We start from the raw sequence: 230,686 nt of genomic DNA on the forward strand, positions 1-230,686 counted from the left end.
TATCACGCGAAACGCTTTGTACAACAGCTACGGGATAGCCTTCAAGAAAACGTCCACCAAGCCCAGAGGTTACGAGAAGATCGCCTTTTTCTATATCAACGGAACGAGGCACGTTATCGAGGCTTAGTTCATCGGTATGCCCAGTCCCACTCGCAATAACACGAACATCATTGCGTAGAACTTGCACTGGAATTGAGTGTGTTACGTCTGTGAGTAGCAGTACTCGGCTAGTATTTTCGCCCACGGAAATAATTTGTCCAATGACGCCTTTTTCATCAATGACAGGCTGACCTATATAAGCACCGTCTTTTTTGCCTTGATTAATAACAATTTGTTGGCGATAAATATCTGTTTCTGCAGTAAGAACTTCGGCAATTTTTTTGTATTCATCGGTTCTTAACGGAGAATTTAATAAAAGACGTAATCGCTGATTTTCAACTTTGAGTTGATCAAGTAAAAGTAAATCTGCATTTTTTTCCAAAAGCTGTTGGCGTAGTACTTTGTTTTCAATTTGTAATTTATTGGTATCAACAAGATTTTCTGAAATGCCATCTAAGATGCTTCTAGGGCTATTTGCAAGATAATATAAACCGCCTATTGCTGTTTCCATTGCACTACGTGCTTTCGTTATTGAGCTATTACGTCCATCAGCTAAAATTAAGGCAATAGATGCAAAGATAGCGATAAGCAGACGAATACCTAGGGGAGGGGCTTTGCCGAAAATGGGTTTCATTAAACTTTCTCTTGTTGAATGAAAAAAATGAAAGGAAAAGTGCGGTTATTTTTAACCGCACTTTTTGTTCATATTCTAATTAAATTTCATCACTAAAAATATCGCCGCCGTGCATATCGATCATTTCTAATGCTTCGCCACCACCACGAGCAACACAGGTTAATGGATCTTCTGCGATGATAACAGGGACACCAGATTCTTTAGAAAGTAAAATATCAATATTACGTAATAAAGCACCGCCACCAGTTAATACCATACCACGTTCGAAAATGTCTGCTGCGTGTTCTGGTTGGCATTCTTCAAGTGCGGTTCGAACCGCTGCTACAATACCGTTTAATGGTTGTTGAATGGCTTCTAGGACATCACGTGATGTTAAAGTAAATGAACGTGGCGCACCTTCGGCTAAATTATGTCCGTGTACTTCCATTTCTTTAATTTCGTCACCTTCTTGAATATAAGCAGAACCAATTTCTTGTTTGATGCGTTCGGCGGTAGGTTCTCCGATAACCGAGCCAAAAGTGCGGCGAACATAAGAAATAATCGCCTCGTCGAAACGGTCACCACCGATACGCACGGAAGAAGAATATACGATACCATTTAAGGAAATTACAGCCACTTCTGTCGTACCACCACCGATATCAATTACCATAGAACCAACTGCAGTAGAAACGGGTAATTTAGCCCCAATTGCAGCTGCCATTGGTTCTTCAATTAAATATACTTCACGCGCACCAGCACCGATTGCTGATTCTTTAATTGCGCGGCGTTCTACTTGTGTTGCACCAGCTGGCACACATACTAATACACGCGGGCTTGGACGCATAAAATTACCGCTATGAACTTGTTTGATAAAGTATTGCAACATTTTTTCTGTCACAAAAAAGTCTGCAATAACGCCATCTTTCATCGGACGAATTGCTACAATACTTTTGGGAGTACGACCTAACATTAATTTAGCTTCTTTACCCACAGCTGCAATGCTTTTTAATGTGCCTACGCGATCTTGACGAATCGCAACAACAGAGGGTTCATCAAGTACAATACCTTGTCTTTTGACATAAATTAAAGTATTAGCTGTGCCTAAATCAATAGAAAGATCGTTTGAAAACAACCCACGAATTTTTTTAAATAACATAATTATACCGTTTAAAATGAAAGTTAGTTTTGTTTGACAAAAAATAGAAAATGACTTTGTCAAACATACAAAAAATTGCACTAAATGTATCAAAAAAAGCGTTGCGATTACAGTGTTTTTTAGCGTTTTTTATAGCACTTGCCATTGCCCTTTGTCTTGCAGAATTAACTGTTGTTGATGTAAGGTTTTAAGGGTTGAACGGTGTCCCACACTGATGATTGTCGTTTGTGGTAGTTCTTGTTGTAACAATTGATACATCGAAAATTCTAAACCTTCATCCATACTAGCTGTGGCTTCATCTAAAAATGCCACCGCTGGTTTGTGTAGAATTAATCGTGCAAACGCCAAACGCTGTTGTTCGCCAAGAGAAAGAATACGCGTCCAGTCTTGTTCTTTTTCTAATTGTTCAGCCAAATGTCCTAATTGTACTTTATTTAATATTTCTACAGCTTGTGTATGTGAAATATTGTCAGCGTTATTTGGATAAGCTAATGCTGACATTAAATTTCCTTGTGGCACATACGGCTTTTGTGACAAGAAAAGCTGATTGTGCGTAGGGCAATTTATTTCCCCCTCGGCATAGCTCCAAAGCCCCGCAATGGTGCGTAAAAGCGTGGTTTTTCCTGCTCCAGATTTTCCTTGAATAAGCAAACTTGTTCCTTGCGGTAAGGTAATGTTTAGATGTTTAATTAGTGTATGACCTAATGGATTTTGAATACTTAAATTTTTGAAAATCACATCTGTTGGATGATTGTGGATCTGTGTTTGTGATTTATTATTTGCTTTTTCAATGGCATAACAGAACCCAGTTAAACGATCTAGCGTTGCTTTATAGCTTGCAAAATTATCATAAGTATTGCGGAAGAAGGAAAGATTTGCGTGTAACTGACCAAATACTTGTAAGGTTTGCATTAGATCGCCAAGTTTTATTTGTTTTTCAAAGTAACGTCCAACTTGAATTAACAATGGAAAAACCACGGAAATTTGGCTTACGACTAAGTTAAATCCTGAAAATTTTAGTGTTCTAAATACAATAATCCACATATTATGAATGACGGCATTGAACTGCTGATAAAGCTGATTTTTTTCGACTTTTTCGCCCGCATAAAAAGCAATGCTTTCGGCATATTCTTTTATTCGAATTAAAGAATAACGATAGTTTGCGTTTAGGAGTTCATTAATAAAATTCAAGGATATTAATGGACGACCGAGCCAAAATGCGATGAGGGTTGTGAAGATGACATAACCAAACACTAAAAATACCATCATATGCGGAATTTCCACGCCAAGTACCATCATTGGACCTGCTAATCCCCATAATAAAATCGTATAAGAGATCATAGAGGTTACCGCATCAATGACACCAGTGCTTAAAGAAAGCGTGGTTTTTACATAAGATTGCACATCTTGTTGAATACGTTGATCGGGGTTATCAAGATTTTCTGATAAATATTGTGTTTTGTAATAGGCACGATGTGCCATCCATTTATCAACAAGCTGTTCGTTAAGCCATTCAATCCAGTTGATGACGAAACGTTGCTCTAAATAATAGCTTACTAATGCTGCTGAAACAGAACTTGCGGCAATGACACAGAACAAGCCCATTTGTTGCCAAAATACATGTTCATTAAATTCTTGCAATGATGTGTACATATTTTTGTACCACTCAGAATGTACAAGGCTGATACGTACGCTAAGTAGCGTCATTGCAACAATAAGTAGAAAGAATAAGATAGGTTTAATGCTACGTTTAGGCGAAAGATAACCACCTGCAAACATCCAAAATTGTCTTCCCCATTGAGTAAAACGCACCAAAAGAAAAATGCCAAAACTAAAGACGACTGAGGTGATGGCTAGCGTTTGTAAAATCCAAATAAGAGAAGTAATGGCTTCTTGGCTGTAATCCATAAATATTCCATCCGAGATAAAAGTGCGGTGAAAAATAACCGCACTTTTTGTAAAAGGGTCAAAAATTTTCGGTATTGTAGAGTCTATGCTCAATTTCGCAAGAAAAAATGTGACGAACGTATCATTTTTTGAGTTTGGTTAAGGTTTTCAAAAAGTAACTTGGATATAATCCAAAGGAGTTAAATTTCATTTTTAAGGGGTCAATATGAGTGATATTGCGATCACGATTAGCCTTCTTGCCCTCGTCGCCGTAATCGGCTTATGGATCGGGCATTGGAAGATCCGCGGGGTTGGGCTTGGCATTGGTGGCGTGCTGTTTGGCGGCATTATTGTTGCCCATTTCACTAATCAATATGGCTTGAAACTGGATGCGCATACGCTGCATTTTGTGCAAGAATTTGGTTTAATTTTATTTGTTTATACTATTGGTATTCAGGTGGGGCCGGGCTTTTTTTCTTCTTTACGAAAATCTGGTTTAAAGCTAAATGCCTTTGCCATTTTGATTATTGTGCTGGGGTCAATTGCCGTGGTTCTTGTACATAAAATTGCGGATGTTCCACTGGATATTGCCTTAGGTATTTATTCTGGTGCTGTTACTAATACGCCAGCGTTGGGGGCAGGGCAGCAAATTTTAGCAGAATTAGGGGTGCCTCAAACCACTGTGACTATGGGGGTGTCTTATGCAATGGCTTATCCATTCGGGATTTGCGGTATTTTGCTTGCAATGTGGTTAATCCGCTTATTTTTTAAAGTCAAAGTGGACGATGAAGCGGCACGTTTTAATGCGGAGAGCAGTCAAGATAAAGAAAGTTTACATAATATTTCTTTAAAAGTGACGAACCAAAATTTAGATGGTCTGACGTTAATTCAAATTCCTGGATTTAGTGATGAAGAAGTCGTATGTTCACGTTTAAAACGCGATGATATGGAAATTGTTCCAAAGGCAAGTACTGAAATTCGTATCAACGATATTTTGCAATTAGTGGGCGATGATAATTCGCTTGCCAAAATGCGTTTAATTATCGGATACGAAGTTGATGCACCAACTGTTGCCTATAGTGGCGAAATTCGTTCTGAGCGTGTGGTGGTAACGAATGAAAAAGTATTAGGCAAAAAGATCCGTGCCTTAGGCATTCATCAAAAATATGGGGTTGTGATTTCACGTTTAAATCGTGCAGGGATTGAGTTAGTTCCAACGGGAAATACCACACTGCAATTTGGCGATGTGCTACATATGGTCGGACGCAGTGATGTACTAAATCAGGCTATTTCAGTCATTGGTAATGCACAACAAAAATTGCTTCAAGTGCAAATGTTACCTGTGTTTATCGGCATTGGTTTAGGAGTACTCGTTGGTTCGATTCCATTCTATATTCCAGGTTTCCCTGTTGCGTTAAAATTAGGGCTTGCTGGCGGGCCATTGGTGGTTGCGTTAATCTTAGCGAGAATTGGCACGATTGGTAAACTTTACTGGTTTATGCCGCCTAGTGCTAACTTGGCGTTACGCGAAATTGGGATTGTTCTTTTCTTGGCTGTGGTCGGTTTAAAATCAGGCGGAAGTTTCTTTGATACTTTAGTGAATGGTTCGGGACTTGAATGGATGGGATACGGTATTTTTATCACCTTTATTCCATTAATGATTACCGGTATTTTGGCTCGTCTATATGGCAAACTGAATTACCTTACAATCTGTGGTTTACTTGCAGGTTCAATGACGGATCCTCCCGCTTTAGCATTTGCTAATGAAATTAAAGAAGATAACGGTGCTGCAGCACTTTCTTATGCCACTGTGTATCCGTTAGTGATGTTCTTGCGAATAATGTCGCCACAGTTATTGGCAGTGTTATTATGGGCAGCATAGTAAAAATAATTTCAATTTAGACATAAAAAGCGCGGTTAATTTCGCGCTTATTTTTTGCGTGGATTTTGCGCAAGAGGGTATTCAATGATAGAATTCCGCACTTTTATTGCTAAGTGAGAACAAAATGGCGTTAGTTGAATTTTTGATGGAAACCTTAGATGGGTTAAAGGGAACAGATATTGTACATTTTGATGTACGTGGAAAATCATCGATTACGGATAATATGATTATTTGCACGGGTACATCGAGCCGCCAAGTTTCTGCAATGGCAGATAATTTAATTACAGAATGTAAAAAAGCAGGTTTTGAAACTTTTGGTGAAGAGGGTAAAAATACTGCAGATTGGATTGTAGTGGATCTTGGTCAAGCTATCGTACATATCATGCAACGTGACGCCCGTGAAATGTATCAATTAGAGAAACTTTGGGCGTAAATATTAGTAAAGTGCGGTGAAAAATAACCGCACTTTTTAGATAAGGATGACTTGTGAAAATCACGTTAATTGCTGTTGGAACAAAAATGCCTTCTTGGGTTACAACGGGTTTTGAGGAATATCAACGCCGTTTCCCAAAAGATATGCCTTTTGAACTGATTGAAATCCCAGCAGGTAAGCGTGGAAAAAATGCTGATATTAAACGTATTTTAGAGCAAGAAGGTAAGGCGATGTTAGCTGCCTGTGGAAAAGGCAAAGTTGTGACGTTAGATATTCCTGGTAAACCTTGGACGACACCGCAGCTAGCCGAGCAATTAGAAGCGTGGAAAAATGATGGTTGCGATGTTTGTTTGTTGATTGGTGGGCCTGAGGGGCTTTCGCCAGAATGTAAAGCCGCTGCAGAGCAAAGTTGGTCGCTTTCGCCATTGACATTACCTCACCCACTTGTTCGTGTTGTAGTGGCTGAAAGTTTGTATCGCGCGTGGTCGCTCACTACTAATCATCCTTATCATCGAGAATAATACATCCTTATTTTTAGCCAGATGAATTTAAAAAAATTTTTCAATACGCCAACTCATGAGCCGTTCCGCGATAAAAAAGCGGAGCGTAACCTTTTTGCACGCCGAACGTTAGTGGCTTTTTTGGGGATTTTGCTACTAACAGGTGTTTTATTCACCAATATTTATCAGCTACAGATTGTTAATTTCGATACTTACCGAACGCGTTCTAATGGTAACCGAATTAAATTATTACCTTTACCGCCAACGCGTGGCTTAATCTATGATCGTTACGGTAAATTATTAGCCGAAAATCTTACTTTTTTTGGTTTATACATTGTGCCGGAAAAAACTGAAAATTTAGACCGCACTTTAGATGAATTACGCTACATTGTGGGATTGACGGATAACGATATTGAACATTTTAAAAAAGAACGTCTCCGCGGAACGCGTTATACACCGATTTTATTAAAGCCGAATTTAACAGAAGAACAAATTTCACGCTTTGCGGTAAATGGCTACCAATACCCGAGTTTAGAGGTACGTCCTTATTTCAAACGCCATTATTTATATGGCGAAACAATGGCGCATATTTTGGGCTATGTAGGTAAAATGAATGATAAAGATGTAGAACGTTTGAAACGAGAGGATAAATTTGCGAATTATGCGGGGACGAACGATATTGGAAAATTGGGTATTGAACGTTATTACGAGGATATACTGCAAGGTACCACGGGTTTTGAAGAAGTAGAAATTAATAATCGCGGCAAAGTAATCCGTACTTTGCGTAGCCGACCTGCTGTGGCGGGAAAAAGTATTCATTTAACTATTGATTTAGCATTACAGCGTTATATTACTGAACTTTTATCGGGACTAAAAGGTGCTGTAGTTGTGCTTGATCCGAAAGATAGTAGTGTATTAGCGATGGTATCTACACCAAGTTATGACAATAATTTATTTGTTGATGGTATTTCCTCCGAAGATTATAAACGTTTATTAAATGATCCTGCTCGTCCGCTTTATAGTCGTGCGACACAAGGTGCGTATCCGCCCGCTTCAACAGTCAAACCTTTTATTGCAGTAGCCGCACAAACTGAAAATGTGATTACACCAAACACAACGATTTTTGATCCGGGATATTGGGTATTACCTAACTCCACAAAACGTTTTCGTGATTGGAAAAAAACAGGCCACGGAGATACGGATTTGAATAAAGCGATTACTGAATCCTCTGATACTTATTTTTATCAAGTGGCTTATAATATGGGTATTGATCGTCTTTCTAATTGGATGAAGGATTTTGGTTTTGGTATGCCAACGGGGATTGAAATTCAAGAAGAAACGGCTGCCAATATGCCAACTCGAGAATGGAAACAAAAACGCTATAAACGCCCTTGGGTACAAGGCGATACGATTTCGGTTGGGATTGGTCAAGGTTATTGGACGGCAACACCACTACAAGTAGCAAAAGCAACGACGATATTGGTCAATAATGGCAAAGTAAATACGCCGCATTTGATGAAAGCAATTGAGGGGGCAGTTCTAGAGCCTTATGAAGATCCGTTAATTTATCCTGATATTAGTACACCTAAAGTGACGGCTTGGGAGGCAGCGAAACGCGGTATGTACAATGTTGTTAATGCTGCAAATGGAACTGGGCGAAAAGCCTTTGCAGATGCCAATTATCGTGTTGCAGGAAAATCTGGTACTGCTCAAGTGTTTAGTTTAAAAGAAAATGAAAAATACAATGCGGTGGGATTGAAAAAAGAATTGCATGATCACGCATGGTTTACCGCATATGCGCCTTATGAAAACCCTAGATTGGTTGTGACAGTGATTTTAGAAAATGCAGGTGGTGGTTCAAGTAATGCCGCACCGTTAGCGCGTAAAGTGATGGATTACTATTTAAATCAGCGTTTACCACAAGTTGAAAAATATAATGTACCTATTCAGCAAAAAAAAGATTTGTCACAAGAGAGCGAACAAATAAATGGAAGATAAAATCCCTTTTTGGTTGCGTGTTTGGCAACGTTTGCATATTGATTTTTGGCTGTTTATCGGACTTCTTGCAATAACGGCTTATGGTATGCTGGTGTTATATAGTGCATCAGGTGCCAGTGAAATGATGTTTAATAACCGAATTATTCAGGTTTTACTTGGATTTATTGTTATGTTGTTAATGGCTCAATTTCCACCAAGATTTTACCAACGCATCGCACCTTATCTTTATTTAATTGGTTTTGTGTTGTTGATCTTAGTAGATGCTATTGGCACGACAAGTAAAGGTGCGCAGCGTTGGCTTGATCTGGGATTTATTCGTTTTCAACCCTCTGAAATTGTAAAACTTGCTGTGCCATTAATGGTGGCGGTGTATTTAGGTAATCGTCCGCTTCCACCTAAATTAAGTGAAACATTTATAGCGATTGCAATGATTCTACTGCCAACATTGCTTGTGGCGATTCAGCCTGATTTAGGCACAGCAATTTTGGTCAGTGCGTCAGGTTTATTTGTCGTGTTTTTAGCAGGAATGAGCTGGTGGCTTATTTTAGCTGCAGTGATTGGCTTAGCTGGATTTATTCCGATCATGTGGTTATATCTAATGCACGATTATCAACGCACTCGCGTTCTCACATTATTGGACCCAGAAAAAGATCCTCTCGGTGCTGGCTATCATATTTTACAATCAAAGATTGCGATTGGTTCTGGTGGATTAAGCGGAAAAGGCTGGATGCAGGGGACTCAATCACAATTAGAATTTTTGCCCGAACCTCATACAGATTTTATTTTTGCGGTAATGGGTGAAGAGCACGGAATGATTGGTTTTTTGATTTTAATGGCGATTTACTTGTTTATTATTGTGCGAGGTTTAATGATTGCCGTAAATGCTCAAACTTCTTTTGGGCGTATTCTTGCTGGTGCAACAACATTAATTTTCTTTGTTTATGTATTTGTGAATATTGGAATGGTAAGCGGAATTTTGCCTGTTGTGGGTGTGCCATTACCTTTATTTAGTTATGGTGGTACCTCTTATGTTGCGATTATGGCAAGTTTTGGTTTACTGATGTCTATTCATACGCATAAAAGTCAATTTATGAAAAGGAGCTAATTTCATTTTTTTCTTTCTTAAAGAAAGAATAAATGAAAAGCGTTAGTATTTTATGAAATTAAAAACTGGGTTAAATTTGACCGCACTTTTGCTATTTATGATAAGCGTAGCTTTTCCTGCGCAGGCTGATACGCAAAAAATGTATGGTATTCGAGGGGATAATCTTTCTATCGCAACTCAAATGCCTGCACCAAGGACTTATTCAGTAAAAGGGCAAACTTATACCACTAAAAGTGGGAATGAAGCCAAATCTTATATTAAAGAAGGTTTAGCAAGTTATTATCATCTTAAATTTGATGGGCGAAAAACAGCAAGTGGCGATGTTTATAACTCAAAACAATTTACTGCAGCACATAAAACATTGCCAATAAATTCTTATGCTTTAGTGACAAATTTACATAACAATCGTAAAGTTATCGTACGTATTAATGATCGTGGGCCTTTTAGTGATAAACGTTTAATTGATCTTTCACACGCTGCGGCAAAAGAAATTGGCTTAATTTCCCGCGGCATAGGGCAGGTAAGAATTGAGGCGTTGCACGTTGCTAAAAATGGGAATTTATCAGGTGCAGCCACAAAAACACTGGCTAAACAAGCAAAAACTCAGGAAGCTGCCGATCGTTTAGTATTAAAATCTAACACGCTTTTTGATAACGCATCTAAGTCAATAAATGCTCTAAAAGGAACCGAATTTTACTGTTTGAAAATGCTTGAATTAACCTCTCATAGCCAAGCAAATAAATTAATTACGCAGCTTGCGTTAGCGAATATTCAGACTGAAGTAAATCGCTCAGGAAATAAATATGAAATTTATATTGGGCCTTTTGATGACAAAACAAAAATGGCACAAGTGAGAACTAAATTACAAAAAATGGCAAATAATAAGCCATTAATTGTTTATACGTATAAAAATTAATTGTAGGAACACACTATGTTGAAAAGAACAACAAAAATCGCATTTTTATCAAGTTTTGTGGCACTTAGTGCTTTTTCGGTATCTGCAGAGGATATGCAGTTTGGCGTAACTCCACCACAAATTACGGCTCAAACGTATGTATTGATGGATTATAATTCAGGTGCAATTTTGACCGCACTTAATCCAGATCAACGTCAATATCCAGCATCACTGACTAAAATGATGACAAGTTATGTAGTTGGTGTCGCATTAAAACAAGGCAAAATCCATAATACCGATATGGTTACCATTGGTGAAAGTGCGTGGGGGCGTAATTTCCCTGATTCATCAAAAATGTTTTTAGATTTAAATACACAAGTATCTGTAGCAGATTTAAATCGAGGTGTGATTGTTGTTTCTGGTAATGATGCGACTGTTGCATTAGCTGAACATATTTCTGGCAATGTACCGAACTTTGTAGAAACAATGAATAAATATGTTCAACAATTTGGTTTGAAAAATACAAATTTCACCACGCCCCATGGTTTAGACGATCCAAATCAATATTCTTCCGCGCGTGATATGGCAATTATTGGTGCGCATATTATTCGTGATTTACCTGAAGAATATAAAATTTACTCCGAAAAAGACTTTACATTTAATAAAATCAAACAAGCTAACCGTAATGGACTATTATGGGATAAAACTATCAATGTTGATGGAATGAAGACAGGGCATACTAGCCAAGCAGGATATAACTTAGTCGCTTCAGCGACTACATCAAACAATATGCGTTTAATTTCTGTAGTAATGGGTGTGCCAACTTACAAAGGTCGTGAAGTAGAAAGTAAGAAACTTTTACAATGGGGTTTTGCTAATTTCGAAACATTTAAAACTTTAGAGGCTGGTAAAGAAATTTCAGAACAAAGGGTTTATTATGGCGATAAAAATTCAGTAAAACTTGGTGCTTTAATGGATCACTTTATTACGATACCTAAAGGTAAACAAAGTGAGGTTAAAGCTCGTTATGAATTAGCAGATAAAAATTTACAAGCACCATTAGCAAAAGGTCAAGTGATTGGTAAAGTGGTTTATCAACTGGATGGTAAGGATATTGCAAGTGCCAATTTACAAGTGATGAATGATGTGGGAGAAGCGGGTATTTTTGGTAAACTATGGGATTGGTTAGTATTGACTGTGAAAGGGTTATTCTCATAAAAACAAGTTGAAAATTGACCGCACTTTTTGATTTATTTTATTTTTAGGAAAGAAAATGACAATAGAAAACGATTATGCAAAACTCAAGGAATTAATGGAATTTCCAGCAAAAATGACTTTTAAAGTTGCGGGAATTAATCGAGAAGGGTTAGCACAAGATCTTATACAAGTGGTGCAAAAATATATTAAAGGCGATTATATTCCAAAAGAAAAGCGCAGTAGTAAAGGCACTTATAATTCAGTTTCAATTGATATTATTGCTGAAAACTTTGATCAGGTAGAAACACTCTATAAAGAACTGGCTAAAGTTGAAGGCGTGAAAATGGTTATTTAGTATGAACAATTCCCTTATCGTTCGTCAGTTAGGATTGCAAGATTATCAAGAAATTTGGCACAAAATGCAGGATTTTACTGATACTCGAAATGCTGAAACGCAAGACGAAATTTGGTTAGTACAACATTATCCTGTTTTTACCCAAGGGCAAGCAGGTAAACCAGAGCATCTTTTACAACGTAGTGAAATCCCTGTGGTGCAATCGGATCGTGGTGGGCAAATTACCTATCACGCACCCGGTCAGCAAGTGATGTATGTGCTTATTGACATTAAACGCCATAAAAACTTAAATGTGCGTCAATTAGTTACCGCACTTGAACAAACGGTGGTTAAAACTTTGGCTGAATATGGCATTGAAAGCTATCCAAAGCCTGATGCGCCAGGTGTTTATGTGGATGGAAAAAAGATTTGTTCTCTTGGATTACGTATTCGTCGTGGTTGCTCTTTTCACGGGTTGGCATTGAATATTAATATGGATCTTAATCCTTTCCATTATATTAATCCTTGTGGGTATGCAGGGCTTGAAATGTGTCAGTTAGCGGATTTTGTTAATCAAGATGAAGCTGATTGCGATAATGTTTCAGCAAAATTAATTAAACACTTCGCCGATCTTTTAGGCTATAATATAACAACTTTATAACATTTTATAAAAACTAAATGCCCAATTTGGGCATTTTTATTTAGGAAAATACTATGTCTACGCCTTTCAAAATGGAACGCGGTGTAAAATATCGCGATGCGGCAAAAACCTCAATTATTCCCGTAAAAAATATCGATCCTAATCAAGAGTTATTAAAAAAACCAGAATGGATGAAAATTAAACTTCCAGCAAGTTCAGCTAAAATTGAAAGCATTAAAAATGGAATGCGCCGTCACGGATTACATTCTGTTTGTGAGGAAGCGTCTTGTCCAAATTTACACGAATGTTTTAATCATGGCACAGCCACTTTTATGATTTTAGGTGCAATTTGTACGCGCCGTTGCCCATTCTGTGATGTGGCTCACGGTAAACCATTACCGCCTGATCCTGAAGAGCCACAAAAATTGGCAGAAACGATTCAAGATATGAAACTTAAATATGTGGTAATCACATCGGTGGATCGTGATGACTTGCCTGATCGTGGTGCTGGTCATTTTTCTGAATGTGTAAAAGCTGTGCGCGAGCTTAATCCTAACATTAAGATTGAAATTTTAGTGCCTGATTTTCGTGGTCGCATTACACAGGCTTTAGAGAAATTAAAAGATAATCCGCCAGATGTCTTTAACCATAATTTAGAAAACGTACCGCGCTTATATAAAGAAATTCGTCCAGGTGCGGATTACGAATGGTCACTTAAATTATTGCGTGAATTCAAAGAAATATTCCCAAATATCCCAACCAAATCTGGTTTAATGGTTGGGTTAGGCGAAACCAACGAGGAAATTTTGCAAGTGATGCAAGATTTACGTGATAACGGTGTGACTATGCTCACGTTGGGTCAATATCTTCAACCTAGCCGCCATCATTTGCCTGTTGCCCGTTATGTGCCGCCAACTGAATTTGATGAATTCCGTGATAAAGCCAATGAAATGGGCTTTGAACATGCGGCTTGTGGGCCATTTGTTCGTTCTTCTTATCACGCTGATTTACAAGCCAGTGGCGGATTAGTGAAATAATTTAAAATTCTGCTAAATTAAACCGCACTTTTTGCTTGCAACAAAAGTGCGGTTTATTTTTACAACTCAGAATAACCGCCAATATTGCCTATAAATTATTCAATGTATAATGCAGTGTTAAGATAATATTAGATTATAAAGTTGGGAAAAATATGAGCTTATCTTGTATCGTAATTTGCTCATCGCTTATAATAGCTCTATACTACTAACTTGGTAGTGATGTTATGTTTTCTTCTTTTTTGGAGAGTCGATGCAATTTGAGCGAATTTCTACTGAACAAAAAAAACTTTCCCTCATTCAGACATTTTTACATCAAAATGCGCTTAAATTAGATGAACAAATCGAGTATTTTGTTGTTGGCTATAATGATAACGAACAAATCGTTGTCTGTGGCGGTTTAGCAGGCAATATCATAAAATGTGTTGCGATTGATGAGTCTTTGCGTGGTAGCGGTGTTGCCTTGCAATTAATTACTGAATTGGTTGATTTAGCTTACACGCTAAAACGCCCACACCTTTTTATTTATACAAAACCCGAATATGCAACGTTGTTCAAATCTTGTGGTTTTTATATCATCTCTGATGCCAATCCTTATGTAGTATTGTTAGAAAATAGTGCTACGCGTTTACAAAAACAATGCTCATTATGGGAGAAAATGCGTGTGGATGGTAATCGAATTGGCTCGATTGTAATGAACGCGAATCCATTTACCTTAGGTCATCGTTATTTAATTGAGCAAGCATTACAACAATGTGATCATCTGCATTTATTTATTGTCGGTGAAGACGCATCGCAATTTTCTTACACTGAACGATTTGAAATGATTCAACAAGGTATTTTCGATTTATCCAATATCACTCTTCATTCTGGCTCTGACTATATTATTTCTCGTGCAACATTTCCAAATTATTTCCTAAAAGATCAATTAATTACAGATGAAAGTTATTTTGAGATTGATCTGAAGTTATTCCGTTTACATATTGCTCAAGCTTTGGGAATAACACATCGCTTTGTTGGTACTGAGCTAAATTGTCCCATCACTGCCGAATATAATCGCCAAATGCATTATTGGTTAATGGATGCCGAAATGAATGCACCAAAAATAAATGTTATCGAGATACCTAGAAAAACAGCAAGCAACCACATTATTTCTGCTTCTACAGTACGAAAGCATTTGGCTGAAAAAAATTGGGCTCAACTCGCAGAGTTTGTGCCTATGACTACGTTAAATTATTTACAAAAGTGCGGTCGTTTTTAAATACATTTTTATTCATCAATATACGGAAGGAAAATCTATGAAAATAACAAAAGTAGCCGTTGCAGGGACACTGGAATCCAGTGATGTTCAAGTACGGGTTCAACCTTTTGATTCACTCGATATTGAAATCAATAGCTCAGTAGCAAAACAATTTGGTGAACAAATTGAAGCGACAGTTCGTGAAGTATTAGCAAAACTAGGCATTACAGCAGCACAAGTCATTGTAGAAGACAAAGGGGCGTTAGATTGCGTGTTACAAGCTCGAGTAAAAGCTGCTGCAATGCGTGCAACTGATGAAACGATTAACTGGGAGGCTGTGCTATGAAATTAAGAAGAAGTATGTTATTTGTGCCGGGCTCAAATGCCGCCATGTTGAGTAATAGCTTTATTTATAAACCAGATTCCATTATGTTTGACTTAGAAGATGCGGTTGCGCTCAAAGAAAAAGATTCTGCTCGTTTATTAGTCGCTCATGCACTTCAACATCCGCTTTATAAAGAAATTGAGACCGTAGTTCGTGTTAATCCGCTAGATTCTGAATTTGGTTTATTGGATTTGAATTCGGTAGTGCGTGCGGGTGTGGATGTGGTACGTATGCCAAAAACTGAAAGCGCGCAAGATGTGTTGGATATGGATCACGCCATTACTGAGATTGAGAAAGCCTGCGGTCGAGAAGCAGGTTCGACTAAAATGCTAGCAGCCATCGAATCGCCATTAGGTATCACTCAAGCCAACCAAATCGCTTTCGCTTCTAAACGTTTAATTGGTATCGCATTGGGTGCAGAGGATTACGTACGTAACTTAAAAACCGAGCGTTCACCAGAGGGGATTGAACTGCTTTTTGCTCGTTGTTCTATTTTACAAGCGGCACGTGCGGCTGGCATTCAGGCTTTTGATACCGTATATTCTAACGCGAACAATGAAGAAGGCTTCTTAAAAGAGGCTGCGTTAATTAAACAGCTTGGTTTTGACGGTAAATCCTTAATCAACCCACGCCAAATTGAATTGTTACACAACTTATTTGCACCGACACAAAAAGACGTGGAGCAGGCAAAACGCATTATTGAAGCGGCAGCAGAAGCTGAACGACAAGGGGCTGGTGTTGTTTCGTTAAACGGTAAAATGATTGACGCACCGATTATTGATCGCGCAAAACTTGTATTAGAACGTGCGAAATCAGGTATTCGTGAAGAGTAAAGGGAGATAAAAAGATGACAACAAGAGAACAACGTATTGAAAAATATCACGCTGATCGCTCAGTCTATCAGGCGGTGCCTAAATCTGAATCCCTTTCTCGTACAGCGAAAGATCGCAAACTTTGTACCTCTCTAGAAGAAGCGATTAAACGCTCTGGCTTAAAAGATGGTATGACTGTTTCATTTCATCATGCTTTTCGGGGCGGAGATTTTGTGGTGAATATGGTGATGAATAAAATTGCCGAAATGGGTTTCAAAAATCTGACCCTTGCATCTTCATCTTTAATTGATAGCCACTTCCCGATTGTCGAATATATCAAAAATGGCGTGGTCACCAAAATCTATTCTTCTGGTTTACGCGGTGAACTTGCAGAGCAAATCTCTCGTGGTTTATTGAATGAACCTGTAAATATTCATTCTCATGGTGGACGTGTTCACTTAGTAAAATCTGGCGAATTAAAAATTGACGTTGCTTTTTTAGGCGTGCCTTGCTGTGACACATTCGGTAATGCCAATGGATTTACTGGAAAAAGTAAATGCGGCTCTCTAGGCTATGCGCGTGTCGATGCTGAATATGCTGACAAAGTTGTGTTGCTCACAGAGGAATTTGTTGAATACCCGCACTACCCAATCAGCATAGCTCAAGATCAAGTAGATTTAATCGTGCAAGTTGAAGCAGTCGGTGACCCGAAAAAAATTGGTGGTGGTGCAACCCGAATGACTACCAATCCACGCGAATTACTCATTGCGCGTAAATGTGCAGAAGTAATTTTTGCCAGTGGTTATTTTAAAGATGGCTTCTCATTACAAACTGGTTCTGGGGGGGCAGCATTAGCTGTTACACGCTTTCTAGAAGAAAAAATGCGTCGTGAAAATATCACTGCAGATTTCGCACTTGGCGGAATTACTGCAAGTATGGTGGCATTACATGAGACTGGTCTTATTAAAAAATTATTAGATGTACAAAGCTTTGATTCTGTTGCAGCTGAATCACTTGCCCGTAACCCAAATCATATTGAAGTCTCCGCTAACCAATATGCGAATTACAGTTCCAAAGGCGCATCTGTTGAACGTTTAGATATGGTGATTCTTTCTGCTTTAGAAATCGACACTAAATTTAACGTGAATGTATTGACTGGCTCTGACGGTGTGATTCGCGGTGCATCTGGTGGTCATTGTGATACCGCAGCTTCTGCACAAGTAGCAATCATTGTGGCACCATTAGTTCGTGGTCGTATTCCAACCGTGGTGGAAAACGTGATTACCTGTGTAACACCTGGTGAAAACGTCGATATTCTCGTTACCGATCATGGTGTAGCAGTAAATCCTAAACGTCCAGATTTGATTGAAGCTTTAAGCAAAACAGACATTCCATTGTTTACTATTGAACAACTTTGTGAACGTGCTTACAGCATTACTGGTAAACCAAAAGAAATTGAGTTTACTAATAAACCTGTGGCTGTTGTTCGTTATCGTGATGGTTCGGTGATTGATACGGTGTATCAAGTTAAAGACTAGAATCAGCATTACAAGCGATCTACTTTCAATAGCCAAAATTAACTCTTGTCTTCCCATGATTATCAGGAAAGGAGCCCAAAGAGTTGAAAGGGACTCAATTAGCTCTTTCAGCTTTCGCCAGCACCATATAAATGGAAAGAGTTAAGAAAATTTATTTTTATACAAAAGAGCGGTCAAATTTTGCAGCATTTTTTTACGACATTCTCTACAGAGGGTTCAAAAATTTCACTTGAAGCATTGCTTAATGCTCGAGAGGAACGTGCAATTTTACAACAACAGCTTATAACACAATATGGACAAACCTTACTTTGCATCACTTTAACTGCTGTGGGTGGAGTAAAAAAAAATGCTTTGTTGGATTATGTTTTTACAAAAGCTCTAGAAAATCTGACCGCACTTTTTACTCAGTTAAACATCACAGCAGTAAAAGAAATAGTCCGTCCGTTAGAAACGGGGCATGAAGCCTATTTTGTATTACCGATAGATGCTCGTACGCTAAAAGTGCTGATGATTGAATTGGAAGAAAGTATTCCTCTTGCTCGTTTGTGGGATTTAGATGTGTTTAATGCTAAAGGCAATCTACTGAGTCGTACAGATTTTGATCTTTCTCCAAGAACTTGTTTAGTGTGCGGAGAAAATGCAAAAATCTGTGCGAGAACCCGCAAGCACGAGATTGATGAGATTGTAGATAAAATTCAATCTCTCGCACAGAATCATGATTTCGCAGAACATATTGGTGAACAAGTTTATCTGGCATTAATACAAGAGGCTCGCTTATCGCCAAAACCTGGTTTAGTGGATGCCATCAATAACGGTTCGCACAAAGATATGAACCTACATACTTTTGAGCAAAGTGCGATTAGTTTAAAACCTTTTTTTACGCAGTTTGTTCTCAAAGGCATGATGACCGCGCATTTGTCTGAAAATCAAATTCTCGCTGAAATTCGTCCTTTAGGTTTATTAGCAGAAAAAGCAATGTTTAAAGTTACTGATGGCGTAAACACCCACAAAGGTGCTATTTTTTCTTTTGGTTTAGTGTGTACGGCAATTGGACGATTATTGGCACAAAAAAGTTTGGTTCAAAGTGCGGTAGATTTTGATGTTAAATTAATCTGCTCACTTGTTGCACAATTTACTCAAGGTTTAACGGATGAACTGAAAAATTATCCTGAACACTTGCCTAGTACGGCTGGAGTGCGTTTATTCCAAAAATATGGCTTAACAGGTGTCCGTGGCGAAGCAGAAAATGGTTTTAATCTCATTCAAACGTTGTTGCCACAATTTGATGAGTACCATCAGTTAGAATGGGAACATCGTTTACTGATTTTGTTATTGAATTTAATGGCAATTAACTCCGACACTAACGTGGTTCATCGAGGTGGTTTAGCGGGATTGCATTTCATACAGCAAACAGCACAGGATCTGCTTACAGATCAACACCTTGTGACAGATAAAACAGCACTGACACAAGCATTAATGAAATTTGATACCGCCTGCATTGAACGTAATTTAAGTTCGGGCGGTAGTGCTGATTTATTAGCACTAACAATTTTCTTTTTATCATTTAGAGGTAATTAATATGGCATTATCCAAAAATACAAAACTGGTGATTTTAATGGCTATCCCATTGATCACTTTCTTACTACCTGCTCCTGATGGGCTTTCTTTGATTGCTTGGCGATTACTTGGTGTTTATATCGCCACTATCGTTGGGCTTGTGCTTAAACCTTATGGCGAGCCCGTTATCTTATTGGCTGCAATTGCAGTTTCTGGCGTTATCATCGGTAATACTGAAGGGGCGAAAGAATTGGTTAAAGTCGGCAATATGTTGGATGGTTATAAATCTGGCACAACATGGCTTATTTTTACCGCATTCACTTTGAGTTCAGCATTTGTAATCACAGGTCTAGGTAAACGTATCGCCTATCATATGATCGGTGCAATGGGTAGCACAACCCTACGCTTAGGCTATGTTACCATGTTCTTAGATCTTTTACTCTCGCCAGCAACGCCCTCTAACACCGCGCGTTCAGGTGGGATTATCTTTCCAATCATTAATAGCGTAGTGGTTGCTCTTGGTTCAGATCCAGAAAAAAGCCCGAAAAAAGCAGGGCGTTATTTGATGATGAACGTATATATGGTGGTTAAAACTACCTCTTATATTTTCTTAACCGCAATGGCTCCTAATGCCTTAGCTCTTTCATTAATGGCACCAATTCTTGGTTTTGAAACCACTTGGATCAAATGGTTCTTAGCTGCATCCGTACCCGGCTTACTCTGCTTATTCTTAATTCCGTTAATTTGTTATTGGGTATCTCCACCAGAATTGAAAAAAGTGGATAATAAAGCCATTGCGAAAAAAGGCTTAGAAGAATTAGGTCCAATGTCTTTTCGTGAAAAAGCACTCAGCGTGTTATTCGTAATTGCATTATTCGGCTGGATTTTCTCTAATTCACTTCATATCAATGCTACCATTGTTGCAATCATTGTAATGGTGCTTTGTATTGTATTAAGTATCGTCACCTGGGACGATATCTTAAAAAGCAAAGGCGCATGGAATACCCTAGTATGGTATGGTGGTATCATCGGTATGTCTGGCTTGCTTGAAAAATCTGGCTTTTTCAAATGGTTAGCAAACACCTTAAGTACCATACTTCAGTTTGAGGGGCATGGTATGATGGCGTTAATAGTGATTCTTACCTTAAGTGTCTCTGTACGTTATTTATTCGCATCAGGCGGTGCATATGTAGCTGCAATGGTACCCGTATTTGCAACAGTCGGACATGTAACAGGCGCTCCTACTGAATTGCTTGCTCTAGGCTTAGTCTTTGCTAATTCTTATGGTGGTTCAGTAACTCACTACGGAGGCGGACCAGGTCCAATTGCATTCGGTGCTGGTTATAATGATATAAAATCTTGGTGGATTACTGGCGCGATCATTGCTTTTGGTAGTTTAATTATCCATCTAACTATCGGTATGGCATGGTGGAAATTATTAATGAGTTTAGGCTGGTTATAAGCTAATCTTTTTTAAATTTAACTGCTATTTTGACGGTGTAGTAGACAAAGTAGTTGATTATAAATATATGCTTGCGTTTTCACTAAAAAGTGAGCTCTATTTAATTTAAGGATTAAGTCCTGTAATCTACAGGGCTTAATCCTTTTGGTTTACCTTGAATATACACATCGTTGTAATCGCGATAAGCTAGTATTTCCTTTAATTTTATGAACTAATATTTACCTCATACTGCATTATATCTTGAGTATATTTATGAATATCTTATTTTTTTAATGATTTACAAGCCTTTCTAGCTTATCAAAATATTCTGTTTAGTGTCTTTCACCGAATATTCACTAGCCAGAATTAGCGCAAGCCTGTAGAATAGCCCATTGCTTTATTTAACTAATTATTTATAACACCTAACGATATTGTAGAAAATGACTCAAAAATTACATATTAAAACTTGGGGCTGCCAGATGAACGAATACGATTCATCTAAAATGGCCGATCTTTTATTAAGCACCCACGGATTAGAACTCACGGAAGCACCTGAAGAAGCAGACGTATTATTATTAAATACCTGTTCTATTCGTGAAAAAGCACAAGAAAAAGTGTTCCACCAACTTGGGCGTTGGAAAGAATTAAAGAAAAATAATCCAAATTTAGTGATTGGTGTGGGCGGCTGTGTGGCTTCTCAAGAAGGGGAACATATTCGCCATCGTGCGCCTTATGTGGATATTATTTTTGGCCCGCAAACTTTGCATCGCTTGCCTGAAATGATTAATCAAATTCGTGGCGGTAAAAGCTCTGTGGTTGATGTGAGCTTTCCTGAAATTGAGAAATTTGACCGCTTACCTGAACCTCGCGCAGAAGGCCCAACGGCATTTGTTTCCATTATGGAAGGCTGTAATAAATACTGTACTTTCTGTGTTGTGCCTTATACTCGTGGAGAAGAAGTTAGCCGTCCCGTAGATGATGTGCTATTTGAAATTGCGCAACTTGCGGAACAAGGTGTGCGTGAGGTAAATCTACTTGGTCAAAATGTAAATGCTTATCGTGGGCCAACGCATGATGGTCAAATTTGTAGTTTTGCTGAGTTGCTTCGTCTCGTGGCTTCTATCGATGGTATTGACCGTTTACGTTTCACAACCAGCCATCCAATAGAATTTACCGATGATATTATTGATGTGTATCGTGATACGCCTGAATTAGTGAGTTTCTTACATCTTCCAGTGCAAGCAGGTTCTGACCGTGTATTAACTATGATGAAACGTGCTCATACCGCATTAGAATATAAATCCATTATTCGTAAACTTCGTGCTGTGCGCCCAGATATTCAAATCAGCTCTGACTTTATTGTTGGTTTCCCAGGGGAAACGTCGGAAGATTTTGAGCAAACTATGAATTTGATTGCACAAGTAAACTTTGATATGAGCTTCAGTTTTGTTTATTCCGCTCGACCAGGTACGCCAGCAGCAGATATGCCAGATGATGTGACGGAAGATGAAAAGAAACAGCGTCTTTATGTGCTACAAGAGCGTATTAATCAACAAGCGGCACAATTTAGCCGTCGTATGCTTGGCACAGAGCAGCGCGTGTTAGTTGAAGGCCCATCGAAGAAAGATATTATGGAATTGACGGGACGTACTGAAACGAATCGTATTGTTAATTTCCAAGGTTCTCCAGAAATGATCGGTAAATTTGTGGATGTAAAAATTACTGATGTTTATACTAATTCGTTACGTGGCGAAGTGGTGCGTACTGAAGATGAAATGGGATTACGTATTGCACAATCGCCACAAGAAGTGATGAATCGCACACGTAAAGAAGATGAATTAGGCGTAGGGCGTTATCACGGCTAATTAAAATGCTGAAATATTCAACCGCACTTTGAGAGATTAAAGTGCGGTTATTTTTTAGAGATATATGGTTTAGATTTGCCAATCAATTGGTTTCATTCCATTACTTTCCAAATATGAATTTGTTTTGGAAAAATGATGACAGCCAAAAAAACCTCGATGGGCTGAAAGTGGGGAAGGGTGCGGAGCCGTTAAAACAAGGTGACGAGTGCGGTCAATAATTTGTCCTTTTTTTTGTGCGTGACTGCCCCAAAGTAAAAACACCAGTTTTTCACGATGTTCATTAAGCACTGCAATAACTTTATCTGTAAACCTTTCCCAACCTAAATTGGCGTGTGAATGTGCCATACCACGTTCTACGGTAAGCACTGTGTTAAGTAGTAATACGCCCTGTTCTGCCCATTTGACTAAATAACCATGTGATGGCATTTGGAATCCCGAAATATCTTGTGTGAGTTCTTTATACATATTTAATAGGGAAGGGGGAATTGCTACTTCAGGTTTTACAGAAAAAGCCAAGCCGTGCGCTTGGTTTGCACCGTGATAAGGATCTTGACCTAAAATTACCACTTTTACATCTTCAAAAGCGGTATATTTGAATGCATTAAATACCTCTTCTTGTGGTGGATAAATTGTTTTCCCGTTTGCTCTTGCAAGATGAACTTGTTGTAGAGCGTGTTGAAAGTAAGGTTGTTCTTTTTCTTTTCCGATAACGTCTGTCCAGTTTTTCATTATTCTATCCTATTAATAAGTTTTTATTCATTATAAACAAAAACACTCATTCAATAAAAAGTTAAATTAATGTTAAATTATTGATATAAATTTTATTTAAAAATTAATAAATTTTAATTTAGATCAAATTTATAAAAATTAATTAAAAAAATAACCTGCTCTTTATCAAATAAATCTAAAATAATTTGAAATATTAAAATGATTTGATAAAATTTGTACAGTTTTATTATTATTTTCGTGCCAATTAGGAGGCTATTATGATTAAAGGTATTCAAATTACTCAAGCAGCAAATGACAATTTGCTTAATTCATTCTGGTTATTAGACAGCGAAAAAAATGAAGCGCGTTGCTTGTGTGCAAAAGGCGAATTTGCTGAAGACCAAGTTGTTGCAGTGAGCGAATTAGGTCAAATCGAATACCGTGAATTACCAGTAAACGTCGCACCAACTGTTAAAGTTGAAGGTGGCCAACATTTAAACGTGAACGTATTACGTCGTGAAACGTTAGAAGATGCGGTAAATAACCCAGATAAATATCCACAATTAACTATCCGTGTTTCTGGTTACGCAGTACGTTTCAACTCTTTAACGCCAGAACAACAACGCGACGTTATCACTCGTACTTTTACTGAAAGCTTATAATTTCATTTTGAATGAAAAAAGAAACCCCGAAGTCATTCGGGGTTTTGTTTTATCTAAAAAGTTTGAAAATTTGACCGCACTTTTCCTTTTCATCTATAGCGATTTACATGCTTTTCAGGTAGAATCCGCCAGTTAAATTTAATGATTTTTGAGAAAAACTATCTTTTATGAAGAATATTCGCAACTTTTCTATTATTGCCCATATTGACCACGGTAAATCGACCCTTTCTGACCGTTTGATTCAAACTTGTGGTGGCCTTTCGGATCGTGAAATGGAAGCGCAAGTGCTAGATTCAATGGATCTTGAGCGTGAGCGTGGAATTACCATCAAAGCACAAAGTGTTACCTTAAATTATAAAGCCAAAGATGGCGAAACTTATCAATTAAACTTTATCGATACCCCAGGACACGTGGACTTTTCCTATGAAGTGTCTCGCTCTCTTGCTGCTTGTGAAGGGGCATTGTTGGTGGTTGATGCTGGCCAAGGAGTCGAAGCCCAAACTCTGGCAAACTGTTATACCGCAATCGAAATGGATTTAGAAGTGGTACCGATTTTAAATAAAATCGACTTGCCTGCCGCAGATCCTGAACGTGTAGCGGAAGAAATTGAAGATATTGTTGGAATTGATGCGATGGAAGCGGTTCGATGCTCAGCTAAAACGGGTGTCGGTATCGAAGATGTATTAGAAGAAATCGTGGCAAAAATTCCCGCACCAGAAGGCGATCCTAATGCGCCATTACAAGCATTGATTATTGATTCTTGGTTCGATAACTATTTGGGCGTGGTATCTTTAGTGCGTATTAAAAACGGGGTATTACGTAAAGGCGATAAAATTAAAGTGATGTCCACAGGGCAAACTTACAATGTTGATCGTTTAGGGATTTTCACGCCAAAACAAGAAGATTCCACCGTTTTAGAATGTGGCGAAGTGGGTTGGGTCGTTTGTGCGATTAAAGATATTTTAGGTGCGCCAGTTGGGGATACCTTAACCCATCAACATAATTCTGCAGCTGAAGTGTTGCCAGGTTTTAAAAAAGTAAAACCACAGGTTTATGCTGGGCTTTTTCCTGTAAGTTCTGATGATTATGAAGCGTTTCGCGATGCACTTGGTAAATTAAGTTTAAACGATGCGTCACTTTTCTATGAACCAGAAACTTCGACTGCACTTGGCTTTGGTTTCCGTTGTGGTTTCCTTGGACTTCTACATATGGAAATCATTCAAGAGCGTCTAGAGCGTGAGTATGATTTAGATCTTATCACTACTGCACCAACGGTAATTTACGAAGTGCAATTAACGAATGGGGAGGTTGTTTATGTGGATAGTCCTGCAAAATTGCCTCCACTTAATAATATTGCTGAAATTCGCGAGCCAATCGCAGAATGTAATATGTTAGTACCACAAGAATATTTAGGTAACGTTATTACCCTTTGCGTTGAAAAACGTGGCGTGCAAACCAATATGGTATATCACGGTAATCAGATCGCACTGACTTATGAAATTCCAATGGGCGAAGTTGTTCTAGACTTCTTTGACCGTTTAAAATCAACATCGCGTGGTTATGCTTCGTTAGATTACGGTTTTAAACGTTTCCAAGCGGCAGATATGGTTCGCGTGGATATTATGATTAACAGCGAACGAGTAGATGCTTTAGCTTTAATTGTTCATAAAGATAATTCACAATATCGTGGTCGTGAATTGGTTGAAAAAATGCGAGAGTTAATTCCTCGTCAGCAATTTGATATTGCTATTCAAGCCGCGATTGGTAACCACATTATTGCCCGTTCTACGGTGAAACAATTACGTAAAAACGTATTAGCAAAATGTTATGGTGGTGACGTGAGCCGTAAGAAAAAGCTCTTACAGAAGCAGAAAGAAGGGAAAAAACGTATGAAATCTTTAGGTAACGTAGAAGTGCCGCAAGAGGCGTTTTTAGCAATTTTACACGTAGGAAAAGATAAATAAGGAAAATTATGTCAAATTTATTTTTTGTGATTTTATTGGCTGTCGGCTTTGGTGTGTGGAAAGTTTTAGATTATTTTCAGTTGCCAAATACTTTTAGTATTTTGTTACTAATTTTGACCGCACTTTCTGGCGTATTATGGTGTTATCATCGTTTTGTGGTGCTGCCAAAACGTCATCGTCAAGTGGCACGTGCAGAACAACGTTCTGGTAAAACCTTAAGTGAGGAAGAAAAAGCCAAAATTGAACCGATTTCTGAGGCTTCAGAATTTTTGTCTTCACTTTTTCCTGTGCTTGCAGTGGTATTTTTGGTTCGTTCTTTTTTGTTTGAACCGTTTCAAATTCCCTCTGGCTCAATGGAATCCACTTTACGTGTTGGCGATTTTTTAGTTGTGAATAAATATGCTTATGGTGTGAAAGATCCGATTTTCCAAAACACCATTATTGAGGGCGAAAAACCACAACGTGGCGATGTGATTGTGTTTAAAGCACCACAACAAGCGTTAATTCGTACTGGTCTTGGTGCAACACGAGCAGCCTTTGCAGAAAATTTAGCGTTAAGTTCAAAAGATAATATGTCTGGTGTGGATTATATTAAACGTATTATTGGAAAGGGCGGAGATCGCATCATTTTTGATGCGGAACAAAAAACGCTAAAAGTGGTATATGGTAAAGAAGGTAAACCTTGTGAAATTGATTGCGAAACTAAGGCGTTTGAATATACACAAAATCCAACAAATCCTGCTTTTCCAAATGAATTAGAATTGACTGAAAAAGGCGATGTAACACATAACGTGTTAATTAGTGAGTATCGTCGTTATTCAGACCTTGAATTTTTCCCACAAGAGGGAATGCAAACTGCAGAATGGCTTGTGCCAGAGGGGCAGTATTTTGTGATGGGGGATCATCGCGATCACAGCGATGACAGTCGTTTCTGGGGCTTTGTACCTGAAAAAAATATTGTGGGTAAAGCCACTTATATTTGGATGAGCTTAGAAAAAGAAGCGAATGAATGGCCAACAGGTTTCCGTTTTGAGCGTTTCTTTACAGCAATAAAATAAGATGAATCATTTAGATCGACTTGAGCGTAAAATCGGCTATCGTTTTAATGATATTGCGCTCTTAAAGCAGGCACTTACGCATCGAAGTGCGGCAACTCAACATAATGAACGCCTAGAATTCCTAGGCGATTCCATTCTTAATTTCACTATCGCTGAAGCACTTTATCATCAGTTTCCACGTTGTAATGAAGGAGAACTGAGCCGTATGCGTGCTACTTTGGTACGCGAACCCACTTTAGCGATTTTAGCGCGCCAATTTGAATTAGGCGATTATATGTCGCTTGGTTCTGGCGAGCTAAAGAACGGTGGTTTTCGCCGTGAATCTATTCTTGCCGATTGTGTAGAAGCGATTATTGGCGCAATGTCTTTGGATCAAGGATTGGCTGTGACGACCCAAGTGATACGAAATTGGTATCAACAGTTATTGGCAGAAATTAAACCAGGCGATAATCAAAAAGATGCGAAAACGCGTTTACAAGAATATTTACAAGGCAAACATTTGCCATTGCCAACTTATGAAGTGGTAAATATTCAAGGGGAAGCCCATTGCCAAATTTTCACTGTTGAATGCAAAGTGAAAAGTGCGGAGAAAATTGACCGCACTTTTGTGGCAAAAGGATCTAGCCGTCGTAAAGCTGAACAAGCGGCAGCAGAACAAATTTTAAAAGAACTGGACATCAAATGACCGAACAATTCGACAAAACCTATTGCGGCTTTATTGCTATCGTAGGTCGCCCAAATGTGGGTAAATCAACGCTCTTAAATAAAATTTTAGGACAAAAAATTTCAATTACATCACGTAAAGCACAAACCACCCGTCACCGCATTGTTGGGATTAAAACTGAAGGTGCGTATCAAGAAATCTATGTGGATACTCCAGGACTTCATATTGAAGAGAAGCGTGCGATTAACCGTTTAATGAACCGTGCAGCAAGTAGTGCTATCGGCGATGTTGATTTAATTATTTTTGTCGTAGATGGTACACATTGGAATGCAGATGATGAGATGGTGCTAAACAAACTACGTAATGCAAAAGCACCCGTTGTGCTTGCTATCAACAAAGTAGATAACATCAAAAATAAAGATGATTTGTTACCGTTTATTACAGATCTTAGCGGTAAATTTAACTTTGCTCACATTGTGCCAATTTCTGCACAGCGTGGTAATAATATTCATGAATTAGAGAAAATTGTACGCCAATCTTTACGCGAAGGTGTGCATCATTTTCCAGAAGATTATGTCACAGACCGTTCGCAACGTTTTATGGCATCGGAAATAATCCGTGAAAAATTAATGCGTTTTACCGGTGAAGAATTGCCTTACTCTGTTACTGTTGAAATTGAACAATTTAAAGTGAATGAACGTGGCACTTATGAAATCAATGGCTTAATTCTCGTTGAACGTGAAGGTCAGAAAAAAATGGTAATTGGTGCGGGCGGTCAAAAAATTAAAACTATTGGTATGGAAGCGCGTGCTGATATGGAACGTTTATTTGATAACAAAGTTCACCTCGAACTTTGGGTGAAAGTGAAGTCAGGTTGGGCAGATGATGAACGTGCATTGCGTAGTTTAGGATATATGGATGAATAAAGTGCGGTGAAATCCATAAGTAATAAATAGAAAAATCCCCATTATTGCGATGGGGATTTTTTTGTTTCTAATTTTTCACTGAATACACTTTAAATTTTCCTGTTTGAGCAAGAATTTCGTAATCACCGAAATGTTGTCTAAGTAATTCGGGATAAGGCAAAAATGCATTGGCGACAATGCGTAATTCTCCACCTTGATTGAGGTGCCATTTTGCTTGAGTGATGAGTTCTGTCACTGCTCGGTAGGCAGTATCAATACCATCATGGAATGGTGGATTTGAAATGATCAAATCAAATTTTCCTTCTATATCAGAAAAGACATCACTGGCGTAAACCTCGCCTTGTAATTGATTTTCAGAAAGTGTTTTATGCGCTGATTCTAACGCCATCGCATGAATATCAGTCATGGTAATTTGTGCGTTAGTAGAGCTTTTTTTTATCACAGAGCCAATTACTCCCGCCCCACAGCCAAGATCGAGTACTTTTCCTTTTATTTTATTATCAATGGTTGAAAGTAACAGTTCTGTGCCCGTATCTAATTCCGCTGCACTAAATACACCAGGTAAACTATATATAGTTAAGTCTTGTATCGTAGGATGTTGGTAGGTTTTCCAGAAATTTTTAAGTTCAAAGTGCGGTTTATTTTGGAGTGAAAAATGATATAAACCGCAACGACGAGCAGAGTCAATTTTTGCTATTTCTCCATAGGGTGCTAATGTTTTTTCTACTGAACGCACGCCACAACGGTTTTCACCAATAATTAATATTTCTTGACCAATAGATGCTTGAGCTAATAGTTGAATCAGTTGGAAATTGACTTCTTGTTTGTTTTTAGTCCAATAATAAACGATTAAATCGGCTTGACCTTGAAATTCAACGGAAAAATTGACCGCACTTTGTGTTCTTGCATAGTCAAAATAGCAACTCCAAATTTGGATTGATGAGCATTTAGAGGCTAATGTTTGAGGAAAATTATCAGAAATACCGCCAGCAAATAATACCGATTTACCATCAAAAAATGAAAGATGGCGTTCTAAAACTTGGCTTTCTAGAGAAATCACGCTTTGAATCCTGTGGGTTATTGGTTAAAATTACGCACCATTTTAGCAAAGATTAATAAAAGAAATTAACACTATTTTTCAAGCAACGTTTTTAAAAATTCACTTATGAACAGACGCGATCTTCTTTTACAAGAAATGGGCATTTCCCAGTGGGAATTATATCGCCCCGAGGTACTGCAAGGTTCAGTAGGAATTAGTGTGGCAGAGAATATTCGCTTTATCACTGTTTCCAATGAAAATATCAGTAGCTCGCCTTTGTTGGCTGATGTGCTGTTAAGCCTTAATCTTAAAAAAGAAAATTGTTTATGTTTGAATTACGATCAAATCCAGCATATGGAATGTAAGCAGCCTATTCGTTACTGGTTACTATCAGAAAATAACGACCAAATTGACCGCACTTTGCCATTTTGCAAGCAGGCTGAGCAGGTTTATCGCTCGCCAAGTTGGCAGCAATTTCAATCTAATCATCAAGCCAAACGAGCGTTGTGGCAACAAATTCAGCAGCCTTAATTATGTCTATTATTTCTCAAATTGAAGCCTGTGATTTCGAGCGATTGTATGAAATCGAACAGCAAGCACATCTGGTGCCTTGGTCATTTGGTACGTTAAAAAATAATCAAGGTGAGCGTTATCTCAATTTAAAATTAATAGAGAATAATCAGATTATCGGTTTTGCTATTTGCCAAACCGTATTAGATGAAGCGACTTTGTTTAATATTGCTATTGTACCCTCTCATCAAGGTAATGGATTGGGGAAATTATTGTTGAATGAGTTAATCGCTCGATTGAAAGAAAAAGGTGTACAGACCTTATGGCTAGAAGTTAGAGAGTCTAACCCTGCTCGTTTCTTGTATGAAAAAATTGGTTTTAATGAAGTCGATATTCGAAAAAATTATTATCCAAAGCCCAGCGGTGGACGAGAAAATGCCGTAGTAATGGCCTGTTATTTATAGATACAAATGATATAGCCTAGGATGTTTATCCTAGGCTATATTTTTATGCGTCTTCTGCTGGAAAAATAAATGGATTTAATCCGCTGCGTGCGAAACCTTTTTCTTCCATTTCAATGTCTAAGAAAATAGAAGCCAAATCATCGGCTACAGGTTCTACGTAAGGATCTTTTTCTTGGAACATCATTTTCAAGTAACTTTCACAGCTACCACAGGTTTCGGCACGAACAAGCGCAAGTTCTTCATTTAATGACCACATTTCAAGTTTGTCATGACTATTACAATTGGTGCATTGTGCGCGTACCAAATTCCATTCACTTTCACATAAATTACAATGTAAGTAGCGTAAACCTTGTGATGTACCAATCTGTACAATACTTGCAACAGGTAAAGAACCACAAACAGGGCAGTGATGTAAATTTTCAGCGTTTTCAACTTGGCTATTATGGGGAATTTGTTGAGCTGCTTGTAACCAATAAAGAGAAAGTGCAGCCCAAATAAAGACGGCTTTATCACTGCTGACTAAATTAAATTCTTGTGCTAAGAGCTTATTTGCCATTTCCTCTAATTCAGCAGAAGAGGCTTTTTCAAGAAATTCAATTGTTGCAGCAATTTGCTCGTTAGCTTTGGGCTTTATTTCATCAAGAATTTCAGTTAAGTATTCACGCCAGATACTGTCTCTCTTAAAGGTTTTGGCATTTAGTGGCTCGATAGCATTTAACTGTTCAAGCTGTTGTGGCGGTAAAGGATTTTTTTCTAACGTGGAAAGTTGGCTTTCAACTATGTCTGCAGCAAATAATAAATAATCAGATAGAGGATGATTTTGTGCTAAGTCTCTTAAACGTTTCGCTCTGCGTTGGTAAAGATTTTTAGGATTGGCAAATAAAACCGCTGGGGCTTGATATGAATTTGCTACTTGTTTAATTTCTGATTCAGATAAGATTTTGATACTCATATTCTCTCACTTTTATAATAAAAAGTGCGGTCAATTTTAACCGCACTTTTTCTTTTTCAGGATTTCAGCTTATTTGCCAAATCCTTTAAATAAGACTTTGGTTTTACCTACTTTGCCAGATTGCTCGTTGAGTAAATCTTCCTCAAGTTTTGATAAAACTTCTTCACGATACCATCTTGGGTGGTGTTTTTTCGCCCAACGAACGGTTACCCAACCTTCAACAATACCACGAATTGATCCTTTAACCCAAAATGCCATATATATATGCACTAAGATACCAGTGAATAACATAAAAGCACTTGCAGAGTGGAGTAAAATAGCAATTCGCAATACTGGGATTGAGAAGTAATGTGAAAAATATTGACGCCACATAATGATGCCAGTGACTAATAACGTTACCATTGCCAAGTTTAATGTCCAAAAGAGCATTTTTTGACCAAGGTTATATTTGCCATTATCAGCAACCGCGTGTTCATTCCCTTTAAGAACTTCAATAACACCTTTTGCCCAGCGAATATCGTTTTTTTCTGGAATATTGTGATCCCAGTACAATAACGCTAAGTAGATGAAAGCGAAGAACATTAAAATCCCTGTAAATGGATGAATGGCGCGTGCAATTTGTGGTGTACCCAAAATTTCTGTGAGCCAAGCAAAGTCAGGGAAGAAAAATGCAACACCAGTGAACATCGTCATAAAAAAGCAAATAACCAACATCCAGTGACTGATACGTGCTGGGGTTCTATGGCGGATAACGCGAGTATCGTTGCTAATTTCAATTTTACTCATTATTTTCCCCCTTGGATGGTTTATTTTCTTCAAATTCGTGATGATGATCTTCCACATCTTCTTCTACATTTGGGCCAACGGTTAAGTAGTGCGCAACTTCTGCTAGAGCTAGACCACCCATTGCAACTGCAGCGACTGGTTTCAATACATCTTTCCATAAGGTCACACTCAAATCAATTTGAGGATCTTTTGGAAGACCATTGTAAAGCTCAGGTTTATCTGCGTGATGCAACACATACATTACGTGTGTACCGCCTACACCTGGAGGATCGTAAAGTCCTGCGTTTTCATAACCACGGGATTTTAAATCTGCCACGCGTTGTTCTGCGTAAATTTTCATTTCTTCTTTAGAGCCGAAACGAATAGCACCTGTTGGACAGGTTTTCACGCAAGCTGGCTCTTGTCCCACAGAAACACGATCCACACAAAGAGTACATTTGTATACACGATTGTCTTCAGGATTCATTCGTGGAATATTGAATGGACAGCCTGCAATACAATAACCACAACCAATACATTTATCGGATTGGAAATCTACAATACCGTTAGCATATTGAATGATTGCACCGGGTGCAGGACAAGCCTTTAAACAACCAGGTTCTGTGCAGTGCATACAGCCATCTTTACGAATCAGCCATTCTAAACGATCGTTTTCTTCAACTTCGTTAAAACGCATCACCGTCCATGCTTTTGCATCAAGATCAACTGGATTGTCATAAACCCCAACACATTGTGCATTGATATCAGAGCGAATATCATTCCACTCTGAACAACCCACTTGACAGGCTTTACATCCTATACAAGTTGAAACATCAATTAATTTTGCGACTTCAACTTTATGATCTCTCGCTTGTGGTGCTGGTGTTAAACCAGATGTTGCGGAGATTTTAATAACGTCTTGCGTTTGAACGCCTTGAGCAGTTCCAGCCATATTATGCCTCCCCAACTTTTTCAATATTTACCAAGAATGTTTTGTATTCTGGTGTTTGCGTGATTGCCTCACCCCAAGATGGTGTTAAGGTATTCGTAGAGAATCCACGGTTACCTTTGCCATTTAATGCCTTCATATTCCAGTGAATTGGAAGACCTATATGGTGTACGACACGTCCATCAATTTCGAGATCTTTAAGACGTTTTGTAACCACGGCGACCGCTTTAATATAGCCACGACGAGAAGTAATTTTTACCATATCGCCTTTTTGGATGCCTTTTTCTGCCGCTAATTTTTCGCCAATTTCCACAAATTGTTGTGGTTGTGCGATGATATTTAATGCAGATTGTGCAGTCCAGCTGTGGAAATGCTCGGTTAAACGATAAGTTGTTGCTACAAATGGATACTCTTTATTTGAACCAATAAATTCACGATCTTCTTTATAGATACGTAAAGTTGGATCGGTCACTACATTTGGATGAAGTGGGTTTGTATCAATTGGGCTTTCAACTGGTTCATAGTGTTCTGGCATTGGGCCATTTGCAATTTTATCAACGGCAAATAAACGTCCTACGCCTTCTGCGGACATAATGAACGGCCCAGTATCAGAACCTGGTGGTTGCGTGCCGTAGTCAGCAATATCAAACCAGTTCCAGTTTTTACCGTTCCATTTGATTAATTGGCGGTTTTTATCCCAAGGATTACCATTGATATCTAATGATGCACGGCTATAAAGTACGCGGCGGTTTGCAGGCCATGCAAAGCCCCAGCCAATAGTACAACCTAAACCCGATGGATCTGAATTATCGCGATTAGCAGTTTGGTTGCCTTTTTCAGTCCATTGACCAACATATAACCAGTTACCTGATGTTGTTGTACCATCATCACGTAAATGTGCAAATCCATTGAGTAATTGACCTTTCTTGTACATCAAGTTACCGTTTGGATCATAAAGATCTTCAAGTGCGTAACCGTTTAATTCTTTGGCTAATTCAAGCGCACTTGGTGAGTGTGGTTGAGCATAATTCCAAGTCATTGCTTCAAAAGATTCAATGCCTTGACCACCCTCTTTTTTATAAAGTTCGTGCATTTCTTCGCGTAGCATAGAAAGAATATCAACATCAGGTAAGGCTTCTCCCGGTTGATCGCAACCTTTCCAGTGCCATTGAGCCCAGCGACCAGAATTAACGATTGATCCTTCTTCTTCTGCGAAACAAGTAGTTGGTAAACGGAAAACTTCTGTTTGAATTTCCGCAGGATTTACATCATTTGACTCACCAAAATTTCTCCAAAATTCTGATGATTCAGTTTGTAATGGATCCATAACGACTAAGTATTTCAGTTTACTCATACCAGATAACGTTTTATTTTTATTTGGTAGTGCATTTAATACGTTAAAACCTTGTAAAATCCAACCGTGTAATTTGCCTTCATTCATCAATTTAACGTGAGTAATCGGATCATATAAGCGATCTGCTTTTGGTAAGAAATCGAATCCCCAGCCATTTTCCTTAGTGGCATTATCTCCGTAGAAAGTTTTCATCATACTAACAAAGAATTTTGAAGTATGACGATAATAGTTCACTTGGTTTGGAACGATATCTTTTGGTGTAATTGCGTTAATGTATTGATCGTAAGAGGTATCTCTATCGTTTGGCAAACGCATATAACCTGGTAAAGACATTGGCAATAAGCCCATATCTGTCGTACCTTGCACATTGGAGTGTCCACGTAATGCGTTAATACCGCCACCTGGCATCCCCATATTACCTAAAAGTAACTGGATTATCGCCATTGAGCGAATATTTTGTGTACCGATTGAATGCTCTGTAAAACCTAATGCATATAGATGCGTCATCGTTTTATTTGGCACAGAGGTTTTACCAATTTCTTCACAGATTTGTAAGAAGAGTTTTTGTTTTACGCCTGTAATACGTTCAACCATTTCTGGGGTATAACGAGAAACGTGCTCTTTTAAGATGTTAATGACACAACGAGGATGTTGTAATGTCATATCACGTTTAGCGTGACCATTTTCATCAAATTGGTAGTTCCATTTAGATTTATCGTAGTTACGTTTTTCTTCGTTATACCCTACAAATAAACCATCTTCAAATTTGAAACCTTCATCAATTAAGAATGATGCGTTGGTATAGTGTTTAACATATTCGTGTTGAATTTGGTTTGTTTCCAATAGGTAACGGATCACGCCCATTAAGAACGTAATATCAGAACCAGAACGAATTGGCGCATGAAGATCAGCAACGGATGCTGTACGGTTAAAACGCGGATCAATAACGATGATTTTCGCACCGTTTTTCTTCGCTTCAATTGCCCAACGGAAGCCAACAGGATGGGCTTCTGCAGGGTTACCGCCTTGAACGATGATTAAGTTGGCATTTTTAATATCAACCCAGTTATTTGTCATGGCACCGCGACCAAATGATGGAGCAAGACTTGCTACCGTTGGTCCGTGTCAAGTATTCGCTTGGTTACATACTGGCACCATACCGAGCATTCTAATCCACTTTTGTGTTAATAACGCAGCTTCATTGCTCATTGCTGATGCAGTCATAATTCCTGTCGTTGCCCAACGATTAACCGTTTTTCCATTTGAATCTTTTTCAACAAAGTTGGCATCTCGGTCATCTTTCATTAAACGAGCAATACGTTTAATGGCATCTTTCCAAGAAATTCGTTCCCATTTATCAGAACCTGGCGCACGATATTGAGGATATAAAGAACGGCTTTCACTATTGACATAATCGAGTGAGCCAGCACCTTTCGGGCAAAGCGCACCACGACTGACTGGATGATCTGGATCACCCTCAATATGAAAGAGTTTTGAACGAGTATTTGTGCCAGTATGGCTGCTTAATGAATTGTAAGGTTTGCCTGTGCTATATAACAACATACCGCAACTTACAGCGCAATATGTACAGGTGTTACGGGATTCAAACGCGCGTAATAATTTATATTCGCGTGGCGCAGCTAATACGTTTGCTGGAGCAAAGCCCAACATTGCAGCTGACGTTCCCGCCATACCTCCTGCACAGATCTTGAAGAATTTTCTTCTTGAGACCTGCATAATCACTCCTTTCAACAACAAGTTGTTGAGATATTATAGATAGTAATAAAATTCGTTTAGTAGCTAGATTATGTTGATTTCGTTAAAATAACACTCTCTAGTATATAAATCATCGTAAAAACGTTGATTTATTGGATGGCTAGAGTAACGATTTTTTAACGATAAATCCATAATCAAATGACATTAGCTTCAACAAATATTGTGATCTAGATCATAAATATAAAAATAATTTAACAGACTTTTTACATTTAACTAATGGACTGGTAATAAATGCAGTGCTGGATTCGACAAACTATCAACTTTTTTAGAAAGACAAAAAATACAGAAAAATTGACCGCACTTTTGCAACAAAAAGAGGACATACTGGCTGTTGAGATGCCAGTTTCTTTAGTATATAACGGGATTTCTCACGCAGTTATGATGTGTTCCCCAAACAATTTAGAGGATTTTGCTTTAGGCTTTTCTATAACAGAGGGAATTATTGATAAACCAGAAGATATTTATGGCATTGATGTTGTAGAAGTTTGCAATGGTATTGAAGTGCAAATTGAACTTTCCAGCCGTAAATTTATGGCATTAAAAGAGCATCGTCGTAATCTTACGGGGCGTACAGGCTGTGGTATTTGTGGTACAGAACAATTGAATCAAGTATATAAAACTTTTCCAAAATTAGACTGTACTTTTCAATTTGATTTAAATTTGCTAGATAGTTGTCTTATTGATCTTCAAAAAAATCAATTACTTGGATGTAAAACTGGTGCTACCCATGCTTGTGCATTTTTCGATTTATATGGAAATATGTTAGCTATTTACGAAGATGTAGGTCGCCACGTTGCGTTAGATAAATTGCTTGGTTGGCACGCAAAATCGGGTAAGCCTAGAGGTTTTATTTTAGCCTCCAGTCGAGCGAGTTATGAAATGGTGCAAAAAACAGTGGCTTGCGGGGTGGAAATGTTAGTCACGATTTCCGCCGCAACGGATTTAGCAGTAACAATGGCAGAGAAACATAATTTGACTTTAATTGGTTTTGCTAGGGAAGGAAAAGGAAATATTTATAGTGGGCATCAACGACTTCACAATTAACCCCAACTAAGAGCGAGAGATTTGAGGTTTTGTGTTGATTAAGGAAATAGCGTGATTTGTCTCTTTGTATGTTAAAAATAGAGTAAATTAGCGGTAAACATAAATTATGTAATCTAAATTTAGGGGATTGGTGGGTTTATTATTGTATAATTCCCCTCATTTTTATACATACAAAAGTGGTCATAAGCCCACCCGTTTGTTATATGTATTCAATAAGTGCAAAAGTGCGGTTAGAAATTGAAAAGAATTTAGGAGAATAGAATGGGAAGTGTATTGGTTGATTTGCAAATTGCCACAGAAAATATAGAGGGTTTGCCAACAGAAGAGCAGATTGTGCAGTGGGCAACAGGTGCTGTTCAACCAGAAGGGAATGAAGTCGAAATGACGGTGCGTATTGTGGATGAAGCCGAAAGCCATGAATTAAATTTAACTTATCGTGGAAAGGATCGCCCGACTAACGTGCTTTCATTTCCATTTGAATGCCCCGATGAGGTGGAGTTGCCATTGTTAGGGGATCTCGTTATTTGTCGTCAAGTCGTGGAGCGAGAAGCTGCAGAACAAGAGAAACCATTAATGGCGCATTGGGCGCATATGGTCGTGCATGGTTGTTTACATTTACTCGGTTATGATCATATTGAAGACGATGAAGCGGAAGAAATGGAAAGTTTAGAAACCCAAATTATGCAAGGATTAGGCTTTGATGATCCTTATTTAGCAGAGAAATAATCTTTATTCGGAGTAATGATGTATAAAGCAGTATTTAGTGATTTTGATGGCACCTTATTAACCTCTCAACATACCATTTCCCCTCGAACTGTTGCGGTAATTAAGCGTTTAACGGCGAATGGCATTCCTTTTGTGCCAATTTCGGCGCGTTCTCCTCTAGGTATTTTGCCTTATTGGAAACAGCTTGAAACGAATAATGTGCTTGTTGCATTTAGTGGCGCGCTTATTTTGAACCAAAATCTCGAACCAATTTATAGCGTACAAATCGATCCAAAAGATATTTTAGAGATTAATACCGTTTTGGCGGAACATCCTTTGCTTGGCGTGAATTATTATACAAATAATGATTGCCATGCTCGTGACGTAGAAAATAAATGGGTGATTTATGAATGCAGCGTGACCAAAATTGAGATTCATCCTTTTGATGAAGTAGCGACAAGTTCGCCACATAAAATTCAAATTATTGGGGAAGCAGAAGAAATCATTGAGATTGAAGTTCTTTTAAAGAAAAAATTTCCACATTTAAGTATTTGCCGTTCCCACGCTAATTTTTTAGAGGTAATGCACAAGAATGCAACCAAAGGAAGTGCGGTGCGTTTTTTGGAAGATTATTTTGGCGTACAAACCAATGAAGTGATTGCATTTGGCGATAATTTTAATGATTTGGATATGCTACAACACGCAGGACTTGGGGTGGCAATGGGAAATGCGCCAGATGAAATTAAACAAGCGGCAAATGTGATTACGGCAACCAATAATGAAGATGGACTTGCATTGATTTTAGAAGAAAAGTTTCCTGAATAATTAGAAAAGAAAGGCTCTCAATTGAGAGCCTTTTGGTTATGCTTCTTGTGAATGATACATTGCTTCAATTTGCTTGCGATAACGTTCCAAAATCACTTTTCTACGCAATTTTAATGTTGGTGTAATTTCGCCTAATTTAATGCTGAATGCTTGAGAGAGTAGCGTGAATTTCTTTACTTGCTCAAAGTGAGCCAATTCTTTTTGCACCGCATTAATACGTTGCTCAAACATTTTCAGAATGTCAGAATTTTTTAATAATTCTAAACGGTCATGATATTTAATATTGATCTGTTTAGCGTACTCTTCCAAACTATCAAAGCAAGGCACAATCAGTGCGGACACATATTTTTTCGCATCTGCGATGATTGCAATTTGTTCGATAAATTTATCTTTACCGATTTTGCTTTCGATATATTGTGGCGCGATATATTTACCGTTTGAGGTTTTCATTAATTCTTTGATACGATCGGTAATAAATAAATTTCCTTGTTCGTCAAACTCTCCCGCATCGCCAGTTTTTAAGAAACCATCTTTTGTGAAGGCTTGAGCCGTTTCTTCTGGCTTCTTGTAATAGCCTTTCATTACCATTTTGCCACGCACGAGGATTTCATTATTTTCCCCAATTTTAACTTCCGCTTTTGGCATGAGTGTGCCGATTGAATTTGGGTTAAATTGGAAATCATGCCAGCAAGAAACGGTTGCGGTTGTTTCTGTCATGCCATAGCCTAATTTGATGTTGATACCAATGGCGTGGAAAAATAACCCAATAGCCGGTTCTAATTTTGCTCCTCCGCAAGGCATCATTTTTATACGCCCACCCAATAATTGGCGAAGTTTTGAGAGTACTAATTTATCCGCTAAAGCAAATTGTTTCTTCAATAAGAACGGAATAGCTTTGTTATTCGCACGTAAATCAAAATGTTTTTGTCCTACAGAAATTGTCCAATGGAACATTATTTGGCGAAGTTTTGGTGCTTTTTGAACTTTATCCAGCACGGCTGCATAAATTTTTTCGTAAAAACGTGGGACGGCACACATTAAAGTTGGGCGAATTTCCGTTAAAGCTGACCGTACTTGATTGGTGTCTTCTAAATAGCAAAGTATTGCGCCTCTATGAAGAATATAAGCCGCCCATGCCCGTTCAAAAATATGAGAGAATGGTAAAAAAGAAAGTGAAATATCCTGATCTGTCACATTAAGTGAAAGATCGTGCGTTTCTAATTGATGCGCGAGATTAGCGTAATCTAACATGACACCTTTAGGCTCTCCCGTTGTGCCTGAGGTATAAATAATCGTAAATAAATCCGATAATTGTTTTTGGTTTAAGCGTTGAGTCAGTTCATCTTGTTGGGCGTTTGAACCTGTTTCAATAAAACTTTCCCAAGTGCAAGAAAGAGGATCTTGTTGTAATTGAATTGTAGATTTCATTGCCACAATTTTTTGTAATTTTGGACAATGATGAGCAATTTCCAATGCTTGATCGTATTGCTCTTGATCGCCGACGAAGAGAATTTTTACATCGGCGTGATTTAGGATAAATTCTGCTTGCTGGGCTGTATTGGTTGAGTAAATAGGCACTGTGATTGCTCGAATTTGTAAGGTTGCAATGTCAGCGATTGTCCAACGTTCCATATTATGGGCAAAAATGGCGATTTTATCTTGTACGTCAATATTGTGAGTAAGCAATGCTCGAGAAAGTTGATTGAGTTGCTCTTGAAAATTTTTCCAAGAAATGTCTCGCCACAAGCCGTGTTCTTTATAGCGAAGTGCGGTCATATTTGCACGAGTCTTGGCTTGTTGTTGAATACGATGAACAAAATGGAGATCGAGATTCATATTAACCCTATTTTTTGATTTCATTGAGCGAACAGTTGTGCGCTAATATAATCTTAAATAGGAATAAAAGCTAGAAGAATATTGATTGTTTTAAATTATTTTTAGTGATCCCTTGTTCATTTTTAGAGCGTAAACTAAATTCTAGATAATAAAAAACCGCTCTGAAGAGCGGTTAATTTTTTCAAAGTTTTAACTAGCCTTTGTAGTTGTAGATATGAGCTACTAAGTCTAATACTTTGTTTGAGTAACCCGTTTCGTTATCGTACCAAGATACCAATTTAACGAAAGAATCTGTTAATGCGATACCTGCTTCTGCATCAAATACAGAAGTTAAAGCACAACCGTTGAAGTCAGTAGAAACAACAGCATCTTCAGTGTAACCTAATACGCCTTTTAATTCGCCATTGAACGTTTTACCTTCCGCTGCATCTTTGATTGCTTGTTTGATTGCATCATAAGAAGCTGGTTTTTCAAGATTAACTGTTAAATCAACAACAGATACGTTTGGCGTTGGAACACGGAAAGCCATACCAGTTAATTTACCGTTTAATGCAGGTAATACTTTACCTACTGCTTTCGCTGCACCTGTTGAAGATGGAATGATGTTTTGTGATGCACCGCGGCCGCCGCGCCAGTCTTTAGCTGATGGACCATCCACAGTTTTTTGAGTTGCAGTCGTTGCGTGAACAGTGGTCATTAAACCATCTTTGATACCGAAAGTTTCATGAACAACACGTGCTAAAGGAGCTAAACAGTTTGTTGTACAAGATGCGTTAGAAACGATATCTTGACCTGCGTATGCGTTGAAGTTTACACCACGAACGAACATAGGGGTTGCATCTTTAGATGGGCCAGTTAATACAACTTTTTTTGCGCCTGCAGTGATATGTTTACGAGCAGTTTCATCAGTTAAGAATAAACCAGTCGCTTCAACAGCGATATCAACACCGATTGCACCCCAGTTTAAGTTTGCTGGATCACGTTCTGCAGTGACACGGATAGTTTTACCATTAACCACTAAGTTACCATCTTTCACTTCAACAGTGCCGTCGAAACGACCGTGAGTTGAATCATATTTCAACATATAAGCCATGTATTCAACGTCGATTAAGTCGTTAATACCTACAACTTCAATGTCATCACGATGTTGTGCTGCACGGAATACGATACGGCCGATACGACCAAAACCATTGATACCAATTTTAATTGCCATAAGATTTTCACCTTTTATTTAAGTTAAACAAATCTGTTTGCTTTGAGTAATACTGCTCACTCAGTAAGACAACGCACAGAGTATAGCACGAGCATTTTTATAAAACTATAAACCCTACTACTTTTTTGTGATCTATATCAAATCATCATTAGAATGAAAAAGTACCGTAAAAAATCACCGCACTTTTGATGATTTTTTATAGAGAAATCTGCATAATAGACTGAAGTTGTTAGAGAAGGTTAAATATTCTATGTCTCAAGGTAATCTTTATATTTTATCTGCACCAAGTGGCGCAGGAAAATCTTCATTAATTTCTGCGTTATTGGCATCAGATAGTTCAACTCAAAAAATGGTTTCTGTGTCACATACGACCCGTGCCCCACGCCCAGGTGAAGTTGAAGGCGTACACTATTATTTTGTATCAAAAGAAGAGTTTGAATCACTCATTGAACAAGATTTATTTCTAGAATATGCCAAAGTTTTTGGTGGCAATTATTATGGAACCTCTTTACCTGCGATTGAAGAAAATTTAGCAAAAGGCATTGATGTATTTTTAGATATTGATTGGCAGGGTGCCCAACAAATCCGTAAAAAAGTGCCTTCAGTAAAAAGCATTTTTATTTTACCGCCTTCATTGCCTGAATTAGAGCGTCGTTTAATTGGTCGTGGGCAAGATAGTGAAGAGGTTATTGCCGAACGAATGTCAAAAGCGATAAGTGAAATTTCGCATTATGACGAATATGATTATGTCATTGTGAATGATGATTTTGAGAAAACATTAAAAGATTTACAAAGTATTTTGCAATCGGAACGCTTAACTAAAGATTATCAACAAAAACAAAATGCAATGTTAATTCAACAGCTACTAGCAAAATAGGGCGAAATTGAGTATTATAACGCCCTTTCAATAGAGTAATTTTTGACAAATCGGAGTAAATTATGGCTCGTGTTACTGTGCAAGATGCAGTAGAAAAAATTGGTAACCGTTTTGATTTAATTTTAACGGCTGCACGTCGTGCAAGACAATTACAACTTAATCAAAGTGCACCATTAGTGCCAGAAGATAATGACAAACCAACAGTAATCGCATTACGTGAAATCGAAAAAGGTTTGATTAATCAAGATATTATGGATGCACAAGAATTCCAAAAAATGGCGAAAGTGCAAGAAACGGAAGAAGCAGCTGTTGCATTAATTACAGAATAATCTTTTAAAAGTGCGGTAAAAAATCACGATATTTTAACTGCACTTTCTCTTTCAACGATAAGTAGGTCTCCTTTGGAACTGTTTGCGGATTTAGATCGAATTATTCAAGGGTATTTGCCCGCAGATAAAATTGAACTCATCAAGCGTGCGTTTGTGATTGCAAGAGATGCGCACGAAGGACAATTTCGCTCCAGCGGCGAACCTTACATTACCCATCCTGTGGCGGTAGCCTCCATTATTGCTCAACTTCACTTAGATCACGAAGCGGTAATGGCTGCGCTTTTGCACGATGTTATTGAAGATACACCTTATACGGAAAACCAACTGAAAGAAGAGTTCGGTGCCAGTGTAGCTGAAATTGTGGACGGTGTATCAAAACTCGATAAGTTGAAATTTCGTACTCGCCAAGAAGCACAAGTCGAGAATTTTCGCAAAATGATTTTGGCGATGACGCGCGATATTCGTGTTGTGTTAATCAAGCTTGCTGACCGCACGCATAATATGCGCACGCTTGGTTCGTTACGACCAGATAAACGTCGCCGTATTGCGAAAGAAACGCTTGAAATCTATTGTCCGCTTGCTCATCGTTTAGGTATTGAGCATATCAAAAATGAATTAGAAGACTTATCTTTTCAAGCAATGCATCCACATCGTTATGAGGTGTTAAAAAAACTCGTTGATGTGGCACGGAGTAATCGACAAGATTTAATCGAACGTATTTCACAAGAGATTAAAGTGCGGTTAGAAAACGCAGGCATTTTTGCCCGAGTGTGGGGACGTGAAAAACATCTTTATAAGATCTATCAAAAAATGCGTATAAAGGATCAAGAATTCCACTCTATTATGGATATTTATGCGTTCCGTGTGATTGTGAAAAATGTTGATGATTGTTATCGCATTTTGGGGCAAATGCATAATCTTTATAAGCCACGTCCAGGCCGAGTTAAGGATTATATCGCCGTACCTAAAGCAAATGGCTATCAATCTTTGCAAACTTCAATGATTGGGCCGAAAGGAGTTCCCGTAGAAGTTCATATCCATACTGAGGATATGGAACAAGTCGCTGAAATGGGCATTACTGCACATTGGGTTTATAAAGAAAATGGTAAAAACGATAGTACAACCGCACAAATCCGCGTACAACGCTGGTTGCAAAGTTTGGTCGAAATTCAACAAAGTGTAGGTAATTCGTTTGAGTTTATTGAGAATGTAAAATCAGAGTTTTTCCCGAAAGAAATTTATGTTTTTACGCCAAAAGGTCGAATTGTTGAATTACCAATGGGCGCAACAGCAGTAGATTTCGCTTATGCTGTGCATTCAGATGTGGGGAATACTTGTGTTGGCGTGACTGTTGAGCATAAACCTTATCCACTTTCAAAAGCCCTTGAATCAGGGCAAACAGTCAATATTATTACTGATCCAAATGCGCATCCTGAAGTCGCATGGTTAAATTTTGTGGTAACGGCTCGTGCGAAAACACGGATTCGCCATTATCTCAAACAGCGTTGTGAAGAGGATGCGGTGAAATTAGGCGAAGTTGAGCTTAATGTAGCATTGCAGCCGCATAATTTAGGTGATTTTTCTATTCAACAAATTAGCACTGTATTAGATGCTTTAGCCCTTTCTTCTTTAGATGAATTATTACGAGAAATTGGTTTAGGTAATCAGTCAGCCTCCATGATTGCGCATCAATTTGTGGGCGTGCCGTTAGAATCTGCTAATACTAAGAATCTCGAATTTGAATCAAAAATACTCACTATTGCACCAATGCAAGTGGGTAAAACACAATTTGCGCAATGTTGCCATCCAATCCTAGGTGATCCTATTGTGGGATGTTGTACAGAAAAAAATACAGTTGTGGTACACCATCAACATTGTGCAAGTTTGAAAAATGCTTGTCGTCAATCGTTGGCTAAATGGGATAACGTTCAAAGTGCGGTGAATTTTGAGGCTGAATTACAAATAGAAATATTGAATGAGCAGAATGCCTTGCTTAGTTTAATGACCGCAATTTCAGCGAGCGAAAGCAGTCTCCAAAATATTTGGACGGAAGAATTAGAGAACAATTTATTGCTTGTGATTTTGCAGGTTTGTGTAAAAGATATCAAACACCTTGCCAATATCGTTCATCGTATTAAAGGCATCACTGGCGTCGTTAATGTCAAACGCAATATTAATGAGCTATGAGCCTTGAACTTCTCGATGCCGTGCCTTTGACCAGCCTTTCTGGTGTGGGGGCTGCCATTTCTAATAAACTGGCTAAAATCGGCATTCAGAATCTGCAAGATTTACTCTTTCATTTACCTATTCGCTATGAAGATCGTACGCGAATTACGCCAATCGCTAATCTTCGCCCTGAACAATATTTTACTATAGAGGGAATTGTACAAACCTGTGAAGTCGCTTTTGGCCGTCGCCCGATTTTATCGGTAAGTTTGTCAGACGGCACATCGAAAATTATGTTACGTTTTTTCAATTTTAATGCGGGAATGCGTAATAGTTTTCAAGCAGGTGTGCGAGTAAAGGCCTTTGGCGAAGTGAAACGTGGTCGCCATATGCCAGAAATTCATCATCCAGAATATCAAATTGTGCGAGATAATGCGCCCATAGTATTGGAAGAAACCCTAACGCCGATTTATTCCACAACGGAGGGGTTAAAACAAAATTCATTACGAAAATTAACGGATCAGGCTTTGACATTACTCGACAAGGTTCAGATTGCAGAAATTTTGCCTAATGAATTTAATCCACATCAATATAGCTTAAAAGAGGCATTGCGATTATTGCATCGTCCGCCGCCAGATATTTCATTAGAAATGTTAGAGCAAGGTAAGCATCCTGCACAACAACGATTAATTTTTGAAGAGCTTCTGGCACATAATTTAGCTATGCAAAAAGTGCGGTTAGGAACGCAACAATTTTCTGCCTTACCGCTACATTATCAAACAGATTTGAAACAGCGATTTTTAGCCACCTTGCCATTTCAACCAACTAATGCGCAAAAGCGAGTAGTGTCCGATATTGAACAAGATCTTATCAAAGATTATCCGATGATGCGCTTAGTGCAAGGGGATGTAGGCTCGGGAAAAACATTGGTTGCCGCATTGGCTGCTTTAACTGCAATTGATAATGGCAAACAAGTCGCCTTAATGGCGCCAACAGAAATTCTTGCAGAACAGCATGCGAATAATTTTAGACGGTGGTTTGAGCCTTTCGGTATTGAAGTTGGCTGGTTGGCAGGTAAAGTAAAAGGAAAATCAAGACAAGCAGAGCTTGAAAAAATCAAAACTGGTGCCGTGCAAATGGTGGTGGGGACGCATGCTTTATTCCAAGAAGAAGTCGAGTTTTCCGACTTAGCATTAGTGATTATTGATGAACAACATCGTTTTGGGGTGCATCAACGATTAATGTTGCGTGAAAAAGGCGAAAAAGCGGGATTTCATCCCCATCAGTTAATTATGACGGCCACACCGATTCCGAGAACGTTGGCAATGACCGTATATGCAGATTTGGATACATCAATTATTGATGAATTGCCTCCAGGTCGTACGCCGATAACAACCGTAGTGGTTTCTGAAGAACGTCGCGCTGAAATTGTGATGCGTGTAAAAAACGCTTGTGTTAATGAAAAACGTCAAGCCTATTGGGTGTGTACGTTAATTGATGAATCAGAGGTGTTAGAAGCTCAAGCAGCTGAAGCGATTTGGGAAGATTTAACGAAAGCGTTACCGATGTTAAATATTGGTTTAGTGCACGGGCGCATGAAACCCCAAGAAAAACAAGATGTCATGATGCGTTTTAAAAATGCAGAATTGGATTTATTGGTGGCGACGACAGTCATCGAAGTGGGGGTTGATGTTCCGAATGCAAGTTTGATGATTATCGAAAATGCAGAACGTTTAGGTTTATCGCAGCTTCATCAGTTACGAGGGCGCGTCGGTCGAGGCAGCACGGCTTCTTTTTGTGTACTAATGTATAAACCTCCGCTAGGTAAAGTTTCGCAAAAGCGTTTGCAAGTGCTAAGAGATAGCCAAGATGGGTTTGTTATTTCGGAAAAAGATTTAGAAATTCGTGGGCCAGGTGAAGTACTTGGAACGAAACAAACGGGAATTGCTGAATTGCGAATAGCAAATTTAATGCGAGATAGAAAAATGATACCAACGGTGCAACATTATGCGAAATCACTTATCCAAAAATACCCTGATGTGGCAGAAAGCCTAATCTGTCGCTGGCTCAATAATAAAGAAATTTACTCGAACGCTTAAAAGTGCGGTCAATTTTCAAAGAGTTTTAAATGGATAAAAAAGAAAAACGCCCAACTGTACTTTTTTTTGACTCTGGAGTGGGTGGGTTTAGCGTATACCGTGAAGCTAAAAAATTATTACCCAATTGGCATTATCTCTATTGCTTTGATAATGCGGGATTCCCTTATTCAGAACGCGAAGAAGAAAGTATTATTCACCGCACTTTAGCGGCGTGTCAGCTTATTAATCAACGTTATCCATTAGATGCAATCGTGATAGCTTGCAATACAGCGAGTACTGTTGTGCTTCCGCCTTTGCGAGCTGCTTTTGATATTCCTATCATTGGGACTGTTCCCGCTATTAAACCTGCATCAGAAATAACAAAGACAAAACATATTGGTTTATTAGCTACAAAGGGTACAGTAAAGCGTCATTATATCGATGAGTTGATTGATAAATTTGCGCAAGATTGTATTGTTGAGAGACTGGGAACGACAAAATTAGTCGAAATTGCGGAGCAAAAAATTCGTGGTCATTCCGTTGATCTCATTAGTTTAAAAGATGAGTTATCTTCGTGGGCAGGCATGGCAGATTTGGATACATTAGTTTTAGGTTGTACTCACTTTCCTCTCATCAAAGATGAAATTCAGTTATGCTTGCCACAAGTTAAATATTTTATGGATCCGAGCGCAGCAATTGCTAAACGGATCAAATATTTACTTGATGATAAAAATCTACAAGTGCAAAATGAAAAATATAATCAAATGTTTTGCACCGCACATTTTCCCGAAGAATCTCAATTTAAAAAAGCTTTACATCTATGGGGATTTGAATCTTTGGAAGTAATCAAAATAGATTAAAAGTTAATAGATTAATTGTGTGATATTGATAAATTCACAATTTTTCCTAATTTTATAGGTGATTTTTCTACTTATATCATTTCTATATGTCACTTTTTTAAAATAAATTGTGATCTAGTTCTCAAAATAATTATGATTTTTATTGAATTTGTTAAAATAGTGTTATAATGCCTCTCAGGTTTCTCACTATTTTATTGAATAAGAGGTAAAAATGATTATTTCATCAGCTAGCGATTATCGTGAAGCGGCGCGCCGCCGTGTTCCTCCCTTTATGTTCCATTATGCCGATGGCGGTTCTTATGCCGAGCAAACACTTGCGCGTAATGTGAGTGATTTGGAAAATATTGCTTTAAGACAACGTGTCTTAAAAGATATGTCTGAATTGGATACTAGTATAGAATTATTTGGTGAAAAACTTTCAATGCCAACTATTCTTGCACCAGTTGGGGCGTGCGGAATGTATGCACGTCGTGGAGAAGTACAAGCAGCACAAGCGGCAGATAATAAAGGTGTGCCGTTTACCCTTTCAACAGTATCAATTTGTCCAATTGAAGAAGTCGCCCCTGCGATTAAGCGTCCAATGTGGTTTCAGCTTTATGTGTTAAAAGATCGTGGTTTTATGAAAAACGCACTTGAGCGTGCGAAAGCAGCAGGCTGTTCTACTTTAGTGTTTACGGTCGATATGCCTACTCCAGGTGCGCGTTATCGTGATATGCACTCAGGTATGAGTGGGCCTTACAAAGAAATTCGCCGTGTATTACAAGGCTTTACACACCCATTCTGGGCGTATGATGTGGGTATCAAAGGCAAACCGCACACCTTGGGTAATGTTTCAACTTATATGGGTAGACAAATAGGTTTAGATGACTATATTGGCTGGCTAACAGAAAACTTTGATCCATCAATTTCGTGGAAAGATTTAGAGTGGATCCGTGAGTTTTGGGAAGGTCCAATGGTCATTAAAGGCATTCTCGACCCTGAAGATGCGAAAGATGCGGTGCGTTTCGGTGCTGATGGAATTGTCGTTTCAAATCACGGTGGCCGTCAGTTAGATGGCGTGCTTTCAAGTGCAAGAGCGTTGCCACCGATTGCCGATGCAGTGAAAGGGGATATTAAAATTATTGCCGATTCAGGTATTCGCAATGGTTTAGATATAGTCCGTATGTTGGCATTAGGGGCAGATGCAACAATGTTAGGTCGAGCATTTGTTTATGCTTTAGGGGCAGCAGGTCGTCAAGGTGTTGAAAATATGCTCGACATTTTCAAAAAAGAGATGCGCGTAGCGATGACATTAACCAGCAATCGTACTATTGTCGATATTAAACCAGAGGCTTTGGTTGATCTAAGTAAACTTTAATTTATAAATTGAGATCAAAAATCAACCGTTTGTTGGCGGAATTATGTATTTTACGTATGTATTTTCAACAAACGGTCGAGCTTTTCAAAAATTTTTGCAAAAAGTACTTGCAAGGGATTTGAAAATCCCTATAATGCACCGCACACAACGACGCACTGTTGTGAAGTTTTTTAAGTTTCCAAGTGCGTCGTTATTTTTTGCTCTTTAACAATATATCAGACAATCTGTGTGGGCACTTGTTGATTGACTTGTTTTAAAAATATTTTAATTTTGAAGTCTTAATAGGTGCTTAACTGAAAATTCATCATTACTTTTTTAAGTAGTGTTTTATTTATAGCTAAGCAGTTTATTGAGCGATTGAACTTGAATTGAAGAGTTTGATCATGGCTCAGATTGAACGCTGGCGGCAGGCTTAACACATGCAAGTCGAACGGTAGCAGGAGAAAGCTTGCTTTCTTGCTGACGAGTGGCGGACGGGTGAGTAATGCTTGGGAATCTGGCTTATGGAGGGGGATAACGACGGGAAACTGTCGCTAATACCGCGTATTATCGGAAGATGAAAGTGCGGGACTGAGAGGCCGCATGCCATAGGATGAGCCCAAGTGGGATTAGGTAGTTGGTGGGGTAAATGCCTACCAAGCCTGCGATCTCTAGCTGGTCTGAGAGGATGACCAGCCACACTGGAACTGAGACACGGTCCAGACTCCTACGGGAGGCAGCAGTGGGGAATATTGCGCAATGGGGGGAACCCTGACGCAGCCATGCCGCGTGAATGAAGAAGGCCTTCGGGTTGTAAAGTTCTTTCGGTATTGAGGAAGGTTGATGTGTTAATAGCACATCAAATTGACGTTAAATACAGAAGAAGCACCGGCTAACTCCGTGCCAGCAGCCGCGGTAATACGGAGGGTGCGAGCGTTAATCGGAATAACTGGGCGTAAAGGGCACGCAGGCGGTTATTTAAGTGAGGTGTGAAAGCCCCGGGCTTAACCTGGGAATTGCATTTCAGACTGGGTAACTAGAGTACTTTAGGGAGGGGTAGAATTCCACGTGTAGCGGTGAAATGCGTAGAGATGTGGAGGAATACCGAAGGCGAAGGCAGCCCCTTGGGAATGTACTGACGCTCATGTGCGAAAGCGTGGGGAGCAAACAGGATTAGATACCCTGGTAGTCCACGCTGTAAACGCTGTCGATTTGGGGGTTGGGGTTTAACTCTGGCACCCGTAGCTAACGTGATAAATCGACCGCCTGGGGAGTACGGCCGCAAGGTTAAAACTCAAATGAATTGACGGGGGCCCGCACAAGCGGTGGAGCATGTGGTTTAATTCGATGCAACGCGAAGAACCTTACCTACTCTTGACATCCTAAGAAGAGCTCAGAGATGAGCTTGTGCCTTCGGGAACTTAGAGACAGGTGCTGCATGGCTGTCGTCAGCTCGTGTTGTGAAATGTTGGGTTAAGTCCCGCAACGAGCGCAACCCTTATCCTTTGTTGCCAGCGACTTGGTCGGGAACTCAAAGGAGACTGCCAGTGATAAACTGGAGGAAGGTGGGGATGACGTCAAGTCATCATGGCCCTTACGAGTAGGGCTACACACGTGCTACAATGGCGTATACAGAGGGAAGCGAAGCTGCGAGGTGGAGCGAATCTCATAAAGTACGTCTAAGTCCGGATTGGAGTCTGCAACTCGACTCCATGAAGTCGGAATCGCTAGTAATCGCGAATCAGAATGTCGCGGTGAATACGTTCCCGGGCCTTGTACACACCGCCCGTCACACCATGGGAGTGGGTTGTACCAGAAGTAGATAGCTTAACCTTTTGGAGGGCGTTTACCACGGTATGATTCATGACTGGGGTGAAGTCGTAACAAGGTAACCGTAGGGGAACCTGCGGTTGGATCACCTCCTTACCAAAGACGAGAGACAGCGAGTGCTCACACAGATTGGCTGATAGTTGTAGACAAATGAGCAGAAGAAAACATTACCCTTGGGTCTGTAGCTCAGGTGGTTAGAGCGCACCCCTGATAAGGGTGAGGTCGGTGGTTCAAGTCCACTCAGACCCACCACTCTGAGAGTGAGTGAAGCGAAAGGTGTAGTGTAAATAAATAATAACTAAAAGGTAAATAATTAGTTATTAAATTATGATGAAATGGGGATATAGCTCAGCTGGGAGAGCGCCTGCCTTGCACGCAGGAGGTCAGCGGTTCGATCCCGCTTATCTCCACCACTTATCATCGTTAAATAAATTAGAAAAAGACAAATTAATAAAGTATTAAGGTAGTGATGAAGCTATTTTAAATATTAGGTTATTTTAAGTTTAATTTTAAATTTAATTTTGTTTTAGTTTTAGTTTATTTAACGATGATAACTGAAAAGTTTTATCAACTGTTCTTTAAAAAATTGGAAACAAGCTGAAAACAAGAGATTTTCGAGAGAAAGTCTGAGTAGGCAAGATAGGAAAGTGAGAGGAGGGAACTGAAAAGGGAACTCTAAAAACAAAACCTGTTTTGCATAAAATCTTGATTGAACAAAAGCAATCAAGTGTTTAGTTGAATGAAAATACGCATCAAATTGACCGCACTTTGAAGTGAAAACTTAAAGTGATTGAAAACATTTGAGGTTGTATAGTTAAGTGACTAAGCGTACAAGGTGGATGCCTTGGCAATCAGAGGCGAAGAAGGACGTGCTAATCTGCGAAAAGCTTGGATGAGTCGATAAGAGGCGTTTAATCCAAGATATCCGAATGGGGAAACCCAGTAGATGAAGAATCTACTATCAACAAGTGAATTCATAGCTTGTTGAGGCAAACCGGGAGAACTGAAACATCTAAGTACCCCGAGGAAAAGAAATCAACCGAGATTTCGTCAGTAGCGGCGAGCGAAAGCGAAAGAGCCAGTAAGTGATAACAGTATGGTTAGGAGAATGTGTTGGGAAGCACAATCAAAGAGGGTGATAATCCCGTATCTAAAAACCATATTGTGGTACTAAGCTAACGAGAAGTAGGGCGGGACACGTGATATCCTGTTTGAAGAAGGGGGGACCATCCTCCAAGGCTAAATACTCCTGATTGACCGATAGTGAACCAGTACTGTGAAGGAAAGGCGAAAAGAACCCCGGTGAGGGGAGTGAAATAGAACCTGAAACCTTGTACGTACAAGCAGTGGGAGCCCCATCACTTAATCCGATTGGAAGGTGATGAAAAGCAACCGCACTTAAACAATGGTAAGAGGAGCGAAGCGAGTCAAACCACCCAAAAGAAGCAGTGGGATTAAGTGATGGGGTGACTGCGTACCTTTTGTATAATGGGTCAGCGACTTATATTTTGTAGCGAGGTTAACCGAATAGGGGAGCCGAAGGGAAACCGAGTCTTAACTGGGCGAATAGTTGCAAGGTATAGACCCGAAACCCGGTGATCTAGCCATGGGCAGGTTGAAGGTTGGGTAACACTAACTGGAGGACCGAACCGACTAATGTTGAAAAATTAGCGGATGACTTGTGGCTGGGGGTGAAAGGCCAATCAAACCGGGAGATAGCTGGTTCTCCCCGAAATCTATTTAGGTAGAGCCTTGAGGTGACACCTTTGGGGGTAGAGCACTGTTTCGGCTAGGGGTCCATCCCGGATTACCAACCCGATGCAAACTACGAATACCAAAGAGTGATACTCAGGAGACACACGGCGGGTGCTAACGTCCGTCGTGGAGAGGGAAACAACCCAGACCGCCAGCTAAGGTCCCCAAGTCTATATTAAGTGGGAAACGAAGTGGGAAGGCTTAGACAGCTAGGATGTTGGCTTAGAAGCAGCCATCATTTAAAGAAAGCGTAATAGCTCACTAGTCGAGTCGGCCTGCGCGGAAGATGTAACGGGGCTGAAATATAGCACCGAAGCTGCGGCATCAGGCGTATCACTAATACGCCTTACGATTAACAAGCTAGAATGGCGCGAAGCGGCATGAAAGGTTGTTCAAGCAACCCGAACGTTGAGTCGGGGTATTTTTGAAGTAAGGATTATTAGTGATACGCCTGTTGGGTAGGGGAGCGTTGTGTAAGCGGATGAAGGTTAATCGAGAGGTTAGCTGGACGTATCACAAGTGCGAATGCTGACATAAGTAACGATAAAACGGGTGAAAAACCCGTTCGCCGGAAGACCAAGGGTTCCTGTCCAACGTTAATCGGGGCAGGGTGAGTCGGCTCCTAAGGCGAGGCTGAAAAGCGTAGTCGATGGGAAACAGGTTAATATTCCTGTACTTGGTAAAGCTGCGATGTGGGGACGGAGTAGGTTAGGTTATCGCACTGTTGGATATGTGCGTTTAAGTTGGTAGGTGGGAAGTTTAGGCAAATCCGGACTTCCTTAACACAGAGAGATGATGACGAGGCTCTACGGAGCTGAAGTAACTGATACCACACTTCCAGGAAAAGCCACTAAGCGAAAGGCTTTACTAAACCGTACTGAAAACCGACACAGGTGGTCAGGTAGAGAATACTCAGGCGCTTGAGAGAACTCGGGTGAAGGAACTAGGCAAAATAGCACCGTAACTTCGGGAGAAGGTGCGCCGGCGTAGATTGTAGTCCCTAGCGGGCGAAGGTTGAACCGGTCGAAGATACCAGCTGGCTGCAACTGTTTATTAAAAACACAGCACTCTGCAAACACGAAAGTGGACGTATAGGGTGTGATGCCTGCCCGGTGCTGGAAGGTTAATTGATGGTGTCATCGCAAGAGAAGCACCTGATCGAAGCCCCAGTAAACGGCGGCCGTAACTATAACGGTCCTAAGGTAGCGAAATTCCTTGTCGGGTAAGTTCCGACCTGCACGAATGGCATAATGATGGCCAGGCTGTCTCCACCCGAGACTCAGTGAAATTGAAATCGCCGTGAAGATGCGGTGTACCCGCGGCTAGACGGAAAGACCCCGTGAACCTTTACTATAGCTTGACACTGAACATTGAATTTTGATGTGTAGGATAGGTGGGAGCCTTTGAAGCAGTGACGCCAGTCATTGTGGAGGCGACCTTGAAATACCACCCTTTAACGTTTGATGTTCTAACGAAGATGACGAAACGTGGTCTCGGACAGTGTCTGGTGGGTAGTTTGACTGGGGCGGTCTCCTCCCAAAGCGTAACGGAGGAGCACGAAGGTTTGCTAATCACGGTCGGACATCGTGAGGTTAGTGCAATGGTATAAGCAAGCTTAACTGCGAGACAGACAAGTCGAGCAGGTACGAAAGTAGGTCATAGTGATCCGGTGGTTCTGAATGGAAGGGCCATCGCTCAACGGATAAAAGGTACTCCGGGGATAACAGGCTGATACCGCCCAAGAGTTCATATCGACGGCGGTGTTTGGCACCTCGATGTCGGCTCATCACATCCTGGGGCTGAAGTAGGTCCCAAGGGTATGGCTGTTCGCCATTTAAAGTGGTACGCGAGCTGGGTTTAGAACGTCGTGAGACAGTTCGGTCCCTATCTGCCGTGGGCGTTGGATGATTGATTGGGGCTGCTCCTAGTACGAGAGGACCGGAGTGGACGCATCACTGGTGTTCCAGTTGTCTCGCCAGAGGCATTGCTGGGTAGCTAAATGCGGAAGAGATAAGTGCTGAAAGCATCTAAGCACGAAACTTGCCAAGAGATGAGTCATCCCTGACTTTAAGTCAGTAAGGGTTGTTGTAGACTACGACGTAGATAGGTCAGGTGTGTAAGTGTAGTGATACATTGAGCTAACAGATACTAATTGCCCGAGAGGCTTAACTATACAACGCTCAAGTGTTTTTGGGAGCTAAGTGAAGTAAGAGATGAAAAGCGAAGCAAATAAAAGTAGAGCGGAAACCGAAGTAAAAGACTAAACAAAGAAAAGTAAGTATAGAAGACTTAATAGAAAGAAAATTGAGTTCAGCTTGTGACCAATAAGAACGAGTGAAAGGTAGAGGAAAGACTGAGTAACGAGAGATAAAAGAGACGAGAGATAAAAGAGAAGACGAGTTATCAAAGAATTATCCTGGCGGCGATAGTGCGGTGGACCCACCTGAGACCATACCGAACTCAGAAGTGAAACGCTGTAATGCCGATGGTAGTGTGGGGTTTCCCCATGTGAGAGTAGGGCACCGCCAGGTTACCAAATAAAAAATCTAAATATAAATTTATCTAAGATAGATAAAATTAAATTAAGTAAAAACAGAATTAAACAAATTAGATAAAGAATAAATATAGAACCCCAGTTTAAGGACTGGGGTTTTGTATTTTAACTAAAATAATTATCTAAATAATTAATTTTATTAATTAGCATATTTCTAATTTTAATGTATTATACTGGTTCCCTAATTCTTAATTTTATATGAATATTATTAATGAAACCAACCTTTCTAGAATTTAGACATCTTAAAACTTTATTGGCTTTAAAAGAGACAGGCAGCGTTTCTCTAGCTGCAAAGCACGTATATCTAACCCAATCAGCCCTTTCTCACCAAATTAAATTAATAGAAGAACAATTTGGCTTGCCTTTATTTGAGCGTAAAAGTAATCCACTTCGTTTTACTTCAGCGGGAGAGCGTTTAATTCGTCTTGCGAATGAAGTAATGCCGAAAGTGATTGATGCTGAACGTGATCTTGCAAGGGTAAAACACGGCGATGCAGGACAGTTACGTATAGCGGTGGAATGCCATACTTGTTTTGATTGGTTAATGCCAGCGATGGATGAATTCCGTCAGCATTGGGGGCTAGTAGAACTGGATATTGTATCTGGCTTTCATACTGATCCCGTTGGTTTATTACTTTCCCATCGAGCAGATTGGGCGATAGTATCAGAAATAGAGCATAATGATGATGTCATTTTTAAACCGCTCTTTTCTTATGAAATGGTTGGGATTTGCTCAAAAAATCATTCTTTAGCAGAAAAAGATATTTGGGAAGCGGAAGATTTTATTGATGAAACTTGGGTAACTTACCCCGTACCTGACGATATGTTAGATCTATGGCGTAAAGTGCTTAAATCAAAAGGCATTAATCCTACTCGCCGTACAACAGAACTTACTATTGCAATGATTCAACTTGTTGCGAGTCGTCGTGGTATTGCGACTATCCCTTATTGGGCTGCGCTGCCTTATTTGGAAAAGGGTTATGTCGTGGCAAGAAAAGTCACAAAAGAAGGTTTATATAGCAATCTATATGCGGCGATTCGCAAAGAAGATGAATCCCTTTCTTATTTAGAAGATTTTTATCAAACAGTCAAATCTCAAAGTTTCTCAACTTTACCCGGACTTTCTGTTTTAAATTTATAGACATAATTAATGAATTTATCTCAACAAAATCAACACTCTAACCCAATTACTGAAGCGGCTAAGGCTGCTTTTCCCTACAGCGTACCAATGATTGCAGGATTTTTATTTCTTGGCATAGCATACGGTATTTATATGAAAGCACTTGGTTTCGGATTTTTATATCCTACTTTGATGGCTTTACTTATTTATGCGGGTTCTGTTGAATTTATTGCAGCAGGCGCACTTATTGCACCTTTCTCTCCAATCAGCGTATTATTAATTACCTTAATGATTAGTGCCCGCCAAATTTTTTATGGCATATCAATGCTAGAAAAATATGGCATACATATAGGAAAAAAACGTTGGTATTTAATCACAACACTTGTAGATGAATCTTTTTCCCTAAATTATATGGCAAAAATCCCACAGCACTTAGATAAAGGTTGGTATATGTTTTTTGTGAGCTTATATTTGCATATTTATTGGGTACTTGGCGCAGCAATGGGGAATTTATTTGGTACTGTTTTACCTTTTAATTTAAAAGGTGTGGAATTTTCAATGACAGCACTATTCTTAGTTATTTTTGCAGAAAATTGGCTAAAAGAAAAATCCCACGAAAGCTCTCTCTTAGGTTTAGGGATTGCATTTGCTTTTTTACTTATTATAGGAAAAGAATATTTTTTAATTCCAACATTAATTGGCATTTGGTTAATTCTAACTATGCGCATAACTAAATTAGAAACAAAATTGGAATCTTTAAAATGACATTAACAGAACAAATCATTACCATTGGAATTTGTATAGTGGCGGTACAATTTACACGTTTATTACCATTTTTTGTATTTCCTGTTAATCGCCCCATTCCACAATATATCCGTTATCTTGGAAAAGTTTTACCCCCTGCAATGTTTGGTATGCTTGTCGTTTATTGCTATAAAAATATTGAGATTTTAACTGGCTATCACGGTATTCCTGATTTGCTTGCAGGGATAGTCGTGCTTGGCTTACATTTCTGGAAGAAAAATATGTTTCTATCTATTGCTGTTGGTACGCTTTTCTATATGGCTCTCGTTCAACTTATTTTTATATAAATTTCCCTTGCAAACGGTTGCTTCTTTTTCTTATCTTTTCCTTACGTTAAAAATCTTTTATCATACCCACCGTTTTTATTTTTAATCAAAGAGAACAAAATAATGGATTTTAATTTTATTGAGTTTTTAGGTTATATGGCGACTTTTTTTGTTGCTGTATCTTTTTTATTTAAATCTATTGTGTATTTACGCATTGTAAATAGTATCGGCGCGATTTTATTTGTTATTTACAGCGTAATTATCACAGCATACCCCGTTGCATTATTAAATGCCTTTTTAGTTGTGGTAAATATTTATCAACTTTGGCGATTAAAACAAGAAAATCTCTCTAAATAAAAGAAAAGCGTTGAATTAAATTTCAACGCTTTTTTTCTGGAAAAGTGCGGTAGAATTTTACCGCACTTTGTCATTTTAATGTTCGCGAGTTTTGTAAAAAACGACATCAGGATAACGTTCTTGAGCTAAATTTAGATTTACCATTGTTGGTGCAATATAGGTTAAATTATCGCCGCCATCTAAGGCTAAATTTTGCTCGTTTTTACGTTTAAATTCTTCAAATTTTTTTCCATCGGCACATTCCACCCAACGAGCCGTGGCAACGTTCACATTTTCATAAATCGCTTCCACGTTATATTCAGTTTTTAAACGCGAAACCACCACATCAAACTGCAACACACCCACAGCCCCCACAATTAAATCGTTGTTTAATAATGGACGAAACACTTGCACTGCACCCTCTTCAGAAAGTTGCACCAAGCCTTTTAACAGTTGTTTTTGTTTAAGCGGATCTTTCAAACGAATACGACGGAACAACTCTGGCGCAAAATTTGGAATGCCTGTAAATTTCAGCGTTTCGCCTTGCGTGAACGTATCGCCAATTTGAATCGTACCGTGATTATGTAAACCAATAATATCACCAGCGTAAGCTTCTTCGGCGTGAGCACGGTCGCCCGCCATAAAAGTCAGCGCATCAGAAATAACCACATCTTTTCCAATACGGACGTGTTTAAGTTTCATCCCTTTTTCATATTTGCCCGAAACCACACGCATAAACGCCACTCTGTCACGGTGTTTCGGATCCATATTGGCTTGAATTTTAAACACAAAACCACTGAATTTTTCTTCCGCACTTTCCACCGTTCTTGTATCCGCTTGACGAGATTGCGGTTTCGGCGCCCATTGTGTTAAGCCATCAAGAAAATGATCCACCCCAAAATTACCTAATGCTGTCCCGAAAAATACAGGGGTAAGCTCGCCCTTAATAAAGGCATCTTGCTCAAATTCATTACTTGCGCCTTGCACCAATTCCAATTCATCACGAAGCTGTTGTGCTAAATCATCGCCAACAGCAACATCTAATTCAGGATTATTCAAGCCTTTAACAACACGCACTGCCTGAATGGTTGAACCCTGCCCTGATTGATATAAATAGGTTTCATCTTTTGCAAGATGATAAACGCCCTTAAACAACTTCCCACAGCCAATTGGCCAAGTAATTGGCGCACAACGAATTTTCAACACATTTTCCACCTCGTCCAACAATTCCATCGGATCACGAATATCACGGTCGAGTTTATTCATAAACGTAATAATGGGCGTATCACGTAAACGTGTGACTTCCATCAACTTAATCGTACGTTCCTCCACCCCTTTGGCAGAGTCAATAACCATCAAACAGCTATCCACAGCGGTTAAAGTGCGGTAAGTATCTTCAGAGAAATCTTCGTGTCCGGGGGTATCAAGCAAATTCACTAAACAATTATTATAAGGAAATTGCATCACAGAAGTGGTAATCGAAATCCCACGTTGTTTTTCCATTTCCATCCAGTCAGATTTCGCGTGAGCCGCCGAGCCTTTGCCTTTTACAGAACCTGCAGTTTGAATTGCATTGCCGTATAAAAGTACTTTTTCAGTAATCGTTGTTTTACCCGCATCAGGGTGGGAAATAATCGCAAAAGTGCGACGTTTATTAACTTCTTCTAATGGATAACTCATTGTTTCTTCTTTGTTCAATTAAAAATGTGGGCTATTTTCCCTGATTTTAGGTTTTTGCTCAAACGAATTTGTAAATAAAGTGCGGTTGGTTTTCTTAGAAATATTGGTCTGCTTTGTACAAAGACAAATTTTCGCTTATACTACGCAAGTTTTTTACGCTAACAACATAGGAAAAATTATGGGTTTCTTAACAGGTAAACGCATTTTAGTCACAGGTCTTGCAAGCAATCGTTCCATCGCTTACGGGATCGCAAAATCAATGAAAGAACAAGGTGCAGAACTTGCTTTCACTTATTTAAACGATAAATTACAACCGCGCGTAGAAGAATTTGCCAAAGAATTTGGTTCTGATATCGTGCTTCCTTTAGATGTGGCAACCGATGAAAGCATCCAAAACTGCTTTGCAGAATTAAGTAAGCGTTGGGATAAATTTGATGGTTTTATTCACGCAATCGCATTTGCACCAGGTGATCAATTAGACGGCGATTACGTAAATGCGGCAACTCGTGAAGGCTATCGTATCGCTCATGATATTAGCGCATACAGCTTTGTTGCAATGGCACAAGCGGCACGTCCTTACTTAAATCCAAATGCCGCATTATTAACGCTTTCTTATTTAGGTGCAGAACGTGCAATTCCTAACTACAACGTAATGTGCCTAGCAAAAGCCTCTCTTGAAGCTGCAACGCGCGTGATGGCTGCTGATTTAGGGAAAGAAGGTATTCGTGTGAATGCAATCTCTGCAGGCCCAATCCGCACCTTAGCCGCATCAGGCATTAAAAACTTCAAAAAAATGCTTTCCACCTTTGAGAAAACGGCTGCATTACGTCGCACTGTCACTATCGAAGATGTGGGTAACTCAGCGGCATTTTTATGCTCTGATTTAGCATCGGGCATTACAGGCGAAATCGTTCACGTTGATGCAGGTTTCAGCATCACTGCAATGGGCGAATTAGGCGAAGAATAATTTTTCTTACATTCTTTTTTAGGCAGGCTTTTCAGTCTGCCTTTTCGCTTTTTTAAAATATAACGATGTTTCAAAATAACTATGTTTCAAGATAATTATGTTTCAAGATAATCCTCTACTCGCACAACTTAAACAACAAATCCACGACAGCAAAGAACAGGTTGAGGGCGTGGTAAAAAGCACAGATAAAGCCTACGGTTTTTTAGAGTGCGATAAAAAAACCTATTTCATCGCACCGCCATCAATGAAAAAAGTGATGCACGGCGACAAAATCAAAGCCACTATTGAAAAACAAGGCGACAAAGAACAAGCCGAGCCAGAAGCCTTAATTGAGCCAATGCTCACACGTTTTATCGCAAAAGTGCGGTTCAATAAAGACAAGAAATTACAAGTGCTGGTGGATCACCCAAGCATTAATCAACCCATTGGTGCACAACAGGCGAAATCGGTAAAAGAAGAATTGCAAGAGGGCGACTGGGTCGTCGCAAATTTAAAAACCCATCCATTACGTGACGATCGCTTTTTCTACGCCACAATTAATCAGTTTATTTGCCGAGCTGACGATGAATTAGCCCCTTGGTGGGTCACATTGGCACGCCACGAACAATCGCGCTATCCCGTGCAAGGCGCAGAACATTATGAAATGTTAGATCAAAAAACACGCGAAAATCTGACCGCACTTCATTTTGTAACCATTGATTCCGAAAGCACAATGGATATGGACGATGCCTTATATATCGAACCCATAGCACAAAACAGCACACAAACAGGCTGGAAATTAGTGGTCGCCATTGCTGACCCAACCGCTTACATCGCCTTAGATTCTCAAATTGAACAAGAAGCCAAACAGCGTTGCTTCACAAATTATTTACCGGGCTTTAACATTCCAATGTTACCCCGTGAATTATCCGATGAATTATGTTCCTTAATCGCCAATGAAACCCGCCCCGCACTTGTCTGTTATATCGAAACCGATCTTGCAGGCAACATCACAGCCAAACCGCATTTTGTTTCCGCTTATGTACAATCTAAAGCCAAACTGGCTTATAACAAAGTGTCGGATTATTTAGAACAGGCAGACAATGCATGGCAGCCAGAAACGCCAGAAACAGCACAACAAATTCACTGGCTACATCAATTTACCAAAGCCCGCATTCAATGGCACAAAACCCATTCCTTACTCTTTAAAGAAAAACCCGATTATGCCTTTGTGCTGGCAGAAAACGGCAAAGTGCAAGAAATCAAAGCAGAATATCGCCGCATTGCCAATCAAATTGTGGAAGAAGCAATGATTATTGCCAACATCTGCGCCGCACAATTTTTACACGAACAGGCAAAAACAGGCATTTTCAACACCCACAGCGGTTTTGATAAAAAATTCTTAGAGAACGCACACCATTTCTTAATGGCAAATTTAGCCAATGAACAAAATCAAACTGAACTGGCAGAACGTTATTCAGTAGAAAACTTAGCAACCTTAAACGGCTATTGCCAAATGCGCCACGATATTGAACCCATCGAAAGCGATTATTTAGAACTGCGTTTACGCCGTTATTTAACTTTCGCCGAATTTAAATCAGAATTAGCACCGCACTTTGGTCTTGGTTTAGAAGGCTATGCCACTTGGACATCGCCCATCCGCAAATATTCAGATATGGTTAATCATCGCTTAATCAAAGCCGTGCTGGCAAAACAGCCTTATGAAAAAACACAAAATGACGTGTTGGCACGTTTGCAAGAGGCTCGCCGCCAAAATCGCCTCGTAGAACGTGATATTGCAGATTGGCTATATTGCCGTTATCTTGCACCGAAAGTGGCTGAAAATGTGGAATTTAATGCAGAAGTGCAAGATGTAATGCGTGGTGGATTACGTGTGCAATTATTAGAAAATGGCGCCTCAATGTTTATACCTGCGTCCACTTTACATAATAATAAAGAAGAAATGCAGGTGAATTCAGATGAGATTGCCCTTTATATTAAAGGCGAACGCACTTACAAAATAGGCGACATTGTGAAAGTGAAACTCACAGAAGTGAAAGAAGCAACTCGCAGTATTGTGGGCGAAATACTTCAATAAATTGCCGTTCCCTTTTGCCTAAAACCTGCTTTCAATGCCAGAAAGCAGGTTTTTCTTTTAATTTTTACCGCACTTTTCAACAAAAAACACCTAAAATGGGTCAAGATTAATCTTTTTTCTTGCTAAAAAGAAATAAAAGATAAACAAACCTAAACCTTATTTTAAATAAAAAATAAAGACTTGACAAAACCTATAAATATCCTTTAAAAGAGCTGTAACAAAAAAATAACAAATCACATAACATCATATAAAGGGTATCTTATGAATATCGTTCCGATCAGTGAATCGGCGGTGGTTTGCTCTTTGCCACCCCCAGCTTCCATTCAACAACAACGCCAATTATGGGCGTTTGCTCGTCAATTGCAATCAGAACAAGATATTGTAGAAGTTGTCTTGGGAATGAATAATCTTACGGTTTTTACCGATTTTTTCGTGGATTTTAAGCCGCTTGTGCAACGTTTAGAACAACTTTGGGCTGAGTTGAAAGTATCGGATTTTCAAGGGCGTCATATTGAAATTCCTGTTATTTATGGGGGAGAGCGAGGTCAGGATTTATCTGATGTAGCGAAATTTCATCAGACAACACCAAAGCGGATTATTCAGATGCACAGTGAGCCTATTTATACTGTGTATATGATTGGCTTCCAAGCGGGCTTTCCTTATTTGGGTGGTTTACCTGAAAATTTACACACGCCGCGTCGCGCCACGCCAAGAACGGTTGTTCCTGCTGGTTCTGTTGGTATTGGGGGTGCGCAAACGGGGATTTATCCTTTTTCTTCGCCAGGTGGGTGGCAGTTGATCGGTTATACTAAACAAGCACTTTTTGATAAAAATCAAGCACAACCAACCTTATTACAAGCTGGCGATACTGTGAAATTTATTGTGGATGGGATTGAACTATGATTGATATTCTTGATGTGAAATCCCGCGCCACCATTCAAGATTTAGGGCGTTTTGGTTTACGCCGATTTGGCATTAGCCATTGTGGGGCAATGGATAAATTAGCATTACGCGCAGGCAATATTTTATTGGGCAATGCAGAGAATGTTCCTGCCATTGAAGTGCCTTTAGGCGGTATTACATTGCAATTTCAGCAAGATATGAATTTTTGTGTGACTGGTGCTTTTTATGAAATGATGTTAGATGATAAGCCCGTTTTTGCTTATTGGCGTTATCAAGTGCGAGCAGGTCAAATATTAAAAATGACACGTGCAAAAATTGGAATGTATGGTTATTTATGTGTTCAAGGTGGTTTTGTTTTGCCTCAAGCATTGAATTCTTGCAGCACGGATTTGAGAGCGGAAATAGGGGGCATTGAGGGGCGTTGTTTGCAGGCGGGCGATCAACTACAAACGGCAAATGATCATATTTTGCGTAGCGAAATTGGTATTGCACCGATTCCGCTTCGAGATGTTATTCGTGCTTTGCCATCTTCTGAATATCAGGCGTTTAAACGAAAATCCCAATATTATTGGTGGCGAAATGAATGGACGTTGCAAAGTAACAGTGATCGTATGGGTTATCGTTTTCAAGGTCAGACATTAGAATTAAAGCAGCCGTTGGAAATGCTATCTCACGCCATTCAGTTTGGTAGTGTGCAAGTTCCACCAAGTGGTCAGCCTATTATTTTGATGGCTGATGCGCAAACCACAGGCGGTTATCCTAAAATCGCTAATGTGATTGATGCTGATCTTGGGGCTTTGGCACAGGTACGTTTAGGTTCAACGATTAAATTTGAAGCGGTTAGCTTACAAGAGGCTGCTAAATTACGCCGTAAAAATGAAATATACCTTGATCAAATTAGGAGAATTGTTGATGAAAAAAATTGATTTAAATGCAGATATTGCAGAGGGTTTTCCTTTTGATGAAAGTTTATTGCAGTTGCTTTCTTCTGCAAATATTGCTTGTGGCTTACACGCTGGGGGCGCAAAGGAAATGCAAAGTGCGGTCAAATTTGCGAAAGAAAATAAGGTGCGTATTGGTGCACATCCTAGTTTTCCTGATCGCGAAAATTTTGGTCGTACGGCAATGGCGTTGTCTTCACAGGAATTAATCGCACATTTGCGTTATCAATTGGGGGCATTAAAAGCGATTTGTGATGGCGAGGGGGCGGTAATTAGTTATGTTAAACCTCACGGTGCGTTATATAACCAAGCAGCAAAAGATGAAAAAATAGCGCGTGTAATTGCACAAACCGTTTATCAATTTGATCCGAATTTGAAATTAATGGGGTTAGCAGGCAGTTTAATGTTGCGCATCGCAGAGGAAGAAAAATTGCAAACGATTTCTGAAGTTTTTGCCGATCGACATTATATGCCTGATGGGAGTTTGGTGCCTCGTTCTCAACCAAATGCAATGGTGGAATCTGATAAGGAAGCCATTCAACAAGTGTTACAAATGGTAACAAAGGGGCAAGTCAATGCCATTGATGGAAGCCTTGTGCCTGTAAAAGCAGAAAGTATTTGCTTACACGGCGATAATCAACATTCTTTACAATTTGCTAAACGCATTGTGGAAGAATTAGAAAAAAATCATATCAAAATAACGGCATAAGCCGAATAAACACATAACATCAACTTAACAATGGAGGTGCTTTATGGCATCAATTACTCACAGACGAAATGCGGTTTTAGGGGCAGCTTTCTTAATGGCGACATCCGCCATAGGCCCTGGATTTTTAACTCAAACCGCAACCTTTACAAATACTTTATTAGCGAGTTTTGGCTTTGTTATTTTATTATCAATTTTGTTAGATATTGGGGCTCAACTTAATATTTGGCGAATTGTTATTGTGTCTGGCAAACGCGCGCAAGATATTTCTAATGCGGTTTTTCCGAAAGCAGGGTATTTTCTTGCTGCGCTGATTGTGATGGGCGGGCTGGCTTTTAACATTGGCAATGTTGGCGGCGCGGGGCTTGGTTTAAATTCTATTTTTGGTATAGCACCAGAAATGGGCGCAGTGATTAGTGGTATTATTGCTATTTTGATTTTTTTGCGTAAAGAAGCAGGCTTATTAATGGATCGTTTTGCGCAATTAATGGGCTTTATTATGGTTGCGCTCACATTTTATGTAATGTTTAAAACTGAACCACCTGTGGCTGAAGCAGCGTATCATTCCTTTATTCCAGAAAAAATTGATCCTATTGCTATTGTTACATTAGTGGGGGGAACCGTAGGCGGTTATATTACTTTTGCAGGCGCGCATCGTTTATTAGATGCGGGCATTCAAGGCGAAAAAGCAATGGCTGAAGTGAGCCGTAGTTCTGTATCAGCCATTTTAATTGCTTCAACAATGCGTGTTGTATTATTTCTTGCGGTGCTTGGCGTGGTGTCAAAAGGTGTGTCTCTTAATCCTAAAAATCCAGCTGAAACGCCTTTTGAATATGTAGCAGGCAATTTTGGTCAAGTGTTATTTGGAGTGGTTATTTGGGCAGCGTCTGTCACATCTGTTATTGGTGCGGCTTATACTTCAGTTTCTTTCTTAACGACCCTTTGTCCAACCATTGAACGCAATCGTAATCGTTGGATTATTGCTTTTATTGTGATTTCTACTGTTGTTTTAGTCACTGTGGGAAAGCCTGCTGCGGTATTAGTCTTTGTGGGAACATTAAATGGCTTAATATTGCCGATTGCATTGGCATTAATTTTGTTAGCTGCTTACAGAAGTGATATTGTTGGCACTTATAAACACCCTGTTTTTTTAGCTTTTTCAGGCTGGTTTGTTGTGATTATTATGGCAATATTAAGTGGAAAAACGATTATTTCTTATATTTCTAGTTTTTTTAGCTAACTAATATTTTGTGAAAGGATCTGCATTTCATGATGTTAAATATCAGTCATTGAAATGCAGATTTTATTATTTATTTTTTGCCTAATTGTGGCAATACGGAATCTTTAATTGCGCTTAATAAACCTGTTTGTGCATAGATGCCAAGTTTACCTCGGGTGTCTGATACATCTAAATTACGCATTGTTAATTGACCGATACGATCAACTGGATCAAATGGCGCATCTTCCACTTTTTCCATACTTAAACGCTCTGCTTCGTAGGTTAAGTTTGGCGATTCGGTATTTAAAATTGTGAAGTCGTTACCACGACGAAGTTCAAGGGTTACTGTGCCTGTAATTGCTTTTGCCACCCAACGTTGTGCTGTTTCACGCAACATTAATGCTTGCGGATCAAACCAACGACCTTGATATAACAAACGACCTAAGCGAATGCCATTAATACGATATTGTTCGATGGTATCTTCATTGTGAATACCTGTGACTAAACGTTCGTAAGCGATATGCAATAATGCCATTCCTGGTGCTTCATAAATACCACGAGATTTGGCTTCAATAATACGATTTTCGATTTGGTCTGACATTCCTAAACCGTGACGCCCACCAATACGATTGGCTTCTAGAATAAGATCAACAGCATTATCAAAATGTTTGCCATTTAATGCCACAGGCACGCCATCTTCAAAAGTGACTGTGACTGTTTCAGGTTTAATTTCAACCTTTTCATCCCAAAATGCGACACCCATAATCGGCTTAACAATTTTCATTCCTGTGCTTAATTGTTCTAAGTCTTTTGCTTCATGGGTTGCGCCGAGCATATTGGAATCAGTGGAATAGGCTTTTTCAACGGACATTTTATAGTCAAAACCATTTTCAATAAGAAATTGAGACATTTCTAAACGACCGCCAAGTTCTTCAATAAATTGTACATCTAACCAAGGTTTATAGATTTTTAAATTCGGGTTCGTTAATAAACCATAACGATAGAAACGTTCAATATCATTCCCTTTGAAAGTGGAGCCGTCGCCCCAAATGTTTACATCATCTTCTTTCATTGCTGCTACAAGCATTGTGCCTGTTACGGCGCGACCAAGAGGCGTTGTATTGAAGTAAGGAATGCCGCCTGTAGAAATATGGAATGCACCACATTGAATTGCGGCAATGCCTTCATGAGCAAGTTGAGAGCGGCAATCAATTAATCGAGCATTTTCAGCACCATACGCCATGGCTTTTTTAGGGATTGCATTGTAATCATCTTCATCGGGTTGCCCTAAATTAGCGGTGTAGGCATAAGGCACTGCGCCTTTTTGACGCATCCAAAGTAATGCTGCACTAGTGTCTAAACCACCAGAGAAAGCGATCCCTACTTTTTGTCCTTTAGGTAAATTCTGTAGAATAGTATTTGACATATATTTTCCTTACTAATAATTAGAATTGAATAAATAATCGATTTTTGTGAATAAAAATTCGATAGAGTATAACCGCACTTTTCCTCTTTGTCTAGTGTTTTGTGCATTAAAAGCAAAAATCTTTATTTAGCTTTGTGCATAAAAAATCCTAATTTTCATTTTGTTAATAAATCCAGTGCTTCTTGATATTTATCAACGGTTTTCTGAATAATATTTTCTGGCACTTTTGGTGCGGGAGCTTGTTTATTCCAGCCGCTATTTTCTAACCAATCGCGCACAAATTGTTTATCGAATGATGGGGGATTTGTTCCTGCTTGGTAAGTATCCACAGACCAAAAACGGCTAGAATCTGGCGTTAATACTTCGTCCATTAAAGTGAGCGTGCCATTTTCATCTAAACCAAATTCAAATTTTGTGTCACAAATAATAATCCCTTTAGTGAGTGCATATTCTGCAGCCACGGTATAAAGTGCGATAGCTTTTTCTTTTACTTGTGCGGCTAAATCAGCTCCGATAAGTTTTTCGCATTCTGCATAGCTAATATTTATATCGTGGTTGCCAACTTCTTCTTTGCTTGATGGCGTGAAAATAGCTTCGGGTAATTTACTCGCTTCCACCAAGCCTTCAGGCAATTTTAATCCGCAAATCGTGCCAGTTTGTTTGTAATCTTTTAAACCACTGCCAGTTAAATAACCACGTACGATAGATTCAATTTTAATGGGATTCAAACGTTTACACACGACGGTGCGATCTCTGATTAAATCCGCTTCTTCTTTTGGTAACACATCATAAACGCTGTCGCCAGTGAAATGATTGGGCATAATGTGAGCAAGTTTATTAAACCAAAAATTGGAAATTTGAGTTAGGATTTCGCCTTTTCGTGGAATGGGATCATCTAAAATAACATCAAAGGCAGATAAGCGGTCAGAAGCAACCATTAGCATGCGTTTATCATCGATTTCATAGAGATCGCGTACTTTGCCTGAATATATTTTTTTTAGACTTAAAATGGGGAGTTGTTGTGTCATTGTTTTGCACCTGTATGAAAGTAAAAACTGGTGCGTATTGTACCGCACTTTTAAATCAAATAAAGCAAACGTTTGCTATTTTTTAAAAAGAAATAAAAATCCTCTGAAATGTTAGGGGAAGTATAGGGGGAAAATGTTTATTATTGGAAATTTAGTAAATCCTACGGCTTAATTATTGAGCGGGTGGATTGGGATTATCCAATACGTCCCACAGGCTTTCTTGTGGTGGTGTTTCTGTTTCAGTTGTTGGCGTGAGAGAGGGAGATGATGTTTCGCCACAGAAATTCTGACCATTATTTAGCCAAACAGGAATTGTTCGATAACTCTCACAATCCCAGTCACCGTATTGATTTATCCCCACCCATTTCACTGTTGTAGGGGGAGTAATTGCTAATTTTTCAATATTTGTACGGTTTAAATAATCTTTATAAATTTGCAATGCGCCAGAAGCACCAGTCAGTTTTGTTTCGCCATTATCATCGCGACCAAGCCAGACGGTGCTGATATTTTTTCCGTCAATTCCCACAAACCACGTATCGCGTGATTCATTGGTTGTGCCTGTTTTGCCTGCTAAATGTAAATCAGCGTAATCCTTTTGCAAACTGCGAGCTGTACCACGTTCAACAGTTTGTTGCATTGCAAATAAGGTTTGGAATGCCGCTTCTTGTGGCACCACTTGTTTTGCACTTTTATCGTGTTGAAAAATTAGGTTACCTTGACGATCTGCAATACTATCGACGGTTGTAAGCGCAATTCTCCCACCTTGATTGGCAAGGGTTTGATAAAGTTTTGTGACATCATAAGGCGAAATGCTATAAGAACCGAGCAACATCGCAGGCACTTTAGGAATTTCCACGTTGTCCCAGCCCATCGCTTTTTGCGTGTCAATGACTTTGCTCAAGCCAACTTTCATACCAATATTTACAGTGGGAATATTTAAAGAACGGGCTAAGGCATCCATTAACATTACTGAATCACTATATTTTTTGTCATAGTTGCGTGGCTGCCACGGCGGGCTACCTTTGACATTAATTGTTATTGGTTGGTTATTAATTGGGGTATTCAAACGGAACTGTTCTGGGTTAGAAAGTGCGGTCAAATAAATAGAAGGTTTTACTAAAGAACCAATCTGACGTTTTGCCATTAATGCACGATTAAAGCCTGCATATTGCGTTTGTAAACCGCCAACTACTGCACGAATTTCGCCTGTGCGATAATCCGTTATAATCATCGCTCCCTCTAAATGGGGATTTTTCATTTTCAGTTGTAATTGCGAAACGGTATTGACCACTGCATTTTCTGCTTGAGCTTGTTGTTTTAAATCCATTGTGGAAAAAATACGTGCGCCAAGTAAACTGGATATTTTGTGTTCGCCCAGTTCACGGCGTAAATCTGCTTGTAAAGTTTGAATAAATGCAGGGTATTTACGCGAGATTTGCCCTTTCTTTTGCACACCTAAAGGTCGCTGACTTAATAATTGATAAAGTTCATCGCCGATCATTTTATGTTCAAGCATTAGCCTTAAAACAATGTTGCGACGTTCGAGTGCGTTTTGTGGATTACGCCAAGGATTATAAAGTGAAGGGCCTTTGACCATCCCCACTAAAAGGGCAATTTGATCTAAGCTAATTTCACGAATCGAACGACCAAAATAAAATTGGCTGGCTAATTCAAAACCGTGAATTTGCGTATCGCCATTTTGCCCGAGATAAATTTCATTAAGATAGGTTTCGAGAATGCGATTTTTATCGTAACGCCAATCTAAAACCAATGACATCAAGGCTTCGTTGGCTTTACGTGTAATGGTGCGTTCGCGCGATAAAAATAAATTTTTGACTAATTGTTGAGTGAGCGTACTTCCGCCCTGTACCGTTTGACCTGCACGAATATTCGCAATTAATGCGCGTAAAATCCCCACTGGATTAATGCCATTATGTTCATAAAAGCGGCGATCTTCCGTTAAAATTAATGTATCAATTAATAAACGGGGATAATTTTGTAAAGGAATAGCTAAACGATCTTCGTTGTCTGATTGCAACATCGCAATCAACTTTGGTGCAAGACGAAATTCATCAACAGTTTTGACTGTGACTAAATCTTCAATGCGAGATAACTTATTATGGCTAAAACGCAAGCGCAAAACTCGCTGAGGCTCTGCTTTATCGGGGAAAGGAAAAGCACGGCGAAGTATTACAATGCTATCATCTTCTAATTTGAAATCGCCAGGTGCGGCAACCATTGTAGTTTGGCGATATTCGTTATCTAATAAAATTTGAATGACTTCATCAAAAGCGAGATTATCGGCAATTTTCACACTTTCTAAGCGACTATAAACTTCCGCAGGCAAATGCCAAATTTGACCGTCCATTTTAGAACGAATTTGCCAATCGAGATAACCGCCGTAAAAAATCGTTAAGACAAGTGCAGTGAAGCTAAATTTAAGTAAAAAACCTTTAAAAGTGCGGTTATTTTTTGGCGTGTTTTTCGATGATTTTTTAGCGGAGTGTTGAGAAGTCATAGTGAGTTAAGCAATAAAATCAACATAAGATTGGAGAAAATGAATAAAATCTTGCGTACCGCAAAAAGCAAGGCTTTCTTCATCATAATAATGGAAATCTTGTTCTAAAATTTCATCTGATTCAATGGCGAGATTGTTGGCGCGCACCATTACTTCATCAGCATTTAAAAATAACGTATATTCCGCACCGACTAAGACTTTTTCTTGATTTTCAATAAGTGATTTTGCAGTAGAAAGTGCGGTTAAAATCTTGTCTGAATTTGACCGCACTTCTGTGTTGAACCAGTTAGCAAGGGCAATGTGTTCCATCGAACATTTGACGGATACATTGCCTTGATAATGTGTAAATTGAAAATCCATCTTAGATACTAAAGGATGAACCACAGCCACAAGTGCTGGTAGCATTTGGATTATTTACAGTAAAACGTGAACCCTCTAAACCCTCAGTATAATCGACTGTACCGCCGATTAAATATTGTAAGCTCATCGGGTCAATCACAAGTTGAACCCCTGATTTTTCAATGGTTAAATCGCCGTCATTGACTTTTTCATCAAAGGTAAAACCATATTGGAAACCGCTGCAACCACCCCCTGTGATATACACGCGTAATTTCAAATTAGTATTTTCTTCTTCGCTGATTAAACTTTTTACTTTATTTGCCGCTGCATCAGTAAATGTCAGTGGCACCGCCATATCATCTATCATAACTATTTCCTACTTTCCTAAAATTTCAATCCCGCCATTATCTAATAACCCTTTACTCCATTCAAGTGCAATCCAGTTTTTTCCTAGAAATCGTGCTATAATCTCGCAAAGTTTTTTCAAAAAAGTGAGATAAAAATGGCTATTCCAATTAGAACTGAAAAAGAAATTGTAAAGTTACGTGAGGCATGCAAATTGGCTTCCGATGTGCTGGTAATGATTGAACCTTACGTAAAAGCAGGCGTAACCACAGGCGAACTTGATCGCATTTGCCATGAATATATGGTAAATGAACAAAAGGTTATCCCTGCGTGTTTGAATTATCACGGTTTCCCAAAGGCGACCTGTATTTCCATTAACGAAGTCGTTTGTCACGGTATTCCAAGTGACGATAAAGTGTTAAAAAATGGCGATATTGTGAATATTGATGTTACCGTGATTAAAGACGGTTATTTTGGCGATAACTCAAAAATGTATATCGTGGGTGGCGAAACGAATATTCGTAGTAAAAAATTAGTGGAAGCGGCACAAGAAGCATTATATGTTGGGATACGCACTGTAAAACCCGATATTCGTTTAAATGAAATAGGTAAAGCCGTGCAAAAATATACGGAAAGCCAGACTTTCAGCGTTGTGCGTGAATATTGCGGACACGGCGTTGGTACGGAATTTCACTGCGAACCTCAAGTATTGCATTATTACGCCGATGATGGCGGCGTGATTTTAAAACCCGGAATGGTGTTTACTATTGAGCCAATGATTAACGCAGGCAAAAAAGAAGTGCGCGTAATGGGAGATGGTTGGACAGTAAAAACCAAAGATCGCAGCCATTCAGCACAATACGAACATCAACTTGTTGTCACGGAAACTGGTTGTGAAGTAATGACTATCCGCGATGAAGAAATTGCAGAAGGTCGAATTTCGCGGATTATGGTGAATGTGTAATTGACATAAAATTATAAGATAAGGGCGTAGATATACGCCCTTTTTGTTTTTCTTTATAATAAAACGACTTCGATCTAACAAAAGGCAATTCATATGCTGTTTTCTCCGACACTATCTTCTCCTTTAACGCCAAGTGCGGTCAAAATTGAACGAGAAAATCTCAAGCAATTTGAGCTCGAGAATTTTTCTCGTTATTCCATTTTTGAGCTTATTGAAAATCGCTGTGATTTTTATGATGCCTTATTGATTCAACTTTGGCAGGAAATAGAATTAAGTGAACAACTGGGGATTGCTTTAATTGCGGTGGGCGGTTATGGACGGCGTGAGATGTTTCCTTTGTCGGATTTAGATTTTTTGATTTTAGTCGAGCAAACCCCAAGCCCTGAGATTGAAGAAAAGATTACTCAATTTATCCAGTTTTTATGGGATTGCGGTTTTGAGGTGGGAAATAGTGTTCGAACCTTAGAACAATGCGAATCGGAAGGGAAACAAGATATTACGATTGCCACCAATTTATTAGAAGCAAGATTTCTTGCTGGAAATCGACCGCACTTTGATGCATTAAATGAATTGGTAAAACGTGCAGATTTTTGGTCGAAAGAAGATTTTTTTAATGCCAAAGTGCAAGAGCAAATAGAACGTTATCAGCGTTATCACAATACGGCTTATAACCTTGAGCCAGATATTAAGTACAGCCCTGGAGGCTTGCGTGATTTGCATTTGTTGTATTGGGTGGCGTTGCGCCATTCTGGGGCTTTGACCCTTGAGGCTATTTTACAAAGTGGTTTTATTTATCCTCAAGAATATCAGCAACTACAAGAAAGTCGTGCATTTTTATTTAAAGTGCGGTTCGCTTTGCATTTGATTTTGAAACGTTACGATAATCGTCTGTTGTTTGATCGTCAAATTAAAGTCAGTGAATTATTGGGTTTCCGAGGGGAAGGCAATCCAGCTGTGGAAAAAATGATGAAATGTTTTTTCCAAGCATTGCACCGAATTTCGCTGATTAGTAATTTACTGATTCAGCATTATCGAGAAAATGTGCTTCCATCAAATCAGGATACTGTAATTGACCAATTAGACGATGATTTTCAACTGATTAACCAATGCTTATGTTTGCGTAATAGCTTTGTTTTTCAAGAAAAACCAGCGCGAATTTTAGATCTATTCTTTTATTTAACGCAGTACGAACATGCCAATATTCATTCTGATACTTTGCGTCAATTACAAATTTCCTTAGATCAATTATCACAAAAATTATGCGAAATTCCTGCCGCTCGGGAAAAATTTCTACGTTTATTTAATCAACCTAATGCAATTAAACGTGCGTTTATGCCGATGCACCAATATGGTGTATTAACTGCGTATCTTCCGCAATGGCAAGCCATTGAGGGCTTAATGCAATTTGATTTGTTCCACATTTATACGGTGGATGAGCATACATTGCGCGTGATGTTGAAATTGGAAAGTTTTCTGTCACAGGAAAGTGCGCAAGAACATCCCATTGCTCATCGAATTTTTAGCCAACTTTCTGACCGCACTTTGCTTTATATTGCGGCGTTGTTCCACGATATTGCAAAAGGGCGAGGTGGTGATCACGCAGAACTTGGTGCTGTGGATATTGCAGACTTTGCACAATTACATGGTTTAGATCGTCGAGAAATTGATACCCTTGCTTGGCTCGTAAAATCCCATTTGCTGATGTCAATTACGGCGCAACGCCGTGATATTCATGATCCTGAAGTCGTCATGAATTTTGCGGAAGCCGTGCAAAATCAAGTTCGATTAGATTATCTGACCTGTTTAACGGTGGCGGATATTTGTGCAACCAATGGTAATTTATGGAATAGCTGGAAACGTTCGCTTTTTGCCTCTTTATATGAATTTACAGGACGGCAATTTTCACAAGGCATGAAAGAATTGCTTGATTATTCAGAAAAATCGGCAGAAAACCGAAAACTTGCACAACAAATTTTAATGCGGGATTATTCTGATATTACGCCAATTTCGATTGAGCAATTATGGGCTCGTTGTCCAGAAGATTATTTTGTGCGTAATACGCCAAAACAAATTGCGTGGCATACAAGTTTGCTGGTGGATTTCGTTGAGGCATTATTAGTGAAAATTAGTAATCGCTTTTCACTTGGCGGCACAGAAGTGTTTATTTATTGCCAAGACCAACCGCACTTATTTAATAAAGTGGTGAGTACCATTGGCGCAAAAAAATTCAGTATCCACGATGCACAGATTATTACGACACAAGATGGTTATGTTTTTGATAGCTTTATCATCACAGAACTTAACGGAGAATTGGTTGAATTTGATCGTCGCCGAGAATTAGAGCAAGCCCTAACATTAGCCCTTCAAAGTGAAAAATTGCCCGCACTTTCTATTGTGCCTAATCGCCAGCTTCAACATTTTACTGTACAAACCGACGTGCGTTTTTTACAGGAAAACAAAAAAGAACATACTCAAATGGAACTGGTTGCCTTGGATAAAGCAGGGTTATTAGCCCAAGTGAGCCAGATTTTTACTGAGTTAAATCTAAATTTATTAAATGCGAAAATTACCACCGTAGGCGAAAAAGCCGAGGATTTTTTTATTTTGACGAACCAATTTGGGCAAGCTCTGGATTCTCAACAAAGAGAAATATTACGTAACGTGCTGTATCGAAATATTGGATAGTCCTTTTTATAAAAATATATTTCTAGGTAAATTTGCCTTATGTTATCCTTTACAAAAAATTTTAGGGTCACACTATGCTGAGTATTTTTGTTACTTTTCTTGGCGCGTTTTTAACATTGATTGTGATGCGACCACTTGCCAATTGGATTGGATTAGTCGATAAACCAAACTATCGTAAACGTCATCAAGGCACAATTCCACTAATCGGTGGCGTATCGCTTTTTGTTGGTAATCTTTGCTATTATCTGATGGAATGGGATCAACTTCGATTACCGTATCTTTATTTGTTCAGTATTTTTGTTTTATTGGCGATTGGGATTTTAGATGATCGCTTTGATATTAGCCCTTTTTTAAGAGCAGGCATTCAAGCAATATTGGCGATTTTAATGATCGATCTTGGGAATATTTATCTTGATCATCTTGGTCAAATTTTAGGGCCTTTCCAATTAACGCTTGGTTCAATTGGTTTGATTATTACCGTCTTTGCCACTATTGCGATTATTAATGCCTTTAATATGATTGATGGTATTGATGGATTGCTTGGGGGACTCTCTTGTGTTTCTTTTGCGGCGATTGGTATTTTAATGTATCGAGATGGGCAAATGGATATGGCGCATTGGAGTTTTGCTTTAATCGTATCGATTTTACCTTATTTGATGCTCAATCTAGGGATTCCATTTGGACCAAAATATAAGGTGTTTATGGGGGATGCCGGGAGTACATTAATTGGCTTTACCATTATTTGGATTTTGTTATTAAGTACGCAAGGAAAAGGGCATCCTATGAATCCAGTAACCGCACTTTGGATTATTGCGATTCCTTTGATTGATATGGTTGCGATTATTTATCGCCGTGTACGTAAAGGTAAAAGCCCATTCCGTCCAGATCGTTTACATGTTCATCATTTAATGGTAAGAGCGGGTTTAACATCAAGACAAGCCTTTTTATTGATTACGTTTGTTTCTGCAGTTTGTGCAACTATCGGTATTTTAGGGGAAGTTTATTATGTGAATGAATGGGCGATGTTTGTTGGCTTTTTCATTTTATTTTTCCTTTATGTCTATTCAATTACGCATGCATGGCGAATTACCCGTTGGGTAAGAAGAATGAAACGTCGTGCCAAACGGTTGAAGAAAGCATAAAAATAAAGGCTTGTGTTATTAAATCACAAGCCTTTATTTTTTGAGAAAATTCACCGCACTTTTTAACATTTTGATGATCTATTTTTGTAGATAGAAAAAATCCCCAGCCTTTTGGCTAAGGATTGAAATTTGGAGCGGGAAACGAGGCTCGAACTCGCGACCCCGACCTTGGCAAGGTCGTGCTCTACCAACTGAGCTATTCCCGCAATAATGCTTTTATAATGTGAAATTGGAGCGGGAAACGAGGCTCGAACTCGCGACCCCAACCTTGGCAAGGTTGTGCTCTACCAACTGAGCTATTCCCGCAGTTCACATCAGTGAATGAGCCCGAATTATACAAATATTTTTAGGGCTTGCAAGGGCAATTTCATAAAAAGAAATTTTTTGTTGAAGTTTTCGTCAATCTAATTTCATGAAGTGTTCGCGATAATAAGCCAGCTCTTTAATGGATTCTCGAATGTCATCTAGCGCTAAATGCGTATTCTCTTTTTTAAAGCCTTCTAAAATTTCAGGTTTCCAACGTGCAGCAAGTTCTTTTAATGTGCTCACGTCTAAATGGCGATAATGAAAATAATCGGCTAAATCTGGCATATATTTCACTAAGAAGCGTTTATCTTGGGCAATGCTGTTACCGCAAATTGGCGATGCACCTTTGGGAACCCACTTTTTTAAAAAGTCTAAGGTTTGTAATTCTGCTGCTCGTTCGGTAAGTTTGCTGGCTTTTACGCGTTCAATTAAGCCGTTTTCACTATGCGTTTTTTGGCACCAATCATTCATTTTATTGAGTAATTCATCAGACTGATGAACCGCTAATACTGGGCCCTCTGCCAAAATATTTAAATTTTTATCTGTCACAATAGTCGCAATTTCAATAATACGTTCTTTTTCCGGATCTAAACCGGTCATTTCTAAATCAATCCAAATAAGATTTTGTTTATCGAATGGCATAATATCAGGTATCCTATGCAAAAATTTTTTTCATTTTACCAAAAACAAGGGAAAAAACGACCGCACTTTTATGGCTAAACGTAAATTAACTCAAAACCAAACTAGAAGAATTCAATCGAATAATGCGAAAACATTACATCGCCATAAGAAAAAAGACATTGAATGGTCAGATGAAATGCTTGGCGAATCACAAGAAGGCGTTGTGGTCACACGTTATTCTATTCACGCAGATGTCGAAAATGAACAAGGCGAAATTTATCGTTGTAATTTGCGTCGTACCTTGTCGAGTTTGGTGGTGGGAGATAAAGTTGTTTGGCGTAAAGGCAATGAACAATTACAAGGTGTGAGTGGCGTGATTGAGGCGATCCATCCCCGAGAAAATGAAATTTCCCGCCCTGATTATTATGATGGTTTGAAACCTATTGCGGCGAATATTGATCGTATTATTATTGTATCAGCGGTGTTGCCAACGCTTTCCTTAAATATTATCGATCGTTATCTTGTTGTGTGTGAAATTGCGGGAATCACGCCTCTCATTGTTTTGAATAAAGTGGATTTATTGGCACAAGAACAGCGTCAAGAAATTGAAGACCAACTTAAAATTTACCAAGATATTGGCTATGAAATTTTAATGATTTCAGCAAAGAGCGGTGAAAATATGGAAAAATTGACCGCACTTTTGGCACAAGGCACGGCGATTTTTGTTGGGCAATCTGGTGTTGGTAAATCGAGTTTAATTAATCATATTTTGCCTAGCGTAAACGCTCAAGTAGGGGATGTGAGCGAAACATCAGGCTTAGGGCAGCATACCACGACATCGTCACGTCTTTACCATTTGCCACAAGGCGGTAATTTAATTGATTCGCCCGGAATTAGAGAATTTGGCCTTTGGCATTTAGATGCAGAGCAAATCACAAAAGGCTATCGAGAATTTCAATATGTTTTGGGCACCTGTAAATTCCGTGATTGTAAACATTTGAGCGACCCCGGATGTGCGTTGCGTGAAGCCGTTGAGCAAGGCAAAATTTCGCCTGTTCGTTATGATAGCTATCATCGATTAATTGAAAGTTTAAGTGAAACAAAATCACAACGTCATTTTTCATTAGTTTAACGATTGAGATTGTGAATAATAAATAAACTATTTAGCTTATTTTTATGATTTAATTCAGGCTTTTTAGTGTTTATTCTTGATTATTTTGTTTTGAAAAAGGATACTAGGGCAATTTTCTGGTTTTATATTTTTAATTATTGATTAGTCGAGGTAGCATTATGTATTCAAAAGATGTGGAAATTATTGCACCAAACGGTTTACACACGCGCCCTGCTGCACAATTTGTGAAAGAAGCGAAAGCATTTTCTTCTGAAATTACAGTAACCTCAGGGGGGAAAAGTGCAAGTGCAAAGAGCTTATTTAAGTTGCAAACATTAGTTTTAACGCAGGGAACAATACTTACCATTTCTGCTGATGGAGAAGACGAGCAACAGGCAGTTGAACATTTAGTTGCGTTAATTCCTACTTTAGAATAATTCTTACTTAGCCATAAAATTGTGAAATTTTATGGCTATTGTTTATTTATTACTTTGTTAATTGTTTCGGAAGGTATCTATGATTTCTGGCATTCTCGCATCCCCAGGTATTGCCTTTGGTAAGGCACTTGTTCTTAAAGAAGAAAAGATTGTTCTTGATACGCAAAAAATTACAGATGATCAAATTGATGAAGAAGTTGCTCGATTTTATGAAGGGCGTGCTGCGGCGGTAGAACAACTTAATTCAATTAGAGAACGTGCATTAATTTCTTTAGGCGAGGAAAAAGCCGCAATCTTTGAAGGTCACTTGATGATTCTTGAGGATGAAGAATTAGAAGAAGAAATTCTTGATTATCTTCGTTCAAATAAAGTGAATGCAGGGGTTGCAGCGAGTAAAATTTTAGATCAACAAGTGACAATGTTATCTGAAATTGATGATGAATATTTGAAAGAACGTGCAGGCGATATTCGGGATATTGCTAACCGTTTAGTTAAAAATATTTTGGGCATGCACATTGTTGATCTTGGCGATATTCAGGAAGAATCTATTCTTGTTGCTTATGATCTGACTCCCTCAGAAACCGCCCAACTTAATCTCGAAAAAGTATTAGGGGTTGTCACTGATATTGGTGGCAGAACTTCCCATACTTCGATTATGGCACGTTCTTTAGAATTGCCAGCGATTGTCGGCACAAATAAAGTGACTAAATTAGTCAATACGGGCGATTACTTAATTTTAGATGCGATAAATAATCAAGTTTATATTAATCCAACGGCATCTCAAATTGATGAATTAAAAGCACTTGAAGCGAAAATTTCTGAGGAAAAAGCAGAGTTAGCTAAATTAAAAGATCTTCCAGCTATTACATTGGATGGACATAAGGTTGATATCGTCGCGAATATCGGGACGATTCGTGATTGTGACGGCGCAGAACGTAATGGAGCGGAAGGGATTGGGCTATACCGAACTGAATTTTTATTTATGGATCGTGAACAGCTTCCCACAGAAGAAGAACAATTTATTGCCTATAAACAAGTGGTAGAAGCAATGAACGGACGCTTAACTGTGCTTCGTACGATGGATATTGGCGGCGATAAAGAGCTTTCATATTTAGATTTACCAAAAGAAATGAATCCATTCTTGGGATGGCGTGCAATTCGCATTGCGTTAGATCGTCGTGAAATTTTAAATGCACAATTACGTGCGGTATTGCGTGCTTCAGCTTTTGGTAAATTGGCAGTGATGTTCCCGATGATTATTTCGGTAGAAGAAATTCGAGAATTAAAAGCGGTTATTGAAACATTAAAGGCGGAATTACGTGAAGAAGGGAGAGTTTTTGATAATAACATACAAGTGGGTGTCATGGTTGAAACTCCCTCTGCGGCGGTAAATGCAAAATTTTTAGCAAAAGAAGTAGATTTCTTTAGTATCGGAACTAATGATTTAACTCAATATACTTTGGCTGTAGATCGCGGTAATGAGTTTATTTCCCATCTTTATAATCCAATGCACCCTTCTGTGCTTGGTTTAATTAAACAAGTGATTGATGCCTCTCACACAGAAGGAAAATGGACGGGAATGTGTGGGGAATTAGCAGGGGATGAACGCGCGACTTTATTGTTACTTGGTATGGGATTAGATGAATTTAGCATGAGTGCGATTTCTGTACCTCGCATTAAAAAATTAATCCGTAATGTAAATTTCCAAGATGCAAAAGCGCTTGCTGATGCCGCATTACAAAAACCGACCGCTGCAGAAATTGATCAATTAATTGAAGAATTTTTGCTGGAAAATTCATTAAATTAAACAAAAGTATTTGATTTTACGTTAAAATAGCATCCATCTTGAATGGATAGGAGATTAAAATGGGCTTATTTGACAAGTTATTTGGTTCAAAAGAAAACAAATCTGTGGAAGTTGAAATTTATGCACCGATCTCTGGCGAGATCGTTAATATTGAAGATGTTCCTGATGTGGTTTTCTCTGAAAAAATCGTTGGCGATGGTATTGCTGTTCGTCCTATTGGTAACAAAATCGTTGCGCCAGTGGATGGTGTGATTGGTAAAATTTTTGAAACCAATCACGCTTTTTCAATGGAATCAAAAGAAGGCGTAGAATTATTTGTACACTTTGGTATTGATACTGTTGAGTTGAAAGGCGAAGGCTTTACTCGTATTGCACAAGAAGGTCAATCTATTAAGCGTGGTGATACCGTGATTGAATTTGATCTTCCTTTATTAGAATCAAAAGCAAAATCTGTCTTAACACCAATCGTAATTTCAAATATGGATGAAATTTCTTGTATCGTAAAAAAATCAGGCGAAGTAGTGGCTGGAGAATCAGTAGTATTAGCCTTAAAGAAATAATTTGTTTACGATAAAAAAAAGTCCGCCTTTGTGCGGATTTTTTATTTATTATAGTTACCTGCGGTTAAATAAATAATCTAGGGGAAGACAAATTGCCTAGGGTAGGTATACCCTAGGTTAATCTCAATACTACCCCGTTGGGGTAGTGTGAGATTCCTCAAAGAGGAGCTACTATAACTAACCGTGGGTATACTTACCTGCGGTTAAATAAATAATCTAGGGGAAGACAAATTGCCTAGGGTAGGTATATCCTAGGCTAATTTTAAGGCTACCCCGTTGGGGTAGTGTGAGATTCCTCAAAGAGGAACGACTATAACTAGCCGTGGGTATACTTACCCACGGTTACGCTAGTTAAAATAGAAATAAATAATGATTTATAAACTTACAGGCTCACTCCAAAATTACGTATGGGGAGGGCATCAATATATTCCAGAATTACTGAATATTCCTGCTGATGAATTACCGTATTTATTAAAAATTCTTGATGTCGCCCAACCTCTTTCCATTCAACTTCATCCAACAAAAACGCAAGCTGAAATAGGTTTTGCGGAAGAAAATGCGAAAGGCATTGATTTAAAAGCATCAACACGTACTTATAAAGATAACAATCATAAACCTGAAATGATGATTGCTTTATCTGATTTCTGGTTGTTGCATGGTTTTAAAAATAAATCGGATATTATAGAAGCTTGCAAAAAAATTGCAGGAACAAGATTTACCTGATTTTTATGCTGATATTATGTAGGCAGATCAAACGCTATTGTACCAATGGTTTTCCCCAATTCTGTTAGAGAATCAAGCAGCTTATGAGGCTAACAATCTTGATTTAATTAATCCAGATTATTGGGTGCTTTACACTATTGATGCGATGAATATTTCTTTAGATAAATTAGATGCAGGTTTAATTTGTTTCTATTTGTTTAATATTGTACATCTCAAAAAAGGCGAGGGAATTTCCCAAGATGCTGGCATTCCACACGCTTATTTGCGTGGGCAAAATATTGAACTGATGGCTTGTTCAGATAATGTAATTCGAGGTGGTTTAACGCCTAAATATGTCGATATTCCAGAATTGCTTAAAATTGTCGATTGCCGTGAAGTGGAGCCTAAAATTATTCCAACAGCCCCTCAAGACGCACGCATATTTACTTACGCCACGCCAGCAAAAGATTTCGATTTGCAAAATATTCAATATGAATGTGGCGAAACACATCATTTAAAAGCACAAAGTGCGAGTATTTTATTAGTAATGAAAGGGCAGTTAAATTTACGCTCAGAAACGACCGCACTTTCTTTGAAACAAGGTGAGGTTGCTTTTATTACTGCAAATGCTTCTTATGAAGTGGACGGCTTAATTGAAGGCTATGCAGTGGTCGCAAAATTGCCTTGATAAAGTCTTACCAAAAAAGTATAGTCCTCTTAATCTTTTATTAAGATTTATTTGTTTTAATACACACATCCAAGCAATGGTGCTTGAAATTAACTAACTTAAAAAGGAAACGTTATGAAAAAATTTGCATTAGCAACAATCTTCGCATTAGCAACCACTTCAGCATTTGCTGGTTTTAATGGCAATAATAGTCAAGGTGGTTTTCAACAAACAGCCCCTGCTGCAATTAGCGTAAAACAAGCTTTATCTGCGGCTGATAATTCAATGATTACTTTGGTGGGTAATATTACACAACAAATTGATGACGATGAATTTTGGTTTACTGATGGGACAGGGCAAATCAAGATTGAAATCAAAAAACGCGTTTGGAATGGTTTAAACGTAGATTCAAAGGATAAAGTGAAAATTTATGGAAAATTGGATAACGAAGCCTTTGAGAAAGCAGAACTTGATGTATTGCGCGTTGAAAAAGCAGAATAATTATCTTTGAAGATAGCGGGCGTTAGCTCGCTATTTTTGTCTATAAAGTGCGGTCAATTTTTTATGAGAATTTTATTGATAGAAGACGATAATCTAATCGGCAATGGGTTGCAGATTGGTTTAACTAAACTTGGTTTTGCGGTGGATTGGTTTACCGATGGAAAAACAGGAATGGCTGCTTTAACCTCTGCATCTTATGATGCGGTGGTATTGGATTTAACCTTGCCTAAACTTGATGGATTAGATGTATTGCAACAATGGCGATCTAATCATCAAGATGTTCCCGTATTAATTTTGACTGCTCGTGATACTTTAGATGAACGAGTTAAAGGTTTACAAAGTGGTGCAGATGATTATCTTTGCAAGCCTTTTGCTTTGGCTGAAGTCGCCGCACGTTTACAAGCCCTTATTCGTCGTCGTTATGGATATCATCATTCTGTGATAGAACAGGCTGGTGTTAAGCTAGATCAGAATCAACGTTCTGTTTGGCTGAATAATCAACCCATTTCTTTAACAAGCCGTGAATATAAATTGCTTGAATTATTTATGCTGAATAAAGATCGCGTATTGTCTCGCTCATCCATTGAAGAAAAATTATCCAGTTGGGATGAGGAAATTAGCAGTGGCGCATTGGATGTGCATATTTATAATTTACGCCAAAAATTGGGGAAACAATTTATTCGCACGGTACACGGTGTTGGATATGCTTTGGGACAAGTTGAAAAATGAAAAATAGAAGCCTTACGTTGCGTCTTATTTCTGTGCTTTGTTTAACCGCACTTTTTGTTTGGCTGGGTTCTACGCTTGTGGCTTGGTGGCAAGTTCGCCACGATGTGAATAAAGTTTTTGATGCACAACAAGTTCTCTTTGCTGAACGGCTCGCAAATTCAGATTTAAGTACTATTTTGTTGGAATCTAGCACAACGCTAAATAAAAATTCACAGTCGGTATTAAAAAAAAGTTATGACGATGATGCCTTAGCCTTTGCTATTTTTTCTAAAACTGGGAAACTTTTATTCAGTGATGGACGAAATGGAAAAGATTTTATTTTTAATTATAAAACGGGGTTTTATAATGCGAATATTTATGATGATGACGATAAATGGCGAATTTTTTGGCGTATGGCAGCTAATGGAGAATTAGTTATCGCAGTAGGGCAAGAATTAGATTACCGTGAAGATTTAATTGAAGAAATGATTTTGGGGCAAATGTGGATTTGGTTTGCCAGTTTGCCTATTTTGATCATTGTTTTAGGATGGTTGATTCATAAAGAACTTCGACCGATTAAACGTTTAAGCCAAGAAGTACAAACGAGAAAATCTGGCGATGTGTCATTGCTGAATACGGAGGGGCTACCCGTTGAGATTTTACCCTTAGTAAAAAATTTAAATCAATTTTTTGACCGCACTTCAGCTATGTTGCAACGCGAACGCCGTTTTACTTCTGATGCAGCTCACGAATTGCGTAGTCCATTGGCGGCATTGCGTATTCAAACTGAAGTTGCGCAACTAGCTGGCGATGATGTAGCGTTACGAGAACAAGCACTTTTACATTTAACGCAAGGCATTGATCGGGCTTCGCAATTGATTGAACAATTATTAACGCTTTCCCGCTTGGATAATTTGCAAGCCTTAGAAACACTACAGCTGCTTGATTGGGAAGCTATTGTTCAATCATTAATTTCTGAGCGTTATTTTGTGGCAGAAAAACGTAAAATTACCTTGGTTTTTGAGAAAGAATCTGAACCAAAGCAAAAACAAGGGCAATCAATTTTAGTTTCATTGATGCTTAGAAATTTACTCGACAATGCTATTAAATATTGTCCTGAAGATACAATCGTTTCAGTAAAAATTTCATCCTCACAGATTATTATTGAGGACAATGGTGGTGGCGTTGAACCTGAAGATTTGAAAAAACTTGGACAGCGTTTTTATCGTCCAGCTGGGCAAAATGAAAAGGGAAGTGGCTTGGGACTTTCTATTGTTATGCGAATTGCGGAATTACACGGATTTAAAGTGCGGTTAGAAAATGTTGTAAAAGAGGGGAGAAGAATTGGCTTAAAAGCAATAATATCCTTGTAGAAATGGCTTTAAAATAAATGATATTTGTGCGGTAAATTATTTTGTAAATTTTACCGCATTTTTTAGTTTAGCTTTCACTAATTTGAAATAATGACTGTATTTTGTTAGTATACACAAGTTTTTGGAAACAATCCTTCAATTCCTACTGAACGTTTCCTTCAAAATCGCACTTCTATGTGCTGTCCTTTGTAGTGGTTCCATTACACATTTTTGCCTCTAGGCAATGTTTATTAAATCTATTTTTAATCTATTCATTTAATCGTTAAGGGGAAAAGTTTGTCTTTATCTCAATTTATGACAAAGCGAACGTCATTTAATCCTTTGGTAATTGGCGTTACGTTATTTTTTATATTGTTACTGATGGCAATGATTTTTATTGCGCCAGAGCAAACTCAAGCATTATTGAATCAAGCTAAAAGTGGTATTTTTGCTAATTTTAGTTGGTTTTATGTACTCACTTTTTCAGTGTTTTTAGGATTTTTATTAATTTTATCAGTAAGTAGTCTTGGCAATATAAAACTAGGGCAAGATGAAGAAGAACCTGAATTTAGTTTCTTATCTTGGCTTGCGATGTTATTTGCCGCTGGAATGGGGGTTGGGCTGATGTTTTTTGGCGTAGCAGAACCATTAACCCATTATCTTTCTGACATTACAGTAGGTTCTGCAGAACATAAACAACAAGAGGCTTTACTTCATACTTTGTTCCACTGGGGAATTCACGCGTGGGCAGTATATGGCACCATTGCTTTAGCATTAGCTTATTTTGGGTTTCGTTATAAATTACCTTTAGCGTTGCGCTCTTGTTTTTATCCTTTATTAAAAGATCGTATTAATGGCAAAATTGGCGATGCGATTGATGTTATGGCATTACTTGCCACATTATTTGGGATTATTACTACATTAGGTTTTGGTTCATCACAGCTTGGTGCAGGGCTTGAACAAATAGGTTGGATAAGTCAGAACAGCTTTGCCTTACAAGTTGGCGTTATTGTTGTGGTGATGTGTTTAGCGGTGTTTTCTGCTATTTCTGGTATTGGAAAAGGCGTGAAAATATTAAGTGAAATTAACTTAACTTTAGCATTTTGTTTACTTCTTTTTGTTTTAATTTCAGGCCCTACGTTATACCTTTTATCTGCATTTAGCGACAATATTGGTAATTATTTCAGCAATTTAGTGCAACTCAGTTTTAAAACCTATGCTTATGAACAAGAACATACTAGCTGGTTTAGCGGATGGACTGTGCTTTATTGGGCTTGGTGGTGTTCTTGGGCTCCGTTTGTGGGTTTATTTATTGCGCGTATTTCTAAAGGGCGAACTATCCGTGAATTTATTTTTGGCGTATTAGTTATTCCAAGTTTATTTGGTATTTTATGGTTTACTGTTTTTGGTAATACAGCAGTATGGCTAAATGATGGCATTGCTGCGGGCGGGCTTGGCGAATTTATTTCTTCCCCAGAAATTTTATTATTTAAATTTTTAAATTATCTGCCTTTACCAACAATAACAGGCTTTGTGAGCTTATTAGTGATTTCATTGTTTTTTATCACTTCAGCGGATTCAGGTATTTATGTGTTAAATAACATTGCATCTCGAGATAAAAGTTTAGCTTCTCCTGCGTGGCAAGCCATAATGTGGGGCACTTTGATGTCAGTTGTTGCAATTGTGCTAATGCAATCTGGTGGACTTGCTAATTTGCAAACAATGACATTAATTGTTGCCTTGCCTTTTGCTTTATTGATGTTGGTAATGTGTTTTAGTTTATGGAAAGGCTTAATTGCGGATAAAAAATATTTTTCTACTAAAGTCAATCCAACTAGTATTTTCTGGAGCGGCGATAAATGGAAATCACATTTAGAGCAAATGATGAACCAAACGCAAGAGAAAGATATTTTACGTTTCCTTAAAAATACGGCGTTACCCGCTATGCGAGAATTACGTCAAGAATTAACAGGAAAATATAATTTAAGTGTAGAAATCAACACATTATTTGAACAAGAAGAGCCAGCTTTGGAATTGGTAATTCATAAAGAATCAATGCGAGATTTTATGTATGGTATTAAATCTGTTGGGCGAGAAGTGTCAGAGCAATTAATTAACGATGAAAATTTACCGCACATTCAGCATAGTGTTACTTACGAGCCTTACACTTATTTTTTTGATGGACGAGTCGGTTACGATGTTCAATATATGGATCAAGATGAATTGATTGCCGATATGTTGAAACAATATGAACGTTATCTAAGTTTGCTTGATGATGTGGGTCAGGAACTGATGGCACACGAGCAAACCGAACTAGCAGAGTAATCGATTTAAAGGTGCAACGTGTGCCAGTTTTGTGGTTATTTAACTTGATTAATCAAAAATTGGGTTAATAGCGAAACAGGGCGACCTGTTGCACCTTTATTTGCGCCTTGTAACCAAGCAGTGCCTGCGATGTCTAAATGTGCCCAGCGATATTTTTTCGTGAAGTTAGACAAAAATGCACCCGCTGTAATTGCGCCACCCCAGCGACCACCAATGTTGGCAAGGTCGGCGAAAGGCGATTTAAGTTGCTCTTGATATTCTTCGCTTAATGGTAAACGCCACGCTTTGTCAGTGGTTTCTGTTGCGGCTTGGAGTAGTGCATTGGCAAGATTGTTATCTGTAGAAACTAAGCCGCTATTGTGTTGCCCTAGTGCAACCACACAAGCACCAGTCAAGGTTGCAACATCAATAACAAGCTCAGGTTCAAAACGCTCAACATAAGTAAGTGCATCACAAAGCACTAATCGACCTTCTGCATCAGTATTAAGAACTTCTACAGTTAAACCATTCATAGTGGTAAGAATATCGCCTGGGCGATAAGCATTGCCATCTGGCAGATTTTCACAACCTGCTAAAACACCAATAACGTTTAATGGTAAGTTCAACTGTGCAATGGCTTTCATTGTGCCGAAGACAGAGGCTGCACCGCACATATCATATTTCATTTCATCCATATCTGCGGCGGGTTTAAGTGAAATACCGCCAGCATCAAAGGTTAATCCTTTGCCTACAAGTACAATGGGTTTGGCGTTTTTATCTGGCGCATTATTGAATGTTAAAACAGACATATAAGCACGGTTTTCAGAGCCTTTTGAGACGGCAAGATAAGCGTTCATTCCAAGTTTAGCCATTTCTTCTTCATCCACAACTTTCAATGAAAGTGCGGTAGAATTTTCTGCTAAATTTTTTGCTTGCTCAGCAAGATAAGCTGGATTACAAATATTTGGTGGCATATTTGCGATGTCACGTGCTGCTTTTATGCCTGAGCTAATGGCATTGGCGTGAGAAATAGCTTGTTGTGCTTGATTACAATCCGTATTAAAGATGAAAGATTCTAAAACAGAGGTTTCTGCTTTTTGAGATTTGAAATGATCAAATTGATAATTGGTGTGTTCAATCGTTTCAATGGCAAAGCGGATATTCCAATAAAGATCGCGATCTTTTAATTCAATTTCAGTTAAATAAGAAATGACTTCACGCGTGTTGGTTTCTTTTAGTGTCTTTAATACAGCTTGGATGATTTGTTTATATTGACGCTCTGTGAGTTCTCCTTTTTTGCCACAGCCAACGATTAATAGGCGTTTAGCAGATAAACCTTGAAGATCACGAAGTAAAATGGTTTGGGCTAATTTGCCAGTGAGCTCACCTGATTTCACTAAATCGTTTAAATAACCTTGGGTTAATTGATCGATTTCATTAAAACTTTTTGAAAATTTATTATTTTCATAGATGCCTAAAACAATGCAATCAGTGGCTTGAGAAAGTGCGGTATTTTTTGCTTGATATTTCATTTGTTGTCCTTAAATTTCTGTTTAATTCAGCGAAAATAAGTTATCATATGCGACCGATTTTATCCAGTTTTCCTCCGTTTTAGATTTAGAAAAACAAACGAAATAAGATGATTTTAATTCGATATTTAATAAAAGAAGTTTTCAAAAGCCAAATCGCAATTTTACTAATTTTGCTATTGATTTTTTTTAGTCAGCAGTTTGTGCGTGTATTAGGTGCGGCGGCAAATGGGAATGTGCCAGCTGATTTGGTTTTCTCTTTATTAGGCTTAGGAATGCCGACAATGGCGCAGTTGATGTTGCCACTATGTTTATTTATTGCGATTTTACTGACTTTTGGTCGCCTTTACGCTGAAAGTGAAATCACAGTGATGCGCGCGTGCGGTGTGGGGCAACGGATTTTGGTTAAAGTGGCACTGATTATGTCTTTATTAACGGCAGGTATTGCCGCTTATAACGCATTATGGCTTTCGCCTTGGGCAATTCAAAAACAAGTGAATATGGTGGAAGATGCAAAGGCTAATCCAACCGTTGGCGTGCTGTCTTCAGGTCAGTTTATTTCTACCAACAATAATAACGTTGTGTTATTTATTGATAAGATTAAAGATAATCAAATCCGCAATGTTTATTTATTTCAAATGACACCTCAAAAACAAACAAAACCTTCAGTGATAACAGCTGAAAAAGGGGAATTAATTGCGTTGCCAAATGGTGATCAAGTCTTAAATTTGAAAAATACAAAACGGGTTGAAGGAACCTCCGCTTTGCCAGATTTTCGCATTACGCATTTTGATGAATATCACGCCTATTTAGGTTATCAATCCGCAGAAAATACCAATGATGAAGTAGCAGAATTAACATTGTCTCAACTTATCGATTTAGATTCTTCTTCTGCGAAAGCTGAATTGCATTGGCGTATTACCTTAATTTTGGCAGTGCCATTAATGGCATTGATTGCTGTACCATTAAGTCGCGTAAATCCTCGACAAGGTAGATTTGCCAAAATTTTACCCGCACTTTTACTCTATTTAATTTATTTCTTGTTACAAAGCTCTTTTAAATCTGCAGGTTCAGCGGGAAAATTAGAGGCTGAACTTTTAATGCCGCTTGTTAATATCGGATTTTTCTTACTTGCTGTGGTGTTGAATAGCTGGGACAGTGAAATAATGTATAAATTTCGCTATTTATTCAGTAAGAAAGGATCGGCAAAATGATAAATACCCTTGATCGTTATATTGGAAAAAGTATTCTTGGCACGATTTTTGCTACTTTAATGACTTTAGTGGGATTGTCGGCGATTATTAAATTTGTCGAACAATTTCGTAGTGTAGGTAAAGGCACTTATGATATTTGGCAAGCGGTAATTTTTACTGGTTTAACTATACCGAAAGATATTGAAACTTTCTTTCCTATGGCAGCATTGCTTGGGGCATTAATTGCACTAGGTAATCTTGCTAGCAGAAGCGAACTTGTTATTATGCAATCAGCTGGATTTTCTCGCTTTAAAATAGGTATAGCGGTAATGAAAACTGCATTACCATTAGTAGTATTTACAATGATTATTGGGGAGTGGGGAATTCCACAAACAGAACAATTTGCACGAGATATGCGCGCTAAGGCTCTTTCTGGTGGTTCAATACTTTCAATTAAAAATGGTGTGTGGGCGAAAGATGGTCATCATTTTGTATTTGTTAGGCGTGTGACGGATGATACAAAATTAGACGATATTTATATTTATACCTTTGATCAACAGCATAATTTAATAAAATTAAAACATGCAAACCAGGCGAGTTATTCTGAAGATGAAGCTAAATGGACATTGCGTCAAGTTAATCATTCAACGATTATGAAAGATGAAATCATCACAACGAATCATTTATCAGAAACTTGGGAAACTAGTTTGACGCCAGATAAATTAGGTGCGGTTTCTTTGCGTCCGACATCATTATCTATCTCAGGTTTATATCATTACATTTCATTTCTGCGTGAAACAGGGCAAGATGTGAGTCGTTTTGAACTCACGTTTTGGCGTAAAATTTTCCAGCCTGTATCCGTTGGCGTAATGATGTTATTAGCCTTATCTTTTATTTTTGGCTCGCTACGCAGTGTGACTGCAGGTGCAAGGATAGTTACTGGGATTTGTGTAGGATTCTTATTTTATGTTGTTAATGAAATTTTAGGACAAACGAGTGTAGTTTACGGTATTCCTGCTATTTTTGGTGCATTGATCCCGAGCTTGCTTTTCATTGTAATGATTTGGTGGTTATTAAGTCGTAAGCGAGATTAATTTTAAGGAAATAAGTTAGCTGAATTGATTCATCGTTATTTGATAGATAAAAGAATGCTTGATTATGAATTTATTTAATGTAAATCCTGAAAATAATAAGTTTGCATAATAAATGAAGATCAAGCATTCTATATTGGTATAGACGTTTAGCCGTCTAAATGATTAAAAAAATTACTTTAAATTGGGAGTTATTATGACAACATCACATATTTTAGGCTTTCCTCGTGTAGGGGCAAAACGTGAATTAAAATTTGCACAAGAACGTTATTGGCGTAAAGAATTAGCAGAGCAAGATTTATTAGATTTAGCGAAAGCATTGCGTGAAAAAAACTGGAAACATCAAGCGGCTGCCAATGCGGATTTCGTTGCAGTGGGCGATTTCACGTTCTACGATCATATTTTAGATTTACAAGTGGCAACAGGGGCAATTCCTGCTCGTTTTGGTTTTGATAGCCAAAATTTAACCCTTGATCAATATTTCCAACTTGCACGTGGTAACAAAGATCAATTCGCAATTGAAATGACCAAATGGTTTGATACGAACTATCACTATCTTGTGCCTGAGTTCCAAAAATCGACCGCTTTCAAAGCTAATCCAGCACATTATGTAAACCAAATCCGTGAAGCAAAAGCCTTAGGCTTAAACTTCAAACCTGTGATTGTTGGCCCATTAACATTCTTATGGTTAGGTAAAGAAAAAGGCGAAGCATTTAACCGTTTCGATTTATTAAATCAATTAGTGCCTGTTTATGTTGAAATTTTAAATGCATTAGTGGCTGAAGGGGCAGAATGGATTCAAATTGATGAACCTGCATTAGCATTAGATTTACCAGCAGAATGGGTTGAAGCCTATAAATCTGTTTACGCTGAATTAAGCAAAGTGAACGCAAAATTATTATTAGCCACTTATTTTGGTTCAGTTGCAGAACACGCTGAATTATTAAAAGCCTTACCTGTTGCAGGCTTGCATTTAGATTTAGTTCGTGCACCAGAACAACTTGCGGCATTTGAAGATTACAGCAAAGTGTTATCAGCTGGTGTGATTGAAGGTCGTAATATCTGGCGTGCAAACTTAAACAAAGTGTTAGATGTATTAGAGCCATTAAAAGCAAAATTAGGTGAGCGTTTATGGATTGCACCAAGCTGTTCATTATTGCATACCCCATTTGATTTAGAAGTGGAAGTACAATTAAAAGAAAAAAATACCGCACTTTACAGCTGGTTATCTTTCACGCTACAAAAAGTAGAAGAATTAAACGTATTAAAACAAGCGTTAAATAATGGCAGAGCGTCTGTACAAGCAGCATTAGATGCAAGCCAAGCGGCAGCAGATGCACGTGCAACCTCAAAAGAAATTCATCGCCCTGAAGTGGCAGAACGTTTAGCAAACTTGCCAAAAGGTGCGGATCAACGTAAATCGCCATTTGCAGAACGTATCGTTAAGCAAAATGCGTGGTTAAATTTACCGCTTCTGCCAACTACAAACATTGGTTCATTCCCACAAACTACTGAAATTCGTCACGCACGTGCAAGTTTCAAAAAAGGCGAGTTATCTCTTGCAGATTACGAAGCGGCAATGAAAAAAGAGATCGAATATGTAGTACGTCGCCAAGAAGAATTAGATTTAGATGTGTTAGTTCACGGTGAAGCAGAACGTAACGACATGGTGGAATACTTTGGGGAATTATTAGATGGTTTCGCATTCACTAAATTTGGTTGGGTACAAAGCTATGGTTCACGTTGTGTAAAACCACCAGTGATTTACGGTGATGTAACTCGCCCAGAGCCAATGACAGTACGCTGGTCTCAATATGCACAAAGCCTCACAAACCGTGTAATGAAAGGAATGCTCACAGGCCCTGTGACTATTTTACAATGGTCATTCGTGCGTAACGATATTCCACGTTCAACCGTATGTAAACAAATCGGCGTAGCATTATCTGATGAAGTGTTAGATTTAGAAGCAGCAGGCATTAAAGTCATTCAAATTGACGAACCAGCCATTCGTGAAGGTTTACCGCTTAAACGTGCAGATTGGGACGCATACTTACAATGGGCAGGCGAAGCATTCCGTTTAAGCTCAATGGGCGTGCAAGATGATACGCAAATTCACACTCACATGTGTTATTCCGAGTTTAACGACATCTTACCTGCCATTGCGGCATTAGATGCAGACGTGATTACCATCGAAACTTCACGTTCAGATATGGAATTATTAACGGCATTTGCAGATTTCAAATATCCAAATGATATTGGCCCAGGTGTTTACGATATTCACAGCCCTCGTGTACCAACGGCGGCGGAAGTGGAACATTTATTACGTAAAGCATTAAATGTAATTCCAAAAGAACGCTTATGGGTAAACCCAGACTGCGGTTTAAAAACGCGTGGCTGGACAGAAACCATCGACCAATTAAAAGTGATGGTGGATGTAACCAAAAAATTACGTGCGGAATTAGCGTAAGTCATAATACATAAAGAATAATTTTCAAACACAACATAATTAAAGCCGAATCTCTATGGGATTCGGTTTTTCTTATAGATAAAATGTTGAAATATAATAAAAAAGCCTTGAATTGATCTGCACCCCAAAAGTTGGACTAAACAACTAACTAAGGTGCAGATTTTTTTATGAGCAAATATAATTTTCTTTTCAAACAACAAGTCATCGAGTTTTATAAGCAAATTATTCTACATAATGGGCTTTCCAATAACCAATCCACTCTTTTAATAAAACCATATTGCTATTTAACGCACCTAAGTCAGGAATAAAAGATTTTGCAGATAGATTTCCTTTGCTGCCATAGCTTGCCGCTGCAGCAGGAAGAACATCAAATCCTTGTTTTTCAAAAAGATATTTGGCTCGTTTCATATGCCATTGATTTGTTACTAAAATAATTTTTTGAATATGATCTTTCACTAAAATATTTTTAGTGAAACTGGCATTTTCTTCCGTATTACGGGCTTTATTTTCGATCCATTGTGTTGGCACATTAAAGAATTGGTTAAGTTCTTTTGCCATTAAATCGCCTTCAGAAATGCCTATCAAAGAATAGCCCGTGGTTAAAATAGGCAAGCCCGTTTCCTTTTGTAAAAATGCCGCATAACGTAAACGTTCTAGTTGTGGTGCACCAGAAGCCGTTTCTGCATACAGCTCTTTGGTTTGGTAAGATCCACCGCCTAATATGACGATGGCTTGAGCTTGTTTATACTCATCTAGCGTAAGGGCTGGAGAATCATCATTATTTGTTAGCAATAAACCAGTAAAAGGCACACTCATGATATAAAGCCAAGTGAAACTTATAATCGCAAGAAATTTGGCTAATTTTTTGAAATGAACACAATAAATAATCGCTGCAATAATCAGTAATACAAAGGTATTAAGAGGTGGTGCGATAAGTGTGGTAAGAAGTTTTCCGAGTTCTAACATAGATAAGATCCTTGATGTAGAGCAGTTTCATTATAATGATTAGTCATAGCTTGTCTATGTTGATTTTGTTAAAATAAGCCCCCTTATTTTTTGATAAACGAACGCTCGAATTCATCAAAAGTGCGGTGATATTTATGAAAGTTTTTAAAGATAGTGCTATTTACCTTGTTGGGGAATTATCGTCAAAGTTAGTTCCTTTTTTACTTTTGCCTTATTTATCCCGTAAATTGGGCGTAGAAGGGTATGGCTCACTTTCTTATTATCAAACTTTTTTAAGTTTATTTTTAATTGTGGTTTCTTTAACTCAAGAAGGCGCAATTTCCCGTTATTTTTATTTTTACGGAAAACGTTCATTAAATTTAGTGGTGAATACCGGCTATGCTTATACCACGATAATCGGCAGTATTATTTTAATGGGTTGTTGGATTGCTCAGTCTGAAATATTATTTTACGCTGCACTTTCCTCAATTTTCCAATCTTTCTTAAATGTTCAGCTAAGTGTAAGACAATGCCAGAAAAAGGCTTGGTCTTATGCTTTTATTCAATTTTCACTTACTGTTACGGGAGCTGTATTTACCGTCGCATTGCTTGAGTATTATCAAAATGATCTTGTTGAAAAAAGAATTTTGGCAATTTTATTGAGCAATTTAGTCGTCTGGTTTTTTTCTTATTTTCTTTACAGAAAGAGTACGACATCTAAAAAATATCAATTTAAACATTATCAATCTGCATTATTTTATATTTTAGGATTTGGATTACCGCTTATTTTACATTATGCAAGTTTTTTCTTAAAAGGGCAGTTAGACCGTATTTTTATTTATCACAAATTCAGTGAAACAGATTTAGGGCTTTATGCTATGGGGGCTCAACTTGCTTTAATTGTTTCTATTGCTATTCAAGCACTTAATAAAGCGATTATCCCCTATTTTTATGAAGCCTTAAAACAAAAAAAATTAGTTATTCAACAGTTACATAAATGGGCGTTATTTTCCTTTTTGCTAATACCTATTCCTGCCTTAATAATGTGGATTATTCCTGAGGATGTGTTAGTTTGGATTTTAGGTAGTCAATTTGTGGGAACGAAATATTATTTTATTTTATTTTTAATTTCGACCACATTAAGTATTCCTTATTTGATTTTAGTTAATTATCTTTTCTATTATGGGAAAAATAAACTTATTTCCCAATGTTCCGTTTTATCTACAATCATTTATGTAGCGAGCCTTGTAGTTTTAACTTTTACAGAAATTAAATATATCCCTTATGCTGGAATTATTGGTTCGCTTTCCATTATTCCTATTCTTTATTTTATGACATCTAAAGTGAGTAAAACCCTATGAATCTCATTCTTTGTTGTACACCATTGCAAGTATTAATTGCGAGAAAAATAATTGAATTACATCCTAACGAGCAATTCTTTGGCGTAATGTTTGGTGGTGTATGGGATAAAAAAAGAACCTTGTATGCGAGTAAATTAGCGGAGGTTTGTAGTGATTCGATGAATATTGATACGGGAAAAGATCTAAAAGGTTTCGATTTTCTCAAGTTAATGCGCCAGCTTAAGAATAAAATTACGCACAAAGGTTTTGATAAGGTTTTTCTCGCCAATCTTAATTCATTATGGCTACAAACTTATCTTAGTCATGTTTCATTTAAAGAGCTTTATACCTTTGATGATGGTTCAGATAATATTTTCCCACATCCTAATTTATTGAGAGAGCCTGACACATTTAAATATAAACTGATTAAAGCCTTTATTGGCGATAAATATAGTGTAAATAAATTATTTAAAAAAATAAAAAAACATTATACGGTTTATCCTAATTACAAAAATATTGTTTCTAATATTGAACCAGTTTCTTTATGGGATAATAAAATAGATGGTGATATAGATGGCGAGGTCTCATTTTTTATTGGGCAACCATTGTTAAATACAAAAGAGGAAAACCTCTCATTAATAAAAAAATTAAAAGATCAGCTTCCTTTTGGCTATTATTTCCCTCATCCAGCAGAAGATTATCGAGTTGATGGGGTAAATTATGTTGAATCAGAACTCATTTTTGAAGATTACGTATTTAAACATTTATCAAATAAAAAAGTAATTATTTATACGTTCTTCAGTTCTGTTGCATTTAATTTGTTAAGTCATCCTAATGTAGAAATTCGTTTTATTAGAACGAGTATTCCAAGATGGCAATTCTGTTACGATTCATTTTCAGACCTTGGATTAACGATATATAAGGAAATTTAAAATGAAAAAAATTGGTTTCTTTATAATGAATATCGAAAGTGCGGGGGGAACGGAGCGCGTTTCTATTAATGTTGCTAATGCTCTTGCTAAACAGGGATATGATGTTTCTTTTATTAGCATTGGCGGTAACAAGCCTTTTTTCCAAGTTGATGAAAAAATTAATATTTACGCAATGAATAAATTGCCCTATTCATTGAAAAAAGATTATTTTTCTATCACTAAAAAATTAAGAGAATTAGTTAAAGAATTACAGCTGGATACCTTAATTGTGGTTGATGGTGCAATTATGCTTTTTTCTGCTTTGGCGTTGGTTAATTTAAATATAAAACATATTTTATGGGAGCATTATTCTTTTAATTTTACGGGCAATCGTCTCGTTCGCACGCTCGGTAAATATTTAGCTGTAACAACTTGCGATAAAATAGTTACATTGACAGAAGCAGAAAAAACGCTGTGGCAAGAAAAATTTAAAACGAACAATATAATCACTATTGCTAATCCAAATACGCTTTTGCCAAAGAACAAATTAGCAAAATGGGAAAATAAAACTATTTTATCTGTAGGGCATTTATTTTCTTATAAAGGTTTTGATTATTTATTAAAAGTTTGGCAAGTTTTGGCAAAAAAATATCCAGATTGGAATTTAAAAATAGTGGGTTCTGGCGAGGAAGAAGAGAATTTAAAAAATCTTGCTAAAGCATTGGATATTGAAGATTCAGTTAATTTTACTCCTCGTACTAATGATGTCTCTTTTTATTATGAAAGCAGTTCAATTTATTGTTTACCTTCACAAACAGAAGGCTTGCCTTTAGTCGTTATTGAAGCGATGGCATTTGGCTTACCTATTGTTGCCTTTAATTGTTCTCCTGGCGTAAAGCAATTAGTGGAACATAAAGAAAATGGTTTTCTTTGTGAAAAAAATAATATTGAAGAAATGGTTAAAGGTTTAGATTTATTAATCAATAATCCTGAACTTTATCAACAAATGTCAGACAAATCTCGTTTAATGAGTGAAGATTATGGCATTGAGAAAATTATTGAAGAATGGAAAGGGATTTTATAAGGAATAATTTTATGTTAAAAAAATATTTGATCTCTTTAGATAAAGATATTCAACGTCGGAAATTATTCTTTTCTCAAAAAAATACCGAGGATTTCCAAATTTTTTCTGCCATTAATACCATGCAAAAAGATTGGGATGAATTAGCCTCTATTTTTAATATTGAACAATTTAAAGCACATTATTTTCGTAATGTCACTAAGGGCGAGATCGGTTGTACTTTAAGCCACCTTTCTGTGTACCAAAAAATTATTGAAGACAACGATATTGCTGAAGATAGCTATGCACTAGTCTGTGAAGACGATGCTTTATTCCACTCAGATTTTCAGCAAAATTTAACCGCACTTTTATCAGAAAAACTTGAGGCTGAAATTATATTGCTTGGACAGTCAAAAATTAATAGTTTCAATGATACTGATTTAGAAATTAATTATCCCACAACTTTTTCTTTTCTATGCAAAAAAACAGGCAATGTAAATTACGCTTTCCCTTATAAAAGTTATTTTGCCGGCACAGTGGGCTATCTTATAAAAAAATCAGCGGCAAGAAGATTTATCCAGCAAATTTCTCAAAATAAACCATTTTGGTTAGCGGATGATTTTTTACTCTTTGAACAGGATTTTAATATAAGAAATAAAGTGGTTCGCCCTCTCATGGTCATTGAAAATCCTGTATTGATCAGTAATTTAGAAAGTGTTCGTGGATCTTTATCCAATAATTTACTTAAAAAATTAATGAAATATCCATTGAAAAAAATCTTTGCGATTAAGAAAAATTTGGCTAATTAAAGGAAGGAATTATGTTAAGCATTATTGTGCCTTCTTATAATCGAAAAGCAGAAGTGCCAGCTTTATTAGAAAGTTTAACTCAACAAACATCGAGTAATTTTGAAGTAATTATTGTGGATGATTACTCCAAAGAGAGGGTAGTCGTTGAGCAACGCTATTCTTTTCCAGTTACAGTGATTCGTAACGAAACCAATCAAGGTGCAGCAGAAAGTCGCAATATTGGTGCGCGTGCATCAAAGGGAGATTGGTTGCTTTTTCTCGATGATGATGATCGTTTTATGCCAGAAAAATCTGAAAAAATACTACAAGTGATTGAGCAAAACCCAGACATTAATTTTATTTATCATCCAGCTAAATGTGAAATGGTCAATGAAGGGTTTAGTTATGTGACTCAACCGATTGAACCCCAAGAAATTTCGACAGAACGTATTTTGTTAGCCAATAAGATTGGTGGCATGCCAATGGTTGCAATTAAAAAAGAGATGTTTTTAAAAATAGGTGGATTATCCACCGCACTTCGTTCTTTGGAAGACTATGATTTCTTGTTAAAACTGTTACAAGAGCCAAGTTTTACCCCTTATAAAATTAATGAACCACTAACTTATTGTACTTTCCATACTAAACGCTCAAGTGTGTCTACGGATACCACTAATACGCAAAAAGCCATTGATTATATTCGCGAGCATTATGTGAAAACGGTAGAGCAAGCTCGTAATTTTGATATTAACGCAAGCTATATTTTGGCTTATCCCCATATCATGAATTTATCGCGTAAAGCGGCAAAATATTATTTTGATATTTTTAAGAAAACAAAAAGCATTAAGCAATTTATTATTACTTTGGTTATTTTAATTTCGCCAAAATTAGCCATTAATTTAAAACGGTTGGGAAAATAAAATGAAATTTTCAGTCCTAATGTCCTTATATATTAAGGAAAATCCTCAATTCTTGCGGGAGTGTTTTGAAAGTCTTGTTGCACAAACTCGTCAAGCAGATGAAATTGTCTTGGTATTTGATGGAGCTGTAACGCCAGAATTAGAATCTGTTGTGACAGAATTTGAAACAAAATTGCCATTAAAATTAGTTAAATTGCCGCAAAATCGAGGATTAGGCAAAGCCTTAAACGAGGGTTTATTGCATTGTACTTATGACTGGGTTTTCCGTATGGATACCGATGATATTTGCGTGCCTGATCGTTTTGAAAAGCAAGTAGCGTTTATTGAACAGCACCCTGAAAGCATCATTTTTGGCGGACAAATTGCTGAATTTGGTAAAAATGTAAATGATATTGTGGCATATCGTAATGTGCCAACTTCTGCTCAAGAAATTATTAAATTCACGCAAAAACGTTGTCCGTTTAATCATATGACGGTGGCATATCAAAAAAGTGCGGTCATTAATTGTGGTGGATATGAAGATCTTCAAGAAGATTATTATTTGTGGATCAAACTTGTCGCACAAGGTTTATATATGGCGAATTTGCCAGATATTTTAGTTTATGCTCGAGTAGGAAATGGCATGGTAAGCCGCCGTCGTGGCGTCAATCAAGCTAAAGCAGAATGGCGTTTGTTCAAATTGAAATACCGTTTGGGAATTCAGGGTTTGTTATCTGGATTATTTACTTTTGCATTGCGTTTTGGTTCTCGTTTATTGCCAACCTCGTTATTGAAAAAACTTTATCAAACTTTTTTACGTAAATAGGAAATACGATGAAATTAAATATTTTATTTAAAATTTTGTTTGATTTGAGGTTATTTTCGTTCAGAAAACAATAAATATAAGTATTGAATTTACGTATTATATCTCTGAATTATCCCAGCGTCGCTAATATAATTTGCTCTTGATCAATGTGAATCCAAACCTGTTGCCCGATTTGCCATTGATTTGGCTGGTGGACTGTGGCACAAAATTCAATGTTGCTTTCAGCAAATTGAAGGATGGCTTCCTCTTCATTGAGTGATTTGATATTTACAGAGAACTGATTCGGTTGATTTACTAATGGTTGTTCACTGATTTTTACCCAAGGTGCCTTGAACATCAGCATCACTTCTTTTTCCGTAATCAGTTTCAAACGAGCCGAGCTTTTTGTGGTAATAGAAACTTGCAACGGCGTTGGTAATCCTTGCACATTCACATCCACAACACAACGAGAGTCAATGATTCGTTGTTGTGCCACTCGCCCAAAAAATTGATTGCGTGCGCTACTTTGTAAAGAAAAACGTGCGGTTGCCGTGAGTAAACTATCTAACGGCACGGATTCATCTTGTAGGATATGAAAAGCGTGTTCTTGCGTACGTTCTAATAAATCATAAAGCTGGAGCAAACGCTCGGCATAAGTGGTAAGCACCGTGCCTCCGCCATTTTTTCCACCTGTATTTCGTTCCAGCAATGGGCGAGGGCTGATTTTATTCATGGCTTCTAAATGATCCCACGCACTTTTATAGCTCACTTTTGCATTTTTCGCTGCTTGATTAATCGAACCGCATTGTTGAATTTCTTTGAGTAAACGAACTCGTTTTGGATCGATAAAAAGTGCTTGTTGAAGTTTAATCGTGAGTAAAATTTCGGTGTTTTTCATTTTGCTGTCCCTAAGTAATCCTAAGTGGTAAGCCTAAGCGTTATATATTTTACTAAATAATTTTTCTTTTGCTATATGATTGTTATTTATTTCAATATATAATCAAGTAAATAACGTTTAATCATAGGAGATTATTCATGAAAAAATTAACTAAAATTTCAACCGCACTTTTAATCGCGGGATTAGGCTTTTCTTTTGCGGCATCCGCTAAAGTGACTGTATTTGCAGCCGCTTCAATGACAGATGCTTTACAACAAGTTGCAAAAGATTACGCAAAACAAAATCCGAAAAATGAAGTAGTGTTTTCTTTCGCTTCTTCTTCAACTTTAGCAAAACAAGTTGAAGAAGGCGCGCCAGCGGATATTTTTGTATCTGCAAGCAATAAATGGATGAAATATCTTTCTGAAAAAGATTTAACCGTAAAAGAAACAGAAAAAGTTTTAGTGGGCAATGATTTAGTCTTAATCGCACCAGCAAAAAGTGCGGTAAATTCTGTGGATATTGCAAAAGGTGAATGGATCAATGCATTAAAAGATAGCTATTTATCTGTTGGCGATCCTGCACACGTACCTGCTGGTCAATACGCAGCAGAAGCATTAACCAAATTAAATTTATGGGATAAAGTGCAAGATCGTTTAGCGCGTGCTAAAGATGTGCGTGGCGCATTAGCTTTAGTTGAACGTGCAGAAGCACCTTACGGTATTGTGTACAGCACTGATGCAAAAGTTAGCCAACAAGTTAAAACGGTTGCAGTGTTCCCTGCAGATAGCCATAAACCAGTTGTTTATCCCGTTTCTATTGTAAAAGGTCATGATAATGCGGATTCTCGCGATTTCTTGAAATATTTAGAATCAGATGCTGCGAAGAAAGTGCTTGTAGGGTATGGTTTCTCTGCAAAATAAGATAGAATCTTAATAGTCATGAAGGGCGGATATTTCTGCCCTTTTGTTATTATAGAGCATCTTACCTCTCATCAATGTGGGATATTCCCATAAACAAGGGATTTAAAGAGAGGCTATTTAGATAAGGATTCATTTTGCTTACCCAATTTTTTTCATTTTTCAATCTGACGCCAATGGAAATCTCAGCAATTAATTTAAGCCTGAGTGTTGCAGTCAGTTCTATGCTTTGGAGTTTGCCGTTAGCCATTTTTGTGGCGTGGCTCTTAGCGCGCAAAAACTTCTATGGCAAATCTCTGATTACTGGCGTAATTCATTTGCCTTTAGTGTTGCCACCAGTGGTTATCGGTTATCTATTACTTGTAGCAATGGGGCGCAATGGTTTCATTGGCAAGTATTTATATCAGTGGTTTGGCTTATCTTTTGGTTTTAGTTGGAAAGGTGCGGTGCTTTCCTCTGCCGTGGTGGCCTTTCCATTGGTTGTTCGCGCGATTCGACTTTCTTTAGAAAATATTGATATTAAATTGGAGCAAGCGGCGCAAACACTCGGTGCTTCCGCTTGGCGTGTATTTTTTACAATAACCTTGCCGCTTTCTTTACCTGGGGTTTTAGCTGGACTCGTGCTTGGTTTTGCACGATCATTAGGGGAATTTGGCGCGACCATTACCTTTGTATCGAACATTGCAGGCGAAACTCAAACGATTCCCCTTGCGATGTATTCTTTTATTCAAACACCCGCAGCAGAAGAACAAACTGCTCGCTTATGTTTATTTGCTATCATTCTTTCATTGATTTCTTTGTTACTGTCTGAATGGTTGAGCAAGCGAATGCAGAAAAAATTAGGACAAGGAAATGTTGCAAATTAATGTGAAAAAACAGCTCGGGAAACTTGCCTTGCAAGCGAATATACAAGTGCCAGATCAAGGCGTAACCGCCATTTTCGGTTTGTCTGGCTCAGGCAAAACATCGCTGATTAATCTAGTCAGTGGATTGATACAACCAGATGAAGGATTCATCCGTTTAAATGACCGCACTTTAGTGGATATGGAAAGCCAAGAATCATTGCCGACCCACTTGCGTAAAATTGGCTATGTATTCCAAGATGCGCGTTTATTTCCTCACTACACTGTGAAAGGTAATTTGCGCTATGGCATGAAACATGTCTCGCAAGATGATTTTAACTATATTGTCGATCTTCTCGGTATTACTCATTTATTAAAGCGTTATCCGCTTACGCTTTCTGGCGGAGAGAAACAACGTGTGGCAATAGGGCGTGCGCTGCTGACTGATCCTGATATTTTACTGATGGACGAACCACTTTCTGCCCTTGATGTTCCCCGCAAACGCGAGCTAATGCAATATTTGGAACGTCTTTCTAAAGAAATTAATATCCCGATTTTATATGTTACACATAGCTTGGACGAACTGTTGCGTTTAGCTGATCGGGTCGTATTGATGGAAAACGGCATTGTGCAAGCCTATGACAGCGTAGAAAAAATTTGGAATAGCCCTATTTTTGCCCCTTGGAAAGGGGAAAACGAACAGAGCAGTGTACTTGCCTTGCCTGTTCATTTGCATAATCCACCTTATAAAATGACCGCACTTTCGCTAGGCGAACAAGCACTTTGGATTCATCAAGTACCCGCGAATGTAGGCGAGCGAGTGCTAGTTTGTATTTATAGTTCAGATGTTTCTATCATACTGCAAAAGCCAGAACAAACAAGCATTCGTAATATTTTACGTGGCAAGATTACACAAATTGAGATACAAGATTCTCGAGTGGATCTTGCCGTATTAGTGGAAGGGAATAAGATTTGGGCAAGTATCAGTAAATGGGCGCAAAATGAACTACGTTTTGCTGTTGGGCAAGATGTCTATGTTCAAATTAAAGCGGTGTCGGTGATGTAGTCGCCTTACCGCATTTTTAATTTTTAGAACAGGTTGCTGATAAAGATAACTAAGATGATCAAGGGTACAACAAATTTCACGTAGTTAAACCAAATTTTGATGAAAGTTGAATATTTTGTTGAAGAAAGTTCTTTTTTGGCTTCATCTTTTAACACGAAACCAACGAAAATAGCACAGCCAAGAGCGGTCAGCATAAAGAGAATATTTCCACTGGCGTAATCGTAGAAATCAAAAATGCTTTTGCCGAAAATGGTTACGTTTTTCCATAGATTATCGCCTAAAATTGCAGGGATATTGCCTAATAGAAAAATGCCACTAAGGGTTAAGACAATGGCTTTGCCACGGCGCATTCTGAGCTTTTCTTGTAATGCTGTAATGATTACTTCATAAATTGTGATGGAAGTAGTCAGCGCAGCAATTAATAATAAGCCGAAGAAGATAATCGCAAAGAATTTACCTGCCCATAAGTGAGAAAATACGATAGGTAAACTTTGGAATACTAAAGTTGGCCCTGCGTTTGGTTCAATCCCAAAAGTGAAAAGTGAGGGGAAAATCATAAAGCCAGCAAGTACAGCAATAATTGTATTGGTGAAACCTGTAATAACTGCAGTATGGATTAAGTTTTCTTCTTTATTTAAGTAACTGGAAAGGGTAATTAATACACCAAAACCAAGGCTTAATGCGAAGAAGACTTGCCCTAAAACGAAGATAAATAATTGTGGGGTAATTTTGCTGAAATCAGGTTTTAAATAGAATGTAATGCCTTCCATTGTGCCCGGTAATGTTACGTTGCGAATTACCATTCCAATTAAGAAGATAAATAGTAATGGCATTAAATATTTTACTGAACGTTCAATTCCACCAATGATACCTTTTGCCAAGATAATGTAATTCACGATAACAAATAAGAGGGTGTAGAATATAATTTCATAAGGGCTATTGCCGATATGAAGATCGTAGAAATTTTTGGCAATGTCTTTTGTGATGGGGGTTGAAATGTCTAATGTACCGCTGATTAGGCTAATGATATAAGAAATAACCCAACCACCAAGCACCATATAATACGCCATAATGCCAAATGCGCCGAGTAAGCCCATATAACCTAATATTTTCCAATATTTAGAAATGCCTTTTCCTTTGTCGAGAATTTTATCGCCGAACGCATCAATGGAATTTACACGTAAACGGCGACCTATCACGTTTTCAACTAAAATCATTGGGATACCGATTACAATCATTGCGATACAGAAAAGTAGAACGTAAGCACCGCCACCATTTTCACCCACAAGATAAGGGAAACGCCAAGTTGCACCGAAACCGACCGTTGCGCCTGCGACCGTCATTACATAAGTGAGGCGGCTCGACCAAGTTTGTCGCTGTTTATTGTTTGTTGTCATTTTTTATCCTATTTTTAATAAAAAGTGCGGTAAATAATTAGGCTGTTTTACCGCAAAATTAAAATTCAACTTTTTCTTTATATTCACAAAGATCTTCGATAATGCAAGATCCGCAACGTGGTTTACGCGCGATACAAGTGTATCGACCGTGTAAAATTAACCAATGATGAACATCCACTTTAAATTCATCAGGCACGACTTTAAGCAGCTTTTCTTCCACTTTTACCACATCTTTACCCGCTGCAAAATTAGTGCGATTGCATACACGGAAAATATGGGTATCTACCGCAATAGTTGGATGACCAAATGCCGTATTTAGCACAACATTGGCTGTTTTTCTACCCACACCAGCTAATGCTTCTAAGGCTTCGCGATTTTCGGGCACTTCACCGTTGTGCTTTTCAATTAAATCACGGCAAGTTTTGATAATATTTTCTGCTTTGCTATTAAAAAGACCGATAGTTTTAATATAGCTTTTTAAACCATCTAATCCTAAATCTAAAATCGCTTGAGGCGTGTTTGCCACGGGGAATAGTTTTTCTGTTGCTTTATTCACGCCTTTATCGGTTGCTTGTGCCGATAGAATGACCGCAATTAATAATTCAAAGGGCGAATTATACTGTAATTCTGTGGTCGGGTGGGGGGTTTGCTCTCGTAATCTTGTGAGTATTTCGATTCTTTTTGTTTTGTTCATATTTTTGTAGAAATTAGCCTATTTAATTTATTGGAATTATCTGTTTAGAAGACTGTAAGCCCCCTTCCGTCGCTTCGTGACACCTTCCCCCGCAAGCAGGGGAAGGAAAGATTTGGTTGCTTTATTTTTTTACATTATCAATTCGATTTTTTATGGCGAGGAGCAAGCCTAAGCCTATAAATGCGCCTGGTGGCAGAATGAAAAGTAAAAAGCTACTGTCTGTATGGTAAATATGGTGCGTTAAAAATTTTGCTTGTTCGCCGAATAGATTTTCTATGCCCTCAAAAATAGTGCCTTGTCCAATAATTTCACGTAATGCGCCGAGTATGGTTAGACTAAGTGCCATTCCTAATCCCATTGAAAACCCATCCCAGATGGAATGGAGTAAGCTGTTTTTTGAGGCGAATGCTTCTGCGCGACCGATAATAATACAGTTGGTCACAATTAATGGAATAAAAATCCCCAGTGATTGATAAAGCGTATAAGTGTAAGCATTCATTAAAAGTTGAACCGCTGTTACTGTGGTTGCAATGATCATCACGTAGATTGGAATACGGATTTCCTTAGGAATATATTGACGGAAAAGGGAAATGACCGTATTTGTGCAAGTGAGTACAAGCATTGTTGCTAAACTCAAACCAAGCGCGTTGGTGGCGGTGCTAGACACCGCTAAAAGTGGACAAAGCCCGAGAAGTTGAACAACCGCAGGGTTATTTTTCCAAATTCCTTGAGCAAAAATTTCTTTCCAGATGGATTTTTGTTGATTTTCAACCGCACTTTCTATTTTTTCTTCTTCAAGTGCGGTATTTTTTTCAGTTAAATCTGTCATATTATTTCACTTGTGTTGAAAGCTGTTGTAACAAGGCTTGATTATTTAGCATGATTAATGCTGAGCGTTTAGTTTGATTAACCACTGCGCGAGGTGTAATGGTTGCACCAGAAAATTGATCAAATTTTCCGCCATCTTTTTTTACCGACCATTCGCTTAAATTATGTTCATTAATTGATTGATTTGTGAAACCTAAAATCCAGTTAGAAATTCGGCGTTCAATTTTATCGCCTAAGCCTGGTGTTTCGTGATGTTCGATTACTCGTACGCCTAACACTTCGCCTTTCGGATCTAATCCCACAAGCAAGCGAATATCACCAGAGTAACCATCTGGTGCGGTGGTTTCATAGGCATAGGCAGAAATATTTCCATCTTTTTTCGCAAAATAAATTTTTTGGATACCCACAAAATTTTTATCTTGAGGAATAACCGCACTTTCTAGCAAATTATTGTTGAAATAATCTTGTGGGATAACTTGTAGAAGTAATTCTCGCTGTTGTGCTGCGATTACCGCATCAATTTTATCTTTGGTTAGGAAATAAATTCCTGCAGAAATTATTGTGCAAAGTAGGGCAATAAAGCCTAACAATATGCCATAACGCGATGTGATTTTTACTGTACCCATTATTTTCTTCCTTTTGTTGGATAACCAGATACGCGCGGACGTGTGTAATGATCGATAAGTGGGACGCAAATATTACTTAATAAAATGGCGAATGCCACGCCGTCTGGATAATTTCCGTGATAACGAATGAGATAAACAAATAACCCCACTAATGCGCCAAAAATAATTTTTCCGCGTGGTGTAATGGAGGCTGTGACAGGATCTGTTGCAATAAAAAATGCACCAAACATCATTGCGCCACTAACGAGTTGGCTAATCGCACTTAAATGCGTGAAACCAGTAAAAGCGGTCGCAGTGGCTAAACAGAAAAAGGTGACAAGCATCGCCACTGGAATTTGCCAGTGAATAATGCGTTTTAAAATAAGGAAAATTCCGCCCGCTAAGAAAGCCACGTTGATTTGCCACCAGCCTTGAGCAAAATCGGTTCCATTACCCATAAAAATCGGCAGTTTAATTAATTCATAAAAATCACTTAATTGATTGTGACTTTTATAGAAAATTTTTGCGCTATCCAAAGGCGTTGCTTGGGTGATTCCATCAATGTTATGTGTAAGTTGTGAAAGGGTAAATCCATCCGTGGTTAAGCCTGAAAATATTAATGAAAATGCATCTGAAAAAGTCGGTGGTTCCTGTAATAAATTAATTGGTGGCATCCAAGTTGTCATTTGTAACGGAAATGAAATTAGAAGAATTACATAGCCAATCATCGCGGGATTGAATGGGTTTTGCCCTAAACCCCCATAAACCTGTTTACCTAATAAAACTGCACAGAGTGTTCCAATGATGATGACCCAATAAGGTGCATAAGGTGGAATAGCCATTGCCAAAATTAACGCAGTCAGGGCTACGCTGAAATCTGAAAGATAATTGAGCGGTTTTTTACCTCGTAATTTTATTGCAATAAATTCCGCAATGATTGCCGTACCAATGGCTAATGCGGATTGAAGCAGCACGCCAAATCCAAAATAATAAATTTGCGTGAAAAAAGCGGGCATCATTGCCAAAATGACCCAAAGCATAATACGCGCAGTGAGTTTTCCTGAATGAGTATGTGGGGAGCTAACCATTTTAAACATTATTTTATTCCTGATTATTTTCTAATGTTGTTTGTGTTTTTGCCAGTTTCTTCGCTTTTGCCCGAGCAATGGCGGCGGCTACGGCTGCTTTTTTAGGGTCAAGTGCGGTTGAATTTTCTTGTGTTTTTTCTACCGCACTTTTTGTTTTTTCTACTTCATTTTCTGCGGTTTGAGAGTTTGAAATAGCTTCGCTGGTGCTATTTGCTTGTGCAAGTTTTTTGCTTTTGCACGGGCAATCGCTGCGGCTACGGCTGCTTTTTTAGGGTCAAGTGCGGTTGAATTTTCTTGTGTTTTTTCTACCGCACTTTTTGTTTTTTCTACTTCATTTTCTGCGGTTTGAGAGTTTGAAATAGCTTCGCTGGTGCTATTTGCTTGCGCAAGTTTTTTTGCTTTTGCACGGGCAATCGCTGCAGCTACGGCTGCTTTTTTAGGGTCAAGTGCGGTTGAATTTTCTTGTGTTTTTTCTACCGCACTTTTTGTTTTTTCTACTTCATTTTCTGCGGTTTGAGAGTTTGAAATAGCTTCGCTGGTGCTATTTGCTTGTGCAAGTTTTTTTGCTTTTGCACGAGCAATCGCTGCAGCAACAACCGCTTTTTTCGCATCGGTTGGTTGAGTTTGTTGTTCTTGGTTTTCGACTTGAGATGCTGCTTGTTGACGAGCTAAACGGCGTGCCTTACGTTGTGCCATTAAATCTGTGTTATCAGGTAAAACTTCTCCTTTTTCTGAGGTTAGTGTTTTAATCTGCGTTGATTCTGTTTCATTGGCTTTTTTCGCTTTCAAGCGTTCGAGTGCCGCCTTGACTGGATCTTCCCCTTTAGTTTGTGCTAATTCTTCACGGCGAGCCTGTGCTGCACGTTGTGAACGTGCTTTACGCTCTTGTTCTTCACGTTCCATCCGTGCTTGTTTTGCTTCAAAGCGAATTTTGGCTTCATCTGATTTTTTCTGTTTTTCTTTTATTTGCCAGATTTTAGCTTTTTCTTGGCGGAAATATTGAATTAGAGGAATATGGCTTGGGCATACGTAGGCGCAAATTCCACATTCAATACAATCTTTGAGAGCGTATTCTTCCGATTTTTTGTGATCTTCACTGCGCGCAAACCAATAAAGTTGTTGTGGCATTAAATTTACTGGGCAGGCATCAGAACAGCTAGAACAACGAATACAAGCCTGTTCTGCTTCAGGTTCGGCATATTCAAGATAATCTGGCGCAAGTAAACAATTGACAAGTTTTGTCACAGGCGCATTTAGGTTTGGAAGCTCTAGCCCCATCATTGGCCCACCTGCAAATATAGGAAAATGCTTGTCAAATTGATAGCCCGCATCGCTCAATATTTGGGAAATGGGTGTGCCAAGACGCACCCAATAATTGCCTTTTTCAGCGATTTTATTTCCAGTAAGGGTGACAACACGCTCAATTAAAGGCTCGTCATTTATAACTGCTCTTTTTATTGCGAACATTGTTCCCACATTTTGCATTAATACGCCAATGCTGGATGAACGCTCACCGCTTGGCACTTCTATCCCTGTGAGCAAATAAATCAGTTGTTTGGTAGCACCTGAAGGATATTTTGTTGGAATAACCCGAACGCTAATATCATTTGCTCCCTGTAGTGCATTGCGGATTGCCGATATGGCTTCTGGTTTGTTATCTTCAATGGCAATGACAACTTTTTCAGGGTGCAATATATAACGTAAAATACGAATGCCTTTTATGATTTCATCAGCGCGTTCACGCATAAGACGATCATCACAAGTGATATAAGGCTCACATTCTGCACCATTGATAATTAAGAGTTTGACTTTTTGCTCTGCTGACTGAATTTTGGCAGCAGTTGGGAATACTGCACCGCCTAAACCTGCTATACCTGCTTGATAGATTTTGTGAATAAGTTGTTCTGACGATAGCGTTGAAAAATCATCAATAGGATTACGTTCGATCCATTGATCTAAACCATCCGCCTGTAAATGAATTGTGGGTTCATCAAGACCTGAAGGATGCGTGGCAACATAAGGTTTAATCGATTTAATTGTGCCAGAAGTGGGCGCGTGAACTGGCAACATACGCAAGCCATCGCCTTTTGTTAAGGCTTGTCCTTTTAAGACGTAATCGCCCTCTTTTATTAAAAGATTGCCTGTTGTTCCTAGGTGCTGTTTGAGTGGAATGTAAAAATCCGTGCCGAGAGGCAGATAGCGTAATGGCTGTGAATTAGATTGAGATTTCATTTCTGGTGGATGAATGCCACCTTTGAAATCCCATAATTTACCGGAATTGAAACGAGATAATACGTCCGCCATTTATTCCCCCACAACCAATTTTTTTTCAGAGCCATCGACATTCATTACTGGAATAACGAGTTTTGCATCAAATTTCCAATCCCAATTATCAATATTTTTTTTCACGGGAATCATTAAAATACAATCTGTCGGGCAGGGCGCAACACAAAGCTCGCAACCTGTACAAAGATCGGGAATGATCGTGTGCATTGCTTTATTTGTACCAATAATGGCATCAACGGGACAGGCTTGGATACATTTTGTGCAGCCAATACACATATTTTCATCAATAAAAGCAACTTTCTCGATAGGTTCTTCTATACCCTCCATTGTTGGTACATCAACCCCTAAAATTTCGGCAATTTTTACGATAGTTGTTTGACCACCTGGAATACATTTTGTGATTTCATCGCCATTGCAAATGGCTTCAGCATAAGGCTTACAACCAGGATAACCACATTGCCCACATTGGCTTTGCGGTAAAATAGCATCAATTTTCTCTACGACAGGATCAGCTTCCACTTTGAGCTTGATTGATGCAAAGCCCAAAATCGCACCGAAAATTAAAGCGAGTAGCGTAATTACGATGAATAAAAAGGTCATTATTTCTTTCTTTTTCCTGAAAAATACTGAGAGAACCCAATAAATAAAATTAACAGAGTTATTATCATTAAAAGGTAAATCATTTTATTATTTTACAAGTCCTGTAAATCCCATAAAAGCGAGGGACATTAAGCCTGCGGTAATTAAAGCAATGGATGAACCGCGAAAAGTGGCAGGTATATCAGCGGCGACTAAACGTTCACGAAGCGCGGCAAAAAGTACCAATACTAAGGAAAAGCCGAGAGATGCACCAAAACCATAAACGACAGACTCTGTTAAATTATGAGCGAGATTTACATTTAATAATGCGACACCAAGTACTGCGCAGTTTGTAGTTATCAAAGGCAAGAAAATGCCGAGTAAACGATATAATGTTGGACTTGTTTTGTTTATTGCCATTTCGGTAAATTGCACCACTACAGCAATAACTAAAATAAACACTAATGTACGTAAAAAAGTGGCATTTAAGGGAATTAGAATATAGTGATCGACCAAATATGCACAAAGGGAAGCAACAGTTAAAACAAACATTGTTGCTAATCCCATTCCCACAGCCGTTTCAATTTTTTTGGATACACCCATAAAAGGGCAAAGACCTAAGAATTTTACCAATACAAAATTGTTAATTAATGCGGTGCCGATAATCAATAAAATATAGTGCGTCATTATTTTTTGCCTTTTGAATAGGGGCGTTATTATCCCTATTTATGGAAGCAAGAACAATAGAAAATTTTGCTAAGGGGAAATGGTAAGTTGCGATTTTGTTATTGAAATAAAAAACGCAGCTAATCATTTAAACGATTAGCTGCGTAATATTTGGATTAACAATACTCAACTTGATTTATGAATTAAATATAATAAAACCCCTAAAGATCGGCGAGTATCTTAATGACAAAGATTTGTCTTGTAAACATAGAAATAAAAACTTCTTTTTTGTGGATAAATGTTTAGTACATAAAGTCTCTAGACTGTTTTGTACTATAACGATGAATGATATTAATTGCACTTTCTTCAGCTTGTCGTCCGAATTTTTTTATTAGGGATTTTTTTAAACGGTATTTAACATTAAGCACCTGTTTTTCTTTCATTTTTTCCAAAATTAAATCATCACTCGTTGAGATTTCATCTACAAGTTGTAATGCAATGGCTTGTTGTCCAAACCAATGTTCGCCTGTTGCGATTTTATCAATATCTAGGCAAGGGCGATTTTGTGAGACAAATTGTTTGAATAATTTATGTGTTTCTTCCAATTCTTGTTGAAATTTTTGTTTGCCTTTTTCAGTGTTCTCACCCAATACGGTCACTGTACGTTTAAATTCGCCCGCAGTCATTACATCTACATCGACATCGTGTTTTTTCAATAGTCGATGAACATTTGGAATTTGAGCGACAACGCCAATAGAACCAATAACAGCAAAAGGTGCGGATACAATTTTATCGGCAACGCAAGCCATCATATAACCGCCACTTGCAGCCACTTTATCAACGGCAACAGTTAATTTTATGCCTTTTTGTTTTAAGCGAGACAATTGAGAGGCTGCAAATCCATAATTATGCACAATGCCACCAGGGCTTTCTAAACGTAGTAATACTTCATCTTCAGATTTGGCAACATTTAAGATAGCTGAAATTTCTTCACGAAGTGCGGTTGTTTCTGAGGCTGAAATATCGCCGCAAAAATCTAATACATATACGCAAGCTTTCTTTTCATCTTCTAAAGTCTCGCTTTTTTTCAATTTTTCTTTGCGTTTTTTAGCATTTTGTTTTTCCGCTTTTTTTTCAGCTTTAGTGCGTTGTTTTTGTTCTTCTTCAGAAAGATTAAAATCACGTAATAAACGAACTTGTTCATTAAATTCTTCTGATAAATCTTTAATTTCTAATTCTCCCACTTTAGACTTGTTATGTTGGCGATAAGAAATAATCAAACCAACAATAGCAAGAATGAGTAATAAAATTGTTAAAATTTCCAGAATAAAAATTCCATAGCCTGTTAAAATATCGTTCAACATTGTTACTCCCGTTGATATTTAATGGATTAAATTTTCACGACACTGGTTTAGTGTGTAGATCGCCAACATAATAAAACATTGTGATTGTTTGCGCTATTTATAACAAAAAATTTTAAATTAATTCTTACTTTTTATATTTTCATTTTGGCTAATTTGGCATAGCATAAGCGAGTATTTCATTTATACCAAAGGAGCAATTATGAAATTACGCGCTGTTGTATTAGGTCTTGCCACATTATGCACAAGTACGGCAACCTTTGCTGGAATGGTTTCTACGTCATCTAACCTTGAGTTTTTAGCGATTGATGGTCAAAAAGCCTCTAAATCTCTCGGAAAAGCTAAGACATTTACTGTAGATGATACCCAAAACCATCAGGTTGTTGTGCGTCTAAATGAAATTGTTGGTTCAGGATCGAATCAATCTCTTTTTGAATCTAATCCTGTGATTGTGACATTTCAAGGTAATGCTGAAGATTTGGTTATTTCCGCACCAGTTATTCGTAATCTTGATAGTGGCGATAAATTCAATCAAATGCCAAATATTACTGTGAAAACAAAATCAGGTAATGCTATTTCAGCGAAAGTGGATGTGTTAAAACAAGAAGGTTTATTCCCAAGTGGTAATGTGCTAAATGATCTTGCTGAATATAATGCGTCTGGTGCAGCGGCATCAGTTTCTAAATTTGCTGCAACAACAGTTGCGAGTTCAGTGGCTGTTGCGCCAGCAGGTAATGCAAAAGCGAATAAAGGAAAAGTGGTTGTTCAGGGCGAAAATGTTGCAGAGCAACAGCTCCAATATTGGTTCCAACAAGCGGATAAAGAAACTCAAACACGTTTCTTAAACTGGGCAAAATCCCATAAATAATGACCGCACTTTATACAATAAAAAGTGAGCCTTGTTGCTCACTTTTCTATTTTGATAAGGATTTGAAATGAATATTCGGTTAAATACTAAAGTAATTTCTACAATTCCTGTTTTTATTGCCGTAAATATTGCGGCAGTGGGAATATGGTTTTTTGATATTTCTTCGCAATCAATGCCTTTGATTCTAGGGATCATTGCAGGTGGTTTGGTGGATTTGGATAACCGTTTAACTGGACGATTGAAAAACGTATTTTTCACGCTTATTGCCTTTTCTATTTCTTCCTTTATTGTGCAGTTACATATTGGCAAGCCTATCCAATATATTGTGTTAATGACGGTGCTGACATTTATTTTCACTATGATTGGTGCCGTGGGGCAGCGTTATAGCACCATTGCTTTCGGTTCATTAGTGGTTGCGCTTTACACCACATTAACTTATATCCCAGAGGTAAATGTATGGTTTATTAACCCTGTAATGATTTTATGCGGTACCTTGTTGTATAGCGTGGTGACTCTGATTGTTTACCTGTTTTTCCCAAATCGCCCCGTGCAAGAAAGTGTCGCTAAAGCGTTTTGTGCGTTGGGGGAATATTTAGATACCAAATCCTGTTTTTTTGATCCTGACGAAGTGGCTGAGATTGAAAAAAAACATCTTAATTTCGCGATGAAAAATGCGAATGTTGTCACGGCATTTAATATTGTGCGTACCGCACTTTTTTATCGTATTAGAGGGCAACATCGCCATCCTCGTACCCAGAGAATGTTACGTTACTATTTTGCCGCACAAGACATTCATGAGCGCACCAATTCTACGCATTTTGATTATCAACAAATAACGGAAAAACTAAAAAATACAGATTTGATTTTCCGTATTCAACGTTTGTTAGAACTACAAGCACAATCCTGTAAAGAAATCACGGCGAGTTTACGTGAAAATAAACCTTATCATTTTAATGAACGTGTGGAACGTGCGCTTTTAGGCACCTTGCATTCCTTTGAACTATATCGAGCACAACATCTTAATGATCAAGATGAACTGATTGATATCCAAACCTTGTTAGATAATTTACAAAGCATCAACTGGCAACTTCGCCAATTAGCACAAGACACGACGGATACAGAACAATTAGCTCAAATTCATACGGAACAAATCACTGGGTTAAAAAATATCAGTGCGGTGATTTTTAGCCATTTTACTTTTGAGTCACCGTTGTTCCGTCATGCGGTACGCTTATCTATTGTGGTATTTTTATGTTGTGCAATTGTTGAGTTTTTCCAATTTAATCTTGGTTATTGGATTTTATTGACCACTGTATTTGTGTGTCAGCCAAATTATTCTGCAACTAAAGTACGTTTACGTCAGCGCATTATCGGCACGATATTAGGCGTAGTGGTGGGGTCTCTATTACCTTATTTAAATCCAACCTTAGAATTAAAACTGGGTCTTGTGGTGCTCACAAGTACTTTGTTCTTTTTCTTCCGTAGTAATAATTATAGTTTCTCGACCTTTTTCATCACACTACAAGTATTGCTCAGTTTTGATGTCATGGGATTTGATACGGCAGCTGCGTTGATGCCTCGTTTACTTGATACTTTACTTGGTGCCGCGATTTCATGGTTTGCCGTATCTTACTTATGGCCAGATTGGAAATATTTGCAACTTGATAAAGTGAGCCATCAAGCATTGCGTAGTGATGCGGTGTATTTATTGCATATTATTAGTCAATTGCAATTTGGTAAAAGCGACGATCTTAAATATCGCATAGCACGTCGCAATGCACATCAATATGCAGCCGCACTGAGTACAACACTTTCCAATATGAATAATGAACCAGTGAAATACAAGACATATTTACAAAAAGGTTTTGATTTACTCAAACTGAATTATTCTCTATTAAGCTATATTTCAGCACTGGGAGCTTATCGAGACAGAATGAAAAATTTGCAACAGACCGCACAGTTTTTATCTGGTTTTTATCCCGTGGCAAAGAAAATTATCTATACCTTAGAACACATTGAAGAAATACCCGAAGCTATTTTTAACCAACAGCAAGAACGTATTGAAACACATTTAAAAGAATTAGAAAAACAAGAGATGACTGCTGAAGAACGCACCGTCTTTAGTTTGCCGTATCAACAATTGAATTTGATTACCCAACTATTGCCACAATTTTATGGGTATTTTAAGAAAGAGATAAACTGTCAGCGTGCGGGGGCGTTATAAAGATAAAAGTGCGGTTGATTTTTGAGAGATTTTAAAACTCGTTGAAAATTAACCGCACTTTTACTTTAAGAAACCGTTATTTTTTACTCAAGTGCTTCCGCTTCCATTCATTTGTTTTCTTAAGCAGTATTTTGCCCAATGGACGAGGGTCGCCTGTAAAAAGCTTTTGTAAGCCGTTGTTTTCTATGATGTAACGACGGAGTTCAAGGCGTTCTTGATGGTTTTCTGCTAGACGCAAAGCACATTCAATATATGTTTCTCGTGTGTCGGCTATCAGCCATTCAGGTAGTCCTAAGCGTTTAAATAAACCCTCATCAATATGCTCATGAACCTCATCCCCCGTTTTACATACACCAATCAAACCCAGTGTAACCATATCAATTATGCCGTTTGTATTACCGAAAGGAAACGGATTGAGTAGCATATCGCAATCACGCAATATTGCCAGATAATCGTGATAAGGTGCGTGGGGATGTGCGGTGGCATCGTCGCCTAAATAGCTTTCGATGAACCATTTGACATAAGGGTGTGTCAAGCCTGTTGATTGTCCAAGTGCGAAATGAAAATGTATTTTGACTTTAGCTTTATCCCTGATTTCTTGCAATGTTACCAAAAATTCAGGGTTTAATTTCATGGTGGTAGCAGCAATACCGATATTGACTACTTCGGGATTTTCTCTTAGTACATAATCCACTTTTTGTGGGGCGAGCGCAGATGGTACATAAGGTAGGGCATCTTTGGGCAAGCGTAAAAGGGTTTCGCTGAAACAATCTTCACTGCCCACATAATCATCTTCTACGATGACATAATCAATAAATTCAGAGTGCGTAGTGGCAGGATGACCCAAGGCTACAGCTTGAATAGGGGCAAGCCGAGTGTTGCTCACAAAAATCGTGGTAATATCCATGCCAATGCTTGGCATATAGAACACTGCGGGTTGGAAAGTTTCGCACTGTTTACGGATAAAAAACAGTCTCTCCATTATATTATTGCTACTGATTTCAAAGAACTCGTCAAACACTTCTCGACCTATGTTATCAACGCCCTCATGGCCTAAGCCGACTAAATAGAATTTTTCTCGAGCAGCAATCATTGAAGTTGAATGCGTGCGATAAATCGAATGTCCCGAATTAAAATGTTCAAGCAGTACCATCATCACAGGTTTGCCGTCCTTTTTACCTAAGGTGTAAAGGTAGCGGTCTTGCCATCCTTGCGTGAGGATATGCTTGCGGACAAGTTCGTTTAATGGACGCTTAACATCGTGCTTGTTTTTTGCTAAATCATAACTGCAGTGCATATATACATCATGAAGGATATTTGCAGGCAATTCATCTAAATTAGCAATTTCGGCGAGTTTTTTAGGAAACCACTGTAAAACCACCGCTCTTTTATGAAACGCAGATGCAGTACCAATAAAACGTGAAGATTGCAACGCAAAACACAATGAAGCACAAAGTTGTTGATTCCCTGCCCATAACGCATCTAAACTCATATTGACATTGGATTCGGGTAAGTAAAAAATACAGAATTTAGCAATAGAAGAGTTGTCTGTTGCTAAATGAAAGCCACCTTCGGAATCTGGGTTGATATTATATTTATTGAGAATATGGTCTGCGTTAACGTAGGGGGAAGAGGCAAAAATCAGCGTCAACCAGCGTTGCAGACTAATCATCTTTAACGCCCCTTCTTCAGAAATTGCCAATTCGGGGTCGGAAAAGAGTGTTGTAATTGCATTGGCGAGACGAGTGGCAAAATAAATGAGTAATTTTTCGGGTAGATATGCCAGCTGTGCGGGTGCGTCAAATTCAATATCGTGAACGCCTCCAAAATTAGCATCCATTTTTTCCAGAATCACCATTAATTCACGACAAGCAAACTCATAATCTTTTTTTGCGATATGTTGTTCCAAGCGCAATAGGCTAGGTTTGGGTGATTGTTGAAGCATTTGCGGGGAAGTTTGGTTGTTGTTTGATTCCACAAGTGAAACGGTCGTATTTTGTGGAGCGTTTTGCAAATTTTCTTTTGTCATATTATTAAATCCCTTGTATCGAAATCCCCTGTATCGCCATGGCACATGGCATGGAGTATACTTTAGTTTATCATATAAATTGTTTTTTAGCATTGCTTGGTTTGCTTGATATACAGGGGTAAAAACAGGGTTGCGTATAGACTGTAAATTGGCTGGTAAAGCATATAGTTATAAACTGGTAGGCGGAACGCTTACCAGTTGATTAAATTTCAGGGTTAGAAACTGAATGTTAATCTACCCCAGAAGGTTGTAGGTGAGCTTGTGCGTTTTTTGTTGCCATTCAAATTGTCACTATTGGCATTTGCAAAGCGACGAGCAACAAAAGCATCTAGGCTTAAGTTTTGTGTAGGAGAGGTTTTAATGCCTAAACCCGCAGAGGATACTGTGTGCATATCTTCACCGTAAATTTTAGCATTTTCGCTATTATAACGGAACTGACCTGCATCATAAAACGCATAAGGGCTGATTTGAAAGCGGGTGTATTTTGGCATACTTAATTCATTACGCCATACAAGACCGCGCTCACCACTTGCACCGCCGTATTTAAAGCCTCTGACGCCATAAGTACCTGTTACAGAGAATAAATCTATGCTACTTATATCTTGTAGAGTAAACTGACCCGATAATTGACTGCTAAAATGCCAACCTTGAGCAAACTCTTGACTCAACCCTAAACTGGCTGTGCTAATGTGATAGCTGCGATTAAATGTTTCGCCAATGCGCTCCATTCCAAAAGAGCCTGGTAATTTACTCGCGTAATAATGATGAGTTAAATCAATATTAAAGATTGTTTTAGGGGTGAATTGGATATGCCCATCAATGCCTGCACTTACGCCTGATACTGCAAATTTTTTCTTCGTTGCACCCAGGGTGTTTAACTCGGATGTTTGATTAATATGGCGGTAGTTGTAGCCTAAATTAATTTTAAACTGGTCTTCCATACCAAGGTTAAATGTTGGGAGGTAATAACTCCATTTCAGATTTGCAGAGATAGATTGACCTTTTGATAATTTACGATTAATCGCACTTGGTAAGCCGTCGATATCATTAGAATCAGCATAACTCATGCTGGTATAAAGGCTTAAGGATTGATGTTTGTCATAAAACGGATAAGTATATCCCACGCCTACCGCATAAGATTTTGATGGTGCTTTCACATTGGTTAATGCGTTTAGGTTTAATACATCATCATGTCCAGTTAAATTGGCATTAACAAAACCTAAACTCACACGTTGATAGTTAAACTCCCTTGCACCGAAATTATCATAAGAAATAAAGCTACGCGTTTTACCAAAAGGCGAGAAGCCCGCAATTATCAAATTAGAGGTTTTGTTTTTAGGGTTTAGTTCGTAATGTACACGGGTAACCTTAAGCGGATTTTCTTTTGCCATATTAAATTCACGCAAATCGAACCACTGACGACCATCTTCATACACTTTTCCTTGTTTCAAAGATGGCAGGCTGCGAGCGATATTTTCTTCACTATAACCCTTGCTCGCCTTATAAAAAACTTGGCTTTCTGCGACTGATTTCGAGACCAGTTCAAATATAATATTGCCATCCGTAATGGTTTGTTGCGGCAATATCACATCAAATTTATTTGGCTCAATCTTATCTAGCACGGCTTGTAATTCAAGCTGTGCTGTTTTTAGGTTTGTTAAAGTTTGTGTACCCTGGTATTTGGATAAGGATTTTGCTACAGACAGTTGGGCGTCTTCACTTAAAGTTTCAAGTGCGCCAGATAACTGAAAGCCTTTTACTAAAAACGCTTCTTCTGCATACGTCGATGAAGAAGCCAAGCCAAGCAATATTGATATTGCACTGAGTTTTAATCTGCTTTTTATGTTTTTCATAATAATAACCTGTTAAAAATACTTTATTGTATTTTTCGTAATTTTTTACAAGGTGGGTAAAAGCCCGTACTGAACTTTAACCCACACAGTAAATAATACGAAAATAAAATGACTTCATTGCAGGATGAAATCTACCTTGTCAATTACTGACCACTACCGCTCAATATCAGCAATATTGGTGCATATTGTTGCACCATTGCCGATTAAGAAACATACCTTACCTTCAGAAATTGTCACTTGACTTGATGGTCTGGTTGTAAACTCATTTTGTGTATTAATCGTAATGGCATTATTTGGCTCAGCAAAACGTACAGCGCTTACGCCAAGTTTAGCTAACGCTTCTCTTTCTTCATCAGATAAATCTTTTACCTTCTCAAGGATGCGTTTCGCTTCAATTACTTCATCTACGCTTGCTATACCCGGTTGAATGTATTTCACATCAATTTTAACGCCTTTTAACAGTACGGTGTTTATACCGTTTTTTGAAATGATATTTAATCCATTTATTGTGATTAAATCCCCAGTGATGTTCACTCTGCTTGAGGTTGTCGCGATTACGCTGCCGGAGCCATTTGCGTTGGTTGCATTCACTACTGTATGGTTACCTGATGCCTCACCATTTAGCTCAGCGTCTTTTGCGTTAATAACCAAGGTGCCGCTGTTTGCGTTAATGCTTGAACCCTTCACGGTAGTTAGAGCGCCTGTAGTATTCAGTGTTACATTAGCAGCATTGATATTTCCCCCAATGCTACCATCCTTAGCTGAAAGGTTTACCTGGTTATTAGCTGAAGTAATGCTTGAACTAGCCTTAGTGGTTAATTTGCCCGATGTTGCAGTTAGGGTCGCGGCTCCTCCTGTCGCATCAATTTTTGCGGCATCTTCAACAGTTAAATCGCCAGTATTTGCTGTAACATTTACCGTATTACCGGAAATCGTACCGTCAATTGTACCTGTTGCACTTGTTACATTCACCTCGCCCGCCGTTGCTTTAATCTCTGAACCGGATTTAGTAATTAAATCTTTGGTTGCGCTAACTTCTACTTTGCCACCAGAAATCATGCCGCCGATATTACCTGATTGGCTTGAAGTGGTCACGCTCTCGGTTCCAGTAATCGTAGAGCCTGCTTGGGTGGTTAAACCTTCGGTCGCGGTAACTTCTACTGTGCCACCAGAAATTGTACCGCCAATTATGCTTGTTTTGCTTGTTACATTAGCCTCGCCTTCAGTCGCTTCAATTTTTGAGTCTGCTTGGGTGGTTAAACTATTAGTTGCTTTAACGTTTACTGTCTTGCCGGAAATTTTACCGCCGATATTACCTGATTGGCTTGAAGTGGTCACGCTCTCGGTTCCAGTAATCGTAGAGCCTGTTTGGGTGGTCAATTCGCCCGATGATGCGGTTAAGCTTGCGGTTTTACTGGTTATATTTGCAACACTTAAGTTACCAGTATTTGCTGTAACAGTTACCGCCCCACTTTCTGCGTTAATGTCACCGTTGATTTCGCCTGATTGACTTGAAGTGGTTATACTCTCGGTTCCTTTAATTGTAGAGCCTGCCAAAGTGGTTAATGCACCGCTATTTGCAGTAACAGTAACGGCGTTGCCTGAAATATTACCTACAGCAAGAGTATCGCCGCCTGCCACAATTGTCACAGAGCCAGGCTTGGACTCAATTCCGCCTTGGATACTGCCTGTATGAGCGGTTATCTCCACGTTACCGGCGGTTGCATTAATGGTTGTACCTGTTTTAGTGGTAATCCCTCCATTTGCCGCAGAGACGTTCACTGTTTTGTGAGAAGTAATATTGTTGTTTACTTCTACATCTTTTGCAGTAATAGTTAAACCGGTATTGTTGTCACTGCCACCTTCAGTGTTGTTATCATTATCACTAAGTGTTTTCACTTTGCTATTTAGTGTCACCTTGTGACCGTCAGCAGAGATTTTTGAATCTTTAACATTGTTAAAAGTTACTGTTTTAGCGCTAGTATTGCCGCTATCATCACTATTACCAATAGTTAAATTACTACTATCTTTAGCTACAATCTTTGCTTTGTTGAAGCCTGAAATATTTAGGTCTTGTGTTAATTTCAATTCTTTGGTTTTAATGGTTAGATTGGCTTGACTTTTCGTACTTGAATCAGAGTTCTCTCCGTTAACACCCTTCTTGATTGTTATCTGTTTGGTAATATTGATTTTATCGGAGGAAATCGTGAGATTACCTTCTTTTTGCGAGATGTTGCCGCCAATTTGGATTTCAGCGTTACCTTTATTATCAATGATATTCAAATCACCTGCTTTGTTGGTTATATTACCTTCTATAATGGTACGGTAAGTGGTGTCGGAGTTGGTGGTAATATTTAAGCTACTGGTGTTATTGATATCTTTAAATTTAGCCCCTCCTCTAGCAATGGAGATATTTGAATTGCCTTTGTTGTTAAACAAGCCGCCTACATTAAAAGTGAAATTTGTGATAGCTTTAAGATTGGCGCCATTTTCAACGGTAAGATTTCCGCCTATATTGATAACATTGCCGCCAGCGGTAAGGTTGCCTCTATTGACGACATCTCCTTTTATATTTAAAGGTTTTTTATGATCGTTAAAATCCGAACCGATAAGAGTGGCGTTGGTGTTTTCATTGATAGTAACATTGCCTTTGATTTCTGTTATGGCTTTCTTGGAGCCAAAGGTGATATTGCCTCCAGTAAAGGTTATGTTTTTTTTAGCTACAACGCCTTCACCAATCATCCCGTCAATGCCTTCAACCTGCAAGAGCGATATATTGCCTCCAGTGGCGTTTAAAGTTAAATCATTATTTATTAAAAAACCGACTTTTGTTGAACCTGTAGTTTCAAATCTTAAGCTCGACCCTTTTGAAGCATTAAGGTGTTTAGAATTTATAATTACGCCAGGGGTTTGCTGGTTAGAGGATGAAGCGTTAAGCCTGAAGGTGACATTCCCCCCTCCTGAAACTGAAATGTTCCCATTGAATAATGCGTAATTCAGGTTATTGTATTGATTTATAGTCCCTATTGGTGCTTTGATGTTAAAGTTGACTTTTGCATTTTTATTAACATTAAAGGTGGTATCTGTGGTGAATGATATGCCGTTTAAGGTATAACTGGATAAAAGAGGGGCTGAGCCATCCTCTGCCGAGGAGTCAATAGTAAGGTTAAAGTTGCTATCTTCGGAGGCATTTAAGTGGGTTATATTCCAATAGGTTCGCCCTTTGTATCTGCTGTACCAATTGCTTGTAGCATTAGGTGGAATCATTGAGATATTTACGCTTCCTGAAATATTTAAAGTCCCATTAAAATAGTTTGTGACGAGACTATTGTTTTTTTGTGGTCTACTGAGATTAAAAAGCAAGCCAGTCCCAGTGCCATTTAGAGAGACATTTTCAAATCTAAAGCCTTTATTATTGCCTGCTGTAATAGTTCCTTGACCTGTAATGGTTAGGTTATTCCCTTTTTCAAAGGCGACATCTCCTTCTTTAGTTGTAATGTTTAAGCGTCCTGATTCAAGCGTAATATTTTTATGAATATCAACCCATCCGCTAGAGTAAATGGTTAAGTTTCCGTTAGCAGTAGAAGTGATATTGCCATTAATCAGAACGCCACTGTTTTTATTTTTGCTGCTCCAGAGGGTTAGGTGGGAGTTGCCTCCGATATTGATATCACTATTAACTCTGATTTCATTGTTGGCAGTGATATTAACAAAAGAGCCTCTTGCTAATATCTTCTCAAGCGTTGAGTTTGTTAGTGTTGTCTTTGTGTTATTGTTTCGTTTTGGAGTATCAGCACTCTCTCCTGTTCCTGTGTATTCTTCGTTTTCTAAATTAGTGTCACTACGCCCTGCGTCTCCTGCATTAATATATACATTCTCCGGGTCTAACAACCACTCTTTAGCGTCAACAATTGCATTATCTTTGATGAATAAATCATGCCCTGATGTCTCCACGAAACCACCGGTTTTAGCGATATCACCACTACCTTGAGCGTTAATATTGCCGTCAATTAACGCAATATCGCCCCATACAATAGCACGCCCGCCTTTTTCTTTGCCTGATACATTAATTGTTGAGCCTTTTTCTAAAGAGGTTTTCTTTGCTAATTGAATGCCGTTTTTACCTTCGCCGCGCTCGTCACCGCCAAGATAAGTTTCTCCTCCTTCTTTACCTGAAAGGTCGATAACTGCACCTGTTTTTAATGTGACTTTGTCGCCTGTAATCATCAACTTACCACCTTTGGCTTGTTGATTTTGAGCGGAAATCACACCGCCAATCTCCGCTTCACCTTCTTTGGCGGAAAGAACAATGTTACCGCTTTTATCTTTACTTACAGAATCAGCAGAAAGTTTACCTTTATTGCGAATATTGGCAGCACGGACATTGATATTACCGCCTTTAGCAAAGATATCACCTAAATTGATTGCTTCATTTTCAGGTGCAGCAATGCTGTAAGTAATGGTTGGGTTTATTATATCGCTGATGGTAATTTTTTGCCCTGCAAGTAAAGAAATGCTACCGCCATTTACGCTAATTACACCCTCATTTTTTACTTTGCCACCAATAAGGTTTACGCTACCGTCTTTACCAACGGTAATTAAACCGTGATTCACAATTTCAGCGAGCGCTTTATCCTTGGTTTGCTCAAGGGTGAAATTACGCGCCTTGATGTTTTCGTTGGAAATGTCTAGCGTAGAAGCAGTAAAGCCATTGGTGTTAATAATTGCGTCTTTACCTATTGTGATACCATTTGGGTTGATTAAAAAGACCTGTCCGTTAGAATCTAAAATCCCTTTTAATTGGGAGATTTGGTCAGATGTAACACGGTTGAATACGGCAGAGTTGTTGCTTTCTTGTAAAAACTGCACCATTTCATTTTGGTCAATGTTAAATTGTTTCCAGTTAATAATTGCATTGACGCTATTACGGATGGTGGTTTTATTGCCGTCTACTTGCATAGTGGCTGTGCCGTGTACTACATCCATTCCTTGCAAGCCGCTTGCTAAAACAGATTGTGGAATAGATGTTACACCTAAAGATAGTAACATAGCGGAAAGTGGCTTTAACGCTAAGTGGCGTACTTTCGTACGAACAGGTTTTTCACTGCCTTTTTCTGTGGAATGGTCACAACCCCGTGTCAATTCAGACACAGCAACCAAAGCATTCAGGCGTTTGCTGAATTTGAGACGATATATCTTGTTCATATTTTCTCCTAAGGTTAGTTGAACAATTAAATTACTTTATCATTTGCGTTCATTCAGCCCCCTCTTCATTCTTGCCCCTCCCTCCCTTCCCTCGGTTCATCATTTCATGTGAAAGATGAAAGATGAAAGATGAAAGATGAAAGATGAAAGATGAAAGATGAAAGATGAAAGATGAAAGATGAAAGATGAAAGATGAAAGATGAAAGATGAAAGATGAAAGATGAAAGATTATACCATTTTATATGGCGGATTTATACTATTTTTTTAAAATATTTGCATATAGATTGCAAAGAAGCTGTTGTAATTGTTGTTTGTCATCACAAAAATCTTGATTTATTTGTATTGTATATTCAACCAGTTTATTTGAGTGGGGGAAATATTATGCTACAAGAAATTGAATTAAAATTGGCGATCTCGCCACAAATAGGTATTGAATTGCCACAATATCTTGAAAAATAAGATGGTGACCAAAGCTGATTGCCCCAAAGTTTTTTTCGGATACTTGGATAATTTTTCTTTCTAATCATTCGACTTGATACACCTTTTAGGCTGTTTACTAGCGTAGAAACAGCCACTTTCGGCGGATATTCAATGAGTAAATGAACGTGAGCGTCTTCGCCGTCAAACTTGATTGATTTTGCTTCAAAATCATTGCAGACGCTTTCGAAAATCAAATTGAGATCATCTAAAATCGCTTTTGTAAAAACATCACGGCGGTATATCGGTTGGGTTCGCTATCGCAACAGTCGTGATGTCGTCAGCGAAATTAAAAACGTCACGGTTAGCCAAAAGTGCGGTCGTTTTTTTGTCAGTATTCAAACGGAATCTGAATATGAAATCCCAATGCATTAAGGCGGAGAAATTGGGATAGATATGAGTATTGCCCGTTTTGCAACGCTTTCAAGCGGTAAATATTTTGAGCCGTTGAATGTCTTTAAAACCCACAAAGGCAAACTGGCAAAACTACAACGCCAACTTAAAAACAAGATTAAATTTAGCCAAAACTGGCAGAAATTAAAGGCGAAAATCGCCAAACGCAGGCTGATTTTGAATGCGTAGAATGTTGCTATACAGAAAATGCGGATGTGGTTGGGGCGTTAAACATTTTGGAGTGTGGGTGAGAGCTAGCTTTGCCGTCCAAGCGTAAATATCAGGCTGGGACACAGCCGTAGAGCTTGTGAAGTGAACTTCATTGAGAGGTCAGCAATAAGAACCCACCGAGAGTAGCCCACGCAAAGCGTGGGAGCTGCTAGGAATCCCCGTCCTTTAGGGCGGGGAGGATGTCAAAGAAGATAGAGATGAGTTGTTAATGGGGCAATAAGTGGGCGATAAATAGGCAATATTTGCGGTTACTTCGTTTTACTAAGCAATAACACTGACGAATTAGTTATCATTGCCCCATATTTTTCACTGATTTTAGGAAACCTTGGGCGGTATCAAACACAGAAGATTTTCCCTGTGCCTGTAAAATCATATCGGACATTTCACGGAATGCGCCTTTTCCTCCATTAGTAGAAAGTACATGATCAACAGTATTCTTTACATAAATAGGGGCATCAGCCACAGTAAAAGAAGTTCCACACGCTGCAAAGGCGGGGAGATCTATACTATCATCGCCAATATAAGCGGTTTGCTCGGCAGTGACGCCTGCTTGTTTCATGAGTTCAAAACAAGCGGTTTCTTTTTCAAGTTTGCCAAGAAAGAATAATTTAATACCAAGATCGGCAATGCGACGACGTAAAATAGGAGAGTCTCGACCAGAAAGCACTGCCACTTGAATACCCGCATCCATCAGCATTTTTATGCCTAAACCATCGCGAACGTGAAAACTTTTGATGGCTTCGCCATTGGCGTCATAATGAAGTTGTCCATCAGTGAGTACGCCATCTACATCAGTAATAACAAATTTAATATTTTCTAATTTTTGTTGCATTGAAATTCCTTAGCTTGAAAATTCCACTAAACCCACCACGTGATTTTCATCATTAACAACGACTAGCGAGTGAATTTTTTTCGCTTTCATAAAGTCTTCTGCTTTTGATAAAAATTCGTCTTGATGAATAGTTTTGGGGGAACTTGTCATAAAATCTTTGGCTGTTTTATTCAGCGTTTCTGCACCATTGGCGGTGAGTGCGCGGCGAATATCGCCATCCGTGATAATGCCTTTAAGTTGCTCGTTTTCCATCACCAAGGCAACGCCCATTCGCCCTTCATTCATCACGGTCAGACAATCTGTAAAATTGGTATTGGGTAAAATGGTTGGCAGGCGAGTTTGCATTTGATCTTTCACTTTACATAATAAACGACGACCAAGACTGCCACCTGGATGGAATTTAGCAAAGTCAGCTGGTTGGAAATTGCGTGCCGTAATAAGCGATACGGCGAGTGCATCGCCAAGGGCAAGCGTGACAAGTGCGGAGGTTGTTGGCGCGAGATTATTTGGACAGACTTCACGCTCAACAGTAATATCTAAAACATAATCTGCATGGCGTGCGAGCGTGGAATTTTTGTTACTCGTCACGGCAATAATTTTATTACCAAAATTTTTTAAACTTGGAATTAGTTTATTGACGTCATCGGTTTCGCCGCTATAGGAAATTAACATCACAATATCAATTGGTTTTAACATACCTAAATCGCCGTGAAAGGCTTCTGTCGGATGTAAAAAGAAACTTGGTGTGCCAGTAGAGGCAAAGGTAGCTACCATTTTTTTTCCGATTAAACCCGATTTCCCTATTCCGCCGATGACTAATCGACCTTTGCAGGCAAGGATTAAATCCACGACTTGATTAAAATCCTCGCCTAAACGGTGGCTGAGTTTCAAAAGCGCGTTGCTTTCCACAAAAAGGGAATCCTGTGCAATTTTTAGATAGTTCATTTTTCTTCCTAAAAGAGCGGTTGAAATTGGCGCTATTTTAGCGGAATCATAAAAAAATACGAATGAAAAATTAGGCATTATTGCTGATAAGATTGACGAGTAATATTCAAAAATTGGGGATTTTATTGACCGCACTAGTGATTGCCCCTATACTATGCGCCGAGTTGGTTAGACAATCGCTGGTTTATTGAAGCCCTTAACCGTATTTATACGACCTAGTGGGACAAGTAAACGAGAGGAAAGTCCGAGCTACACAGGGCAGAGTGCCGGATAACGTCCGGGCGGCGTGAGCCGACGACCAGTGCAACAGAGAGCAGACCGCCGTGTAAACGGTAAGGGTGAAAGGGTGTGGTAAGAGCGCACCGTGCCTCCGGTAACGGTTGGCAGCAGGGTAAACTCCACTCGTAGCAAGACCAAATAGGAATCCAATGAGTGGCCCGCTCAGGATTCGGGTAGGTTGCTTGAGCGGCAGAGTAATTTGTCGCCTAGAGGAATGATTGTCCACGACAGAACTCGGCTTATCGACCAACTCAAAATTTTTATAGAAATGACCGCACTTTAATTTGTTTTTTGGAATAGATTAAAGTGCGGTTATTTTTTGATGAAAATTGAATTATTTTTCGTTTAATACACGTGGAAATAAAATATTATTTTCCAAATGAATATGGTGCATTAAATCATCAATAAATTCATTAATACCGCTATATAAGGCTTTCCAACTGAAACAAGCATCTGCAGGTGGTGTGCAGTTATTAGTAAGCGATTTGATCACTTCCACATCTTGTCCTGCTTCATCGTGTTCCATTTTCATTACACGAATTGGCATTGAGGCCATAGCATAATTCCCCATTTTGATCATTGGGAACAAAATTTGTTCTTCTTTCATTAAATGCTGGCTAAGTTCAGCATAAATTTTTTCTAATTGTGCTGCTACGCCGATAGGGCAGTCATCACGATCACCATGTACATTTTCTACTTTCTCCGCCAATGTAATTAATTCAGGGAGTTGTTCACGGTGGCGATTATGAAAACGAGTAATAATGTGATCGATCATTTCTGCATAAGATGCCGAAGTCCAATCTTTATCATTATTTTCTGCTTTACTTTGTTGTAAATCAGTTAAACGTTTTTCAATTTCAGCAAGGTTAAGATTCTTTTGTTGTGCTGCGACTTCTAATAATACAGAACCTCCGCAGCAAAAATCTAAATCATATTCACGAAAAATTTTAGTTGCACCTGGAATTGAAACAGCGAGTTCGCTAAGTTTTTGTTGGGCAAAAGACATAAATCACTCCTATATTGATTAGTAAAAATAAATCCGATAAAAATGGTAGGATATTTTTCTGATTATGAAAAGTAGAGAAATTTATTTATTGATTAAATTATGATTTAAATCAATAAAAATACCTCATAATAATCAGCTAAAAATTTATGGTTATTAATATAAATAGGATTAATTATCACTAATGAGCCAGCTTTAAATTCATTATGTATTTTTTTATATAATTGATTTTTAAGAATTTAGGAAAATACTGATTTTCATCAATATTATTGATTGTGTTTATGAAGTGAAATCTTTTAGAATGACGACAAATCAAATTTAACGCATAACTCCGAGCTTGTTTAGCCTAAGTTTCAGAAGAAATACGGTGGCAAGCCAATAACGCCGTGTGTTATTCAGGGATACGCTGGAAACGGTTTATCCTCTCCATATTTAGAAAGGTGTAAAATGCAATCCATTCCTATCAAGAACGTAGGAGAGTCTCGCTTAGTCGATCCTTTCCAACGTCAATATTACTATCTACGACTGTCGATTACTGATCAGTGTAATTTTCGTTGTACCTATTGTTTACCTGATGGTTATCAACCCGAAGCTAACAAACCAAGTTTCTTAACCTTAAAAGAAATTATCCATCTTGCTCAAGCGTTTGCTGAAATGGGCACAGAGAAAATCCGTTTAACGGGTGGCGAACCGACTTTACGCAAAGATTTTATTTCTATTGCCGAAAGCATTGCTAACATTGATGGCATTCGTCAATTAGCCGTCACGACAAACGGCTATCGCATGGCAAAAGATGTGGCTGATTGGAAGCAAGCAGGGATTACGTCTATTAACGTTAGTGTTGATAGCCTTGATCCGAAAATGTTCCATCAAATTACAGGTATCAATAAATTTGATGACGTGATGCGTGGTATCGATCGTGCATTTGAAGTGGGTTACAACAAAGTCAAAGTTAATTCAGTTTTGATGAAAAATCTGAATGATAAAGAATTTGAACAATTTCTCGCTTGGGTGAAAGATCGCCCAATTCAAATGCGCTTTATTGAGTTGATGCAAACGGGCGAAATGGATAGTTTCTTTGATAAATTCCATCTTTCAGGACAAGTCTTAGCGGATAAATTGCTGAAAAATGGTTGGACATTACAGCATAAATCTCACACTGATGGTCCTGCTAAAGTATTCACGCATCCTGATTATGCAGGCGAAATTGGCTTAATTATGCCTTATGAGAAGAATTTCTGCGCAAGTTGCAATCGTTTAAGAGTGTCAGCAAAAGGTAAACTTCATCTTTGTTTATTTGGCGAAGAAGGCATTGAATTACGTGATTTATTGCAGTCGCACGAACAGCAAGGTATTTTACAGGCTCGTATTTTTGCCGCACTTCAAGGCAAACGTGAACATCATTATTTGCATATCGGCGATACTGGTGTAAGAAATCATTTAGCTTCTATTGGTGGCTAAAAAGCAAAGTGAGATGAATGGTAATATTCATCTGCGTTCTTTTGTCGCTTATTTAAAACATTTAATATTTTAACCGCACTTTTATCATATTATGACTACATTTACACATATCAATTCTCAAGGCGAAGCCAATATGGTGGATGTTTCTGCAAAGGCAGAGACAGTTCGTGAAGCCCATGCTGAAGCCATCGTTACCATGTCTAAAGAAACCCTTGCTATGATCGTGGAAGGTAAACATCACAAAGGCGATGTTTTTGCTACGGCTCGTATTGCGGGTATTCAAGCTGCAAAACGTACTTGGGAGCTTATCCCGCTTTGCCATCCGTTGTTACTTTCCAAAGTGGAAGTAAATTTAGAACCGTTACTTGAAACCAATCAAGTTCGTATTCAATCTCTTTGCAAATTAACTGGAAAAACTGGCGTAGAAATGGAAGCACTAACTGCCGCAAGCGTAGCAGCCTTAACCATTTACGATATGTGTAAAGCTGTGCAGAAAGACATTGTGATTGAGAAAGTTCGCCTGTTAGAAAAGTGCGGTGGAAAATCAGGCCATTTTATTGCGGAGGAAAAATAAGATGTTAAATATTTTATTTTTTGCTCAAACTCGTGAATTAATTGGCGTTGATGCCATTCAATTAGAAGATGATTTTGCCACTGCGGAAGCGGTGCGTGAACACCTTGCTCAAAAAGGCGATAAGTGGGCATTGGCACTGGAAAAAGGTAAACTTTTAGTGGCAATTAATCAAACCTTAATGCCTTTAGAAAGTGCGGTAAAAAATGGCGATGAAATTGCCTTTTTCCCACCAGTAACAGGGGGCTAAATGACGGATATTCAAATTTCGGTACAAGAACAGCCTTTTGATCAAAATGCCGTTTATCAATGGCTTTCTGAACAACATTCGGTTGGTGCAACGGTTATATTTGTTGGTAAAGTACGCGATCTTAATTTAGGCGATGCAGTATCTAGTTTGTATTTAGAACATTATCCCGCAATGACTGAAAAAGCGTTGAATGAAATTGTTGCACAAGCGACAGCGCGTTGGGATATTCAACGTGTATCGGTAATTCATCGTGTTGGGCTTTTACAAACTGGCGATGAAATTGTTTTAGTGGGGGTAAGTTCCGCACATCGTGGAGATGCTTATCACGCCAATGAATTCATTATGGATTTTTTAAAATCCAAAGCTCCGTTCTGGAAAAAAGAACAAACCAATCAAGGCGAGCGTTGGATTGAAGCAAGAGAGAGCGATAAAGAAGCATTAGAAAAATGGTAATCGCTTACCTGCACCCTAATTCATTAAGGTGCAGATTAAATATTTTCATTTATGTTATTTTGATAACGCACCACTTCCCCAAGTTTGCACTTCTTCAGGGCGGTTTATTTGAAGCAAGAAACGTTTGTTGGGCTGTGCTTGCGGTTGGATTTCTTTTTCTGCTGGTGTGGAGAAAGAAATCCCACCTTTTAGCAACTGCTGAACACTACCCGTATTAAATACTGCACCTTTCCAGCCTAAGCTAAAGTCGTAGCCTGATGCGATCCAAAATTCTGTGTTTTGTCGAACAAGATGGCTATATTTCGGCATAATTGTAATATGCACTAATACACGATCACCAAGACTATTAAGTTCAAATTTTTTCACTGTGCCAACTTCTACACCTCGATAAAGAATTGGCGAACCTTCACTTAAATTCATCGCATCACGCGTTTCTAAAATAAACGGTGTGCCATTGCTAAATTTATTACGCTGTGGTGCCGTTTGCGCTAAATTAAATTGTGTTTTTGTGTTGCCATTACCAATTTCAATATCAATATAAGATTGTAATAAACTATCAAGGTTATCTATTCCACCTGCTGAAATTTGTGGCGAGATTATCGTAAAGTGAGAACCTTCTTTTGCAATTATATTCATATAATTTGGATTTATTAGGGCTTTTGCAGTGATGCGTTTCGCTTTTGCATCAAGCTGAATGCTGTCAATTTGCCCCACATCTAAGCCTAAATAACGCAGATTCATTCCTTTGCTAAGATTAGTTGCATCATCTGTGATTAACGTGATGACAAACCCGATAGATTTTGCATAGCTTTCATTTGCATAAAGTGTTCGATTATTGCCTGAACCACCATTATCAAAGCTAATCGCCCCTTTTAAGGAACGTGCAAGTGGTGTTGCTTGAATACTAATGCCTTTCGGTGTGACATCAATCTTCGCCGCACTTTCTACCCAAAAACGGCTTTTATTTGTCAATAAATGTTGATAGGCAGGATAAATATAAATTTCTACATCAAAGCTATTCGTTTTAGGTTTAATACTTAAAATTTTTCCTACTTCAAATTGACGATATAGGACGAGAGAGCCTTTATCAATACTTGGTAATGTTTGGGTATGTAAGGTTATTGTTGGCGTAAGAATATCGCCTGTGATACCGTGTTCTGCATTGCTAATATTTTGATAAAGTGGATAACTGGTTTTAGCTTTTCCCTGAGCTTGTTTTGTTAGTACTCGAACACCACCTTGTAACCATTTTTCTGGTGTCGCGGATTCAAAACGCAATCCATCTAATCCAATGCTTATATCGAAATTGGTTGCAGCCACAAATTGAGTATCTTCGTGAATTAAATTACGGTATTCAGAGGCAATTGCTGCTTTAAATTGCACGCCATTTACATCAATTGTTTGTGAAACAATTTGCCCAATTATCATATTGTTATAAAACACATTTTGCCCTTCGCTGACGCCGTAATTCTCTGGCGCAGTGAGGGTTAAAACTAACGTGTTAGGTGCATTGAGTAATAATTCATTTTCTTTAATCACGTTAAATTGATGTTTAGTTTCGCCGTCTCCCGCAATCACATCAAAATATTCGTCACGAAAGAATTTTTTTGGTTCTGCTAAATTGCCTAGATCCATTTTTTTATTGCGTAGGACAATTTTACTATTTGCTTTAAACAAAGAGGCTTGGTTTGGATCGATCAATAAACTGCCTTCTAAAATTTCATCGTTATTTTCCACCGCACTTAGCTTGGCGAGAATCCCTATAGCATTATCTTGAGAATAAACTTCCGTTTGCCCTGCAATAAGAGCGGTAGAGGCAGGAATAGTTATCTTAATTTCAATCCCACGTTTAGCCGCTTTTAAATTGGTATAGAGCGTGAAATGACTATTTTCATCTGCTTTTGGGCTGTCAGCTGGAGAGTCAAAAGAAACCGCCCCCTGTACAACGGCATTTAAACTTTCTACATTTAGATTTAAGCCTGACGGGCTAATATTAGCGTTAATGCCACTAATATTCCAAAAGCGTGAATCTTTTTTCACAAACTTGGCATAGGCTTTATCAATGACCACATCTATTTCTACTTTATTGTTTTTATTAATACGGTAATCATAGATTTTTCCTACAGGTAATTTTTTAAAATACACGGACGCACCAATAGAAATCGAACCTAAATCATCAGAAATTAAGTGGATCAACAAGTCTCCTGCTGAAACTTGCGCAATAGGCCCTTGTTCTTCTGCTATAAATTCATCTTCACGATCGCCATCACCCGGTTGAAGAGTGATGTAATTACCTGACACGAGAGAATCTAATCCTGAAATGCCTGCAAGGGAAACATTTGGTTGTACAAGCCAAAATTTTGTGTCTTCACGTAAAATATTTGAAGCCTCAGGATTGATATTTGCAATAACTTCTACTTTTTGTAGGTTATCAGTGAAATGAACTTCTTTTACTATGCCAATTTGTAATCCTTGATAACGAATTTGAGTTTTATCTGCCACAATGCCAGAACCATTAGCAAAAGTAATTGTAATGCTAGTACCGCGTTCTTTCACAATTTGGAAGAATAAAATTGCCCCGATACATAATGCGATAAAAGGCAATAGCCAAAAAGGCGAAATGCGTTTTGTTTTACGTAAGTTGGCTGTTATTTCTTGATATTTTTCTTCTATTGAGGAGGAATTATTTTTCTCTGTCATAAATTTTCCAAATTAATTTGCTATCAAATTGTGAGGTGGAAAGCATAGTGCAAAATACGGCTGCGCCAAAATAAAATGCGCCTGGCCCTACGGTAAAATTAATGATTTCTCCGCGTGTGACAAGCGACATCATTAAGGCTAATACAAATAAATCGAGCATAGACCAGCGTCCAACAAAATGTACTAGATGTAATAAACGCATTTGCCATTTAATAGAATGTTGCCATTTAAAATGCACGCAAGCAAGTAAATAAAGCATAATAAAAATTTTGCTGATAGGCACGAAAATACTGGCAAAAAACACAACAAAAGCAACAAAATAACTACCTGATTTAACAAATGAAATAACCCCAGAAATTAACGTATCTTCAGATAATGCACCTGTTAAATAAATGCCAGATATAGGTAATAAATTTGCAGGAAAAAGCATAATAATCCCTGCAATTAAGGTTGCCCAAGTCGCTTGTAATTTTAGCTTATCCGATGTATTAAGAGGCGATTGGCAGCGGGGACAACAAATTTTTTGTTGATGATAGTAATAGATAGATTTTTGCGTAAATGTGTAATGGCAAGCAGGACATAATTCAACAGCTTGTTTTGTATAAACTGGAGTACATTCAGGATAAAATTCCTGCCATAAGGCGGAAAGATTAAGTTTGATAAAAAGCAGTGTGGTTAAAAGTGCGGTAAAAATAAAAGGAATTAAATAAATATTAATTTCTAATGTTGCATATTCGCGTACTTTAAATATGGTTACCCCAAGTGCCACTAAATAAACATCAAACATTACCCAAGCTTTAATGTAACCAAGAAATAGTAAAACACTACGTGGTTTTATCTGAAAAATCTTAGCCAGCCAAAGCATAATAACTAAAAGTGCAAAAGTAATCGGCATTACTACTGCACAAATAAAGATCATAAACGCGGTGTATTCATAACCACCCACTGCCATTTTCCAAATGCCATCCCAAATAGAGGCGTCAATTTTAATGCCTAATAAATGTAAACTTAATAAGGGGTAGTTCAAGGAAAAGGGCATTAATATCAAAATAGATAATGCAATCATTGCACAACGATGTAATGACCACCTCGTACCACTTTCTAATAGATGATGACAACGTGGGCATTCGGCTTGTTCATTTGATTGAAGAATAGAAGGCACGTTAATGCAAGCATCACATTCTGTGCATTTTAAAATTTTAAATGGAGGCGAAGTTAGCTTTGTTTTAGGCACGCTTGTGGTCTTTCTTTATAAATCAAAAACGTGCCATTCTATCGTTGTTTTAACGTATTTGTGAAGTCTTGGCGTTATTTTTGTGTGAAATTTATTCAGCATAACGGGATCCGTTGTTAATTTTGTAAAAAGTGCGATAAACTAGGCAAATCTTTATTTTATTAATAGCCTCAAGGATATAACTATGACTGACACACAATTATCATCTCAAGTTACAGATGTGCAAACGGAAGTGCAAAAATTAACCAACGCAAAAGCTATCATTACTTATTTAGCAGAAAAATTTCCTCTTTGCTTTGTTTTAGAGGGCGAAGCAAAACCATTAAAAATAGGTTTATTTCAAGATTTAGCTGAAGCATTACAAGATGATGAACGCGTAAGTAAAACCCAATTGCGTCAGGCTCTTCGCCAATACACATCAAATTGGCGTTATTTATATGGCTGTCGTGAAGGTGCAGTGCGTGTTGATTTACAGGGTAATCCTGCGGGTGTATTAGATGCAGAACACGTTGCTCACGCTGCACAGCAACTTGCTGAAGCGAAAGCGCGTTTTGCGGAAAAACGTAAAGCAGAAGCTGCAGCTAAAAAAGCACAACAAAAAAAGCATCCGCGTAAACCTGCGAATAAAAACCTTAAAAAAGAGAGTAAATTATCACTAAGTGCGGTTGATTTTTCACAAATTTCTGTTGGTTCTGTTGTGAAAGTTAAAGCTGGAGATAATGCTAAAAAAGCAACAGTGGTAGAAGTATTAAAAGATTCAGCACGTGTTGAACTTGAAAATGGTTTGATTATGAACGTTGCTGCAGATCGTTTATTTGCTTAATAAATAAAAATTGACTCGGAAATGGTTATGAAATTTAAAATGTCAAAAAATGTGATTTGTTATGCGTGGTTATCGGTGTGTTTGAGCAGTGCAATTCCTGCATTTGCTGTACAACCTACATTAAAACCAAGTGACATTAGTATTCCAGCGATAAGTGAAGAAAGCCAGTTGGCAACTAAGCGTGCAACGACAAGATTAACTCAATCCCATTATCGTAAGATTAAATTAGATGATGATTTTTCCGAGAAAATTTTTGATCGTTATATTAAAAATTTAGATTTTAGCCACAATACTTTTTTGCAGTCTGATATAGACGAACTTCGTCAAAAATATGGTACTAAGTTAGATGAACAGTTGAGTCAAGGCGATCTTTCTGCGGCGTTTGACATTTATGATGTAATGATGAAACGTCGCTATGAACGTTATACTTATGCGTTATCTTTATTAGATAAAGAGCCTGATTTAAATGGTCAAGATCAAATTGAAATTGATCGTGAAAAAGCGGCTGCGCCACAAACTGAAGCTGATGCGAATAAACTTTGGGATGCTCGTGTAAAAAATGACATTATTAATCTTAAATTAAAAGATAAAAAATGGTCAGAAATCAAAGCAAAGCTTACAAAACGCTATAATTTAGCCATTCGTCGTTTAACGCAAACAAAAGCAGACGATATTGTTCAAATTTATTTGAATGCTTTTGCGCGTGAAATTGATCCTCACACCAGTTATCTTTCCCCAAGAACAGCAAAAAGTTTTAATGAAAGTATAAATCTTTCTTTGGAAGGCATTGGGACTACTTTACAATCAGAAGATGATGAAATTAGCATCAAATCTCTTGTACCTGGTGCGCCAGCGGAACGTAGTAAAAAGCTGCATCCTGGGGATAAAATCATTGGTGTTGGGCAAGCAACAGGCGATATTGAAGACGTTGTTGGTTGGCGTTTAGAAGATTTGGTAGAAAAAATTAAAGGGAAAAAAGGCACTAAAGTTCGCTTAGAAATTGAGCCTGCTAAAGGGGGAAAATCACGTATTATTACTTTGGTTCGTGATAAAGTCCGTATTGAAGATCAAGCTGCTAAACTAACCTTTGAAAAAGTGTCAGGAAAAAACATTGCGGTAATAAAAATTCCAAGTTTTTATATTGGATTAACCGAAGATGTCAAAAAACTACTGGTTAAATTAGAAAATCAAAAAGCTGAGGCTCTTATTGTTGATTTACGTGAAAATGGCGGTGGTGCATTAACGGAAGCGGTGGCGTTAAGTGGTTTATTTATTGCCGATGGCCCTGTTGTGCAGGTTCGCGATGCTTATCAGCGTATTCGTGTTCATGAAGATGATGATGCTACGCAACAATATAAGGGGTTATTATTTGTGATGATTAATCGTTACAGTGCTTCCGCATCAGAAATTTTTGCTGCAGCAATGCAAGATTATCGTCGAGGTATTATCATCGGGCAAAATACTTTTGGTAAAGGTACGGTGCAACAGAGTCGTTCGTTAAATTTTATCTATGATTTAGATCAGAGCCCGTTGGGTGTTTTGCAATATACTATTCAAAAATTTTATCGTATTAATGGTGGTTCAACCCAATTAAAAGGTGTTGCAGCCGATATTAATTTCCCCGAAATTATAGATTCGAAAGAATATGGGGAAGATAAAGAAGATAATGCGCTTGCTTGGGATAAAATCCCATCAGCGAGTTATATGGAAGTAGGAAATATCGATTATATTGATAATGCAGTAAATATTCTAAATGAAAAACATCTTGCTCGTATTGCTAAAGATCCTGAATTTGTTGCATTGAATGAAGAATTGAAAGTGCGAAATGAACGCCGAGATCGAAAATTTCTATCATTGAATTATAAAATGCGTAAAGCAGAGAATGATAAAGATGATGCAAGACGTTTAAAAGATTTGAACGAACGTTTTAAACGTGAGGGTAAGAAAGCATTGAAAGATATTGATGATTTGCCGAAAGATTACGAAGCACCAGATTTCTTCTTAAAAGAAGCTGAAAAAATAGCAGCTGATTTCGTTATTTTTAATTCAGATCAGAAAATTAATCAAGCAAACGGCCTATCCGAAGCAAAAACGGAAAGTAAAAAATAAATACTAAATGGTTTTGACCGCACTTTGTTTGAGAAAAGCAACAAGTGCGGTGATTTTAATAAAGGTTTAGGAAATGGTAGTGTTTAAAAGCACCTTAAAGTTATCATTATTCGCCTTATCATTATCTATGATGATGTCGGGTTGTGTTTTAGTAGGTTTGAGCAAAAATGACCAATCTAAATCATTGTACGGCATTAATCTTTCCCATTTGTCATTCGCAGAAAGAAAAGAGCTTGAAGAAGCCATTTATGCGGATCAGCAACGTTTAACGGAAGAAAAACAAACATTGCTTAATATGACGCTAACACACGAAATAGGCGATCATAAGTTACAATTTAAGCCTTTACTCGCGCGTTTATATGCTTCTCGTAAATATGCCCCGTTATGGACTGACAATGCGGCAGCTCGTCAATTGTTACGTGATTATGCGGCAATGGTGGCAAGCGGTATTTCAAAATCGTCGGCAACTTCACTAGAAACATTGGCATTGGTAGAACAACAAGGCGGATTGGTTTATGATGTGTTATTAAGTGATATTTTGTTAGATTACTTATATTACACACAAAATGTTCGTTCTCAAGCATCTAATTGGTTGTATTCATCTGCTCAGTATCAAGCACAACAGCCTGAAAATGATCATATTCAACGCTGGTTAAGTGCGGTGGAAAATAATCAACTTCTTGATTTCATACAAAGTTTAGCGGGAGAAAATCATTTATATCGCCAAACAGTTCAATCATTGCCGATGTTTATTCCGACTTCTAAAGAATCAAATATTGCTCAAAAATTGGCAATGAATGCACAGCGTTTACGTGTGATTCCTGATTTTCATAATGGAATTTTTGTGAATATTCCAAGCTATAAATTACAGTATTATCGTGATGGCGATTTAATTTTAGAATCTCGGGTAATTGTTGGCACAGATTCGCGCAGGACACCTGTAATGTATAGCAAATTAAGTAATGTGGTTGTAAATCCACCTTGGAATGCGCCAATTCGCTTAATTAATGAAGATTTATTGCCAAAAATGAAAGCCGATCCAAATTATATTACGGAGCATAATTATTCAATTTTAGATAATCAAGGCAATGTTGTTGATCCTGCTTCTATTGATTGGGAATCTATTGGTAATAAATTTCCTTATCGAGTTCGACAAGCGGCTGGCGATAGTGCGTTAGGTAATTATAAATTTAATATGCCAAGTTCTGATGCAATTTATTTACACGATACGCCAAATCGCGGATTGTTTAATCGTAAAAATCGAGCGTTAAGTTCTGGTTGTGTGCGTGTTGAAAAATCTGATCAATTGGCAAGTATTTTATTAAAAGAAGCAGGTTGGACAGAAACTCGAAAAAATACAGTATTAGCAAGTAAAAAAACCACTTCTGCGCCGATACGCTCGGATAATCCTGTTTTTTTATATTATGTTACAGCGTGGATTGAAAACGGAAATATTGTAAATTTACCTGATATTTATGGTTATGATCGTCAGATTAATCTTGCTGAGATTAATTGGGATCTCGTAAAAAAATATCTTCAATAAAATAAGGGAGCTATAATGAATTATGTGGATCAGAATAAACGAAAATGGTTATCGCTGGGCGGTATTGCGTTAGGAATATCTATTTTACCAAATTCTGTATTAGCAATGGTTTCAACACCTAAACCTCGTATTTTAACTTTCCGCAACATTAATACGGGCGAAAGATTAAGTGGCGAGTTTTCTTTAGCAAAAGGTTTTTCGCCTGCGATGTTAAAAAAATTGGATTATTTAATGCGTGATAAAAGGACAAATCAAGTGCATAAAATGGATCCAAATTTATTCCAGAAATTTTATAATATCCAAACTAATTTAGGCTTACGCAATGCTGAAATTGAAGTAATTTGTGGTTATCGTTCAGCCTCTACTAATGCAATGCGTCGTCGCCAAAGTCGTGGCGTAGCGAAAAATAGTTATCACATTAAAGGAAAAGCCATTGATTTTCGTATTGCAGGTGTGCCTTTGATTAAAGTGAAATCTTCTGCGGAAAGTCTGCGAAATGGTGGCGTGGGTTATTATCCAACCAGTAATTTCATTCACGTAGATACAGGCCCTGTGAGAACTTGGAAAGGCGTGTAAAACAAATGTAAAATTAACCGCACTTTTGTGCGGTTTTTCATTGGAAAAGAAATGTTATTTGACAGCCATCTTCATTTAGACCAACTCTCTGACGAGAATATTCAGCAAATACTTGCTCATTCAAAGATTATAGGTATGCTTGCGGTGAGTACTAATCTCAACAGTGCTAAAAAACTGCTGAATTTAAAACAGACTTACCCAAAGAAACTTTATTTTGCAGCTGGTTTTCATCCTGAACAGCAATTACCTAGTTTAGAAGAACAAAAAAAATTATTTCAATGGATTGACGAACATCATTCATCGATTTCTGGGATTGGCGAGGTGGGCTTGCCACATTATTCTAAACGAGAAAATCCGAATTTAGATTACGCGCCTTACATTGAATTACTGGAGCGATTTATTCTGATAGCGAAAAAATGGGATTTACCGTTAAATTTGCATATTGTACATAACGATGTAGAAATTGCCCTTGAATTATTGCAGAAACACAAAATTCAACGGGCTCATTTTCACTGGTTTAAGACAGATGAAAAATCTTTTCAGAAATTTTTCTCTACGCCCTATTTTGCAAGCCTAACCCCTGATATTTTATGGAACCCTAAAACCCAATATGTCGCTCAACATTTACCCTTAAATCGCTTGATGATTGAAACGGATAGCCCTTGGCAACACGAGGGATTTGAAAGTGCGGTAATTTCTGAGCAATTATTTGCAGTAGCGAAGAAAGTAGCTGAATTAAAGTCTTTGCCATTACATTCTGTTCAAAAGCAAATCCTTTTGAATACTGAACAGTTTTATCGATTATAAGGAGCAAAAATGAATATCGAAATTATCCCCGTTACCGCATTCCAACAAAATTGTTCTTTGATTTGGGATGATGAAAAAAATGCCGCAATTATTGACCCAGGTGGCGAAGCCGAACGCCTAATTCAACGTATTGAAGAACTGGATTTAAATCTCAAAGTGATTTTGATTACCCATGGCCATTTAGATCACGTTGGTGCTGCAATGCAATTAAAACAACATTTTGGCGTTGAAATTTGGGGTTCTAATGAAAAAGATAAATTTTTATTTGAGAGTTTACCCGAACAAGCCCAACGTTTTGGCTTGCCAAATATTGACGCTTTTTTGCCTGATCGTTGGTTTAATCAAGAGGGCGAAATTTTAAAATTAGATGGCTTTAATTTCGAGATTTTACATTTACCAGGGCATACACCAGGACATATCGGTTTTATTGAACACGAGAAAAAAGTGGCGTTTACGGGCGATGTATTATTTCAAGGCGGAATTGGTCGTACCGATTTCCCTCGCGGGGATTATGAAACATTGATTTCTTCAATTCGAACAAAATTACTCCCATTAAATGACGATATTATTATTATCGCTGGACACGGATCTTACACAACCATTGGGCAAGAAAAGCGGAGCAATCCATTTTTAAATCCTAAATCTTAAATCCTAAATTCTTGGAGGTTATTGATCAATCAAGTGCAAAATAAATGATCAATTAGCCTAAAAGTGCGGTAAATTTTTTCCACGTTTTTTATTTAATTTCCAAAATGTGAAGTAGCTCACATTTTTGAAATTATTTTCTGTTACAACCAACGCCCTTAATTATTTTCTTGACAAAGGAGCAAAACAATGAAAATCATTAAGCAAGCAAAATAGTCTAATCCGCCTTTCTTTAATCAGTCTACTTATTTCCACTTCTTTTTATTCTGTTCAATCTTTTGCTGCAACTCCTACGTGGAAGCCTGTCTATGGTAAAGTGAATGGTGATGCAGAGTGAAAAAGTTAGAAAAAGGCAAAACGCAGCTCTTTCATCAAGTGGCTATTCTGGCGGTGGAGCAAGCGTAGGATGTATGTGGTAATACGTTGAAGTTTTAAAAACACAAGTAAAAATAACCGCACTTTGTTTAAGAGATGAAGTGCGGTTTTTTATTGTTTGAAATCTAAAGAGTTTGAACTAGATCACAAATTTGTAACAATTTCTGATAAGAGGCTTATTTCCGTTGCAATCCTATGTATAATGCGTAAAAAATGGAGCGAAAATATTGCTTCAAATATCATAATAAAGAGGTAATTATGCAGCAAAACAAGGCGTTTGATGATTGGTTAGCCAGCACAGCATTAGGCGGTGCAAATCAATCTTATATAGAAGAACTTTATGAAAGCTATTTGAGTGATCCACAGTCGGTGGAGGAAAGCTGGCGAAAAACCTTTGATTCTTTGCCAAAAACCACCGCACTTGAACATCCCCATACTCCAGTGCGAGATTATTTTCGTCGTTTAGCGCGAGAAAATCATAATGAAGCGGTGACAGTGATAGATCCTGCTGCTGGTGCAAAATTAGTGAAAGTTCTACAATTTATCAATGCCTATCGTTTTCGTGGCCATTTAGAGGCTAATCTTGATCCTCTCAATTATTATCGTTGGAAAGTATCTTCTGTCCCTGAATTAGATTATCGCCATCACGGTTTTACTGAACAAGATCTCAACGAAACTTTCAATATAAATCATTACGTTTATAAACGCGATACCATTAAACTTGGCGAATTAGCTCAAATGTTGAAAGAAACATATTGTGGCTCAATTGGCTTGGAGTTTATGCACGTGCAGGATATGGAGCAGAAAATGTGGCTCCAGAGCAAGATGGAAAGCCTGTTAGATAAACCGCTTTTTACATCTGAAGAACGTGTCAATTTTCTTCGTGAACTGACAGCTGCAGACGGTTTAGAACGTTATCTTGGTGCGAAATTCCCTGGGGCGAAACGCTTTTCTTTAGAAGGAAGTGATGCGTTTATTCCATTGATGAAAGAAATTATTCGCCATTCTAGTCGTCAAGGGGTAAATGATGTGGTAATGGGAATGGCACACCGTGGGCGTTTGAATATGCTCGTGAATGTATTAGGTAAAAAGCCTGAAAATTTATTCGATGAATTTGCAGGTAAACATTCCAGCGAACGTACGGGGGATGTGAAATATCATCAAGGTTTTTCTTCTGATTTTGCCGTAGATGATAAGAGAGTCCACTTAACGTTGGCATTTAATCCATCTCATTTGGAAATCGTAAGCCCTGTTGTGATTGGTTCTGTTCGATCTCGACAAACTCGTATGAATGATACAGAACATAGCAAAGTGCTTGCTATTACTGTTCACGGAGATTCAGCTGTGGCAGGACAGGGGGTTGTTCAAGAAACATTGAATATGTCAAATGCCCGTGGTTATAGTGTGGGCGGTACTATTCGCATCGTGATTAATAACCAAATTGGTTTTACGACATCTAATCCGAATGACACGCGTTCCACAGAGTATTGCACCGATATTGCAAAAATGATTCAAGCGCCGATTATTCATGTTAATGGTGATGATCCTGAAGCGGTGGCATTTGCTGCGCGTATGGCGGTGGAATATCGTAATTTATTCAAACGAGATATTTTTATTGATTTGATTTCTTATCGTCGCCATGGTCATAACGAGGCAGATGAACCATTAGCCACTCAACCAATGATGTATAGCATCATCAAAAAACATCCTACACCTCGTAAAGTTTATGCGGATCGCTTAGTTTCAGAAGGCGTGATGACTGAAGAGCAAGTTACCGAGATGGCGAATGATTATCGCGATGCGCTAGATAATGGCGATCGCGTGGTATCTGAATGGCGAGAAATGGATACGGCAAAAATGGATTGGTTGCAATATCTCAACTATGATTGGACTGCGCCGTATGAAAGCAAATTTTCACAGGAACGTTTTTTAACCCTTGCTAAACGTGTATGTGAATATCCTGAAAGTTTACGTGCGCATCCTCGAGTGGAAAAAATCTATAATGATCGTAAAGCAATGTATCAAGGCGAAAAATTGCTCGACTGGGGCATGGCTGAAACCATGGCTTATGCAACCTTACTTGATGAAGGTGTTAATGTTCGTTTATCAGGCGAAGATGCGGGACGAGGTACTTTTTTCCATCGTCATGCTGTTGTGCATAATCAAAATGATGGTACGGGGTATGTACCATTAACACATTTACACGCCAATCAAGGTCGTTTTGAAGTATGGGATTCGGTACTTTCTGAAGAATCTGTTCTTGCTTTTGAATATGGCTACGCAACAACAGATCCAAAAACTTTAACCATTTGGGAAGCGCAATTTGGCGATTTTGCTAATGGTGCGCAAATTGTTATCGACCAATTTATTAGCTCTGGCGAACAAAAATGGGGCAGAATGTGTGGTTTAGTTATGTTATTGCCTCATGGCTATGAGGGACAAGGCCCTGAACATTCTTCCGCACGTCTTGAACGTTATTTGCAACTTTGCGCAGAACAAAATATGCAAGTTTGCGTGCCATCAACACCTGCACAGGTGTATCACATGTTGCGTCGTCAGTCTTTACGTAAAATGCGCCGTCCATTGATTGCCATTTCCCCAAAATCTTTACTACGTCATCCATTGGCAGTGTCCAGTTTAGACGAGTTGATTAATGGAACTTTCCAAACGGTAATCGGAGAAATTGATGAGCTTGATCCTAAAGATGTAAAACGTGTGGTAATGTGTTCAGGTAAAGTTTATTACGATTTACTTGAACAACGTCGTGCAAATAATCAGAAAGATGTAGCGATTATTCGTATTGAGCAGCTTTATCCATTCCCGCATGAGGATGTGAAGAAAGTGCTTGAGCCTTATGCGCATGTCACGGATTATGTATGGTGCCAAGAAGAACCACTTAACCAAGGGGCTTGGTATTGCAGCAAACATAATTTTGAAGCGGCTATTCCAGAAGCCGTTAGACTCAAATATGCAGGGCGTTCAGCTTCTGCTTCGCCTGCTGTGGGCTATATGTCGCTTCACACTAAGCAGCAAAAGCAGTTAGTGGAAGATGCGTTGAGTTTTTAAAGTGCGGTTAATTTAATAAAGGTTTTTATATCTTTGCTTTCCTCTGTAAATAGGGGAGCTAAGATAATTAAGATATAGTAAAAAAGAAGAAAAGGAAAAATAAAATGACCATCGAAATTCTTGTTCCAGACCTACCTGAATCAGTTGCAGATGCAACTGTTGCCACTTGGCATAAAAAACTGGGCGATACTGTGAAACGTGATGAAGTTATTGTGGAAATTGAAACGGATAAAGTCGTGCTAGAAGTCCCAGCACTTTCTGATGGCATACTGGTAGAAGTTGTTCAAGCTGAGGGCGAAACTGTCGTAAGCAAACAGCTGCTAGGCAAAATTTCTACGGCTCAAGAAGGAGATGTCAGTTCAGCGACGTTAAAAGCAACGAATGAACCCACACCATCTGATCGTCAAAATTCAGCGATTGAAAATAGTCATAATCATAATGCGGATCAAAGCCCTGCAATTCGTCGTTTATTAGCAGAACATGATTTACAAGCAGATCAAATTCAAGGTTCGGGCGTGGGCGGTCGTTTAACACGTGAAGATATTGAACGTGAAATTGCAAAACGACAAGCACAGCAAGTGAAACAAGAAGCTGCCACTGAGCAAAATACAATTAGTACGGTGGCTTATAGCGCACGTTCTGAAAAACGTGTGCCAATGACCCGTTTGCGTAAACGTATTGCTGAACGTTTACTTGAAGCCAAAAATAGTACAGCAATGCTTACCACTTTTAATGAAGTGGATATGCAGCCGATAATGACTTTGCGTAAAACCTACGGCGAAAAATTTGAAAAACAACATTCAGTACGTTTAGGATTTATGTCTTTTTATATCAAAGCGGTTGTGGAAGCATTGAAACGTTATCCTGAAGTTAATGCTTCTATTGATGGGGATGATGTTGTTTACCATAACTATTTTGATATTAGTATTGCAGTTTCAACTCCGCGTGGATTAGTCACACCAGTGCTTCGTGATTGCGATAAGCTCAGTATGGCAGAGATCGAAAAACAAATTAAAGCATTAGCTGAAAAAGGTCGTGATGGCAAATTGACTGTAGAAGATCTCACTGGCGGCAATTTTACCATCACAAATGGCGGTGTGTTTGGTTCTCTTATGTCCACTCCAATTATCAATCCACCACAAAGTGCGATTTTAGGAATGCACGCTATTAAAGAACGCCCGATTGCGCTTAATGGTCAAGTGGTGATTCGTCCGATGATGTACCTTGCTTTATCTTACGATCATCGTTTAATTGACGGCCGTGAATCTGTTGGTTTCTTGGTAGCGATTAAAGAATTATTGGAAGATCCAACAAGATTGTTATTAGAAATCTAAGAAATAAAAGGCTTTCTGTGTTAGAAAGCCTTTTAAAATGAACAAAAAATTAACCGCACTTTAAATATTTAAAAAGAATATTCCAAAGTGCGGTTGGTTTTTTTATGTGTTTTTAATTAGAGAGAAAAATCGTCAAAATCATTCGTATCAACTTTTGAGTCAATTTGACCGACAAGATAAGAGCTTACTTCTACTTCTTGTGGTGCAACCTGTACGTTATCTGACACTAACCAAGCGTTAATCCAAGGAATTGGATTTGAACGTGTTTGGAATGGTAGTGGCAATCCAACAGCTTGCATACGGATATTAGTAATATATTCTACGTATTGAACTAAAATATCTCTGTTGAGGCCGATCATAGAACCGTCTTTAAATAGATAATCAGCCCAAGCTTTTTCTTGTTCTGCCGCTGCAACAAATAAATCATAGGCTTCTTGTTTACATTCTTCCGCAATTTCTGCCATTTCAAGATCGTCTTGACCTGCAGCCATAATATTTAAAATATGCTGTGTACCTGTTAAGTGCAATGCTTCATCACGTGCGATAAATTTAATAATTTTTGCATTCCCTTCCATTAAACGACGTTCAGCAAAAGCAAATGAACAAGCGAAAGAAACGTAGAAACGAATTGCTTCAAGTGCATTCACGCTCATTAGGCAAAGGTAAAGTTGTTTTTTTAAACTACGTAAAGTCACGACGCATTCTTTGCCATCTACGGTATAAGTGCCTTCGCTGTATAAGCCATAAAGTTGGCTATCACGGATTAAATCATCGTAGTAAGATGAAATATCTTGTGCGCGTTTGATGATTTCTTCGTTAGTTACGATGTCATCAAATACGATAGAAGGATCGTTCACAATATTACGAATAATATGTGTGTAAGAGCGAGAGTGGATGGTTTCAGAGAATGTCCAAGTTTCAATCCAAGTTTCTAATTCAGGAATCGACACTAAAGGCAATAATGCCACGTTCGGGCTACGACCTTGAATAGAATCCAATAAGGTTTGATATTTTAAGTTGCTGATGAAGATGTGTTTTTCGTGTTCAGGCAATGCTGCGTAGTCGATACGGTCTTGCGATACATCTACTTCTTCTGGACGCCAGAAAAAAGAAAGTTGTTTTTCAATGAGCTTTTCAAAAGTTTCGTATTTTTGTTGATCGTAACGCGCAACATTAACGTTTTGACCAAAGAACATTGGTTCTTTTAATTGATCGTTTTTGTTTTGTGAGAAAGTGGTGTATGCCATTTTATTTATCCTTTTAAATAGAACTTATCATTTATTTAGCTTTCCCTGTTTATCAGGGGAAACTATCAAAGACTGAGGAAAGTATCCTAATTCGTTATGTCGTGCTATCTTCCCCATAAGTTGGGGAAGACAATAGGGGCGTTTAAATTTTGCAAGCACCACCAGCACAGCCGTCATCAAGATCTTCTTGAACATCTTCGGCACCGTCGCGGGTATTTTGATAGTAAAGGGTTTTTAAACCGTATTTGTAAGCGGTTAAAAGATCTTTTAACAACACTTTCATTGGTACTTTGCCGTCTTCAAAACGTTTTGGATCATAGTTTGTGTTTGCAGAGATCGCTTGATCCACGAATTTTTGCATAATACCGACTAAGTGTAAGTAGCCGTCATTACTTGGAATATCCCAAAGTAATTCATAGTTATCCATTAAATTTTCATATTCAGGTACAACTTGTTTTAAGATACCATCTTTTGATGCTTTAATACTTACGTGTCCACGCGGTGGCTCAATACCATTAGTCGCATTGGAAATCTGCGATGATGTTTCTGATGGCATTAAGGCAGTTAATGTTGAGTTACGTAAACCAAATTCTTGAATATCTTTACGTAAACTTTCCCAATCATAATGTAGAGGCTCTTGTGTTAAGGCATCTAAATCTTTCTTATAGGTATCAATCGGTAAAATGCCTTTTGCATAAGTGGTTTCATTGAAGTATTCACACGCACCTTGCTCTTTTGCTAAGTTCATAGAGGCTTTCAATAAATAATATTGAATGGCTTCAAAAGTGCGGTGTGTTAAATCGTTGGCTGAACCATCAGAATAGCGAACACCATTTTTCGCAAGGTAATACGCATAGTTAATGACCCCAATACCGAGTGAACGGCGTGCAAGTGAGCTACGTTTTGCTGCCACAACAGGGTAATCTTGATAGTCTAATAAGGCATCAAGAGAACGAACAGCAAGATCCGCAAGTTCTTCTAATTCATCTAAGTTTTCAATTTTACCTAAGTTAAAAGCGGAAAGTGTACAAAGTGCAATTTCCCCATTTTCATCGTTAATGTGCTGAAGCGGTTTAGTTGGTAATGCAATTTCTAAGCATAAGTTAGATTGACGAACTGGTGCAACTTGTGGATCAAACGGAGAGTGGGTATTACAGTGATCCACGTTTTGAATGTAAATTCGACCCGTTGATGCCCGTTCTTGCATTAATAAAGAAAAGATTTCAACTGCTTTAACAGTACGCTTACGGATAGTTGGATCTTGTTCGTATTTTACGTAAAGTTCTTCAAATTTATCTTGATCCGCAAAGAATGCTTCATAAAGTCCAGGTACATCTGATGGACTAAATAAAGTAATCTCGCCACCTTTAATTAAACGTTGATACATTAATTTGTTTAACTGGACGCCATAATCCATATGACGAACACGGTTGTCTTCTACACCACGGTTATTTTTTAATACGAGCAAGTTTTCTGCTTCTAAGTGCCAAATTGGGTAATAAAGTGTTGCAGCACCGCCACGAACGCCACCTTGTGAGCAAGATTTAACTGCAGTTTGGAAATATTTATAGAATGGAATACAACCTGTATGGAATGCTTCTCCACCACGAATTTCGCTACCTAATGCACGAATAGCCCCTGCATTAATACCAATCCCTGCACGTTGTGAAACATATTTTACAATAGCTGATGCTGTTGCATTGATTGAATCTAAACTGTCATCACATTCAATTAATACGCAAGAGCTGAACTGACGAGTTGGTGTACGCACACCCGCCATAATTGGTGTAGGTAAGGAAATTTTGAAAGTCGATGTGGCATCGTAGAAACGTTTTACATAATCCAAACGTGTTTCTTTTGGATATTTAGAGAATAGACTTGCGGAAACCAGCAAATATAAGAATTGTGCAGACTCGTAGATTTCTCCAGTCACACGGTTTTGTACTAAATATTTACCCTCCAATTGCTTCACTGCAGCATAAGAAAACGTCATATCACGCCAATGATCGATGAAGCCGTCCATTGCGTCCCATTCTTCACGAGTATAATCATCTAATAACGCTTGATCATATTTTTCCATACGTACTAGTTTTTTGACGTGATCGTATAAACGAGGGGGATCGAAATGACCATAGGCTTTTTTACGTAAATGGAAAATCGCTAAACGAGCAGCTAAATATTGATAATCTGGCGAATCTTTGCTGATTAAATCTGCGGCTGCTTTAATAATGGTTTCGTGGATGTCTGAAGTGCGAATGCCTTCATAAAATTGAATATGTGAACGAAGTTCTACTTGAGAAACAGAAACATTGTCTAGTCCTTCAGCAGCCCACGTAATCACACGATGGATTTTATCAAGATTGATTTGTTCTTGCGTACCGTCACGCTTTGTAACCATTAAACTTTTATTCATTGTATTAGCCTTCTTGTTGTTATTTAAAACAGGATTTAAAACACAAGATATAGTGTTTTTATGAAAACGATGCACAAGATAATGTGTTTGAGAAAAGATCGCAAGTAATAAATTTTTTGATTTGATTCTTGACAATAGATAACTTATTTAAAAATAAACGGTTTTTGTGAGAATAAAAATTAAAATTTTTTATTTAGAAAAATAAGAAAAAGTGCGGTAAAAATTTGTTGAATTTTTCACCGCACTTTGAAGGATTAGTCTAGGTATTTGAATACTTTAATTACTTTTTTCACGCCGCTGATTTTGCTGGCAATGTCGGCTGCCGCATTGGCTTGAGATTGTGTGACGTTACCCAGTAAAAATACTTCTCCATTTTCACTAATCACTTTGACATCTGTGGCTTTAACTCGACCATCAACGAACATCTTAGATTTGACTTGCGTTGTGAGCCAACTATCTTTACTGATTTGTGCAAAAGAGATTTTTGGGCTAACAGTTAGTTCATTATAAACTTCATTGACACCTTCAACACCCTTTGCAAGAGCTGTGGCAGTGTCTTTTACATCACTATTAGGAACTTGACCTATTAAAAGTACTCGGCCATTGTAAGACACTGCATTTACACGACCTTCAGCCTTAATTTGGGCATCTTTTTCTACAGCATTTTCTACTTTAAATTCGAGGGTTTCATCATCAATTTGTGTCCCTGTCGTTCGGGGATCGGTAGCTACTTTAGCTGCTACAGCACCACCTCCAATCACAGCTGCAACACAGCCTTGTAGAAAAATAGTCGCTCCAAGCAGGATAGCGAGTTTTTTTAACGGGGATAATGTCATAATTAACTCCTTTTTAGATTAAATTACTATTAGTTTGAAAGTGATTTATTTTCCTGTCAAGCACTTGGGAATAAAGTCTGATCAACCAATTCACAAAGTGCATTAATCACAAAAAGATGGTTCTCTAAGATACGACTTTCTTTGGTGGCTGGGATTGATATTTCTAGATCCTTATCTGCTAAAATTCCTTGAATGGCATCGTTGTTAGAGCCAGTTAGCACAATAACATTAACTTCTTTGCTGACAGCATGAGAAATAATATTTAGCACGATTTTTTCTGTCCCCAAAGGTGCAAAAGCAATAAGTAAGTCGCCCGATTTTGCAATGGCATTAAATTGATGACAATACAATTCTTCAGGCGGTTGTTCAAAAACAAGTGAAGAACCCACTGCACTTTCTAAGCTCAATAACACAGACGGGAAGCTTGGTCTAACTAAATCATATCGATTAAGTAAGTTTGAGACGAGAAACTGTGCATTGGCATAAGAACGCGACACGCCACAGGCGATAACCTTATTACCGCCTAATAAACATTGCATTACCATTTGTGTGGCATTGGTAATATTTTCAGAAAGCATGCTAGATGCTGCAATTTGAATTTGAATACTTTCGCTATAAATATCTTTTACTTTTTGTAACATTATAAAAAGCCATTAATCGAGAAAATTAGGAATCCATTGAATATCTTGAGGTGTTTTGCCAAAAGCGATTAAATCAAAGCGGCAATTAGCATCTTCTAAGCTCATATTTTGTTTTGCAAGCCATAAATTTGCGGCATCTAACCATTTTTGTTGTTTTCGCCAATCTACGCTTTCTATAGCAGAACCATAGGCGGAATGACTTCGTTGGCGAACTTCAACAAAGACGATAGTTTCTTTGTCATTCATTATTAGATCAAGTTCACCACATTTGAAATTTTGATTAGCCGCAATAAATGTTAAGCCTTTTGATTCTAAAAAAAGGCGAGCTTGATGCTCAAAGCTCGCCCCTTGCTGACGTTTTAAAGAAAACATTAGTTTGCAACTGGTACAATTGCACCATCTTGATATTGATACCAAGTCATATCGCGTTCAACATTACAGTTGGTATCAGCACTTAAAATCCCTGTTAAGCCACTCAAGCGATAGCCTGGCACTTGGCGTAATTCATTAAATTGATTAATGAGCAACCACGCATCTGCACCCATTGCATATAAACGCATCAATTGATATTCACCCCCCGTGGATTTTGCTAACTTCTGATATTGTGGAGAATTGGTATCTTTAAAAAATGGAATATCACTAAACTGTACACCGTTCATCTGTGCGATGAAGTCGGTATTAGTGTTTGTCGCACTTGCGCTTGCTCGAGAACTGGCATAAATCGCTAAATTAGGTACGATATTTGTTAAATAACCTTTCATTTCTGCCAGTTCAGTTGGACTTGCTACGGCATAAAGTGCGGTTGTATTTGAGTTATTTTCTTGAACGAAATAGGTCACATCCGCAGGCAAATTGTAGTAACGGATATTCGCATCAGTACCTGCTAATTGCTGCCAACGTACATTAAAGGCATTGCCTACGCGTTGTCCTAAATCATTTTGCGGCATTGCGACAAGTGGATTACGCACGCCATCGTTCCACATTTTATTGGCGGCAGATTCAGCTTCATCTTCTGGAGAAAGTCCGTAATAACAAAGTTGAGGAATCGCACGAGAATGTGGTGTGGCATTTAATGCAAGCACATCCATACCTTGAATTTGAGCAGGATCCGCTAAAATCACATCAAGATTTTGTTTTAGTAATGGGCCGACTAAGGTTTTAATCCCCGCTTGTTTTGCTTGCGCAATGATATCTTGGACAGAATTCATTGAGGTATCAAACACTTGCACTGGAATGGTTGAGTTACCTTTCGCGTCGTTAAAACCCGATTGAATGGTTGTACCAAGAATTTGTCCATCTCCACTTAATGGCAAGAGTAAACCAATTTGTGACACATTCGTTTGTTGGAAATTAAGCAATGTAAGCAATTCTTTTGGGAACAACGTTGCGGCTGCATGATTTGGATAAGCATTTTTCCAACTTTGTAAGGCTTGGCTTAATTGTACAGGCTGACGAATATAATCGTTGTAGGCTTTGATTAATGTTAGCCAACCGCCTAAAGCTGCATTACCTTCATCAGAGGCATTATTAATAACGCCAGTATTCGCTGAACGCAATAAAGCCCAAGTTTTATCAATATTATCTTGACGACGTTGTACATCTGTTAAATTCTTATCCATTTCTATCCGCGCTTTTACCGCTTCAATCATGTCTTTACGGTTTTCGGCAACAATAGCTAAGGTTTCGTAATAACGAGATTTTTGTGACGGGCTTAGTTTATTTAAATCCAATGCACGTAATTGATTTTGTGCGACTTCATTGGCATTTTTTGCGGCAGAAATTCTCGCTTCAATTAATGCACGATCTAATTTTTGCGCATCATTTAATTCGCCTAATTCCCTCAATAACGCTGCCGATTGTTCAACCTTATTTTCACGGATTAACACTCGAGCCGCGAGCAATTTATAGGTTTGTTGATCTTCAAGTTCTTGCGTTTGCCCTAATTTGTTTATATAAAATTCAGAACTTGCATTTGCATCTTTTTGTAAGGTTTGCGTGAAATTGCTACCAAGTAGATTTGAACAGCCAGCTAAAGCCATTGACAATAAAATTGGCATTAAACGTTTTTTAAAACGTTCGCCTTGTAATAGAATAGACATCTTTGCTCCATCATAAACAGACAATAGTTGTAGCAAATCTTACTTATCTCATAACTTAAAAGCAAACAAAAATGACTGATTTAACCGGAATTTTATACATTGTTGCCACGCCCATTGGCAATTTACAAGATATTACCCAACGTGCTTTAGAGACTTTTGCTCAAGTGGATTTAATTGCAGCAGAAGATACTCGCCATAGTGGACTTTTATTGATCCATTACGGCATTAAGAAGCCATTTTTTGCTTTGCACGATCATAACGAACAAGAAAAAGCGCATATTTTGGTGGAAAAGCTCAAGCAGGGGAGTAATATTGCCTTGATTTCTGATGCGGGGACGCCATTAATCAGTGACCCTGGTTTTCATTTAGTACGCCAATGCCGTGAAGCTGGCATTCGAGTTGTGCCTTTGCCAGGAGCTTGTGCGGCAATTACCGCTCTTTGTGCATCGGGGATTGCTTCTGATAGATTTTGTTTTGAAGGCTTTTTACCTGCGAAAAGTAAAGCACGCAAAGATAAATTAGAAAATATCGCAGAAGAAGACCGCACTTTGATTTTTTATGAATCCACTCACCGTATTTTAGATACACTAGAAGATATGCAAGCGGTGCTAGGGGAAGGACGCTATATTGTGTTAGCCCGTGAAATGACTAAAACTTGGGAAACGATTACAGGGAATACGATTAAAAATTTACGCGAATGGCTTTTAGAAGATCCCAATCGTACAAAAGGCGAGATGGTTTTGATTGTGGAAGGCAAACCAAAGTCTGACAATAACGATGAAATTTCGCCGCAAGCGGTAAAGGCACTTGAGTTAATTGCAGAAGAATTGCCACTTAAAAAAGCAGCAGCTATAGTTGCTGAGTTGTATGGTTATAAGAAGAATGCTTTGTATCAATTTGGATTAGCGCATTTGGAAAAATAACCTCAAAATCAACCGCACTTTATTAATCCGATTTTAATCTGTGCTGTTGTATTAAACGGATACAAGCACTCACAAGATATTTACTTTAGACTGGAAAAAATATGTTAAACCAAGTTTCAAATACATTACTGACACCAAGTAATCTTTCAACTCAAACATTACTCAATATTTTTGACATTATGTCGCATCGCAATATTGATTATGCCGATCTGTATTTTCAACTTAGCCAAGATGAAAGTTGGGTATTAGAAGACGGCATTATAAAAGAAGGCGGTTTTCATATTGATCGTGGCGTTGGTGTGCGGGCTGTTTCTGGTGAGAAAACGGGGTTTGCTTATGCGGATCAAATTAATCTTGCTTCTTTGCAGCAATGTGCGGAGGCGGTAAAGGGAATTGCACAAGTCAAACAGGGGAATTTGATTTCGCTATCCGCTTTTAATGTTGTAAATCCTATTGCTCGTTATGCGGCGATTAATCCTTTGGAAAGTTTGACTAAAGAGAAAAAAATTGAGCTATTACATTTGGTTGATCGTACAGCACGCGCAGAAGATCATCGTGTAACCAAGGTTTCAGCAAGCCTCAGTTCTGTTTATGAAGAAGTATTAATTATGGCGACAGATGGCACATTAGCCGCAGATATTCGTCCTTTAGTTCGCTTATCTATTTCTGTGTTAGTAGAGGAAAATGGAAAACGTGAACGAGGAAGTTGTGGTTCTGGTGGGCGTTTCGGTTTAGATTGGTTCTTTGAAGTTGTTGATGGCGATATTAGAGCAGTACTTTTTGCTAAAGAAGCGGTTCGTCAAGCCTTAGTAAACCTTAGTGCAGTTGCAGCACCCGCAGGATTGATGCCTGTTGTGTTAGGTGCGGGTTGGCCGGGCGTATTGCTACACGAAGCGGTAGGTCACGGTTTAGAAGGCGATTTTAACCGTAAAGAAAGTTCACTTTTTACAGGCAAGATTGGTGAGCAAGTGACTTCACCGTTATGTACGATTGTGGATGATGGCACGATTGAAAATCGTCGAGGTTCACTAACTATTGATGATGAAGGTGTGCCAAGCCAGTGCAATGTACTCATCAAAGACGGGATTTTGCAAGGTTACATGCAAGATAAAATGAATGCCCGTTTGATGGGCGTTGCTCCAACGGGAAATGGACGACGTGAGTCTTATGCCCATTTACCAATGCCTAGAATGACTAACACCTATATGCTTGCTGGACAAAGTCAGTTTGATGATTTGATTGCTTCTGTAAAACAGGGGATTTATGCACCGCACTTTGGTGGAGGGCAAGTGGATATTACCTCTGGTAAATTTGTATTTTCTACTTCAGAAGCCTATTTAATTGAAAAAGGAAAAATCACGAAACCAGTTAAGGGCGCAACTTTAATTGGCAGTGGCATTGAAGTGATGCAAAAGATTTCTATGGTTGCAGATAAATCAGAACTTGATTTAGGTATCGGGGTTTGTGGTAAAGAGGGGCAAAGTGTACCTGTTGGCGTAGGACAGCCAGCACTAAAAATTGATGAAATTACTGTTGGTGGAACAAATTAAGTCATTGTGTAAAAGATCACAAAAATTCCATTAGAATTGGATTTTTACTGGCAATTTTATTCAAATTTTGATAGCCGCTGCGAAATTTTATTTCTTTTAATTATTTGAAATTATGTTGAAAAGAATTTTAGTTATTATTGGTTTAGCTGTATTAGCAACCGCTTGTTCTAATGCACCACGAACGGTAAGTCATCAGGTTATTTCAGAAAATGATGATATTCAATTAACTGGTTTAATTAATAATTTAGAAAAAGATAATCGAACAGGCATTTTTCACAAAGTGAGAACAAACCGTTCCTCTGCTTTGATGGGCGATAAGGCTCTAGCCAGTGTTTATAATGAATGGGTTGGCACTCGCTATCGTATGGGCGGTACGACTAAACGTGGTATTGATTGTTCAGCATTTATGCAAACTACTTTTTCTGAAGTTTTTGGTATTGAATTGCCTCGTTCTACGGCTGAACAGCGTCATTTAGGTAGAAAAATTAATAAATCAGAACTTAAAAAAGGCGATTTAGTTTTCTTCCGTAAAAATAATCACGTTGGTGTTTATATTGGTAATAACCAATTTATGCACGCAAGTACAGGGCAAGGCGTGACAATAAGTTCCCTTGATGAAAAATATTGGGCTAGAACCTACACTCAATCGCGTCGTATTATGTAATGAAGAAGAAAACCGAACATTAAGTTCGGTTTTTTTGATCAGTTTATTGATAAATGATCTGACCCCAAAAAGTTAGACTTATTTAGCTCAAGGACTGAGTTCTGTCATTTACAGGACTCAGTCTTTAGCCTCTTCTGAATACGCTCATGGAGCTTTTTTTCCAGTTATTAAAACATCTAAAGAAGCTTTCCATTCTACTGTTATCTAAACAATTTCCCTTCACATACTTTGAATGCCATTCTCCCTGAGTATGTGTTGATAATCTATCATCTGATATTGCCAACCTTGGTCGGAATGTAAATTTTAAAAAATTTATCTTTATTCAAACAAACCATGCCTAATTATCTTACTCAATTATCAAAAGATAATATGAAAGAAACAGAAAATACTGTTCATAAAATTAAAAGAGTAGCAGCATAGGTAGGGTTAAATCATTTATGTAAATTAGCGGATACTTTAGAAAGTGCGGCTAAAAATTCTGATGTTTTTTTATTGTGCTTAAAATTCACTTCAAAAACTACCTCATCCCAATTCCTAATTGATGGTCGACTTTGCTTTTTCCTCGCCAGCTTTTTGATAACCAAGCCAATCCCGAATGTTGTTGTAAGTCGAGTGATAATTTTGAATATTACGTTCGTTTGGCATATCAATAGGTTGTATTTCAGTAAAAGTTTCGTTTGTTAAATAATATTTTTCTTTATCTTTAAAGGTTTCAACGGATTTTGCATTGCTGATATTGAGTGATTGAAATACCCATACAGCACTGAACCTATCATAAAGAGAGAATTTTCTTTATATGCAGAGCAATTCCAAAAAAACACCGATTAAAGCCTAAAATGTCCTTATCCAAATGGGAATTATTCTGTTATAGTACTACTAATTCTTATAACAAGAGGATAATAAAATGTCTGTTCAACAACTCATTTCACGACTGACCGATATTGTTGGATCTCGTTATATTATTACTGATCCAACTAAAACAGAAGCTTATCGAAGTGGTTATCGATTTGGAACAGGAAACGCCCTAGCTGTTGTTCGCCCTGCCACTCTACTTGAGTTTTGGAACATTGTAAAAGTTTGCGTTGAACATGATGTTATTGTTATAAACCAAGCGGCGAATACAGGTTTAACTGGTGGCTCTACACCAGATGGCAATGATTATGATCGCGATATTGTCGTCATCAATACAATGCGAATTGACGGAATCCAACTCATCAATAACGCTTCCCAAGTTATTTGCTTACCAGGCTCTACACTCAATGAATTAGAAAATCAACTTAAACCGTTTGGTCGTGAACCCCACTCTGTTATTGGCTCATCTTGCATTGGCGCATCAGTTATTGGTGGGATTTGTAACAACTCAGGTGGAGCATTAGTTCAACGTGGACCAGCCTATACAGAAATGGCACTTTACGCTCAACTTAATGAAAAAGGTGAATTAGAACTAAAAAATCATTTAGGCATTGATTTAGGAGAAACTCCTGAAGAAATTTTAACTAATCTACAAGAAAAACGTTATCAGGTTAAAGATATTCGACAAGATTGCGGACATGGTCACGACCATTACTACTGCAACTATGTTCGTCAAGTTGATGAAGGCTCCCCTGCTCGTTTTAATGCCGACCCAGCTCGCCACTATGAAGCCTCAGGCTGTGCAGGAAAACTTGCTGTCTTTGCGGTTCGTTTAGACACCTTTCCGCTTGAAAAAGAGACGGCTGTTTTCTATATCGGCACCAATCAAACTTCTGTGTTGAGCGATATTCGTCGCCACATGTTAGTAAACTTCGAAGTGCTACCCATTTCAGGTGAATATATCCATCGTGATGCATTTGACATCGCAGCAAAATATGGCAAAGATACCTTTTGGGTCATTAAAAAGTTTGGTACACATTGGCTACCAAAACTCTTTTCCTTAAAATCAAACGTGGATCGCATCGGCAAAAAATTCTTCTTTTTACCACAACATTTAAGCGATAAACTTATGCAAACTGTGTCTAAATTCATCCCAGAACATCTTCCACAAAGCTTATGGGATTATCGCAACAAATACGAGCATCACTTAATTATCAAAATGGGTGGAAAAGGCATTCAAGAAGCCCGTGAATATTTGGAATCCTACATTGCAGATGGCTCAAAAGGTGGCTATTTTGAATGTAATGCAATCGAAACCCAAGCAGCAATGCTTCATCGTTTCGCTGTTGCAAGTGCTGCAATTCGTTATCGTGCAATTCACGAAAAAGAAGTAGAAGAAATAGTTGCTTTAGATGTTGCATTACGTCGCAATGATCAAGATTGGTTTGAAGTGTTACCGCCAGAAATTGATAACAGAATTATCTCTAAACTTTACTACGGACATTTTATGTGCCATGTCTTTCACCAAGATTACATTGTAAAAAAAGGTTATGATTATGAAGAACTAGAATACGAAATGTTGAAATTACTTGACAAGCGTGGTGTGCAATACCCAGCCGAACACAATGTAGGGCATTTATACGAGGCTAAACCAACCTTGAGAAAATTCTATAAAGAGTTGGATCCAACCAATAGCTTTAATCCAGGTATTGGTAAAACGACGAGGAAAAAATACTGGGCGGAATAAACCTCTAAAATGCAAACAAGATGTCAAATGTGACCGCTTGTTTATTATTTCCTCTTCTTAGATAGAGCCAACTCATCAAAATAAGGTCAGCAAATTATCTGATGTTTACCGCAAAATTATTTGACTTATTCCAGTCTACACTTGTACAGTAATTGTTGGTTACTAAATGTGACATTGTAAAGTGATTGATTTGTCGTGGATTGGCAATGAGCACGAAAAAGGCTGCTTGATATAATATTTTGGCAATCGTAAGATCCAAGCCGTCGGTGCTTTCATAGATGATTCAGTCCGCATTGAAACCTTGTAAATACTCAATGGTGTGTAATGTCTTTAGGATTGTTGATTTTGGTTCGTTTTGGGGAAAGCCCAATTACGAAGTGGCGTTTGCTCTCGTCAATACAACAAGAAATTTTGTTTTTGTTCAACCTTATCCTACCTTGCATTCGGTTTTAAGTCTAGTAACTGTTCGGTTTTTTGATGAAAATTATCTGCTCTCATTGCTACAATATGGTTTGTTTCCTAGGGAGGGCAGATATGCAGATAATGGTTTATGCTACTTTACATATATCGATAAAGTACTTATGCAAACTCAAGTTATTTGTTAATTCAGGATGAAATGATGTTACCAGCATATTCTTTTCTTGGGCTGCAACGATTTTATTATTTACCGTTGCAAGAATATTGACTTTTTTACCAACACTACTGATGATAGGTCCTCTGATAAAAGTCATAGGAATTTTACCAACCCCTTTGCAATCTGCTTCTGTATAGAAACTTCCCAATTGGCGTCCATAGGCATTCCTCTCAACCACAATGTCCATTGTTCCAAAATGACTCTCTTTCTGAGAAGTAATCTCTTTAGCCAACAGAATCAAACCAGCACAAGTTCCAAAGACAGGAAAGCCAGAAGAGATAGCTTGTTTTATCGGTTCCAGCATATACAGCTCTCTTAAAAGTTTTCCTATGGCGGTGGACTCACCGCCAGGTAGAATCAAACCTGATAAATCACTGTAATGTTGTTGAAAATTTTTTAAATTTCTCAGTTCGACACTTTCAATTCCTAATTTTTCTAGCATTCGTGCATGTTCCGCAAAGGCACCTTGTAGAGCTAATATTCCGATTTTCATTTATTTTCCTCGCTCAGCCATGAGAATTTGGATTTCATTTTCATTGATACCAACCATGGCTTCACCTAAATCTTCGGAGATTTGTGCTAGGATTTGTGGATTTCGATAGTTAGTTACAGCTTTGACAATAGCGCTAGCACGTTTTATAGGATCTCCTGACTTAAAAATACCTGAACCAACAAAGACACCCTCTGCGCCAAGTTGCATCATCAAGGCCGCATCTGCTGGAGTTGCAATTCCTCCAGCTGCGAAGTTGACAACTGGCAATTTCCCATGCTTATGGACGTATTGAACCAATTCTACAGGAACTTGTAAATCTTTGGCCGCAACATAGAGCTCGTCCTCACGTAAATTTTGAATGCGACGAATTTCTTGACTCATCATGCGCATATGGCGAACAGCTTGGACGATATCTCCTGTTCCTGGTTCTCCTTTTGTACGAATCATTGAAGCCCCTTCAGCGATACGACGCAAGGCCTCGCCCAAATCCTTGGCACCACATACAAAAGGTACTTGGAATTCTTTCTTGTCCACATGGAAACGGTTGTCAGCTGGAGAAAGCACTTCACTCTCATCGATATAGTCAATTTCAATAGCTTCCAAAATCTGAGCCTCAACGAAATGTCCAATTCTAACTTTTGCCATAACTGGAATGCTAACTGCTCCTTGGATTTCCTTGATCATCTTAGGATCGCTCATTCGAGAGACACCTCCAACAGCACGAATATCTGCAGGAATTCGTTCCAAAGCCATCACTGCAGCTGCACCAGCAGCTTCTGCAATGCGAGCTTGTTCAGGGTTTTGAACATCCATGATAACACCACCTTTGAGCATCTGTGCTAAGTTTTTATTTAGTTCATAACGATTTTCAGCCATTTCTTTGTCCTCATTATTTGGTTATTTATATTGATAGCTACGTTTTTTATTGTAATGTAGAAAAGTCTTTAGAACAAGTTTGAAAAAATGCGTATATATTAAAAGGCATAATGTCTAGTGTGCTTAATTTCAGTTTTTTGTATAAACGAAGTGTAGAACGTCAGAAGGATTGTCCAATTTAATAATAGAAAAAAGAGCTACTTTAGCTGAAAGAATTTCGTCCTTAAGTGCCACAATAGTTATTAAAAAAACCTTGAAATGTTTTTAAAAACCTTTTTCTATGTGGTTAGATTTTCTGAAATTTAAGAAAAAGCTTGAAAGGGAGTTTACGCTTTCCTAGAGCTTGTGAAATTAACTTTATTAGATAAGCCATACAAAACATGGAAGCTAGTAATAATCTCTAGGATGGTAATGAGGGGAAATTGTCTCTATAATGCGCAAAATTTTGATAATGAAAGGATAATTTGTATGGGAATGATTATTACTGTTGATGGGCCTAGTGGTGCTGGGAAAGGGACGCTTTGTTACGCGTTGGCTGAAAAGTTGGGCTATGCACTGTTGGATAGTGGGGCGATTTATCGCGTTACTGCATTGGCAGCGTTGCAACGTAAAACTGATCTAACAAATGAAACAGATTTAGCAGAATTAGCACGTCATTTAGATATTCAATTTATTCCTCAAAATGGCGAGGTAAACATTTTGCTTGCAGGAATGGATGTGAGCCGTTTAATTCGCACGCAAGAAGTGGCAGATGCTGCGTCAAAAGTAGCAGTTTTTCAAAAAGTGCGGTCAGCTTTATTACAACTTCAGCAAGATTTTGCGAAAAATGATGGATTAATTGCGGATGGTAGAGATATGGGAACAGTTGTATTCCCAAATGCACAAGTAAAATTATTTTTAGATGCAAGTGCTGAAGAACGTGCAAAAAGACGCTATAAACAGTTGCAAAATAAAGGAATAAATGGTAACTTTGCACAGATTTTAGCCGAGATAAAAGAGCGTGATCTTCGTGATAGAAATCGTGAAGTTGCGCCGCTAAAACCAGCGGATGATGCTTTATTATTGGATAGCACAGCCTTGAGTATCAATGAAGTGATCGATCAGGCGTTGTCTTATATTCAAGAAAAGGTATCAGTTTAGATTTAACTGTTTGTTCAAGGAAGAATAAGCATTTATCCTCAACCCCGCATTTTATGGATTTTAATGTGGATGTTATTAACTTAAATTAAGAAGATTATTTATATGTCAGAATCTTTTGCTCAACTTTTTGAAGAATCATTAAAAGGCCTTGAAACTCGTCAAGGTTCAATCGTTAGCGGTACTGTAGTAGCTATCCAAAAAGGCTTTGTGCTTGTTGATGCAGGTTTAAAATCTGAGTCTGCAATTCCAGTTGCTGAATTTTTAAATGCACAAGGCGAACTTGAAATCCAAGTTGGCGATACTGTAAATGTTGCTTTAGATGCAGTTGAAGATGGTTTCGGCGAAACTAAACTTTCTCGTGAGAAAGCTGTTCGTCACGAATCTTGGATTGAATTAGAAAAAGCTTACGAAGAAAAAGCGACCGTTATCGGTTTAATCAACGGCAAAGTGAAAGGTGGCTTCACAGTTGAGTTAAACGGTGTTCGTGCATTCTTACCAGGTTCTTTAGTTGATACTCGTCCAGCGCGTGAAGCAGATCACTTACTTGGTAAAGAATTAGAATTCAAAGTAATCAAATTAGATCAAAAACGTAACAACGTTGTTGTTTCTCGTCGTGCAGTAATTGAATCTGAAAACAGCCAAGAACGTGAACAAGTATTAGAAAATCTTGTTGAAGGTTCAGAAGTTAAAGGTATCGTTAAAAACTTAACTGAGTACGGTGCATTCGTTGATCTTGGTGGTGTTGATGGTTTATTACACATCACAGATATGGCTTGGAAACGTGTTAAACACCCAAGTGAAATCGTAAATGTTGGCGATGAAGTAACTGTTAAAGTATTAAAATTCGATAAAGATCGTACTCGCGTATCTTTAGGCTTAAAACAATTAGGTCAAGATCCTTGGGCTGCAATTGCTGAAAATCATCCAGTAAACAGCAAATTAACAGGTAAAGTAACTAACTTAACTGACTATGGCTGTTTCGTTGAAATCTTAGATGGCGTTGAAGGTTTAGTTCACGTTTCTGAAATGGATTGGACTAATAAAAATATCCACCCATCTAAAGTGGTTAGCTTAGGCGATACTGTAGAAGTAATGGTATTAGAAATTGATGAAGAACGTCGTCGTATTTCTTTAGGCTTAAAACAATGTAAAGCTAACCCTTGGACTCAATTTGCTGATACTCACAACAAAGGCGATAAAGTAACGGGTAAAATCAAGTCTATCACTGATTTCGGTATCTTCATCGGTCTTGAAGGTGGTATCGATGGTTTAGTTCACTTATCTGATATTTCTTGGAGTATTTCAGGCGAAGAAGCTGTTCGTCAATACAAAAAAGGTGACGAAGTGTCAGCTGTTGTATTAGCTGTTGATGCAGTAAAAGAACGTATCTCTTTAGGTATTAAACAACTTGAAGAAGATCCATTCAATAACTTTGTTGCAATCAACAAAAAAGGTGCGGTAGTATCTGCAACTGTTGTTGAAGCAGATGCTAAAGGTGCTAAAGTTGAATTAGCAGGTGGTGTTGAAGGTTATATCCGTTCTGCTGATTTAACAAGTGAAGTAGCTATTGGCGATGTGGTTGAAGCGAAATACACTGGAGTAGATCGTAAATCTCGCATTGTTCACTTATCAGTGAAAGCAAAAGATCAAGCTGAAGAAGCTGCGGCAGTTGCAAGTGTAAATAACAAACAAGAAGATATTGTTATTCCAAATGCAATGGCTGAAGCATTTAAAGCAGCTAAAGGTGAATAATTAATTCACGTAATAAGGCTGGGCTGATGTCCAGCCTTATTTGTTAGGAGTTATTGCTAATATATTTGTGTAATTTATTATCAATAGATCTTAATTTAAATAATATTAAGGAAGTATAGAGGATGACTAAGTCAGAACTTATGGAAAAATTGTCAGCAAAACAGCCAACTTTATCTGCAAAAGAAATTGAAAATATGGTAAAAGATATTTTAGAGTTTATTTCTCAATCTCTTGAAAATGGTGATCGTGTTGAAGTTCGAGGTTTTGGTAGCTTTTCTTTACATCATCGGCAACCACGTTTGGGAAGAAATCCGAAAACAGGCGATTCAGTAAACTTATCAGCTAAGTCTGTTCCATATTTTAAAGCGGGTAAAGAATTAAAAGCTAGAGTGGATGTTCAGGCTTAATTGATTAAAATTTAATTAAAATATTTTTGATTAAAAAGTTTATTTTGGGTTACAAATATTTTAAAGGAAATGAAATGATTAAATATATTTTAGGCATTGTGATCTTTATTGCGATTGTGTTAGTTGCAATTACCATTGGTGCGAATAACGATCAGATTATTACATTTAATTATATTGTGGCAGAAAGTCAGTTTCAGCTTTCAAGCCTCGTTGCAATTTTATTTGGGTTAGGTTTAATTCTTGGTTGGTTAATTACTGCTTTTTTCTATATTAAGTTAAAATTAAAAAATATGGCACTAGCTCGTCAAGTGAAACGTCAGACTTTACAAATCAATGAATTGACGACTACGCGCGATAAGGTCGCTTAATGATAGAATTACTCTTTCTATTATTGCCTATTGCTGCTGCCTATGGCTGGTATATGGGGCGGCGTAGTGCGAAGAAAGATCAAGATGACATAAGTAATAAACTCTCCCGAGATTATGTTACGGGAGTGAATTTTTTACTTTCTAATCAAACTGATAAAGCTGTAGATTTGTTTTTAGATATGTTGCAAAAGCAAGAAATCGAAAATGAAATCGAAAGCCACTCCCAATTTGAAGCCGAGCTTACACTTGGTAATCTGTTTCGTTCTCGAGGCGAAGTTGATCGTGCATTGCGTATTCATCAAGCTTTAGATCTTAGTCCTAATTATACTTTTGAACAAAAATTACTTGCAAAACAACAGCTTGCTCGAGATTTTATGGTGGTTGGTTTTTTTGACCGAGCTGAGAATCTTTATATTTTACTAGTAGATGAACCTGAATTTGCAGAAAATGCTTTACAGCAACTTTTAGTGATTTATCAAAAAACAAAAGAATGGAAAAAAGCAGTCAATATTGCTGAAAAACTCGCTAAAATAAAGCCACAAGAGAATAATATTGAACTTGCGCAATGTTATTGTGAATATTCACAAAGTTTAGAACCTGAAAGTGCGGTTGAAAAACGCAGTGTTTTACAAAAGGCTTTGTCGGTTTCTCCGACTTGTGTTCGCGCTTCTTTATTGCTTGCAAATTTAGCAATGCTTGATGGTCAATATCAACAAGCAGTAGAAATTTTAGAAAATGTTTTGGAGCAAAATCCAGATTATACGGGTGAAATTTTGTCACCTTTAAAACATTGTTATGAAGAATTAAATCAGTTAGATAATTTTGAGTTATTTTTAATTCGTGCAGGTCAAATTATTAATAATGATGAAGTAGAACTAGCTCTAGTCAAATTAATTGAAGAAAAAGATGGTAAGTCTGCTGCGCAAGCTAAGCTTTATCAACAACTTACAAAAAATCCAAGTACTTTAATTTTCCATCGTTTTATGCAGTATCAAATTGATGATGCAGAAGACGGGCGGGGAAAAGAAAGCTTAATTTTATTACATAAAATGGTTGGCGAAAGGATTAAGCAAACATCGCCTTATCGTTGTACAAATTGTGGTTATCAAATTCATAAGCTATTGTGGAATTGCCCATCTTGCCGTCAATGGGAAAGTATTAAACCGGTTTCAAATCAAGAACATAATTAATTGATACTCAGTGAGGTAACATTATGACAAGCAAAATTATTGTGGCATTGGATTATGAGAAAGAAGCAGAGGCTCTTGCTTTAGTTGATCAAATTGATCCAAGTTTGTGTCGATTAAAAGTGGGTAAAGAAATGTTTACTACACTTGGTATTAATTTTGTAAAACAATTACATCAACGTAACTTTGATGTTTTTTTGGATCTTAAATATCACGATATTCCAAATACGGTAGCAAGAGCAGTTCGTTCTGCTGCTGATTTAGGCGTATGGATGGTGGATTTACACGCAAGTGGTGGTTTGCGTATGATGGAAGAGGCGAAGAAAATTCTTGAACCTTATGGGAAAGATGCACCATTGCTTATTGCCGTGACGGTATTAACCAGTATGGAAGATTTGGATTTATTACAAATTGGGATTAATGCATCGCCAATGGAACAAGTTTTACGCTTAGCTCATTTAACCCAACGGGCGGGTTTAGATGGTGTAGTCTGTTCCCCTCAAGAAGTTGAAATTTTACGTAATACTTGTGGTAAAGAGTTTAAATTAGTTACACCGGGGATTCGTCCAATAGGAACTGATTTTGGTGATCAACGACGTGTGATGACGCCTACTGCAGCAATTCGTGCAGGTTCAGATTATTTAGTTATTGGACGCCCTATAACTCAAGCGGATAATCCTGCGGAGGTTCTCCGTTCTATTAATGTATCTATTGGGTAATCATAAATGTCAGATTTTGTTTTAGTGTATTCTACAGATGTGGGGCGAATTAAAGAGGAAAAGGCTTCTGTAGTTCGCCCAAAAGGAGACGGTGTTGTACGTATCCAAAAACAAACAAGTGGTAGGAAAGGTGCTGGCGTATCGGTTATAACTGGTTTAGATTTATCTGACGAGGATTTGAAAAAATTAGCTGCAGAATTAAAGAAACGTTGTGGATGTGGCGGATCAGTTAAAAATGGTATTATTGAAATTCAAGGGGAAAAACGAGATTTGCTCAAGCAATTATTAGAGCAAAAAGGGTTTAAAGTTAAATTATCAGGTGGATGATTAAAAAGGCACATTAGTGCCTTTTTTGTTATAGATTTAAAATTTCTTTGACGAAAGGAATTGTGAGATTTCGTTGTGCTTGCAATGATGCTTTATCTAGTAGATCAAGTGCTTCAAATAAAGTATGCATATCTCGTGCTAGTCGTGTAATTAAAAAATTTGCAGTTTCGTCAGATAATTGGAATCCTCGTTGGTAAGCTGTATGCTGTAGTACTTCGACTTTTTGTTCATCTGTTAATGAATTTAATTGATAAATTTCGCCCCAAGTCAAGCGAGAGTTTAAATCAGGTAATTTTACAGAAAGTGCGGAAGGCGATTTATCTGCACTAATTAGTAACAGCGTTTTTCCGCTTGCTTTAATTCGATTGAATAGATCAAAAATAGCTAATTCCCATTCATCATTTCCTATGACGCTTTGTAAATCATCTAAGCATACCAATTCTTGCTGTTCTAAATTTTCAAGAACTGCGGTAGAAAAATATTGAGATTTGCTAAGGGGTACATAAATAGCAGTACGTTGATTGATTAAATATTCGTTACTGAATGCTCTAAGTAAATGGGTTTTACCAGAGCCTTTATCTCCCCAAATGTAGAAAAACGGTTGTTTTAAATCAGATGAATTTTTGCGTAAAGAATCAAGCAATAAAAGATTATTATCGCCGTAAAAGTTTTCTAATGTGGCATCATTAATTTGATGAATGGGTAAGGGAAGCTGTTTATTCAAATGTTTATGTAGTACAGATTAAGTAAGAAAGGGCTAAATGATAATTTAACCCTTTGAAATGAGGATTATTCTACTTCATTTTTTGCTTTCGGTAAAACAAGGTTTAAGATGATAGCAACAATCGCACATAAGCTGATACCTTTTAGTGATACGTTACCCACATCTACAAACATATTGCCGATACCAAATGTCATTACAACAGAAATAATACATAGATTACGCGCTTCGGTAACATCAACTTTGCCACGAATTAAGGTGCTAATGCCCACGACTGCGATTGAACCGAAAACAAGCATCATAATTCCACCCATTACAATCGTTGGAATGGTTGATAGGAATGCGCCTACTTTTCCACAGAATGAAATCGCAATAGCCCAAACAGCAGCCCAAGTCATAATATTTGGGTTAAAGTTGCGTGTTAGCATCACAGCACCAGTAACTTCCGCATAAGTCGTATTAGGCGGACCGCCCACTAAAGAAGCTGCAGCAGTAGCGACGCCATCGCCTAATAAAGTGCGGTGTAATCCTGGTTTTTTTAGAAAATCTTTACCTGTCACAGAGCTAATCGCCATAATACCACCAACGTGTTCTACGGCAGGGGCAATAGCAATTGGTAACATATAAAGAATAGCTTCTAGGTTAAATTCAGGTGTCGTTAATTTGGGCAAACTGAACCAAGGTGCATCAATAACTGGTTGGAAATTAATTAAACCCAGAAACAAACACAAAATATAGCCTACGGTAATACCGAACATTATTGGAATAAGTTTCATCAATCCTTTGGCAAATACAGCCACAGATAAAGTGGTAAGAAGCGTTACCATTGAAACTAATACTGCGTCGTTATAAGCATAGTTACTGTTTTTACCTAATGACATATCCACCGCAATAGGTGCAAGCCCCATGCCAATGATAATAATTACTGGCCCAACAACCACTGGTGGGAAAAAACGTTGTAGTGCTTCTGCTCCCCGTAATTTTACTAACGTACTCAAGGCGAAATAAACAAGCCCAGTAAACGCTAAACCGCCCATCGTAGTCGCAATACCCCAAGTTTGAACACCATATTGAATGGGCGCGATAAAGGCAAAAGATGATGCCAAGAAAATAGGCACTTGTTTGCCTGTACAAAATTGGAAAAGTAGAGTGCCAACGCCTGCTGTTAATAATGCCGTATTGGAATCAAGTCCTGTAATTAATGGTACAAGAACAAGCGCACCAAATGCGACGAAGAGCATTTGTAGGCCAACGAAAGATTGTTTTAATTTGCTTTGATTTTCCGAAGGAAAAGAAGAAGTTTGGTTTGTCATTTAGTTTCAACTCTCTGTTTGAATTAACTTAAAAGTGCGGTCAGTTTTTCTTGTGTTTCACGCACGGAAAAAAGACGGCTTAAATGCCGTCTTGTTTTGGGGATTATTTTGTCCCAAAAATTTTATCGCCCGCGTCACCAAGACCCGGAATAATGTAACCTTGTTCATTTAAATGGCTATCAATAGAAGCGCAGTAGAGTTCAATGTCAGGGTGCGCAGCCTCAAGAGCCTTAATTCCTTCTGGTGCAGCCACTAACACTAATACTTTGATATGTTTACAACCTTTTGCTTTTAAAAGATCGAGGGTGGCAATCATAGAACCGCCTGTTGCAAGCATTGGATCGACAACAATTGCAAGACGTTCTTCTAAATCGCTAGCTAATTTTTGAAAATAAGGGACTGGCTTAAGGGTTTCTTCATTACGGTAGATTCCCACTACACTGATACGCGCGCTTGGTACATGTTCAAGTACACCATCCATCATACCTAAACCAGCACGTAAAATTGGCACAACCGTTACTTTTTTACCTTTAATTCGATCAATTTCTACAGGGCCATTCCAACTGTTGATCGTTACTTTTTCAGTTTCTAAATCAGAGGTTGCTTCATAGGTTAATAGGCTACCAATTTCTGTTGCCAGTTCACGGAATTTTTTTGTATCAATCTCAGCTTCACGCATCACACCTAGTTTGTGTTTTACAAGTGGGTGTTTTACTTCAACTAGTTTCATTTTCACTCTCCTTTTGGCTCTTAAAAAACAAATTGACGAATTTTAGATTAAAAACATACAAAATGGTAGAGCTTAATAAAAATATTCTGATGGTTTTATAAATTTGGCAGGGAAATCTTGAGGGGAAAACACAATATTTTTAAACTGGTCGAATACTCTCTACATCTAATTTTGCATCGAATTCATTAAGCAACATTTGTAGTTTGCTATCTTTTTGCAATTCATTTTGAGCTTTTTCCCGCAATGCTTGATAAATATTACGGCGATATTCAATTGGCGTCGCGACATTGCTATCATCAAGATTGATTGTTAATCGAATATCTTTACCTTGCAATTTACTTAAAGCTTCAACCAAATTTTTTATACTTCTGTCTTGGCGTAAATGAGATTTTTCTGAATGTAGTCCAAGATTGATTTCATCATCGGTTTTGCTTTGTAAGAAACAATTTAACGCTAATTCTTTGCTAAATCCTGTTACGCCAGAACGTTCAACTATATCTGCCCACTCATCTTGTTGTTGAGTTTGGGTGATGATTTTTAAACGTAATTCAGGCGTAATATCTTTTAAAATCGCCTGTTTTATATCAGAAGGACGAACGCCTGTATCGGCTTTAGCAAGTTCTGGATTGCTCCATTCCCAACGATAGGTGTCAGCACTCAAGATTTCTTGTTCATCTTGAGCAACTTCTGCATTATCATCACTTGAATTTTCTTCTGTGCTATTTTCTTGTGGAGCTTGTGCGGCATTTGGTGGTGATGTTGGTTTTTCTATGTGCTTGGGCTTTGGTTCAGTCATTTCTCGCACGGGAAGTGCGGTCATTTTTTTATGAGATTTTTCTTCATCCAGTTCTTGGATGTGATGTAAAGTTTCACTTACTACAGCTAATGATTCAGCTTTGTGTTCTTGACGTTCTTGGTTTTCGAGTTGTGTTAAATGTTCCAGCGCATCTAAAGCGGAAAGGCTTGCCAAATTTGGAATGCTCGTTTTATTTGGTTTTGCTTGAGAATAAGCTGATTTTATACTTTGCGACAGTACTGGCACATCTACATAATTACCAGTATTTTCAACCGCACTTGGCGTTGATGGCGGTGGAGTAATTGTAGTGTTAGTCTTTGGTACTGCCGTAAGGAACTTTGGGTGGAATGCCAATGCCCTCAATAATGTCATTTCTGCTCCAATACGACGATTTGGCGCATTTGATAAATCTTTTCTACCAGAAACAATCACTTGATAAAAAAACTGAACATCTTCTGGAGAGATATGTTTGGCTAAAAATGAAAAATGTTCATTGTCATCTGAAGATTTTTGTGGAAGAAGTTGCATGAGTGCAATTTGATGTAATTTTTCTGCACATTCGCCAAGTAATTTGTCCCAATCGCCTGCCGCATCTGCAACTCTTTGCAGTGTTCGCATTAAGAGTTCGCCATTGCCTTGGTGTAAGGCGTATAAAATATCAACAGAATAGTTATCATCAAGCAACCCTAACATATTGCTTACAACATTATTCGTAACTTGTCGGTCGCCCATTGCAATGGCTTGATCCGTTAAACTTAAACTATCACGAATACTTCCTTGCGCCGCTTTTGCAAGTTTAACTAATGCAGGCTCTTCAAAAGGAATATTTTCTTGCGTCAAAATATGGGCAAGATGCTGGGAGATTTGAGTTTCATCTAATGCTTTAAGATGAAATTGTAAACAGCGAGAAAGAATAGTTACAGGTAGTTTTTGTGGATCTGTTGTCGCGAGTAAAAATTTTACATATTCGGGCGGTTCTTCTAAAGTTTTGAGCAACGCATTAAATGAATGACGAGATAGCATATGGACTTCATCGATTAAGTAAACCTTAAATCTGCCCACAACTGGTTTATATTGCACGTTATCCAATAATTCACGCGTGTCTTCAACTTTTGTGCGAGACGCCGCATCAATTTCAATTAAATCAATAAAATTGCCTTGCTCAATAGTTTTACAATTTTCACATTCGCCACAAGGCGTTGCCGTTACACCGTGAACACAATTTAATCCTTTCGCGAATAATCTAGCAATAGAGGTTTTTCCTACACCACGCGTGCCTGAAAAGAGGTAAGCGTGATGTAGTCGATTATCTTTTAATCCATTTGCTAATGCCGTGATAATATGTTCTTGCCCAACGACATCAGCAAATGTTTTTGGTCGCCACTTTCTGGCTAAGACTTGATAGCTCATCGAATCCTTAATTAATGACCTTCAAAATTGACGAGTGTATAGCAATCAACGCCCAAATTATTTAAGCGTTTTTCGCCACCTAATTCAGGTAAATTAATCACAAATGCAGCGTGTTTTACCGCTCCACCTAAACGTTGCACTAATTTTACTGTCGCTTCAACTGTGCCACCAGTTGCTAATAAATCATCAATAATTAAAACATTGTCACCTTCTGAAATTGCATCAACGTGCATTTCCAAAGTATCTTGACCATATTCTAATTGATAAGATTGAGAAATAGTCTCACGTGGTAATTTTTTAGGTTTACGTACTAATTCGAAAGGTAAACCTAGTGCTAAGGCAACGGGGGCACCAAAAATAAAACCACGAGATTCAGTTCCAAGCACTTTGGTAATTCCTTTATCGCGATATTGTTCCACAATAAGATCTATTGTTGCTTTAAAAGCTGCTGGAACTTCTAAAAGGGTCGTAATGTCGCGGAAGATAATGCCTTCTTTTGGATAATTAGGAATTGATTTGATAGAAGATTTGATTAAATCAAGTTGTGTAGTCATAAATAATGCTCAAAAGTGCGGTAAAAAAAAGAAACGTTTTTAGATTGGCATTCTATCATAAAAAAATAGAAAGAGAGGAAAATAAAAATCCCCAATTGGGGATTTTTATTTAGGCTGGAATTTTTAATCTAAGCAGAATTAAAAATTCTTCAATAAGAATTATTTTTTCTTCGCTTTTGCATTTGGAAGGTCAGTAATTGAGCCTTCAAATACTTCCGCAGCTAAGCCAACAGACTCATGTAACGTTGGGTGTGCGTGGATAGTTAATGCGATATCTTCTGCATCACAACCCATTTCAATTGCCAAACCAATTTCGCCTAATAATTCCCCACCATTAGAACCTACGATTGCACCGCCCAGTACACGATGCGTATCTTTATCAAAGATTAACTTCGTCATACCTTCTGAACATTCAGATGCAATCGCGCGGCCTGATGCAGCCCAAGGGAATTTAGCCACTTCGTAGTTTAAGCCTTCTTGTTTACATTCTTTCTCAGTTTTACCTACCCACGCCACTTCTGGTTCGGTATAAGCGATTGATGGAATTACTTTAGGATCGAAGTAGTGTTTTTGTCCTGCAATGACTTCTGCGGCAACGTGACCTTCGTGAACACCTTTATGTGCTAACATTGGCTGACCTACAATATCCCCAATTGCGTAGATATGTGGCACGTTGGTACGCATTTGTTTATCAACGTGAATAAAACCACGATCATCTACTTCAACGCCTGCTTTACCTGCATCAATCAATTTACCATTTGGCACACGACCGATAGCGACAAGTACTGCATCATAACGTTTGGTGTCATTACAGGCTTTGCCTTCCATTGAAACGTAGATACCATCATCTTTTGCTTCAACTGCAGTCACTTTGGTTTCAAGCATTAACTTGAATTTTTTCTCAACTTGTTTAGTGTAAATACCAACAACATCTTTATCTGCTGCGGGAATCACTTGGTCGAACATTTCAACAACTTCAACTTCAGAACCTAAAGCATTGTATACAGTACCCATTTCTAAACCGATGATACCACCGCCCATAATAAGTAGTTTTTTCGGTACTTCTTTTAATTTAAGTGCATCTGTTGAATCCCAAATACGAGGATCTTCGTGTGGGATAAAGGGTAATTGAACTGGACGAGAACCTGCCGCAATAATGGCATTGTCGAATTTAACAGTCGTTGGGTTTCCATCGCGATCACGCGCAACTAATGTGTGAGAATCGGTAAAAGTCGCTAAACCTTCAACAACAGTCACTTTACGTGCTTTTGCCATTCCTGCTAAACCGCCAGTTAATTTAGCAACAACAGCTTCTTTACCTGCACGTACTTCATCTAGCTCAATGCGTGGTTCACTAAAATAAATACCATTTTTATTAGCGTGCTTTGCTTCTTCAATTACTTTTGCAACGTGTAATAACGCTTTAGATGGAATACAACCTACGTTTAAACACACCCCACCTAAGGTTGAATAACGCTCAACAATAACAGTTTCTAATCCTAAATCCGCACAACGGAATGCGGCTGAATAACCGGCAGGACCTGCACCAAGTACAACGACTTGGGTTTTAATTTCTTTACTCATTTTTACCTCGTAAAAACGTTAAAAATATTGACCGCACTTTTACGGTCTTTATAGGATGGGTTTCTGCCCACCAAAGATTTCATTAATCGGTGGGCTTAAAGCCCACCTACAGATTACATTACTAAGCGACGTAAATCTGCTAAAACAGAGCCAAGATAGCTAATGAAACGAGCTCCATCTGCACCATCAATGACACGGTGGTCGAATGATAATGACATTGGAAGAATTAAGCGTGGCGCAAATTCTTTACCGTTCCATACTGGCTCCATTGATGATTTAGACACACCAAGGATAGCTACTTCTGGCGCATTTACGATTGGCGCAAAGTGCGTTGTACCAATACCACCAAGACTTGAAATGGTGAAACAGCCACCTTGCATATCAGATGCAGTCAATTTGCCTTCACGTGCTTTTTTCGATACTTCCATTAATTCACGTGAAAGTTCGATAATGCCTTTCTTGTTCACATTTTTGAATACAGGCACGACTAAGCCATTCGGCGTATCTACTGCGACACCGATGTTAATATATTTTTTCAGGATTAAGCGTTGAGCATCTTCGGTAATTGAGCTATTGAAACGTGGATACGCTTCTAATGCTTTTGCCACCGCTTTCATAATGAACACAACTGGCGTGATTTTTACGCCGAGTTTTTGTTTTTCTGCTAACGCATTTTGTTCTTTACGGAATGCTTCTAAATCCGTGATATCTGCTTTATCGAAGTGAGTAACGTGTGGAATTATTACCCAGTTACGATGTAAGTTAGCACCTGAAATTTTGTTGATACGACTTAATTCAACTTCTTCAATTTCGCCAAATTTACTGAAATCAACTTTTGGCCATGGCAATAAGCCTAATCCAGCACCATTTGCTACACCATTGCCAGTAGCTTGTGCTGTTGCACCGCTTTCATAAGCTTTAACTGCGGTCTTCACATAAGCTTCAATATCTTCTTTAACGATACGACCTTTACGACCAGTACCTTTTACTTTATCTAGATTTACACCAAATTCACGAGCTAAACGACGAATAACTGGTGTTGCGTGTGCATATCCTGTACTTGCTTCTACTTGTTCTTGGCTTAATCCAGATACGTTGTTATTTGATTGAGCTGCTTGTGCAGTAGTATCAGGAGCTGCTGCCTGTGGTGCTTGTGCAGTAGTAGCAGGAGCTGCTGTCTGTGGTGCTGATGTTGAAGCTGATGCTGATGCTGCTGGAGCTGCACCTAGTACTTCAAAACGCATAATTAATGAACCAGTTGAAACTTTATCGCCTGATTTCACTAAAATTTCTTTTACCACACCGCCGAATGGTGCAGGAACTTCCATTGAGGCTTTATCGCCTTCAACGGTAATTAAAGATTGTTCTTCAGTGATTGTATCGCCAACTGCAACCATAATTTCGGTTACATTGACTTCATCGCCACCAATATCTGGCACATTTACTTCTACAATAGCTGAAGCCGTTGGTGCGGTAGCAACCACTGGTGCAGTAGGCGCATCAGCTACTGGAGCAGTAGGCTCATCAGCTGCTGGAGCAGCACCTGCCGCTTCTAATACAAGCATTGGAGTACCAGTTGAAACTTTATCGCCCACTTTCACTAAAATTTCTTTTACAACACCCGCTTCTGGTGCAGGCACTTCCATTGAAGCTTTATCGCCTTCAACGTTAATGATAGATTGATCAACAGAAATGGTATCGCCTACGTTTACCATCACTTCTGTTACGGTAACTTCATCACTACCAATATCAGGAATTTGAATTTGTTTTGACATTTTTTGTTCCTTTTAAAGTGCGGTCATAAAACACAATGTTTTTTGACCGCAGTTTTCATCAATTACGCATAAAGCGGATTGATACGATCTACATTCAAACCGAATTTCGCAATCGCATCTGCAACCACTTGGTTAGATACTGTACCTTCTTTCGCTAATTGAGAAAGTGCAGCAACCACAACATAACGTGCATCAACTTCGAAGTGTTCACGTAAGTTTGCACGGCTATCTGAACGACCGAAACCGTCTGTACCTAATACATGATAGTGCTTACTTGGTACAAATGCACGGATTTGATCAGCATAACCTTTCACATAGTCAGTTGAAGCAACGGTTGGTAAATCAGCTAATACTTGAGCAACGTATGGTACGCGTTGTGTCTCTGTTGGGTGTAATAAGTTCCAACGTGCTGCATCATGACCTTCGCGTGCTAATTCATTGAATGAAGGCGCAGAAAATACATCTGAAGTCACACCGTAGTCATTTGCAAGAATTTGTGCCGCTTCACGAACGTGACGCATAATCGCACCAGAACCTAATAATTGAACGTGACCTTTGCCTTTTTTACCTTCCACTGTTTCAAATTTATATAAACCTTTACGGATACCTTCTTCCGCACCAGCAGGCATTGCAGGTTGATCCATCACTTCATTTAATGTAGTCATATAATAGAATACATCTTCTTGTTTTTCGCCGTACATACGGTTGATACCGTCTTGCATAATAACAGCAACTTCAAATGCAAATGATGGATCGTAAGTAACGCAATTAGGAATAACGCCCGCTTGAATATGGCTGTGACCGTCTTCGTGTTGTAAACCTTCGCCATTTAAGGTTGTACGACCAGAAGTACCCCCTACCATAAAGCCACGAGCTAATTGGTCGCCTGCAGCCCACATCATATCGCCCACACGTTGGAAACCGAACATTGAGTAATAGATAAAGAATGGAATCATCGGTTGGTTATTGACAGAGTACGAGTTCGCTGCTGCTAACCAAGATGCGGTTGCACCTAATTCATTGATACCTTCTTGTAATACTTGACCATCTTTTGCTTCACGATAGTAAGCCACTAAATCACGGTCTGAAGGTACATAGTTTTGACCATGTGGGTTATAAATACCAACTTGACGGAATAAACCTTCCATACCGAAAGTACGTGCTTCATCCGCAATCATTGGAACGATAGTTTTACCGATGTTTTTATCTTTTAATAAGATGTTTAATGCACGAGTAAACGCCATAGTGGTTGAAATACCACGAGGTTGTTCTTCTAATAATGCTTTAAACTCTTCTAATGCAGGAACTTTATATTCAACATCAAATTTAGTACGACGAGCGGGAACATAACCGTTTAATGCTTTACGGTGACCATGTAAGTATTCATACTCAGGTGTGCCTTCAGCAAATTTAATGTATTCTAATTTTTCTACTTGTTCATCGGTTAATGGTAATTCAAAGAAGTCACGGAAACCTTTAAGGCTTTCGTAAGACATTTTTTTAGATTGGTGAGCGGTATTTTTACTTTCCGCTTCAGGAATTTTATAACCTTTAACTTGATGCGCTAAAATCACAACTGGTTTCGTTGCATTTTGTGCTTTTGCATAGGCTGCATATAATTTTTCGCTATCATGTGCACCACGGCGTAATGCCCAGATTTCATCATCGGTCATATCAGCAACTAATGCAGCAGTTTCTGGATAACGACCGAAGAAGTGTTCGCGAATATATGCACCATCTTTAGATTTAAAGGTTAAATAGTCTCCATCAACGACTTCCATCATTAACTGAGTTAATTTACCTGAAGTATCTTTCGCGAATAATTTATCCCAATCGCTGCCCCATAAAACTTTAATCACTTCCCAGCCAGCACCAGTAAATAGCCCTTCTAATTCTTGAACGATTTTACCATTACCATTCACAGGGCCATCTAAACGTTGTAAGTTACAGCTGATAGTGAAGATTAAGTTATCTAACTTCTCACGAGCCGCAAAAGTTAATGCACCTTTAGACTCAATTTCATCCATCTCGCCATCGCCTAAGAATGCATAAACTTTTTGATCTTTGGTATCTTTTAAACCACGGTTATCGAGATATTTTAAGAAACGCGCTTGGTAGATGGCATTCACAGGGCCTAAACCCATAGAAACCGTAGAGAATTGCCAGAATTCAGGCATTAATTTAGGGTGTGGATATGAAGATAAACCGTCGGTAAAGGCTTCTTGACGGAAGTTATCCATTTGTTCTTCAGTTAAACGACCTTCTAAGAAAGCACGCGCATACATACCTGGTGCTGCATGGCCTTGGAAGAAAATTAAATCGCCGCCATTTTTCTCTGTTGCAGCTTTAAAAAAGTGGTTGTAGCAAACTTCATACATTGTTGCTGCAGATTGGAAAGTGGAAATATGCCCACCTAAATCAAGATCTTTCTTCTGACTGCGTAAAACCATCGCGATCGCATTCCAACGTACTGCTGAACGAATACGACGTTCGATGGCGTGATCACCTGGATAAGCAGGTTGCTCAGCCACAGGAATAGTATTCACGTAATCAGTGGTAACTCCTGTTGGCAATGAAACACCACTTGTACGTGCTTGACCAATAACTTGCTCAACAATATATTGAGCACGCTCAACGCCCTCTTCACGAATTAATGAATCTAATGATTGCAACCAATCTTGTGTTTCGATTGGATCAATGTCATTTTTTAAAATCTCAGACATAGGTTTTCCTTAATCTGTTTTGAGTGAATATTAGTTTAGACAAGGCTAAACACGAATACGGCAATATTTGCTTTTCACAAACATTTAACAAATCTTGTAAATTTTAGAAGATTTTTTGAGATAAAGATAGTGAATTTTCATCAAATCATCATATCAAATCAGCTTTGCCATAAATAATTATTTGAAAGTGCGGTAATTTTTTTGTGTTTTTTTGTTCGCTAAAATAACCAGTAAAATATTGCATTCCATCGGGCTTTGTTTTAAAGTTTTTTCAGATTTTTTTCAAAAAGGACTCAGCAATGCAGACAACAACTCGAACCCTCACTCAACACAAACGTATTGCACTTGTGGCTCACGATAGTTGTAAAAAAAATTTACTGAATTGGACGCAAAAACACAAAGAGGCACTTAAGCCTCATATACTTTATGCAACAGGTACAACAGGGCATATTTTAGAACGAGAAACAGGTTTAAGCATTCAATCTTTATTAAGTGGTCCGATGGGAGGTGACCAACAACTTGGTGGATTAATCGCAGAAAAGAAAATCGACATGATGATCTTCTTTTGGGATCCAATGAATGCTGCACCACATGATCCTGATGTGAAAGCCCTTATGCGTATTGCAACAGTGTGGAATATCCCTGTTGCGATTAATCAAAGCTCTGCAGATTTTCTTTTAACTTCAGTTTTATTTGAACAAGATGTGGAAATTGACGTACCAGATTATGAAGGGTATTTAAAAGAGCGGTTAGCTTAAACTGCAACGAAAATTTACCGCACTTTATAGTTGTAGGGTGGGCTTTAGCCCACCAATTAACCATAAAAAATAGAATAAAAACGGTGGGCTGAAGCCCACCCTACGATACTTTTAATTAAATACAAAACAGGGCGACAATTTATCGCCCTGTTTCAGTTATCTCCCAAATCCCCCCATTACAAGTATAAAGAGTACCACTTTCAACTGTTCTTCTGGGATTGGCTTGCCGTTTAGTTTCAAGTCGTTATTTTCTAGAGCAAGCGTTAATGTTACGGTTTTGTCCGTGTTTACGATAATGTCATTCACTTCACCTTCGGTAACTAATTCATTCAATCGGTGAACGAAATCTTGCTTTTGGTTTTCTGGTACAAATTTAGATAACAATGAAATCGCAGTTTCTTTGTTCACATCAAAATTGATTGAAAAATCTTTGAATTGTTTGTATAAGCCACTGCGCATTAAATCAAATTTAGGATTTGGCACTAAAGCAATATTTAGATCCAATGCCACTTTGCCTTTTTCATCAGAAATAGAAAGAGGGGTAAATTTAATTTGAGGCTGATTATTCGCAATGATCATGCCTGCTTGTTGTAATTTTTGCACCAATGTTTTAGATAAAGGCATATCTGAGTCGGCTTTGCCTATTGCAACTAAAATATTTAAAAGTTCTTGTAATGCGTTGCCATCAATATGGTTGAATTCTACATTGTTGGTCACTTTACCTAAGTTGTTACCGTTAATATGTAATTCATCCAGATTCGTTTTATTGATGATATTTACTGTATCACCCTCAACTTGTGTAGTTAAATTTGCTTGGCTATTTTTCTGAATAAGAGAGAATTTTTCGCCAGTCTCTGGAGATTCGGTATTTTGCTCAAAATAGCCTATTTTACTATTGATATTCCCACTATAAATAAATGGCCATTTTGTGCTTTGCAACGAGCCTTGTACGACAAGATCTTTTATTTTAATTGATGAAGCGGTTGAAACTGCATGATTAGGGGCATTTGAATTAAATGTATCGACAGATAGCACATAGTTATTTGGTGTATTTTGGTTTAAATCAATATTTAATACGACATTTGACCAATCAAAATCTGTCTTAGATTGCTCATTGTGATATTGCCCCGATGCAAGTTTTAATTCCGCATTACCGCTTAATGAATAATTCATTGCGAAATTCAGTTGTAACGGTTTCTCTGATTCTGTGATATCAAAGAATGCCTGAGTTGTTGCATTTTTTCCTAACAATGTTTGGCTTGAAAAAATGGCTGGAACGAAATTCAGTTTTGCCACACGATCAAGCGGCAAAGGCCCGTGATAAAGTGTTGATGATAAAGGAATAATGATCGTTTCATTTGCCTTGTGAATTTCTATTTGATCTTGAATGTGAGAGGCAAATAATCCTCTTTCAAATTTTATATTTTTATAAAAAATTTTACTTTCTTCTAATGCCTCAGTTTTGGTAAATAGTTGATTTAACTGTTTTAGTTGATGTAAATATTCTTCTTCAGCTTTTTTCCCTGTAAACCATGCACCTGCACACCAAACGGCAGCAAGAGAAATGACTACGCCTGCAGCAATTTTTGATTTTTTCATTTATTTCTTTCCTATTTTAAAGTAAAAATTTTCGCCAAATTTATCACAAATCCCTTTTTCTTGCCTGAAAATTTTTGTTTTCCCTTTGAACTTCATCATTTGAGACTTATTTTGAAAAACAAGAACGGAAATTACCGCACTTTAAGAAATAAAAAATTTTTAAAATTTTCTCTTGAAATGCGAAAGAATATCCACATCTTACAATTCGTAATAAATAGGTCTAAAAGCCCTACCCCGAATTTTAAAATTTTTACTAGGAGTACAAAATGGGAAAAATTATTGGTATTGACTTAGGTACAACAAACTCTTGTGTAGCTGTAATGGACGGCGATAAAGCGCGCGTAATTGAAAATGCAGAAGGGGCACGTACTACTCCGTCAATCATTGCATATACAGATAATGAAACCTTAGTTGGTCAGCCAGCAAAACGTCAAGCAATCACTAACCCAAAAAATACATTGTTTGCGATTAAACGTTTAATTGGTCGTCGTTTTGAAAGTGAAGAAGTTCAACGCGATATTAAAATTATGCCTTTCGAAATTACTCGTGCCGACAATGGCGATGCTTGGGTAAACGTGAAAGGTGATAAATTAGCCCCACCGCAAATTTCAGCAGAAGTGTTGAAAAAAATGAAAAAAACTGCAGAAGATTTCTTGGGTGAATCTGTAACTGAAGCAGTAATTACTGTGCCTGCATACTTCAACGACGCACAACGTCAAGCAACGATTGATGCAGGTAAAATCGCAGGTTTAGATGTTAAACGTATCATTAATGAACCAACAGCGGCTGCGTTAGCGTTTGGTTTAGGTTCAAGCAAAGAGAACCAAGTGATCGCTGTTTATGACTTAGGTGGTGGTACATTTGATATTTCAATCATCGAAATTGATAACTTTGATGGCGAACAAACTTTCGAAGTATTGGCAACCGGTGGTAACACTCACTTAGGTGGTGAAGACTTTGATAACCGTGTAATTGATTACATTATTGATGAGTTCAAAAAAGAACAAAATATCGATTTACGTAATGATGCAATGGCATTACAACGTGTGAAAGAAGCTGCAGAGAAAGCAAAAATTGAACTTTCATCAGCTCAATCTACTGAAGTGAACCTTCCGTACATCACTGCAGATGCGACAGGTCCTAAACACTTAGCATTAAATATCACTCGTGCAAAATTAGAAGCATTAGTAGAAGATTTAGTGGCAAGCTCAATTGAGTCTTTGAAAGCGGTATTAAAAGATGCAGATAAAGGTGTAAGCGAAATCCACGATATTATTCTTGTGGGTGGCCAAACTCGTATGCCACTTGTACAACAAAAAGTTGCTGAGTTCTTTGGTAAAGAAGCGCGTAAAGATGTAAACCCTGATGAAGCGGTGGCAATCGGTGCGGCAGTTCAAGGTGGTGTATTAAAAGGTGATGTGAAAGATGTTCTTTTATTAGACGTAACTCCATTATCTTTAGGTATCGAAACCATGGGCGGTGTGATGACCACTTTAATTGAGAAAAATACCACTATTCCAACTAAAAAATCGCAAGTATTCTCAACAGCAGAAGATAACCAAAGTGCGGTAACTATTCACGTTCTTCAAGGTGAACGTAAACGTGCGGCAGACAATAAATCTTTAGGTCAATTCAATCTAGAAGGTATTAATCCTGCACCGCGTGGTATGCCACAAATTGAAGTAACATTTGATATCGATGCAAACGGCGTAATCAACGTATCAGCAAAAGATAAAAATACGGGTAAAGAGCAACAAATTCGTATTCAAGCATCATCTGGTTTATCTGATGAAGAAATTCAACAAATGGTGCGTGATGCAGAAGCAAATGCTGATGCAGACCGTAAATTTGAAGAAGTTGTTCAAGCTCGTAACCAAGCAGATGGTATTGCTCACGCAACACGTAAACAAATTGCAGAAGCTGGCGATGCATTGAGTGTCGCAGACAAAGAGAAAATTGAAGCTGCAGTCGCTGAGCTTGAAACAGCAGCAAAAGGCGAAGATAAAGCAGAAATTGAAGCAAAAATTGAAGCGGTAATTAAAGCCTCTGAACCATTAATGCAAGCAGTGCAAGCAAAAGCTCAACAAGCTGGTGGCGAGCAACCACAACAATCATCAGCAAAAGATGATGGCGTGGTGGATGCTGAATTTGAAGAAGTGAAAGATAATAAATAATTCACCGCTCTTCTTAACATAAACAAAGGGCGTGGAAACACGCCCTTTTGGTGTATTTATTTTCAGCAACAAATTACAAAATTACTATGGCAAAAAAAGATTACTACGAAGTCCTTGGCTTACAAAAAGGGGCGAGTGAGAACGATATTAAACGTGCGTATAAACGTTTAGCGTCTAAACATCACCCTGATAAAAACCAAGGCAGTAAAGAAGCAGAAGAAAAATTCAAAGAAATTAATGAAGCTTATGAAGTATTAGGCGACGATCAAAAACGCGCAGCCTACGATCAATATGGCCACGCAGCCTTTGAACAAGGTGGTGGCGCAGGTGGTTTCGGTGGCGGCTTTGGTGGTGCTGATTTCGGCGATATGTTCGGCGATATTTTTGGCGATATTTTCGGTGGCGGTGGACGTGGTCGTCAGCGCGTTGTTCGTGGCGAAGACTTACGTTATGACTTAGAAATTACTTTGGAAGAAGCTGTAAAAGGTACAACCAAAGATATTCAAATCAATACTCTTGCACATTGTGATAGCTGTGGTGGTTCTGGGGCTGAAAAAGGTTCTAAAGTGGAAACTTGTCCGCATTGTCACGGTTCTGGTCGAATTCGTCGTCAGCAAGGTTTCTTTGTATCTGAAAGTATTTGTCCAAGTTGTCATGGTAGCGGTAAGAAAATTGAAAAACCTTGTCGCAGTTGTCACAGCGAAGGACGCGTTCATAAGAAAGAAAATCTTTCAGTAAAAATTCCTGCAGGCGTAGATACGGGCAATCAACTTCGTTTAGCTGGAAAAGGTGCAGTGGGCGAAAATGGTGCGCCAGCTGGCGATTTATATGTGGTCATTCACGTAAGAGAACATCATATTTTTGAACGTGATGGTTCTAATCTTTACTGCGAAGTACCAATTAGCTTTGCAATTGCGGCATTAGGTGGGGAAATTGAAGTGCCAACTTTAGATGGCAGAGTAAAGCTTAAAATTCCTGCAGAAACCCAAACTGGAAAATTATTCCGTATGCGAGGCAAAGGTGTCGCCTCTACACGTAGTGGCTATGCGGGCGATTTGATTTGCCGTATTGTGGTAGAAACACCCGTTAATTTAACCAGCGAACAAAAAGAATTACTTCAAAAACTTGAAGAAAGTTTACAAGGTAAAGATTTAAGTAAACATGCACCAAAATCTTCAGGATTTTTAGATGGTGTGAAAAAATTCTTTGATAATTTGGGTAAGTCTGACAAATAAAGATAATAAAAAAGTCCGCTTTTGCGGACTTTTTTATATGCGAATAATCTCTTTCAAAAATTACCGCACTTTTTGTGCTTTTTGTTCAATGGCACTATTTGCGGACAGTATATTCGCCTTCACATACCCATTTATAACTCGTTAATGCTTCTAATCCCATTGGGCCACGAGCATGAAGTTTTTGGGTACTCACGGCAACTTCTGCGCCTAATCCAAATTGTCCGCCATCAGTAAAGCGTGTGCTTGCATTCACATAAACGGCAGCGGCATCAACTTGATTGATAAATTGACGCGCTAGGTTTTGTGAGGAAGTTAAAATACTTTCAGAATGTTGCGTACCATATTGGCGAATATGCTCAATAGCAGCATGAATATCTTCCACAACAATGACATTCAAATCCAATGATCCCCATTCTTCGCGTAATTCTTTTTCTGTCACTTCGCAGACATTCGCACCCGCTTGTTTCAATATATTAAGTGCGGTGGATTTTGCGTGATATTTTACGTTTTTGGTAGCGAGGTGAGAGACGAGTTTTGGTAAAAATTCTTCAGCAATAGAACGCTGAACTAACAATGTTTCCAATGTGTTACAGGTGCTTGGACGCAGTGTTTTAGCGTTATCAATAACAAAAATCGCTTTATTTTGATCCGCACTTTCTTCAACGAAAGTATGGCAAACACCCACGCCACCCACAATAACTGGAATAGTTGAATGTTGTTTACACAATTCATGTAAACCCGCACCACCACGAGGAATAATCATATCCACATAGCGATCTAGTTTTAATAATTGCATAACGAGTTCACGGTTTGGATCAGTAATAGCTTGCACTGCAAATTTTGGTAAGTTTGCTTGCTCTAAAGCATTTTGCACAACTTCGATTAGAATCTTGTTAGAAAACTGTGTTTCTTTACCGCCGCGTAAAATCACTGCATTACCCGTTTTAAGGCAAAGACTTGCCACATCAATGGTTACATTTGGGCGAGCTTCATAAATTGTGCCAATGACGCCGAGCGGCGTGCGTATGCGTTCGATTTTAAGTCCGCTATCCAATGTACCGCCATCTATGATTTTCCCCACGGGATCTGCTAGAGAAATAACGTGGCGTATATCATTAGCAATGCCTTGCAAACGTTCTTGCGTGAGCAGTAGGCGATCAATCAAAGCATCGGATAATCCATTTTGTTTAGCAAGTTCAATATCTTTTGCGTTTTCGGCTAAGATAAGCGGTGCTTGTTGTTCGAGTTGTTCTGCAATAATGGATAATGCACGATTTTTTTCAGCAGTGGTGAGTTGAGCCAAGATAAATGCCGCATCTTTGGCTTGTTTACCCATTTGTTCTAACATAGTTATTCCCTTTATTGTATTTATTTCTTTTTATTTGGCAGCTTATCTTGTTCTTCCGATGTGAGTTCTTGGTAATTAAATACTGGTAAACCCCATTCAAAATGAATAGCTAAAATACGTAAAGTAAAGCTGCTAATAAGTGTGAGTAACACGGCAAGCGTATGTTCTACTTGAAGTGTGCTTAATGCGTAATAAGTCAGCGTGGCAAATAGTGCGATGCTGGCGTAGAGTTCTTTTTGGAACACGAGAGGAATTCGATTGCATAGCATATCGCGTAAAACCCCGCCAAAAGCACCCGTAATACAACCTGCAATACAAACAATAGTGAGGCTATGTCCCATATCCATCGCAATTTGTGCGCCAATAATGGAATACACCACCAAACCCATCGCATCGAGCACCAAGAAAATAGTGCGAAAGTAGCGCATAAAATGATTGATGAACGGTGCAACATATACGGTAATTACTGCCGCACTTGCCACCATTAAAAAATATTCTGGGTGCTTAACCCAGCCGAGAGGATAATGCCCAAGCAGTACATCACGCACTGAGCCGCCGCCAATGGCAGTGACGGATGCGATAATTATCACGCCAAAAATATCCATTTTTTCACGACCAGCCGCAAGTGCGCCTGTCATTCCTTCAGCAGTGATACCGATGATATATAAAATACTAAGTAACATTCATGTACCTAAGTGCGGTTATAATTGGTTTCATTCTACTTTAAAATTTAATGAATTTTTAGCATAATGGCGCATTATTTTTTTCAGACGTCAAAATTATGTCAGAACAATCTTCTAAATATATCGCAGCATTGCTTGCGGTATTATCGATCTCAATGGTGCTTGGCATCGATCTATTTATTTTTTCTTTGCAATCTGAAAAGCAAACAATGCCTAATTTAGGTGTAGGCGTGTTAGTTGCACAGTTAATTTCTTTGTTGGTATTTTATCGCGGCGAAATTTGCCCAGGACAACGTGGTCGTTTAATCAAAGTTAATCTCACTTTTGCCATTTATTGGGCGGTTTGGTTGCTGATAAGCCTATTACAAAATAATCACACGCTTACTAACGTGATGAGCGTATGTGGTCTTTCTGTCGTGTATTTTATTTGGAAACAACCAAAAACTGAAAAAATCCGTAACAGCTTTTTATTGATGGCTGCATTAATTGCGGGTTTAGGTTGCTTGAGTTATTTAATGATTTTTACCGTGCTTCCTGCGAGTGATTTTGCTGAATATAACCCTTTTGCACCGATTTTATCTGGTGTGATTTTAGCAAATCTTTCGCTTGTGATTGCACGTAGTCGTTTGGACGGTTTTATCGCATTGTTGCCCTTAGCCATGATTATATTGCTTGCTTTAAATGCCTTGGCAATGTTTTTATTTTTACTTTTAAATGGCATGGAAAGTGCGGTTAATTCTGAGAGTGTTTTTGCCTACATCATTTATTTTGTTTGCCATTTTGTTATTGCGGCTATTCTGATTCTGCATGGTTTCCAAAAGTGGAAATTATCTGCCAATAGCTTATTTATCCTATTATTTATTGCTGCTTGCTTGCCGTTATGGATGGTATTTGTTTAATAAAGAAAACAATCATTGAGCCGTGGGGATATTTATCCACGGCTTTTTAGATTTCGGCTGGTTAGAAAATAATAGGATAATACGGAAATCGCGACACATGCTCCCATAGTAAAGAGCATTGGGGCAGCAGTATCCATTTTCATTGACGCAACTAAACTTCCCATCATTGCACCCACTGCAAAACGCACGCTACCAATCAAAGAATTTGTAGTCCCCGCCATTTGAGGACATCTTTCTAAAGCTGATGCCATTGCATTTGATGAAATCACAGGGTTTGGACCGATGAAAAGGGCAACGCCAATTGCCATTGACCAAAAGCCGAGATCTAAAAGTGCGGTCAAAATTAGCCACATTCCTGAAATAAATTGAATTGCGAGGGCTATACGTAGCATTGTTTCTGCACCAATTTTGGTGACAAATCGGGTATTCAAAAAGGAAGCAAAGATCATCGTAATGATATTCATCATAAAGAAGTAACCGAACTGTTCGACAGGAATCCCATAAATGCCGATATATACAATCGAGCCTGCGGTGACAAAGGTAAATAATCCGCCAAAGCCAAAGGAGGTGGCAAACATATAACCTAGCACTTCTTTTTGTTTCCAAAGCAGAAGGAAATTGCGAGCGATAATATTTAATCGCAGAGGAATGCGATTTTCTTTTTTATGGGTTTCTGGAATGATGAAAAAGACCAATGCAGCGGCTAATAATCCCACGAGCGAAATAACGTAAAAAATCGCATGCCAATGGAAAAATTTAACGATGTAACCACCAATGATTGGTGCAACTAAAGGTGCAAGCATAAATACTAACGTGATGGTGGACATCACTTTGGATAGCTGATCTTTACTAAATAAATCACGTAATAATGCGCCTGAAAGCACAACAGGTGCGGCACCAAAGAAACCTTGCACAAAACGAAGTGCGGTAAAATTTCCAACTGAATTTATTTCGGTAAGTACTAAAGCTGTTAGTGCGCCCACAATAACACCGAGTAAAATGATCGGTTTTCGTCCGAAACTATCACCAAAAGGCCCCCAAAAAAGCTGACCAAACGCCATGCCATAAGCAAAAGAGGTGAGCGTGTGTTGTACTTGTTCTGGACTTACGTCGAGATCCTTTGCAATTTCTAAAAAAGACGGCAAATACATATCCACGCCAAAGGGCGGTAGCATAGAGAGAATACCGAGGGTAAGAATAAAGATGAAAGTCGATTTTTGTTGATTCATATTATTTTACTAACTTTTCAATTTCACTTTGAGTTAATGGGCGGTATTCGCCTTCTTCTAAGGATTCATCCAACACTACATCACCAATTTTCCAGCGATGTAATCCAACGACTTTATTCCCAAGTGCGGCAAACATACGTTTTACTTGATGATAGCGACCTTCAGAAATGGTCAGATTCACATTGTAGTCATCTAAAATTTCTAATTTTGCTGGTTTAGTGGGCTCTTTTTCTCCGCGTAATAAAATGCCTTCCGCACAAGCCGCGGCATAATTTTCTTCTACGGGATCAGCTAATGTCACCAAATAGGTTTTTTCACAATGATGTTTTGGCGAAGTGATGCGATGTGACCATTGTCCATCATCGGTAAGCAATACGAGACCTGTCGTATCCACATCTAAGCGACCTGCGCTATGTAATTTTCCAGCTAAAGGGTAATCAAAAAATTGATAAATTGTTGGATAGTCGCCGTCATCATTAGAACAAACACAGCCTTGTGGTTTATTCAACATAAAATACTGACCTTCTTCCACCCACCTTAATAATTCATCTTCAAAATAAATTTCGTCTTCTTGTGAAATTTGTACTGAACCACTTTTGACAATTTCGCCATTAATTTTTACCGCACTTTGACGGATTGCTTTCGCTGCTTGAGAACGCGTTAATCCCGTATTTTCAGTAATAAATTTATCTAATCTCATTATGTTTTCTCTTGTTAAAATTCGCTGGGCATTGTACAGGTTTTTGCTTTTATAACGAAACAAAAAAGCTGCATTTAATCTGCAGCCTCTATCTGTTAAGGTTGATTAAACCACTTCACGTAATCAAATTGATCGTAATATTTTTTTCCATTCCATCCTGAAAATTCAAAAATATCGCCTACTTGATTTTGCTTCTCAAAGCCTTTTATATAATAAGCTGATTTAAAAGCAGGGTAGGGCTTGTGAGTAAAAATTACTTTATTTTTAAAAGGGAGTTGATCAAAAAGTTGAATGTCTTTTTCGGTCACGCCGTCTCGATCTGTCATCATAATAAAAAGATTGTCTAACTTCATTCGTGGCGTGCGAAGTTGCCATTTTTCATTGGCTTCTTGCTCACTGTGATAATGCATAAAATGAATTTCAAGATCGGCAAGTTTTCCCACTGGATAACTTTTTTCTGTTTGTACGAATGTGAGAGGTTGAGTACGGTAGAAATCCATATTTTGTAAATAACGCAAAAAATCCTGTGGCGAGAGATAGAGATTCACAAAAGGGGAATTAAACGGCTGGTGCAAATCATGTAAGATAAAAGCACCCATACAATTGGCAGCAATGACAGTCATACCTTGATTTGTTAGTTTACGTTGCAGAGTGCGATTAATGAAAAATCTTTGGCATTTATTCACCGCACTTTTAATTTTTTGAAATGGATTCATTTTCTCATCCTTTATGCTTTTGTTGCGAAAATCCTACCTTTTTTGCTGAAAAATGAAAAGTCTAGCTAATGCCTCGCATCAAAAAAATTTTGTTATAAAGTTGTGAAAATTTGCAGTTCGTCACAATTTTTTGAATAAAAAACAGATATAATCGACGCAATATTTCAATCCTGTTTCAAGAAAATGGAGCATTTATTATGACCGAACAATTACGTCAAGCAGCCTTAGATTTCCACGAATTTCCAATTCCTGGAAAAATCGAAGTTACCCCAACAAAATCATTAGCAACCCAACGTGATCTTGCCTTAGCTTATTCACCGGGTGTGGCAGAGCCTTGTTTAGAAATTGAAAAAGATCCTGCCGCCTCTTACAAATATACAGCACGTGGCAATTTAGTGGCGGTGATTTCCAATGGCACAGCGGTACTTGGGCTTGGCAATATTGGCGCACTAGCGGGCAAACCCGTAATGGAAGGAAAGGGCGTGTTGTTCAAAAAATTTGCGGGCATCAACGTATTTGATATTGAAGTGAATGAGCATGATCCCGATAAACTTGTGGATATTATTGCCTCGTTAGAGCCAACTTTCGGTGGGGTAAATCTTGAAGATATTAAAGCACCTGAATGCTTCTATATCGAACAAAAATTGCGTGAGCGAATGAATATTCCTGTATTCCATGATGACCAACATGGCACGGCGATCATCAGTGCTGCTGCGATCATCAATTCTCTTCGTATTGTAGGTAAAAAAATTGAAGATGTACGCTTAGTGGCTTCTGGTGCGGGTGCTGCATCTATTGCGTGTTTGAACTTATTACTTTCTTTAGGCATGAAACGTGAAAATATCACAGTTTGCGACTCGAAAGGCGTGGTATATAAAGATCGTGATGACAAAATGGATCAAACCAAAAAAGATTATGCAATTGAAGATAATGGCTGGCGTAAACTTGGTGATGCGATTCCAAATGCAGATATTTTCTTAGGTTGTTCTGCGGCTGGTGCGCTTACGCAAGATATGGTTAAAAGTATGGCTGCGCATCCAATTATTCTTGCTTTAGCTAATCCAAATCCTGAAATTACCCCGCCAGAAGCAAAAGCTGTTCGTCCTGATGCGATTGTATGTACAGGCCGCTCCGATTACCCAAACCAAGTAAATAACGTGCTTTGTTTCCCATTTATTTTCCGTGGTGCATTAGATGTGGGCGCAACCACTATTAATGAAGAAATGAAACGTGCGGCAGTTTATGCCATTGCTGACCTTGCATTAGAAGAGCAAAACGAAGTGGTAACCTCTGCTTACGGTGGCGAAGGGGCGACATTTGGTGCGGATTATGTGATTCCTCGTCCATTTGATCCTCGCTTGATTGTGCGTATTGCACCAGCGGTAGCAAAAGCTGCAATGGAATCTGGTGTGGCAACTCGTCCAATTCAAAATTGGGATGCTTATGTTGAAAAACTCACTCAGTTCGTTTACAAAACGAGCTTGTTTATGCGTCCTATTTTCAGCCAAGCAAAATCGGCAAAACAACGCATTATTTTAGCGGAAGGGGAAGAAAATAAAGCATTACATGCCACCCAAGAAGTGATTTCAATGGGCTTGGCAAATCCAATTTTAATTGGTCGCCGCAGCGTGATTGAAGAAAAAATTAAAAAACTTGGTTTACGTTTAACTGCAGGTGTAGATTTTGAAATTGTGGATAATGAAGATAATCCACGCTATGAAGAATGTTGGAAACACTATTACGAACTTACTAAACGTAAAGGCATTACACCTGCAATCGCAAAACGTGTCGTGCGTTCTAACACTACCGTATTAGCTTCTACATTGCTTAGCTTAGGTTATGCAGACGCTTTAGTATGTGGTTTATTTGGTTCATACGGAAAACACCTTGCCTCTATTCGAGATATTATTGGCTTAAAAGACGGCGTGAAAACTGCCGCTGCTTTAAATAGTCTTGTATTACCGACTGGTAACGTATTCTTAACAGATACTCACGTAAACAGTAATCCTACAGCAGAAGAATTAGCTGAAATTACCTTAATGGCAGCAGAAGAAATTCATCGTTTTGGTATTGAACCTGCAGTTGCATTGCTTTCTCATTCTAATTTTGGTTCATCTGATTCATTAGGCGCACCAAAAATGCGCGAAGTATTACAGATCGTCAAAGAGCGCAATCCACATTTAATGATCGATGGTGAAATGCGTGGAGATTTAGCGATGAATGAAGCACACAGAAAAGAATTAATGTCTGATAGCCCATTGAAAGGAAGCGCAAATTTATTAGTGTTCCCTGATTTGAGTGCATCACGTATTAGTTATAGCTTATTACGCGGCACTACTACGGCAATTACCGTTGGCCCGATCTTAATGGGAATGAATAAATCTGCGCATATTCTTAATCCAGGTGCATCTGTTCGTCGTATTATCAATATGATTGCCTATGCAGCAGTGAAAGCACAACAAGAGTAATTAAAAAAAGTGCGGTGAATTTCTGTCGTTTATTTAATGAATCCTCGATTTTTCTCGAGGCTTTATTTTCTAGTGAATGTGTTTACATTTGAGATTAAGTAAAACTATGCGAAAATTTACCGCACTTTAAGGCTTTTATTTTGTCGAAAAGGAGCTGATAGACAGTTGCCTATCTTTCTTTAATTTAATACGGCTTGGATGCCGTTGTGTTAGTGGTTTTTACAATGAAAAAAGCTCATTCCCCTTTATTCCCCATCTTCACATTCGTGTTAATTAATCTCATTATCCTTTCCTTATCCCGTTTGGGACTTGCTGTATGGCAATCAGAGCGTGTATCCGCCGTAGATGGCTGGTTGCAATTATTTTTGCAAGGCGTACGAATGGATGTTGTGGCACTTTGTTATTTATTTGGCGTACCAGCATTGCTCACAACATTGTTCCATAGCAGTAAAGTTTGGGTAAAAATTTTACGCCTATGGCTAACCTTTGGTAGCGTGTTCATTATCTTTATGGAAATTGCCACACCTGCCTTTATTGAAACCTACGATTACCGCCCAAATCGTTTATTTATCGAATATCTGATTTATCCGAAAGAAGTTTTTTCAATGCTTGCGGAAGGACATTTAAGTGCGGTAATTTTTAGCCTTGTTTTCACTATTTTAGCTGCCGTGATTTATTGGAAAATTTCTGGTTGGGCAGTCAAAAATTTACGTTCAATCAGTTGGAAACTTCGCCCTGTGATTGCTTTGCTTGTGATTGTCGTGAGCTTCCTTGGGGCACGTTCAAGTTTTCAACACCGTGGTATTAACCCCGCCATGGTGGCATTTTCTTCTGATGCGTTAGTGAATTCTCTGGTGCTTAATTCGGGCTATTCCGTCATTTATGCGGCACAGCAATTTAAAGATGAAGAAAAATCTTCAGAAATGTACGGAAAAATGGATGCAGATGAAATGTTTCGTATTGTTAAAGCTAGCCGTGGCCGTCCAGAAAGTGATTACATTTCAGATAAATACCCAACTTTAACGAAAAATGTCGCGACTTATCAGGGTAAACCTAAAAATATCGTGATTTTGCTACAAGAAAGTCTCGGTGCTCAGTTTATTGGAACACTTGGTGGCAAACCACTTTCTCCAAATGTGGATCAGCTCGCAAAAGAAGGGTGGTTATTTGAAAATCTTTATGCAACAGGCACGCGTTCAGTACGTGGTATTGAAGCAACAACCGCAGGTTTTACGCCAACACCAGCTCGTGCAGTGGTGAAACTTAATAATGCCCAAAGTGGTTTCTTTACTATTGCGGATTTATTACATAAACAAGGCTATAACACTTCCTTTATTTATGGTGGCGAAAAGCACTTCGACAATATGGCGAGCTTTTTCTACGGTAATGGCTTTAAAGATATTTGGGATCAACAAGACTATCAGAATCCAAAATTTACTGGCACTTGGGGCGTGAGTGATGAGGATTTATTTGATAAAGCCAATGAAACTTTCACGAAATTACAAAATGAAGGTAAACCGTTTTTTAGTTTAGTGTTTAGTTCCAGCAATCACGATCCATTTGAATATCCAGATGGCAAGATTGAGCTTTATGAGCAACCAAAAGCCACTCGTAATAACGCAGCAAAATATGCGGATTATGCCTTAGGTCATTTCTTTAAAATGGCAAAACAGTCTAATTATTGGAAAGATACGATTTTCTTAATTGTTGCGGATCACGATTCTCGTGTAGGCGGAGCAAGTCTTGTGCCGATTAAGCATTTCCATATTCCAGCCTTGATTCTTGGTGATGGCATTACGCCACGTCGTGACAGCCGTCTTGTGAGCCAAATTGATATGCCAACTACATTGCTTTCTTTAGCTGGCGTAAGTGGCAATTATCCAATGATTGGTTTTGATTTAACGCAAGATGTAAACCCAGATCGTGCTTTTATGCAATACGATCAAACTCAAGCAATGATGAAAGGCAATAATGATGTGGTAATTCAAATGCCAAATAAAGCAGCACAAGGTTATCATTATGATAAATCAACAGAAACTTTAACGCCAAAAGAGGTGCCTGATGCAATGAAAAAAGAGGCATTGGCTCATGCTTTATTAGGTAGTTATTTGTATAAAAATCGCTTGTATTCTTCAGGTGAAAATAAATAGACAGAACGCCAGCTTAAGCTGGCGTTTCTTTTAGTTATCAAAAACAAATTGTTCACGCAATTGATGTAATTGATCGCGAATTGCCGCGGCTTTTTCAAATTCCAAATCTTGCGCAAATTTATACATTTGTTGTTCCAGTTTTTTGATTTGTTGTTGATATTCTTTGGCATTTTTCGGTGCATTATAAAGTGCGGTTGGTTCTGCCGACATTTTTCCACGTTGTTTATTGGCTTTCGCTTTTTGGTTTGCACCTTGCCCAATATCTAACAATTCGCCGACTTTCTTATTTAATGCTTGTGGCACAATGCCGTGTTCTTCATTGTATTTTGTTTGTTTTTCACGACGACGATTGGTTTCGGTGATGGCTTTTTCCATGGATTTTGTGATGTTATCCGCATATAAAATCGCTTTACCATTTAAGTTTCGTGCAGCACGACCGATGGTTTGAATTAAAGAACGTTCGGAACGTAAAAATCCTTCTTTGTCTGCATCTAAAATCGCCACAAGAGACACTTCTGGAATATCTAAACCTTCACGCAATAAGTTAATTCCCACTAATACATCAAATTCGCCTAAACGCAAATCACGGATAATTTCGACGCGTTCCACGGTATCAATATCAGAATGTAGATAACGCACACGAATCCCGTGTTCATCTAAATAATCCGTTAAATCTTCCGCCATTTTTTTAGTGAGTGTTGTGACTAAAACTCGCTCATTTTTATCCGCTCTTTGGCGAGCTTCGGAAAGTAAATCATCCACTTGAATTGACACTGGACGAATTTCAATAAGCGGATCAAGCAAACCAGTGGGGCGAACCACTTGATCGATGATTTCACTGCCTGATTTTTCTAATTCATAAGGCCCTGGTGTTGCGGAAACATAAATGGTTTGCGGAGCTAAGCGTTCAAATTCCTCAAAGCGTAACGGACGATTATCCAATGCGGACGGCAAACGGAAACCATATTCGACTAAGGTTTCTTTACGTGAACGGTCACCACGATACATCCCACCAATTTGAGGCACAGTTACATGAGATTCATCAATAATTAAAATCGCATCAGAGGGCATATAATCAAATAATGTTGGTGGTGGTTCGCCCTCATTTCTGCCCGATAAATAGCGAGAGTAGTTTTCAATTCCCGAGCAATAGCCCAATTCATTCATCATTTCAATATCAAATTGGGTTCGTTGGCTGATACGCTGTTCTTCTAAAAGTTTATGTTCTTTAATGAAGTATTCACGGCGTGATACCAGTTCTTTTTTGATGTTTTCTATCGCATCTAAAATACGTTCTCTTGGCGTCACATAGTGAGTTTTAGGATAGATCGTAAAACGTGGTACAGCACCAAAACTACTACCAGTGAGCGGATCAAATAAACTTAAACGCTCGATTTCATCATCAAATAATTCAATACGCACCGCACGATCATCAGATTCCGCAGGGAAAATATCAATAATTTCTCCGCGAACACGGAAAGTTCCACGCTGAAATGCTTGATCATTTCGGGTATATTGCAATTCCGCTAACTTCGCTAAAATTTGGCGTTGATCGATAATGGCACCTTGTTGTAAATGCAACATCATTTGTAAATAGCTATCAGGATCGCCCAAACCATAAATTGCAGAAACAGAAGCCACCACGATGGTATCTCGACGTTCTAGAAAAGATTTCGTCGCAGAAAGTCGCATTTGTTCAATTTGATCATTAATAGACGCATCTTTTTCAATAAATGTATCACTGCTTGGCACATAGGCTTCTGGCTGATAATAATCATAGTAAGACACAAAATATTCCACCGCATTTTCTGGAAAAAAAGCTTTCATTTCTGCATAAAGCTGAGCAGCAAGGGTTTTATTCGGTGCAAGTAACATCGCGGGGCGATTTAATTGAGCGATTACATTGGCGATAGTAAACGTCTTCCCCGAGCCAGTTACCCCGAGTAAAGTTTGATGCGCCAAACCATCCGTTAAATTTTCAGCCAATTTTTCGATAGCTTGTGGCTGATCGCCAGAGGGACGAAAGTCGGAATGCAGAATGAATGGTTTTGTGTTGATTTTTTCAGACATAAAGTGCGGTCGGTTTTTTGATAGTTTTGAATAATGCCTATTTTAGCATATTTACTGTGTAAAATTGATCAGGCAAAAATCTAAGTTTTACACAGACTTAGCGATGTCAAGAGAAAGATGTCACAAATTCATTAAAAAAACTTTAAATTTTTACTAGACAAAACTTAACTTATTGATTTTAAATTAAAATTTAATTTTAGGCTAATCTATAATCAAGATTGAATAATCCTTGTAAGAACAAGGGATCCGCAAAATTTTAAAAAGTTAATCCACAAAGTTATCCACAGGCTCTGTGGATAGAAAAATAAATATTAGGGGGTATATAAAAGATGAGAAAATTTTTTATTTTTTTATGAAATTTTTTTAAATTTTGCATTGACAAGCTAACTATCGATCATTAAAATTCGCGCCCTGTTCCTTGTGATACAAAGTTTATTCCTCCTTAGTTCAGTCGGTAGAACGGTGGACTGTTAATCCATATGTCGCTGGTTCAAGTCCAGCAGGAGGAGCCAATTTTTCTTTTGGTTTAGAGTTTGTTTGTCTCCTTTTACAAATTCTAAATTAGCAACCAAAAGATTTTGAGCCCATCATGTTGATGGGCTTTATTTTTAACTTCAAAATAGGATTTTGCTTCCGCCAGTTGAGATGGTTGTGCCGTATAACAAACTCAGGGCAAAAAATAGCATTATTCCACCTGCGATTAGTTTCACGATGCTTTCGCTTTTTCCTTTCGTATTTTTTGAACTATACCAATGCCCTAAGTGGATTGCGGTATTTCGTGCATAACGTACAATTCCTGCGAAGGCTGACAGCATAAGCCCCGTGCCGAAAGACATGGCTAATACAGCTAAAATTCCCCAGCTATAAAGATCAAGCATATAAGCTAAAAATAAAACGAAAATTGCACCGCTACATGGGCGCATGCCAATTGTTAGAATCACGAGAAATTGTGATTTTAAATTAGTTGCTTGTGCAGTTTGCGTCGGGCTTGGCAAATGTTGGTGTCCACAACTACAGGTGTTTGGCTGAAAAGTGCGGTTATTTTTCACCGCACTTTTTTCGTGTAGAGGGAGGGGATTGAGGGATTTAATGGCTAATTTAGCTTTTTTACGATAGGCACGTAGACCTTGCCAAATCCAATAACAGCCGAGAAATACCAATAATAGCAAGGCAGTTCGTTCTAACCAAAGCTGGCTTAATTTGAAATAACGTGATGAAAGATTTAGCACTACAACAAGCAATGTTGTTGCTGTAATGGCGACAATGCCTTGCATTAAGGAAGAAAGTAAACTCAAGATAGTGCTTTGTTTTAATTGGCTTTCATGCGTGGAAAGATAGCTGGCAATAATAAATTTGCCGTGTCCTGGCCCGAGGGCATGAAGTACGCCGTAAACAAAGCTGGCGAAAATAAGTGTGATGCCTGCCTTGATGCTATTATTTTGAATTTGATGTAAATTTTCCGAAATAAGCTGATTAAAATCTTTTTGCCATGCAGCAATATGTAAGAAAAACCAAGGGGAAAAAGAGCCAAGTAAGGCGAGTGCAATCACTAATAACACGAGCCCAGTTTTATATTTTTTCATTTCTACTCACATTGAATTATTATTTTTTGCGCGAACATTACGCCTAAGGAATCATCTTCGTTCTTTTGGGATTTATCAAGTGAAGATGCGTAGGCTTGGATTTTTTCATCCACATTAGGTTCAATTAATTTTCCTTGGCAATTTTTCGAAAGTGCGGAAAAATCTACCGCACTTTTTGAAGCGTAAGTCATCGCCACATAATAAGTGGGATCGTAAGTTTGTAAGCTAAATGTGTTTTTTTCTAACTTTTGCGGATGGGCGAGTGGCACATCAAAATAATATTGCAGTTGTAAGCCTTGAACATTAATGCCGTAATTTTTTGGGCGAGGGGAATATTTGATTTTATTATTCTGGGCATCATATAGATAGCTGAAATAATGCTCACTGACGATATTTCCCATTACATCATCAAGAAGTTTTTGTTTTTCCGCTTTAGTTCTAGCTTGTTTCATATCATAAATAACTGCAGACGAACTTGGTTCATCCAACGTCCATTTCATTGAAAAACCTGTGAGTTGATTATTTTCTATAATGGGCGTGGTTTGTATATCAATAAATGCGTGAGGATGGGCTAAAACACCAAAACTAATGAATAAACCGAGTAATAATGAATACGTTTTCACAAAAAATCCTATTATTTTGAACGCTAGAATTTGAAGTTGTTTATTCTACACGCAAAAACGAATTTTTCTGTCAAAAATGTTGATGTAAATCAAAAAAACTCTCAATAGCATTTCCCTTGCCTTTCAATATTCAGTAACATAGCTCCCGTCAAGTGATTGCTTGATATTCATAAAGTTCCTAAATAAAATAATGATAAATATAGCTAAACTACTTTCCTGCCACCCGTTTCGGGTGGTTTTTTTTATCTAAGTCGAAAGATGCACTCTTGCATTGTGCATTTATTCTTATTATGATCAGCTCGAGTATAACTAAGAGAATAATAGATGTTTAATTTAAAGCGTGAGCATTTTAGAGATGATTATCTTTATAGGTTTTATCAATATGGTGATACTCATAGTAAGATTCCTTCTAATTTGTATAAAGTATTGGCAAGAAAATTAGATATGATAAGTGCCTCAGAAAATATCAACGATTTACGTTCTCCACCAGCTAACCATTTGGAGTTGCTTGAGCCAAAAGAAAATAAAATTTATTCTATTCGAGTGAATAAACAATATCGTTTAATTTTTAAATATGAAAATAACGAAGTAAATAATTTATATTTAGATCCACATTCTTATAATTTGTAAGGAGGATAATATGATGACGAGAAAACCCACCTCTGTTGGTGAAATTCTACAAGAAGAGTTTTTAGAACCTTTAAGTCTTAAAATTAGTGATTTAGCTCAAATTTTAGATGTACATCGTAATACGGCAAGCAATATTGTTAATAATAGTTCACGAATTACGCTAGAAATGGCAGTTAAACTTGCTAAAGTATTTGATACTACGCCTGAGTTTTGGCTTAATCTGCAAACACGTATTGATTTATGGGACCTTGAACACAATAAACGTTTTCAACAAAGTCTTGCAAATGTTAAGCCCGCTCTACATCGGCATGATACTTCTACATTTGCAATGTAATTTGAGCCCTAAAGTGTCTATTTAATTTAGGGAATACTTCACTCTAAATATTGACAAGTGGTTAGGTTTCGCCAAACTTTTGCAAAATCTGTCCACTTGTTTCCTATATTTTCGCCCTATTTTCCAGTAGAATAGGGCGAATTTTTTTGTGAGGAATTATTAATGTCATCTCAATTTGTGTATACGATGCATCGTGTCGGCAAAGTAGTGCCGCCGAAGCGTCATATTTTGAAAGATATTTCTTTAAGCTTTTTCCCTGGTGCTAAGATCGGGGTTTTAGGTTTAAATGGTGCGGGTAAATCGACTCTTTTACGCATTATGGCAGGCGTAGATAAAGAGTTTGAAGGGGAAGCTCGTCCACAACCGGGTATTAAAATTGGGTATCTTCCGCAAGAGCCAAAACTCGAGCCACAACAAACCGTGCGTGAAGCAGTGGAAGAAGCGGTTTCTGAAGTGAAAAATGCACTGACTCGTTTAGATGAAGTGTATGCGCTTTATGCGGATCCTGATGCAGATTTTGATAAATTAGCGGCAGAACAAGCCAATCTTGAAGCTATCATTCAAGCGCATGATGGGCATAATTTAGATAACCAATTAGAGCGTGCGGCAGATGCGTTACGTTTACCTGATTGGGATGCCAAAATTGAACATTTATCTGGTGGTGAGCGTCGCCGAGTGGCACTTTGCCGCTTATTACTCGAAAAACCAGATATGTTGTTGTTAGATGAACCAACTAACCACTTAGATGCGGAATCTGTGGCGTGGTTAGAGCGATTCTTACACGACTACGAGGGTACAGTGGTAGCAATCACTCACGACCGTTATTTCTTAGATAATGTGGCTGGTTGGATCTTAGAGCTTGACCGTGGCGAGGGCATTCCTTGGGAAGGCAACTATTCTTCTTGGTTAGAGCAAAAAGAGAAACGTTTAGAACAAGAACAAGCAACTGAAAACGCACGTCAAAAATCCATTGCGAAAGAGTTAGAATGGGTTCGTCAAAATCCAAAAGGTCGCCAAGCGAAAAGCAAAGCACGTATGGCTCGTTTTGATGAATTGAACTCTGGCGAATATCAAAAACGAAACGAGACGAACGAACTCTTTATTCCACCTGGCCCACGCTTAGGCGATAAAGTGATTGAAGTGCAAAACTTAACCAAGTCTTATGGCGACCGCACTTTAATTGATGATTTATCATTCAGTATTCCAAAAGGGGCAATTGTTGGGATTATCGGAGCGAACGGTGCAGGTAAATCAACCTTATTCCGTATGTTGTCAGGTCAAGAACAACCAGATTCAGGTTCTGTGACAATGGGCGAAACCGTTGTGCTTGCTTCGGTAGATCAGTTCCGTGACTCAATGGATGACAAGAAAACTGTGTGGGAAGAAGTGTCTAATGGACAAGACATTCTTACTATCGGCAACTTTGAAATTCCAAGCCGTGCTTATGTGGGGCGTTTCAACTTCAAAGGTGTAGATCAACAAAAACGTGTGGGGGAATTATCGGGCGGTGAACGTGGTCGTTTACACTTAGCGAAACTTCTACAACGTGGTGGTAACGTGCTATTACTGGACGAACCAACCAATGACTTAGATGTTGAAACCTTGCGTGCCTTAGAAAATGCGATCTTAGAATTCCCAGGCTGTGCAATGGTTATTTCGCACGACCGTTGGTTCTTAGACCGTATCGCAACGCATATTTTAGACTACGGCGATGAAGGTAAAGTCACGTTCTATGAAGGTAACTTCTCAGACTACGAAGAGTGGAAAAAGAAAACCTTAGGCGATGCAGCCACTCAGCCACATCGTATTAAATATAAACGTATTGCGAAGTAATTTAGATTGAGAAAGTGCGGTGGATTTTGACCGCACTTTTCTTACTTTTTTGGGAGTGATTATGTTAGTTGATTTACATATTTTTTTCGCCTTTTTAAGTTTGGCATTGTTAGTAATTCGTGGTGCAATGCAGCTTAATGGTAAAAATTGGCGTTCGATAAAATTATTAAAAATTTTACCGCACTTATCAGATACCTTGCTGATTGTGTCTGGCGTCGTCATTTTATACCTCTTTGCTTTTGGTATTGAATGGTGGTTAGTGGCTAAATTCGCATTACTGATTTTGTATATTGTGTTTGCTGCAAAATTTTTCAGTAAAAAAGTTTCTCAACCCAAAAGCATTTTCTTTTGGCTTGCTTGCGTAAGTTTTATTGGTGCGATGTTAATTGCCTATTTAAAATAAAACGATGTCATCTCGCCAGCTTCAAATTTTAATCTGCAAAACTTTGCCGCTTGTGCCTGATAACGTATTAATTATCGGCGAAAGTGGCATTGCTTTTTCTAAAGCAACGAATTTGCTTGGACAAGAATTTGAACATATCTTATTTGATGCGCGAAATGGCATTCATCTTGAAGCGCTGGCTATTGCAGCTGGAACACTGAAAATGGGCGGCACACTTTGTTTAGTGTTATCTGATTGGGAAAATTTATCTCAGCAGCCTGATCAAGATAGTTTACGTTGGAATGGAAATCAGTCAGCAATCGCCACGCCTAATTTTATTGATCATTTCAAACAGTGCATTGAACGTTATCATTTCCCCATTTTAAGAGAGGAAAGTGCGGTTGAATTTCCTACGGTTTTTTATTCTAACGAACATCACAAAAATGCTACGTTAGCGCAACAACAAATTATCGAGACTATTTTACAAGCCGAGCAGGATATTTATTTTCTAACCTCCAAGCGGGGAAGAGGAAAATCCGCATTATTGGGTATGCTTGCTAACCAAATTCAAGCACCAGTTTATCTCACCGCACCGAATAAAAGTGCGGTGCATTCCGTTATTGAATTTTCAGAACGAGAGATAGAATTTATCGCGCCTGATGAACTGGCTATTCGGTTACAACATGAACCAGAATTCAGTCAATCAGCTTGGTTGCTGGTAGATGAAGCGGCGGTAATCCCATTGCCGTTATTGCAAGAATATTCTCAATATTTTCAACATATTGTCTTCAGCACAACAATTCATAGCTATGAAGGTACGGGGCGTGGTTTCGAATTAAAATTTAAACGGAAAATTCACCGCACTTTTCAGCATTTTGAGCTTAAACAGCCCCTACGTTGGCAAGAAAATGACCCGTTAGAACATTTTATTGATGATCTTTTGTTGCTAAATGCCGAAGATGATTTTCAGCACTTTGACTATAACAATATTACTTATAACATAGAGGAAAACGCTAAAAATCTTTCCTTCCCCTGCTTGCGGGGGAAGGTGCCCGAAGGGCGGAAGGGGGATTTAGATATAGCCAGCCTCCCTCAAGCTTTGGAAGCTCCCCTCACAAGTAAGGGTAGTAAAGGAAAATATAATCGTCAATTTTTATTTCGAGATTTTTATGGCTTAATGACATTGGCGCATTATCGAACATCGCCACTCGATCTTCGCCGTTTACTTGATGGAGAAAATCAACGTTTTTATTTTGCCGAATATCAACAGAATTTGCTCGGTGCAATTTGGGCATTAGAAGAAGGAAATATGGCTGATGATGAGTTGATTATTCAAATTCAACAAGGCAAACGCCGCCCGAAAGGGAATCTTGTTCCACAGGCGTTATGTTTCTATGAAAACTTGCCTCAAGCCTGTAAATTACGATCTTTACGTATTTCTCGTATAGCGGTTCAGCCAAATTGGCAGCAAAAGGGCATTGGGCAAAATTTGATGCAAGCCATGGAAAATGCCGATGTGGATTTTCTTTCAGTGAGTTTTGGCTACACCGACGAACTGGCAAAATTTTGGCAAAAGTGCGGTTTTGTTTTGGTGCATTTAGGCGAGCATCAAGAAGCGAGTAGTGGTTGTTATTCAGCGATTGCCCTTAAAGGACTTTCCAAAGAAGGCTTGGCTTTAGTTGATACTGCGTACAAACAATTTCAGCGTAATCTCCCTTTATCTTTTCATCCGTTTGCCATAAATTTTGAGCAAAATCAGCTTGATTGGCAGCTTGATGATTTTGATTGGATGAGCTTAAAAAACTTCGCTAATTTTCACCGCACTTTATTTTCGAGCGTTCCTGCGATGAGGCGTTTATTAAAATTAGCGGGCAAAGAAAATTTCCCATTAATTTCCGCTTATTTAACAAAAAAACAACTTCCTATTAACAAGAAAAAAGGCGTAGAATGTTTGCGTTTAGAAATTAAACAATATTTAGAGCGAGGAACTTTATGACAGAACAAACCGCAAAACCAAAAGGCTGGTTTAAACGCGCACTTGAAAAATATGACAACTTCATTAAAGAATGGGGTTTAGATCAACCGAATTGTAGCTGCGTGCCTATGTCAGCAACAGAAGATGAAAATGGTAATTTGAAGACAAAAGAATCTTCTTTAAAGAAATAAATATTAACTGTTTTTTTAAACAGTGAACTTATTGAAAGATAGAGCAAATTCCAGTACACTATGCCTCAATTTTACACAAGATTGACGCATTATTTATATTTATGAAAACGGCTTTTTTCCAACCTGATATTCCAACCCAACCCAATGATCACAAAATTTTAGGCAATGTATTACCAGGCGCTGATGCATTGGCGATTAGTGAAATTGCAGAGCAAAACCAAAATTTAACCGTAGTGGTGACTCCAGATACACGAAGTGCGGTGCGTTTATCACGTGTTTTATCGGAATTAAGCAGTCAAAATGTATGCCTTTTCCCTGATTGGGAAACCTTACCTTACGATACTTTTTCTCCCCATCAAGAAATTATTTCCTCTCGTTTAAGTGCGCTTTTCCATTTACAAAATGCGAAAAAAGGCATTTTCTTATTGCCGATTTCGACATTAATGCAACGCCTTTGCCCGCCACAATATTTACAACACAATGTGCTTCTGATTAAAAAAGGCGATCGTTTGGTCATCGATAAAATGTGCTTACAATTAGAAGCAGCGGGCTATCGAGCTGTGGAGCAAGTATTAGAACACGGCGAGTACGCAGTTCGTGGTTCCTTGTTGGATCTTTTCCCAATGGGAAGTGCGGTGCCTTTTCGCCTTGATTTTTTTGATGATGAAATTGATTCTATTCGCACTTTTGATGTGGATACGCAACGCACTCTTGATGAAATTAACTCAATTAATCTTTTGCCAGCTCACGAATTTCCAACGGACGACAAAGGGATTGAATTTTTCCGTGTGCAATTTCGTGAAACTTTTGGGGAGATTCGCCGAGATCCCGAACATATTTATCAGCAAATCAGTAAAGGTACCTTGATTTCTGGCATTGAATATTGGCAGCCACTTTTCTTTGCTGAAATGGCAACTTTATTTGATTATTTGCCGGAGCAAACGCTGTTTGTAGATATGGAAAATAATCAAACGCAAGGCGAGCGTTTTTATCAAGATGCCAAACAGCGTTATGAACAACGTAAAGTGGATCCGATGCGTCCGCTTTTATCGCCTGAAAAATTATGGCTTAATGTAGATGAAGTCAATCGCCGATTGAAATCTTATCCACGTATTACATTTAAAGCGGAAAAAGTGCGGTCATCGGTACGCCAGAAAAATTTACCTGTTGCCGCTCTACCAGAAGTGACTATTCAATCCCAGCAAAAAGAACCATTGGGACAATTACGTCAATTTATTGAGCATTTTAAAGGAAATGTACTGTTTTCTGTGGAGACGGAAGGTCGCCGAGAGACTTTGCTTGATTTGCTTTCACCGTTAAAACTCAAGCCAAAACAAATTCAATCTTTAGAACAGATTGAAAATGAAAAATTTAGCTTGTTAGTCAGCTCTCTTGAACAAGGTTTTATAATTGAACAATCGCTTCCTGTTGCGATTATTGGCGAAGCTAATTTACTTGGCGAGCGCATTCAACAACGTTCTAGAGACAAACGTAAAACAATTAATCCTGATACGCTTGTACGAAATCTTGCCGAACTGAAAATAGGGCAACCAGTTGTGCATCTTGATCACGGTGTGGGACGTTATGGCGGTTTGGTCACCTTAGATACAGGCGGCATTAAAGCCGAATATTTGCTACTAAATTATGCAAATGAATCGAAACTTTATGTGCCAGTGACTTCATTACATTTGATTAGCCGTTATGTTGGTGGCTCTGATGAAAGTGCGCCATTACATAAATTAGGGAACGAGGCTTGGGCGAAATCACGCCAAAAAGCTGCGGAGAAAATTCGTGATGTGGCGGCAGAGTTATTAGATGTTTACGCACAACGTGAAGCGAAGAAAGGCTTTGCCTTTAAATATGATCGTGAAGAATTTCAACAATTTTCCGCAACCTTTCCTTTTGAAGAAACCTACGATCAGGAAATGGCAATTAATGCGGTAATTTCGGATATGTGTCAGCCTAAGGCAATGGATCGCCTTGTTTGTGGTGATGTGGGTTTTGGTAAAACTGAAGTGGCAATGCGCGCTGCCTTTTTGGCTGTGATGAATCATAAGCAAGTAGCAGTGCTAGTGCCAACCACACTGTTAGCCCAACAGCATTATGAGAATTTTAAAGATCGTTTTGCGAATTTGCCTGTGAATGTCGAAGTGTTATCGCGTTTCAAAACTGCAAAAGAACAAAAACAAATTCTGGAAAACCTTGCAGAAGGAAAAGTCGATATATTAATTGGTACCCATAAATTAATTCAATCAGATGTAAAATTTAACGATCTTGGATTGTTGATTATTGATGAAGAACATCGTTTTGGTGTAGGGCAAAAAGAGAAAATCAAACAGCTTCGTGCGAATATCGATATTCTTACGCTAACGGCAACGCCAATTCCTCGAACGCTTAATATGGCGATGAATGGCATTCGTGATCTTTCCATTATTTCCACACCTCCTGCTCGCCGATTAAGTATTAAAACCTTCGTCCGTCAGAATGACGATCTTGTTGTACGAGAAGCGATTTTGCGTGAAATTCTCCGAGGTGGGCAGGTTTATTATCTCCACAATGATGTCGCAAGCATTGAAAATACAGCAGAAAAACTGACCACGCTTGTGCCAGAGGCGCGAGTAATTGTGGGGCACGGACAAATGAGAGAACGTGAGTTAGAACGTGTGATGAGTGATTTTTATCATCAGCGTTATAACGTCTTAGTTTGTTCAACCATTATCGAAACGGGTATTGATGTACCAACGGCAAATACCATTATTATTGAACGAGCGGATCATTTTGGTTTGGCTCAGTTGCATCAATTACGTGGACGAGTCGGGCGTTCACATCATCAGGCTTATGCTTATTTGCTTACGCCCCCACCTAAAATGATGACAAAAGATGCTGAACGCCGTCTAGATGCGTTGGAAAATCTTGATAATCTTGGGGCTGGTTTTATCTTGGCAACCCACGATTTAGAGATTCGTGGTGCTGGCGAATTACTTGGAAACGAACAAAGTGGACAAATTGAAAGCATCGGTTTTTCGCTTTATATGGAATTATTGGATGCAGCGGTTAAAGCGTTAAAAGAAGGGCGTGAACCATCATTAGAAGAATTGACGCAACAACAAGCGGATATTGAATTGCGTGTGCCTGCTTTACTGCCTGATGATTATCTAGGAGACGTGAATATGCGTTTATCCTTTTATAAACGCATTGCTGCAGCAGAGAGTAAAGCAGAATTAGATGAATTAAAAGTTGAGTTGATTGACAGATTTGGATTATTGCCTGATGCAACGAAAAATTTATTACAAATTACAGAGTTGCGTTTATTGGTTGAGCCGTTGAACGTTGTGCGAATTGATGCTGGAACACAAGGCGGTTTTATTGAGTTTTCAGCAAAAGCACAAGTGAATCCAGATAAATTTATTCAATTAATTCAAAAAGAACCTATTGTGTATCGATTTGATGGCCCATTAAAATTTAAGTTTATGAAAGATCTATCCGATAACAAAGTGCGGTTAGAATTTGTGGTGGATTTGTTAAGAACGATTGCTGCATAAAAAGAAGCCCGATCATTGTGATCGGACTTTTTTCTTAAATATATCAAGCAGATTATTGCACTAATAAATAGAAATTACTGTCACCTCGTAAAATATTAAGTGCAACTGCTGACGGTTCAGTTTCAAGCACTTTATTTAATTCACGAATGTTTTCGATCATTTGACGATTAATACCAATAATAATATCGCCCGATTTTAAACCACGTTGTGCAGCCAGCGAATTAGGTTGAATTTTTGTGATTTTAATTCCTTTAACGCCTTTAGCATCGTAGTCTTTCAATGTTGCACCATCTAATGCAGGCAACTCAGTTTTTGAGGAAAGTTGGCTACCATCATCCGCTTGTAATTTCATTTTAACGTCGTGGGATTTGCCATCACGTAAGTAAGTCAAGCTAATCTCTTTGCCTGCACCAGTGGTTGCGATTTTTGCACGAATTTCAGCGAAACTTGAGATTTTTTGACCGTTCATCGCCGTGATAATATCGCCCGCTTTAAGTCCTGCTTTTTCAGCAGCAGATTTCGGTAAAACTTCACTTACAAATGCGCCTTGTTGCGCGCTTACATTAAAGGCTTTGGCTAAATCAGCATTGAGTTCGCCCCCTTTAATACCAAGCAATCCGCGACGCACTTGACCAAATTCTAAAATTTGTTGCACTAAATTGCTTGCTTGATTACTTGGAATCGCAAAGGCAATTCCTGCATTGCCACCGCTTGGAGAAATAATTGCGGTATTAATTCCAATAAGTTCGCCATTTAGATTGACTAATGCACCACCCGAATTACCGCGGTTTACTGCTGCATCGGTTTGAATATAGTTTTCATAAGTGCCACTGTCAGAACCTGTTGAACGACCCAATGCAGAAACAATACCTGATGTCACAGTTTGACCTAAACCAAATGGATTACCGATTGCAACAGTGAAATCGCCTACGCGTAATTTGTCGGAATCAGCAAATTTGATTTCTGTTAAATTACTTGGTTTTTCAAGCTGTACTAATGCAATATCTGATTGTTCATCTTTACCCACTAATTTTGCTTTAAATTCACGCCCATCTTGTAATTGCACGGTAATTTTATCAGCTCCATCAATAACATGATTATTGGTTAAAACATAGCCTTTGCTTGCATTAATAATGACACCAGAACCTAAACCACGGAAGTTACGCTTTGACTCTCCACGTCCACCAAATTGTTCGGCAAAACGATCGCCAAAGAAGAATTTAAATTCTTCAGGAATATCGTCTAGGAAAGGAGAACGAGAATCTACTTTAGCTTTTCCTTCAACGGAAAGAGTGACAACGGCAGGTTGTACTTTTTCTAACATCGGTGCAAGACTGTTTTGTTCCGAAACAAAACTTGGCAAAGTGGCTTGAGCAACAAATGATGTGCTTAATACACTTAATCCAAGTGCAATACTATTTAATACAAAACGTGTTTTTTTCATAAATACTCCAAAATAAATTTCAGATAACGTGGTCTGTAAGACAAAAAAATAAAAAAAATGTTCAATAAGAGGAGAGCAAATTATCTTGTTTAAAAGGAAATCGGAGCAGTACAAAAACGGTCTTACAAGTAGCAAATTCTATAAATTTATGTTCTAATACGCGCAATTTTCTAGTCAATAAAAAGGTCAAAAAATGAGCTGGATTAACCGAATTTTTAGTAAAAGTCCTTCTTCTTCCACTCGAAAAGCCAATGTGCCAGAAGGCGTGTGGACAAAATGTACTGCTTGTGAACAAGTACTTTATAGTGAAGAACTCAAACGTAATCTGTATGTTTGCCCGAAATGTGGTCATCATATGCGTATTGATGCTCGTGAGCGTTTATTAAATTTATTGGACGAAGATTCAAGCCAAGAAATTGCGGCAGATTTAGAACCAAAAGATATTTTAAAATTCAAAGATTTAAAGAAATATAAAGATCGTATCAATGCGGCGCAAAAAGAAACGGGCGAGAAAGATGCGCTAATTACTATGACAGGTACACTTTATAATATGCCAATCGTTGTGGCTGCATCGAACTTTGCTTTTATGGGCGGTTCAATGGGTTCTGTAGTTGGTGCAAAATTTGTTAAAGCGGCTGAAAAAGCGATGGAAATGAATTGTCCGTTTGTATGTTTCTCTGCGAGTGGTGGTGCTCGTATGCAGGAAGCATTATTCTCTTTAATGCAAATGGCAAAAACCAGTGCCGTACTTGCTCAAATGCGTGAAAAGGGTGTGCCATTTATTTCAGTATTAACGGATCCGACTTTAGGCGGCGTATCAGCCAGTTTTGCGATGTTAGGGGATTTAAATATTGCCGAGCCAAAAGCCTTAATTGGTTTTGCAGGGCCACGCGTTATTGAACAAACTGTGCGTGAAAAATTGCCAGAAGGTTTCCAACGTAGTGAGTTTCTACTTGAGAAAGGGGCAATTGATATGATCGTGAAACGTTCAGAAATGCGTCAAACTTTAGCAAGTGTACTGAGTAAATTAACGAATCAACCTTCTCCTTTTGTAGAACCTGAACTCATTTCAGAAGATGAATAATATGCAACTTAAAGCCACTTCGCCACTCGCTGAGTGGCTTTCTTATTTAGAAAAAAGCCATTTTAAACCTATTGATCTCGGTTTAGATCGTATTCAATCCGTGGCAGAAAAATTGGATTTACTTCATCCCGCCCCTTATGTGATAACTGTGGGGGGGACGAATGGTAAAGGCACGACTTGTCGCTTGTTAGAAACGATTCTGCTTAATCACGGATTACGTGTAGGCGTGTATTCTTCGCCCCATTTATTGCGTTATAACGAGCGAGTACGCATTCAAAATCAAGATTTACCCGATGAAGCACATACCGCCTCTTTTGCTTTTATTGATGAAAACAAAACAGAATCGCTGACTTATTTTGAATTTAGCACCCTTTCTGCATTGCATTTATTTAAGCAAGCAAAATTAGATGTGGTGATTTTAGAAGTGGGTTTGGGCGGCCGTTTAGATGCGACCAATATTGTGGATAGCCATCTTGCTGTGATTACTAGCATCGATATTGATCACACCGATTTTCTTGGGGATACCAGAGAGGCCATTGCTTTTGAAAAAGCAGGAATTTTCCGCGAAAATTGCCCTGTCGTGATTGGTGAACCTAATGTGCCGCAAACAATGTTAGATCAGGCCGAAAAATTACATTGCCAAGTTGCTCGTCGTGATGTGGATTGGTTATTTGAGCAAAATGCTGAAAATTGGCAATGGCAAAATAAAAAAGTGCGGTTAGAAAATTTGCCGTTTTGTCAGATTCCATTGGCGAATGCCGCAACGGCTCTGGCTGCCGTTCAATATTTACCTTTTGATATTTCAGAACAGACTTTGCGAAAATCTTTGCAAGAGGTAGAACTGGTTGGTCGTTTTCAAGCTATAAAAACAGATAAACGTGAAAAATTAGCGGATTATCTTGGCGTACCAGTTGAAACCTTGCCAACAATTATCGTTGATGTAGGGCATAATCCTCACGCTGCAAAATATTTATCTGAAAAATTGACCGCACTTAAACGTAGCATCGAGGGTAAAATGATTGCCGTGTGTGGGATGCTCAAAGACAAAGATGCAAATGGGGTATTTGAGCATTTAACACCTATTATTGATGAATGGCATTGTGTAACTTTAGGCGGCTATCGCGGGCAGTCAGGCGATGAATTAGCAGAGAAATTGAAAAGTCATTTCCCAAATATTCAAGCTACATCAGATAATTCTGTTATGGATGGTGTGTGTACAGCACTCAAAAGTGCGGTAAAAAATGATGTGGTTTTAGTCTTTGGATCTTTCCACACCGTTGCTGAATTTTGGGCTGTGGTGGAATAAAATGTACCATCAAAGCAAAGGGCTGATATTTAAAATCAGCCCTTATTTTTTGGAATATTATTTCCAAGAATATTTCACACCCACGGTGCCTTGGTAACCTTTGTGACTATTTTTTTCTCTGTTTTATCTTTTATATCAATTGTGAGTTCAACGACAATTAAAGTAAACCCTTTAGCATAAAACAGTATTTTCCTTATCGGTTGGATTTTAACCAGTTTGTGTTTATTTAACAAGTTTAGATTAGTGTGATTTTAGAAAAATAGAAGAAATATGATTTAGAACAATATTTATAATGTGGTGCTGTTTGGCAATGGCTGAGGTTCCCCTAAAAAATAAGGCTCAACACCTAATATCAAGTCAAAAACCGCTTTTATGCGGGCAAAAACTTCTCTTATTTGTGTGGAAAAATGTAATTCTGGCTGTTTTGCCACAAAGCAAATGGCATCAATATTATGTGCTTGGGCAATTAATAGCGCGCGTTCGCAATGAAATTTTTGACTGACAATCGTAAATGTTTTCACTTGGAAAATTTTATCGGCGCGGATAACGGAATCTAGGGTGCGAAAACCTGCAAAATCACGGAACATTAAAGTTTCTGGCACGCCCATTTTGCGTAAATCGCGAAACATTGCTCTTGGTTCGTTATATTGCAAAGTTCGGTTGTCACCACTTAATAAAAGATAATTCACTTTTTGTTGTTCGATTAGGCTTTTAGCTGCCATTAAGCGACTATCGTAATAAACGTTCGGTTTTCCGCTGACGGTGTATTTTGATGTGCCAAGCACAAGGGCGCAGGGGCGAAAGGGGAGTTCATCAATATTTGTGAATATTTTATCGCGAACATAAAAACTGACGCCTCGATCCACTAGCAAGCAAAGTATAATCAATGCAAAGATTGCGTAGAGTAGTGCGCGAAAAAGTACGGTGAATTTTGGAGATAATTTTTTTACTAGCATAGCGGTAAACATAATGAAAAATCGACCGCACTTCAAGGAGAATTTGATGGATTTTGTGAATCGCATTGATGTGCGATAATTTAGCCGTTTAGACGGCTAAAATTTCTTGACAAGCTAATCGACTTACTGATAGTTTAAACGCCATTCTGATTATTACGATAGGTTTTCAATGTCTGTGCAAAATGTAGTGCTTTTTGACACACAGCCTTTAACTCTGATGCTTGGCGGCAAACTTTCCCATATTAATGTCGCGTATCAAACTTATGGCACACTCAATGCCGAAAAAAATAATGCGGTATTAATTTGCCATGCTTTGACTGGCGATGCTGAGCCTTATTTCGATGATGGTCGAGATGGCTGGTGGCAGAATTTTATGGGAGCAGGTTTAGCATTGGATACGGATCGTTATTTTTTTATTAGCTCGAACGTATTAGGTGGGTGTAAGGGAACAACTGGGCCTTCATCAATTAATCCGCAAACGGGTAAACCTTATGGCAGCCAATTTCCTAATATTGTTGTGCAAGATATTGTTAAAGTACAAAAAGCCTTGCTTGAACATCTTGGTATTAGCCATTTAAAAGCCATTATTGGTGGATCTTTTGGCGGTATGCAAGCGAATCAATGGGCGATTGATTATCCTGATTTTATGGATAATATCGTGAATCTTTGCTCATCCATTTATTTTAGTGCTGAAGCCATAGGCTTTAACCATGTTATGCGTCAAGCGGTAATTAATGATCCCAATTTTAACGGCGGCGATTATTATGAGGGGACACCGCCAGATCAAGGGTTATCTATTGCGCGTATGCTAGGTATGCTGACTTACCGCACCGATTTACAACTAGCCAAAGCCTTTGGGCGTGCTACAAAATCAGATGGCAGCTTTTGGGGCGATTACTTTCAAGTGGAATCCTATCTTTCTTACCAAGGCAAAAAATTCTTAGAACGTTTTGATGCCAATAGTTATTTGCATTTGTTACGTGCGTTGGATATGTATGATCCAAGTTTGGGGTATGAGAATGTCAAAGAGGCATTATCACGTATTAAAGCACGCTATACGTTGGTTTCTGTGACAACGGATCAACTTTTTAAACCCATTGATCTTTATAAAAGTAAACAGCTTTTAGAGCAAAGTGGAGTCGATCTACATTTTTATGAATTCCCATCAGATTACGGACACGATGCGTTTTTAGTGGATTATGATCAGTTTGAAAAACGAATTCGAGATGGTTTGGCAGGTAATTAATTAGTCATAAAAAAGTGCGGTGAAATTTCACCGCACTTCTTCTTTTATAACCAGTTATTCTTCAGAACTGCTTTCTTCCAAAGAATCTTCTTCATCTGCATCACAAACACGTTCTAAACTTACTACGTGTTCATCATCGGCAGTACGAATTAAGCGAACACCTTGCGTGTTACGCCCTACAATGCTCACTTCGCTTACGCGTGTGCGAACAAGCGTTCCTGCATCAGTGATCAACATAATTTGGTCTGTTTCTTCTACTTGAGTTGCAGCAACGACTTTACCATTGCGTTCACTCACTTTAATCGAAATCACACCTTTTGTATTACGTGATTTAGTTGGGTATTCACTTAATTGTGTGCGTTTTCCGTAGCCGTTTTGTGTTGCTGTTAAAATTTCCCCTTCACCTTTTGGCACAACGAGAGAAACCACTTTATCGATATTTAAGTCTAATGATGCTTCAGCGTTGTCATCAGAAATATCTTCAATTTCTACCGCACTTTCATCGTCAGAAATATCGTTTGTTAAAGCCAGTTTGATACCGCGAACACCTGTTGCTAAACGCCCCATTGCACGCACGGCATTTTCAGCAAAACGCACCACGCGACCTTGCGATGAGAACAACATAATTTCGTTGCTGCCATCAGTAATATCCACGCCGATTAATTCATCTTCGTCACGTAAATTCAATGCGATGATACCGTTTGAACGTGGACGGCTAAATTCGGTTAAGGCGATTTTCTTCACAATACCGCCAGCAGTTGCCATGACTACGAATTTATCTTCTTCGTAAGCAGAAACTGGCAAGATTGCAGTAATACGTTCGTTTTCTTGTAACGGAAGAATATTCACAATTGGACGACCGCGTGCACCACGGCTTGCTTGTGGAAGTTGATATACTTTCAACCAATATAAACGACCACGGCTAGAGAAGCAGAGGATGGTATCGTGAGTATTTGCCACCAGTAATTTTTCGATGAAATCTTCTTCTTTCATCTTCGTTGCAGATTTGCCTTTACCGCCACGGCGTTGTGCTTCATAGTCAGTCAGTGGTTGGTATTTCACATAACCTTCGTGAGAAAGCGTCACAACCACGTCTTCTTGTGCGATTAAATCTTCTAAATCAATATCGCCAGAAGCAGCGGTAATTTCAGTTAAACGATCATCGCCAAATTGTGCTTTCACTTCTTCTAATTCTTCACGAATCACTTCCATTAAACGTTCTGCGCTACTTAAAATATGAAGAAGATCCGCAATTTTAACTAATAATTCTTCATATTCTTTTATAACTTCTTCAAACGCAATGCCCGTTAAACGGTGTAAGCGAAGTTCTAGAATTGCGTTTACTTGCGCTGGCGATAAGTAATACTGTTCACCTTGAATACCAAGATTTTCTTCTAACTCATCAGGACGAGCGGAAACATCAAGAAGATTAATAATATCGCTATGTAATGTCCAAGAACGTGAACTGATTGCTGTTGCGGCCTCTTCACGGTTTTTAGAGTTGCGAATAATTGCAATCATTTCATCGATATTAGAACGAGCAACCGCTAAACCTTCCAAAATGTGCGTACGTTCACGTGCTTTGCGAAGCTCAAAGATAGAACGACGTGTCACCACTTCACGGCGGTGTAAAACGAAGGATTCAATGATTTCTTTAAGATTAAATAAACGTGGCTGACCGTGATCCAATGCCACCATATTGATACCAAAGGTCACTTGCATTTGAGTGAGTGAGTAAAGATGGTTTAATACCACTTCCCCCACTGCATCACGTTTAATATCAATTTCAATACGGATCCCTTCTTTGTTTGAAAGGTCAGTAATATTGCTGATGCCTTCGATTTTTTTCTCGCGAATTAATTCGGCAATTTTCTCGACTAATTTTGCTTTATTTACTTGGTATGGCAATTCAGACACGATAATTTGCTCGCGTCCTTTTTCGTTGGTTTCTACGGTTGCACGAGCACGAACATAAACTTTACCACGACCAGTGCGATAGGCTTCTTCAATCCCTTTACGACCATTAATTAATGCAGCGGTTGGAAAGTCTGGGCCCGGAATATGTTGCATTAATTCATCAATGGTAATTTCATTGTTGTCAATATAAGCCAAACAACCATTTAATACTTCGTTTAAGTTGTGAGGGGGAATGTTAGTTGCCATCCCCACCGCAATACCAGAAGAACCATTTGCTAAAAGTGCTGGAATACGAGTTGGCAATACATCTGGGATCATTAATTCGCCATCATAGTTTGGCGAGAAATTGACGGTTTCTTTATCCAAATCAGTGAGCAATGCTTGCGTAATTTTTTGCATACGCACTTCGGTATAACGCATTGCAGCTGGCGCATCACCATCAATTGAACCAAAGTTACCTTGCCCATCAACCAACATATAGCGAAGTGAGAATGGTTGTGCCATACGAACGATGGTATCGTACACGGCTGAGTCACCATGCGGGTGATATTTACCGATTACATCACCCACAACACGCGCTGATTTTACGTATTTTTTATTGGCGGTATTGCCTTCGCGATCCATTGAGAACAGTACGCGGCGGTGAACTGGTTTTAAACCATCTCGAACGTCAGGTAATGCACGCCCAACGATAACCGACATCGCGTAGTCAAGGTAGGAAGATTTAAGTTCTTCTTCGATATTGACAGGGGTGATAGATGATTGGATTGAATCCGTCATTGGTATTCCTTTTTTGATCAAAAATTGTGGCGGATTATAGCATAAAATTGTGGATATGTGGTTTTTGATATCAGGATTTCGCCTGATGGCGACTTACTTTTTCTTTGCTTTGCCAAAGAAAAAGTAGGCAAAAAGAAAGGCAACCCTGCTTTTCCTTATTCCCTTTGTTCCATTGAATTTGTTTCACGGAAATTTTCTAAACTCGCTGCGCTCAAACAGACGAAAATTTCCTACAAATTCAATTCCACAAAGGTGGAAAAGAAGGGAACCCAATTTGTTCTTTATCCGATTTAAAGTGCGGTCAAAACTCAAAATATTTTTTGTTCTTAAAATGAATTTAAAATTAACCGCACTTTTTAAATAATGCTCTGATAAATTCGGGGCCCCATATAAATCGCCTTTGCGACTTTCAATTTTCAGGCAATTTTCGTCTGTTTGAGCCGCTTGCGGCGAGTTTAGAAAATTTCCGTTAAGCAAATTGTATGAAACAAAGGAAATAAGGAAAAGCAGGGGCGCTTTTCTTTTGCCTACTTTTCTTTGGCGAAGCAAAGAAAAGTAGGTCGTACTTTCAAGAATTGAAAGTACGAAATAAGCCTAATTTATTTTTGATGTGCTCGCTTTGCTTTCTGCAACTTCCCATAAGCCCCCAACAACGCCTGATGTTCCTTAAAGTTTTCCAAATTTTCATCACTTGCTGGAAGATTGTAGAACGGATTGCCACCTTCAGAGACAGCTGCCCAAGCTTGTTTAACTGCATCTTTACCATACATTTTCTCAAACACTGCACGATATTGCGCTGGTTCACGATTTTGATCTAAATGTAATTCAATGATGGAAATTAATGCGCGGTAATAATTCACAGGTTCTGTGGTAAATACGGAACTGTTCATATTCAGCGTCCAGTTTGCCCAATCTAATGCCTGTTCTAATTCGCCTAATGCAAGGTGGAGCATAGATTTTAATTCACCGACGCGTAAAGTTGTCCAGCCGCTATTTTTAGGTGCAACGATGCCGATAAATTCACGCACGCGAGTCGCATCGTCAATATCTTGTCCGTCTAATTCATCTAATAATTCTTGATAGGTTTCTGCATCGTGATGCCAGTTTGGTAAATCCAGTAAAATTTCGCGCCAATCCATTCCCATATTGTTATTGGCGTAAATTAAATCGTCTGCAGGATAAATATCAGACATACCTGGCACAATAATACGGCACGCATAGACATCCAAATGGTTGTAATCCATTACGTAAACTTCTTTTTCATCGGCACGGAAAATCGCCATTAAATTATTGTATTCTTCTTGCGTGGTACCACTGAAATCCCAATCAGCAAATTCATAATCAGGCGTTTTTTTGAGTAAATCCCAAGAAATTAAACCGCTTGAGTCAATAAAGTGGGTTTCTAAATTAGCGTGTTCAGCCACATCATCGTTATTGAAAGAGGGCGGAGAGAAAACATCCAAATCTTTCAAGCTACGACCCTGTAAAAGCTCCGTCACAGTACGTTCTAATGCCACTTGGAAATTTGGATGCGCACCAAAAGAGGCAAAGCAAGTACCGTTATTCGGATTGAGTAGCACAACGCAAATAACAGGGTATTTTCCGCCAAGTGAAGCATCAAATGCATAAATTAGGAAACCTTCTTCCTCTAATTTTGCAATGGAAGCCTGAATAGATGGATAGCGATCCATCACAGATTTTGGAATTTCTGGCAGACTAATTGCTTCAGCGATAATTTTGTTTTTCACATAACGCTCAAATACCTCTGACAAGCCTTGCACGCGTGCTTCAAATTTCGTATTGCCTGCAGACATGCCATTTGAGACATAAAGGTTGGCAATAATACTTTGTGGAATGTAAACGGTTTGTTCGTCCGATTGACGAACATAAGGCATCGCCACGATCCCACGATCATAATTGCCAGACTGTAAATCTATTAATAATTCAGGCGTAAGCTCGGCATTGGGATCAAAATAATCCAATAAATAATCATCTAAAATGCCATTAGGCAGTAAAGCATCGTCTTCAATTGGGAACCATTTTTCATTGGGATAATGTACGAAATCGCCGTTTGCAATTTCTTGTCCTAAATAGAAATCGGCAAAGAAATAATTAGTAGAAAGACGCTCAAAATATTCGCCAAGGGCAGAGGCTAACGCCGCTTTTTTACTTGCCCCTTTACCATTAGAAAAACACTGCGGACAGTCTTTATCGCGAATATGCACAGACCACACATTTGGCACAGGATTCAACCAAGATGCCTCTTCAATATTAAAACCAAGTGCGGTCAATTTTTGCTGAAATTTTGCAATACTATCTTCTAATGCAGCATCTTTGCCGAGAATAAAGGTTTGTTCTGTCATTTTTGTTCCTAAATAAGAAAAAAGTGCGGTGAATAATAGGGGAGTTTTAATAGCGGGGCAAGATTTTTTCGGCAAAAATAAATCCCGAAAAACTTCGGGGTTTTCTACCGCACTTTTAACGTATATTTGATTGGCGTTAAAGTAAAGTTGGATTGAACCGCACTTTTAAGGCAATTGTAATTGCGGCGAAAATTTTTTCATCGTTGAGAGGAAAGTTTTCGCATAAAGTGCGGTGGGAATCAGTTATGTTTATTTGAGCTTGCGATAATTCATTTAATAAAATCGGGAGAGAAAGATTAAGTTGCTCGGCGATTTGTTGAATAGAGAAATGTTCGAAAGTCATCATCAAGCGATCTAAATTGCAGTAAGAAGGCATGCGATTATTTGTGATGAGATCGGCAAATTGAGTGTTGATTTTTACCCATTTCTTCTTACGGCTATAAAAATGCAGTAACAAACCAAATACGGTAAATCCAGCAAAGAAAAGATGAATGTCTAAGGCTTGACTAAAAGGAAATCCTAGCCACATTGAAATGCCACTTGCAACAACGAAAAGCAAACTTAAGGCTAGTCCCCACACTAAGAAAAATTTATAAATTACTTCAAATTTCATTGAATTATCCTTTTCTACGAAATAAATCTGTATAAGGAAATATATAACGTTAAATATTATAGAAACATTTTGCCTGTTTTTGCTACGTTATATTTGAATTAATATATCGATGCTGTAGAATTTGTTGTAATGTCTCGTTTTTAAAAAAGTTAAAATGAAAAAACGCTTACCATTTTAACCGCACTTCGTCCAAACTTTTACATCAACATTTGAATAATTACATTGAAAAATCACTATGACTATTTACGACATCAATTTTGCTGAACTGTATCAACAACACTTAATCGCTTGTCATCATTACAACTTACCTCCGACAAAATGGGATAAAAAAGCCGTGAAAATGGCAGAAAATTTGGTCGGTAAGCCTTCAGCATATAATCAGCAATTATTGCAAGCAATGAATGTGCAAACCGATGAAACAGTGTTGGATATTGGCTGTGGGCCTGGTACTTTTGCTGTACCGCTCGCACAACAAGGTTCAACGGTATATGCCTTAGATTATAGTAATGGAATGTTAGATTGCTTGGCGCAGTTCAAACAGAAATTGGGGTTGCATAATCTCACAACATTTCATAAATCTTGGACGGATAATTGGGATGATGTGCCACAAGCTGATGTAGTGTTGGCATCTCATTCAACGTTGGTGGACGATTTGGACGATATGATCGAAAAACTCTGTGCCAAAGCGAAAAAACGTGTGTTTTTGACTTCTGTCACACAACGCCATTTCTTAGATGAGGGCGTATTTGAGGCAATTGGCCGTGAAGATATTGGTTTCCCCACTTATATTTATTTACTCAATCGGTTGTATCAAAAAGGCATTCAGGCAAATTTGAATTTTATTGAAACGGAATCGGGTTGTTTTCAAGGTGAAATCTACGAGGATTTATTAGCCTCGGTGGAATTTTCTTTAGGCGAACTGTCCGAAAAAGAAAAACAAGGTTTGAAAGCCTTTTACGATCGTAAACAAGCCAATAACGAACTAATTTTTCATGGACAGAAAAAATGGGCGTTGATTTGGTGGAATGTGGATCGCATCTAATGTTTCAAGTGGAATCAATTTATTTTTCTATCACTAATTAAAAGGACGATTATGTTATTTGCTTTACCTGCGCTGAATGATAACTACATTTGGCTTTATCAACGAGAAAATCTGCCGCTTATTATTGTCGATTTGCCTGAAACGGACAAGCTGTTTGCATGGCTAGATAAGCAAAACGCAACGATTGAAGCGGTGTTGCTTACTCACGAACATGAGGATCATACACAAGGTGTGTCGGCATTTAAAAAACGTTATCCAACAGTGCCGATTTATGGGCCGCAAGAATGTGAGAAAAAAGGTGCGACTCAAGTTGTGAACGAAGGGAAGATCCTTACCGCACATTATCAAATTGATGTCATTCCGACGGGGGGACACACTAAACAGCACGTTAGTTTTTTAGTGGATAATCATTTATTTTGCGGTGATGCGTTATTTTCTGCAGGTTGCGGACGTGTTTTTACAGGCAATTATGCGCAGATGTTTGATGGTTTGCAGCGTTTGAATACATTGCCTGACGAGACGATTGTTTGCCCAGCTCATGAATATACCTTGGGGAATTTAGCATTTGCGGAAACTGTGCTGGTGGAAAAAAGTGCGGTAGAAAAACAACGTATTTTTGTTGAAACACAACGGGCTGAAAATAAACCAAGTTTGCCGACAACCTTAAAACTTGAGCGAGAAATTAATCCGTTTTTACAAGCAAAAACACTTGAAGAATTTACCGCACTTCGCAAAGCTAAAGATATTTTCTAATATTGGGTGAGGACAAAGTGCGGTGATTTTTTAAATTAGCAGATTATTTCTTTCTCGCTAACATGGTGGCAAATTTCATTTTAATGCGATTGCCGTTTTCATCGGTTTTGTGTAATTCGCCCATATTTTCGTTATATTCTAAGAATTCCCAATCTTTGTAATATTCTTTCAATTCGTTTTCAGCAAAAGTGAATGAGAATGGAAGTGGGCAAGGCACATCATCTGTGGACATTGCGGCAACGATTAAATTATATCCGCCAACATTGGTATGTTCTTGCATATTTTTGATGATTGACGGCACACGTTCACGATTTAAGAACATAAACACCACCGTTGAAACAATAAAATCATAGTTTTCTTGAATGTTGGCGGCGTTAATGTCGTAAAGTGCGGTAGAAATATTAAGGTTTTCTTTCTCTTTGGTTTCATTTAAAAAGGCAATGCTGTTTTCATTGTGATCCCAAGAGGTTACATCATAGCCTAATAAACTTAAATAAAGTGAATTACGCCCTTGTCCGCAACCTAAATCTAATACTTTACAAGGCGAGATAATTTTTGCTGCATCCACCACATCGCCGTGAATGGCAGTCATGTTGTATTTTTTACTGAAATAATCTTCTTTTTTGCAATAGAAACCTAGGGTACATTCTAGGTCATCAGAAAGAGCTTCAACACGATGCCATGCTTGAGGTTCAACAAAAGGAATGTGGCTTTCTGGGGTAAAAATATGCTCGGCAATAACATCGCCATTTTCTGTTAGCTCATAAAATTTAAGCTTACCTTTTAATACGGTTAATTTTCCCCAAGTGCCGACTTTTGTGTTGTGCTTTTCTTGGAACATTTGTGGCAATTTGTCTTTTGTCCACACTGGCATTTGTTTATAGCAGATTAATTCGTTTTTCATAATATTCTCCAAACAGATAAATAGTTGAGTGTTATGGTAGGTTATAAGTCATCTATTTTCAACAAGAAAATAAAAGGGCAACGTAATGTTGCCCTAATTAATTGAATTGATTATTTTACTTGCATACCTGCGGTGACACCATTATCGGCAGATAACAAGAATAAATCACTACCGCCTGTTCCTGCGGATAGAATCATTCCCTCAGACACGCCGAATTTCATTTTACGTGGTGCAAGGTTTGCCACCATAATCACAAAACGACCTTCTAATTCTTCAGGTTTATTGTAAGCCGCTTTAATGCCAGAGAAGACTTGACGAGTATGATCGCCAAGATCCAATTCAAAACGTAAAAGTTTATTAGATTCTGGCACTGCTTCGCATTTCAGTACTTTTGCTACACGCATATCAAGTTTAGCGAGATCATCAATCGTGATGGTTTCAGCAATAGGTTTAACGGCAGAAAGTGCGGTTGGTTTTGCTTCTGTTTTTTCTGCTGCTTTATTGGCTGCGGCAAATAAGGCTTTAGTTTCTTCCACTACGGCATCAATTTGTTTTTTCTCTAAACGAGAGAATAAGGCTTTAAACGGTGCAAGGGTATGACCAAGTAATGGTTGATGAATATTATCCCAACGTAATTCAGCTTGTAAGAAGGCTTCTGCACGTTCTGCCAGTTTTGGAAGAACAGGTTTTAAGTAAGACATCAATACGCGGAAAAGCTCAATACCCATTGAACATACGGCTTGCAATTCTGCCTCTTTGCCTTCTTCTTTTGCAATCACCCAAGGGGCTTTTTCATCAATGTATTTATTGGCTTTATCCGTTAATGCCATAATTTCACGAATGGCTTTATTGTATTCACGGCTTTCGTAATAAGCAGCGATTTGCTCGGCTTGAGCGGTAAATTCTGCAAATAATGCTTCGTCTTCCAGTTTATCCGAAAGTTTGCCTTCAAAGCGTTTCGCAATAAAACCTGCATTGCGTGAAGCTAAATTCACTAATTTGTTTACGATATCTGTATTTACACGTTGTACGAAATCTTCAAGGTTAAAGTCTAAATCTTCAATGCGATCATTTAATTTTGCTGCATAGTAATAACGCAAACATTCAGGATCGATATGATTCAAATAAGTGCTGGCTTGAATGAATGTGCCGCGAGATTTTGACATCTTCGCCCCATCCACCGTTACATAGCCATGAGCGAACACATTAGTCGGTTTACGATAGCCGCTGCCTTCAAGCATTGCAGGCCAGAATAGACTGTGGAAATAAACGATATCTTTACCGATGAAATGATAAAGCTCCGCATCACTGCCTTCAGCCCAAAATTCGTTGAAATCAATGCCTTCACGCTCACATAGATTTTTGAATGAAGCCATATAGCCGATTGGCGCATCTAACCAAACATAGAAGAATTTATCTTTTGCGCCGGGAATTTCAAAACCGAAATAAGGTGCATCACGTGAAATATCCCATTGTTGTAAACCGCTCTCAAACCATTCTTGCATTTTGTTCGCAATTTCAGATTGAAGTGAGCCAGAACGAGTCCATTCTTTTAACATCCCTTCAAATGCAGGCAAGTCAAAGAAAAAGTGTTCAGATTCTTTTACGATAGGTGTTGTGCCAGAAACAGCTGAACGAGGATTAATTAAATCCATTGGGCTGTAAGTAGAAGCACAAACTTCGCAGTTATCGCCATATTGATCTTCTGCTTTACATTTCGGGCAAGTGCCTTTCACAAAACGATCGGGCAAGAACATATTTTTTTCAGGGTCGAATAACTGAGAAATAACTTTACTCTTAATAAAGCCATTGGCTTTGAGTTTATTGTAAATTTCTGCAGTGAGCTGTTTGTTTTCTTCGCTGTGAGTGGAATGATAGTTATCAAAACTAATATTGAAACCTGCAAAATCACGAATGTGATCGGCTTTTGCTTTAGCAATTAATTCTTCAGGTGTAATGCCAAGTTTATCAGCATTCAACATAATCGGCGTGCCGTGCGCATCGTCCGCACAGACAAAATGGATTTTATTGCCACGCATACGTTGAAAACGCACCCAAATATCCGCTTGGATATGTTCTAACATATGGCCTAAATGAATTGCCCCATTGGCATAAGGCAAGGCGCAAGTGACTAAAATTTTACGGGGTTGAGTTGTCATTTATTATTCTCTTTTTTAGCATACAAAAATTGTGCTTATCTTACTTTAAATAGGGGATTTTTTCTAGTTTGAAAAACTTTAACTTAACATACCGCACTTTCCGTGATTAAATATGTCCGACAAATTTACTCTACTAAACAGGAAGTTATTATGGCAACCTACTTTTCTGATAATTTGACTGCCGACCAGCAAAATCAAGTTCAGCAGATTATTCAACAATTTCAGCATCCAACTCTGCAAAAGGATCTGATTGTGCTTAATACTTTGAAAAAAGTGGAAAAGGGCGGCGATACGTTACGCATTGAATTGAAATTGCCTTTTGCGTGGAATTCTGGTGCAGAACAGTTAAAACAAGCGGTTTCAGATGCGTTATTGAAAGCAACAGATTGTAAATCAATTAAATGGGCGGTGGCTTATCAAATCGCCACACTTAAACGTGCAAATAATCAACCGGCAGTAAAAGGTGTGAAAAATATTATTGCTGTGAGTTCTGGTAAAGGCGGCGTAGGGAAATCATCGGTTTCTGTTAATCTAGCTTTAGCATTACAAGCACAAGGCGCACGTGTTGGAATTTTAGATGCGGATATTTATGGCCCTTCTATTCCACACATGTTAGGCGCAGCGAATCAACGTCCAACTTCGCCAGATAATCAACACATCACCCCAATTAAAGCACATGGTTTATCTGCAAATTCCATTGGCTTTTTAATGAATGAAGATAGTGCAACAATTTGGCGCGGCCCAATGGCGAGTAGTGCATTAAGCCAATTATTAAATGAAACCCTATGGGATAGTTTAGATTATCTTGTTATCGATATGCCTCCTGGCACTGGCGATATTCAACTTACCTTATCACAACAAATTCCTGTGACTGGCGCAGTGGTTGTGACAACTCCACAAGATATTGCTCTGCTTGACGCAGTAAAAGGTATTTCAATGTTTGAGCGAGTATCCGTACCAGTGTTAGGCATTGTGGAAAATATGTCGATGCATATTTGTAGTAAGTGCGGTCACCACGAAGCGATTTTTGGCACAGGCGGTGCAGAGAAAATGGCGGAAAAATACAATGTGAAAGTATTAGCTCAACTTCCTCTGCATATTCGTATCCGTGAAGATTTAGATGCAGGCAACCCGACCGTTGTGCGAGTGCCTGAAAATGAAATTTCACAAGCGTTCTTACAACTTGCAGAAAAAGTCTCTACAGAACTTTACTGGCAAGGTTCCGTAATCCCAAGCGAGATTTTATTTAAAGAAGTGAAATAATCAAAAAAGATAGGGCTGCATTTGCAGCCCTTTTTTAATGGGATTTTTACCCCACCCATCTCACCACTTCATCCAACCCTTTACGGGATTTTTTCGCAATATCGCGTGAGCGGTAGCCAAAGGTTGCGGCGACAGAAACCGCATATTCTTGAGGATCGAATAATCCTTCTTCGGCGAGGCATTCATTCATTTTGTCGTAATGAAAACCTTCAATTGGGCAAGAATCGATGCCAAGGGCTGAGGCTCCAGTAAGCATATTTGCAAGGGCGATATAAGTTTGTTTACTGCACCAATCAAATAAAGTGCGGTCGTTTTCGAGTAATTTCATATCTTCTTCTTGCAGGGCTTTGTATTTTGCGAGGGCGGCTTGTTGTTGCTCTGCGTTCAAGCCTTTGCGTGCCATCACATCCACAAAAAACGGACTATCATAACGGGCATTTTTCTTCGCGAGAATTACCACAAGATGACTGCAATTATCAAGCTGATTTATCATTCCCCAGCTAAAAGGTTTCATTTTTTCGCGTAAGGTTTTATTTTGAATCACTAAAAATTTCCAAGGCTCAGAGCCTACAGAACTCGGCGATAATCGACCGCACTCTAAAATACATTCAAAATCTTCATCACTGATTTTTTTTGCGGGGTCGTAATAACGTGTTGAGCTGCGTTGATGGAAGAGTTCAAGAACTTGTTCACGAGTAAGTTGAGTCATTTTATTTCCTCTTTGTTAAACAAAAATGTGGTGCCATATTAAAGATTAGTTTTTGCTAAAACAAGGGAAAGATTCTAGAATAGTCAGCACTTTTATCACAGAGAGTGAAAATAATGACAAGAATTGCAATTATTCCTGCGAGAGCGGGTTCTAAAGGAATTAAAGACAAAAATTTACAGCTTGTGGGTGGTGTTTCTTTGGTGGGGCGTGCGATTTTGGCAGCGCAAGAATCGGGTATGTTTGATCAAATTGTGGTGACATCAGACGGTGAAAATATTTTAAAAGAAGCCACAAAATACGGCGCAAAACCAGTGGCACGCCCTGAAAGTTTGGCGCAAAGTGATACACGCACCATTGATGCAATTTTGCATTGCTTAGAAACACTTAATATTTCACAAGGCACCGCTGCACTTTTGCAACCAACCAGCCCATTGCGTAATGCTTTAGATATTCGTAATGCAATGGAAATTTTCCTTGGCGGCAAATATAAGTCAGTGGTTTCCGCTTGCGAATGTGAGCATCATCCTTATAAATCCTTCACTTTAGAAGGTACCGAAGTTCAGCCTATTCACGAATTAACGGATTTTGAAGCCCCTCGTCAAAAATTACCCAAATCTTATCGTGCAAATGGCGCAATTTATATTAATGACATCGAAAGTCTCTTTGAAGAAAAACGCTTTTTTATTGCGCCAATGCGTTTTTATTTAATGCCAACTTATCGTTCCATTGATATTGACTCCACACTTGATTTGCAATTAGCCGAAAGTTTAATTTCAAAAGAATTCTAAAAAAATTGGCCGCACTTTTGATCTGCACTCCAAAAGTTGGATTAAATAACCAACTAAGGTGCAGATTTTTTATGACCAAATACAATTTTTTTTCAAGCAACAAGTCATTGAGTTTTATCTTCAAAATAGTAAAAATTGTTGATTCCCCTGCAGGCATTTTCAACTTGCCAGCAGAACATTGTGACATTGGATTAATCAATTTGATCATATTAGAATCAATGGCTTAGCGTTGCTGGGGAAAGCTGATCTAGATAAATATCACTTTGTTTTTAAAAGATATATTAAATAGTTAAAAATAGCTTACTACCAAGCTTACTACCATAAAAAACAAGACGCCAATTCAGATGATTTTTTGCCTTTTAGGGACAATGATTATATCATCAAAATTTGCATTTACTTGAGTAATTTTGCGTTAAAGAATTTGATAATAAGGATCTGAATGTCGGTAGATCTGAAAAGACTTCGGCAAGGATCTAAAATTGCGTTGAAATCGACATCTTTAGTGTGCGGGCGTGGCGAGGGTTTGACTGCGATTTTTCATGCGTACAATTGGGCGAAAAATCGAGCTGAAATAAGGATTTAAGATTTGTCATATTGATTGATTTGATATAATACACTGGGACAGTGCTAATACTATACAGGACAAAAACAGCTCTTTTAGCAAAAAAAAACCCGAATTTCTGCGGGCTGTTTATTTTTGAAAAGGATCTAATTTAGCAATTTGTAATCGGAGAATGTGATCACTTCTTCCCCTATCCAACTATTAATTTCTTTCAATCGTTCTTGCAATGGGATTATCTCATTGATAAAAAACACTCGCGTTGCCTTTTCAACGTCACCAAAACCGCCTGTATTATTAGGCACAATGCCCATTAGTTGCGGTG

At 38.3% G+C, this 230,686-nt stretch carries 184 protein-coding genes, 5 tRNA genes, 3 rRNA genes, 1 other RNA gene, 6 pseudogenes and 1 riboswitch (2 of these 200 cut by a window edge); of the genes and pseudogenes, 122 read left to right on the top strand and 77 right to left on the bottom strand.

Going from position 1 to position 230,686, the window contains the following annotated elements; translation table 11 throughout:
* The 3 genes from mreC to AT683_RS05555 form a co-directional block, all read right to left on the bottom strand.
* Window positions 1-733, bottom strand: the 5' portion of a protein-coding gene (mreC, locus tag AT683_RS05545) for a rod shape-determining protein MreC (protein WP_058222199.1). 323 nt of this gene lie to the left of the window's left edge; 733 of the gene's 1,056 nt are visible here — the first part of the coding sequence; its start codon is at window positions 731-733; the stop codon falls past the left edge of the window.
* 79 nt (window positions 734-812) lie between these two features.
* On the bottom strand, window positions 813-1,868 hold the full coding sequence (locus AT683_RS05550; protein ID WP_005657804.1) for a rod shape-determining protein: 1,056 nt from the start codon (window positions 1,866-1,868) through the stop codon (window positions 813-815).
* A gap of 129 nt (window positions 1,869-1,997) precedes the next feature.
* Window positions 1,998-3,776, bottom strand: coding sequence for an ABC transporter ATP-binding protein/permease (locus AT683_RS05555; RefSeq protein WP_011271790.1), 1,779 nt, complete (start codon window positions 3,774-3,776; stop codon window positions 1,998-2,000).
* Between the two features lie 205 nt (window positions 3,777-3,981).
* Here AT683_RS05555 and AT683_RS05560 point away from each other — a divergent pair, with 205 nt between their 5' ends.
* The 17 genes from AT683_RS05560 (at window position 3,982) to miaB (ending at window position 22,611) form a co-directional block, all read left to right on the top strand.
* On the top strand, window positions 3,982-5,637 hold the full coding sequence (locus tag AT683_RS05560; protein WP_011271789.1) for a putative transporter: 1,656 nt from the start codon (window positions 3,982-3,984) through the stop codon (window positions 5,635-5,637).
* A 124-nt stretch (window positions 5,638-5,761) separates the two neighbouring features.
* The gene (rsfS, locus tag AT683_RS05565; protein WP_005635481.1) at window positions 5,762-6,070 is read left to right on the top strand and encodes a ribosome silencing factor; all 309 of its coding nucleotides are present in this window, start codon (window positions 5,762-5,764) and stop codon (window positions 6,068-6,070) included.
* 53 nt (window positions 6,071-6,123) lie between these two features.
* Window positions 6,124-6,591, top strand: coding sequence for a 23S rRNA (pseudouridine(1915)-N(3))-methyltransferase RlmH (rlmH, locus tag AT683_RS05570; protein WP_005657809.1), 468 nt, complete (start codon window positions 6,124-6,126; stop codon window positions 6,589-6,591).
* 21 nt (window positions 6,592-6,612) lie between these two features.
* Window positions 6,613-8,568: a penicillin-binding protein 2 gene (mrdA, locus tag AT683_RS05575; protein WP_011271788.1), complete on the top strand. Its 1,956-nt coding sequence runs from the start codon at window positions 6,613-6,615 to the stop codon at window positions 8,566-8,568.
* Entirely contained in the window at window positions 8,558-9,673 is a 1,116-nt protein-coding gene (rodA, locus tag AT683_RS05580; protein ID WP_011271787.1) for a rod shape-determining protein RodA, read from the top strand. The genes mrdA and rodA overlap by 11 nt, the downstream gene beginning before the upstream one ends.
* Before the next feature lie 52 nt (window positions 9,674-9,725).
* Window positions 9,726-10,589, top strand: coding sequence for a septal ring lytic transglycosylase RlpA family protein (locus AT683_RS05585; RefSeq protein ID WP_005689889.1), 864 nt, complete (start codon window positions 9,726-9,728; stop codon window positions 10,587-10,589).
* Window positions 10,590-10,604: 15 nt separating this feature from the next.
* Window positions 10,605-11,786, top strand: coding sequence for a D-alanyl-D-alanine carboxypeptidase family protein (locus tag AT683_RS05590; RefSeq protein ID WP_011271786.1), 1,182 nt, complete (start codon window positions 10,605-10,607; stop codon window positions 11,784-11,786).
* Between the two features lie 55 nt (window positions 11,787-11,841).
* A complete protein-coding gene (gene ybeD / locus AT683_RS05595) occupies window positions 11,842-12,120 on the top strand; it encodes a DUF493 family protein YbeD (RefSeq protein WP_005649857.1) in 279 nt (92 codons plus the stop codon).
* 1 nt (window position 12,121) lies between these two features.
* Window positions 12,122-12,760, top strand: coding sequence for a lipoyl(octanoyl) transferase LipB (gene lipB / locus AT683_RS05600; RefSeq protein ID WP_005649858.1), 639 nt, complete (start codon window positions 12,122-12,124; stop codon window positions 12,758-12,760).
* 53 nt (window positions 12,761-12,813) lie between these two features.
* Window positions 12,814-13,776, top strand: a complete 963-nt coding sequence (lipA, locus tag AT683_RS05605; protein WP_011271785.1) for a lipoyl synthase — start codon at window positions 12,814-12,816, stop codon at window positions 13,774-13,776.
* A 250-nt stretch (window positions 13,777-14,026) separates the two neighbouring features.
* Window positions 14,027-15,034, top strand: a complete 1,008-nt coding sequence (gene citC, locus AT683_RS05610) for a [citrate (pro-3S)-lyase] ligase (protein ID WP_011271784.1) — start codon at window positions 14,027-14,029, stop codon at window positions 15,032-15,034.
* 37 nt (window positions 15,035-15,071) lie between these two features.
* The gene (gene citD / locus AT683_RS05615; RefSeq protein ID WP_005649866.1) at window positions 15,072-15,359 is read left to right on the top strand and encodes a citrate lyase acyl carrier protein; all 288 of its coding nucleotides are present in this window, start codon (window positions 15,072-15,074) and stop codon (window positions 15,357-15,359) included.
* Window positions 15,356-16,231 carry a citrate (pro-3S)-lyase subunit beta gene (citE, locus tag AT683_RS05620; protein ID WP_005649868.1) on the top strand — a complete coding sequence of 292 codons (876 nt, stop codon included), beginning with the start codon at window positions 15,356-15,358 and terminating at the stop codon, window positions 16,229-16,231. Before citD ends, citE begins: the two co-directional genes overlap by 4 nt.
* 14 nt (window positions 16,232-16,245) lie before the next feature.
* A complete protein-coding gene (gene citF / locus AT683_RS05625; protein WP_014550625.1) occupies window positions 16,246-17,748 on the top strand; it encodes a citrate lyase subunit alpha in 1,503 nt (500 codons plus the stop codon).
* 180 nt (window positions 17,749-17,928) lie between these two features.
* Window positions 17,929-19,326 carry a triphosphoribosyl-dephospho-CoA synthase CitG gene (gene citG / locus AT683_RS05630; protein ID WP_005663296.1) on the top strand — a complete coding sequence of 466 codons (1,398 nt, stop codon included), beginning with the start codon at window positions 17,929-17,931 and terminating at the stop codon, window positions 19,324-19,326.
* A gap of 1 nt (window position 19,327) precedes the next feature.
* The gene (locus tag AT683_RS05635) at window positions 19,328-20,767 is read left to right on the top strand and encodes an anion permease (protein ID WP_005652640.1); all 1,440 of its coding nucleotides are present in this window, start codon (window positions 19,328-19,330) and stop codon (window positions 20,765-20,767) included.
* Between the two features lie 419 nt (window positions 20,768-21,186).
* Complete coding sequence (miaB, locus tag AT683_RS05640; RefSeq protein WP_005660726.1) at window positions 21,187-22,611, top strand: tRNA (N6-isopentenyl adenosine(37)-C2)-methylthiotransferase MiaB; 1,425 nt, start codon at window positions 21,187-21,189, stop codon at window positions 22,609-22,611.
* A gap of 69 nt (window positions 22,612-22,680) precedes the next feature.
* Here miaB and ung read toward each other — a convergent pair whose 3' ends face one another.
* Window positions 22,681-23,340 (bottom strand): uracil-DNA glycosylase, encoded by a 660-nt coding sequence (gene ung, locus AT683_RS05645; RefSeq protein ID WP_038440975.1) that lies wholly within the window; start codon window positions 23,338-23,340, stop codon window positions 22,681-22,683.
* A 257-nt stretch (window positions 23,341-23,597) separates the two neighbouring features.
* Between ung and grcA the strand changes: the two genes are divergently transcribed.
* The 5 genes from grcA (at window position 23,598) to era (ending at window position 28,593) form a co-directional block, all read left to right on the top strand.
* A complete protein-coding gene (gene grcA / locus AT683_RS05650) occupies window positions 23,598-23,981 on the top strand; it encodes an autonomous glycyl radical cofactor GrcA (RefSeq protein ID WP_005628746.1) in 384 nt (127 codons plus the stop codon).
* 167 nt (window positions 23,982-24,148) lie between these two features.
* Window positions 24,149-25,945, top strand: coding sequence for a translation elongation factor 4 (gene lepA, locus AT683_RS05655; RefSeq protein WP_038440977.1), 1,797 nt, complete (start codon window positions 24,149-24,151; stop codon window positions 25,943-25,945).
* A gap of 8 nt (window positions 25,946-25,953) precedes the next feature.
* Window positions 25,954-27,003: a signal peptidase I gene (gene lepB / locus AT683_RS05660; RefSeq protein WP_038440978.1), complete on the top strand. Its 1,050-nt coding sequence runs from the start codon at window positions 25,954-25,956 to the stop codon at window positions 27,001-27,003.
* Between the two features lies 1 nt (window position 27,004).
* Window positions 27,005-27,688, top strand: coding sequence for a ribonuclease III (gene rnc / locus AT683_RS05665; RefSeq protein ID WP_005652648.1), 684 nt, complete (start codon window positions 27,005-27,007; stop codon window positions 27,686-27,688).
* Window positions 27,685-28,593, top strand: coding sequence for a GTPase Era (gene era / locus AT683_RS05670; protein WP_014550631.1), 909 nt, complete (start codon window positions 27,685-27,687; stop codon window positions 28,591-28,593). Before rnc ends, era begins: the two co-directional genes overlap by 4 nt.
* Window positions 28,594-28,660: 67 nt before the next feature.
* On the opposite strand, the gene rsmC is transcribed toward era, so the two are convergent.
* Entirely contained in the window at window positions 28,661-29,653 is a 993-nt protein-coding gene (rsmC, locus tag AT683_RS05675) for a 16S rRNA (guanine(1207)-N(2))-methyltransferase RsmC (RefSeq protein ID WP_011271782.1), read from the bottom strand.
* A 105-nt stretch (window positions 29,654-29,758) separates the two neighbouring features.
* Between rsmC and holD the strand changes: the two genes are divergently transcribed.
* Window positions 29,759-30,163 (top strand): DNA polymerase III subunit psi, encoded by a 405-nt coding sequence (gene holD, locus AT683_RS05680; protein ID WP_011271781.1) that lies wholly within the window; start codon window positions 29,759-29,761, stop codon window positions 30,161-30,163.
* Between the two features lie 2 nt (window positions 30,164-30,165).
* Window positions 30,166-30,606, top strand: a complete 441-nt coding sequence (gene rimI / locus AT683_RS05685; protein ID WP_011271780.1) for a ribosomal protein S18-alanine N-acetyltransferase — start codon at window positions 30,166-30,168, stop codon at window positions 30,604-30,606.
* Window positions 30,607-30,649: 43 nt separating this feature from the next.
* Here rimI and fdhE read toward each other — a convergent pair whose 3' ends face one another.
* The 4 genes from fdhE to fdnG all read right to left on the bottom strand — a co-directional run bounded on the left by fdhE (window position 30,650) and on the right by fdnG (window position 36,363).
* Window positions 30,650-31,558, bottom strand: coding sequence for a formate dehydrogenase accessory protein FdhE (gene fdhE, locus AT683_RS05690; RefSeq protein WP_011271779.1), 909 nt, complete (start codon window positions 31,556-31,558; stop codon window positions 30,650-30,652).
* A 69-nt stretch (window positions 31,559-31,627) separates the two neighbouring features.
* Window positions 31,628-32,344: a formate dehydrogenase subunit gamma gene (locus AT683_RS05695; RefSeq protein WP_005657853.1), complete on the bottom strand. Its 717-nt coding sequence runs from the start codon at window positions 32,342-32,344 to the stop codon at window positions 31,628-31,630.
* Window positions 32,337-33,275, bottom strand: a complete 939-nt coding sequence (gene fdxH / locus AT683_RS05700; RefSeq protein ID WP_011271778.1) for a formate dehydrogenase subunit beta — start codon at window positions 33,273-33,275, stop codon at window positions 32,337-32,339. The genes AT683_RS05695 and fdxH overlap by 8 nt, the downstream gene beginning before the upstream one ends.
* A gap of 1 nt (window position 33,276) precedes the next feature.
* A complete protein-coding gene (fdnG, locus tag AT683_RS05705; protein ID WP_154590033.1) occupies window positions 33,277-36,363 on the bottom strand; it encodes a formate dehydrogenase-N subunit alpha in 3,087 nt (1,028 codons plus the stop codon).
* A 270-nt stretch (window positions 36,364-36,633) separates the two neighbouring features.
* On the opposite strand from fdnG, the gene fdhD reads away from it, so the two are divergent.
* From fdhD to AT683_RS05725, 3 genes are all read left to right on the top strand, one after another.
* Window positions 36,634-37,446, top strand: a complete 813-nt coding sequence (gene fdhD / locus AT683_RS05715; RefSeq protein WP_011271776.1) for a formate dehydrogenase accessory sulfurtransferase FdhD — start codon at window positions 36,634-36,636, stop codon at window positions 37,444-37,446.
* 261 nt (window positions 37,447-37,707) lie between these two features.
* A complete protein-coding gene (gene ybeY / locus AT683_RS05720) occupies window positions 37,708-38,172 on the top strand; it encodes an rRNA maturation RNase YbeY (RefSeq protein WP_011271775.1) in 465 nt (154 codons plus the stop codon).
* A gap of 18 nt (window positions 38,173-38,190) precedes the next feature.
* Window positions 38,191-38,976 carry a Cof-type HAD-IIB family hydrolase gene (locus AT683_RS05725; RefSeq protein ID WP_038440983.1) on the top strand — a complete coding sequence of 262 codons (786 nt, stop codon included), beginning with the start codon at window positions 38,191-38,193 and terminating at the stop codon, window positions 38,974-38,976.
* A 36-nt stretch (window positions 38,977-39,012) separates the two neighbouring features.
* On the opposite strand, the gene AT683_RS05730 is transcribed toward AT683_RS05725, so the two are convergent.
* Window positions 39,013-40,812, bottom strand: coding sequence for an AMP-dependent synthetase/ligase (locus AT683_RS05730; RefSeq protein ID WP_038440984.1), 1,800 nt, complete (start codon window positions 40,810-40,812; stop codon window positions 39,013-39,015).
* A gap of 193 nt (window positions 40,813-41,005) precedes the next feature.
* Window positions 41,006-42,025, bottom strand: coding sequence for a type I glyceraldehyde-3-phosphate dehydrogenase (gene gap, locus AT683_RS05735; protein ID WP_005649897.1), 1,020 nt, complete (start codon window positions 42,023-42,025; stop codon window positions 41,006-41,008).
* A gap of 250 nt (window positions 42,026-42,275) precedes the next feature.
* On the opposite strand from gap, the gene gmk reads away from it, so the two are divergent.
* The 15 genes from gmk to AT683_RS05810 all read left to right on the top strand — a co-directional run bounded on the left by gmk (window position 42,276) and on the right by AT683_RS05810 (window position 58,357).
* Window positions 42,276-42,902 carry a guanylate kinase gene (gmk, locus tag AT683_RS05740; RefSeq protein ID WP_005649899.1) on the top strand — a complete coding sequence of 209 codons (627 nt, stop codon included), beginning with the start codon at window positions 42,276-42,278 and terminating at the stop codon, window positions 42,900-42,902.
* A gap of 62 nt (window positions 42,903-42,964) precedes the next feature.
* A complete protein-coding gene (gene rpoZ / locus AT683_RS05745; protein WP_005693900.1) occupies window positions 42,965-43,231 on the top strand; it encodes a DNA-directed RNA polymerase subunit omega in 267 nt (88 codons plus the stop codon).
* A 72-nt stretch (window positions 43,232-43,303) separates the two neighbouring features.
* Window positions 43,304-45,418, top strand: coding sequence for a bifunctional GTP diphosphokinase/guanosine-3',5'-bis pyrophosphate 3'-pyrophosphohydrolase (spoT, locus tag AT683_RS05750; protein ID WP_011272775.1), 2,115 nt, complete (start codon window positions 43,304-43,306; stop codon window positions 45,416-45,418).
* On the top strand, window positions 45,415-47,496 hold the full coding sequence (recG, locus tag AT683_RS05755; protein WP_011272774.1) for an ATP-dependent DNA helicase RecG: 2,082 nt from the start codon (window positions 45,415-45,417) through the stop codon (window positions 47,494-47,496). Before spoT ends, recG begins: the two co-directional genes overlap by 4 nt.
* A gap of 29 nt (window positions 47,497-47,525) precedes the next feature.
* A complete protein-coding gene (gene murI / locus AT683_RS05760) occupies window positions 47,526-48,335 on the top strand; it encodes a glutamate racemase (protein ID WP_044365004.1) in 810 nt (269 codons plus the stop codon).
* A 211-nt stretch (window positions 48,336-48,546) separates the two neighbouring features.
* Window positions 48,547-49,692 carry an FMN-dependent L-lactate dehydrogenase LldD gene (lldD, locus tag AT683_RS05765; RefSeq protein ID WP_011272772.1) on the top strand — a complete coding sequence of 382 codons (1,146 nt, stop codon included), beginning with the start codon at window positions 48,547-48,549 and terminating at the stop codon, window positions 49,690-49,692.
* Between the two features lie 365 nt (window positions 49,693-50,057).
* Window positions 50,058-51,597, top strand: a 16S ribosomal RNA gene (locus AT683_RS05770).
* 79 nt (window positions 51,598-51,676) lie between these two features.
* Window positions 51,677-51,753 (top strand) — tRNA-Ile (locus AT683_RS05775).
* A gap of 85 nt (window positions 51,754-51,838) precedes the next feature.
* Window positions 51,839-51,914 (top strand) — tRNA-Ala (locus AT683_RS05780).
* 399 nt (window positions 51,915-52,313) lie between these two features.
* A 23S ribosomal RNA gene (locus AT683_RS05785) occupies window positions 52,314-55,429 on the top strand.
* Window positions 55,430-55,671: 242 nt separating this feature from the next.
* Window positions 55,672-55,787, top strand: a 5S ribosomal RNA gene (gene rrf / locus AT683_RS05790).
* Together the 16S, 23S and 5S rRNA genes with 2 tRNA genes alongside form the textbook arrangement of a ribosomal RNA operon.
* A 234-nt stretch (window positions 55,788-56,021) precedes the next feature.
* Complete coding sequence (locus tag AT683_RS05795; protein WP_011272771.1) at window positions 56,022-56,951, top strand: LysR family transcriptional regulator; 930 nt, start codon at window positions 56,022-56,024, stop codon at window positions 56,949-56,951.
* Window positions 56,952-56,960: 9 nt separating this feature from the next.
* Window positions 56,961-57,695, top strand: coding sequence for an azaleucine resistance protein AzlC (gene azlC / locus AT683_RS05800; RefSeq protein WP_011272770.1), 735 nt, complete (start codon window positions 56,961-56,963; stop codon window positions 57,693-57,695).
* Entirely contained in the window at window positions 57,692-58,021 is a 330-nt protein-coding gene (locus AT683_RS05805) for a branched-chain amino acid transporter permease (protein ID WP_005649924.1), read from the top strand. Before azlC ends, AT683_RS05805 begins: the two co-directional genes overlap by 4 nt.
* Window positions 58,022-58,123: 102 nt before the next feature.
* Window positions 58,124-58,357 carry a YgjV family protein gene (locus tag AT683_RS05810; protein ID WP_011272769.1) on the top strand — a complete coding sequence of 78 codons (234 nt, stop codon included), beginning with the start codon at window positions 58,124-58,126 and terminating at the stop codon, window positions 58,355-58,357.
* Between the two features lie 75 nt (window positions 58,358-58,432).
* Here AT683_RS05810 and prfC read toward each other — a convergent pair whose 3' ends face one another.
* Window positions 58,433-60,016, bottom strand: a complete 1,584-nt coding sequence (prfC, locus tag AT683_RS05815) for a peptide chain release factor 3 (protein WP_005688062.1) — start codon at window positions 60,014-60,016, stop codon at window positions 58,433-58,435.
* A 178-nt stretch (window positions 60,017-60,194) separates the two neighbouring features.
* Between prfC and AT683_RS05820 the strand changes: the two genes are divergently transcribed.
* The 6 genes from AT683_RS05820 to AT683_RS05845 all read left to right on the top strand — a co-directional run bounded on the left by AT683_RS05820 (window position 60,195) and on the right by AT683_RS05845 (window position 66,850).
* Window positions 60,195-60,983, top strand: coding sequence for an enoyl-ACP reductase FabI (locus AT683_RS05820; RefSeq protein ID WP_005649928.1), 789 nt, complete (start codon window positions 60,195-60,197; stop codon window positions 60,981-60,983).
* Window positions 60,984-61,080: 97 nt separating this feature from the next.
* The gene (rnb, locus tag AT683_RS05825; RefSeq protein ID WP_005688061.1) at window positions 61,081-63,060 is read left to right on the top strand and encodes an exoribonuclease II; all 1,980 of its coding nucleotides are present in this window, start codon (window positions 61,081-61,083) and stop codon (window positions 63,058-63,060) included.
* A 261-nt stretch (window positions 63,061-63,321) separates the two neighbouring features.
* Window positions 63,322-63,963, top strand: coding sequence for a 5-oxoprolinase subunit PxpB (gene pxpB / locus AT683_RS05830; RefSeq protein WP_005688060.1), 642 nt, complete (start codon window positions 63,322-63,324; stop codon window positions 63,961-63,963).
* On the top strand, window positions 63,960-64,889 hold the full coding sequence (locus AT683_RS05835) for a 5-oxoprolinase subunit C family protein (RefSeq protein ID WP_011272767.1): 930 nt from the start codon (window positions 63,960-63,962) through the stop codon (window positions 64,887-64,889). The genes pxpB and AT683_RS05835 overlap by 4 nt, the downstream gene beginning before the upstream one ends.
* On the top strand, window positions 64,876-65,613 hold the full coding sequence (gene pxpA, locus AT683_RS05840; protein ID WP_005688057.1) for a 5-oxoprolinase subunit PxpA: 738 nt from the start codon (window positions 64,876-64,878) through the stop codon (window positions 65,611-65,613). Before AT683_RS05835 ends, pxpA begins: the two co-directional genes overlap by 14 nt.
* 43 nt (window positions 65,614-65,656) lie before the next feature.
* Complete coding sequence (locus AT683_RS05845; protein WP_005688055.1) at window positions 65,657-66,850, top strand: NRAMP family divalent metal transporter; 1,194 nt, start codon at window positions 65,657-65,659, stop codon at window positions 66,848-66,850.
* A 70-nt stretch (window positions 66,851-66,920) separates the two neighbouring features.
* On the opposite strand, the gene argG is transcribed toward AT683_RS05845, so the two are convergent.
* The 5 genes from argG to erpA all read right to left on the bottom strand — a co-directional run bounded on the left by argG (window position 66,921) and on the right by erpA (window position 72,504).
* Window positions 66,921-68,255: an argininosuccinate synthase gene (argG, locus tag AT683_RS05850; protein ID WP_005688053.1), complete on the bottom strand. Its 1,335-nt coding sequence runs from the start codon at window positions 68,253-68,255 to the stop codon at window positions 66,921-66,923.
* Between the two features lie 155 nt (window positions 68,256-68,410).
* Window positions 68,411-69,283 carry a phosphoribosylaminoimidazolesuccinocarboxamide synthase gene (locus tag AT683_RS05855; protein ID WP_005661057.1) on the bottom strand — a complete coding sequence of 291 codons (873 nt, stop codon included), beginning with the start codon at window positions 69,281-69,283 and terminating at the stop codon, window positions 68,411-68,413.
* A gap of 172 nt (window positions 69,284-69,455) precedes the next feature.
* Complete coding sequence (gene mrcB, locus AT683_RS05860; RefSeq protein ID WP_011272765.1) at window positions 69,456-71,801, bottom strand: penicillin-binding protein 1B; 2,346 nt, start codon at window positions 71,799-71,801, stop codon at window positions 69,456-69,458.
* A gap of 6 nt (window positions 71,802-71,807) precedes the next feature.
* Window positions 71,808-72,161, bottom strand: a complete 354-nt coding sequence (locus AT683_RS05865; protein ID WP_011272764.1) for a YacL family protein — start codon at window positions 72,159-72,161, stop codon at window positions 71,808-71,810.
* 1 nt (window position 72,162) lies between these two features.
* Complete coding sequence (gene erpA, locus AT683_RS05870; RefSeq protein ID WP_342666653.1) at window positions 72,163-72,504, bottom strand: iron-sulfur cluster insertion protein ErpA; 342 nt, start codon at window positions 72,502-72,504, stop codon at window positions 72,163-72,165.
* A gap of 138 nt (window positions 72,505-72,642) precedes the next feature.
* Here erpA and map point away from each other — a divergent pair, with 138 nt between their 5' ends.
* The 3 genes from map to wecA all read left to right on the top strand — a co-directional run bounded on the left by map (window position 72,643) and on the right by wecA (window position 77,276).
* Window positions 72,643-73,449 carry a type I methionyl aminopeptidase gene (gene map, locus AT683_RS05875; protein WP_005649958.1) on the top strand — a complete coding sequence of 269 codons (807 nt, stop codon included), beginning with the start codon at window positions 72,643-72,645 and terminating at the stop codon, window positions 73,447-73,449.
* A 93-nt stretch (window positions 73,450-73,542) separates the two neighbouring features.
* Window positions 73,543-76,134: a bifunctional uridylyltransferase/uridylyl-removing protein GlnD gene (glnD, locus tag AT683_RS05880; RefSeq protein WP_011272763.1), complete on the top strand. Its 2,592-nt coding sequence runs from the start codon at window positions 73,543-73,545 to the stop codon at window positions 76,132-76,134.
* Between the two features lie 74 nt (window positions 76,135-76,208).
* Complete coding sequence (wecA, locus tag AT683_RS05885) at window positions 76,209-77,276, top strand: UDP-N-acetylglucosamine--undecaprenyl-phosphate N-acetylglucosaminephosphotransferase (protein WP_005688044.1); 1,068 nt, start codon at window positions 76,209-76,211, stop codon at window positions 77,274-77,276.
* Window positions 77,277-77,406: 130 nt separating this feature from the next.
* Here the strand turns inward: wecA and AT683_RS05890 are convergent.
* From AT683_RS05890 to orn, 3 genes are all read right to left on the bottom strand, one after another.
* Window positions 77,407-77,482: transfer RNA gene (locus AT683_RS05890), tRNA-Gly, on the bottom strand.
* Between the two features lie 24 nt (window positions 77,483-77,506).
* Window positions 77,507-77,582, bottom strand: a tRNA-Gly gene (locus tag AT683_RS05895).
* A 93-nt stretch (window positions 77,583-77,675) separates the two neighbouring features.
* Entirely contained in the window at window positions 77,676-78,224 is a 549-nt protein-coding gene (orn, locus tag AT683_RS05900) for an oligoribonuclease (protein WP_009500975.1), read from the bottom strand.
* Window positions 78,225-78,294: 70 nt separating this feature from the next.
* On the opposite strand from orn, the gene rsgA reads away from it, so the two are divergent.
* The 9 genes and pseudogenes from rsgA (at window position 78,295) to AT683_RS05945 (ending at window position 88,373) form a co-directional block, all read left to right on the top strand.
* Window positions 78,295-79,335 carry a small ribosomal subunit biogenesis GTPase RsgA gene (gene rsgA, locus AT683_RS05905; RefSeq protein WP_011272762.1) on the top strand — a complete coding sequence of 347 codons (1,041 nt, stop codon included), beginning with the start codon at window positions 78,295-78,297 and terminating at the stop codon, window positions 79,333-79,335.
* A gap of 158 nt (window positions 79,336-79,493) precedes the next feature.
* The gene (ptsH, locus tag AT683_RS05910; RefSeq protein WP_011272761.1) at window positions 79,494-79,751 is read left to right on the top strand and encodes a phosphocarrier protein Hpr; all 258 of its coding nucleotides are present in this window, start codon (window positions 79,494-79,496) and stop codon (window positions 79,749-79,751) included.
* 79 nt (window positions 79,752-79,830) lie between these two features.
* A complete protein-coding gene (gene ptsI, locus AT683_RS05915) occupies window positions 79,831-81,558 on the top strand; it encodes a phosphoenolpyruvate-protein phosphotransferase PtsI (protein ID WP_011272760.1) in 1,728 nt (575 codons plus the stop codon).
* Between the two features lie 59 nt (window positions 81,559-81,617).
* Window positions 81,618-82,118 (top strand): PTS glucose transporter subunit IIA, encoded by a 501-nt coding sequence (gene crr, locus AT683_RS05920; protein ID WP_011272759.1) that lies wholly within the window; start codon window positions 81,618-81,620, stop codon window positions 82,116-82,118.
* A gap of 369 nt (window positions 82,119-82,487) precedes the next feature.
* Window positions 82,488-83,508, top strand: a pseudogene (gene manA, locus AT683_RS05925) (mannose-6-phosphate isomerase, class I).
* 114 nt (window positions 83,509-83,622) lie between these two features.
* On the top strand, window positions 83,623-83,988 hold the full coding sequence (locus tag AT683_RS05930) for a YgiW/YdeI family stress tolerance OB fold protein (protein ID WP_005688032.1): 366 nt from the start codon (window positions 83,623-83,625) through the stop codon (window positions 83,986-83,988).
* 63 nt (window positions 83,989-84,051) lie between these two features.
* Window positions 84,052-84,717 carry a response regulator gene (locus AT683_RS05935; protein ID WP_044365010.1) on the top strand — a complete coding sequence of 222 codons (666 nt, stop codon included), beginning with the start codon at window positions 84,052-84,054 and terminating at the stop codon, window positions 84,715-84,717.
* The gene (qseC, locus tag AT683_RS05940; RefSeq protein WP_005658253.1) at window positions 84,714-86,069 is read left to right on the top strand and encodes a quorum sensing histidine kinase QseC; all 1,356 of its coding nucleotides are present in this window, start codon (window positions 84,714-84,716) and stop codon (window positions 86,067-86,069) included. Before AT683_RS05935 ends, qseC begins: the two co-directional genes overlap by 4 nt.
* A 276-nt stretch (window positions 86,070-86,345) precedes the next feature.
* Complete coding sequence (locus AT683_RS05945; protein WP_005658251.1) at window positions 86,346-88,373, top strand: BCCT family transporter; 2,028 nt, start codon at window positions 86,346-86,348, stop codon at window positions 88,371-88,373.
* A 35-nt stretch (window positions 88,374-88,408) separates the two neighbouring features.
* Here the strand turns inward: AT683_RS05945 and AT683_RS05950 are convergent, their stop codons facing one another.
* The gene (locus tag AT683_RS05950) at window positions 88,409-89,884 is read right to left on the bottom strand and encodes a leucyl aminopeptidase (RefSeq protein ID WP_005658248.1); all 1,476 of its coding nucleotides are present in this window, start codon (window positions 89,882-89,884) and stop codon (window positions 88,409-88,411) included.
* Between the two features lie 107 nt (window positions 89,885-89,991).
* On the opposite strand from AT683_RS05950, the gene lptF reads away from it, so the two are divergent.
* From lptF to metE, 3 genes are all read left to right on the top strand, one after another.
* Window positions 89,992-91,095 carry an LPS export ABC transporter permease LptF gene (lptF, locus tag AT683_RS05955; protein ID WP_005658246.1) on the top strand — a complete coding sequence of 368 codons (1,104 nt, stop codon included), beginning with the start codon at window positions 89,992-89,994 and terminating at the stop codon, window positions 91,093-91,095.
* Entirely contained in the window at window positions 91,092-92,168 is a 1,077-nt protein-coding gene (gene lptG / locus AT683_RS05960) for an LPS export ABC transporter permease LptG (RefSeq protein ID WP_005658244.1), read from the top strand. The genes lptF and lptG overlap by 4 nt, the downstream gene beginning before the upstream one ends.
* Before the next feature lie 193 nt (window positions 92,169-92,361).
* The gene (metE, locus tag AT683_RS05965; RefSeq protein ID WP_005688028.1) at window positions 92,362-94,632 is read left to right on the top strand and encodes a 5-methyltetrahydropteroyltriglutamate--homocysteine S-methyltransferase; all 2,271 of its coding nucleotides are present in this window, start codon (window positions 92,362-92,364) and stop codon (window positions 94,630-94,632) included.
* Between the two features lie 222 nt (window positions 94,633-94,854).
* Here metE and AT683_RS05970 read toward each other — a convergent pair whose 3' ends face one another.
* Window positions 94,855-95,598 carry a YdcF family protein gene (locus tag AT683_RS05970; protein ID WP_005658239.1) on the bottom strand — a complete coding sequence of 248 codons (744 nt, stop codon included), beginning with the start codon at window positions 95,596-95,598 and terminating at the stop codon, window positions 94,855-94,857.
* A 134-nt stretch (window positions 95,599-95,732) separates the two neighbouring features.
* Between AT683_RS05970 and lsgA the strand changes: the two genes are divergently transcribed.
* The 6 genes from lsgA to lsgF are packed head-to-tail and all read left to right on the top strand — an operon-like array spanning window position 95,733 to window position 101,398.
* Window positions 95,733-96,938: a lipooligosaccharide flippase LsgA gene (gene lsgA / locus AT683_RS05975; RefSeq protein WP_005658235.1), complete on the top strand. Its 1,206-nt coding sequence runs from the start codon at window positions 95,733-95,735 to the stop codon at window positions 96,936-96,938.
* Window positions 96,935-97,849, top strand: a complete 915-nt coding sequence (gene lsgB / locus AT683_RS05980) for a lipooligosaccharide biosynthesis sialyltransferase LsgB (RefSeq protein ID WP_005688025.1) — start codon at window positions 96,935-96,937, stop codon at window positions 97,847-97,849. The genes lsgA and lsgB overlap by 4 nt, the downstream gene beginning before the upstream one ends.
* 1 nt (window position 97,850) lies before the next feature.
* Window positions 97,851-98,912, top strand: a complete 1,062-nt coding sequence (gene lsgC, locus AT683_RS05985; protein WP_005658225.1) for a lipooligosaccharide biosynthesis family 4 glycosyltransferase LsgC — start codon at window positions 97,851-97,853, stop codon at window positions 98,910-98,912.
* 11 nt (window positions 98,913-98,923) lie between these two features.
* Window positions 98,924-99,697 carry a lipooligosaccharide biosynthesis galactosyltransferase LsgD gene (lsgD, locus tag AT683_RS05990; protein ID WP_005658223.1) on the top strand — a complete coding sequence of 258 codons (774 nt, stop codon included), beginning with the start codon at window positions 98,924-98,926 and terminating at the stop codon, window positions 99,695-99,697.
* 11 nt (window positions 99,698-99,708) lie between these two features.
* Window positions 99,709-100,593, top strand: a complete 885-nt coding sequence (gene lsgE / locus AT683_RS05995; RefSeq protein WP_005658221.1) for a lipooligosaccharide biosynthesis N-acetyl-glucosamine transferase LsgE — start codon at window positions 99,709-99,711, stop codon at window positions 100,591-100,593.
* 1 nt (window position 100,594) lies between these two features.
* On the top strand, window positions 100,595-101,398 hold the full coding sequence (gene lsgF, locus AT683_RS06000; protein ID WP_005658219.1) for a lipooligosaccharide biosynthesis galactosyltransferase LsgF: 804 nt from the start codon (window positions 100,595-100,597) through the stop codon (window positions 101,396-101,398).
* 109 nt (window positions 101,399-101,507) lie between these two features.
* Here lsgF and AT683_RS06005 read toward each other — a convergent pair whose 3' ends face one another.
* Window positions 101,508-102,275 carry a TOBE domain-containing protein gene (locus AT683_RS06005; protein ID WP_005658217.1) on the bottom strand — a complete coding sequence of 256 codons (768 nt, stop codon included), beginning with the start codon at window positions 102,273-102,275 and terminating at the stop codon, window positions 101,508-101,510.
* Window positions 102,276-102,412: 137 nt separating this feature from the next.
* Between AT683_RS06005 and modA the strand changes: the two genes are divergently transcribed.
* The 3 genes from modA (at window position 102,413) to modC (ending at window position 105,082) form a co-directional block, all read left to right on the top strand.
* Window positions 102,413-103,177 (top strand): molybdate ABC transporter substrate-binding protein, encoded by a 765-nt coding sequence (gene modA, locus AT683_RS06010; protein WP_005654371.1) that lies wholly within the window; start codon window positions 102,413-102,415, stop codon window positions 103,175-103,177.
* Window positions 103,178-103,311: 134 nt separating this feature from the next.
* Window positions 103,312-104,040, top strand: a complete 729-nt coding sequence (gene modB, locus AT683_RS06015) for a molybdate ABC transporter permease subunit (protein WP_005658215.1) — start codon at window positions 103,312-103,314, stop codon at window positions 104,038-104,040.
* Window positions 104,027-105,082 (top strand): molybdenum ABC transporter ATP-binding protein ModC, encoded by a 1,056-nt coding sequence (gene modC, locus AT683_RS06020; RefSeq protein ID WP_005689729.1) that lies wholly within the window; start codon window positions 104,027-104,029, stop codon window positions 105,080-105,082. The genes modB and modC overlap by 14 nt, the downstream gene beginning before the upstream one ends.
* Window positions 105,083-105,105: 23 nt before the next feature.
* On the opposite strand, the gene AT683_RS06025 is transcribed toward modC, so the two are convergent.
* The 9 genes from AT683_RS06025 to sohB all read right to left on the bottom strand — a co-directional run bounded on the left by AT683_RS06025 (window position 105,106) and on the right by sohB (window position 114,589).
* The gene (locus AT683_RS06025) at window positions 105,106-106,479 is read right to left on the bottom strand and encodes a sodium-dependent transporter (RefSeq protein WP_050845885.1); all 1,374 of its coding nucleotides are present in this window, start codon (window positions 106,477-106,479) and stop codon (window positions 105,106-105,108) included.
* A gap of 58 nt (window positions 106,480-106,537) precedes the next feature.
* Window positions 106,538-107,173 carry an endonuclease III gene (nth, locus tag AT683_RS06030; protein WP_011272750.1) on the bottom strand — a complete coding sequence of 212 codons (636 nt, stop codon included), beginning with the start codon at window positions 107,171-107,173 and terminating at the stop codon, window positions 106,538-106,540.
* A gap of 121 nt (window positions 107,174-107,294) precedes the next feature.
* Window positions 107,295-108,002 carry an electron transport complex subunit E gene (locus AT683_RS06035; RefSeq protein WP_005689725.1) on the bottom strand — a complete coding sequence of 236 codons (708 nt, stop codon included), beginning with the start codon at window positions 108,000-108,002 and terminating at the stop codon, window positions 107,295-107,297.
* A 1-nt stretch (window position 108,003) separates the two neighbouring features.
* A complete protein-coding gene (rsxG, locus tag AT683_RS06040; protein ID WP_014550666.1) occupies window positions 108,004-108,627 on the bottom strand; it encodes an electron transport complex subunit RsxG in 624 nt (207 codons plus the stop codon).
* Window positions 108,627-109,703 carry an electron transport complex subunit RsxD gene (gene rsxD / locus AT683_RS06045; RefSeq protein ID WP_005688002.1) on the bottom strand — a complete coding sequence of 359 codons (1,077 nt, stop codon included), beginning with the start codon at window positions 109,701-109,703 and terminating at the stop codon, window positions 108,627-108,629. The genes rsxG and rsxD overlap by 1 nt, the downstream gene beginning before the upstream one ends.
* 150 nt (window positions 109,704-109,853) lie before the next feature.
* Window positions 109,854-111,998 carry an electron transport complex subunit RsxC gene (gene rsxC, locus AT683_RS06050; RefSeq protein WP_058222201.1) on the bottom strand — a complete coding sequence of 715 codons (2,145 nt, stop codon included), beginning with the start codon at window positions 111,996-111,998 and terminating at the stop codon, window positions 109,854-109,856.
* On the bottom strand, window positions 111,999-112,580 hold the full coding sequence (gene rsxB / locus AT683_RS06055) for an electron transport complex subunit RsxB (RefSeq protein WP_005650033.1): 582 nt from the start codon (window positions 112,578-112,580) through the stop codon (window positions 111,999-112,001).
* Window positions 112,581-112,667: 87 nt separating this feature from the next.
* Entirely contained in the window at window positions 112,668-113,246 is a 579-nt protein-coding gene (gene rsxA, locus AT683_RS06060) for an electron transport complex subunit RsxA (protein ID WP_005694403.1), read from the bottom strand.
* Window positions 113,247-113,527: 281 nt separating this feature from the next.
* Entirely contained in the window at window positions 113,528-114,589 is a 1,062-nt protein-coding gene (gene sohB, locus AT683_RS06065) for a protease SohB (RefSeq protein WP_038441010.1), read from the bottom strand.
* 199 nt (window positions 114,590-114,788) lie between these two features.
* On the opposite strand from sohB, the gene AT683_RS06070 reads away from it, so the two are divergent.
* Both AT683_RS06070 and yccS read left to right on the top strand, forming a co-directional pair.
* Window positions 114,789-115,454, top strand: coding sequence for a curli polymerization inhibitor CsgI-related protein (locus AT683_RS06070; RefSeq protein WP_005654151.1), 666 nt, complete (start codon window positions 114,789-114,791; stop codon window positions 115,452-115,454).
* Between the two features lie 67 nt (window positions 115,455-115,521).
* Window positions 115,522-117,678 carry a YccS family putative transporter gene (gene yccS / locus AT683_RS06075; RefSeq protein ID WP_038441014.1) on the top strand — a complete coding sequence of 719 codons (2,157 nt, stop codon included), beginning with the start codon at window positions 115,522-115,524 and terminating at the stop codon, window positions 117,676-117,678.
* A 76-nt stretch (window positions 117,679-117,754) separates the two neighbouring features.
* Here the strand turns inward: yccS and AT683_RS06080 are convergent, their stop codons facing one another.
* The 3 genes from AT683_RS06080 to AT683_RS06090 form a co-directional block, all read right to left on the bottom strand.
* Window positions 117,755-119,707: a UDP-glucose:protein N-beta-glucosyltransferase gene (locus tag AT683_RS06080; protein ID WP_080390663.1), complete on the bottom strand. Its 1,953-nt coding sequence runs from the start codon at window positions 119,705-119,707 to the stop codon at window positions 117,755-117,757.
* 215 nt (window positions 119,708-119,922) lie between these two features.
* Window positions 119,923-121,560 (bottom strand): two-partner secretion (TPS) system translocator Hmw1B, encoded by a 1,638-nt coding sequence (gene hmw1B / locus AT683_RS06085; RefSeq protein WP_058222202.1) that lies wholly within the window; start codon window positions 121,558-121,560, stop codon window positions 119,923-119,925.
* 153 nt (window positions 121,561-121,713) lie between these two features.
* Complete coding sequence (locus AT683_RS06090; RefSeq protein WP_058222203.1) at window positions 121,714-126,765, bottom strand: two-partner secretion domain-containing protein; 5,052 nt, start codon at window positions 126,763-126,765, stop codon at window positions 121,714-121,716.
* 381 nt (window positions 126,766-127,146) lie between these two features.
* Here AT683_RS06090 and AT683_RS09425 point away from each other — a divergent pair.
* Window positions 127,147-127,221 (top strand): annotated as a pseudogene (locus AT683_RS09425) (CYTH domain-containing protein); the annotation flags it as partial.
* Here AT683_RS09425 and tnpA read toward each other — a convergent pair.
* A pseudogene (gene tnpA, locus AT683_RS09885) lies at window positions 127,197-127,484 on the bottom strand (IS200/IS605 family transposase); the annotation flags it as partial. The pseudogenes AT683_RS09425 and tnpA sit on opposite strands and share 25 nt — an antisense overlap.
* Window position 127,485: 1 nt before the next feature.
* Here tnpA and AT683_RS10050 point away from each other — a divergent pair.
* Window positions 127,486-127,800: pseudogene (locus AT683_RS10050) on the top strand (transposase); the annotation flags it as partial.
* A 355-nt stretch (window positions 127,801-128,155) separates the two neighbouring features.
* Here the strand turns inward: AT683_RS10050 and AT683_RS06105 are convergent.
* Window positions 128,156-128,698 carry a KdsC family phosphatase gene (locus AT683_RS06105; protein WP_005689596.1) on the bottom strand — a complete coding sequence of 181 codons (543 nt, stop codon included), beginning with the start codon at window positions 128,696-128,698 and terminating at the stop codon, window positions 128,156-128,158.
* A gap of 9 nt (window positions 128,699-128,707) precedes the next feature.
* Window positions 128,708-129,643 (bottom strand): KpsF/GutQ family sugar isomerase, encoded by a 936-nt coding sequence (locus AT683_RS06110; protein ID WP_005689594.1) that lies wholly within the window; start codon window positions 129,641-129,643, stop codon window positions 128,708-128,710.
* Window positions 129,644-129,803: 160 nt separating this feature from the next.
* Here AT683_RS06110 and rnpB point away from each other — a divergent pair.
* Window positions 129,804-130,180, top strand: an RNA gene (rnpB, locus tag AT683_RS09290) — RNase P RNA component class A.
* Between the two features lie 76 nt (window positions 130,181-130,256).
* Here rnpB and ytfE read toward each other — a convergent pair.
* Window positions 130,257-130,928: an iron-sulfur cluster repair protein YtfE gene (gene ytfE, locus AT683_RS06115; protein WP_038441022.1), complete on the bottom strand. Its 672-nt coding sequence runs from the start codon at window positions 130,926-130,928 to the stop codon at window positions 130,257-130,259.
* A 314-nt stretch (window positions 130,929-131,242) separates the two neighbouring features.
* Window positions 131,243-131,384: riboswitch (molybdenum cofactor riboswitch) on the top strand.
* On the opposite strand from ytfE, the gene moaA reads away from it, so the two are divergent.
* From moaA to moaE, 4 genes are all read left to right on the top strand, one after another.
* A complete protein-coding gene (gene moaA / locus AT683_RS06120) occupies window positions 131,373-132,386 on the top strand; it encodes a GTP 3',8-cyclase MoaA (protein ID WP_038441023.1) in 1,014 nt (337 codons plus the stop codon). (Overlaps the previous riboswitch by 12 nt.)
* 91 nt (window positions 132,387-132,477) lie before the next feature.
* A complete protein-coding gene (gene moaC, locus AT683_RS06125; RefSeq protein WP_038441025.1) occupies window positions 132,478-132,960 on the top strand; it encodes a cyclic pyranopterin monophosphate synthase MoaC in 483 nt (160 codons plus the stop codon).
* 1 nt (window position 132,961) lies between these two features.
* Window positions 132,962-133,207 (top strand): molybdopterin synthase sulfur carrier subunit, encoded by a 246-nt coding sequence (gene moaD / locus AT683_RS06130; protein WP_011272735.1) that lies wholly within the window; start codon window positions 132,962-132,964, stop codon window positions 133,205-133,207.
* Window positions 133,208-133,660 carry a molybdopterin synthase catalytic subunit MoaE gene (moaE, locus tag AT683_RS06135; RefSeq protein WP_011272734.1) on the top strand — a complete coding sequence of 151 codons (453 nt, stop codon included), beginning with the start codon at window positions 133,208-133,210 and terminating at the stop codon, window positions 133,658-133,660.
* 54 nt (window positions 133,661-133,714) lie between these two features.
* Here moaE and AT683_RS06140 read toward each other — a convergent pair whose 3' ends face one another.
* Together AT683_RS06140 and AT683_RS06145 are read right to left on the bottom strand one after the other, a co-directional pair.
* Entirely contained in the window at window positions 133,715-136,360 is a 2,646-nt protein-coding gene (locus AT683_RS06140) for a PqiB family protein (protein ID WP_044364334.1), read from the bottom strand.
* Window positions 136,344-137,594, bottom strand: coding sequence for a paraquat-inducible protein A (locus AT683_RS06145; RefSeq protein ID WP_058222205.1), 1,251 nt, complete (start codon window positions 137,592-137,594; stop codon window positions 136,344-136,346). Before AT683_RS06145 ends, AT683_RS06140 begins: the two co-directional genes overlap by 17 nt.
* 184 nt (window positions 137,595-137,778) lie before the next feature.
* Between AT683_RS06145 and proQ the strand changes: the two genes are divergently transcribed.
* The 8 genes from proQ to odhB all read left to right on the top strand — a co-directional run bounded on the left by proQ (window position 137,779) and on the right by odhB (window position 148,872).
* The gene (gene proQ, locus AT683_RS06150; protein WP_005650069.1) at window positions 137,779-138,417 is read left to right on the top strand and encodes an RNA chaperone ProQ; all 639 of its coding nucleotides are present in this window, start codon (window positions 137,779-137,781) and stop codon (window positions 138,415-138,417) included.
* A 27-nt stretch (window positions 138,418-138,444) separates the two neighbouring features.
* Window positions 138,445-140,526, top strand: coding sequence for a carboxy terminal-processing peptidase (prc, locus tag AT683_RS06155; protein ID WP_038441031.1), 2,082 nt, complete (start codon window positions 138,445-138,447; stop codon window positions 140,524-140,526).
* Between the two features lie 73 nt (window positions 140,527-140,599).
* Window positions 140,600-142,069: a L,D-transpeptidase family protein gene (locus AT683_RS06160; protein ID WP_014550681.1), complete on the top strand. Its 1,470-nt coding sequence runs from the start codon at window positions 140,600-140,602 to the stop codon at window positions 142,067-142,069.
* Window positions 142,070-142,084: 15 nt separating this feature from the next.
* A complete protein-coding gene (gene mepK / locus AT683_RS06165; protein WP_005650077.1) occupies window positions 142,085-142,645 on the top strand; it encodes a peptidoglycan L,D-endopeptidase MepK in 561 nt (186 codons plus the stop codon).
* A gap of 51 nt (window positions 142,646-142,696) precedes the next feature.
* A complete protein-coding gene (locus tag AT683_RS06170) occupies window positions 142,697-143,452 on the top strand; it encodes a TatD family hydrolase (RefSeq protein ID WP_014550682.1) in 756 nt (251 codons plus the stop codon).
* Window positions 143,453-143,461: 9 nt separating this feature from the next.
* Window positions 143,462-144,100: an MBL fold metallo-hydrolase gene (locus AT683_RS06175; protein ID WP_014550683.1), complete on the top strand. Its 639-nt coding sequence runs from the start codon at window positions 143,462-143,464 to the stop codon at window positions 144,098-144,100.
* 630 nt (window positions 144,101-144,730) lie between these two features.
* On the top strand, window positions 144,731-147,538 hold the full coding sequence (gene sucA / locus AT683_RS06180) for a 2-oxoglutarate dehydrogenase E1 component (protein WP_058222206.1): 2,808 nt from the start codon (window positions 144,731-144,733) through the stop codon (window positions 147,536-147,538).
* A gap of 104 nt (window positions 147,539-147,642) precedes the next feature.
* Window positions 147,643-148,872, top strand: a complete 1,230-nt coding sequence (gene odhB, locus AT683_RS06185; protein WP_038441039.1) for a 2-oxoglutarate dehydrogenase complex dihydrolipoyllysine-residue succinyltransferase — start codon at window positions 147,643-147,645, stop codon at window positions 148,870-148,872.
* A 116-nt stretch (window positions 148,873-148,988) separates the two neighbouring features.
* On the opposite strand, the gene nrdB is transcribed toward odhB, so the two are convergent.
* The 6 genes from nrdB to AT683_RS06215 all read right to left on the bottom strand — a co-directional run bounded on the left by nrdB (window position 148,989) and on the right by AT683_RS06215 (window position 156,108).
* The gene (gene nrdB, locus AT683_RS06190; RefSeq protein ID WP_005659688.1) at window positions 148,989-150,119 is read right to left on the bottom strand and encodes a class Ia ribonucleoside-diphosphate reductase subunit beta; all 1,131 of its coding nucleotides are present in this window, start codon (window positions 150,117-150,119) and stop codon (window positions 148,989-148,991) included.
* A gap of 142 nt (window positions 150,120-150,261) precedes the next feature.
* Window positions 150,262-152,532, bottom strand: a complete 2,271-nt coding sequence (nrdA, locus tag AT683_RS06195) for a class 1a ribonucleoside-diphosphate reductase subunit alpha (RefSeq protein WP_005659686.1) — start codon at window positions 152,530-152,532, stop codon at window positions 150,262-150,264.
* A 254-nt stretch (window positions 152,533-152,786) separates the two neighbouring features.
* Complete coding sequence (gene dolP, locus AT683_RS06200) at window positions 152,787-153,368, bottom strand: division/outer membrane stress-associated lipid-binding lipoprotein (RefSeq protein ID WP_005657657.1); 582 nt, start codon at window positions 153,366-153,368, stop codon at window positions 152,787-152,789.
* A 56-nt stretch (window positions 153,369-153,424) separates the two neighbouring features.
* Window positions 153,425-154,009 (bottom strand): D-sedoheptulose-7-phosphate isomerase, encoded by a 585-nt coding sequence (locus AT683_RS06205; RefSeq protein WP_005657655.1) that lies wholly within the window; start codon window positions 154,007-154,009, stop codon window positions 153,425-153,427.
* Between the two features lie 12 nt (window positions 154,010-154,021).
* On the bottom strand, window positions 154,022-154,381 hold the full coding sequence (locus AT683_RS06210) for a YraN family protein (protein WP_005654204.1): 360 nt from the start codon (window positions 154,379-154,381) through the stop codon (window positions 154,022-154,024).
* On the bottom strand, window positions 154,381-156,108 hold the full coding sequence (locus tag AT683_RS06215) for a penicillin-binding protein activator (RefSeq protein ID WP_005657651.1): 1,728 nt from the start codon (window positions 156,106-156,108) through the stop codon (window positions 154,381-154,383). The genes AT683_RS06210 and AT683_RS06215 overlap by 1 nt, the downstream gene beginning before the upstream one ends.
* Before the next feature lie 71 nt (window positions 156,109-156,179).
* On the opposite strand from AT683_RS06215, the gene rsmI reads away from it, so the two are divergent.
* The 3 genes from rsmI to AT683_RS06230 all read left to right on the top strand — a co-directional run bounded on the left by rsmI (window position 156,180) and on the right by AT683_RS06230 (window position 159,245).
* Window positions 156,180-157,031 carry a 16S rRNA (cytidine(1402)-2'-O)-methyltransferase gene (rsmI, locus tag AT683_RS06220; protein WP_005657649.1) on the top strand — a complete coding sequence of 284 codons (852 nt, stop codon included), beginning with the start codon at window positions 156,180-156,182 and terminating at the stop codon, window positions 157,029-157,031.
* Between the two features lie 101 nt (window positions 157,032-157,132).
* Window positions 157,133-158,581 (top strand): metalloprotease TldD, encoded by a 1,449-nt coding sequence (gene tldD, locus AT683_RS06225; RefSeq protein ID WP_011272722.1) that lies wholly within the window; start codon window positions 157,133-157,135, stop codon window positions 158,579-158,581.
* A 112-nt stretch (window positions 158,582-158,693) separates the two neighbouring features.
* Window positions 158,694-159,245, top strand: coding sequence for an NlpC/P60 family protein (locus AT683_RS06230; protein WP_005659678.1), 552 nt, complete (start codon window positions 158,694-158,696; stop codon window positions 159,243-159,245).
* Window positions 159,246-159,327: 82 nt separating this feature from the next.
* Here the strand turns inward: AT683_RS06230 and AT683_RS09780 are convergent.
* Window positions 159,328-159,545: pseudogene (locus AT683_RS09780) on the bottom strand (IS3 family transposase); the annotation flags it as partial.
* On the opposite strand from AT683_RS09780, the pseudogene AT683_RS09905 reads away from it, so the two are divergent.
* A pseudogene (locus AT683_RS09905) lies at window positions 159,546-159,734 on the top strand (Hpt domain-containing protein); the annotation flags it as partial.
* Window positions 159,735-159,779: 45 nt separating this feature from the next.
* On the opposite strand, the gene AT683_RS09785 reads toward AT683_RS09905, so the two are convergent.
* Window positions 159,780-159,980, bottom strand: coding sequence for a type I restriction endonuclease subunit R, EcoR124 family (locus AT683_RS09785; protein WP_219335594.1), 201 nt, complete (start codon window positions 159,978-159,980; stop codon window positions 159,780-159,782).
* Window positions 159,981-160,149: 169 nt separating this feature from the next.
* Here AT683_RS09785 and dld point away from each other — a divergent pair, with 169 nt between their 5' ends.
* Window positions 160,150-161,844 (top strand): D-lactate dehydrogenase, encoded by a 1,695-nt coding sequence (gene dld / locus AT683_RS06240; RefSeq protein ID WP_038441045.1) that lies wholly within the window; start codon window positions 160,150-160,152, stop codon window positions 161,842-161,844.
* Between the two features lie 548 nt (window positions 161,845-162,392).
* On the opposite strand, the gene pdxT is transcribed toward dld, so the two are convergent.
* Both pdxT and pdxS read right to left on the bottom strand, forming a co-directional pair.
* Window positions 162,393-162,971 carry a pyridoxal 5'-phosphate synthase glutaminase subunit PdxT gene (gene pdxT / locus AT683_RS06245; protein ID WP_005687358.1) on the bottom strand — a complete coding sequence of 193 codons (579 nt, stop codon included), beginning with the start codon at window positions 162,969-162,971 and terminating at the stop codon, window positions 162,393-162,395.
* Window positions 162,972-163,847, bottom strand: coding sequence for a pyridoxal 5'-phosphate synthase lyase subunit PdxS (gene pdxS, locus AT683_RS06250; protein ID WP_005654219.1), 876 nt, complete (start codon window positions 163,845-163,847; stop codon window positions 162,972-162,974).
* Between the two features lie 468 nt (window positions 163,848-164,315).
* Here pdxS and cmk point away from each other — a divergent pair, with 468 nt between their 5' ends.
* From cmk to yciH, 7 genes are all read left to right on the top strand, one after another.
* The gene (gene cmk, locus AT683_RS06255) at window positions 164,316-164,987 is read left to right on the top strand and encodes a (d)CMP kinase (RefSeq protein ID WP_038441048.1); all 672 of its coding nucleotides are present in this window, start codon (window positions 164,316-164,318) and stop codon (window positions 164,985-164,987) included.
* 102 nt (window positions 164,988-165,089) lie between these two features.
* Window positions 165,090-166,739: a 30S ribosomal protein S1 gene (gene rpsA / locus AT683_RS06260; protein WP_011272719.1), complete on the top strand. Its 1,650-nt coding sequence runs from the start codon at window positions 165,090-165,092 to the stop codon at window positions 166,737-166,739.
* A gap of 122 nt (window positions 166,740-166,861) precedes the next feature.
* Complete coding sequence (locus tag AT683_RS06265) at window positions 166,862-167,146, top strand: integration host factor subunit beta (protein WP_011272718.1); 285 nt, start codon at window positions 166,862-166,864, stop codon at window positions 167,144-167,146.
* A 74-nt stretch (window positions 167,147-167,220) separates the two neighbouring features.
* Window positions 167,221-167,514, top strand: coding sequence for a LapA family protein (locus AT683_RS06270; protein ID WP_005652934.1), 294 nt, complete (start codon window positions 167,221-167,223; stop codon window positions 167,512-167,514).
* Window positions 167,514-168,704 (top strand): lipopolysaccharide assembly protein LapB, encoded by a 1,191-nt coding sequence (gene lapB / locus AT683_RS06275; RefSeq protein WP_005652936.1) that lies wholly within the window; start codon window positions 167,514-167,516, stop codon window positions 168,702-168,704. Before AT683_RS06270 ends, lapB begins: the two co-directional genes overlap by 1 nt.
* A 23-nt stretch (window positions 168,705-168,727) precedes the next feature.
* Window positions 168,728-169,420, top strand: a complete 693-nt coding sequence (gene pyrF, locus AT683_RS06280; protein ID WP_005657628.1) for an orotidine-5'-phosphate decarboxylase — start codon at window positions 168,728-168,730, stop codon at window positions 169,418-169,420.
* A gap of 6 nt (window positions 169,421-169,426) precedes the next feature.
* Window positions 169,427-169,747 carry a stress response translation initiation inhibitor YciH gene (yciH, locus tag AT683_RS06285; protein WP_038441050.1) on the top strand — a complete coding sequence of 107 codons (321 nt, stop codon included), beginning with the start codon at window positions 169,427-169,429 and terminating at the stop codon, window positions 169,745-169,747.
* Window positions 169,748-169,775: 28 nt separating this feature from the next.
* Here the strand turns inward: yciH and hda are convergent, their stop codons facing one another.
* The 8 genes from hda to aceE all read right to left on the bottom strand — a co-directional run bounded on the left by hda (window position 169,776) and on the right by aceE (window position 181,353).
* Window positions 169,776-170,471, bottom strand: coding sequence for a DnaA regulatory inactivator Hda (hda, locus tag AT683_RS06290; protein ID WP_011272716.1), 696 nt, complete (start codon window positions 170,469-170,471; stop codon window positions 169,776-169,778).
* A 65-nt stretch (window positions 170,472-170,536) separates the two neighbouring features.
* Complete coding sequence (locus AT683_RS06295; RefSeq protein ID WP_005657620.1) at window positions 170,537-171,781, bottom strand: nucleobase:cation symporter-2 family protein; 1,245 nt, start codon at window positions 171,779-171,781, stop codon at window positions 170,537-170,539.
* Between the two features lie 103 nt (window positions 171,782-171,884).
* Complete coding sequence (gene upp, locus AT683_RS06300) at window positions 171,885-172,511, bottom strand: uracil phosphoribosyltransferase (protein ID WP_005657618.1); 627 nt, start codon at window positions 172,509-172,511, stop codon at window positions 171,885-171,887.
* Between the two features lie 139 nt (window positions 172,512-172,650).
* The gene (gene dnaX, locus AT683_RS06305) at window positions 172,651-174,717 is read right to left on the bottom strand and encodes a DNA polymerase III subunit gamma/tau (protein WP_011272715.1); all 2,067 of its coding nucleotides are present in this window, start codon (window positions 174,715-174,717) and stop codon (window positions 172,651-172,653) included.
* Window positions 174,718-174,728: 11 nt separating this feature from the next.
* Window positions 174,729-175,271, bottom strand: a complete 543-nt coding sequence (gene apt / locus AT683_RS06310) for an adenine phosphoribosyltransferase (RefSeq protein ID WP_005650156.1) — start codon at window positions 175,269-175,271, stop codon at window positions 174,729-174,731.
* Between the two features lie 159 nt (window positions 175,272-175,430).
* A complete protein-coding gene (gene lpdA, locus AT683_RS06315; protein WP_005663527.1) occupies window positions 175,431-176,855 on the bottom strand; it encodes a dihydrolipoyl dehydrogenase in 1,425 nt (474 codons plus the stop codon).
* Between the two features lie 113 nt (window positions 176,856-176,968).
* A complete protein-coding gene (gene aceF / locus AT683_RS06320; RefSeq protein WP_048951725.1) occupies window positions 176,969-178,630 on the bottom strand; it encodes a pyruvate dehydrogenase complex dihydrolipoyllysine-residue acetyltransferase in 1,662 nt (553 codons plus the stop codon).
* A gap of 62 nt (window positions 178,631-178,692) precedes the next feature.
* Complete coding sequence (aceE, locus tag AT683_RS06325) at window positions 178,693-181,353, bottom strand: pyruvate dehydrogenase (acetyl-transferring), homodimeric type (RefSeq protein WP_011272712.1); 2,661 nt, start codon at window positions 181,351-181,353, stop codon at window positions 178,693-178,695.
* A gap of 299 nt (window positions 181,354-181,652) precedes the next feature.
* Between aceE and mgsA the strand changes: the two genes are divergently transcribed.
* On the top strand, window positions 181,653-182,111 hold the full coding sequence (mgsA, locus tag AT683_RS06330; RefSeq protein ID WP_005687337.1) for a methylglyoxal synthase: 459 nt from the start codon (window positions 181,653-181,655) through the stop codon (window positions 182,109-182,111).
* Window positions 182,112-182,267: 156 nt separating this feature from the next.
* On the opposite strand, the gene AT683_RS06335 is transcribed toward mgsA, so the two are convergent.
* Entirely contained in the window at window positions 182,268-183,710 is a 1,443-nt protein-coding gene (locus tag AT683_RS06335; protein ID WP_011272711.1) for a YdgA family protein, read from the bottom strand.
* Between the two features lie 266 nt (window positions 183,711-183,976).
* Here AT683_RS06335 and dnaK point away from each other — a divergent pair, with 266 nt between their 5' ends.
* Together dnaK and dnaJ are read left to right on the top strand one after the other, a co-directional pair.
* The gene (dnaK, locus tag AT683_RS06340; protein WP_005694297.1) at window positions 183,977-185,884 is read left to right on the top strand and encodes a molecular chaperone DnaK; all 1,908 of its coding nucleotides are present in this window, start codon (window positions 183,977-183,979) and stop codon (window positions 185,882-185,884) included.
* Between the two features lie 86 nt (window positions 185,885-185,970).
* Window positions 185,971-187,119 (top strand): molecular chaperone DnaJ, encoded by a 1,149-nt coding sequence (gene dnaJ / locus AT683_RS06345; protein WP_050845908.1) that lies wholly within the window; start codon window positions 185,971-185,973, stop codon window positions 187,117-187,119.
* A 94-nt stretch (window positions 187,120-187,213) separates the two neighbouring features.
* Here dnaJ and proA read toward each other — a convergent pair whose 3' ends face one another.
* Together proA and AT683_RS06355 are read right to left on the bottom strand one after the other, a co-directional pair.
* Window positions 187,214-188,467 carry a glutamate-5-semialdehyde dehydrogenase gene (proA, locus tag AT683_RS06350; RefSeq protein WP_058222207.1) on the bottom strand — a complete coding sequence of 418 codons (1,254 nt, stop codon included), beginning with the start codon at window positions 188,465-188,467 and terminating at the stop codon, window positions 187,214-187,216.
* A gap of 20 nt (window positions 188,468-188,487) precedes the next feature.
* Window positions 188,488-189,150: a trimeric intracellular cation channel family protein gene (locus AT683_RS06355; RefSeq protein ID WP_048949921.1), complete on the bottom strand. Its 663-nt coding sequence runs from the start codon at window positions 189,148-189,150 to the stop codon at window positions 188,488-188,490.
* A 98-nt stretch (window positions 189,151-189,248) separates the two neighbouring features.
* Here AT683_RS06355 and AT683_RS06360 point away from each other — a divergent pair, with 98 nt between their 5' ends.
* The gene (locus AT683_RS06360) at window positions 189,249-190,049 is read left to right on the top strand and encodes a hypothetical protein (RefSeq protein ID WP_050948481.1); all 801 of its coding nucleotides are present in this window, start codon (window positions 189,249-189,251) and stop codon (window positions 190,047-190,049) included.
* 32 nt (window positions 190,050-190,081) lie between these two features.
* On the opposite strand, the gene AT683_RS06365 is transcribed toward AT683_RS06360, so the two are convergent.
* The 3 genes from AT683_RS06365 to AT683_RS06375 all read right to left on the bottom strand — a co-directional run bounded on the left by AT683_RS06365 (window position 190,082) and on the right by AT683_RS06375 (window position 192,694).
* Window positions 190,082-191,278 carry a Bcr/CflA family multidrug efflux MFS transporter gene (locus AT683_RS06365; protein ID WP_050846944.1) on the bottom strand — a complete coding sequence of 399 codons (1,197 nt, stop codon included), beginning with the start codon at window positions 191,276-191,278 and terminating at the stop codon, window positions 190,082-190,084.
* A gap of 1 nt (window position 191,279) precedes the next feature.
* A complete protein-coding gene (rsuA, locus tag AT683_RS06370) occupies window positions 191,280-191,978 on the bottom strand; it encodes a 16S rRNA pseudouridine(516) synthase RsuA (RefSeq protein WP_058222208.1) in 699 nt (232 codons plus the stop codon).
* Between the two features lie 95 nt (window positions 191,979-192,073).
* Window positions 192,074-192,694: a DUF1919 domain-containing protein gene (locus tag AT683_RS06375; protein ID WP_058222209.1), complete on the bottom strand. Its 621-nt coding sequence runs from the start codon at window positions 192,692-192,694 to the stop codon at window positions 192,074-192,076.
* Window positions 192,695-192,891: 197 nt separating this feature from the next.
* On the opposite strand from AT683_RS06375, the gene AT683_RS06380 reads away from it, so the two are divergent.
* Together AT683_RS06380 and AT683_RS06385 are read left to right on the top strand one after the other, a co-directional pair.
* Window positions 192,892-195,162: an NADP-dependent malic enzyme gene (locus AT683_RS06380; RefSeq protein ID WP_042599674.1), complete on the top strand. Its 2,271-nt coding sequence runs from the start codon at window positions 192,892-192,894 to the stop codon at window positions 195,160-195,162.
* A gap of 224 nt (window positions 195,163-195,386) precedes the next feature.
* On the top strand, window positions 195,387-197,312 hold the full coding sequence (locus tag AT683_RS06385; RefSeq protein ID WP_038441063.1) for an LTA synthase family protein: 1,926 nt from the start codon (window positions 195,387-195,389) through the stop codon (window positions 197,310-197,312).
* A gap of 30 nt (window positions 197,313-197,342) precedes the next feature.
* On the opposite strand, the gene uvrB is transcribed toward AT683_RS06385, so the two are convergent.
* On the bottom strand, window positions 197,343-199,382 hold the full coding sequence (gene uvrB, locus AT683_RS06390; protein ID WP_038441065.1) for an excinuclease ABC subunit UvrB: 2,040 nt from the start codon (window positions 199,380-199,382) through the stop codon (window positions 197,343-197,345).
* Window positions 199,383-199,818: 436 nt separating this feature from the next.
* Here uvrB and AT683_RS06395 point away from each other — a divergent pair.
* Window positions 199,819-199,894, top strand: a tRNA-Asn gene (locus AT683_RS06395).
* Between the two features lie 102 nt (window positions 199,895-199,996).
* Here AT683_RS06395 and zevB read toward each other — a convergent pair.
* Complete coding sequence (gene zevB / locus AT683_RS06400) at window positions 199,997-200,965, bottom strand: zinc transporter permease subunit ZevB (protein WP_038441067.1); 969 nt, start codon at window positions 200,963-200,965, stop codon at window positions 199,997-199,999.
* Between the two features lie 2 nt (window positions 200,966-200,967).
* Complete coding sequence (gene zevA / locus AT683_RS06405) at window positions 200,968-201,588, bottom strand: zinc transporter binding subunit ZevA (RefSeq protein WP_005694310.1); 621 nt, start codon at window positions 201,586-201,588, stop codon at window positions 200,968-200,970.
* 324 nt (window positions 201,589-201,912) lie between these two features.
* Here zevA and AT683_RS06410 point away from each other — a divergent pair, with 324 nt between their 5' ends.
* The 7 genes from AT683_RS06410 to mfd all read left to right on the top strand — a co-directional run bounded on the left by AT683_RS06410 (window position 201,913) and on the right by mfd (window position 210,475).
* Window positions 201,913-202,218 (top strand): type II toxin-antitoxin system RelE/ParE family toxin, encoded by a 306-nt coding sequence (locus tag AT683_RS06410; RefSeq protein ID WP_005650215.1) that lies wholly within the window; start codon window positions 201,913-201,915, stop codon window positions 202,216-202,218.
* A gap of 10 nt (window positions 202,219-202,228) precedes the next feature.
* The gene (locus AT683_RS06415; protein ID WP_005650217.1) at window positions 202,229-202,552 is read left to right on the top strand and encodes a HigA family addiction module antitoxin; all 324 of its coding nucleotides are present in this window, start codon (window positions 202,229-202,231) and stop codon (window positions 202,550-202,552) included.
* A 162-nt stretch (window positions 202,553-202,714) separates the two neighbouring features.
* Window positions 202,715-204,385 (top strand): energy-dependent translational throttle protein EttA, encoded by a 1,671-nt coding sequence (gene ettA / locus AT683_RS06420; RefSeq protein ID WP_005650218.1) that lies wholly within the window; start codon window positions 202,715-202,717, stop codon window positions 204,383-204,385.
* A gap of 61 nt (window positions 204,386-204,446) precedes the next feature.
* Window positions 204,447-204,788 (top strand): SirB2 family protein, encoded by a 342-nt coding sequence (locus AT683_RS06425; RefSeq protein WP_005652996.1) that lies wholly within the window; start codon window positions 204,447-204,449, stop codon window positions 204,786-204,788.
* 4 nt (window positions 204,789-204,792) lie between these two features.
* Complete coding sequence (locus AT683_RS06430) at window positions 204,793-206,763, top strand: tRNA(Met) cytidine acetyltransferase TmcA (protein ID WP_011961904.1); 1,971 nt, start codon at window positions 204,793-204,795, stop codon at window positions 206,761-206,763.
* Window positions 206,760-206,933 (top strand): DUF5363 domain-containing protein, encoded by a 174-nt coding sequence (locus AT683_RS09690; RefSeq protein ID WP_011272700.1) that lies wholly within the window; start codon window positions 206,760-206,762, stop codon window positions 206,931-206,933. Before AT683_RS06430 ends, AT683_RS09690 begins: the two co-directional genes overlap by 4 nt.
* 101 nt (window positions 206,934-207,034) lie before the next feature.
* Entirely contained in the window at window positions 207,035-210,475 is a 3,441-nt protein-coding gene (mfd, locus tag AT683_RS06435; RefSeq protein WP_058222210.1) for a transcription-repair coupling factor, read from the top strand.
* Window positions 210,476-210,527: 52 nt separating this feature from the next.
* Here mfd and AT683_RS06440 read toward each other — a convergent pair whose 3' ends face one another.
* Entirely contained in the window at window positions 210,528-211,919 is a 1,392-nt protein-coding gene (locus tag AT683_RS06440) for a DegQ family serine endoprotease (RefSeq protein ID WP_011272698.1), read from the bottom strand.
* A 193-nt stretch (window positions 211,920-212,112) separates the two neighbouring features.
* Between AT683_RS06440 and accD the strand changes: the two genes are divergently transcribed.
* Together accD and folC are read left to right on the top strand one after the other, a co-directional pair.
* The gene (accD, locus tag AT683_RS06445; protein WP_005694317.1) at window positions 212,113-213,003 is read left to right on the top strand and encodes an acetyl-CoA carboxylase, carboxyltransferase subunit beta; all 891 of its coding nucleotides are present in this window, start codon (window positions 212,113-212,115) and stop codon (window positions 213,001-213,003) included.
* A 1-nt stretch (window position 213,004) separates the two neighbouring features.
* A complete protein-coding gene (gene folC / locus AT683_RS06450) occupies window positions 213,005-214,309 on the top strand; it encodes a bifunctional tetrahydrofolate synthase/dihydrofolate synthase (protein WP_038441072.1) in 1,305 nt (434 codons plus the stop codon).
* Between the two features lie 287 nt (window positions 214,310-214,596).
* Here folC and AT683_RS06455 read toward each other — a convergent pair whose 3' ends face one another.
* The gene (locus tag AT683_RS06455) at window positions 214,597-215,277 is read right to left on the bottom strand and encodes a SanA/YdcF family protein (protein WP_005689857.1); all 681 of its coding nucleotides are present in this window, start codon (window positions 215,275-215,277) and stop codon (window positions 214,597-214,599) included.
* Window positions 215,278-215,434: 157 nt separating this feature from the next.
* Here AT683_RS06455 and metX point away from each other — a divergent pair, with 157 nt between their 5' ends.
* Window positions 215,435-216,511, top strand: coding sequence for a homoserine O-acetyltransferase MetX (gene metX / locus AT683_RS06460; RefSeq protein WP_005689855.1), 1,077 nt, complete (start codon window positions 215,435-215,437; stop codon window positions 216,509-216,511).
* A 54-nt stretch (window positions 216,512-216,565) separates the two neighbouring features.
* On the opposite strand, the gene gyrA is transcribed toward metX, so the two are convergent.
* From gyrA to AT683_RS06480, 3 genes are all read right to left on the bottom strand, one after another.
* Entirely contained in the window at window positions 216,566-219,208 is a 2,643-nt protein-coding gene (gene gyrA / locus AT683_RS06465) for a DNA topoisomerase (ATP-hydrolyzing) subunit A (RefSeq protein WP_005689853.1), read from the bottom strand.
* Window positions 219,209-219,807: 599 nt separating this feature from the next.
* Window positions 219,808-221,571, bottom strand: a complete 1,764-nt coding sequence (gene ycaO, locus AT683_RS06475) for a 30S ribosomal protein S12 methylthiotransferase accessory factor YcaO (protein WP_005687300.1) — start codon at window positions 221,569-221,571, stop codon at window positions 219,808-219,810.
* Window positions 221,572-221,707: 136 nt separating this feature from the next.
* A complete protein-coding gene (locus tag AT683_RS06480) occupies window positions 221,708-222,184 on the bottom strand; it encodes a hypothetical protein (RefSeq protein WP_005687298.1) in 477 nt (158 codons plus the stop codon).
* Between the two features lie 235 nt (window positions 222,185-222,419).
* Between AT683_RS06480 and AT683_RS06485 the strand changes: the two genes are divergently transcribed.
* Window positions 222,420-223,226: a class I SAM-dependent methyltransferase gene (locus AT683_RS06485; protein WP_011272695.1), complete on the top strand. Its 807-nt coding sequence runs from the start codon at window positions 222,420-222,422 to the stop codon at window positions 223,224-223,226.
* Window positions 223,227-223,277: 51 nt separating this feature from the next.
* On the top strand, window positions 223,278-223,979 hold the full coding sequence (gene gloB / locus AT683_RS06490) for a hydroxyacylglutathione hydrolase (RefSeq protein WP_011272694.1): 702 nt from the start codon (window positions 223,278-223,280) through the stop codon (window positions 223,977-223,979).
* Window positions 223,980-224,022: 43 nt separating this feature from the next.
* Here the strand turns inward: gloB and tehB are convergent, their stop codons facing one another.
* Together tehB and metG are read right to left on the bottom strand one after the other, a co-directional pair.
* On the bottom strand, window positions 224,023-224,883 hold the full coding sequence (gene tehB / locus AT683_RS06495; protein ID WP_011272693.1) for an SAM-dependent methyltransferase TehB: 861 nt from the start codon (window positions 224,881-224,883) through the stop codon (window positions 224,023-224,025).
* A gap of 110 nt (window positions 224,884-224,993) precedes the next feature.
* A complete protein-coding gene (gene metG / locus AT683_RS06500) occupies window positions 224,994-227,042 on the bottom strand; it encodes a methionine--tRNA ligase (protein WP_038441076.1) in 2,049 nt (682 codons plus the stop codon).
* Window positions 227,043-227,192: 150 nt separating this feature from the next.
* Here metG and apbC point away from each other — a divergent pair, with 150 nt between their 5' ends.
* Window positions 227,193-228,305: an iron-sulfur cluster carrier protein ApbC gene (apbC, locus tag AT683_RS06505; protein ID WP_011272691.1), complete on the top strand. Its 1,113-nt coding sequence runs from the start codon at window positions 227,193-227,195 to the stop codon at window positions 228,303-228,305.
* A gap of 46 nt (window positions 228,306-228,351) precedes the next feature.
* Here the strand turns inward: apbC and AT683_RS06510 are convergent, their stop codons facing one another.
* On the bottom strand, window positions 228,352-229,014 hold the full coding sequence (locus AT683_RS06510) for an NAD(P)H-dependent oxidoreductase (protein WP_011272690.1): 663 nt from the start codon (window positions 229,012-229,014) through the stop codon (window positions 228,352-228,354).
* A 113-nt stretch (window positions 229,015-229,127) separates the two neighbouring features.
* Here AT683_RS06510 and siaB point away from each other — a divergent pair, with 113 nt between their 5' ends.
* Window positions 229,128-229,802 (top strand): 5-acetyl neuraminic acid cytidyl-transferase, encoded by a 675-nt coding sequence (gene siaB / locus AT683_RS06515; RefSeq protein ID WP_011272689.1) that lies wholly within the window; start codon window positions 229,128-229,130, stop codon window positions 229,800-229,802.
* 708 nt (window positions 229,803-230,510) lie between these two features.
* Here the strand turns inward: siaB and AT683_RS06520 are convergent.
* A protein-coding gene (locus tag AT683_RS06520) for a phage portal protein (protein ID WP_050845914.1) crosses the window boundary here: on the bottom strand, window positions 230,511-230,686 show its 3' portion. It continues 835 nt past the right edge of the window; only the last 176 of its 1,011 coding nucleotides appear in the window; the start codon falls outside the window, past its right edge — the gene reads right to left on this strand; its stop codon occupies window positions 230,511-230,513.

The organism is Haemophilus influenzae, from assembly GCF_001457655.1.
Lineage (GTDB): Bacteria > Pseudomonadota > Gammaproteobacteria > Enterobacterales > Pasteurellaceae > Haemophilus > Haemophilus influenzae.

Excerpts from the sequence above, each read along its gene's own strand:
- AT683_RS05635 (WP_005652640.1), top strand. The coding sequence starts at position 19,328 with ATGGCATTATCCAAAAATACAAAACTGGTGATTTTAATGGCTATCCCA.
- pxpA (WP_005688057.1), top strand. The coding sequence starts at position 64,876 with ATGAAAAAAATTGATTTAAATGCAGATATTGCAGAGGGTTTTCCTTTT.
- metX (WP_005689855.1), top strand. The coding sequence starts at position 215,435 with ATGTCTGTGCAAAATGTAGTGCTTTTTGACACACAGCCTTTAACTCTG.
- AT683_RS05730 (WP_038440984.1), bottom strand. The coding sequence starts at position 40,812 with ATGAATCTCGATCTCCATTTTGTTCATCGTATTCAACAACAAGCCAAG.
- AT683_RS06090 (WP_058222203.1), bottom strand. The coding sequence starts at position 126,765 with ATGAACAAGATATATCGTCTCAAATTCAGCAAACGCCTGAATGCTTTG.
- apt (WP_005650156.1), bottom strand. The coding sequence starts at position 175,271 with ATGACTACACAACTTGATTTAATCAAATCTTCTATCAAATCAATTCCT.
- gyrA (WP_005689853.1), bottom strand. The coding sequence starts at position 219,208 with ATGACGGATTCAATCCAATCATCTATCACCCCTGTCAATATCGAAGAA.
- murI (WP_044365004.1), top strand. The coding sequence starts at position 47,526 with ATGGATAAAAAAGAAAAACGCCCAACTGTACTTTTTTTTGACTCTGGA.
- AT683_RS06415 (WP_005650217.1), top strand. The coding sequence starts at position 202,229 with ATGATGACGAGAAAACCCACCTCTGTTGGTGAAATTCTACAAGAAGAG.
- yccS (WP_038441014.1), top strand. The coding sequence starts at position 115,522 with ATGAATATTCGGTTAAATACTAAAGTAATTTCTACAATTCCTGTTTTT.
- AT683_RS06170 (WP_014550682.1), top strand. The coding sequence starts at position 142,697 with ATGTTATTTGACAGCCATCTTCATTTAGACCAACTCTCTGACGAGAAT.
- AT683_RS06005 (WP_005658217.1), bottom strand. The coding sequence starts at position 102,275 with ATGAAAAACACCGAAATTTTACTCACGATTAAACTTCAACAAGCACTT.
- AT683_RS05795 (WP_011272771.1), top strand. The coding sequence starts at position 56,022 with ATGAAACCAACCTTTCTAGAATTTAGACATCTTAAAACTTTATTGGCT.
- AT683_RS05555 (WP_011271790.1), bottom strand. The coding sequence starts at position 3,776 with ATGGATTACAGCCAAGAAGCCATTACTTCTCTTATTTGGATTTTACAA.
- AT683_RS06485 (WP_011272695.1), top strand. The coding sequence starts at position 222,420 with ATGACTATTTACGACATCAATTTTGCTGAACTGTATCAACAACACTTA.
- proA (WP_058222207.1), bottom strand. The coding sequence starts at position 188,467 with ATGTTAGAACAAATGGGTAAACAAGCCAAAGATGCGGCATTTATCTTG.
- AT683_RS05935 (WP_044365010.1), top strand. The coding sequence starts at position 84,052 with ATGAGAATTTTATTGATAGAAGACGATAATCTAATCGGCAATGGGTTG.
- grcA (WP_005628746.1), top strand. The coding sequence starts at position 23,598 with ATGATTAAAGGTATTCAAATTACTCAAGCAGCAAATGACAATTTGCTT.
- sucA (WP_058222206.1), top strand. The coding sequence starts at position 144,731 with ATGCAGCAAAACAAGGCGTTTGATGATTGGTTAGCCAGCACAGCATTA.
- tldD (WP_011272722.1), top strand. The coding sequence starts at position 157,133 with ATGTTAAACCAAGTTTCAAATACATTACTGACACCAAGTAATCTTTCA.
- lepA (WP_038440977.1), top strand. The coding sequence starts at position 24,149 with ATGAAGAATATTCGCAACTTTTCTATTATTGCCCATATTGACCACGGT.
- sohB (WP_038441010.1), bottom strand. The coding sequence starts at position 114,589 with ATGTTGAACGATATTTTAACAGGCTATGGAATTTTTATTCTGGAAATT.
- gap (WP_005649897.1), bottom strand. The coding sequence starts at position 42,025 with ATGGCAATTAAAATTGGTATCAATGGTTTTGGTCGTATCGGCCGTATC.
- AT683_RS06025 (WP_050845885.1), bottom strand. The coding sequence starts at position 106,479 with ATGACAACAAACAATAAACAGCGACAAACTTGGTCGAGCCGCCTCACT.
- rsxC (WP_058222201.1), bottom strand. The coding sequence starts at position 111,998 with ATGGCGGACGTATTATCTCGTTTCAATTCCGGTAAATTATGGGATTTC.
- AT683_RS05550 (WP_005657804.1), bottom strand. The coding sequence starts at position 1,868 with ATGTTATTTAAAAAAATTCGTGGGTTGTTTTCAAACGATCTTTCTATT.
- mgsA (WP_005687337.1), top strand. The coding sequence starts at position 181,653 with ATGCAGACAACAACTCGAACCCTCACTCAACACAAACGTATTGCACTT.
- cmk (WP_038441048.1), top strand. The coding sequence starts at position 164,316 with ATGGGAATGATTATTACTGTTGATGGGCCTAGTGGTGCTGGGAAAGGG.
- AT683_RS06360 (WP_050948481.1), top strand. The coding sequence starts at position 189,249 with ATGTCAGAACAATCTTCTAAATATATCGCAGCATTGCTTGCGGTATTA.
- mrcB (WP_011272765.1), bottom strand. The coding sequence starts at position 71,801 with ATGACTTCTCAACACTCCGCTAAAAAATCATCGAAAAACACGCCAAAA.
- pyrF (WP_005657628.1), top strand. The coding sequence starts at position 168,728 with ATGACAAGCAAAATTATTGTGGCATTGGATTATGAGAAAGAAGCAGAG.
- qseC (WP_005658253.1), top strand. The coding sequence starts at position 84,714 with ATGAAAAATAGAAGCCTTACGTTGCGTCTTATTTCTGTGCTTTGTTTA.
- rsxD (WP_005688002.1), bottom strand. The coding sequence starts at position 109,703 with ATGTTTAAAATGGTTAGCTCCCCACATACTCATTCAGGAAAACTCACT.
- lptG (WP_005658244.1), top strand. The coding sequence starts at position 91,092 with ATGATAAATACCCTTGATCGTTATATTGGAAAAAGTATTCTTGGCACG.
- citD (WP_005649866.1), top strand. The coding sequence starts at position 15,072 with ATGAAAATAACAAAAGTAGCCGTTGCAGGGACACTGGAATCCAGTGAT.
- AT683_RS05950 (WP_005658248.1), bottom strand. The coding sequence starts at position 89,884 with ATGAAATATCAAGCAAAAAATACCGCACTTTCTCAAGCCACTGATTGC.
- rnc (WP_005652648.1), top strand. The coding sequence starts at position 27,005 with ATGAATCATTTAGATCGACTTGAGCGTAAAATCGGCTATCGTTTTAAT.
- AT683_RS05845 (WP_005688055.1), top strand. The coding sequence starts at position 65,657 with ATGGCATCAATTACTCACAGACGAAATGCGGTTTTAGGGGCAGCTTTC.
- AT683_RS06175 (WP_014550683.1), top strand. The coding sequence starts at position 143,462 with ATGAATATCGAAATTATCCCCGTTACCGCATTCCAACAAAATTGTTCT.
- AT683_RS06140 (WP_044364334.1), bottom strand. The coding sequence starts at position 136,360 with ATGACAGAGAAAAATAATTCCTCCTCAATAGAAGAAAAATATCAAGAA.
- AT683_RS06230 (WP_005659678.1), top strand. The coding sequence starts at position 158,694 with ATGTTGAAAAGAATTTTAGTTATTATTGGTTTAGCTGTATTAGCAACC.
- aceF (WP_048951725.1), bottom strand. The coding sequence starts at position 178,630 with ATGTCAAAACAAATTCAAATTCCTGATATTGGTAGTGATGAAGTTACC.
- lsgD (WP_005658223.1), top strand. The coding sequence starts at position 98,924 with ATGTTAAAAAAATATTTGATCTCTTTAGATAAAGATATTCAACGTCGG.
- dnaJ (WP_050845908.1), top strand. The coding sequence starts at position 185,971 with ATGGCAAAAAAAGATTACTACGAAGTCCTTGGCTTACAAAAAGGGGCG.
- rsxA (WP_005694403.1), bottom strand. The coding sequence starts at position 113,246 with ATGACGCACTATATTTTATTGATTATCGGCACCGCATTAATTAACAAT.
- era (WP_014550631.1), top strand. The coding sequence starts at position 27,685 with ATGACCGAACAATTCGACAAAACCTATTGCGGCTTTATTGCTATCGTA.
- argG (WP_005688053.1), bottom strand. The coding sequence starts at position 68,255 with ATGTCAAATACTATTCTACAGAATTTACCTAAAGGACAAAAAGTAGGG.
- AT683_RS05805 (WP_005649924.1), top strand. The coding sequence starts at position 57,692 with ATGACATTAACAGAACAAATCATTACCATTGGAATTTGTATAGTGGCG.
- pdxS (WP_005654219.1), bottom strand. The coding sequence starts at position 163,847 with ATGGCTGAAAATCGTTATGAACTAAATAAAAACTTAGCACAGATGCTC.
- AT683_RS06440 (WP_011272698.1), bottom strand. The coding sequence starts at position 211,919 with ATGAAAAAAACACGTTTTGTATTAAATAGTATTGCACTTGGATTAAGT.
- aceE (WP_011272712.1), bottom strand. The coding sequence starts at position 181,353 with ATGTCTGAGATTTTAAAAAATGACATTGATCCAATCGAAACACAAGAT.
- mrdA (WP_011271788.1), top strand. The coding sequence starts at position 6,613 with ATGAATTTAAAAAAATTTTTCAATACGCCAACTCATGAGCCGTTCCGC.
- AT683_RS05725 (WP_038440983.1), top strand. The coding sequence starts at position 38,191 with ATGTATAAAGCAGTATTTAGTGATTTTGATGGCACCTTATTAACCTCT.
- lpdA (WP_005663527.1), bottom strand. The coding sequence starts at position 176,855 with ATGAGTAAAGAAATTAAAACCCAAGTCGTTGTACTTGGTGCAGGTCCT.
- lipB (WP_005649858.1), top strand. The coding sequence starts at position 12,122 with ATGAACAATTCCCTTATCGTTCGTCAGTTAGGATTGCAAGATTATCAA.
- AT683_RS06295 (WP_005657620.1), bottom strand. The coding sequence starts at position 171,781 with ATGACAAACCAAACTTCTTCTTTTCCTTCGGAAAATCAAAGCAAATTA.
- AT683_RS05865 (WP_011272764.1), bottom strand. The coding sequence starts at position 72,161 with ATGGATTTTCAATTTACACATTATCAAGGCAATGTATCCGTCAAATGT.
- AT683_RS06410 (WP_005650215.1), top strand. The coding sequence starts at position 201,913 with ATGTTTAATTTAAAGCGTGAGCATTTTAGAGATGATTATCTTTATAGG.
- ycaO (WP_005687300.1), bottom strand. The coding sequence starts at position 221,571 with ATGACAGAACAAACCTTTATTCTCGGCAAAGATGCTGCATTAGAAGAT.
- lsgB (WP_005688025.1), top strand. The coding sequence starts at position 96,935 with ATGAATCTCATTCTTTGTTGTACACCATTGCAAGTATTAATTGCGAGA.
- AT683_RS05855 (WP_005661057.1), bottom strand. The coding sequence starts at position 69,283 with ATGACACAACAACTCCCCATTTTAAGTCTAAAAAAAATATATTCAGGC.
- hmw1B (WP_058222202.1), bottom strand. The coding sequence starts at position 121,560 with ATGAAAAACATAAAAAGCAGATTAAAACTCAGTGCAATATCAATATTG.
- modA (WP_005654371.1), top strand. The coding sequence starts at position 102,413 with ATGAAAAAATTAACTAAAATTTCAACCGCACTTTTAATCGCGGGATTA.
- accD (WP_005694317.1), top strand. The coding sequence starts at position 212,113 with ATGAGCTGGATTAACCGAATTTTTAGTAAAAGTCCTTCTTCTTCCACT.
- fdhE (WP_011271779.1), bottom strand. The coding sequence starts at position 31,558 with ATGAGTATCAAAATCTTATCTGAATCAGAAATTAAACAAGTAGCAAAT.
- AT683_RS06270 (WP_005652934.1), top strand. The coding sequence starts at position 167,221 with ATGATTAAATATATTTTAGGCATTGTGATCTTTATTGCGATTGTGTTA.
- ptsI (WP_011272760.1), top strand. The coding sequence starts at position 79,831 with ATGATTTCTGGCATTCTCGCATCCCCAGGTATTGCCTTTGGTAAGGCA.
- AT683_RS05590 (WP_011271786.1), top strand. The coding sequence starts at position 10,605 with ATGTTGAAAAGAACAACAAAAATCGCATTTTTATCAAGTTTTGTGGCA.
- AT683_RS06480 (WP_005687298.1), bottom strand. The coding sequence starts at position 222,184 with ATGAAATTTGAAGTAATTTATAAATTTTTCTTAGTGTGGGGACTAGCC.
- moaC (WP_038441025.1), top strand. The coding sequence starts at position 132,478 with ATGACTACATTTACACATATCAATTCTCAAGGCGAAGCCAATATGGTG.
- rnb (WP_005688061.1), top strand. The coding sequence starts at position 61,081 with ATGTTTCAAGATAATCCTCTACTCGCACAACTTAAACAACAAATCCAC.
- AT683_RS06375 (WP_058222209.1), bottom strand. The coding sequence starts at position 192,694 with ATGAATCCATTTCAAAAAATTAAAAGTGCGGTGAATAAATGCCAAAGA.
- apbC (WP_011272691.1), top strand. The coding sequence starts at position 227,193 with ATGGCAACCTACTTTTCTGATAATTTGACTGCCGACCAGCAAAATCAA.
- rodA (WP_011271787.1), top strand. The coding sequence starts at position 8,558 with ATGGAAGATAAAATCCCTTTTTGGTTGCGTGTTTGGCAACGTTTGCAT.
- fdhD (WP_011271776.1), top strand. The coding sequence starts at position 36,634 with ATGCAGTGCTGGATTCGACAAACTATCAACTTTTTTAGAAAGACAAAA.
- map (WP_005649958.1), top strand. The coding sequence starts at position 72,643 with ATGGCTATTCCAATTAGAACTGAAAAAGAAATTGTAAAGTTACGTGAG.
- AT683_RS06210 (WP_005654204.1), bottom strand. The coding sequence starts at position 154,381 with ATGTTTTCTTTAAAACGTCAGCAAGGGGCGAGCTTTGAGCATCAAGCT.
- lsgE (WP_005658221.1), top strand. The coding sequence starts at position 99,709 with ATGTTAAGCATTATTGTGCCTTCTTATAATCGAAAAGCAGAAGTGCCA.
- folC (WP_038441072.1), top strand. The coding sequence starts at position 213,005 with ATGCAACTTAAAGCCACTTCGCCACTCGCTGAGTGGCTTTCTTATTTA.
- prfC (WP_005688062.1), bottom strand. The coding sequence starts at position 60,016 with ATGAGTTATCCATTAGAAGAAGTTAATAAACGTCGCACTTTTGCGATT.
- AT683_RS06160 (WP_014550681.1), top strand. The coding sequence starts at position 140,600 with ATGGTAGTGTTTAAAAGCACCTTAAAGTTATCATTATTCGCCTTATCA.
- AT683_RS06205 (WP_005657655.1), bottom strand. The coding sequence starts at position 154,009 with ATGTTACAAAAAGTAAAAGATATTTATAGCGAAAGTATTCAAATTCAA.
- AT683_RS06070 (WP_005654151.1), top strand. The coding sequence starts at position 114,789 with ATGAAATTACGCGCTGTTGTATTAGGTCTTGCCACATTATGCACAAGT.
- ptsH (WP_011272761.1), top strand. The coding sequence starts at position 79,494 with ATGTATTCAAAAGATGTGGAAATTATTGCACCAAACGGTTTACACACG.
- tehB (WP_011272693.1), bottom strand. The coding sequence starts at position 224,883 with ATGAAAAACGAATTAATCTGCTATAAACAAATGCCAGTGTGGACAAAA.
- ettA (WP_005650218.1), top strand. The coding sequence starts at position 202,715 with ATGTCATCTCAATTTGTGTATACGATGCATCGTGTCGGCAAAGTAGTG.
- prc (WP_038441031.1), top strand. The coding sequence starts at position 138,445 with ATGAAATTTAAAATGTCAAAAAATGTGATTTGTTATGCGTGGTTATCG.
- citC (WP_011271784.1), top strand. The coding sequence starts at position 14,027 with ATGCAATTTGAGCGAATTTCTACTGAACAAAAAAAACTTTCCCTCATT.
- lipA (WP_011271785.1), top strand. The coding sequence starts at position 12,814 with ATGTCTACGCCTTTCAAAATGGAACGCGGTGTAAAATATCGCGATGCG.
- nrdA (WP_005659686.1), bottom strand. The coding sequence starts at position 152,532 with ATGAATAAAAGTTTAATGGTTACAAAGCGTGACGGTACGCAAGAACAA.
- dolP (WP_005657657.1), bottom strand. The coding sequence starts at position 153,368 with ATGACATTATCCCCGTTAAAAAAACTCGCTATCCTGCTTGGAGCGACT.
- AT683_RS06035 (WP_005689725.1), bottom strand. The coding sequence starts at position 108,002 with ATGACAGATTTAACTGAAAAAAATACCGCACTTGAAGAAGAAAAAATA.
- crr (WP_011272759.1), top strand. The coding sequence starts at position 81,618 with ATGGGCTTATTTGACAAGTTATTTGGTTCAAAAGAAAACAAATCTGTG.
- ybeY (WP_011271775.1), top strand. The coding sequence starts at position 37,708 with ATGGGAAGTGTATTGGTTGATTTGCAAATTGCCACAGAAAATATAGAG.
- AT683_RS06110 (WP_005689594.1), bottom strand. The coding sequence starts at position 129,643 with ATGAACTATCTAAAAATTGCACAGGATTCCCTTTTTGTGGAAAGCAAC.
- lsgF (WP_005658219.1), top strand. The coding sequence starts at position 100,595 with ATGAAATTTTCAGTCCTAATGTCCTTATATATTAAGGAAAATCCTCAA.
- AT683_RS06105 (WP_005689596.1), bottom strand. The coding sequence starts at position 128,698 with ATGCAACAAAAATTAGAAAATATTAAATTTGTTATTACTGATGTAGAT.
- fdxH (WP_011271778.1), bottom strand. The coding sequence starts at position 33,275 with ATGGCTGGAACTGCTCAAGGCGTTCAAACGCAAGACGTTATTAAAATC.
- lldD (WP_011272772.1), top strand. The coding sequence starts at position 48,547 with ATGATTATTTCATCAGCTAGCGATTATCGTGAAGCGGCGCGCCGCCGT.
- AT683_RS06355 (WP_048949921.1), bottom strand. The coding sequence starts at position 189,150 with ATGTTACTTAGTATTTTATATATCATCGGTATCACTGCTGAAGGAATG.
- siaB (WP_011272689.1), top strand. The coding sequence starts at position 229,128 with ATGACAAGAATTGCAATTATTCCTGCGAGAGCGGGTTCTAAAGGAATT.
- wecA (WP_005688044.1), top strand. The coding sequence starts at position 76,209 with ATGCTGAGTATTTTTGTTACTTTTCTTGGCGCGTTTTTAACATTGATT.
- AT683_RS09690 (WP_011272700.1), top strand. The coding sequence starts at position 206,760 with ATGACAGAACAAACCGCAAAACCAAAAGGCTGGTTTAAACGCGCACTT.
- mfd (WP_058222210.1), top strand. The coding sequence starts at position 207,035 with ATGAAAACGGCTTTTTTCCAACCTGATATTCCAACCCAACCCAATGAT.
- moaA (WP_038441023.1), top strand. The coding sequence starts at position 131,373 with ATGCAATCCATTCCTATCAAGAACGTAGGAGAGTCTCGCTTAGTCGAT.
- AT683_RS05835 (WP_011272767.1), top strand. The coding sequence starts at position 63,960 with ATGATTGATATTCTTGATGTGAAATCCCGCGCCACCATTCAAGATTTA.
- AT683_RS05930 (WP_005688032.1), top strand. The coding sequence starts at position 83,623 with ATGAAAAAATTTGCATTAGCAACAATCTTCGCATTAGCAACCACTTCA.
- modC (WP_005689729.1), top strand. The coding sequence starts at position 104,027 with ATGTTGCAAATTAATGTGAAAAAACAGCTCGGGAAACTTGCCTTGCAA.
- miaB (WP_005660726.1), top strand. The coding sequence starts at position 21,187 with ATGACTCAAAAATTACATATTAAAACTTGGGGCTGCCAGATGAACGAA.
- zevB (WP_038441067.1), bottom strand. The coding sequence starts at position 200,965 with ATGAAAAAATATAAAACTGGGCTCGTGTTATTAGTGATTGCACTCGCC.
- nrdB (WP_005659688.1), bottom strand. The coding sequence starts at position 150,119 with ATGGCATACACCACTTTCTCACAAAACAAAAACGATCAATTAAAAGAA.
- AT683_RS06380 (WP_042599674.1), top strand. The coding sequence starts at position 192,892 with ATGACCGAACAATTACGTCAAGCAGCCTTAGATTTCCACGAATTTCCA.
- dnaX (WP_011272715.1), bottom strand. The coding sequence starts at position 174,717 with ATGAGCTATCAAGTCTTAGCCAGAAAGTGGCGACCAAAAACATTTGCT.
- AT683_RS06430 (WP_011961904.1), top strand. The coding sequence starts at position 204,793 with ATGTCATCTCGCCAGCTTCAAATTTTAATCTGCAAAACTTTGCCGCTT.
- proQ (WP_005650069.1), top strand. The coding sequence starts at position 137,779 with ATGACTGACACACAATTATCATCTCAAGTTACAGATGTGCAAACGGAA.
- AT683_RS05560 (WP_011271789.1), top strand. The coding sequence starts at position 3,982 with ATGAGTGATATTGCGATCACGATTAGCCTTCTTGCCCTCGTCGCCGTA.
- lepB (WP_038440978.1), top strand. The coding sequence starts at position 25,954 with ATGTCAAATTTATTTTTTGTGATTTTATTGGCTGTCGGCTTTGGTGTG.
- lptF (WP_005658246.1), top strand. The coding sequence starts at position 89,992 with ATGATTTTAATTCGATATTTAATAAAAGAAGTTTTCAAAAGCCAAATC.
- odhB (WP_038441039.1), top strand. The coding sequence starts at position 147,643 with ATGACCATCGAAATTCTTGTTCCAGACCTACCTGAATCAGTTGCAGAT.
- lsgC (WP_005658225.1), top strand. The coding sequence starts at position 97,851 with ATGAAAAAAATTGGTTTCTTTATAATGAATATCGAAAGTGCGGGGGGA.
- upp (WP_005657618.1), bottom strand. The coding sequence starts at position 172,511 with ATGAAACTAGTTGAAGTAAAACACCCACTTGTAAAACACAAACTAGGT.
- pxpB (WP_005688060.1), top strand. The coding sequence starts at position 63,322 with ATGAATATCGTTCCGATCAGTGAATCGGCGGTGGTTTGCTCTTTGCCA.
- moaD (WP_011272735.1), top strand. The coding sequence starts at position 132,962 with ATGTTAAATATTTTATTTTTTGCTCAAACTCGTGAATTAATTGGCGTT.
- AT683_RS05810 (WP_011272769.1), top strand. The coding sequence starts at position 58,124 with ATGGATTTTAATTTTATTGAGTTTTTAGGTTATATGGCGACTTTTTTT.
- AT683_RS05585 (WP_005689889.1), top strand. The coding sequence starts at position 9,726 with ATGAAATTAAAAACTGGGTTAAATTTGACCGCACTTTTGCTATTTATG.
- citF (WP_014550625.1), top strand. The coding sequence starts at position 16,246 with ATGACAACAAGAGAACAACGTATTGAAAAATATCACGCTGATCGCTCA.
- recG (WP_011272774.1), top strand. The coding sequence starts at position 45,415 with ATGAGCCTTGAACTTCTCGATGCCGTGCCTTTGACCAGCCTTTCTGGT.
- ung (WP_038440975.1), bottom strand. The coding sequence starts at position 23,340 with ATGAAAAACTGGACAGACGTTATCGGAAAAGAAAAAGAACAACCTTAC.
- rsgA (WP_011272762.1), top strand. The coding sequence starts at position 78,295 with ATGGCTAAACGTAAATTAACTCAAAACCAAACTAGAAGAATTCAATCG.
- rsuA (WP_058222208.1), bottom strand. The coding sequence starts at position 191,978 with ATGAGATTAGATAAATTTATTACTGAAAATACGGGATTAACGCGTTCT.
- holD (WP_011271781.1), top strand. The coding sequence starts at position 29,759 with ATGAACAGACGCGATCTTCTTTTACAAGAAATGGGCATTTCCCAGTGG.
- rsxB (WP_005650033.1), bottom strand. The coding sequence starts at position 112,580 with ATGACCTTTTTATTCATCGTAATTACGCTACTCGCTTTAATTTTCGGT.
- AT683_RS05970 (WP_005658239.1), bottom strand. The coding sequence starts at position 95,598 with ATGTTAGAACTCGGAAAACTTCTTACCACACTTATCGCACCACCTCTT.
- rsmI (WP_005657649.1), top strand. The coding sequence starts at position 156,180 with ATGACTGATTTAACCGGAATTTTATACATTGTTGCCACGCCCATTGGC.
- AT683_RS05695 (WP_005657853.1), bottom strand. The coding sequence starts at position 32,344 with ATGAGTAAAATTGAAATTAGCAACGATACTCGCGTTATCCGCCATAGA.
- AT683_RS06455 (WP_005689857.1), bottom strand. The coding sequence starts at position 215,277 with ATGTTTACCGCTATGCTAGTAAAAAAATTATCTCCAAAATTCACCGTA.
- ybeD (WP_005649857.1), top strand. The coding sequence starts at position 11,842 with ATGACAATAGAAAACGATTATGCAAAACTCAAGGAATTAATGGAATTT.
- rpsA (WP_011272719.1), top strand. The coding sequence starts at position 165,090 with ATGTCAGAATCTTTTGCTCAACTTTTTGAAGAATCATTAAAAGGCCTT.
- AT683_RS06215 (WP_005657651.1), bottom strand. The coding sequence starts at position 156,108 with ATGTCTATTCTATTACAAGGCGAACGTTTTAAAAAACGTTTAATGCCA.
- citE (WP_005649868.1), top strand. The coding sequence starts at position 15,356 with ATGAAATTAAGAAGAAGTATGTTATTTGTGCCGGGCTCAAATGCCGCC.
- lapB (WP_005652936.1), top strand. The coding sequence starts at position 167,514 with ATGATAGAATTACTCTTTCTATTATTGCCTATTGCTGCTGCCTATGGC.
- AT683_RS06365 (WP_050846944.1), bottom strand. The coding sequence starts at position 191,278 with ATGAATCAACAAAAATCGACTTTCATCTTTATTCTTACCCTCGGTATT.
- yciH (WP_038441050.1), top strand. The coding sequence starts at position 169,427 with ATGTCAGATTTTGTTTTAGTGTATTCTACAGATGTGGGGCGAATTAAA.
- metE (WP_005688028.1), top strand. The coding sequence starts at position 92,362 with ATGACAACATCACATATTTTAGGCTTTCCTCGTGTAGGGGCAAAACGT.
- rimI (WP_011271780.1), top strand. The coding sequence starts at position 30,166 with ATGTCTATTATTTCTCAAATTGAAGCCTGTGATTTCGAGCGATTGTAT.
- gmk (WP_005649899.1), top strand. The coding sequence starts at position 42,276 with ATGTCTCAAGGTAATCTTTATATTTTATCTGCACCAAGTGGCGCAGGA.
- gloB (WP_011272694.1), top strand. The coding sequence starts at position 223,278 with ATGTTATTTGCTTTACCTGCGCTGAATGATAACTACATTTGGCTTTAT.
- moaE (WP_011272734.1), top strand. The coding sequence starts at position 133,208 with ATGACGGATATTCAAATTTCGGTACAAGAACAGCCTTTTGATCAAAAT.
- AT683_RS06385 (WP_038441063.1), top strand. The coding sequence starts at position 195,387 with ATGAAAAAAGCTCATTCCCCTTTATTCCCCATCTTCACATTCGTGTTA.
- AT683_RS06080 (WP_080390663.1), bottom strand. The coding sequence starts at position 119,707 with ATGACAAAAGAAAATTTGCAAAACGCTCCACAAAATACGACCGTTTCA.
- azlC (WP_011272770.1), top strand. The coding sequence starts at position 56,961 with ATGAATTTATCTCAACAAAATCAACACTCTAACCCAATTACTGAAGCG.
- rsxG (WP_014550666.1), bottom strand. The coding sequence starts at position 108,627 with ATGGGTACAGTAAAAATCACATCGCGTTATGGCATATTGTTAGGCTTT.
- nth (WP_011272750.1), bottom strand. The coding sequence starts at position 107,173 with ATGAACAAAACAAAAAGAATCGAAATACTCACAAGATTACGAGAGCAA.
- AT683_RS06335 (WP_011272711.1), bottom strand. The coding sequence starts at position 183,710 with ATGAAAAAATCAAAAATTGCTGCAGGCGTAGTCATTTCTCTTGCTGCC.
- dnaK (WP_005694297.1), top strand. The coding sequence starts at position 183,977 with ATGGGAAAAATTATTGGTATTGACTTAGGTACAACAAACTCTTGTGTA.
- mepK (WP_005650077.1), top strand. The coding sequence starts at position 142,085 with ATGAATTATGTGGATCAGAATAAACGAAAATGGTTATCGCTGGGCGGT.
- pdxT (WP_005687358.1), bottom strand. The coding sequence starts at position 162,971 with ATGAAAATCGGAATATTAGCTCTACAAGGTGCCTTTGCGGAACATGCA.
- AT683_RS05820 (WP_005649928.1), top strand. The coding sequence starts at position 60,195 with ATGGGTTTCTTAACAGGTAAACGCATTTTAGTCACAGGTCTTGCAAGC.
- metG (WP_038441076.1), bottom strand. The coding sequence starts at position 227,042 with ATGACAACTCAACCCCGTAAAATTTTAGTCACTTGCGCCTTGCCTTAT.
- AT683_RS06510 (WP_011272690.1), bottom strand. The coding sequence starts at position 229,014 with ATGACTCAACTTACTCGTGAACAAGTTCTTGAACTCTTCCATCAACGC.
- glnD (WP_011272763.1), top strand. The coding sequence starts at position 73,543 with ATGCTGTTTTCTCCGACACTATCTTCTCCTTTAACGCCAAGTGCGGTC.
- AT683_RS06265 (WP_011272718.1), top strand. The coding sequence starts at position 166,862 with ATGACTAAGTCAGAACTTATGGAAAAATTGTCAGCAAAACAGCCAACT.
- AT683_RS06425 (WP_005652996.1), top strand. The coding sequence starts at position 204,447 with ATGTTAGTTGATTTACATATTTTTTTCGCCTTTTTAAGTTTGGCATTG.
- orn (WP_009500975.1), bottom strand. The coding sequence starts at position 78,224 with ATGCCATTCGATAAACAAAATCTTATTTGGATTGATTTAGAAATGACC.
- dld (WP_038441045.1), top strand. The coding sequence starts at position 160,150 with ATGTCTGTTCAACAACTCATTTCACGACTGACCGATATTGTTGGATCT.
- rsfS (WP_005635481.1), top strand. The coding sequence starts at position 5,762 with ATGGCGTTAGTTGAATTTTTGATGGAAACCTTAGATGGGTTAAAGGGA.
- uvrB (WP_038441065.1), bottom strand. The coding sequence starts at position 199,382 with ATGTCTGAAAAAATCAACACAAAACCATTCATTCTGCATTCCGACTTT.
- rpoZ (WP_005693900.1), top strand. The coding sequence starts at position 42,965 with ATGGCTCGTGTTACTGTGCAAGATGCAGTAGAAAAAATTGGTAACCGT.
- ytfE (WP_038441022.1), bottom strand. The coding sequence starts at position 130,928 with ATGTCTTTTGCCCAACAAAAACTTAGCGAACTCGCTGTTTCAATTCCA.
- lsgA (WP_005658235.1), top strand. The coding sequence starts at position 95,733 with ATGAAAGTTTTTAAAGATAGTGCTATTTACCTTGTTGGGGAATTATCG.